A 225754-nucleotide genomic window follows, 5' to 3' on the forward strand; every position below is an offset into this window, starting at 1 on the left:
ACGTGATGGGCCGGAACCTGGCGGTGATCGCGCTCAAGAGCGAGCTGGCGGTCCAGCTGGCCCGGCGCGAACGCCCGGAGGCCGTGGACCAGATGATCGAGGTCCAGCGGATCGCCCGGGAGTCGCAGCGCGAGGTGCGGGACGTCGTACGCGGCTACCGCGAGGCGGATCTCACCGTGGAGCTGGAGGGCGCCCGCGGGGTGCTGAGCGCGGCCGGGATGGACTGCCGCGTCGAGGTGAGGGCGGACCGTTCGCTGCGCCCGGAGGTCCAGTCGGCGCTGGGCTGGGTGGTCCGGGAGGCGACGACGAACGTGCTGCGGCACGGGGACGCCCGCAGCTGTGTGATCCGACTCACGGCGCCCGACAGGGGCGCGCTGACGCTGGTGGTGGAGAACGACGGCGCCCCCGACGCGCCGGCCGGACCGCCGGGCTCCGGGCTTGCGGGGCTGCGGGAGCGGCTCGCGGTGCTGGACGGCACTTTGGAGGCCGGCCCGGTCGACGGCGGCCGGTTCCGGCTGCTGGCACGGATACCGGACGGACAACTGCAAGGACTGGAGGTGCGGACATGAGACCCGTACGCGTACTGCTGGCCGACGACGAACACCTGATCCGCGGCGCGCTCGCCGCGCTGCTGGCCCTGGAGGACGACCTGCTGGTCGTCGCGGAGGCGGCCTCGGGGCCGGAGGCCCTCGCGATGGCGCTGGCCCACCGGCCGGACGTGGCCGTGCTGGACCTGCAGATGCCGGGGGCGGACGGTGTGAGCGTCGCCACATCGCTGCGGGCCGAACTCCCCGACTGCAAAACCATGATCGTGACGAGTCACGGCCGTCCCGGGCACCTGAAGCGGGCCCTCGCGGCAGGGGTTCGGGCTTTCGCCCCGAAAACGGTGTCGGCGCAGCGGCTGGCCGAGCTGATCCGGACCGTGCACGCCGGAGGCCGTTACGTGGACCCGGAGTTGGCGGCCGACGCGATCAGCGCGGGGGATTCCCCGCTGACCGCCCGAGAGGCCGAGGTGCTCGAACTCGCGGGGGACGGCGCGCCGGTCGCCGAGATCGCGGAGCGGGCCTCCCTCTCGCAGGGGACCGTGCGGAACTACCTGTCCTCGGCGGCCTCGAAGCTCGGCGCGGAGAACCGCCACACGGCAGTGCGTCTCGCACGCGAGCGAGGTTGGGTATAGTAGGTCTCGCGTTACGGCGCATGCGGACATAGCTCAGTTGGTAGAGCACCACCTTGCCAAGGTGGATGTCGCGCGTTCGAGTCGCGTTGTCCGCTCCATCGAAGAAGCCCCCGGTCCTCGGACCGGGGGCTTCTTCGTGTCTCAGGCCCAGCTGAGGCCGGTGAGCCGCTCGTACGCCTCGATGTACTTGGCGCTGGTCCGCTCGGCGACCTCCTGCGGGAGGGCCGGCGGCGGGAGTTCGCCCTTGCGGTCCCAGCCGGACGCCGGGGAGGTCAACCAGTCGCGGACGAACTGCTTGTCGAAGGAGGGCTGCGCGCGGCCCGGCTCCCACTGGTCGGCCGGCCAGAAGCGGGAGGAGTCCGGGGTCAGCACCTCGTCGCCGGCGACCAGGGTCCCGTCCTTGTCGAAGCCGAACTCGAACTTGGTGTCGGCCAGGATGATCCCGCGCTCGCGGGCGATGTCCCGGGCCCGGCCGTACACGGCCAGGGTGGTCTGGCGCAGCAGCGCCGCCGTCTCGGCGCCGGTGGTGCGCGCGACCTCCTCGTACGAGACGTTCTCGTCGTGCTCGCCGACCGCGGCCTTGGCAGCCGGGGTGAAGATCGGGGCGGGCAGCTCGGAGCCGTCCACGAGGCCCTCGGGGAGGGCCAGTCCGCAGACCGTGCGGGTCTGGTCGTACTCGACGAGGCCGGAGCCGGTGAGGTAGCCGCGGGCCACGCACTCGACCGGGACCATGTCGAGGCTCTTGCAGATCAGGGTGCGGCCGGCCCAGTCGGCGGGGGCGCCTGCGGGCAGGTCGGTGCCGATCACGTGGTTCGGCACGAGGTCCTTCAGCTGGTCGAACCACCAGAGGGAGAGCTGGGTCAGGACGCGGCCCTTGTCCGGGATCTCGGTGGGAAGCACCCAGTCGTACGCGGAGATGCGGTCACTGGCGACCATGACGAGGTTGCCGTCGCCGTCGCGGTAGAGCTCGCGCACCTTGCCGGTGTGGAGGTGGACGAGGCCGGGCACCTGAACCGGCTCGGGCTTTTCTACGAATCCGGACACGGGGTCTCCCTGTGGTTCTGTACGAGCGCACCCCCATTGTCCCGTACCGGGGTCGGTGCGCGGCCTCCGGGGTGCGCGGCCCGGTCAGTCGCGCTTGCAGATCCGGTCGAGGAGGTTGGCCGTGGCCCGCTGGACCCGTTCGTCGACGTGACCGGGGCGGTCGAGGGCCGGGGACCAGGCGAAAGTGCCCGACGCGAAGACCAGGGCGCCGCTCGGCGCCCGGTACAGGGAGGTCTCCTGGTGGCGCTTGGCGCCCTCGCTGTCGAGGTACGGGGAGTGGGCGAGCAGGATGCGGTCCTGGTGCTCGGGGAGCTGGGTGCGCGGGAAGTACCGGTCGGCCTCGCCGGCGACCAGGCCGGGGAGTTCGTCGTTCTCGACGGCGCCGGTGGAGTCCCAGAGCCAGTGCGAGGCGTTGCGCACGATCAGGGGCGCGGGCTCGGGGACCCGCCCCGCGTATTGGATGCCGAGCAGCTGCTGCTCCGGGCGGTCGACCTCGCGCCAGAGGCTGGGGCGGCCCGGGCCCCGGCGTTTTCGGCAGGTCAGGAGCCGGTCGTCCACCCCCGACGGGGAGGGACCCAGCTCGACCTGCCAGTACATGGTGTTGGCGGAGAGGAAGACGAGCGAGGTGCCGTGGTCGCGGGCGCGCTCGACGGTGCGGCGCATGGGGGCCGACCAGTACTCGTCGTGGCCGGGGAAGACCAGGCCGCGGTAGCGGGCGGGGTCGACGCGGCCGGCGTGCAGATCGCGGGTGTCGGCGTAGGCGAGGTCGTAGCCGTAGCGCTCGGCCCAGCGGATGAAGTCGTAGGCGTGGCCCACGTGCAGGGGCAGGCCCGCACCCGCGTAGGGGCGGTCGAAGGAGACCGTGATGGCCGCGTCCTGCTCGCCGAGCAACCGGCCCTCGTCGTCCCAGGCGTGGTAGAGGCTCGCGCCGGTCCGCCCGTCCTCGGGGTAGAGGTTGTAGGCCTGCCAGGTGATGTCGGGCAGCAGCAGGAGCAGGTCGGCGGGGTGGTCGTCGCGGACGGTGAAGGGGATGTGGGACCGGTACCCGTCGGCCGTGGTGAGCACGGCGACGTACGCGCCGACGCTCCAGTAGGAGGGCACCTGGAGCCGCCAGGAGAGCCACCAGTGGTGGCAGGAGACGGTGCGGTCGGCGGTGAGGGGGGCGGGCTGCACGATGCCCGAGAGCCGGGGGCTGGTGGTGATCTTGGAGGCGCCGTCGCCGCCGTAGTGGCCGATGCGGTAGACGTCGACGGAGAACTGCTGGGGCGGGTCCACGGTGATGTGGAAGTCGATGGCCTCGCCGGGTGCGACGGCTCCCGTGGAGGCGAACCCCTTGATCTGCCGGTGCACGTCGTCGGCGGTGCGCGGGCCGCCACCGCTGCGGGCGCGGGGGTTCTGGCCCGGGGCCAGGGCGGGGTCCACGTACCAGGGCACGACCTGCCCGGTGTCGTCGAAGTACAGCTCGCTGCCCCGGAACCACGGCAGTGGCCCCTGGCCGAAGGGGTCGTTCACCGCGTGCGCGAGCGCCCCTGATTCCCACCGCCGGATCTGGTCCGCACCCATACCGTTCCCCTCCCTCGCTCCCCCGAACGGTCTCTGTCCACCGCCGACGTCGCGCGGTTCCAAGACATCGAACCGCTACGGTCCCAGCACATCACATAACGCACTCATTCCGTCACCGTTCGCCACATCCGGAGGGGGCGAGTACCGGCCGCCCGGGCCGGGGACGGCGCGGGCGCGGGCGCGGGTGGGTCACACGAGGCGGACCGGCTTCTCCGGGCGGACGCCGAGCTCCGCGAGCCAGGCCCGCAGGGGCTCCGGGTCCCCGTCCTCCACCAGGCTCATCACCCGGGGGGCCAGGTCCGCGCGCCGTTCGCCGCCGACCAGGAGGACCGGGCCGTCCAGCCAGTCCAGCCCCGGCGCAGCATCGGCCGAGTCGACGGCCGCGGCGCACACCATCGCCGTCACGTGGTCGGCGAGCAGGTCCCGCCCGCTGCGGGGCGGCTGGAGCGGGAACAGCGGCACGGTGTCCGCCCCGCGCACCACCGCGGCGCCCTCGGAACGCTCCTGCCTGGCCAGGTCACCGCTCAGCCGGCCGGCCAGCGCCTCCGCGGCCGCACCCTCGCCCGCCGCGTAGGTGAGATGGCCCAGCACCCGGTCCAGCGTCGGTCCCGGCCCGGCCGGTACGGCAAGGGCGTCCAGCGCGGCGTGCAGCCGGGCCGCCTCCGCCCGCCATTTGCGGTCCACGACCTCCTCCGGATACGCCGCCCAGTCCACCGGCGACCAGTCCGGTCCGGCCTCGGCCGGACCGCCGTGGAAGAGCCGGGCGGCCAGCAGAGAAGCCGCCTCGTCGATCACGCCGGGCCGCTCCAGCAGATCGCACGCGGGCCGCTCGCCGAGCCGCGAGGTGTACCCCTCGGCCAGCCGGTCCCGCCGGGACAGCTCGGTCAGCGCGGAGACGACCCCGGCGTCGAGGTGCGCCGGCCAGCGGCCCATCCGCCACGCGGGCAGTGCGACGCGGGTCAACAGCCGGTCCCAGCCCGCGTAGGCGAGGCCGACCTGCTCCTGGGCGACGATGCGCAGCCCGTAGTCCACACCCTGTGCACGGTCCGAGGCGGCGGCCGCCACCCCGCGCTCCATCTCGGCGGCGTCCTCCCGGCACAGCTTCAGCAGCAGCCGGGCCGGCCGGCCGATCCAGCCGAGGCCGGGCCTGCTGCCCACGTCCGCCGCGGCGTCGAGCCCGCGCACGAAGCCCCGGGCATCGGCTATGTCCGGATGCGCGGAAGGGCCCGTACCGGCGACGACCGGCGCGAGGACCGCCCGCAGTTCGGCGACCCGCATCCACCACAGGAACGGCGAGCCGATCACCAGCACGGGAGCCGCGCCGGGCTCCGACTCGCGGCCACCGGCTATGCCGCCGCGGCGGTGCGCCGCATGCGTGCGGTCCTCAAGCCAGCTGTCGCAGTCCGGCGTCAGGGCTATCGCGGAGGGCGCGGGCACGTCCATCCGGTCGGCCAGGTCCCGCACCAGCCGGTAGAGGTCGGGAGCGGCGGACTCCGCCAGCGGCACCGTCGGCGTGACGGCCGGGCCCGCCCGCAGCACCACCGCGGCGAACACCCCGCCGACGAACAGCACCAGCACGGCGACGACGCACACGACGAGCGTCACCAGGGGCCAGGGGTCCCCGGCCAGCCGGCCCGTCATCCGGGCGCTCAGCAGCACCACCGCGAGGGCGGCGGGCAGCAGCCCGAAGGCCAGGGCCCGGCTGCGCACGCGCAGCACGGCCAGGGCCCGGGAGCGCGCGGACGGCGCGCCCACTTCCACGATCGAACCGGTTTCGGACACGGCCGGACCTCACCCCCTCTGCCCTGCGGCGGTTTCGCTCACTCCCCCACTGTGACACCCGCCACTGACATCGCAATGCCGGTGGGCCAAGTGCCGGAATGCTTGCGCCGCACCCTAGTTGGGGACCGACCGGCAGTCAGCCGGACCGGGTGACGATCACCCGATGGAATGGCTTTGGGTAAAGGTGGCTGCGTTCGAACGCGGCCGGATGCACTCGCACGCGGACACGCGCGCGGGCCCGGTGCGCACCTTGGTGCGCACCGGGCCCGCGTCGCGCAAGCCCCGCTGCTCAGCGGCCTTCGGCCGCCTTGGCGGCAATGTCCGTACGGTGCTGGGAGCCGTCCAGCCGGATGCGCGCGACGGCCTTATACGCCTTCTCGCGGGCCTGCGCCAGATCGGAACCGGTCGCCGTCACCGACAGCACGCGGCCGCCGGCGCTGACGACCGTGTCGCCGTCGAGCCGGGTCCCGGCGTGCAGGACGTACGCGTCGGGACCGTCCTCGGCGGCCACCTCGGCCAGGCCCTCGATCGGGTCCCCGGTGCGCGGGGTCTCCGGGTAGTTGTGGGAGGCGATGACCACGGTGACGGCCGCGTCCTCGCGCCAGCGCAGCGGCGGCTCGGTGTCCAGGGTGCCGTTGGCGGAGTTCAGCAGCACGCTCGCGAGCGGGGTGCGCAGCCGGGCCAGGACCACCTGGGTCTCGGGGTCGCCGAAGCGGGCGTTGAACTCGATGACGCGGACGCCGCGCGAGGTGATCGCGAGCCCGGCGTACAGCAGCCCGGAGAACGGGGTGCCGCGGCGGCGCAGCTCGTCGACGGTCGGCTGGAGGACGCTCTCCATGACCTCCTCGACCAGCTTCGGGTCGGCCCAGGGCAGCGGTGAGTACGCGCCCATGCCGCCGGTGTTGGGGCCCTCGTCGCCGTCGAGCGCGCGCTTGAAGTCCTGCGCGGGCTGGAGCGGGAGGACGGTGACGCCGTCGGTGATGGCGAAGAGGGAGACCTCGGGGCCGTCGAGGTACTCCTCGATGACGACGCGGTCGCAGGCCAGCGCGTGGGCGCGGGCCGCCGCCAGGTCGTCGGTGACCACGACGCCCTTGCCGGCGGCGAGGCCGTCGTCCTTGACGACGTACGGGGCGCCGAAGGCGTCGAGGGCCTCGTCCACCTCTTCCGGGGTGGTGCAGACGTAGCTGCGGGCGGTCGGGACGCCGGCCGCGGCCATCACGTCCTTGGCGAACGCCTTGGAGCCCTCCAGCTGCGCCGCTTCCGCGGACGGCCCGAAGACGGGGATGCCGGCGGCGCGGACGGCGTCGCAGACGCCGGCGACGAGGGGTGCCTCCGGGCCGACGACGACCAGGTCGGCGCCGAGTTCGGTGGCGAGGCGGGCCACGGCCGCGCCGTCGAGGGCGTCGACCGGGCGCAGCTCCGCCACCTCGGCGATGCCGGCGTTGCCGGGAGCGCAGTACAGCGCGTTGACGTCGGGGTCGAGGGACAGAGAGCGGCACAGGGCGTGTTCGCGGGCGCCGCCGCCGATGACGAGGACCTTCACGCCATGCAGCCTAGCCCGCCGGCGCGGCTGCCCTTCGTGCGGCCACCCAAGTACGGGCTCTTACTCGTTCGTATATTCCTCTACAACGGTGGCTCCGAGCTCGCGCACGATGAGGTCGTGTCCGGTCAGGGCGCTCTCGACGAGGTCGGGATCGTCCTCCTCCGGTACGTCGTCCTCGGGCGCGACCGGCGGGGGCGCCTGCTGTACGGGAGGCTGCGGTGCGGAAGCGCCCTGCTGGGGCGACTGAGGCTGCTGCTGCGGCTGGTACGGCTGCTGCTGAGGACCGGCAGCCGGCTGCGCCGCGGCGGCGGGCGGGGGGCTGTAGGCGGGCGCGGCCGGCGCGGAGTACGAGGACGGTGCGGGCTGGCCGCCTCCGCCTCCCACCACGGCGTCGATCTTCCAGTTGACCTGGAACTGCTCGGCCAGGACGGCCTTGAGCACGTCCTCGCTGCCGCTGCTCGCGAAGTTGTCCCGGGCTCCGGCGTTGGGGAAGCCGAGCTGCAGGGTCGTCCCGTCGAAGCCGGTGACCTGGGCGTTCTGGCTGAGCAGGATCCAGGTGAAGCGGCGGCGGTTCTTGACGGCCTCCAGGACGCCGGGCCACATCGCCTGGACCTGCCCGGCGCCGGCGGCCATGCCGGGCGACGGGGCGGCGGCCGGAGCGGGCGCGGGCGCGCCGGCGGCCGGAGCCGGGGCGGGGGCCGGGGCGGAAGCCGCGGGCCGGCCCGACCCGGGGGCGGTAGCGCTGGGCCAGGCACCGGCGGCGGGGGCCGCGGCTGCCGGGGCGGTCGCCGCCGGAGCGGGGGCCGCGGCGGAAGCACCGGCTCCGGGCCAGGCGCCGGGGCCGGCTCCACTGCCGGGCTGCGCGGCTCCGGGCCAGGCGCCGGGCGCTGCGGCGGAAGCCGGCGCGGGAGCCGATTCGGGAGCAGGGACGGGGGCCGGGGCCTGGACCGGAGTCGGGGCCGGCGCCTGGACCGGCGCCTGGACCGGGGCGGGGGCCGGCGCGGCCGCGGCGGCCGGCTCGGGTGCCCGTACGGCGGCAGCGGCGGCCCGCGCGGCGGCGACGCCCCCACCGGGCCCGGCCGGGGCCATGCCGTGCGCCTCGGGCCCGGGCACGTACCCCATGGCGGGGGCACCGGCCGCGGCCGTGCCCACGCCGAACCCGCCCCGCTCCAGCCGGTCGAGCCTGGCCTGGAAGGAGCGTTCGTCGTCGAAGGCGGCGGGCAGCAGCACCCGGGCGCAGATCAGCTCCAGCTGGAGCCGCGGCGAGGTCGCCCCGCGCATCTCGGTGAGCCCGGTGTTGACCAGGTCGGCGGCGCGGCTGAGCTCGGCGCCCCCGAACACCGAGGCCTGGGCCTGCATCCGCTCGACGACATCGGCGGGGGCGTCGATGAGCCCCTTCTCCCCGGCGTCGGGCACGGCGGCCAGGATCACCAGGTCCCGCAGCCGCTCCAGCAGGTCGGCGACGAACCGGCGCGGGTCGTTGCCACCCTCGACCACGCGGTCGACGACCTCGAAGGCGGCCGCGCCGTCCCCGGCGGCGAAGGCGTCGACGACGGAGTCGAGGAGCGATCCGTCGGTGTAGCCGAGCAGGGAGGTGGCCATGGCATACGTCACACCCTCATCGGCCGCGCCGGCGAGGAGCTGGTCCATGACGGACATGGAGTCACGCACGGACCCGGCGCCGGCCCGCACGACGAGCGGCAGCACGCCGTCCTCGACCTTGGCGCCCTCGCGCCCGCAGACCTCGCCGAGGTAGTCGCGCAGCGTCCCGGGCGGCACGAGCCGGAAGGGGTAGTGGTGCGTCCTGGACCGGATGGTCCCGATGACCTTCTCGGGCTCGGTCGTCGCGAAGATGAACTTGAGGTGCTCCGGCGGCTCCTCGACCACCTTCAGCAGGGCGTTGAAGCCCGCCGAGGTGACCATGTGGGCCTCGTCGATGATGTAGATCTTGTAGCGGCTGGAGGCGGGCCCGAAGAAGGCCTTCTCCCGCAGGTCACGGGCGTCGTCCACACCACCGTGCGAGGCGGCGTCGATCTCGATGACGTCGATCGAACCCGGGCCGTTGCGCGCCAGGTCCCGGCAGGACTGGCACTCGCCGCAGGGGTCGGGAGTGGGACCCTGCTCACAGTTCAGGCAGCGCGCCAGGATGCGCGCACTGGTGGTCTTGCCGCAGCCCCGGGGACCGCTGAACAGGTACGCGTGATTGACCCGGTTGTTCCGCAGGGCCTGCATCAGGGGGACAGTGACATGCTCCTGCCCGATGACCTCGGCGAACGACTCGGGGCGATAGCGGCGGTACAGCGCAAGGGACGACACGTCTACGAGGTTATCCGGGCCCACCGACAAAGACGTCCCGCCGACCGCCCCGGAACGCAAAGCGCCCCCCACGCACCCGCCAGAGCCCACTTACCCTTGCTGCCTTCCGGCCCTGGGGGAGTTGGGTGAGATAGCGCCACGTGAGGGGCTGGGCCCCACCCTAGCGGATGAGACCCCCCGGAATCGACCCGCCCCCCGACCGGCCCCCGCCGAGATCCCCGCCCGGACTCCCCGCAGACGATCACGTTCGCGAGCACCCCTCAACGTCTTGTATTGTTTGCGGCGGAGGATTCGCCTAGTGGCCTAGGGCGCACGCTTGGAAAGCGTGTTGGGGGCAACCCCTCACGAGTTCGAATCTCGTATCCTCCGCCAGTGCCTCACCGGGCACGATGTCGAAGAGCCCCGCTGCTTGCAGCGGGGCTCTTCGCGTTCCATGGTTGCAGTTCCGCTCTACGGGCCCGCGTGCCCGAGCCTGGCGGAAGACCGGCAGGCATCACACGCCATGGCCGCGTTACGGCCGTAGCGGCGCATCAGCTGGGAACACCGGATACACGGACCGACCTCCCACGACGGGCAGCCCAGAGCCGCCGCTGCCGCAGCCCTCTCCACCGCCGCGATCCAGGTGCCGCGACGCTGCCGCTGGGCGGGCATGCGGGCGAGCGTGAACCCGCCTGTGGGCTGGCCGAGGTCCCTGACCGGCCTGGGGTCGCTCTTGAACCAGCCCCCTTCTCCGGCGCGGCAGGTCCGGTCGATCTCCTGCTCGGAGAAGGTGATCTCGTCATCGGCCTCCTGCTCCGGCTCCTTGGGCAGGGGCTCCCACTGGCCGGTCAGCTCCCGCCACGTCCGGCAGTCCGCACTGGGAACCCACATGTGGCGACCTGCCCGGCCGCCGCCGCGACTCGGCACGAAGACGGGGACGCTGTCGCCAGTGGCGCTGGTGAGGATGAGGTCCTCGATCCTGACAGGAGGCTTCGGCGGGTCACAGAGCACCGGAAGGAACCACTCGGCGTGAATGGCGCCGCAATGACCCGTGCCCCCGTTGTCGGGGCAGTGAAGCGCGCTGCTCGACAGGCAACGCCAAACCTGAAGGTGTCGGTACCCACCGCGGATGACCATCTCGCTGCCGTCAGCGATCTCCCGCCAGGACATGTCGTCGACCCTGGCCCAGGGTGCCCGATCAATCAGGGCTGCCCGATCGTCTTTGGCGACCCACAGCGGCGTGATGTCGTACTCCATCGCGATAACTGAGCGCCTGTGGACGCTGCTGGAGCTGAGCGGGGAGTACTGGATCTCCCATCCGATCCGAACGCCGGAGGGCCCGGTGACCAGCGCGTCGGTGACTCCGCGCCGGCTGGGCATCCCCACCTTGGCATCAGCAGTCAGCCCGTATCCCTCAGCTGCCTCGACGATCCGCTCCTTGGTGGCCTTGTGCTGATCGCTCTCCGCCGGCGTTGGCTTGTGCGTGATCGGCAGGTGGGCAGCAACCAAGGGGGAGCGGCCACCGACACGAGCGCGCCGGATGTACATCCACGGGGACTTCCCACCCGTCTCGGACGCACACGGCTTCCCGCCCTTGTGTGCAAGGCACTCCAGAAGCTGAGGGTTCCGCTCGGAGACGCTCGTCGTGATCTCTTCGAGCAAGCCGGGGTAGCCGCTGACCCCGAGGTCGGGCTCCGTCAGGTTGATCTCAATGCCGTATTCGGTGTGCCAGACGCCATTGGCCATCCGTCCACCATAGGAACGACCGCTGACCGGCAACAGAGCGCCTGAGCGCGGGAATTGCGTCGTAAGCGGCCCCTGCATACAAACCCACCGCTACCCGGCCAGGTTCGCAGTCATTTGAGGCTCTCCCTAGCGCTGTCCCGTCCGGTGAAAACCTCCCGGAAGGCGATGCAGCACCCGACAGAAATCGGCGAAAACCCACCCGACCCCTCGCGGACTGCGGGCGCAGCCATCGTCCGCGCCCACCTACAGGGCGAGTCCGAAAGCTGGTTCGCCGGCGACCGCAACAGCGTCGAAGGCGTCACCTACGCGACGCTCGCAGCCGACGACTGGTACTGCGGCGGGCCCTCGGCGTTCGGCACCCCGGCGGGGTGAGGTCGTGGAGACGGTCCAGACGGCGTGCACGGCGGGGTGGCCACGGCGGGAGCGAGCAAGGAGTGCTGAGCTCGGTCGGCGTCGCCGTGTACAGGGAGCATGACGCCTGGCCGGCGGCGTGCTCGCCGCCCCGTCCCGTGTGTCCACCCCCTGCGTTGGTGGAGCCGACACTGGTGCTACCAGGGCCAGCCTGCGCTGGCTCACGCGAACCCGACTCCTCGCAATCGAACATCGAGGTAACGTTCCGCGACGACTCCCCAAGATCTGTGCCAGAACCCCATTCCCGAGTACAGAGCCAATCAGGCCGAGCAAATCACCGGGCTGCCCCATGGGGGGGGCAAGCCCGGTGATCCTTGTGCACGCGAGTACCGGGCTCGCGTATCGTCGCCGGGGTGACCGACGCGACCGTGACGGGCAGGGCGCACATCCCCGCTGCTGATCTTGCCGAGCTGATCAGCGCCTTCGATCTCGGCGACGTGCTGGATCGGAGCCATCTGGCCGAGGGCCTGATGAATGTGAACTGGCGGGTGGAAACTCCTGCCGGACCGTACGCGCTGAAGCGGGTCACGGACGTGCCGCTTGACCGGCTGCGTCGCAACCTCGCCGTTCTCTCCTCCCTCGCCGCCGACGGCATTCCCGTGTGTGCCCCGGTCACCACCGCTTCGGGTGACACCGTCGCCGAGATCAGCGGCGACGGATACTGCCTGTTCCCGTGGTCGGCCGGAGAGCACATCCGCGGAACCGACCTCCCCCTGTCCCAGGTGGCCGCGCTCGGCACGCACCTTGCCCGCCTCCATGTGGCCCTCGGCCGAACCGCTGGCGGGCAGGAGCTGCCCGCCGTGCCAGACACGGTCGCCGCCGACGTGACCGCCCCTGAGCGAGCAGTGCAGAAGGCCGACCGTCTCGCGGCAGCCATGCGCGCTCGGAGCGCGGGCGACGCCTTCGACGCGGTCGCAGCGGATGCCCTGGAACAGCGCCGGGTCCTGCTCGACAAGCACGCTCGCCTGCGTCCCGAAGGCGACACGCCTGCGGGGCCGCACGGCTGGACCCACGGTGACTTCCAGTTCCGGAATCTTCTGTGGGAGGGCGGCGAGCTTGCCGCCGTACTGGACTGGGACCGGCTCGGTGTCCGCCCCTACGCCGAGGAAGTCGTGCGCACGGCGCAGGTGCAGTTCGGCGTGGGCGGTGTGTTCGACCTTGATCGGGTGTCAGCGTTCGTTGATGGCTACCGGTCGGTGATTCCGCTGGAGGCCGCGGCGCTGGCCGATGGTACGCGTCGGCTGTGGTGGAAGCGGATGACGGACTTCTGGCAGCTTGAATTCCACTACGACCGGCAGGACCACTCCTGCGACGACCTGTTCACCGCCGATGAAGCCCTTCTTCACTGGTGGACGGACCGGCTCGACCTGGTGCAAGAAGCGTTCGCCGGGGCCGCCTAGATCCCGAGGGCCTGGAGCTCGGGCAGGCACGGCCGGGTGAGCTGTGCCGCCCGCTGCCGGGCCTGCGTACCAAGTGCCTGGTGGTCGGCCTCGCGGATCGCCCGCGCCCACGTCTCAGGCCCGGCGGTGTGGGGCAGGACGATCCCGGCGCCGCCAATGGCCTCGGGGATACCGCCCCGGTCGGTGCCAATGGTCGCCACGCCGTGCAGGGCCGCTTCGATGATCACCCGGGGGAAGGCGTCTTCAACCGTGGAAGGGACCAGGAGCAGGCGGTGGCTGCGGTAGAGCGGGCCCATATCGTAGACGCGGGGTACGAAGGTCACGTTCGGGTAGGCGGCGAAGTCCGCTGCCGTGTTCCACCAGCCCTCGACCAGGGTGAAGTGCTGTTCGGGCATGAGCCGGATGAGCTGGTGGATTAGGACGGAGCCCTTGGCGGGGATCGGGTTGACCATGAGCACCGACCCGATGTGGGGGGCGTCCTGGCCCGACGCGGGCGGGGCGAACGGCGGGTAGAGCACCGCGAGGCGGGTTCCGTCCGTACGGGGCGCGCGCTTCCGGACGAATTCCGACACGGCGAGACCGTAGTGGGGGTGGCCAGCGAGGACCCCGAGGCCGGTAGTGGATACGGAGTGCAGCAGGCCCGCCACCGGGGCCGACGGCCGGGCCTGTGCGGCGAGCTGCGCCGAGCCCTCCTGCGAGGTGAACACGATGTCGGGCCGGAGGTCGACGAGCATGCTCCCCAAGACGGGCTCCACGCGGTCCTGGGAGACGGCGATGCAGTCCACTCCGTTCCACCGGTAGCGCAATGCCCCGCGTGCGTCCTCGTACGGGGCGCGGTGGGCGTCCAGGTAAGTGCGCATGTCAGCGCGCTGCGTGGTGCCGTCCCAAGGGGCTTCGTGGGAGCCGAGATAGATGACGTGCCATCCAGCGGCGGCGAGTTCTTCGGCGAGGAGTTGTTGGGTGACTTCCGCGCCGCCGATGAGGAACGGGGGTGGGGTCCGGCGCCAGGCGAACAGGGCGGTGGGCATCGCTGTCACCTCGCCCAGAAGGTGACGAGGGCTTCCACGGCCTGCGCGACGTCATCCGTGCTGGTGTCGGCCGCCAGGACGGTGACCTCCCGCGACATCGGCGGGCGGGCCGTGTGTACGAAGTAGTCGCGGGCGTGGTCGAGGAAGCCGGGTTCGTGGAGGAAGTAGTCGGACTCGGCGGCGGTGTGTCCGGCGGTCTTGCGGCGCAGGTGGAGAACTTCGGCGGGAACGTCGAGGTAGAGGGTGTGGTCGGGCCGCAGGAGCGGGAGGGTCTGCAGCCGGTCGCGGAGCCGGTGGTGGACGCCGTACCCGAACAGAGCGTCCAGAGCGTGGGCGTGGGCGAGGAGGGTGTCCACGGACCGGTCGAGAATGACGAGCGGCTGACCGCTGTCGGCGGCCGCGGTGACCCGGGCGGCCTCGATCTCCATGAACCTCTCGAACGCGGCGAGTTGGGCGGTGGCGCTGCCGGTGCGGGCTGGAGGGATGTCGTCGCGGTGGGCGATGTGCTTGACGTAGCACTCGGAGACGAACGTGCAGGCTCCGAGTGCGGTCCGGCGCAGGTGACGTATCGCGGTGGACTTGCCGGCGTAGGAGGGCCCTTCCAGGGCGATGATCAACACGTCGGCTCCGTTCGGTAGAAGCGCTCGGCGTAGGCTCCGGTCCGATCGAGGAGGTCGGCGGCGGTGGTGAAGGCGTGCCGGATCGGGCGGTACTGCTTCCGGGCCGGGTGCATCTGTGATCCGTGCATCCGCAGGACGGTGACCTTGTCCAGGACGGTGCTGGTGATGTCGACCAGCTCCGGCGTCATGGTCGGCCCGGTGCGGGCGCGGAAGAGGTGGCAGTCGCAGCCGGAGAGCGCGTACGTGGACCAGAACGCGAGGTCTTCCCAGAACCAGCGGCACCCGAGCCGGACTGCGGCAGCGTGGGTGAGCAGGTGGTCGGGGTGGCGGGTGACGGCCGCGGGGGCGAGGAGTTCGACGCCGGGGTTGGCGGCGGCGATCTCGCGCAGTTCCTCGGTGACCTGGTCGAGCATCTCGGGGCTGTAGGGCCGGTATGGCGACTCGGCGTCCTTGTGGCCGAGGAGCCGGCGGCGGGCAGCAAACGGGGCAAGTGCGGCGGCGCCTTCGCGGCCCCGTAGGTCCGACACCGCGTCCACGCTGGGGTACGTGGCCTCCAGGGCGGGGTGGACGCTCCTGGACTGGGTGAAGACGGTCACGACCGTGAGAGGGCGGGGCTGGGCGAGGAACGTGCCGGAGGCAGACAGGGCGAAGTCGTCGTGATGCGGTTCGATGACCAGGACCGGGCGGCCGGCGGGGGTGCGGGTCTCGATGTAGTACGCCTGACCGCTGTGCGGGGCCGTCACCTCCAGCACGCGGTGGTCGTGAGCGCGGTGGCGGCGGGCGAGCGCATCGCTCCACGCCTGGTGGGCGCGGTCGAGGTCGTCGGGGAACGTGTAGATGCCGGTCGCGTCCGGCAGGGGCAGGAGCGTTCTCACGGTGGTCTCCTTCGTCATCGCACGGTGGTCTCGTACCAGTGGCGCCACATGCGGGGGGAGCCAAGGCGCAGGCGGGCGGTGACGGGGTTCTGCCACCACAACATCCGCAGGCTCGACCACTGGTCGTAGCGGCGGGTGGAGGGCCGTACGCGCAGCTCGTCCAGGATCGTCACGGGGCGGCCGGTGGCCTGCCCGTGGGCGGACAGACGGGCGAAGAACTCCACGTCCTCACTCATGAACAGGTCTTCGCGGTATCCGCAGATGTGGTGGAAGGCGTCGGCCGTGCAGAACTGATTGACGCCCTGCGCGCCACCCCGGCGGGCGCGGTAGTGGTCCCAGTAGGCGCACAGCAGGCGGGCGCCGAGCCGTTCGGGGGTGTAGAGCGGAGGGATGGCTCCGCCGACGGCCCCCAAGTCCATGGCGGCCGCGGCTGCGGTGACCGCCTCCAGGGGTAGCGCCACGTCAGCATCGATGAAGAACAGCCGGCCGCTGCGGGCGGCGGCCGCTCCGGTGTTGCGGACGCGGCCGATGTTGCGGACCTCCTCGGTGACGACGCGGACGCCGTAGGAGGCGGCCATGTCGGCTGTGGCGTCGGTGCTGGCGTTGTCCACCACGATTACCTCCCCGGTCTGCCCGCTGGCTTCCTCCCACCGGTTGAGCGAGGCGAGGACGGACGGCAGGTACCGGGGCAGGTAGGTGGCCTCGTTGTAGGCCGGGATCACTACCGACAGGGTCGGGGTGGTCATCGGCGGGTCCTTTGCGGTCGGGGCGCGTGGAAGAGGTGGGGTGTGCGGCGGGCCAGTTCGTTCAAGCGGCCGGTCCACAGGGCGCGGTCGTCGCCCGGGGAGGAGTGGGCCCAGCAGCGCACGGTGTGGAAGACGGCCCACGCAGACAGCAGGCGGTCGTCGAGGGCGAGCAGATAGGCGTCGGTGAGCGCCCGGGCCCGGACGGACGCGAGGGCGTCGGTCATGACGAGGGTCTGCGCGATGTCGGATTCGCGCGTGCCGGGGGCAGCGTCGGTGAAGTCGACCAGGTGGCGGACGGCGCGGGGCCCAGAGATCACGACGTTGTCGTAGTGCACGTCACCGTGGCACCACACCGGCGCCGTCTGGGAAGCGTCGGCGATGACGGCCAGGACGGGGGCGATCCGGTCCAGGGTGCCGGAGGGGCAGCGCCGACCGAGGGAGGAAACCTCTTCGTAGAACGGGCGGCGCGGCGTCGACACGTGAACCGGCGCCCGGTGCAGGCGACCCAGCAAGCCGCCCAGGTCCCGAAGGGCGCGTTCGCTGGCGACCTGGCCGGAGTGGAGAGCACCGCCGAGGGTGAGCGGGCCGAGGTCGGCGGTGATGAGGGCGGTGGACCCGTGCCTCGGGAGGGCGCCGCAGCCAATGACGGCGGGTACGGGTACGTGGGTGGCCACGGCTCGGATCGCCGAGCCCTCCGTGATCGCGTTGCGGCGTGCTGTGGCCGCGTACAGCTTGACCACGACGCTCCGCCCGTCGGCCAGGCCAGTCCGGTACACGGCTGTCCGCGTGCCAGCGGCCAGGCGTTGCGCGGTGCGGGCCGGGACGCCGAGCAGGGTGGTGCAGGCACGCGAGACCACCGCCGGAACCCCCGCCGTCACCGCGCACCCGCCGGTTCGGTGCCGACGGCGCCCAGGCGGCGTACGTGCCGCATGGTGCGGGCGAGGTGCGCTCGGTACTCCCGGACGTCGTCCGTGCCAGGACAGGTGGCCTGCCACGGCTTCTCGGGGCCGACGAAGTGCACGAGGGCGGCAGCAGGATCGGGTCGCAGCGGACGCGTGACAGCGCGGCGCACCCAGTTCCCGCGTTCGAGGAACCGGCCGACCTCGAACCGGTTGAAGCCGCCCGCCACCGGCCGTACCCGGCCGGAGCGCAGGAGCCACAGGTTCAGGGCGTCCTGGTCGTTGTGGAGGATGTGGCGACGACCGAGGATCAGGGCCCTCTCGACACCCCGGCGGATGCGGGGCATGTGCCCGGTGTGGGTCCAGAGCATGCCCGCGTTGTAGTAGTGGCGGCCGCGCAGGTGGGGCCAGCGTTCAGCGGCGCCGGGCAGTGCAGGGCACTGGCCCACCGCAGGATTGAACTCGTCGCGGACGGCACCTGTCTCGCCCGGCCGGAGGAGGCCCAGGGGCTGGGTGATGTCGCCGCGTACGAGTACGTCAGCGTCCACATAGATCAGGTAGGGCCGGCGGACGAAGGTGGGGGTGAACTCGAACCGCAGGTAGGTGGTGACGGTGATGTAGGAAGCGTCGGCCATGCGGGAGGCGCGCAGCGGGGGGCAGTGGCGCAGGTCGAAGGATCCGAATCCGGCGCGTTTGGCGAGGTCGGCGAGAAGGAGCGCCTGCGCGGGGTGAAGGTCGAGGGTGAGCACCCGTACCGCTGCGTTGCGGCGGGCGGCCGGGGTCAGGCTGTCGGCCAGGCCGGTGATGGTGGCCAGGCCGGGAGTGAGGTAGTTCTGGTCGATGCACAGGCCGAACGCGTACACGGGGACTTCGCCTTCCGGTCGTGGTGCGCGGGCGTGACAGGCGCTCAGGAGGTGTCGTGCTCGCCGCGACGGCGGATCACTTCGAGGCCGTCGGGGTCTGTGGTCTGCCACTGGGTGGTGAAGCCTCCGCCCGCGGGCCGCAGCACCCACACGGTTCCGGCTTCTTTGACATCGGTGACGATCGCCCGCCGGCCGTGCTCGTCTTCCACCAGGTCCCCGACCCAGGGACGCCCGGCGTTCACGGGGTGTCCGGCTGCGGTGTGTCGCCCCACGGGGACCATCCCGAGGAGGCGTCGGCGATGTCTCGGCGCCGCTGGAGCTGGCCGGGGGTGCGGCGGGGCGGGCCTCCTGTGGCATGCACGAGGAAACCGCCTCGGTCACGAATGAGCACTCCGAGGCCGGCGAACTGGGCGGCGTCGGCAGCGACATGGGTCAAGGCGCCGACGATGATTCCCCGGATCATTCCGGTGGACAGGGCAGACGTTATGGCCTGCCAGCCGGGGCGCTCTGCGAGCGGCACCGCCGGGTCGGGATCGGACCATGCACCGGCAACGTGCCAGTGCCGGGCGTCGGCGTAGTGGCGGCCGTGTTTCTCACCGTCTCGGATGGCGGCGGCGGTGGAAGCGCAGGCGTAGACGGCGACGGGTACGTGCCCGAGGCCGCCAGGCGGGTTGGTCGGCATGCCCACAAGGCTGCTGCGGACCGCCACGCGGGCCCAGACACGGCCCGTGGCAGCGGCGACAGTCCGTGCCGGGTTTCAGTGCCACGAAGCGTGGCAGCACAGGTCCCGGCGGCCAGGCTTGTGCAACGCCCCGTAGCAGTCGGGCAGGTGGCGGCCGGGTCGGCTGCTACGGGGCGTGGCAGCCAGCCGCGGGTCAGCGCACCCCGAGAGGGACCCCGGCGGCGTTGGCGAGACCACGCAGGCGACCGACGGAAACTCCAGCGAGCCGGCCGATGATGACGCCGGGGAGCATCTGGTGACGCACCCACCCAGGGGCCATCGAGCAGACAGCTCCGAGAGTGTCGGCGGCGGCCTCCCACCGGCGGCATTCCACGTGGGTAAGGGCGACGTCCAGGCCGTAGCGGGCGCGGGTGGCCAGCGGCACGGTGTCGTCCAGGCGGACGGTGTCCATGAGGCGCAGCGCTCCGGAGGTGTCGCCGAGGGCCACTGCGATGCTCATCGCCTGGGTCGCTGCGTACATCGGCCCGTACGGCTGAGCGTGGGCGCCGCGGGCGTGTTCCTCCCCTATGCGGGCGGCCACGGCGTGAGCCTGGGAGAGATACTCGCGGGCGCTTTCCGCGCTCGCGCCGCCCCTGGACGCAGCGACGGCAGCGTTCGTGACCAGCTGCCCGTAGACACTCAGCCGGTCGGGGTCGTGCTCGCTCATCTTGGGTTCGATCCGGTCGGCCTGCGCAGCGGCCAGGGCGAACCCCTGCGTGGTGCGGCCGTCGCGCAGGTTGACCCACGCCGTCGTGGCGGCCAGGTGTGCGTCACGGAGGTCGTCCCCGGCCTGCACGGCGATCTGGCGTCCGTACGTCAGCGCCGCGTACGCCAGGTCGCGGGAGCCGAGCACGTTCGCGGCCATACCCGCCGTCTGGAAGGTATCGATCAGCACGCCGCCGGCGGCCTCCCGCTCTGCCGGGCCAGCGGCGTCGAACCGAGCCCGCGCCTCGGGGAGAAGCTGGCCCAGGAGTGTGCCGAGCTCGGTGTACCGACCAGCCCAGTAGGCGGCGTCCGCACGGCGGACGGCGTCGCGCAGCTCCTCGACGGTGCCCGGTTCAACGTCGGCAGGGATGCCGATGGCGGCGTCGTGAGTGGCCGCCGACACCATCCGCAGCGCCGCCCGCTCGTCGCGGTCCATCGACCGGCGCGGCGCCTGCTGGCCGAGGAGCACGGCGATGTCCGTGCCAAGGGCGTCGGCGATGGACAGCAACGACGGCAGCGACGCGGTACCGCCGCGTTCCAACTTGCGGACCACGCCGACGGACACGGCGGCGGCTTCCGCTAACTGCTCTTGCGTCATCCCTCCGCGCAGCGTCTTCAACCGCTCAGAGGTGGTGTACTCCGACCACTGCATGCTCCAGCACCTCCGTGTGATTGACCCCACACGGACGGTACTGGCAAGAACGGTGGGGCCGACAGCCCTTGATCAGCCGGAAGTTGCGGTCAAGCGGCGAGGACCGCGCTCACTCCCAGAAGGGCCTCAAGCTCCGCAACAGCCTCATCCTCACTGGTGGCGTGGACGGTGGTGATTCCCAGCTCGGCGGCTGGCGGAAGGTTCACCGCGTGATCGTCCACGAACACGCACCGCTCGGCGGGCAGGCCGATCCGGTCCAGGGTGAGCCGGTAGATCTCCGGATCAGGCTTGGCCCTGCCGACCAGCTCGGAGACAACGTGCACATCGAACAGATCCCAGATTCCGACGTGCTCGTACGGGTTGAACGGGTCCAGGCCGAAGCTGTTGGACAGGAGGGCAAGCCTGTGACCAGCCGCCCGTGCGGCACGGGCAAGGGCAGCCATCCGGCGAGCGGCCGGAACCCCTGACCAGGCCCGGCCCATCAGGTTCACCGGGTCAACGTGCGCACCCAGCAGGGCAGCCGTGCCCTCGTTCCATTCCGCCTGCCCGATCTCTCCGACTTCCAGAGCGGCGTACAGACGCCGACCCTCCGGGTGGTCGTTGAGGGTGCTGCGCCACGCCTCCGGGGCCAGTCCTTCGGCTACACACCACGCGCGGTGGACAGCGAGTGGATTGTCGGTGAGCACTCCGGCGAAGTCGAGGATCAGGCCGAGCTGTTCCTGCCCATAGGCGGTGTCAGTGCTGTGCGGCATCCAGTGACCGTCCTTCCACGATTGGTCTCACAGGGGACGCTACCGCGCACCCGGACACGCGGGCGTTCGTACAACCATTGCCCACGGTGAACGATCAACTCCTGTGCACACAGTCACTGCACAGGGGAGAGCCGTGAACCACCGCACCGCTACCGCCGTACTCTCGGTCGTCATCGCAGCCGCCGCGCTGACCGCCTGCGGGAGCGACACAGGCGCCGACAAGCCGTCGGCGAAGACACCGCCCGCCACCGCACCGAGCAGCCCCACCGCACCCGAGGGGACAAGCAGCCCGTCGGCCGCCACCGAGACTCCCAAGAGCAAGGGGATCCCACCCAAGCCGGATGCGGCGACGCAGGCGAAGTACATCGCCGCCCTGACCGCCATCGACCCGGACATCGTCAACACCAAGCCCGACAAGGCAGTCGACCGGGGCCGCAACCAGTGCGAGACGATCGCCAACTTCCCCAAGGACGACCAGAAGCAGATCGACCTCACCAACCAGAGGTTCACCTCGCCCAACCACCCGGACGGGTTCGGGCTGGCCAAGGCCGCCAAGATCCGCGACGCCGTCCACACCCACCTCTGCCCCACGTACTAAGCAGTCCTCTACAGCTCAGCGGCACGAGCCGTCGACCGTGAGGTCCATGGAGCGCGCATGAACGATTCTCGTATCCTCCGCACTCCCCACCAGGACAAACGATGGACCCGACCGCAATGCGGCCGGGTCCATCGTCGTTCCGCAAGTTGCAGTTCCCCGGATTAGCGCCAGGGCTGGGAAGATCAGCGCCCCCTCCCAGAGCCACACGGCTCTGGGCACCTGCTCCGGCTCCGCTCCGACCCCGGGCGACCGCGCCGCGCTCCCAGAAGCGACGCCAGGCACGCCGTACGACTCCGGCGCCCTAACGCGCTCCCGGCTGAATGGGTGACGTGAGCCATTGCCGAACCGGTCGTGAACCTATTTTCAGGCGTGGACCTGAAGAGGGAGGCGTTATGGCTCGCAAAATCCAGGTGGCGACCCTCGTTCGCGAACAATTCCAGGGTGTAGACCTATCCGGAATTAAACGACGCCTGGCAACCAAAAAGGAGTGTTGCCGGGCGTGCGGAAAATCGATTGGCTCAAATAGCCCCGCCAACTTGATCGCCATCATTCACCGCGAGAGTCGAATCAAATGGGCTGCACTCGTGCATCCACAGTGTGGGCGCTCGGGAATCTACACCACGGACACCGCACCCGACGAGAGCCGGGTGCATTTCGAAATCGAGTGCGCTCTGATGGTGGGCGAACGAGGACCTGTGCCCGCACTCATCGTGGATGCCTACGGGGGCTACAAAGTAACAGCCACTGGTGAAGTGCACGACGCTCTGCTCGCCGGGTTCGCCCGGTTCGGGTTCGACTACCCTGACTGGATTGACCGCGAAGGTGATGAAGCCGCTCAGGCGATCGACGAGACTGAGTACACACCGGGACTGACTGCACACTTCGAGTCCGGCGAAATACTCATCTCCTCGGAAGGTACGGAACTCTTTCGTTTGACCGGCCTCAGTTACTACCCCCGCTGGTACAGATCCCTCCACTGTGGCGCGCTCTTCGTGAGCATTGGCCGCAATCTCCAAGGAATGAGCTTCGACAGCCTGGAGCACATTCAGCGAGCCGCCAGCGCCAAGGAACTTGTCAGCGCAGTCGCAGCGACTTCTGTGACACCAGCCGAGGTCAGTTCATCCTGTGGATGCGTCAACGGAGCCACGCGAACATTTGCATTTTGCTGTGGCGACCCTGACGGACCCGAGGAATGACTCCCCCCTCGAAAGAGGAGACCGATCACCGCATGACCGACATCGACGTCGCCCTCGACGCGCTCCCTCCAGACACCCTCGTCACATGGAACGGCCAGATCACCCCGATCGGGGAACTGATCATCGCGAGGGTGGCTAAAGATCTGACCGCCATCTGCCAACAAGCCCACGACCCACAGGCCGCGATCGATGCGCTCCGAGAGATCATCCCCGAGCAAATGAGGAAGATCGTCAATGAGCGCCCCATCGACGAGCCCAGCCCGCTGCGCACAGGCCTCGCCGGCTCTCAATGCCTTGAGTGCCGCCCCGACCGCGACCCCCTGACCGGCGACAGGCTCTTCGGCCGACCCGACACCAACGACACGTTCGCCGACCGCCTGCCCTGCACCCGGCAGCACGGCCACAACGAAGACCACCGAGACGCCCTTGCGCGGACCTGGCAGCGGACGGAGCTTTCGGCATGACAGATCAGTCCCTCACGCGCCTTCGCGTCGCATCGCTCCGCCTGTGCCAGGGCGGTGCCTGGCAGGAGTTGGCCATCACGTTGCGCCGCGACGGGGACTCCTTCACGGCCACCTACGACCCGGATCGAGCTTCCCTTGAAGCGGTCGTCTCTCTCGCCCGCATCCGCCTCTCCTTCGAAGGGATCACCCTCTCCGAGGTGATCCGCGGCGGGCGGTATCGCCCACACCACTCTCACCCGAGCCACTGATGTCCTGACCGGGAAACGGGTGGTGGCAGCCGAGCTACCCCTCTCGCTGAGGCCGTCGAAGGAACGCCGCTACCGCGTGGCCGATCCCTACCTCCGGTTCTGGCTCGCGTTTCTGGATCCGCACATGGCGGAGATCGAGCGGATGCGGGGAGACCTCACGCTGAGCCGGATCCAGGAGCAGTGGACGAGTTGGCGGGGGCGTGCGATCGAACCCCTCGTCCGGGAATCCCTCGCCCGCCTCCTACCGGACGGGCTCCTGCCCGCCGCCCCCGCGATCGGCGGGTACTGGACCCGTAGCAATGACGTCGAAATCGACTTGGTCGGCGCCGACCGGCAGCCGGTGGCCAAGGAGCTGATCTTCCTCGGTTCGGTCAAGTGGCTGGAGAACTCTTCGTTCGACAGCCACGACCTGGCAGCGCTGCAGAAGCACCGGGCCGCCATCACCGACGAGCCGGTACCGCTCGTGGCGGTCTCGCGCAACGGGACCACCTGTTCCGGGCTCCAGGCGGCGTACGGACCCGAAGACCTGCTCGGCGTCTGGCGCAAGGCCTGATCAGGGTCCGGACGCCGACCGGGCGCGCGGCGTCGAGGACAGCGGCCGCGTCAGCGGATCTGGGCCGCGGCCCATTGCGCCCATTCGCGGCGCATCGCGTTGAAGCGCAGGCCGTACTCCAGGGCGATCCTGCCGTGGACCGACAGGGTGTCGTCGCCCCAGTCGATGGATGCGTCGAGCCGGCGCAGGTCCTCGTACTCCTGCTCGGACAGCTCCGCCAGCTCGGTGAGGTAGCCCCGCGCCTGCTCGGGAGTGAGCACGCCGAGGAAGAAGACCCTCAGCAGGATGTCGCTACGGGTGTTGCGCTGGGGCTTGGTCTCGGTCAGCCAGTGGCGCAGTTCCGCCAGGCCCTCGTCGGTGAGGGTGTACTCCTTGCGGCCGCGCGGGCCTTCCGCCGAGACGCTGATCATTTGGGCGTCGGCGAGCTTGGACAGCTCTGTGTACATCTGGCTCTGGGTGGCGGGCCAGACGTTGGCCAGCGAGGTTTCGAAGCGCTTGAGCAGGTCGTAACCGCTGGCCGGGCGCTCTGACAGGAGTCCGAGGAGGGCGTGTCGAAGGCTCATGCCCCTCACCTTACATTCCAGTCTTGACATGTCAGTACTGGAACATCTACTTTCGACATGTCAGAACAGGAACGTCAACAGCCAAGCCAAGGCCCGGGGGTCTCCGATGTCGTACGTACGCACCTTCCTTCCGTGGATCGTCTTCGCGGTGCTTCCGTCCGCACAGTGGCAGTGGGGCGCGCTCGCCGGTCTCGTCGCGGCGGTCGCGGTGGCCGCCCAGCAGCGCCTGGCCGGGGCCGGGTACGACGCGCTGATCATCGAGCTCGGCTCGGCGGTCTTCTTCGCGGCCCTGACGGTCGTCGCCTTCACAGACCCGCACTCGGGCGTGCACGACTACTCGGCGGCCCTCTCCTCGGCCACCCTGGCCCTCATCGCCGGGGGTTCGCTGCTCGTCGGCAAGCCGTTCACCCTGGGCATCGCCAAGCGCACCACCCCGCGCGAGGTGTGGGGCCTGCGTCCGTTCGTCCGGAGCAACGTCGTCATCACCGCCGTGTGGACGGCGGCCTTCGCGGTCACCGCCGGCGCGCTCACGGCCCTCGCCCACGCCGGCCACGGCCACTCGACGTCCGCCACGCTCGTCCAGGCCGCCGGGTTCGTCGTCCCGATGCTCTTCACCGTCCGCTACGTCGCCGCCGTCCAGGCCAAGGCCCGGGCCGCCGGGCAGCAGTAGGGTGCGGGCGTGTCGTCGTACTCGATCGGGCAGGCTGCGGGCCTGCTGGGCGTGAGCCCCGAAACCGTCCGCCGCTGGGCTGACGGGGGGCGCCTGCCCGCCCGCCGCACGACCGACGGATCCCGTTCCGTCGACGGGGCGGTACTGGCCGCCTTCGCCAAGGAGCGGGCCGGGGTGCCGCAGCCACAGCCCCCGGCGGGGGACGGCACGGCGACCTCCGTACGGAACTCGTTCATCGGGATCGTCACGGCAGTGCGGCTCGATGAGGTGGCGGCCCAGGTGGAGATCCAGTCGGGCCCTCACCGGGTGGTGTCCGTGGTGACGCGGGAGTCGGTCGAGGAGCTCGGGATCGCGGTCGGGGTGTGCGTCACCGCGCGGGTGAAGTCCACCGAGGTCTACGTCGACCGCCCCTGATGAACCGTTACCCGCAGCGCAGCGCCGCGTACAGGTCCAGCTTGTGCTCCAGCCGGGACAGGTCGCGGCCCGTCAGGGACTCCACGCGCTCGATCCGGTAGTGCACCGTGTTCACGTGCAGGTGCAGGGCCTCCGCCGTGCGCGTCCAGGAGCAGTTGTTGGCGAGGAACACCTCCAGCGTCTCGCGCAGCATCCCGTCCCCGAGCGCCCCGAGCGTCCGTACCGCGTAGACCGACCGGACCTCTTCCGGGACCCCCGCCAACAGGGCCGCCAGGGTGTCCAGTTGTTCCACCGCCCGCACCGGAGCGCTCTCGTCCGTCGCCGTCAGGGCGAAGCGTGCCTGGTGCATCGACGCGCGTAGCCCCTCAGCACCCGGAGCCCGCGCACCCGCGCCGAGCCGGAGGTCCGCGTCCGGGCCGCCGCACGCCTTAAGCAGCGGCCAGACCGAGCGGAGCCGGCCCGGGACGTCGAGCGCCGCGTCCTGGTCCTCGTACAGGACCGCGACCGAGCGGCCCACCGCGTACGGGACGTCCTCCAGGTGGGCCAGCGCCTCGGCCAGGGCGTCGCCGTCCGTCGCCGCGAGCACCCGGTACGGACCTCCCGCCGGGAGCCCGGCCCCGGCCAGCGCCTCCTCCAGCGCCACCGGATCCGCGGCCGGGCCCTCGGCTTCGAGGAGGGCGGCCAGTTCCCGGCCCGCGGCGCGGGCGGCATCGCCGTGGCGCCGCCGCCCGCCGCGGTACTGGGCGAAGACCTCGTGCTGCGCGACGGCACGTACGACATCGCGGTCGGCACCGCCGAGTTCGGCAACGGCACCACCACCGTCCACAAGCAGATCACCGCCGGCGCGCTAAACACCACCGTTGACCGGATCGCGGTCCGCCAGTCGGACACGGACGTGGTCCGCCACGACACCGGCGCGTTCGGCTCGGCCGGCACGGTGGTGGCGGGCAAGGCGGTGCTGCTGGCGGCGGGCTCCCTCGCGGAGCGCCTCCAGACCTTCGCCGCCCGGCACACGGGCGTGGCCCGGCACCTGTGCAAGCTGTCGGCCGAGGCTTTCGACTGCGCGGGCCGGATCGTCACGCTCAAGGAGCTGTACGAGGCCGCGTACGACAAGGGCAAGCTCGACGAGATCGCGGCGGACGGCCACTGGGGCGGCTCCCCGCGCTCGGTCGCCTTCAACGCGCAGTGGTTCCGGCTGGCGGTCGACCCGAACACCGGCGAGATGAAGATCCTGCGCAGTGTGCACGCGGCGGACGCGGGCAAGGTCATGAACCCGATGCAGTGCCGCGGCCAAGTGGAGGGCGGCGTGGCCCAGGCGCTGGGCGCGACGCTGTTCGAGACGGTACGGGTGGACGAGCGCGGGGAGGTGACCACGGCCGCCTTCCGCCGCTACCGGCTCCCGCAGTACGCGGACGTCCCGCGTACGGAGGTGCACTTCATGGAGACCTCGGACGCGATCGGGCCGCTGGGCGCCAAGTCCATGTCCGAGAGTCCCTTCAACCCGGTGGCCCCGGCGTTCGCGAACGCCCTGCGGGACGCGACGGGCGTGCGGTTCACGGAACTGCCGGTGACACGCGACATCGTATGGCGGAAGGTGAACCAGCGCTTGCGGAACCTGCAAGGGCAGAGCGCACGATGAAGCCACATCTGCGGGTTGCATCAACCTATTAACCTTGCAGATGAGGTTCCGGAATGACGGACCTCGGGCATCATCCGCACATGGCCAAACTCATGCTGCACGGAGATCTGGACCACCCGGCGACCCTGAGCGTCGCGGACCTGCGGGACTGGGTACAGCACCGGGCCGAGGTCACGTTCGACTGCGCGACGAACGGGCCGCAGCGCCACGTGTTCGAGGGGGCCCTGCTGCGCGACGTGGTCGCGGACGCCGGACCCTCCTTCGACGCGCGCCGGCGCAAGGACCGCAGCCGCTTCCTGCTGGCGGTCAGCGGCGGGGACGGGCACCACACCGTCGTGTCCTGGGCCGAGCTCGACGCGGACTTCGGGGACAGCCCGATGCTGCTGGCCACCCGCCTCGACGGTGAGGACCTCGACGAGGCGGGCGCACAGCTGGTGGTCCCGTCGGACCGGTGCGGGGCGCGCTACGTCAGCGCCGTCACGCACGTGTGGTTCGGCTCGCTGTCGCCGCCGAACCTCGGGCTCTAGGGGGCCTCGGCTCAGGCGGTCGCGAGCGAGATCTCGGTGGACTTGATCAGCGCGACGACGGACGACCCGGCGGCCAGGCCGAGCGCCTCGACGGCGTCCTTGGTGATGGCGGCGGTCAGCCCGCCGCCGTTCACGTCCACCTTGACGGAGGCCATGGCACCCCCGGTGGCGACGTCGGAGACGGTGCCGGCGAGCTGGTTGCGGATGCTGATGCCGTCGACGGCGCCGGTGGCCAGCGCCACCTCCGTGGCCTTGACGAGCGCCTTGACCGAGGAGCCCTCGGCGAGGCCGAGGTCCTTGACGGCGTCGGTGGTGATGGCGGCGGTGATGTCCTGACCGCCCTCCAGACGGACCTTGACCGTGGCCATGGCCTCGCCCGTGGTGACGGCGGTGACGGTACCGGCGATCTGGTTGCGGATGCTGAGGCTCATGGGGTTGCTCGACCTCTTCGGTAGTGACCTCGCACGGTCCGGGGGAACCGCACAAGATCGACCGTAGACATCCCTGTCCCGGCCCGCGTCCGACCCATCGCATCCGCGACCCGGAACCACTCGTGCGGCTCGCCTCTGCGGTTGTTGTCGTGCGTCAGGCGTGCTGGGGTACCTCCGGCTTCAGCATGCCGCGCAGTGCGTCGCGGAACTCCTGGGTGTCCTCTTCTCCGTGCACGGAGACGCCGTGCTGGACGGCCGCCCCCATGACTTCGTCTTCCTCACCCGTGATGGTCAGGGTGCACCCGATCTCGCTGGGGTACTCCCTGCAGTCCATGACCTTGCGCATGACGCGCCTCCCTTCCACCCCCCACGATCCTCCGCATTCCCCAGGGGCGAAAGCCGGGCCGCTAGGCCTCGCAGGCGTACGAGACGAAACCGGCCCAAGCCTGGGGGGTCAGGGCGAGCTGGGGCCCGTCGAGGACCTTGGAATCCCGGACGCGCACGGCCGTCGGGCTGGCCGCCACCTCGATGCAAGAGTCGCCTTCGGAACCGCCGCTGTAGCTGCTCTTGAACCACGCCACCTCGACGCAGGAGTCGCCTTCACTACCGTCGCTGTAACTGCTCTTGAACCAGGCCAAGTCGCGCATCACGTATCTCCCAGCAAGTGCTCGATAAAAGCCCGGGACTCCCGTGGCGAGAGAGCCTGGGCTCGGATCATTCCATAGCGCAGCTCAAGGATCCGAAGCCGCTTCGCGTCAGAGACCGGACGCCCATTGAAGGCACCTTCGGAGCGCCCCACTGCCGTTCCATCCCCGAACTTCAGCACATCGATCCCGCCGTCCATACCTGCGTGCACCTCGCGGTCAAGCGGCATGACCTGGAACGACACATTGCGCAACTCGCTTACTTCCAGCAGTCGTTCGAGCTGCTGACGCCACACCATTGTGCCTCCGATCGGGCGGCGCAGCGTGCTCTCCTCGTGCACGAAACTGAGGGTGGGTGCCGGAGTGCGATTGAAGATCGACCACCGGGCCTGGCGTGCGGCCACGAACCGCTCCACCTCGTCCACCGAGTAGGCGGGCTGGCGCATCTCGAACATCGCCCGCGCGCAGGCCTCGGTCTGAAGCAAGCCATGCACGTGGTGGATGCTGTAACCCGCGACTTCGACAGCCAGGGCCTCCATCCTGGCCAAGTCCCGGACCTTTTTCGGGTACCGGACCCGCGACAAGTCCTCCCGCATGGCCCGGATCAGGCCGCCGGCCCTCAACGCGTCGTCCACCTTGTCCAAGTACTCCGGCTTGGCGATCCGCTTGCCGCCCTCGACCTTGTAGACCAGGGCCTCGCCGTACTGGATCGCCGCCGCCAGGTCGGCGACCCGTAGTCCCATCGCCTCGCGCCGCGCCCGCATTTGACGGCCGAGTGCCGCGACCACCGCCGCGCCCTGTTCGTCCTCGGGGTCCACGGACCAGCTGTGTTCTTCCGTACCGTCACTGTCCACGCCCATGCGCGCCCACCTCCTCAACGCGCCTTACCCGTCACTCGCGTTGGGACAGTCCCGACAGCTTTGGACAAAGTCGTGGACATGCGTGCGGGCCGCTCGCGCAGGCGGGTCGCGCCCGGGTGCGACCCGGCGCGGCACGACCTTTGTCTTTGAAGGAACCAAGAGAAAGAACCCAGCCCTGCCCCTCCAGCCTCCCCCGAGCGACACTCACTCACACGGGTGAATTGCCCTAACTCAGCTGGGTTTCACGGCAGTTGCCTGGCATATGCTCGCCGCGACAACTCCAGACACAAGGCAGCCCCCGCCGGGACTCGCAATCCCGACGAGGGCCTGACCACGAGAAGGATCGAACTTCCCGGTGGCTTTCCAGCACTCTAACGCGCCCTCGCGCGCCACGTACGGCGTTCAACACGCCAACGTGCGGCAGACCCGCAATTTCACGGTCGTCAGCAACGACCTGATCCGGCACCCGCACCTGTCGATGGCTGCGCGGGCCCTCGGTACGTACATCCAGTCGGTGCCGCGCGGCACCCCGGTCGGCATCAAAGCCCTGGCCAAGCAGCTGCCCCTCGGGGAGAAGGCGATCGGCAAGGCGCTGGGCGAGCTGGAGGCGTACGGGTACCTGCGGCGGCTCCAGGAGAAGCTCCCCGATGGGCGGATCGTCACCCGAACGGTGTTCTGCAACGCCCCGAAGACCGTCACCCGACCGGACCCCATCCCCCGGCCCGACCCGGCGTCTGGGCCCGCCCCGGAGACCGGGCCAGGCCCAGAACCCGAGCCCAAGCCGGGCCCCGAGCCGAAGGCTGGTCCGGGACCAGACGCCGGACCGGGACCCGAGCCCGAGCCGTACCCCGGGCCGGGACCGGAGGCCGGGCCGGATCCGGGACCGGAGGCCGGGCCCGAGCCGGAGCCCGAGCCGTACCCCGGGCCGGGACCCGAGCCGGAGCCGTACCCCGGGCCGGGACCGGAGGCCGAGCCCGCCCCGGGGCCAGACGCCGGACCGGGACCGGAGCTGGGACCCGAGCCGTACCCCGGGCCGGGACCGGAGCCGGAGGCCGCATCGTGTCCGGAGGCCGGGCCCGAGCCGGAGGCTGCACCGGATCCGGGGCCGGGGGCCGGACCTGCGCAGCAAACCCGGACGCCCCCGAGCACCCCGAAACCGCCGGAGGCACTGGGCACCCCGAAACCGCCGGAGGTACCGGCGCCGCGCAACGCCGACAACCCGGCCCGCCGGCAGCTGGCCGAGGAACTGCTGGCCGAGCTGCGCCGGGCCGACCCCCGCCTGCTGCTCGGAGCCCGGGACGTCCAACGCCTCGCGGGCGGCGTCGAGGCCTGGCTGGAACGCGGCGCGACCCATCAAGCGGTGACCAGCGCCCTCACCGCGAACCTCCCGGACCACCCCCGCAACCCGGCGGGCCTGATCGCCCATCGCCTGACGGTCCAGCTCCCGCCCCTCCTGGCACCGCCGCCCCACAGAGACCCCTTCGTCCCGCCGGACCCCTTCCAGACCTGCGAGACATGCGACCGCGCCTTCCGTGCCCCGACCCCCGGCACCTGCAAAGGCTGCCGGACGCACCCCGGAGGGGCGACCTAGCATGAAAGCGATGACTCGGACCTGGGCCACAGGGCACAGACGGGGAGTGAGCTCCATGGCCATCACTCCGGACGACGTTCAGCGGGAAGTCCACTGGTATCCGGCCATGCGGGATGCCGTGCAGTCGCTGGACGACACGGTTCCCGGCAAGTTCGAGATCACCAAGGAAGGCATCGTCCACGACATGCTGGCTCCGTCCAGCCCTCACGAACTCACCTCGCTGCGCCTACGGAAGCGCCTGGAGAAGGTGATGCCGGACGAGCTGGTGGCCCACACCGGGGCCCCGGACGTGGAGGACGAGCTCCAAGGCATTCTGCGGTTGCCGGACATCATGCTGATCGCCGAAGCGGACATGGAGGGCCAGGGTTCCTTCGACCCCCGCACCCTCATCGCGGCCGTCGAGGTCGTCTCCCGCTCCAACCCGGACAACGACTGGGTCGGGAAGATGCGGGACTACCCGCTGCTCGGCATCCCGGTCTATGCCGTCTTCGACCCGCGCACCGGGACGGGCGCCGTCCTGTCGGACATCCACCGGACTCCCGCCGGGCCGCGCTACGCGACGCGCAAGGACTTCGTGTACGGCGAGGACGTCACCATCGGCGAGTGGACCGTGTCCACCGGGGGCCTGCCGCTCTACGCGTAGGAGCGGGGCCGCCGCGTGGGCCGGCCCCGCCCCGGAGGGACGGCTACGCGTCCGACATCTGCGGCATGTCGCCCGTCGTGTTCGACATGTCGATGACGGCGAACGCCGCACCCTGCTGGTCCGTCAGCGCGGCGAACCGGCCGAAGGGGCTGTCCATCGGGCCGAAGTGGAGCGCGCCGCCGTGCTTCTTGGCCTTGGCCACGGCCTCGTCACAGTCCGGGACCGAGAAGTAGACCTGGACGTACGGGGGGATCTCGGGCGGGAACTCGGCGCCCATGCTCATCCGGCCGAGGACCGGGTTCCCCGTGCCGCCGACGCTGTAGATCTTGAAGTCCATGCCGGCCATCTCGGGGTCGTCGCCGGGCTCCATCTTCTGGACGCCGTAAGGGAAGACCTTCGGGAGGAAGTCGTCCGCCTTGGCCGGGTCACGGGTGAAGACCTCCGCCCACGCGTACGCGCCCGGCTCCCCGGTCTTCTCGAAGCCCTTGTGTTCGCCCGGCTGCCAGACGCCGAACACCGCACCGCTCGGTTCCTTCGCGATCAGCATCGTGCCGAAGGTGCCGACCTGCATCGGCTCCATCATCAGCTCGCCGCCGGCCGCCTTGATCTTCTCCGCGGTGGCCGCCGCATCGGGCGAGGCGAGGTACAGGCACCACTGCGACGGGGCCTCGGCGCCCGGCATCGGCGGGACGACGGCCGCCACGGCCTTGCCGTCGGAGTACGCCTGCGTGTAGTTGCCGTACTCGCTGGACGCCTCGCCGAAGGTCCAGCCCAGCACGTCGGAGTAGAAGGCTTTGGCGCCCTCCACGTCCTTGAACATCGCGTCCGCCCAGCACGGAGCGCCTTCCGGGAACTCAGCCATGATCGATCGACTCCTGTGTCGTTTCGTCCATTTTGCGCGGTTCTCACGCTAGGTCCGCGGTGCGGCGACCGCGCGGGGAACGCGGCCACGCGGGACGCTGGAGCCATGGACATCACGATGCGGCTGGCCCAGCAGCCGGAGGCCGACGAGCTCCTCGGCCGCAGCCCGCTCGCCGCCCTCGTCGGCATGCTGCTCGACCAGCAGGTGCCGATGGAGTGGGCGTTCTCCGGGCCGTACACGATCGCCCGGCGGATGGACGCGGACGATCTGGACGCGCACGCCATCGCCGCCGCCGACCCCGAGGCCTTCGCCGCGCTGCTCTCCGAGAAGCCGGCCGTGCACCGCTACCCCGGGTCGATGGCGAAGCGGGTGCAGCAGCTGTGCGCGTACCTGGTGGAGCACTACGACGGGGACGCGGAGGCCGTCTGGCGCGGCGTGCCGACCGGCGACGAGCTGCTGAAGCGGCTCAAGGAGCTGCCCGGGTTCGGCGAGCAGAAGGCCCAGATCTTCCTGGCCCTGCTCGGCAAGCAGCTCGGCGTGCGCCCCAAGGGCTGGCGCGAGGCGGCCGGCGGCTACGGACAGGCCGACGTCTACCGCTCGGCGGCCGACATCACCGGGCCGGAGTCCCTGGCGAAGGTACGGGCGCACAAGCAGGAGATGAAGGCCGCGGCCAAGGCCGCCAAGAGCGGCAAATGAAGCGAACGGCCGGAGATTGACCGGGAATTCCAGGCTCAAATTGGCCCCTGCCACCGGTCACATGACTGCGTAGATTAGTGGTCATGACGAACGAGATCCTGACCCGCGCCGCCACCGCCGAGACCATCACCGACGGCCCCGGTAGCGTCATCACCCTGCTGACCGACACCGCCGAACTCACCTGCAACACCGCCACCTTCGACGAGGGCGCGGCCGGCGCCCCCGTCCACTTCCACACCAAGGCGACCGAGTTCTTCCACGTCACCGCCGGGCGGCTCGACGTTCTGGTCGGCGACGAGGTCAGGACCCTCACCGCCGGCGACTTCCTGTCGGTCCCGGCGGGCGTGAAGCACGCGTTCGCGCCCTCCCCGGGGCACACGGCGAGCGTCTTCGTCGGCTTCACGCCTGGCATGGGGCGCTTCGACTACTACCGGCTCCTCGGCCGGGTCCGCGCGGGCGAGGCCACCGTCCAGGACATCATCGACAGCCAGCCCACGTACGACAACCACTACGCGGAGAGCGACGCCTGGGCCGGCCGCTTGCGCAACGCCGACGCGTAGGTCTCGTCCGCGTCGAGGCGCCGGAGCTCCTCCGCGAGGAGCTCGGCCTTGCTGCGGATCTTCAGGGCCACCTTGCGGTCGGGGCTGCCCGGCAGGACCAGCGTGGCCTGCGCCCCGTCGGGGCGGTCCACCGTGATCGTGCCCGCCGGGCCCTCCAGCCGGACCCGCGTGATCACCGGCCCGTCCGTGCTGATCCGCTCCACCGGCGCTCCCAGCCGGTCCTCCAGCCAGCGGGCCAGCAGCTCGGCGCTCGGGTTGTCGGCCTCGCTCTCCACTGCCCCGCCCGTCACCGGCAGCGGCTTCTGGTCCATCGCGGCGGCCAGCAGCGCCCGCCACGGCGTCAGCCGGGTCCACGCGAGGTCTGTGTCCCCGGGGGCGTACGTGGCACCCCGCTCGTCCAGTACGGCCACCGGGTCGGCGGCGGCCTCGGCGTCCGTGATCCGGCGCTGCGCGAGCGCGCCCAGCGGATCCCGAGCCGGGTCGGCGGGGGCGTCGGCCGGCCACCACGCCACCACCGGCGCGTCGGGCACCAGCAGCGGGAGGACCACCGAACCCGCCTGCTCGGTGAGCGCACCGTGCAGGCGCAGCAGCACGATCTCCCCGCTCCCGGCGTCCGAACCGACCCGCAGCTCGGCGTCCAGGCGGGTCTGGCGGAGCTTGTGGGGCCCGCGCGAGGTGCGCTTGATCACCGCGATGATGCGGCACGGGTGTTCGCGCGAGGCCTCCGAGGCCGCGCGGACGGCGTCGTACGCGTTCTCCTCGTCGGTGGCGATGACGAGCGTCAGGACGAGGCCCATGGTGGGGCTGCCGATGGCCCGTCGGGCGGCGAGCAACGCCCGGTCGATCTTGCTGGACGTGGTGTCGGTGAGTTCGGTCCGCATGGGGCGAAGTCTGTCAGCGTCGAAGCCGCCGGCGGCACCCCGGCCGCCGATCCGGTTGACGAATGCGTCACCTGCGCCGCGCCGCGGCCACCTGGGGAACTCCCCGGCAGCCTGCGCAAGTTCCCCGTCACCGGCGGAGCCGGGATCATCTGCGCCGCTTCGCCGTGCCGAAGATCGAGCGGGAGATCTCCCGGCCCAGCTGGGTCCCGACCGAGCGGGCCAGCGAGCGGAACAGCCCGCTCCCCACCACCTGCTCGGCCAGCGAAGGCTCCGGCTTCGGTGCGCTGCGCGCCTTCGCGGCTTCCTTGGCCTGGTCCTTGGCCTGGTCCTTGGCCTGTTTCTCGGCCGCCGCGCCGGCCGCGGCCGCTTCCGCCGCCGCCTCGGCCGCAGCCTGCTCGGCACTGATCTTCTCGTAGGCCGACTCGCGGTCGACGGCCTCCGCGTACCGCGAGTGGAGGGGCGAGGACTTCACCGCCGAGTCCAGGACCGCCGGCTCGATCGGGCCCATCAACGACTGCGGGGCGCGCAGCCGGGTCGCCGCGACCGGGGTCGGGGCGCCCTTCTCGCTGAGTACGGTGACCACCGCCTCACCCGTCCCGAGCCCGGTCAGGAGCTCCTCCAGGTCGTAGGCGGAGTTGGGGAAGGTCCGCACGGTGGCCTTCAGCGCCTTGGCGTCGTCCGGGGTGAAGGCGCGCAGCGCGTGCTGCACCCGGTTGCCGAGCTGCGCGAGCACGTCCGACGGCACGTCCTTGGGGGTCTGCGTCACGAAGAAGATGCCGACGCCCTTCGAGCGGATCAGCCGCACGGTCTGCGTGATGGACTCCAGGAAGGCCTTGGAAGCGCCGCTGAACAACAGGTGGGCCTCGTCGAAGAAGAAGACGAGTTTGGGCTTCTCCAGGTCGCCGACTTCCGGCAGGTCGGTGTAGAGGTCGGCCAGCAGCCACATCAGGAAGGTGGAGAAGAGCTGCGGCTTGTCCTGGACCGCCGGGAGTTCCAGTACGGAGACCAGTCCGCGCCCGTCGGCGGCCGTCCGCAGGAATTCGCTCGTGTCGAATTCCGGCTCGCCGAAGAGCTCCGTGGCGCCCTGCTGCTCGAAGGCGGTCAGGGCGCGCAGGATCACCCCGGCCGTCACCGTGGAGAGCCCGCCGATGCCCTTGAGCTCGGCTTTCCCCTGGTCGGAGACGAGGAAGGCGACGACCGCCCGCAGGTCCTTGAGGTCGATCAGCTCCAGTCCCTTGGTGTCGGCGTAGTGGAAGATCAGGCCGAGCGACTGCTCCTGGGTCTGGTTGAGCTGGAGCACCTTCGACATCAGTACCGGGCCGAAACCCGTCACCGTCGCCCGGAGCGGAATGCCGGGGCCGATACCGCCCAGCGCATAGAACTCGCTGGGGAATCCGGTGCCTTCCCAGTGCTGGGCGACTTCCTTCACGCGTTCCGCGACCTTCTCGTTGGCCGCGCCGGGCGCGGAGATCCCCGAGACGTCCCCCTTGATGTCGGCGAGGAACACCGGGACGCCGGACGCCGACAGCTGCTCGGCGATGAGTTGGAGGGTCTTCGTCTTGCCGGTGCCCGTGGCGCCCGCGACCAGCCCGTGGCGGTTCAGCATCGACAGCGGGATGCGGATCTGCCGCTCCGGGAGGCACGCGCCGTCCCAGAGCAGGGCCCCCAGTTCGAGCGCGGGTCCGGTGAAGGCATATCCGGCGCCGATCTGGGCAGCCGGTGACGCCGGGTCGGTGCTCTCGCTCATACATCACTCCCGAAATAGCCCTGTCTGCCACTTTTGCACCGGCATAGCAAGGCTGCGCCCGCAGGCACCGGCCCGGTAGGCTTTCCGTGTGATCTTCAAGCGCATCGGAAACGGGCGGCCGTACCCCGACCACGGCAGGGAAACCACCCGGCAGTGGGCGGACGTCGCCCCGCGCCCGGTCCGTCTCGACCAGTTGGTGACGACCAAGGGCCAGCTGGACCTTGAGACGCTGCTCGCCGAGGACTCGACGTTCTACGGCGACCTCTTCGCCCACGTCGTGAAGTGGCAGGGCGACCTGTACCTGGAGGACGGGCTGCACCGCGCCGTGCGCGCGGCCCTCCAACAGCGCCAGGTGCTGCACGCGCGCGTCCTCGAAATGGACTACTGAGCCGGCACCGAACCGAAAAGGCGCCCGGCCCCGGCCCCCGCCTGGGTTTCCGGTTCGGGAGAATTGCGCCTTTCGGGTCGGTCTTGCCCTATCAACAGATCATTTGGTGGGCATCGGCAGCGGGCGGTATTACGCTGCGCCCATGAGCATGCTCACTCCCCCCGGCATGGGCGGAAAGTACCGCGTCACGGGAGCGGCTTACCCCCGCATGAGTCGACCCCGGCGACGCCGGCGGATCGTCTTCACCGTGCTCGGAGCAGTCCTCGGTCTCGCCCTGCTCGGCTACGGATCCTTGCAGCTCATGAACGTGTTCCGCGGTGAGAGCGCAAGCGGCAAGCACCAGAGCGCGGCTGCCAAGGACTGTGCGACGCCCAAGCCCAGGGCGGGCGCCGAGGCAGCCCCCGCGGCCGCCACGGCCGCCGCCAAACCGGCCGTCGCACTGCCCCAGCCCGGCGAGATCACGGTCAACGTCTACAACGCGACCCCGCGCGCCGGGCTCGCCAAGGCGGTCGGCGACGAGCTCCAGAAGCGCGGCTTCACCATCGGCAAGGTCGGCAACGCGCCCGCCGACTTCGACAAGAAGGTCCCCGGGACGGGGATACTGCTCGGCTCGCCCAAGACCGACAAGGCGGCCTTCTCCGTACTGGGCACCCAACTCGAAGGCGATACGCAGCAGGTCGACGCCCGCGAGAGCGCGGACATCGACCTGATCCTCGGCGACGCCTTCAAGGACCTCAGCCCGAAGGAAGCCGCGGACAAGGAGCTGGCCCTGCTGGCCAACCCCCAGCCCGCGCCCGCCAAGACCTGCTGACCCCGGACCACCAACCGCCAACCGCCAACGCCCACGCGAACAGCCGGCCGCCCGGAAGGCGGCCGGCTGTCCGGCTGAGGTCCTGCCGGCGGGTCCTACTCGGCGGAGCCGTACATGCGGTCGCCCGCGTCGCCCAGGCCCGGCACGATGTAGCCGTGCTCGTTGAGCCGCTCGTCCACCGCGGCCGTCACGACCGTCACCGGTGTACCCGCCAGGTCGCGCTCCATGACCTCGACGCCCTCGGGCGCGGCCAGCAGCACCACGGCGGTGACGTCGTCCGCGCCGCGCTTGATCAGTTCCTGGATCGCCGCGACGAGCGTGCCGCCCGTGGCGAGCATCGGGTCGACGACGTACACCTGCCGCCCGGAGAGGTCCTCCGGCATGCGCGTCGCGTACGTGGAAGCCTCCAGGGTCTCCTCGTTGCGGACCATGCCCATGAAGCCCACCTCGGCCGTCGGCAGCAGCCGCATCATGCCGTCCAGCATGCCGAGGCCGGCGCGCAGGATCGGCACGACCAGCGGGCGCGGGTGCGAGAGCTTCACGCCGGTGGTCGGGCCGACGGGCGTGACGATGTCGGCCTGCTCGGTGCGCACGTCGCGGGTGGCCTCGTACGCGAGGAGGGTCACCAGCTCGTCGGCGAGCCGACGGAAGGTGGGGGAGTCGGTGCGCTTGTCGCGCAGGGTGGTCAGTTTGTGCGCCACCAAGGGGTGATCGACGACCTGCAAACGCACAACATCCTCCAAGGCTCAGCTGCCGGGTTTCGACCTGCGACCTGCAAAAACGGCCGCACTTTTCGCGACCCACGGTCAAAAGGCTACGCGGTGTGCGCACCCCCGTGCGTACGAACCGGCAGCCGCGCCCCGATGTGACTGCGGATGCGCCCCGGCCGGACGCCCAGCACGCTGGACTGATGAGCAACGCACCGGTGATCGCGGCGGTCGACGGATCCGAGCACAGCCTCCTGGCGCTGGAGTGGGCGCGGACCGAGGCGCTCCGCCACGCGGCCCCGCTCGTGGTCGCGCACGTGCTGCCCGACACCTCGCAGCTGTACGCGGCGCGCCGCTCCTCGCTCGCCGACCCCTCACAGCCGGAGAAGTACGCCGACCCGATCGGCGAGCACGTACGGGACGTCCTCGCCGGCGCCGCCGAACTGCCGGACGAGGTGCGGTACGACGCGCTGGAGGGCTCGGTGCCCGAGGCCCTGCGGGTGTCCGGGGAGGGCGCCCGGATGCTGGTGATGGGCTCCCGGGGACGCGGCGGCTTCGCGGCCCTGTTGCTCGGCTCCAACAGCCGCGCCGTGGCCTCGACGGCGGCGTGCCCGGTGGTGGTGGTCCCGCACGCGGCGCGCCGCGCGGAGGCCGCCCCGCAGCCGGCCGGCGGGCCCGCGGGCCCCGTGGTGCTCGGCCTGCACGCCGCGGAAACCGCGGACGACGTACTCGCCTTCGCCTTCGTGGAAGCAGCCGCCCGGCGGACCACCGTCCAGGTGGTCTCCGCGTACGCGATCCCGCCGGCGCCGATGACGGTGGTGGACAGCCCCTTCCAGGTGATCCCGCCCGAGGGCCTGGCCGACGACGGGGACGCGGTACCGGCGGAGCGGGAGATGCTGCGCTCCCAGACGGAGCGGCTGGCCCCGTTCCGGTCCCGGTGGCCGCGCGTGCCGGTGGAGCAGGCGGCGGTCCCGGGCGACGCGGCGGAGCGCCTGGTGACGGCCTCCCGGTCGGCGGCCCTCGTGGTGGTGGGCCGCCACCACCCGCGGCGCAGCGTCGGCCCGCTGATGATCGGCTCGGTGGCCCACGCGGTGCTCCACCACGCACACGGCCCGGTGGCGGTCGTTCCAACGCTGTCGGCCCCCTGAGCTGCGAAAGGGTGGCATCAATCGGCCCGTCCGGGGGAAGGTGGGATGCGGGGGGTCTGCTTCGCGTCGGCGGAGGAGGACGACCGGACCAGCCCGGGGTGGTGGCCCATGCCCGACACGCAGTCGAACGACGCGCCGGAGACCGCTGCGCAGCGCAGAGCGCGCAGAGCACAGTTCCTGCGCGACCTGATGGAAGCGCGGGCCCTGCGCGACCGCGTCCAGCCCCGCCGCGCCCGGGCAGCCCGCATGCGCCAACAAATGCGCATGCGCACCTTCCGCTGGTAACCGGGGTCCGCCCCACTGACTCGGCCTGCGGGCCCGGTAGGGCCAGCCCCCGCCCATCCCCGGGCCGCCGCGCCCGGGCACCGGTTCCGCGCCCGCGAGCGCCGCACGCCGCCCTCGTCGCCGGCCCCCACTCCGCCCGGGCGGGGCACCGTGACGGAGCGGCCGGCGGCGGCGCGCCGGACGCGCCCCGGCGCACTGCTCGTCCACCCCGGGCACTGCACGGCCCGCGGCCTGCGTCCCGGCAGGGCGCCACGCGGGGCGGGCCGCCGATGCCGAGCCGGGTGCGCCGGATGCGCGGCCCCGGCACGGCACGTGCGCGGCGCCGCACGTCGGACCGACGCCCCGGACCCGTCCGTCGGCCCCTGCCCCCACCTCGACGGGCGCCCGGGAAGGGAGGGCAGCGGCCTTCGTACGGGTGCTTGCCCACGGCCCCGGCAACGACTTTGGCCGCTGGCGCGCGGCGCGCCGGGCCGCTGCCCTCCCGTCCGGGCGCGGGCCCGGACGGGAGGGCAGGCGCCCGCGGCGGCACGCCGGGGCGCGCCCGGGCTCACCGCACATCCGCCCCCGGCCCTGCACGGCCGCAGCCGCGGGCCCGGCGGGGCACCGGGCGGGAGCCGGCCGACGGCGCCACGCCGGGCGGGGTGGCGGGCTCGGGCACGGCCCGCGGCGGGGAGCACGGCACCCCGCGGGGTGGGCGGCGCACGGGCTCGGCGGGGTGCCGAGTCGCCCCCGGCCGACCCCCGCGGCGAGCGGCGCGGCACGACGCAAGCGCGGAAGACCTCTCGCAAAGCCGCTGTTTCTGCCACGATGCCGATTGGGCGGGGCACGAAACGGCGAGCAGGTCGGTCGTTCCAACCCTTCCCACCTCCGGCCGGGGGGACCTCCAACCGGCACGCCTATGACCAGTGGGAGAGTCACGGTGTATTTCGCCGCACTGCTCGCGCGCACCGAAGACGGGTGGGAAGCGAGCGACATGGAACTCGACGACGTCGAGTCCCTCAGTGATCTGATCGATCTCGCCCGTGCCGCCGCTGTCGACGACGACACGGTGGTCGCCCTCATCGAGCAGGAGGACGCCTGGTTCGGCGTCGTCCGCGTGGACGGCGAGGAGGACCCGCGGTACTACGTGTCGAACGCCTCCGCGGCCTCCCGCAGCTCCTACGGCTCGATGCTCACCGACGAGCTGCTGGGCAGCGACGAGGAGGACGACGAACTCGACGAACTGGACCTGGACGGCACCGAGGACGGCGAAGAGGACACCATCGCCGCGTTCACCGGGGCCGAGGACGACGAGGACGAGGAGGACTCGGCGGGCGCGGAACCCGTCCCGGCCGGCCCGCTCGGCGACCCCCGGCTGCTGGACGACCTCGGGGTCAGCCACAAACAACTGATGACCCTCGACGGGGACGCCCTCTCGGAGATCGCCGAATCCCTCGGCGCGACCGAGGTGCTGGAGGCCGTCCGCTAGTGATCACCACGCACCACCCCCTGCACGGCCCCGATCCCGTACGGGACCCGTGGCGGGACTCCATGCGCCTGGCGCTCCAGGAGGCCGCCCGGGCGGCGCCGGCCGGCGACGTGCCGGTCGGCGCCGTCGTCCTGGGCCCGGACGGAGAGCTCCTCGCCACCGGGTACAACGAGCGCGAGGCCAGCGGCGACCCCACGGCCCACGCCGAGGTGCTGGCGCTGCGCCGGGCGGCCGCCCGGCTCGGGGAATGGCGGCTTCCGGGGTGCACCCTCGTGGTGACCCTGGAGCCGTGCGTGATGTGCGCGGGCGCCCTCGTGCAGTCCCGGGTGGCCCGGGTCGTCTACGGCGCCGACGACGAGAAGGCGGGAGCCGCGGGGTCGCTCTGGGACCTCGTGCGCGACCGTCGGCTCAACCACCGTCCGGAAGTGATCCGCGGCGTGCTCGCAGAAGAGTGCGCACGGCAGCTGACGGACTTCTTCCGCGGCCTCTGAGGCGGCCGGCGGTACCGATTTCATCGGATGCCGCTCCGTAGGCTAGGATCCATCTCGGTAGTGTGTCCGAGTGGCCGAAGGAGCTCGCCTCGAAAGCGAGTATGGGGCAACCCATCGGGGGTTCAAATCCCTCCACTACCGCTCCGATCGAGAGCCCCGCCCCGCAAGGGACGGGGCTCTCGGCGTATCCGCCCGCAGTCTCCGGGCGCTCCCCGACGTCTCCGGGCGCTCCCCGACACGCCCCTACGGTTGACGGGCGCGTGACCGCCCGCCCGCTCGGCCGTTGTCACGGCATGACCAAGACCCAGCGCATGCTCGCCGCCTTCGCCCTCGCGGGGGCCGCCGCGGGCCTCGCCGCTCCGGCCGCCTCCGCCGCCCCCATGGCCCCCATCACCCTCCCCGACCTGCCGCAGGCCGCCCCGGGCATGCCGCAGGGGGCCACGCCCGGCTCCGTCCAGGAGATCGGCTCGAAGCTCAACGAGCTGGACAAGCTCGGCCAGCTGATGGAGCTGCCGAACCAGCTGTCGCCCGTGATCGCCCCCGTGGAGCCCGTACTGGGCCTCCTCGGCGGCATCCAGTAGCCGACCGTCCCGCCGCCCGACCCCGCGTACGTCGAAGGCCCCGACCGGAGTCGGGGCCTTCGACGTACGCGACGGGGGAAGTGGCGTCCGGGGGACGAGCCACTTCCCCCGACGAGGACGGGACCTGCCAGTCCGAGCCGCAGTCAGGGGGAAGCCGCCGTCTCGGACCCCGCAGTGAGGTCCAGTCCCTCACCCACCGGTTTCCTGCCAGAACCGGTGGGCTCGTCTTCAATACTGCGCCACCCCCACCCGCCTGCGCTGCGACAAAGGACCCGGACGCCCGGGCCATTGGTCCATAAAGGCCTGATGAGTGTCCGAAGACGAACGGTTAGACTCACCCGACTTTGCAGGACCGGTTGGGGAGGCCGACACCGCATCATGGACACCAAGAAGATGATCATGAGTGGGCTCGTCGTGTTCGTGCTCTTCGTGATCATCACCCAGCCGGTCAAGGCGGCCGACATCGTCAAAATAGGCTTCCAGGGCATATCGGATGCCGCCCACGGCATCGGCGCGTTCATGACCGAACTCGTGCGCTGAACCCGTACGCTGACGCACCCTCCGGACCGACCGGCCCCCCACTCCGACGGGTGGGGGGCTTTTGCGTTGCCTTTCACGTTGGCTTTTGCGTTGGCTTTCGCATTCCGCGCCGTGCAAGGGCCGCATCCAAAACACCCCATTATGCCCAACTAGCCCCCAACACGGCGATATGCGGTGCTTGCACACAGTGCACATGTGTTGTGATGCTATGACCGCTTTTGACGGATGAGTCGAGTCGACATGAAGGGGTGGCGTGACCGTGCCGGCCAGTACTGCGCCTCAGGTGCCGCCCCAGCAGGAGCCCCAGCAGGACCCGCAGCAGGAGCCCCTGCGGGGCGTCCCGCAGGACTCCCCGCAGGGATCCCCGCGGGAGGCCTCCCGGGACTCGCCCCAAGACTCCCAGGTCCCGCCCCAGCAGGACGCCCCTGAGGAGCCTCCAGCGGCCCCGAGACCCCAGAGCCGGGGCGCGGACACCCGGGCCCTCACCCAGGTCCTGTTCGGGCAGCTGAAGGGCCTTCAGCCGGGCACCGGCGAGCACCACCGGGTGCGGAGCGCCCTCATCGAGGCGAACCTCCCGCTCGTCCGGTACGCGGCCGCCCGCTTCCGCAGCCGCAACGAGCCGATGGAGGACGTGGTCCAGGTCGGCACGATCGGCCTCATCAACGCGATCGACCGGTTCGACCCGGACCGCGGGGTGCAGTTCCCGACCTTCGCCATGCCGACCGTCGTGGGCGAGATCAAGCGCTACTTCCGCGACAACGTCCGCACCGTCCACGTGCCGCGCCGGCTCCACGAACTGTGGGTCCAGGTGAACGCGGCCACCGAGGACCTGACCACCCTGCACGGACGCACGCCGACCACGCCGGAGATCGCCGAGCGGCTGCGGATCACCGAGGACGAGGTGCTGTCCTGCATCGAAGCCGGCCGCAGCTACCACGCCACCTCGCTGGAGGCCGCCCAGGAGGGCGACGGGCTGCCGGGGCTGCTGGACCGCCTGGGCTACGAGGACCCGGAGCTGGCCGGGGTCGAGCACCGCGACCTCGTCCGCCACCTCCTCGTACAGCTGCCCGAGCGTGAACAAAGGATCCTGCTGCTGCGGTACTACAACAATCTGACGCAGTCCCAGATCAGCGCGGAGCTCGGGGTGTCCCAGATGCACGTGTCGCGGCTGCTCGCCCGGAGCTTCGCTCGACTCCGATCCGCAAACAGGATCGAGGCGTAGCTGGAACGGGTGGAGATCGTTCCGCCGTTTCCCCACAGAACGGGCTCATTCCGCTCTGTCGCTGGAGATATATGTCGACTTGGCGCTACAGCGCGTTGCCGACATGTGACATTCTGCTTGAACCGCGTTTGCCGCAGCCCCGCCTCCGGTATTCAGGTGGAGGCTGCGTTCCTCCGACGGGCGCGCAGTACGCGACCGTCCGCGACCTCAAGGGGGTGGCATGTCCGTAGACCAGGGCAGCTCCAAGGTGCTCACGCTCGTCAAGAGCGCTGCGCCGACAGCACCTGCAGCGTCTGACCGCTCGGAAGCCATCGACACCCGCACCCTCTCCCGCTCCCTCTTCCAGCGACTTGCCACCCTGGACCCGGACAGCCCCGAACGGGCGTACGTACGCGACACCCTGATCGAGCTGAACCTGCCCCTGGTGCGGTACGCCGCCGCCCGCTTCCGCAGCCGGAACGAGCCGATGGAGGACATCGTCCAGGTCGGCACGATCGGCCTGATCAAGGCGATCGATCGGTTCGACTGCGAACGCGGCGTGGAGTTCCCGACGTTCGCGATGCCGACCGTCGTGGGAGAGATCAAACGATTCTTTAGGGACACCTCCTGGTCCGTGCGCGTCCCGCGCCGTCTCCAGGAGCTGCGCCTCGCCCTCACCAAGGCCAGCGACGAGCTCGCCCAGAAGCTCGACCGCTCGCCCACCGTGCCGGAACTGGCCGCGGTGCTCGGGGTGTCGGAGGAGGACGTCGTCGACGGCCTCGCCGTGGGCAACGCGTACACCGCCTCCTCGCTCGACTCGCCCTCCCCCGAGGACGAGGGCGGCGAGGGCTCGCTCGCGGACCGCCTCGGCTACGAGGACACCGCGCTCGAAGGCGTCGAGTACCGCGAGTCGCTGAAGCCGCTGCTCGCCAAACTCCCGCCCCGGGAACGGCAGATCATCATGCTGCGGTTCTTCGCGAACATGACGCAGTCGCAGATCGGCGAGGAGGTCGGCATCTCCCAGATGCACGTCTCCCGGCTGCTCACGCGCACGCTGGCGCAGCTCCGGATGGGCCTGATCGGCGAGTAATCACGGCAGCGGGGTTCCTATCTGACGTGGCGTCAGCCAGACTGCCGCGATGCGAAGGGAACGCCGCGCGATGACCCTCGTGGCCCTGTGCTGCACGGCCGCCGCATTCCTGACGGGGTGCGGCGGTCCCGCACGCGACGGCTACGCGGCCGCGGGCGCCGTGGCCCCCGGCCCGGAGCGCAGTGCGGGGGACAACGTGGCACCCCGGGGGCCGGTGGAGATGCAGCAGCTGGGCGGAACCCCTCCCTCCACCACGAGTACGTCGCCCGGTGCCCCGGATCCGCAGGGTCCTGCCGGCTCCGCCCGGGCCGAAGCCACGACCACCCCGCCCGGAACCGCACCGTCCTCCCAGACCCCGTCCGGGGCGACGCCGTCCACCCCGCCCCCGGCACCCCCCGCAACCACCACCCCGGGGACGACGCCCCCGGCCACGCCGACCACCCCGGCGAACCTGACGCTGGGCACCCCGGCCCGCACCCCGGCGGCGGACCGCTGGTGCGAGAAGGTCACGGTGGCGTTCACCAACACGGGCACCACGGCGGCCCGTTCGGGCGCGGTCACGTTCTCGACGCACGTCATCGGCACCCTCGGCATCGACTGGGCCACGATCACGACGACCCAGCCCCTCCCGACCCCGATCCCCGGCGGCGCGACGAAGACGCAGACCTACACGGTCTGCGTCGAGTCCTGGCGAGTCCCCCTGGGCATGCACGTGGAAACCCAAAAAACCACGGCCACCTGGACCTGACCCCCTCCAGCCAGGAACCCACCCCCAGCCCCGGGTGCCACACCCAACCACCGACACCTGGGGCCCGGGGCCCACACCAGCCCCGCCGGCTTGCGGCGCCGGGGCCACACCCAGCCCGCCGGCGTTCGCCACCCTCAGCCCCGCCGGCTTGCGGCGCGGAGCCACACCCAGCCCCGCCGGCGCTTGAGGCGCGGGGTCCGGGGCGGAGCCCCGTATCTCTCAACCTCGCCGACGCCTGGGCACGGTGGCCACACCCAGCCCCGCCAGCACCTGGGGCACGGGGGGCCACACCAGCCCCGCCGGCTTGCGGCGCGGAGCCACACCCAGCCCCGCCGGCGCTTGAGGCGCGGGGTCCGGGGCGGAGCCCCGCATCCCTCAGCCCCGCCGGCACCTGGGGCACGGCAGGCCCCCCGCACCGGCTCCGCACCCGAGGGCTACGACAGGGCCAGCCAGCACACGGCCCCGACCAGCAGCAGGACCCCGAGGCCCACCCCCAGCCACAGCCCGGCCTTCGACCCCGAACTGGAGGCCTGGGCCTGCCGCCGCCGAGAGCCCGGCGCAGCCGTCCCCGCTGCCGGCCCGGCCGGCGCGGCCTCTTCGACGAACGCCCGGAACATCTGAGTGCTGCCCGCGGGGTCGTAGTTGCCCTCGGGTCCCTGTGAGTTGTGGTTCGCAGCCATGCGCAGGACCCTAGCGGGTTTTCCGATTCCTTTACCGCCCCCACCCCCCGATTCATTTGCCTGTAGCAACCAATCGCTTCTATGGTTGCCCTAAGCAACAAGATGAGGAGAGGAGGGAGGGAGCCCATGCCCACGGAAACGCACCCCCACCCCACCCGCTACGAGGAGCTGGCCCGCCAGCTCACCGGCATCGGCGCCGTCAAGCGCGACCTCGCCCGCATGCTCCCCCCGGACTGCCCGGCCGGCTCCGCCGCCGTCCTCACCGTGCTCGACCGCCACGGCGAAATGCGGCTCAGCCGCCTTGCCGATCTCATGGCCATCGACATATCGGTGACCAGCCGCCACGTCGCCCACGTCGCCGACCGCGGGTGGATCACCCGCGACATCGACCCCGGCGACGGCCGCTGCCGCATCCTGCGGCTCACCCCGGCCGGCCACGCGCTCCTCGCCGAGCTCGGCGCCCGCTACACCGGCGCGCTGGAGAAGGCTCTGGCCGACTGGTCCGCCCACGACATCGACGTACTCAACACCTTGCTCACCCGGCTCCGATCGAGCTTCTAGACAAAGGACCCACATGGCGACCACCGCACCCACCGGTGTGCAGGGAGGCAGCCGGTCGGAGACCACGTCCGACCCCGCATCCGCATCCGCGCACGCGCACGCGCACGCACCCATGACCCACCCGCAGATCATGAAGGCGCTGTCCGGCCTGATGCTCGGCATGTTCGTGGCGATCCTGTCGTCCACGATCGTCTCCAACGCCCTGCCCCAGATCATCAGCGACCTCGGCGGCACCCAGTCCTCGTACACCTGGGTCGTCACCGCCGCCCTACTGTCGATGACGGCGGCGACCCCGCTCTGGGGAAAGCTGTCCGACCTGTTCAGCAAGAAGCTGCTGGTCCAGATATCCCTGGTGATCTACGTCCTCGGCTCGGTGATCGCGGGCCTGTCCCAGAACACCGGCATGCTCATCGCCTGCCGCGTGGTCCAGGGCATCGGCGTCGGCGGCCTGTCCGCCCTCGCCCAGATCGTGATGGCCGCGATGATCTCCCCGCGCGAGCGCGGCCGGTACAGCGGCTACCTGGGCGCGGTCTTCGCCGTCGCCACCGTCGGCGGTCCGCTGCTCGGCGGTGTCATCACCGACACCTCGTGGCTCGGCTGGCGCTGGTGCTTCTACGTCGGCGTGCCGTTCGCGGTCATCGCCCTGATCGTCCTCCAGCGCACCCTGCACCTCCCGGTCGTCCGCCGTGACGTCAAGGTCGACTGGCTCGGCGCCTTCCTGATCAGCGGGGCCGTGTCCCTGCTGCTGATCTGGGTCACGCAGGCCGGCGACTCGTACGACTGGATCTCCTGGACGACCGTGGCGATGACCGGCGGCGCCGTCGTGCTCGGCCTGCTCTTCCTCCTCGTCGAGTCCAAGGCGAGCGACCCGATCATCCCGCTGCGCCTGTTCCGCAACAAGACCATCAGCCTCGCCTCGGCGGCCTCGCTGTTCGTCGGCATCGCGATGTTCTCGGGCACCGTGTTTTTCAGCCAGTTCTTCCAGTTGGCACGCAACGAGTCCCCCACGATGTCCGGAATCCTGACGATTCCGATGATCGGCGGGCTCTTCGTCTCCTCCACGGTTTCCGGTCAGGTGATCACCAAGACCGGTAAGTGGAAGGCCTGGCTCGTCTCCGGCGGCGTCCTACTGACGGCCGGTCTCGGAATGCTGGGCACCCTGCGCTACGACACCCCGTACTGGCAGATCGCGATCTACATGGCGCTGACCGGCCTCGGTCTCGGCATGATGATGCAGAACCTCGTCCTCGCCACCCAGAACCAGGTGGCCCCCCAGGACCTGGGTGCGGCCAGCTCGGTCGTCACCTTCTTCCGCTCGCTCGGCGGCGCCGTGGGCGTCTCCGCGCTCGGCGCGGTCATGGCCAACCGGGTCACCCACTACGTCAAGGACGGGCTGGCCGCGCTCGGCCCGAAGGCGGCGGCGATGAGCCACGGCGGCACCGCCGGCGGCGGGATCCCCGACCTCGACAATCTGCCCGCTCCGTTGCGCACCGTCATCGAGTCGGCGTACGGGCACGGCGTCGGCGACGTCTTCCTCTACGCCGCCCCCACCGCGCTGCTCGCGCTGCTCCTGGTGCTGTTCATCAAGGAAGTCGCGCTGAAGTCGAAGCCGGCGGCCCACGCCCCGACGGCGGCGACGGCGACGGCGACGGCCGACTCGGCGCAGTAGCGACACCGAGCCGCATCGAGCCACACCCCTCGGCCCCCGTCGGGTCGCTCCCTCCCCGTTCACCGGGGAAGGAACCCCGGCGGGGGTCTTCTCACGCCCCCGAGCCCACGCCCGCGCCCGGCCGGGCGGCGGCCTGCGCCTCGATCCCCGCGATCAGGACGTCGAGCGCGAGCGCGAAGTCCCCGGCGGGCGCCCGCCGCGCGGTGCCCCCGCAGCCGTGCAGGAACTGCGACACGGCCAGGTGTGCGCCGGTCCGGCAGCCGCCCGCGAGACCGGTGGCATCGAGCACCCGCTGCAGGGCGGAGTCGAAGGCCCGGGCGTGCGGCCCGATGTTCGGGTACGCGGCGGTCAGCGGCGCCACCCAGGGGTGCGCCGCCAGCAGCCGCCGGTAGCCGCCGGCCAGCGAACGCAGACGGCCGGGCCAGCCCTCCTGGGCCGGCCCGGCCGTGGTGCTCCGGGGGAGCGGTAGCTCGCCCAGGGCCCGGTCCAGGGCGAGTTCGAGCAGATCGTGCTTGGTGTCGACGTACCAGTACAGGGACATCGCGGTGACGCCGAGCCCGGCCGCGAGCCGCCGCATCGAGAACCGGGCCAGCCCCTCGGCGTCGAGCAGTCGAACGGTGGCCCCGGTGATCCGGTCCCGGTCGAGGCCTGAGGGCGCCTCGCTGCGGCGTCTGGCGGGGGCGCCGTGCCCGGGGGCCAGCCACACGCTGGTCCGGGTCTTGCCCGAATCGGCCGCGGTCACCATGGAGGCACCCTCCTCGCAACAGCTGGATCAGCCCGGAATGCCCGGTCCGCCCACTTGATGCTAGAGGGTGCCCCTCGCGTTTCGGCAGGTTCAGGACGGGGCGGACGTGCCGTTCAGGGGGACGGTCAGGTCGTAGAAGGTGGCTCCGCCGACCGTGACGGACCGGTAGTTGGCCTTGACCCAGCTCGCGATGGCGCTGCTGGTGCCGCCGCCGGGGCCGCCGCCGGGGCCGCCGCCGGGGCCGCCGCGCGCGGCCTGTCCCTCGCCTCCGGAGCGGTCGCCCTCCCCGATGAAGTAGTGGATCTTCCCGGTGCGGACGTACTCCTGGAACCGGGCGAGGGTCGGGGAGGGGTCGCTCCCGTTGAACCCGCCGATCGGCATCACCGGCTCGCCGGAGGCCAGCTGGTAGCTCGCCGCGTTCTGCGCGCCGACGGCGGCCGCCGCCCACGTGTACTCGCCCGCGTCCTTGCGCAGGGCGGCCGTGGCCTCCGTACCGACCTTCGTGCCGCCCAGCAGGCCGCCGGGGCCGCCGCCCGCGGAGTTCTGCCCACCGCCGCGCGCAGTGCCGCCGCCGTTGCGCCCGCCCGGGAATCCCTGGCCTCCCTGGCCGCCGGGGAACTGCCGGCGCCCGCCCTGCGGACCGCCGCCCTGGGGCCCGCCCTGCTGCCCCTGCTGCGGGGCGCCCTGCTGCGGCATGCCCTGCGGGACCGCACCGGGCGGGAGTTCCCCGCCGCCGAACATCCGCATGCCCATGCCGCCGCGGCCGCCCGAGACCGCAGGCCCGGCCGTCACGATCGACCCGCTGCGCGCGGAGTCGACCGTGGTCAGGCAGTACGCGAGGGGTCCGGCCAGCGCCGCGGCCAGCCCCAGCGCCGCCGCCCCCAGCGCGGACCGGCGGCCGAGGCGGGCACCGAACAGCAGTCCGGCCGCCGCGGCCAGGCCGGCGACGAGGACCGTCCAGCGCAGCCACGGCAGGTATCCGGAGGAGCGGCCGAGCAGGACGTAGGACCACCACGCGGTCAGGGCGAGCGTGCCGGACAGGGTGAGCGCGGCGGCCTTGCCGCCCCGCTCCTCCCACAGCAGGGCCACGCCCATGCCGACGAGCGCGGCCACGTACGGCGCCAACGCCACGGTGTAGTACTCGTGGAAGATGCCCTGCATGTAGCTGAAGACGAGCGCGGTGATCAGCAGGGCGCCGCCCCACACCAGGAAGGCGGCCCGGGCCATGCCCTCCAGGGAGTCGGTGGCCCGGCGGGCCCGCCAGGTGACGACCAGTCCGGTGACGAGCATGACGAGGGCCGCCGGGAGCAGCCAGGAGATCTGCCCGCCGGTGTTGGCCGAGAAGAGCCGGTCGATGCCGGTCTCTCCCCAGCCGGGGCCGCCGCCACCGGGGCGGGAGCCGCCCCCGACGCTGCCGGTCTCGTTGCCGTTGATCCGACCGAGCCCGTTGTAACCGAGGGTCAGTTCCAGGAAGGAGTTGGTCTGCGAGCCGCCGATGTACGGGCGGGAAGACGCGGGCCACAGTTCCACGATGGCCACCCACCAGCCGCCGGCCACCACCATGGCGGCTCCGGCGAGCAACAGCTGGCCGAGCCGGCGGCGCAGCCGGGTGGGCGCGCAGACGGCGTACACGACGGCGAGCGGCGGCAGGATGACGAAGGCCTGGAGGGTCTTGGTCAGGAAGGCGAAGCCGACCGCGACACCCGCCCAGACGAGCCACTTGGTGCGGGCGCCGTCGAGGGCGCGCAGCACGCAGTAGACGGTGACGGTCAGCAGCAGCGTGAGCAGCGCGTCCGGGTTATTGAAGCGGAACATCAGCGCGGCCACCGGGGTGAGCGCGAAGACGGTGCCGCTGAGCAGTGCGGCCGCGGGCCCGAAGTGGCGGCGTACGGCGGCGTAGAGCACGGCGGTGGTGCCGACGCCCATGAGGGCCTGGGGGACGAGGATCTGCCAGCTGCCGAGCCCGAACAGCCGGACGGACAGGGCCATGGGCCACAGGGCGGCCGGCGGCTTGTCGACGGTGATGGAGTTCCCGGCGTCGGAGGAGCCGAAGAAGAAGGCCTTCCAGCTCTCGCTGCCCGCCTGGACGGCGGCGGAGTAGAAGGAGTTGGCGTAACCGGAGGCGCCCAGGTTCCACAGCAGCAGTACGGCGGTGGCCAGCAGGAGCGCCACGTACGCGGGCCGCTCCCAGCGGGGACGCCCCGCGGCGGCGGCGCTCGCCGTGGCGGGCGGTGCACCGGGCGCGGTCGGGGCGGCCGGGGCCCGTTCCGGGAACGGGGAGTCCATGGGTGGTACGGCCGTGGTCATCGGGTGTCGTCCTTCGCGGGAGTGGCGCGCCGCTCGGGGAAGACCCAGGCGCGGAAGAGCAGGAACCTCAGCACGGTTGCGGCGAGGTTGGCCGTGATCAGTACGGCCAGTTCGGTGCTGTGGGCGGGATGGGGTGTGGCGGCGCCGAGGGCGGCCAGCGATCCGCTGGTCAGGGCCAGTCCGACGCCGAACACGACGAGGCCCTGGGCCTGGTGGCGGACGGCCCTCTCGCGGCCGCGGACGCCGAAGGTGAGCCGGCGGTTGGCGGCCGTGTTGGCGACGGCTGAGACCAGCAGGGCGCCGGCGTTGGCGAGCTGGGGTCCGGCGCCGAGCCGGAGGAAGGAGTACAGGGCGAGGTAGGCGAGCGTGGACAGCACGCCGATCACGCAGAAGCCCAGGAGCTGGCGGGCCAGGCCGCGCGGCACGCCGGGCAGGGCGCTGCGGTCGCGCGGGTCGTCGCCGAAGGGTCGGGCGAGCCGGTCGAGCGGCAGTGCGCCGACGGCCAGGGCCCGGCCCACCCGCCACATCCCCTTGAGGTCCTCGGTGGCGGTGCCGACGATGTGGACGGTGGAATCCGGGTCGTCGACCCAGTCCACGGGCACCTCGTGGATGCGCAGCCCGGCCCGCTCGGCGAGCACGAGCATCTCGGTGTCGAAGAACCAGCCCGAGTCCTCCACCAGCGGCAGCAGCCGCTCAGCGACCTCCCGGCGGATGGCCTTGAACCCGCACTGGGCATCGCTGAACCGGGCGGCGAGGGAGGAGCGCAGGAGCAGGTTGTAGGCCCGGGAGACGAACTCCCGCTTGGCGCCGCGCACCACCCGCGAGGAGCGGGCGAGGCGGGTGCCGATGGCGAGGTCGGAGTGCCCGGAGATGAGCGGGGCGACCAGCGGCAGCAGCGCGTTGAGGTCCGTGGACAGGTCCACGTCCATGTAGGCGAGGACGGGTGCCTCGGAGCGGGACCAGACGGTGCGCAGGGCGCGGCCGCGGCCCTTCTCCTCCAGCCGGGTGCTGCGTACGCCGTCGACGGTGGTGGCGAGGGCGGCCGCGACCTCGGGGGTGCGGTCGGTGCTCGCGTTGTCGGCGATCGTGATGCGGAAGGGGTACGGGAACGTGCGGGTGAGGTGGTCGTGGAGCCGGCGCACGCACGGGCCGAGGTCCTTCTCCTCGTTGAAGACCGGGATCACCACGTCGAGTACGGGCTCGCCGGGCACGGGAGCGAGGTGCGCCCGTGCCGGAAGGGCGCCGGAGGAGGTGTCGGTTGGCATATACCGACCCTCTCCGGTTGGGCTGTCACCGCTGTGTGGTGAGCCTGTGCCCCGTCTGTGAGTCCCTCCGCGCGTCGGCCCGTGAGCCGGCCCGTGGTCCGGTCCGTGCGTCGGCCCGTGAGTCAGCTGCGATCCGGGTCGTCGGCTGGTCCGGGGCGAGCGGGAGCAGGACCTCGAAGCGGGTCCACCCGGGCTCGCTCCATACGTCCACCTGTCCGCCGTGCGCCGTCACGACGGCCGCGACGATGGCGAGCCCCAGGCCGGTGGAGCCCGCAGCCCGGGAGCGCGAGGCATCGCCGCGCGCGAACCGTTCGAAGACGTGCGGGAGCAGAGCGGGCGGGATGCCGGGGCCGTCGTCCTCGATCCGCAGCCGGACGGCCCGTGTTTCACGTGAAACATGGGCGGTGACGGTGGTGCCGGACGGAGTGTGCGTACGGGCGTTGGCGAGCAGGTTGACCAGGACCTGCTGGATCCGGGCCGGGTCGGCATGGATCGGCGCGGGCTCCTCGGGCAGCTCAAGGCGCCAGTGGTGCTCGGGTCCGGCGGCCCGGGCGTCGCTGACGGCGTCGACGACGAGCGGGGCGAGGTCGGTGTCCGTCGCACTCAACGGGCGGCCGGCATCGAGCCGGGCGAGCAGCAGCAGGTCCTCGACGAGGCCGGTCATCCGGGTCGCCTCGGACTCGATGCGGCCGAGGGCGTGACGGGTGTCGGGGCCGGGCTCCTCCCGGCCCCGACGGGTGAGTTCGGCGTACCCGCGGATGGAGGCGAGGGGGGTGCGCAGCTCGTGGCTGGCGTCGGCGACGAACTGCCGGACCCGCATCTCGCTCTGCTGGCGGGCGGTGAGGGCGGAGGAGACGTGTCCCAGCATCCGGTTGAGGGCGGCGCCGACCTGTCCCACCTCGGTCCGGGGATCGGCCTCGGCGTCCGGGACCCGCTCGTGGAGGGCGGGTTCGCCGCTGTGCAGGGGGAGTTCGGAGACGCGGGTGGCGGTGGCGGCCACCCGGCGCAGCGGGCGCAGGGCGACTGCGACCAGGGCCTGCCCTGCGAGGGAGGCCGCGATCAGTCCGGCGAGGGTGACGAAGACCTCGACGGCGATCAGCGTCTGCACGGTGGAGTCGACCTCGGCGAGCGGGTAGGCCAGGGCCAGGTTCCCTTCGGGGGAGGCCTGTACCCGGTAACTGCCGAGGCCCGGCAGGTCCACGTCCACGGGTGCGGGCCGGCCGCGGTCGGCGGCGGCCTTGGCGGCGACCTTCTCCAGCGGGCGGGACTGGGCCGGGGTGAGCGGCTGGCGGGTCTCCAGGCCGGGCCCGCCGATGGCGGCGAGCCGGGCGCCCTCGGTCGTGCCGCCCGGCTCGGACCGGATCCCCACGGCGCCCAACGGGGTGCCCGGGGCGCTGACGAACCAGAGGCCGTCGCGCCCGGCCTTCGCCGGCGAAGGGTTCCGGGGCGTGGCCATGTCCACGGCGATGCGTAGCTGCTGGTCGACCTTTTCGACCAGGTACTGGCGCAGCGACAGGGTGGTGACGACGCCGATCGCGGCGCCCACGACGGCGATCAGCGCCACCGCCGAGACGACGAGCCGGGCCCGCAGGGACCAGGGGCGCGGCCGCCGGGGCAGGAGGCGGCGCCGGGCGGTGCGCGGGTGTGCGGCCCGCCGCGGCAGGCGGAGTGCCACTACTCGGCCGGCTTGATCAGGTAGCCGGCGCCGCGCCGGGTGTGGATCATCGACGGCAGACCGGGGCCGCTCTCCAGCTTGCGCCGCAGGTAGGAGATGTACAGCTCGACGACGTTGGCCTGGCCGCCGAAGTCGTACGACCACACCCGGTCCAGGATCTGCGCCTTGCTCAGCACGCGCCGCGGGTTGCGCATCAGGTAGCGCAGCAGCTCGAACTCCGTGGCGGTGAGGTGGATCTCCCGGCCTCCGCGGGACACCTCGTGGCTGTCCTCGTCGAGCCGCAGATCACCGACGGCCAGGACGGAGCCCCCGCGCGCGGCCTGCGCCGCACCCGAGCGGCGGACCAGGCCGCGCAGCCGGGCCACGACCTCTTCCAGGCTGAAGGGCTTGGTGACGTAGTCGTCGCCGCCTGCCGTCAGGCCCGCGATGCGGTCTTCGACGGAGTCCCTGGCGGTCAGGAACAACACGGGGAGCTGCGGGATCTCCCGGCGCAGCTGTCCCAGGACGGCCAGTCCGTCCATGTCGGGCAGCATGACGTCGAGGACCACGACGTCGGGCCGGAATTCGCGTGCAGCCCGCACCGCGCCGGCCCCGTCGCCCGCACTGCGGACCTCGCAGCCCTCGTAGCGCAGGGCCATGGACAGCAGCTCGGAGAGCGAGGCCTCGTCGTCGACGACGAGCACCCGGCAGGGGCCTCCGTCGGGCCGGACGAGGGCCGCGGGGTTGCTGGTGGACGTGGACGCATGGGAGGTGGTCGTCGCAGTCATGCGACCACGCTGACCGCGGCCTCTGAGAGCGTTCTTGTCCCTACCTGTGAATTTCCTGAGAACTGCGTTTCCCGCGTCATCCCGGGCGAGCCACTCAGACCAGGCGGAACAGCCGGGCGCCGTTGTCGTGGCAGACCGCGCGCAGCCAGTCGTCACCGAGGCCGAGCCGCTCCAGGGCTTCCAGCTGGTGCTCGTAGGGGTAGGGGATGTTCGGGAAGTCCGTGCCGAACAAGATCCGGTCACCGAGGTCCGCGAGCCGCCCGAGCTCACCTGGCGGGAAGCCGCTCAGCCGCTCGGAGAAGTCGGTGAAGGCCATGGTCGTATCGAGGCGCACCGCGGCGTACCGGTCGGCGAGGTCCAGGAAGTCGGCGTACTCGGGCATGCCCATGTGCGCGACGATCAGGGGCAGCCGGGGATGGCGGGCCAGCAGCCGGGCGATCGGCTCCGGTCCGGTGTGCTTGGCCGGGACCGGCCCCGACCCGCAGTGGATCACGGTCGGGATGTCCGCCTCCGCGAGCAGCCCCCAGACGGCATCGAGCCGGTCGTCGTTCGGGTCGTACCCGCCGACCTGGAGGTGCGCCTTGAAGACCCGGGCGCCGGCCTCGACGGCCTGCCGGACGTAGGCCGGGGCGCCCTCCTCGGGGAAGAACGTCGCCGTGTGCAGGCAGTCGGGGGTCCGGGCCGCGAAGTCGGCGGACCAGGAGTTGAGCCAGGCGGCCATAGCCGGCTTGTGCGGGTAGAGCATGGAGGTGAACGCCCGGACCCCGAACTCCCGGAGCAGCGCGACCCGCTGCTCCTCCTCGTGCCGGTAGGTGATGGGCCACTCGACGCCGGTGAGCGGTCCGACCGCGTCGAAGTAGTCCCACACCTTCTCCAGGACCCGCTCGGGCATGAAGTGCGTGTGGACGTCGACCAGTCCGGGCAGTCCGAGCCGCTCCCGGAAAGCGCGGACCGCCTCAGCCGTTGCGGGCAAAGCCGTGGCTCCGCTCGACGGTCGCGACGTGCAGGGTGTAGCTCTCGTACCAGTCGGCGCGACCCTGCTTCATGGCCGCCTGGTGCTCCAGGTCCTGCCGCCACAGGGCGAGGGATTCGTGGTCGCGGAAGTAGGCGACGGTGATGCCGAGACCGCCGGGAGTGCGGGCGGACTCGTAACCGAGGAAGCCCGGATTCGTGTTCACGATCTCCTTCATCCGGTCGAGGGTCTCCGGGTACCCGGTGTCGTCAGGAGTGCGGACATTGCTGAAGACCGCCATCACGTACGGCGGTTCGAAGGCAGGTACGGGCTGGATGCTCATGCCCACCACCCTCCGTGGCGGCCCCCGGCGTGTCCACCGGAAAGAGGTCCGGGAGCCCAAAGGGATCCAAGTTTTGACCTTGGAGGGTCAGGGGTCAGAACAGCCCGTCCTGCTCGCGGGGGGCGGCGGGCGGCGCCAGCTCGGTGACGGGCACCGAGCTCGCGCCGTCCGCGGCGGGGGCGACGAGCTCCCAGCCGGCGAGCAGCCGGGTGTCCACCACGAGGCCGTCGGCGAAGTGCAGGTCGGGACCGGCCGCGCCGACCAGCCGACCCACGACGGCCCCGCCGGGGACCATCTCGGTGATCACCCGCGCGGGAGCCGGCAGCCCGTCCAGCCCGAACGGCGCGGCGTGATCGGCGATTTCACACACCAGCCGCTCCAGCGACTCCGGCCAGCCCGGCAGGGCCGCGGCCCGGGCGTGCAGCTCGGCGACCTCCCCGGCCCGGTCGGCCGCCGCCGGCAGCCGACCCCGTACCGCGCGCTTGCGGGCGTACGCGATCCGGTCCGGCACCCCCAGGGCGGCCCGCAGCAGCTCCTCGGTACGGCGGGTGGCCATCAGCGGCCCCCGCCCCAGCCAGGTCCAGGTCACCGCCCCCTGCTCCAGCAGCCGGGCCGGCCCGCGCTCCTCGGCCGTGATGCCGACCTTGACCATGCCGGGCCCGAACCAAGCCAGGTAGACGCGATAGGTGCGCGGATCGGCGGCGTTGGTGTCGGCGGCCACCGAGAACGACCGGTCCAGGCGGGCGCATTCGGGGCACTGGGCGTTCCCGGCCCGGCCGGGCACGGTGGCGGCCGTGGGACACGGCGTCCTCTTCCCCGCCCGCCACACCCCGAGGCAGTGCCGCTCCCCCCGGGCCGCGAAGGCCAGCTGCTGCCCGTACGCGAGGGGGCTGCTGCGCTCGCCGCGGCCTTCGGCGCACCACCCGACGGCGGGGCGGCCGCCGCTCCACCGGATGCCGGTGCACCGCCAGGTCACAGCGGGAGCGGCCGCTCGAAGAACGTGTCCAGCACGACGGTGGCGTGCGTACCGCTGACGCCGTCGATGGCGTAGAGGCGGCGCAGGACGTCCTGGAGCTGTTCGGTCGATGCCGTGCGCACCTTCACCAGGGCGGAGGCGCTGCCCGCGATGATGTGCGCTTCCTGGATCTCGGCGATCGCCTCGAAGGCCGCCTTGGAGTCCCCCATCCAGGCGTTGGAGTCGACCATCACGTACGCGAGCACCCCGCTCCCGACGGCCGCGGGATCCACCTCGACCGTCGTGCGCCGGATGACCCCGCGCTCGCGCAGCTTGCGCACCCGCTCGTGGGTGGCTCCCGCCGAGAGCCCGACGGCGGCGCCGAGAGCGGCGTACGACTGGCCCGCGTCCTGCTGCAAGCGCAGGACGAGCGCCCGGTCGATGTCGTCCACGCGATCTTCCTCCCACATCCCCTGGAATCCCTTGCGCTGACGGTACAGGATCCTGCAATCTCATCACTAGACCGAATCCCATTCGGTGAGCGACTACATGGGGGGAAGAATGTCATCCATAGCCGATCCCAATCTGTACGAGATCCTGGACGAACGATTCCGCACCGGCCGCTGCACCAACGGCGACATGCGGCTCGAACGTCTCTACGACGACTGCCGCTGGGCAGAGGGCCCGCTGTACCTGCCGGCGTGGCGGCAGCTCGTCTGGAGCGACATCCCGAACGACCGGATGCTGCGCTGGGACGAGGCGACCGGCGCCGTCTCGGTCCTCCGCTCCCCGGCCGGCCACCCGAACGGCAACACCATGGACCGCGAAGGCCGCCTGATCACCTGCGAGCAGGGCCACCGGCGCGTCACCCGCACCGAACCGGACGGCACCCTCACGGTCATCGCCGACCGCTTCGACGGCAGGCGGCTCAACAGCCCGAACGACGCGGTGGTGCACTCGGACGGCTCGATCTGGTTCTCCGACCCGGACTTCGGCATCACCAGCGACTACGAGGGCCGCCGCGCACCGGGCGAGATCGGCGCGTGCAACCTCTACCGCGCCGACCCGGCGACCGGCGAGGTCCGCCTCGCCGCGGCCGGGTTCCTCGGCCCGAACGGCGTCGTCTTCTCCCCCGACGAGAGCGAGCTGTACGCGGCGGACACGCGGGCGGGCCACATCCGCGCGTTCAAGGTCGGCGCGGACGGCACGCTGACGGACGACCGCGTCTTCACGCAGTGCCCCGGGGTGGACAACATCCGCTTCGACGACGAAGGCCGGCTATGGGCGGCGGCGATGGAGAACGGCGTGCACTGCTACGCCCCGGACGGAACCCTGATCGGCCGCATCCGCGTCCCCGAACCCGTCTCGAACATCGCCTTCGGCGGCGCGAAGAACAACCGCCTCTTCATCACCGCCACCACCTCCCTCTACTCCCTGGTCCTCTCGGTGACGGGCCTCCCGCGCGTCCGACGGGGCTAACGCGCGACGAACTGCGTGAGGATCGCCTGGACCTCGTAGATGTCCACGCCCTTGGTGAACGTCTTCTCTATCGGCGCCGCGCTGCCGGAGAGCCAGATCTTGAGCTCGGCGTCGAGGTCGAAGTGGCCGGCGGTCTCCACGGAGAAGTGCGTGATGCTCCGGTACGGGATGGAGTGGTACTCCACCTTCTTGCCGGTGAGCCCCTGCTTGTCGACCAGCACGAGGCGCCGGTCGGTGAACAGGATCGTGTCCCGGATCAACAGGTACGCGGCGTGCACCTGCTCCCCCTGCCCCAGCAGCCGCGCGTAGTCCCGCTGCGCCGACACCGGATCGACCGTGTGCGCGTTCCCGAACAGTCCCACGGGAGTCCCCCTCTCTCGCGGCCCGAACCGTTGCGGACCGTCTCCAGGACCGTAGCCCGGCCCCCGTCGCACGGTCGTCCCCCACGGGACCGATCCCCGACCCGGACGACCCCGGGGTCCCCCTCCCCACCAAGGAGGACACGGACCTCAGGGGCGGACGTCGGCGGTCAGCAGTCGCAGCACCTGACGGGCCGTCCAGCTCCCGGCCGCACCCGGGCTCGCGGCCAGGTAGTCCGCGATGTGCCGCTCCTCCCACGAGCCCGATTCCAGGAGGCCGCCCGCCAAGTGACGCAGGTACGCCGCGGACGGCACGGTCGTGTCCACGTCACGGAGCGTCCAGGGCGCCGTGAACGTCAGCACGGGGACGCCCTCGATCGCGCCGGGGCAGATCAAGGTCTCGTACCGTCCCGGCCCGACCTCGTGGCGGCCCTCCCGGAGGACCACCGTCAGGTCGAGGTCCGTCCCGGGCTCCTCGTACATCTCTTGTGCGGCGATGTCGGAGAGCTGGCCGATGGTGACCAGGTGCGCGCGGCCGCGCGTGCGGCCCGGCGCGGTCGGGTCGTAGAACGCGCGTCCGCCCGTCCACACGGGGGATTCGGTGGCGAAGTAGAGGCGGCCGGCCAACTCCACCGCGAGGGACCGCTCGGGCGCCCGCCGGTCCCTGCAGCCCGGGTACGTCCGCGTCGCCCCCGGGAGCGTTCCGCCCACGAGGTACGCGGCAAGACGGTCCATGTGCATGTTGGAGCCGTAAGAGGCGTACCAGACCCGCTCGGGCGCGACGGGTGCTCCGTCGAACGGCGTCGCGGTGTGCACGGTCATGCGCGTTTCCTCCACTGTGTCCGGGAAACACCAGAGGCCCTCAGGATTTCTCCTGAGGGCCTCTGGCTCGCTGTGCACTCGGCAGGATTCGAACCTGCAACCTTCTGATCCGTAGTCAGATGCTCTATCCGTTAAGCTACGAGTGCTTGGGCTTCTCGGGGTTTTGCGCCCCGTTGGCCTTGCGAGAACAACAATACATGGACCTCGCCGGGACGCGAAATCCATTACCCAAACCCGGCCTGACCTGCGGAAACGCCCTGGACGGAGATCATCCGGATGGGTTCGCACGGATGTCGGGGAGAGGTGGGAACGGCGGCGGCCGTGGCCGGAAGCCGGCGGAGCTGACCCCTCGACCGGAGAGCAGAGCCAGCCCCGGAACGCACGGAAGCCCCGGTCCATGAGGACCGGGGCTTCGGCAAGTGCGGAGGCGGAGGGATTTGAACCCTCGATGGGGTGTAAGCCCCAAACCGCATTAGCAGTGCGGCGCCATAGACCGGACTAGGCGACGCCTCCAGCACACCCCCGCGTACGAGGGTGCGTGCAGATGATGACACAGCCACAGGGCCGCTCACCAATCCGCTCCCACGGTACAAGGACAGCTGCCACAAGAGCAAAGCCTTAAGCCCCCGGCACGCGCCGCCCGTACGCATGCACGCACCCGGCCCCGTACGCAACGTCGGCGGGCGCACGTCGTTGGTCATCCGTACGACGTACGGACGACCTGGAGTGCCCCATGCTGCGTCTCGCCGCCTTCGCCGTCACCTCCGCCCTGGCCGCCTCGGCGGTCACGGCCGCCGGGCCGCTGCCCCCGCTGCCGCCGCTGGGCCGGCTGCTGGCGGTCCCCGACCGCCTCACCATCGCCGTGTCCGCCACCGGCAACCCGCGGGCCGACGGCGAGTACCTGCTGGAGTGCGACCCCGTCGGCGGGAACCACCCCGAGGCCGAGCGGGCCTGCGCCCGCCTCGACGGCTTCGCGAAGCAGGGCCGGAACCCCTTCGCCCCCGCGTCCGAGCGGCAGATCTGCACCCTGCAGGACGGCGGACCGGCCACCGCACACATCACCGGAACGTGGCAAGGCCACAAGGTGGACGCGACGTTCCGGCGGACCAACGGATGCGAGATCGTCCGATGGAACAACCTGGAACCTGTGCTTCCGGCTGGGCGCTCCTGACCTGGGAGGATACGAAGGATGCACGGCATCCGCCGAACATCCGCCACCTCGGGCCGGAGCCGTGCCCTTAGACTCCTCCCGTGACATGCCGGTAGTCGTGGTCAGGGAGGAAGCTCGTCGTGAGCAGCAGGCCATCCCGAGGCGCTGCTCGCCTCGCAGCAATACTCGATGCCCTTCCGGACGCGCTGTTGCTCGTCAACGGCAACGGCACGGTCGTCAACGCCAATTCGATCGCCCTTGAGGTCATGGAGAGCCCCGGCACCGGGCTCGTCGGCCGCGGCGTGCTGGACCTCCTTCCCGAGTTCGACTCCAAGCTGATCCCCGGCTCCATGCGCCGGCCCGGCGAGGACGAGGGCGGCCGGGCCAAGCCCAAGCGGATGGTCGCGCGCCGCACCGACGGCACCGAGTTCCCCGTCGAGGTCACCGCCGCCCACCTCGACGGCCGCGACGCCTACCGCGAGCCGCAGCCCTACACGGGCGACGAGCTGCTGATGCTCGTCGTGCGCGACCTGTCCGAGACCGTGGACACCGAGGCCGAGCTGGCCCGCTCGCAGCGGCAGACCGAGATGATCCTGCGGGCCGCCGCCGAGGGCGTCGTCGGCACGGACACCGACGGACGGGTCGTCCTCGTCAATCCGGCCGCCGCACAGATCCTCGGGTACCGCGCCACCGACCTCGGCAACCGCGAGCTGCACGGCCTGATCCAGCACTCGCGCGCCGACGGCTCGCCGTTCCCCTTCGAGGAGTCCCCGCTCGCCGACACCCTGCGCAGCGGCCGCAAGCACCGGGTGCGCAGCCAGGTGCTGTGGAACAAGGCCGGACAGCCCGTCTCCGTCGACCTGACCACCTCGCCCGTACGGGACGGGGAGCTGCTCGTCGGCGCCGTGATGACCTTCACCGACCGGCGGCCCTACGACGCCCTGGCCGCACGCCACGCCCAGCTGCTGGCCGTCCTCGGCGAGTCCCTGCGCGGTCCGCTGGAGGAGCTGCGCGGGGAGCTGGCCACGCTGGCCGCCGACGACGCGGGACAGCTGTGGCCCGAGGCCAACCAGCTGCTGCACCATCTGGCCGCCGGGTACTCCCGGATGACCGCACTGGTCGACAACGTGCTCGGCTTCCAGCGGCTCGACGCGGGCACCGAGAAGCTCAAGAAGAAGAAGGTCCTGATCGACGGGGTCGTCGCGGCCGGCATCGACGGCGCGGTCGAGCTGATCGGCCCGGGCCGCGTGCAGTTCGCCGTCCACGCGCCGACCATCGAGGCCGAGGTGGACGCCGACCGGATCGCCGGCGCCCTCGCCCACCTGGTCGCGGACGTCGCCGGAGTGGACGCCACCGGCAAGACCCGGCAGGGCAGCGGGTACAGCGACTCGACGATCGTCGTGGCCGCCGCGCAGCGCGGCAAGGTCGTACGGATCGAGGTGCGGGGGCCGTACGAGGGCGGCAACCCGGTGCACGAGCCGATCGTGCGCGGCGTGGTGGCCGCGCACGGTGGCGTGCTGCAGACGGTGGAGGTGCCGGGCGCGCCCGGCGGTGCGTACGTACTCGAACTGCCGCTGGGCGCCGGGGCCGGAACGGTGACGCTGCCCGAACCGGAACCGGAACCGGAACCTGCGAAGGAGTCGTCGGCCGCCGAAGGCTCGGGCAAGGGCCCCGCCGGGCGGCGGGGCCGGCGCGGGGTGGACGCCTTCCTGGAAGACGTGGCCGAAGAGGCGAAGGCGAACGGTGCCGCAGGGGGCGGGAGCGCGCTGGCGCTGCCGTCCGGGCGGCGCCGGGCGGGCGAGGCCGGCGCGGATGCCCCCGCCGCTGCACCCGAGCTCGCACAGTCCCCGGTGAACCCGGCGGGCCTGGGTACCGGACGCCGACGCGGCCGGGACGGCGACGGAAGCGGAACCGGCAGCGAGGACGCTCAGGGCGGTCCGGGCAGGCCCGTGCCCCCGCAGGGCACCGCCGTGCCCGCGCTGCCGCCGGCACCGCAGCCGGCGCCCGGCCCCGTTGTGCCGCCGGGCTCTGCGGCGCCCGTACCGCCGGCGCCGGCCATGCCGCCCGTCCCGGTGACCGAGCATCCCGCCGGGCGACGGCGCGCGCTGGGTCCGGCTGCCGCTCCGCAGCCCGCCGGCCCGGTGCCCGCGACGGGCCTCGGCCCGACTCCGGCCCCCGCGCAGGCCCCCGCACGGCCCATCGCACCGCAGGGCGGCTTCGCGCTGCCCGCCGGCCCGACCCCGGCAGCGGCTCCCGCACCGGCCCAGGGACCGGCTCCGGCCGCGGGCGCCGCGCAGGGCCCCGACGAGGCCGCGGGCGACACCCCGGCCGGGCGGCGCGGTCGCCGGGTCCTGAGTGCGCCCGGTGCCGAGCCCGCAGCTGCCGCAGCCCCCGCAACACCCGAAGCTGCCGCCGCGCAGCCGGCCGCCGGCGCGGAGGAGCCCGTACCGCCGACCGGTCGGCGGCGTGCACTGCCCGCCGCTCCGGCCTGGCCGGTCCCGGCGGCCCGGACCGCTCCCGAGGACGAAGAGGCCGCCGGCCAGGCGGCCGTGCCCGGAACCCGGCAGCCGCAGGACACCCCCGCGGCAACCGCGCCCCAGCCGTTCAGCGTGCGCGCCCTCGGCACCCTCGGCCAGGGCATCTCGGTCGACTCCACGAGCACCAATGGCGCGGGAGGCACGGGCGGATCCGGCCGCCGGCGCCGGCTCGCCGAGCCCGCGCCCCAGGGCCGGGCGTTCGCGATAGGAGCCCCCGAGGCCGGTGCCGACGAGGGCCCCGAGCCGCTGGACGGTCCCGGCGGCGCCGTCGAGGTCGTCAACCGGCCCGTACCACGGCCCGTGGACGACGAGCTGCCTCCGGAGCCGCTGGACAACCCGCGCCGCCTCCTGGTGTGGCCGGCACCCGATGTGCAGACGCAGCAGGCGCTCAGCGACCGCGGCTACCGTCCGGTGATCGTGCACTCCCGCGAGGAAGTGGACGCGCAGATCGCCGCGTTCCCCGCCGCGCTGTTCGTGGACCCGCTGACCGGGCCGATCACCCGCACCGCCTTGCAGTCCCTGCGCCAGGCCGCGATGGCCGCCGAGGTCCCCGTACTGGTCACGGCCGGGCTGGGGCACGCCACGCGCGAGGCGGCGTACGGTGCCGACCCGGCCGTCCTGCTGAAGGCGCTCGCGCCGCGCGACAGCGAGCAGCACCCCTCCCGGGTCCTGCTGATCGAGGAGAACGACGCGATCGCGACGGCGCTGACGGCCACCCTGGAACGGCGCGGCCTGCAGGTCGCCCGGGCGGGCGCGGACACCGACGCGGTGGAGCTGGCCACGCGGATGCGGCCCAACCTGGTGGTCATGGACCTGATGCAGGTACGGCGCCGGCGGTCCGGGATCGTGGACTGGTTGCGCGCCAACGGGCAGCTGAACCGGACGCCGCTGGTCGTCTACACGACCGCGGGCATCGACCCGGCCGAACTGCCGCGGCTGGCTTCGGGGGAGAGCGTGCTCTTCCTCGCCGAGCGGTCCACCACGGCGGACGTCCAGGGTCGCATCGTGGACCTGCTGGCCAAGATCGGTACGAACTAGCCATCCTGGCCCGATGGCCATCATCGACGCGAGTGAGCAGACCGTCCCCGCCGACAACGGGGAGGTGAACCTGCTCATCGCCCGGCAGGTGGAGCCGGGCCACGAGGAGGCGTTCGACGCCTGGGCCCACGGCATCCTGGAGACGGCCGCGACGTTCCCGGGGCATCTGGGGTACGGGCTGTTCCGGCCGGCGACGGACGGCGGGCCGTGGTTCCTGGTCCACCGCTTCCGGGACCAGGCGGCCTTCCAGCGCTGGCAGGACTCCGCCGAGCGCGCCCAGTGGTTCTCCAACTGCCTCGGGCACCACCACACCGAGATAGCCCGGCGCGAACTGCACGGCATGGAGACCTGGTTCGCGAAACCGGGTACGACCCGGCCCGCCCCGCCGCGCTGGAAGATGGCCGTCAGCTCGGGGCTGGCCATCTTCCCGATCTCACTCGTCGGCAACGCGGTGCTCGGGCCGTACCTGGTGAACCTGCACTTCGTCCTGCGGACGGCCGCTTTCGCCGTCGTCTTCAGCACGCTGATGACGTACCTGGCGATGCCCGCCGTCAGCAGGCTGCTGCGGCCCTGGCTGACGAAGTCCGGCCAGGGCTGAGCAGGTACCCCCCGGCACGCCGGACCGGCCGGGTCGCCCCGGCCCGGTCGGTCCGGCCGCGGGTCAGCCGAGCCTGGTGACCACCAGCTCGCCGTCCGCGTACTGCTTGCGGATCACCTTCTTGTCGAACTTGCCGACGCTGGTCTTGGGGACGGCCACGACGAACGTCCAGCGCTCGGGCAGCTGCCACTTGGCGATGGACTGGCCGAGGAAGACGTGCAGTCCCGCGTAGTCCACGGTCGCGCCGTCCTTGAGGACCACGGTCGCCAGCGGACGTTCGCCCCACTTGTCGTCCGGTACGGCGACGACCGCCGCCTCCGCGACCTCGGGGTGCGCCATCAGCGCGTTCTCCAGCTCCACACTGGAGATCCACTCGCCGCCGGACTTGATGACGTCCTTGGCGCGGTCGGTCAGCGTGAGGTAGCCGTCGGGGCTGATCACGCCGACGTCGCCGGTCTTGAGCCAGCCGTCCGCACTGAACTTGTCCTCGGGGCGCAGCGGTTCACCGGAGGCGCCGCCGTAGTAGGCGCCCGCGATCCAGTTGCCGCGGACCTCCAGCTCGCCCGCCGACTCGCCGTCCCAGGGCAGGACGTCGCCCGCGGGACCCACCAGGCGCGGCTCGACGCCCGCCGGGAAGCGGCCCTGGGTGACCCGGTACGGCCACTCCTCCTCGGCGCTCAGGCCGGCCGGCGGGTGCGCCATGGTGCCCAGCGGGGAGGTCTCGGTCATGCCCCAGGCGTGACAGAGGCGGACGCCGAGCTTGTCGTAGGCCGCCATCAGGGAAGGCGGACAGGCCGCGCCGCCGATGGTGACCTGCTTCATGGAGGTGAGGTCGCGCGGGTTGACGGTGACCTCGGCGAGCAGCCCCTGCCAGATGGTCGGGACGGCCGCGGCGTGCGTGGGCTGCTCCCGCTCGATCATCTCGGCGAGCGGGGCGGGCTGGAGGAACCGGTCCGGCATCAGCATGTTGATGCCGGTCATGAAGGTGGCGTGGGGCAGGCCCCACGCGTTCACGTGGAACTGCGGCACGACGATGAGGCTGGTGTCGCGGTCGGTCAGGCCCATCGACTCGGCCATGTTGACCTGCATGGAGTGCAGGTAGATCGAGCGGTGGGAGTAGATGACGCCCTTGGGGTCGCCCGTGGTGCCGGAGGTGTAGCACATGGCGGCGGCCCGGCGTTCGTCCAGCTCCGGCCAGTCGTAGCGGTCGGAGCGGCCCTCCAGGAGCTCCTCGTACTCGTGGACGCGTACGTCCAGTCCGTCGAGTGCGGAACGGTCGCCGATACCGGTGACCACCACGTGTTCGACGGTGGGCAGGTACGGCAGCAGCGGTGCGAGCAGCGGCAGCAGGCTCCCGTTGACCAGCACGACCCGGTCGACCGCGTGGTTGACGATGAAGACCAGCTGCTCGGGAGGCAGGCGGAGGTTGAGGGTGTGCAGGACCGCGCCCATGGAAGGGATCGCGAAGTAGGCCTCGACGTGCTCCGCGTTGTTCCACATCAGGGTGGCCACCCTGTCGTCCTGCTGGACGCCCAGCTCGTCACGCAGGGCGTTGGCGAGGCGGGTGGCTCGGGTACCGATCTCGGCGAAGCTGCGGCGGTGCGGCTCGGCCTCCCCGGTCCAGGTCGTGACCTGGGATTTCCCGTGGATCGTCATACCGTGCTGAAGTATGCGGCTGACGAGGAGCGGTACGTCCTGCATGGTGCTCAGCAAAGCGTCCTCCCGGTGGGCGCTGCGGCGCTGCGGCGGCTACGGATGCTGCCGATTCTGCGCGCATACCGGTCGGCATGTCACTACCCGGTGGTACAAACACGGCAAGTAATCGCTGTTCGGGTACGTGCGGTGGCATCGTGCACAGACTGGGGACGGGCCGGCGGTGCATGGCGCACAGGGCCGGGGCCGTAGGGATGTTTCACGTGAAACGTCGGCGCCTTCAGCGGACCGGGGTGAGCTCCGGGTCCTCGCGCAGCTTGACCAGCGCGCGCGAGACGGCGCTCTTGACCGTGCCGATCGAGACCCCGAGCAGCTCGGCGGTCTGCGCCTCGCTCAGGTCCTCGTAGTACCGCAGGACGACCATCGCGCGCTGCCGGTCGGGCAGCCGGGTCACCGCGCGCCACATCGCGTCGCGCAGCGCCTGCGCCTCGGCGGGGTCGGATGCCGGCGCGTCCTCGGTCTCCGGGAGTTCGTCGCACGCGAACTCGTCGACCTTGCGCTTGCGCCACTGGGAGGTGCGGGTGTTGACCAGGGCCCGCCGGACGTACCCGTCGAGGGCTCGGTGGTCCTCGATGCGGTCCCAGGCGGCATAGGTCTTGGCGAGCGCCGTCTGGAGCAGGTCCTCGGCATCGCACGGGTTGGCGGTGAGCGAGCGTGCGGTGCGCATCAGGACCGTGCCGCGGGTCCGTACGTACGCCGAGAACGACGGGTACGGCGTCGGGTTCGAGGCGAGCGTGCACACAGGCGTGGTCATGGCTCCACGCTAGAAGCGCGGTCCGCGCCTGGGATCGGCCGCAAGTGCCGAAGCTGGATCCATCTCAGGTTGTAGGGGTGGGGTCCACCCCACCTCCTGAAGGTGGAGGAGGCGGCGCGGTGTCCGGGGAGCCCGGGGCGGACCGCAGGACGGCCCCGGGTCGCCGGCCTCAGCCGTCGGAGCCGAGGATCAGTCCGGAGGTCGGCACCCCGGTACCGGCCGTGACCAGGGCGCGGGCCGCCCCGGCCACCTGGTTGACGGAGGTGCCCCGCAACTGGCGGACGGCCTCGGCGATGCCGTTCATTCCGTGCAGGTACGCCTCCCCGAGCTGGCCGCCGTGGGTGTTGAGGGGCAACGCATCAGCGGCGACGAAGTCGGCGGCCTCACCGGGCTTGCAGAAGCCGAACTCCTCCAGCTGCATCAGGACGAAGGGGGTGAAGTGGTCGTAGAGGATGCCGACGTCGATGTCCGAGGGTCGCAGTCCGCTGGTCCGCCACAGCTGCCGGGCGACCACGTCCATCTCCGGTAGCCCGGTGAGGTCGTCTCGGTAGAAGGAGGTCATGCCCTCCTGGCGGCGGCCGGCGCCCTGCGCGGCCGCGGTGATCACGGCGGGCGCGTGGCGCAGGTCCCGGGCCCGTTCGGTGCTGGTGACGATGACCGCCTGGCCGCCGTCCGTCTCCTGGCAGCAGTCCAGCAGCCGCAGCGGTTCGACGATCCAGCGCGAGGCGGCGTGGTCGGCGAGGGTGATGGGCTTGCCGTGGAAGTACGCGGCGGGGTTGTTCGCGGCGTGCCGGCGGTCGGTGACCGCCACGTGGCCGAACGCCTCGGGGGTCAGGTTGTAGGTGTGCAGGTAGCGCTGGGCGGTCATGGCCACCCAGGAGGCCGGGGTGAGCAGCCCCCAGGGCAGCGACCAGCCGAGCGCCGCGCCCTCCGCCGAAGGTTCGCGCTGCTGCACGCCGGAGCCGAAGCGCCGGCCGGAGCGCTCGTTGAAGGCGCGGTAGCAGACCACGACCTCCGCGACGCCGGTGGCGACGGCGAGGGCGGCCTGCTGGACGGTGGCGCAGGCCGCACCGCCGCCGTAGTGGATGCGGGAGAAGAAGGACAGGTCCCCGATGCCTGCGGCCTGGGCCACGGTGATCTCGGGGCTGGTGTCCATGGTGAAGGTGACCATGCCGTCGACGTCGGCCGGGCTCAGCCCGGCGTCGTCGAGGGCGGCGTGCACGGCTTCGACGGCGAGCCTCAGCTCGCTGCGGCCTGAGTCCTTGGAGAACTCGGTCGCGCCGATCCCGGCGATGGCGGCTCGCCCGCCGAGCGTGTCGCGGTGCAGGACGCTCATGCCGCCACCTCCGCGGTGACCGTGCCGGTGACGTGGTGGCCGATGCCGTTGGCGCCGACGACGCGGATCTCCACCCGGTCCCCGTCGACGGCGATCACGGTGCCGGTCAGGACCATCGTGTCGCCCGGGTAGTTGGGGGCGCCCAGGCGAATGGCCACCTTGCGCAGCACGGCGCCCGGCCCGAGGCGGTCGGTGATGTACCGCCCGACCAGGCCGTTGGTGGTCAGGATGTTCATGAAGATGTCCGGGGAGCCCTTCTCGCGCGCGAGCGAGGCGTCGTGGTGCACGTCCTGGTAGTCGCGGGAGGCGATCGCGCCCGCGACGATCAGCGTCCGGGTCACCGGGATCTCCAGCGGCGCCAGTGTGTCGCCGACGTTCATGCGTCGTCCCCCTCGGGTGCGGCGTGGTCGGACAGGAGCGCGCCCAGCTCGGCCAGCAGCTCGCTGCCGCAGCCCAGGTACGCGTCCAGCTGGCGCCCCCAGAGGAAGTGCCGGTGGACGGGATGGTCCAGGTCGGCGCCCATCCCGCCGTGCAGGTGCTGGCCCGTGTGCACGACGCGCTTGCCCGCCTCCGAGGCCCACCAGGCCGCGGTCAGGGCGTGCTCGCGCGCCGGAAGACCCTCGTCGATCCGCCAGGCCGCCTCGTACGCGGTGACCCGGATCGCCTCGGTGTCCATGTGGGCGTCGGCCGCGCGCAGCATGACCCCCTGGTTCGTGGAGAGCGGCCGCCCGAACTGCTCGCGGGTGGAGGTGTACTCGACCGCCCGGGCCAGGGAGCCCGCGCAGACCCCCGCCTGGAGCCCGGCGAAGGCGGTGCGGGCGGTGGCCAGGACCTCGTCGTGGGCCGTGGCGTCCCCGAGCCGTTCCGCCTGCGCCCCGGCCAGGGTGAGCCGCCCCGCCGACCAGGGGGCGGTGGTCTCCACCTCGGGCGTCCCGACGCCGGGCGCGTCCGTCCGTACGAGCCACAGGTCCCGCTCGGCGTCCGGGACCAGCACGTGCGTGGCATCGCGCAACCAGGGCACGACGGGGGCGGTTCCGGTCAGCCGCCCGTCCGGCGAGGCGGTGATGCGGCCGCGGGCCGGGAACGCGCCGGTGGCGACGGCCTCGCCCGAGCCCAGGGCGGGCAGCAGCCGGGCGCGCTGCTCGGCGCTGCCGTGCGCGGCGACGGGCAGGATGCCGTACACGCAGGTGGCGGCGTACGGGACCTGCGCGGTGGTGCGGCCCTGCTCCTCCAGCAGCAGCACCAGGCCGAGCAGGCCTATGTCCTCCACGGCGGCGGTCAGTCCGGCAGTGGTGAGTGCCTTCCACAGCTCGGCGTCGCTGCCGGTGCCGGCCGCGGCGAGGCGCTCGTGGGTGGCGAGGTCGCGGAAGATCCGGGCGGCGAGTCCGGCCGCCGCGGCCTGCTCCTCGGTGGGGTGGAAGTCCATCAGTCCTCGCTCCCTCGGAAGACCGGCAGTTCCAGCTCCTCGTCGACCCTCAGGAACTCCAGCTGCACGGGCAGCCCGATGCGCACCTCGTCGTACGGGACGCCGGTGATGTTGCTGACCATCCGGACGCCCTCGGCGAGCTCGACGAGCGCGACCGCGTACGGCGGGTCGAAGGCGGGGAACGGCGGATGGTGCATGACGACGTAGCTGAACACCGTGCCGGCGCCGGAGGCCTCGACGGTGTCCCAGTCAAGGCTCGCGCAGCTGTTGCAGCCGGGCAGCCAGGGGAAGCGGAGGGTCGCGCAGGCGGTGCAGCGCTGGATCAGCAGCTTGTGGTCCGCGACCCCGTCCCAGAAACCCTGGTTGTCGCGGTTGACCACCGGTCGGGGACGCCGGGCCGCGGGCTTGTTCTCGCGGGGGGCGGCGGGCGCGTACTTGAGGATCCGGAAGCGGTGGGTCCCGGCGAGTTCTCCGTCCGCGCGGACGTCCATGCGGGTGGTCACGAAGTGGCCGGTGCCCAGCTTGGTCGTCTTGCGCGGGGACACGGACTCGATGACGGCGTCGTAGGTGACCGTGTCAGCGGGGCGCAGCGGACGCAGGTACTCCTGCTCGCAGTCGGTCGCCACGACGGAGGTGCAGCCCGCGTCGTCGAGCAGGGCGAGGAGCTCGTCGTAGGCGGAGGAACGGTCGCCGTGGCCGGAGAGCCCGCCCATCGTCCAGGCCTGGAGCATGGTGGGCGGGGCGATGGCGTCCGGGCCTGCGTAGGTGGGGCTGGTGTCGCCCATGGCCTCGCACCAGTGGCGGATCATCGGCTGGTTGACGGGGTCCTTGCCCTGGCCGGCGGTGGCGGCGGGCCGCCCTTCGAAAGCCTTGAGCAGCGTGTGGAACCGGGCGGCCTCCTCGGCGCCCGCTGCCCGGTCCGCGGTGGCGGTCATCGCTTCCTCCCCTTCATGCCGAGCCGCATCATGGCGACGATCTCCCGCTGGACCTCGCTGACCCCGCCGCCGAAGGTGTTGATCTGCGCGGCCCGGTTCATCCGCTCCAGCTCCCCGCCGGCGAAGGCCGCGGGCCCCCGTACGAGGGCCTCCTCGCCCACCACTTCCTGGCACATCCGGTACACCTCGACGGTGGACTCGGTACCGAGGAACTTCACGCCGCTGGCGTCGCCGGGGGCCAGGGAGCCGTCGCCCACGTCCTGGACGAGGCGCCAGTTCAGCAGGCGTACGGCGGCCAGCCGCGCGTGCGCCTCGGCGAGCCGGGACTGCACCCACGGCCGGTCGGCGAGCCGTTCTCCGGTGACCGGATCGAGGGTCCTGGCATGGCGGAGCGCCGCTGCGTAGAAGTCCTCGGCCTGCATGCCGATGGCGGCGAGGGCGACGCGCTCGTGGTTGAGCTGGTTGGTGATCAGCCCCCAGCCGCCGTGCTCGGGGCCGACGAGGTTGCCGGCGGGCACCCGGATTCCGTCGTAGTACGTCGACGTGGTCGTGAGCCCGCCCACCGTGTCGATCGGGGTCCACGCGAAGCCGGGGGCGTCGGTGGGCACCAGGATGATCGAGATGCCCTTGTGCTTGGGGGCATGGGGATCGGTGCGGCAGGCGAGCCAGATCCAGTCCGCGTTCTGGGCGTTGGAGGTGAAGATCTTCTGGCCGTCGACGACCCAGTCCGCTCCGTCGCGTACGGCGCGGGTACGCAGCGAGGCGAGGTCCGTACCGGCCCCGGGCTCCGAGTAGCCGATGGCGAAGACGGTCTCGCCGCTCAAGATCCGGGGCAGGAAGTAGTCCTTCTGCTCCTGGGTCCCGTATTTCATCAGGGTGGGGCCGACGGTGTTGAGGGTGACCATGGAGACGGGGGCGCCGGCCCGGTACGCCTCGTCGAAGAACACGAACTGCTCGTCGGGCCCGCGTCCTCGGCCGCCGTACTGGGAGGGCCAGCCGAGGCCGAGCAGTCCGTCGGCGCCGATGCGGCGCAGCAGTGCGCGCTGGGCGGCGGGGTCCTCGGGGGGCCCGTCCGGCAGCAGATCGTGGAAGTACTCCCGCAGTTCGGCGCGGAGCCGCAACTGGCCTTCTGTCGGGGCGAGGTGCACGGCGCTGGCCTCCCGGCATCACATCATCGAATGAACCTGACTGTCCGTCAGATTCCCTGCCGATGTCAAGGTCGGGAAGCCGGTGGAAGGCCCGGGCGCGCCGCGTCCGGATCCGTGCGCGGACGCGCGGGGGCGCCCGCCCCACCGGACCCCAGCCGGTCCGGTGGCACAGGCGCCCTCAGCAGTCAGCGGACTCGGGGCAGCTACCACCAGGGGTGGAAGTTGACCGCGAGGTTCGAGTTGGCCTGATGGATCGCCGTGAACGCCGACCCGTTGACCTGCGCGGCGTTGCTCTGGTTGGACGCGCCGGAGCCGGTGGCCACCTGCTGGGAGGTGGACGAGTTGCCGCTGTTGCTCCCGCCGACACCACTGCCGATGATGCTGGCCGCGCTCGCATTCGATCCGTCGTTCGCGAAGGAGCCGTTGTCGGCCGAGGCCACACCGCCGAAGAGGGCGGCGGCGAGGGGGAGAGCGGCGACGGCGGCGATGACGCGGGCGGTACGGATGCTTGCCATGTCTGAATCCTCCGGAAAAGCGAAGTGGAATTTGCCCCAAGGCAGTTGGCCGACCGCCTTGGTCGTTCCGTGCGGTGACGACGTCGCGACACCAGAGTTGCCCACCGAATCCCCGGCGAACCACCCCGGACTCCACGATTCCCCCGCAAGCATGAGCAACATCGGATAAACCTCGTCCGCGCCCCAACACCCCAGGTCAGCGACTCGGAGGCCGTTGAAACCAGTGCCGGATATAAGGCGAAACGTTCCCTCAAACTCATGTGCGCCGAACATGCCGATAAGGGCCGCGCCGTCCGGGAACCCCACCGTCTCCCGGGCCTGCGGCCCTGCAATGCCAAGCTTCACGCCCCCTGCGCGCCCCCGGCGCCCACCGGGGTGTTCCCACAGTGCCCCGCTCCGGGGGCACACCGCCGGCGCGATCCGCGGTCGCAAACTGCCGACCGGGCTCAAGCGCCTGCCGCTGGTACAGCTGGTACTGATGCTCTTGCCGTTACTGCTGTTGGTACCGGAGCCGTTATCACTCCCGGCTTCCTGCCGCGATCGGGCGAGGTGCGTGACCCGCCTCGGCCGTACGGGGGCTACGCGACCAGGGCGACCACGGCCGGCTCCGGCGACGTTCCCGACCAAGGACGCGGCGGTGGTCGAGCGGCGGACGGACGGGGCCTTGCCGTGCGCCTCGGCGCGGATCCGCTGCTTGATGGTCGGCGGGAGCGATCCGCCCCGCATCATCGCCCGCCAACTCCGCCGACCCATCGGCCGGACCGGCCGGCGCACGGCGGCGGCCGCACGACGGGAGGCGGCAGGGGCGGTGGGCACGACGGAGGCGGCGGCCGGGGCGGCCTTGGCACCGAATCCGAGGGAGGCGAGGAGCGCCACGAGGGCCGCGACGACTGCGGTCCAGAGCGACGTGACGGTGATGCGGTGAGCCATGACGAGGTCCTTCGTTTCGCGATGTTCCGACGGGCCGATCTGCATACATTCGTCATGATGTGACTGCAACCGCAGAACCCCCACCACGCGCGCCGATCTTCCGACAAACACCACTCGATGGGCCCAACGCCGGCTCCAAACCGAGCCGTGCGAACAACGGCCCCTGACCGATTCCGCTGGTCAGGGGCCCTTCGGGGTGGTAGCGCTGGCATTCGACTGGCCGAGCCGCCGCGAAGCGGTCAGTCGTCGCTGCAGTCGCAGGAGCGTTCAGGGCCGATGCCGGCAGTGTGCAGCTCTTCCACGGCACTGGCGGGAATACGGGCGACCGCGACACAGACCCGCTCCGGATCGGTAGGCGTCTTGGCCGTGACCGCTACTCCGGCCTGGTACTCCAGGGACGCTGTCGCAAGCACGTCGAAGACATAGCAGCCCCCGTCGATCGAGTAGCCGTCCGCCCAGACGTGAACCAGCCCGCCGCCTGTCAGGCGCACGTGCCAGAGAGACGGAACGTCGAAGAGCTTCACGGCAACAGATTAGGCCGGCCGGCATCCGCCCAAGACCGTGCCCCTAGCGCCCGATCAAGCGGGGAAGCACGGGGAACACCAGGCACTCACAATGCACGAGATGCGACCGGCCCCCGACCAAATGGGCTGGTCAGGGGCCGATCTCCTGCGGTGGGTGTGGGATTTGAACCCACGGTGACTCGCGCCACGACGGTTTTCAAGACCGTTCCCTTAGGCCGCTCGGGCAACCCACCTGGCCGGTACAGAGTACCGGCAGGCGGGGGGCCTCCGGGTCAGGAATTCTGGGCCTTGTCGTAGGCCGCCTTCGCCTCGTTGCCGAAGTACGGGCCGAACATGCGGTTGGGCAGGAACGTGTAGCCGAAGCTGTTCACCGAGACCTGGGTGCCCAGGCCCGTGGCCTCGTTGAAGTCCTGGAACCAGGGGCCGCCGCTGGAGCCGCCGGTCATGTTGCAGCCCAAGCCGTGGTCCTTGGTCAGCAGGAAGTCCTTGCTGGTGTTCCCGCTGCAGTAGACCAGCTTGGTGCCGTCGTACGGCGCGGCCGCCGGGAAGCCGAAGGAGTACATCTTCTTGTTGTAGCCGCCGTTGAACAAGATCCCCTGTGCACCGACGGCCTGGCTGAGCTTCTGCCCGTTCAGCGGGGCGACGACGGCGAGGCCGACGTCCATGTTCATGTCCTCGCTGGCGGCCCACTGGTCGGTGGCGAAGGTCTTGGTGGCCGACCACTGGCCGTAGGGCGCGTTCCCGTTGTCGTACCCGGGGACGAAGATCCAGTTGGTGTGCCAGGTGCCCTGGTACTTCACGCAGTGACCGGCGGTGATGACCGTGCTGCCGTTGGCACTGGTGATCGAGTCGCCGGAGCAGGACGCGGTGCGGTCGCCGAAGGTGAAGAAGACCCGGCCCGAGGTTTTGACCACCGCGCCGCCGCCCGTCCACGCACCGCCCGCCTGCGGGAACGCCGTCGGGGAGACCGCCCCGGACGAGGTCGCGGACGACGCCGCCGTAGGTGCGACCGCAGTGGGGCGGGTCGCCGACGTGACCGGCGCACGCCCGGTCCCGGGCGCTGCCGTCACGTCCAACGGAGTGGCGCTGCGCATGCGCTCGGCGGTCCAGAAACCCTGGCTGTGCTGCTGCTTGAACGAGGCCGGGGAGTCGGCGGCGACCGAGGGGGTGGCCGCCGTCAGCGCGCCTGCGATCAGGGCGCCCGCCGCCAAGAGGACCGATGCTGCCGTGCGTTGACGATTCACGCAGACTCCTTCTGCCGTGCCCGGTCCCGGTGGACCGGGCAGGGTGGGGGTGAAGAGCTGTCGGTGCGGATCGGCCGCAGGGTCGCACGCGCGGCACGAGAAGTCAGGAGACGGTCAGAACGTTCGGTCGGTTCCGGCCAGGAATTGGCCAACTCGCTTCGGTGTAGAGGAAGAGGCGGGGCGGGAGCGGAGGCTGCCGGGTGATGTCGGGTGATGTCGGGCGATGTCGGCCGAGTCCGCGCCCGCGGGGTCAGACCGTCAGCAGCACGCCCGCGTACGAGACCCCCGCCACCACCAGCCAGGCGCCCAGACCCAGTACCGCGGCCCGGCCACCGGTCTTTGCCAGCCGGGGGAGGTCTACCGCGCTGCCGAGCCCGAACAGGGCAGCCGCCAGCAGCAGTTCCTGCACGGTGTGTGCCCACTCCAGTGCCGCGTCGGGCAGTACCCCGGTGGCGCGGAGCGCGGCCGCCGCCAGGAAGCCGGCCACGAACAGCGGGACCGGTGCCGGGCGGCGTCCCGAGGGCGTGCGCACGCCCTGCCGGCGCGCCCGTACGGAAAAGGCCACGGCAGCCACCAGCGGGGCCAGCAGGGCTACGCGCATCAGCTTGACCAGGACCGCCTCACCGAGGGCACCCGGGCCCGCCGTCTGAGCAGTGGCCACGACCTGGCCGACGTCGTGGACGCTCGCGCCGACCCAGCGCCCGAAGGCCGGGTCCGAGAGTCCCAGGGGACCCTGGAGAAGCGGGAGGACCGCGATGGCCAGCGTCCCGCACAGCGTCACCAGTGCCACCGAAGCGGCCACGTCCTCCTCGTCGCTGCCCGACACCTGACTCACGGCGCCGATCGCCGAGGCCCCGCAGATCGAGTACCCGGTGGCGATCAGCAGCGGCTGATCACCGGGGAGCCCGAGTCGGCGGCCCAGCCAGAGGGTGCCGAAGAAGGTGGCGGCGACCACTGCGGCCACCATCGCCACCGTGGCCCAGCCCAGCTGGAGCACCTGCTCCAGGCCCAGACCAAGGCCCAGCAGGACGATGCCGATCCGCATCAGCCGCCGCCCGGCCAGGGACAGGCCCGGGCGAGCTGCTCCGCGTACGAGCTCCCGTACACCCGGGAGGTGCGCCACGGCGATACCGAGCACCACCGACGCGGTCAGCATGGGCACCGCGGGCACGAGCCGGTGCACGCACCATGCCACTACCACTCCGGCGGCCGCCATTGCCAACCCCGGCCAGGACGAGGATGTTTCACGTGAAACAAGCCCGGCGCCGTCCTCGGAGTCCGCCCCGCGCACCGGACGGTTCAGCAGCGCCATCAGTCGGTGGGGAGCGTGTAGACGCGACGGACACTGCTGCCCAGGCGGATGACGTCGGCTCCGTAGACGTGCAGGGATATCGCAGTGGTGCGACAGGAGTTGCGGACCTTGTGGATATCGCCGGGAGGGGCGAATCCGCAGACGTCACCCGGGCCGTTCACCACCTGCTCGGTCGCCACCAGCCGGGCGCAAGTCTCTCCCGCCGCGGGGGCCAGCCGGTAGCGGAGCTCGCTCTCCTCCCCCTCGTGCACCCCGGCCACGCACCAGGAGACGTGGTCGTGGATGGCGGTCTCCTGGCCGGGCAGCCACACGAGCGCGACGACCGAGAAGCTGCCGTCCGGCTCGGCGTGCAGGACGTGCTGCCGGTACCGGTCGGGGTCGCCCTCGCGCTGCTCGGGGGTGAGCAGGTCGGGCGTGCCCAGATGCGGGGCGAGACGCTCGCCGACGAGGTAGGCGGTCAGGTCCGGGGCCAGCCCCCGGTCCACGACCGTACGGATCTCACGGACGAGGGCGGCCATCCTCGCGGTCGTGCGGGCCGGCGTAGTGGTGGTCATACGGGCAGCGTCGAGCAGCCGACCCATCACGTCCAACGACAGTTCTCACCTGAAATCCCAAGTGCTGCTTATGGGTTCGGGGGAGTGGCTGCCGGGCGGTCAGCAGCCGACGCGGTTCGCGGCCACCTGCTTCAGGGCGTTGAGGACCACGGAGGTCGCCGGGATGCGCAGGTGGTCGCGGTAGACGTACGCGGCGATGTGCCGGCGCGCGGCGGGCTGGAGCGGCCGACCGCACACCTTGTTCAGGGAAAGGGAGGGCAGCACCAGCGCGGGCATCATCGCCACGCCGAGCCCCTGCCCGACCATGCTCTGCACGACCAGGTTGTCGTCGGTGGCGAACCGGATGTCGGGCACGAATCCCAGCTCGGCACATTCGTGCAGCAGGTTCGCCCGGCAGCGCGGACAGCCGGCTATCCACCGCTCCTCGGCGAGGTCGGCCAGGTGCACGGCCCGCCGCCGGGCCAGCGGGTGCCCGGTCGGGAGCAGCACCGTCAACTGGTCCTCCATGAGCCTGACCTCGGCGACCTCCTCCGGTATCTCCTCGTGGAGCCCGGGATAGGTGAAGGCCAGGGTGATGTCGCACTCCCCGCGTTCCAGCCGGCGCAGGGACTCCGGGGGCTCCCCCTCCAACAGCTCGACCTGGATGCCCGGGTGGTCCTTGGCCAGGTCGCTCAGGGCCTCGGGGACCAGGGTGACGTTGGCGCTGGGGAAGCCGCACAGCCGGACCCGGCCGGTGCGCAGGCGCGCGTACGCCTTGAGCTGCGCCTCGGCGGCGGAGAGACTGCCGAGGATGGACTCGGCGTGCCGGGCCATGGACTCGCCGGCCTCGGTGAGCTGCATCTTGCGGCCGACCCGGGTGAAGAGCGGGGTGCCGACGGCGCGTTCGAGCGCCTTCATCTGCTGGGTGATCGCAGGCTGGGTGTACCCCAGGGCGCGGGCGGCTGCCGAGTACGACCCGGAGGCGACCACTTCGTGGAAAGTGCGTATGTGCCGCGAATCGAACACAAGGGAAGCATAAGCGGACGTTGGGAGGGGCCGTAGGCGTATTCGCGCCCACGGCCCCTCCCAACGAGCCAGCCGTTACTTGTCGCCGACCCGCGAGCCGAGCGTGATGTCCACGGTGGTGGGCTTGCCGTCGCGCAGGTAGGTCAGCTTCACCACGTCGCCGGGCTTGTGCGTCCAGATCTCGCTGATGAGCGTCGGGCCGCTGTCGATCGTCTTATCGCCGAACCGGGTGATGACGTCGCCGGGCTTGAGGCCCGCCTTGCCGGCCGGACCGTTGGGGTCGACCAGGTCGTTGGCGGCAGCGCCCTGCTCGGAGATCTTGGCGCCGTCGGTCTTGGACTGGAGGTCCACGGAGACCGAGATGATCGGGTAGACCGGCTTGCCCGTCTTGATCAGCGACTCGGCGACGTTCTTGGCCTGGTTGATCGGGATGGCGAAGCCGAGGCCGATCGACCCGGCCTGACCGCCGCCGAAGCCGCCGTTGCCTGCCGACTGGATGGCGGAGTTGATGCCGATGACCGCTCCGCGCCCGTCGAGCAGCGGGCCGCCGGAGTTGCCGGGGTTGATCGAGGCGTCCGTCTGGAGCGCGCTCATGTAGGAATTCTTTCCGCCTGAGCCGTCGCCGGAGGCCACCGGGCGGTTCTTGGCGCTGACGATGCCGGTGGTGACCGTGTTGGACAGGCCGAAGGGGGCTCCGATGGCGATGGTCGAGTCGCCGACCGCGACCTTGTCGGAGTCGCCGAGCGGCAGCGGCTTGAGGCCGGACGGCGGGTTCTTCAGCTTGAGCACCGCCACGTCGTAGCCCTGCGCCCGGCCGATGACCTCGGCCTCGTACTTCTTGCCGTCGGAGAAGGTCGCGGAGAGCTTGCCGCCGTTCGCGGCGGAGGCCACCACGTGGTTGTTGGTGAGGATGTGGCCCTGCTGGTCGTAGACGAAGCCGGTGCCGGTGCCGCCCTCGCCGTCGCCGGCCGAGGCCTCGATGGTGACGACGCTGGGAAGCGCGCCCGCGGCCAGGCCCGCGATCGAGCCGGCTTCCCGCTTGATGTCCTTGGGGGTGTTGCCGGCCGTGATCGTGGTCGAGCCGACGCCGTTGTCGCCGCGCTCGGCGGCCCAGTAGCCGATGCCTCCGCCGACGCCGCCCGCGAGGAGGGCCGCGACGAGCACGGCGGCGATCAGGCCGCCCCTGCCCTTCGGCTTTGCGGGCGGCATGCCGTCGGCAGTCGGGGGAGCGCCCCAGACCGCGCCGCCGTGGCCGCCGCCCGAGCCGTACACCGGGACCGTGGGCGGCGGGGGCGGCCAGCCCTCGGCGCCGTGTGCGGCCGGGGCCGGGGCGTGCGGTGCGGGGGCCTGGGCGTAGGCCGGTGCCGGGGCCGGGGTGGGCGGGATCTGCTGGGTCGGCTCCGTGCCGGGCGCGGGCGTCGGCGGAAGCTGCTGGGTGACCGGCTCCGCGGCGGGCCCGGCCGCCGGGGCGGGTGCGTCCGCAGGGGCCGCCGGCGTCGCCGTGACCTCCGTGGCCGGTTCGGGCGCGGACGTCTCGGGGGCAGGAGCGGCCACCGGGGGTACAGACGGGGCCGCGGGGTTCTTCGGGGCCGCGGTGCCCTCGTTCTCGGTGCTCACAGCGCTCTTCTCCTCGTCACACACGGCTTCAAAAAACTGGCGATTCGGCCCGACTGAACGTTCGACGTGCCGCACAAGTTCCTGGGAAAAGCCTTCCCCATGACCCGTCAGAGCACTGTAAGCCGGACCTGTGCGTCTCCCTCATTGTTTATATCCGGCATTTCGGGCGCATCTGCAAGGGCTGAGCCCGACACCCGAGGGCTCCTCGGTGGCACCATGACCCGGTGACCCACGCACAGCCGCCCATCCAGGTCGTCGCCCACCGCGGCGCCTCCGAGGATGCCCCCGAACACACCCTGGCCGCCTACCGCAAGGCCATCGAGTACGGCGCCGACGCCCTCGAATGCGATGTCCGGCTCACCGCCGACGGTCATCTGGTGCTGGTCCACGACCGCCGGGTCAACCGCACCTCGAACGGCCGCGGCGCCGTTTCCGCCCTTGAGCTGGCCGACCTCGCCGCCCTCGACTTCGGCTCGTGGAAGGACCGCGAGGAGTCCCCCGACTGGGACTCCGACCCCGAGCGCACCTCGGTCCTCACCCTGGAGCGGCTACTGGAACTGGTTTCCGACGCCGGCCGGCCGGTGCAGCTCGCCATCGAGACGAAGCACCCGACCCGCTGGGCCGGACAGGTGGAGGAGCGCCTCCTCTTCCTCCTCAAGCGGTTCGGGCTGGACGCCCCGCCCGCCGGGGGCCCGCACCCGGTCCGCGTCATGAGCTTCTCCGCACGCTCCCTGCACCGGGTGCGGGCGGCCGCGCCGACGATCCCGACCGTGTACTTGATGCAGTTCATCTCACCCCGGATGCGCGACGGGCGCCTCCCGGCCGGCGTGCGGATCGCCGGTCCGGGGATGCGCATCGTGCGCAACCACCCCGGGTTCATCCGCAAGCTCCAGGACGCGGGCCACTCCGTACACGTGTGGACCGTGAACGAGCCGGAAGACGTTCAGCTCTGCGCTGATCTGGGTGTGGAAGCAATCATCACGAACAGGCCGCGCCAGGTTCTGTCACAGCTCGGGCGCTGACGTCCCCTTTTGCCCACCCGTCCCGCACGCCACCTCCATAACAGGGTGTGCACCGGCGCATCCGCTCCGCAATCGCTGGTCATGAATGCGTCAGAGCGCTCAGCGCGGCCGGTTTCCGGTCCAGGCCATTGGGGCATCCAGACCATGGCGTGGGGCTAAGGAGGTTCCGGGGGTGGCGTTGGTGGTGGCACAGGAAGTGCCCACGTCTTCGTGCATGGACGTATGCCATGGTCCTGCCGGCGTGGGCGAGGCGAGGCGCCGCATGCGCGAGCAATTGCGCATGAGCGGGGTGTCCGAATCGGTCGTTGACGACGCCGTACTGATCCTTTCCGAACTCCTCAGCAATGCCTGCCGACACGGCAGACCGCTGGGTGCCGGGGAGATCGGGGACGGGGAGATACGCGCCGCATGGCGCATCGACAAGGCGGGGCGACTGACGGTCGAGGTCACGGACGGCGGCGGCCCCACCCGCCCGGTCCCGGCCACGCCCTCGGTCACCGCGCGCGGGGGCCGGGGGCTGAACATCATCAGCGCCCTCGCCCAGACTTGGGGTGTCCGGGACGGAGCGGCAGGCGAGGTCACCGTATGGGTGACGGTTGCGTGCGGGCCCCGGCACGACGATTTCGCTACGCGCGTTGCGCCCCCGGCGATCGACTTCAGCACAGCCTTCGACGATCTCCATCCGTGACCGACAGCAGCATCCGCACCACCGGCCATCCGAACGAGCGGCCGCCGGGAGCGCACGCCGACCGTGCTCCCGGCCGCATCCTCCCGGCTGCGGCGGTACGAACGGCTAGGCTCGCGCCCAGACACACGCCGTACCGCCGCAACCGGGAGACACCCACGATGGCCAAGAAGCGCCCCGCAGCGAAGACTGCAAAGCCGCAGCTCAAGAACGGGGAGATCCCGGTGGTGGGCGCACGCGAGCCCTGCCCCTGCGGATCCGGGCGCCGTTACAAGGCCTGCCACGGCGCAGCCGCCGCACACGCCGTCACCGAGCACGTGGCGCGCCCCTTCGAGGGCCTGCCCGGCGAGTGCGACTGGGTGGCACTGCGCGAGCTCGTGCCCGCGGCGACCATCCCTCTGACGCTCAAGGGCGGCCTGCCCGAAGGCGTCCCGTCCGTCACGCTGGTGACCGTACTGCCGATGGCTTGGCCGGCGCTGCGCCGCGAGGACGGATCGGTTCTGCTCGGCCTCCAGAACGACTCGACCACCGGGGACCTCGCCCGGGACATGGCCGACACCCTGGAGCGCGCGCTCGTAGCGGAGCCGGGTACTCCGATTCCGGCTCGCCGTGTTCCCGTCCAGGGTCCGCGACTTCAGGATCTCCTGGACACGGACGGCGTTTTCGAGCCGGTTGTGCACAGCGGGTTCGAATTCTGGATTCCGGATTCGGAGGGCGCCCAGAACGCCTCCCCGGAGATCGCCGCCTCCCTTGAGCGCGCGAACGCCGCCGCCATCCCCACGGTCAAGCTGGCCGGCGTGGACGCTGCCTACTGGTGCGAGACCCCGGACAAGAACCACCTGCGCTGGGTCATGCCGCACCCCGAGGAGAAGCTGCTCGACGCCCTCGCACGGCTGCACGCCGCGGGCACCTCCTCGCTCGGCGAAGGCACCCGACTGGTCGGCTCCTTCCGGGCGCACGGTCTGGTGGTTCCCGTCTGGGACCTGCCCACCGGAGTGACCGCCGACGACGTGGAGAAGCCTGCGGCCCAGTTCGCGGAGCGGCTGGCCACGGCCCTGGCCGCGGACGCCCCGCTGACCGCGGACGAGCGCCGGGCGCGCGGCGGACTCACCAACCGCCAGGTCACGCTCAGCTGACTCCCGGACCCCCGCAGGACTGGTGACCGGGGTCACAACTCCCGCTAATCGCCTGCAAATCGGTGTCCGAATATCAGAGATCGAATTTGCGAACAGGCGATCTCTTGTTACCGTTCTTGTAGCCCGGTCGCTGGTGCATCCCCCGTCGCCAGCGACCGGGCCCTTCCATTTCCGCCGTCGCTCAACCGTCGGCAGGTGCCGGTGAGTTGCTCCCGGACCTCAGCAGCAGCTTCCCTTCATCATCCGGAACTGCAAACTCCGCAACAGCCGAGTAGGAATCCGGAGCCCCCGCCGATACCTCCCGCGGCGTCTCGCACAGCCCCGGTTCGTCGCCGGCTTCGACCGCGCACCGGATCTGCACCGTGCGTCCCGCGGGCCCCATCACCGTCAGCACGGCGTCCAACGCCCGCCCGCTGGTGTTGCGGTAGTAGCTCCGCCCCCACGTCCGGCCCTCGCCCGCGAGGATGCAGGTCTGCGCCTCCAGACCTTGCGGGGAGGAGAGTTCGGGGCCGCACCGGGATTCCGTACGGGGCTGTGCGGACGGGCCCGGCCGCGACTGCCCGGCCTGCCGCTCTCCGGACTGCCGGGGGCCGTCCTGGTGCTGCCCGGCCCGCTGCGCGGGCGCGGCAGCGGGAGCCGGCGTACGGGATCCGTTCGGCGTATCGGCCAGCCCGAGCGAGGAGAGGATCCCGCCGCCCTTTCCGTCATCCTGACCGGCGAAATCCGGTCCGGCGATCGCTCCTGCCAGCGGGAGGGACAAGATGATCAGCACACCGGCGCTGATACCGATCAAGCGGAGATTCATTCGCCGAAGATAGCGATGCCGGATTGGGGCGCGGAGATCCCCGCGCCCAATTCCCTTGGAAACTCGTCACGCTGACACTCGTACGAGTGATCGGCGGGTGCCCGGAACCCCGGTACGACAACCCGCCGCACCCGCCATGTGCGCACCCTGCGTGCGCACCGCGCGTGATCAGTACGCGAGCCGACTGCCCCCGCCGGAGGCCCCGCTGCTCGCCTCGACCAGTGCGTCCACGACGGCCTCGACCTCCGGCAGCCAGAGGCCGTCGCCGGTCTCGGCCGGCTCGCGCTCCCACCGGACCTCCCCGCCACCGGACGCGGAGGAGGGCGGGAGCAACAGGTAACCGCCCTCGCCGTGGAAGCGCAGCGCGGAGGGCACGTGGTCCTTGGCGTACAGGAGTTCGCCGAGCCGTTCCAGCGAGTACGGCGCGACCAGCAACGCCCAGCGGGTGGGCGAGGCGACGATCGGGCCGAGCCGCATGCCCTGCGCGTCCAGCCGTACGACGGCGCGCGCGGCCGCGTTGGCCGGCAGGCTCACGGCGCACGGCGCGGAACCACCGGTGGCGAGCAGCACGGGAGCGGTGGGCCGGTTGTTCCACCACCAGGCCACCATCCGGGGGTCGGTGGTGGCTGCGAGCAGTCCGGGGTCGAAGGGATGCGCGCCGGGGACGACGCAGTCGGGGTCGGGGCAGGCGCACCGGTTGCTGTCGGCGCCGGAGCGGCCGACGCCGGGCAGCACCGGCCACTGCCAGGCGGTGGCGCAGGCGAGCGCCGCGTCGAGGAGGGCCTGGTCACTGCGCTGCCCGGGGACCGGGCGCAGGAACTTCAGGCGATTGCGGAGCCGCTGGAGACGCCTTCCGAGGATCTCGCGCATGAGCGCTCGTTCCTTTCCGTTGAACGTCGAGGGCCACATCACACCATGTAACCGGTGCCTCACCACACGTACACGTTTCGCGTCACTGTCCGCTGGAAGCAGGTTCACACGGTTCGTGCAGTTTTCTTACGGGTCCATGAAACGTCCGGCGGGGCGGAACGCGACCCGCGCCAGTGCCGAGACCGGCTGCCGCCGCTAAGGACGACGGCCCGTTCCGGGCGGTTCCCGGCGGACCGCCGGGCTGCGCCAACTCTCCCCGGGCACCATCGATTAGGTACCCGGAGCCACTCCGGCGCCTGACCAGTCGATCGCAAAAACCGCCTGCATCCAGCTTTTTCCAGCCAAGTTCTAGCCTTGGCTGGACAGTGAGTTGCCGTCCCACGGACACCAGGATTCCCACCTGGGCAATGCTGGACATCGATCCTCGTGTGCGTGTAGATGTGGATTCATTGATGGCGGCGCAGCACGATCTGGGGGTTTGCGATGCTATATGGCGAATCGCACCAGGTGGAAAGGCGGACGCCATGAGCGCTCCGCATCTGCCGAAAGTGGCTGGAATCGATCCAGCAGTTACCACGGTCCCGCAAACTGCGGCGCCCACGCCCGCCCGAACCGCCCCCGCGCCGACCCCGGCAGCGGTGCCCGGACCGAGCACACTGATCCAGGACCGGCTGGCGGGGATGGTCTCCGACTTGACCACCCTCCACGAGCTCACGGAGCGGCTCGCCCGCGCCCGTGACCTCGACTCCTCGCTCCAGGAGTTCCTGCGCGCCGGAGCGGCGCTCGTCGGCGCCCGACGCGGCCTGATCGTCCTGGAACCCTCCGACGGACTCGGCCCGACGACCACGATCGGACTCGGCCTCGGCCGCGCGGACCTCGGGCACATCGAGACCGTCCCGCGCACCGCGACCTCGTACGGCCGGATCCTCGACGGGCTCCCCGACGCCCGGGGCGGCTCCGACGTACTCCCCGAACCCGGCGCCGCTCCCGGAGCGGGCGGGTACGGCACCTCCGTCGACCCCCGCCACCGCGAGGTCGCCGCCCGGCTCGGCTACGCCGCGAGTTACGCACTGCCGCTGACCGCCGAGGCCACCGGCCGGCTCGGCGCGGCCGTCTGGCTCTACGACGAACAGGCCGAGCCGAGCGACCGCCAGCGCGATCTCGCCGGGCTCTACGTCCGGCACGCCGCCGAACACCTGGCCCGGATGCTGGAGGTGGAACGCTCCCGCAGCAGGCTGGCCACGGTCGCCGAAGAGTTGCTGCCCAGCCGCCTCCCCCGGATCCCCGGGGTCCAGCTCGCCGCCCGCCACCACACAGGACCGCGCGGCGGAGGCGACTGGTACGACGCGCTGCCGCTGCCCGAGGGCGCCCTGGGACTCGCCGTCGGGTCCGTCACCGGGGCCGGGCCCAGCGCCGTCGCCGCGATGGGGCGACTGCGGGCTTCGCTGCGCGCGTACGCCGTCATGGAAGGGGAGGACCCCGTCGCGGTCCTGTCCGATCTGGAGCTGCTGCTGCGCCTGACCGAGCCCGCGCGCTGCGCGACGGCGCTGTTCGCGTACTGCGAGCCCGCCCAGCGCAAGATCATCCTGGCCGGGGCGGGGCACACCCCGCCGCTGCTCATCGGCGAGCACCGCACGGAGTACGTGGAAACGACGCTCTCCGCTCCGCTCGGGATGCTGTCGTGCTGGGAGGCGCCGAGCGTGGAGATCGAACCTGCGCCTGGAGAAACGGTGCTGCTGTACACCGACGGGCTGCTGCAGCGGACCGGCGACCCCATGGACCGGGCCTACGCGCGGCTGCACGCCGCCGCCGCGGGGGTACCCCGCAGCATCCGGGACGACCCGGCGGCCGTCTGCGAGCACGTCCTGAGGGCGGTCCTGCCCGCCGACGACCCGGCGGTCGCACCCGCCACACCCACGGGCTCCGCCGGCGCCGCGACGGCATCCGCCACCGCCGCCGCCGTGGCCGGCACGGAGGGCGGCGTGGAGGACATCGTGCTACTCGCTGCCCGTTTTGACTGATTAGTCACACCCGCCGCCGGGCGTCTTCCCCTCGCACATACGATGGATGCGGTCCACACCCGGTCCTGTCGTAGCTGAGGAGAAGACGTGGCTGACGAGCTCACCCCGGAGACCCCGGAAGAAGAGCAGCCCCAGAAGAAGCACAAGCAGCGCAAGAACGGGCTGTACCCGGGCGTCAGCGACGAACTCGCGGAGAACATGCGTACGGGCTGGGCCGACACCGAGCTGCACGGGCTGGAGCCGATCGCCCAGGCCGCGCACACGGCCGCCCGCCGTGCCGCGCTGTCCGCGCGCTTCCCCGGCGATCGCCTGGTCGTGCCCGCGGGCCGCCTCAAGACCCGCTCGAACGACACCGAGTACCCCTTCCGCGCCTCGACCGAGTACGCGTACCTGACCGGCGACCAGAGCGAGAACGGCGTCCTGGTCCTGGAGCCCTCGGGCGGGACCGGCCACACCGCCACCATCTACCTGCTGCCGCGCTCCGACCGCGAGAACGGCGAGTTCTGGCTGTCCGGCCAGGGCGAGCTGTGGGTCGGCCGCCGCCACTCGCTGGCCGAGGCCGAGCAGCTGCTGGGCATCCCCGCGAGCGACGTCCGCAAGCTCGCAGACGAGCTGGCCGAAGCCGAGGGCCCGGTCCGCGGCGTCCGCGGCCACGACCCCGTCATCGAGGCCGCCCTGACCGACAAGGTCACCAAGGAGCGCGACGAGGAGCTGCGCGTCTACCTCTCCGAGGCCCGCGCCGTGAAGGACGACTTCGAGATCGGCGAGCTCCAGAAGGCCGTCGACTCCACCGTCCGCGGTTTCGAGGACGTCGTGAAGGTCCTGGACAAGGCCGAGGCCACGTCCGAGCGCTACATCGAGGGCACCTTCTTCCTGCGCGCCCGCGTCGAGGGCAACGACGTCGGTTACGGCTCCATCTGCGCCGCCGGCCCGCACGCCTGCACCCTGCACTGGGTCCGCAACGACGGCGACGTCCGCTCCGGCGACCTGCTGCTTCTCGACGCCGGCGTGGAGACCCACTCCCTCTACACCGCCGACGTCACGCGCACGCTGCCGATCAACGGCACGTACACCGACATCCAGCGCAAGATCTACGACGCGGTCTACGAGTCCCAGGAAGCCGGCATCGCCGCCGTCAAGCCGGGTGCCAAGTTCCGCGACTTCCACGACGCCTCGCAGCACGTCCTGGCCGAGAAGCTCGTCGAGTGGGGCCTGCTGGAGGGCCCGGTCGAGCGCGTCCTGGAGCTCGGCCTCCAGCGCCGCTGGACCCTGCACGGCACCGGCCACATGCTCGGCATGGACGTCCACGACTGCGCCGCCGCGCGCACCGAGGCGTACGTCGACGGCACGCTGGAGCCGGGCGTGTGCCTCACCGTCGAGCCCGGTCTGTACTTCCAGGCCGACGACCTGACCGTGCCCGAGGAGTACCGGGGCATCGGCGTCCGGATCGAGGACGACATCCTGGTCACCGAGGACGGCAACCGGAACCTGTCGGACGGGCTGCCCCGTGCCTCGGCCGATGTCGAGGCCTGGATGGCACGCCTCAAGGGCTGACGCGGCGCGGCCTTCGGCCGACCATCGGTGGGCGGGATCTCGTACGCGGGTCCCGTCCACCGGCATGTCCGGGAGGCCTTCCGCCGCTACGACACCTTCAGCAGCGCTCCCTCACGCCATTTCAGGATCTTGTCGAAACTGACCACCGCGCCGCGGCCCGGCCGGTTGCGGAGCCTGACGTGGTCCGCGAGCTCCGCGATCAGCCACAATCCCCGGCCGTGCTCGCTCTCCGACGGCTCGGAGGGGCCGGCCGGCGGGGGTCTGCGCCCCGCGACCGTCGCCGCCGGGAAGCCCGGACCCGAATCGGTCACCTCGATGCGGCAGCAGTCCCCGTCCAGGTACGCCGTGACGCGATAGGCCGCGCACGCCTCCGGAACGGATTCCGCGCCGGCACCGGCTTCGGCCGCCGGACCGCCGTGCTCCACCGCGTTCGCGCACGCCTCGCTCAGTGCCACCGACAGATCGAAGGAGATGTCCGGGTCCACCCCCGCGGTCTCCATCGTCCCCAGCAGCAACCGCCTGGCGAGCGGCACGCTCGCGGCTTCGCGCCTCAAGTGGAGAGACCACCAGATGCTCATACGGTTACGTATTGCCGCCCGCGGCAGGGCGTAAGCCCCCGGCGGCTGACACAGCCCTCATTCGGCCGATGGCGACACGTCGAAGCAGTTGTGTATGCAACGGAGCATGCGGCGGTGTAAGGGGCGGCGTACGTGTCCGCGCCGGGTTCGGGGGGCGAAGCCCCGAAGGGGGGCACACACGACCTTCCGGACCTGCCGTATGGACGTTGTGAGGGCAGTGCGATGATGGCCCGGCCATGACTGTCCCCCACCCGACGCCCGCCGGAGCCGGCCTCCGGTTGATCCGGGCCGCGGTGTTCACCGCGGTCTGCGTCGTGCTGTCCGCGGCCGGGCACGCGCTGGCGTCCTGCGCCACCGTGCCCTGGTGGGCCCTCGTCATCGCCTTCCTCGCCGTGTTCGCGGTCGCCGCGCCCCTCGCGGGCCGCCGGCGCTCGCTGCCCGGCATCGCCGCCGCACTCGCCTTCGGACAGCTCGCTCTGCACGCGGTGTTCGGCCTCGGCCAGCAGAGCACCGCCGCCGCGCAGGCACCCGCCACGGCCGACGCCTCGCTCGCGGCGCTCGCCGCCCGGCTGGTCTGCGGCGGCAACTCCGTCCCGCTCAGCCCGGCCGACGCCCGGCAGATCCTGCAGACCGCCGGACTGGACCCGGCCGCCATGGCCGCCACCCAGGCGCACATGGGCCACGCCCACCTGACGCAGGCCGCCGCGGCTCCCGCCACCGGCCTGTTCAGCACCGGCATGCTCGTCGGCCACCTGCTGGCCGCACTGGCCGCAGGCTGGCTCCTGGGGCGCGGTGACGCCGCCCTGTTCCGGCTCGTGGAGCTGTCCCGCACCTCCGCCGAAGCCGGGCCGGTGCGCCCGCTGCGCGCCGCGCTGGCCTTCGTACGCGCCTTCGGCGCCGGGCTCGCGGGCACGCACACCGGCACCCCGCAGGCTGCCCGGACCGCCACCGAACCCGCCGCGCACACCGGCCGGGAGACGCTCCAGCACACGGTGATCAGGCGCGGGCCGCCCCGCACGGCGCTCGCCCTCGCAGCCTGACGCGGCACCCCTTCCCCGGGACACCCGGCGCAAGGACCGGTGCCGCGAACTCCGCGCGCGCCCGTGCGCGGAACCACCGTCACCCGCCCCTGTGGAGTGTTACCGCCATGAAGACCTCTCGCGTCTCCTTCGCCGCCGCCCTTGCCGCCGGCACCGTCCTCGTCCTGTCCGGCACCGCGTTCGCGCACGTCGGCGTGCAGCCCGTCGGCGAAGCCACCAAGGGCGGTTACGCGACGCTGAACTTCAAGGTTCCGAACGAGCGCGACAACGCCTCGACGACGCAGCTGGAAGTCAACTTCCCGATCGACCAGCCGCTGACGTCGGTCATGCCGCAGGACATCCCCGGCTGGACGTCCAACGTCGAGAAGACCAAGCTCGACAAGCCGCTGACCGTCCACGGCAAGCAGGTCAACGAGGTCGTCACCAAGGTGACCTGGAGCGGCGGCAAGATCGAGCCCGGCAAGTTCCAGCAGTTCCCGGTATCCGTCGGCAAGCTGCCCGACAACGCCGACCAGATGGTCTTCAAGGCGATCCAGACGTACGACAACAACGAGGTCGTCCGCTGGATCGAGGAGGCCAAGGAAGGCGCGGCGGAGCCGCAGAACCCGGCTCCGGTCCTGAAGCTGACCGCCGCCAAGGCGTCCGCCGCCGACGACCACCACGACGACAAGGGCGCCGCAGCCAAGGACGACAAGGGCCACGAAGAGGCCGCGGGCAAGACCTCCGACACGACCGCGCGTGCCCTCGGCATCGCGGGCATCGTCATCGGCCTCGGTGGTGTCGCCTTCGGTGTCGCCTCGCGCCGCCGCGCCTCCTGATCCACCGCGGCCGCAGGCCGTATTCACTTCTCAGCGTGCGTCAGCCGGCCCCTCTCCGTGGCCGGGCCGCCCGCACCACATCCCCGATCCCAGGGACATCTCGCCATGCGCACCACACGTGTGACGGTCGCCGCCCTCGTGGCAGCCGCCGCCCTCACCCTCACCGCCTGCGGCGGTGAGCCCGCCAAGCCCAACTCGGTCACGCAGATCACCGGCCAGTCCAAGGCCGGTGCCGCCACGGTCCTCGACCGCCCGTTCGACAAGCCGGAGCTGGTCCTGACGGACACCACCGGCAAGCCGTGGAACCTGCGCGAGCAGACCAAGGGCAAGCCGACGCTCATCTACTTCGGCTACACCAACTGCCCCGACGTGTGCCCCCTGACGATGAGCAACATCGCCGTCGCCAAGAAGGCACTGCCCAAGGCCGACCAGGACAAGCTCCAGGTCGTGTTCGTCACCACCGACCCCGAACGGGATACTCCCGACTCCCTCGGCGCGTGGCTCAGGGCCCAGGACCCGTCCTTCACCGGACTGACCGGGGACTTCGCCACCATCCAGGCCGCCGCGCGCAAGCTCGGCATCGGCATCGACCCTCCGAAGAAGGAGGCCGACGGCAGCGTCGTGTCCATGCACGGCGCCCAGGTCATCGCGTTCTCGCCCAAGACCGACGAGGGGTACCTCCTCTACGGCGAAGGCACGACCGTCGACAACTACACCGCGGACCTGCCGAAGGTCATCAAGGGGGAGAACCCGTGAACGCCCGCACCATCCGTACCCTCGCCGCCGCGCTCTCCCTGACGGCAGCACTGGCCATATCCGGCTGCTCGTCGGACTCCGACGCCGACTCCGGCTCCAAGTCCGGCGCGGACAAGCCGAAGATGACGGTCACCGGCGCCTTCATGCCGGAGCCCGTGAACGACAAGATGGCCGGCGCGTTCATGGTCATCAAGAACGAGTCCAAGACGGCCGACAAGCTCACCGCCGTCACCAGCCCCCTCTCCGACGACCTGCAGATCCACGAGACCAAAGACCAGAAGATGCGGCAGGTCGCTGCCATGGACGTGCCGGCCAACGGCGAGCTCAAGCTGGAGCGCGGCGGCAGCCACGTCATGTTCATGGGGCTGAAGAACACGCCGAAGGTCGGCGACAAGGTCACCGTGGAGCTGCGCTTCGAGAAGGCCGACCCCGTCAAGGTCGAGCTGGACGTCAAGGAACGGACGTACAACGCCCAGAACACCAGCGCCCACTGACGGACCGAGGTACTGACACGCCATGACGGCCATCGCCCCCTCCCCGGCCCGCGTCCGGGCCCCGGCACTCCTGCCGCGGCTCGCGCTGGTCCTCGCAGCCCTGCTGGCAACCCTGTTCACCGCGGCCGGTCCGGCCGCGGCACACGCCGCACTCACCGCGAGCGACCCCAAGGACGGGGCGGTGGTCGCCACGGCCCCCGCCCAGGTCACCCTCTCCTTCTCGGAGCAGGTCGCCATGGGCGACGACTCCATCCGGGTCATGGACCCGCAGGGCAGGCGGGTGGACACCGGCGAACTGCGGGACATGTGCAGCGGAACCACCGTCCGCTACGGCACGGCGCTGCACTCCGGGCTACCCGACGGCACCTACACCGTCGCCTGGCAGGCCGTGTCCGCCGACAGCCACCCCGTTTCTGGCGCCTTCACCTTCTCCGTCGGCGCCCCCTCGGCGACCAGCGTCGCCCTGCCCACCGAGAAGGCGGGCGGCGGACCGGTGGGCATTGCTTACGGCATCGCCCGCTACGCCGCCTACGCCGGTTTCACCGTCCTCGTCGGCGGAGCCGCCTTCATCCTGCTGTGCTGGCGACGCGGCGCGGCGCAGCGCCCGCTGCAGAAGCTGGTCGTGCGCGCCTGGGTCACGCTCACGGCCGCCACCCTCGTGATGCTGGTGCTCCGCACGCCGTACACGGGATCGGGGAAGTTCACCGACGCGCTGGACCTCAACGGCCTGAGGGCCGTCCTGGAGACCAAGACCGGCGCCTCCCTCGTCTCCCGGCTGCTCCTCCTCGGCGCCGCCGCCCTGTTCATCGCCGTGCTGTTCGGGGTGTACGCGCGCCGGACCGCCGAGGCTGCGGACAAGGGAAAGCGCAAGGACAAGAGCAAGGAGGCGGACAAGGAGGGCGACGACCTGCTCTTCGGCCTCGGCATCGGCGGAGCCGTGGTGGCCAGCGGTATCGCCGCCACCTGGGCGCTGTCGGAGCACGCCTCGACCGGCATCCAGCCCGGTATCGCCATGCCTGCCGACATCCTGCACCTGCTGGCCGTCGCCGCCTGGCTCGGCGGACTCACCGCCCTGCTCGTCGCCCTCCACAAGGTCCCCGGAATCGAGCGAGAGGCCGTCCAGCGGTTCTCCCGGGTCGCGTTCGTCAGCGTCGTGGTCCTCGCTGTCACCGGCGTCTACCAGTCCTGGCGGCAGCTCGGCAGCTGGTCCGCCCTCACCGGGACCAGCTACGGACAGCTGCTGCTGCTGAAGGTCGGGCTCGTCGCCGTCCTCGTCGGCATCGCCTACGTCTCCCGCTCGTGGACCGCACGGCTTACCGAGGCACCTGCCGGGAAGGCAGCCAAGATCACGCGACAGCGCGATGTTTCACGTGAAACAAAGCCGGCAGCCGTGACCGTTCCCGAGGACCCCAAGCGTGCCGCGCAGCTCGCCCGGCAGCGCGCTGCCCGCGAGAACGCCCGCGAGAAGCAGGTACGCGATGCCGATCCGGCCCGGGCAGGACTGCGCCGCTCCGTGCTCGCCGAAGCCGGGGTCGCCATCGCCCTGCTCGCCGTGACCACCGTCCTCACCAGTACCGAGCCCGGCCGGACCGCCGAGCAGGCGAGCGGGCGCGACTCCGCGGCGGCCACCGCCGTCCCCAACCGCGCCATCAAGATCACCCTGCCGTTCGACACCGGCGGCCAGAACGGCAAGGGGTCGGTCCGCGTCGAGGTCGACCCGGGCCGGGTCGGCGCCAACTCGCTCCACGTCTGGGTCGAGGACCCCGACGGCCAACCGCTCGACGTTCCCGAGATCAAGGTCGCCTTCACCCTGCCCGCCAAGGACATCGGCCCCCTGCCGCTCGTCCCGGAGCGCGCGGCCCCCGGACACTGGAGCGCATCCGGCGTCCAGCTGCCGCTGGCAGGTGAATGGCGGATCGACGTGTCCGTCCGTACCTCCGACATCGACCAGACGACCGTGCAGAAGAACGTGAAGATCGGCTGACCAGAGTGACCGAGAGCAACCCCGACATCGAGATCTCCCGGCGCCGGCTGCTGGGCACCGTCGGCGCCGCGGGCGCCGCCGGGCTCGCGCTGGGCGCCACCGGCGGCGCCCTCGTGCACTCCGCCCTCGCCGACTCCCCGGCCGGCGCGGCCGGGGCCGCCGGGGGCCTCGCCTCCCTGGGCGCCAACCAGGTCGCCTTCCACGGCGATCACCAGGCCGGCATCACCACCCCCCTCCAGGCCAAGGGCCACGTCCTCGCCTTCGACCTGGCCCCCGGGGCCGGCCGCAAGGAGGCCGCCGCCCTGATGCGGCGCTGGTCCGACACCGCCCGGCTGCTGATGGCGGGCAAGGCCGCCTCGGCCGCCGACTCCGGTATCGCCCTCGACGCCGGACCGTCCTCCCTCACCGTCACCTTCGGGTTCGGGGCCTCCTTCTTCGAGCGCACCGGGCTCGCCGCCCGCCGCCCCACCGCCCTCGACCCGCTGCCCGACTTCTCCGCCGACCGGCTCGACGCACAGCGCAGCAACGGCGACCTGTGGGTCCAGATCGGTGCCGACGACGGGCTCGTCGCCTTCCACGCACTGCGCGCCCTCCAGAAGGACGCCGGAGAAGCCGCCCGGGTGCGCTGGCAGATGAACGGCTTCAACCGGTCCCCCGGTGCCACTGCCGCCCCCATGACCGCCCGCAACCTCATGGGTCAGGTCGACGGCACCAACAACCCGAAGCCCGCCCAGCCCGACTTCGACAAGCGGATCTTCGTCCCCGCCACCGGTCCCGGGCCCGCCGAGCACGCCTGGATGGGCGGGGGCTCGTACGCGGTCGTGCGGCGCATCCGGATGCTCCTCGACGACTGGGACAAGCAGTCCCTGGCCCAGCAGGAGCAGGTCATAGGCCGTACGAAGGCCACTGGCGCGCCCCTCACCGGCGGCACCGAGACCACGACGATGGCCCTCGACAAGATCGGCCCCGACGGCAAGCCGGTCATCCCGACCAACGCGCACGCCCGGATCTCCGCCCCCGAGCAGAACGGCGGGGCCGCCATGCTCCGGCGTCCCTTCTCCTTCCACGACGGGATCGCCGCCGACGGCACCCCGGACGCGGGTCTCCTCTTCATCTGTTGGCAGGCCGACCCGTTGCGCGGGTTCGTCCCCGTCCAGCGCAAGCTCGACCGCGGGGACGCCCTGTCGGCTTTCATCCGGCACGAGTCCAGCGGGCTGTACGCGGTGCCGCCCGGCCCCCGCGACGGGGAGTACGTGGGGCAGCGGCTGCTCGAAGGATGAACAGCGCCCCGGTGGTCGGGGACCCGGCATTAGGCTGATCACATGTCGGCCACGCGCTTCACCTATCTCGGTCCCGAGGGCACCTTCACGGAAGCCGCCCTCCGCACACTGCCGGAAGCCGCGACCCGGGAGCTCGTCCCGATGGTGTCGGTCCCGGCCGCCCTTGACGCCGTGCGCAACGGGGAGGCCGCGGCCGCCCTGGTGCCGATCGAGAACTCGGTCGAGGGCGGGGTCACCGCCACTCTGGACGAGCTGGCCTCCGGCGAACCGCTGATGATCTACCGCGAGGTGCTGCTGCCCATCGCGTTCGCACTGCTCGTGCGGCCCGGGACCACGCTGTCGGACGTCAAGACCGTCACCGGGCACCCGGTCGCCCAGCCCCAGGTGCGCAACTGGCTGCGGGCGCACCTGCCCGATGCGGCGTGGGAGTCGGCCGCCTCCAACGCCGACGGTGCCCGGCTGGTCCAGGAGGGCCGCTTCGACGCCGCCTTCGCGGGCGAGTTCGCGGCCGCCACGTACGGGCTCGTCCCGCTGGTCACCGAGATCCACGACGCGGAGAACGCAGAGACCCGGTTCGTGCTCGTCGGACGCCCCGCCCGGCCGGCCGCACCGACGGGCGCCGACAAGACCTCCGTCGTGCTGTGGCTCGGCGACGACCACCCCGGTGCGCTGCTGGAGCTCCTCCAGGAGTTCGCCGTCCGCGGGGTGAACCTGATGCTGATCCAGTCCCGGCCGACGGGCGAGGGCATCGGCAACTACTGCTTCGCCGTCGACGCCGAGGGCCACATCTCCGACCGCAGGGTCAGCGAGGCGCTCATGGGACTCAAGCGCACGTGCCCCCAGGTCCGCTTCCTCGGCTCCTATCCCCGTGCCGGCGTCGCTCAGGGTGACGTGCGTGCTCCGCGACCCGGCACCTCGGACGGCGATTTCACGGCGGCTTCCGACTGGCTGACGCGCTGCCTCGACGGCCGGGCGTAGCTCTTCTTCCCTTGTCCACAGAGTTATCCACAGGCCGAGATGGGGACCTGTGGACTAGTCGACATCATGGCGCGACAAGGTCGACAAATCGGTCGGGGGCCCAGGTTTCGCGCTGGGGAGCGGAAGGTGAACGGCGTCACCCCTACATCGCCGATCAACTCTTTGGGGCGAGCCATTCCCACCCGAATGAGTGTGTGAGGGTGGTTTGAGCTCCGATTCCCTCGGGCGGGCTGCGGGTGGGGATTGATCTAATTCCGTGTCCACAGATCCGGCGCACAGCCTGTGGACAAGTCACCGTGGTGGGCAATTCCTGTGGACAAGGGAGAGGCCCCCGCCCTGCTCAGAGGGCGCCTGGATACCCCCGCTTGTGCCCCTTTTCAGGGAATGGGCCACTTTTATTGACCGGCCAGGAAGGGCCACTTCCAGCCAGCCGGCCAAAGTTTTCCATTCTCCGCAATTGGGACATAGCGACACGCAGCGTGATATCGGTGTGAGCCCGGGAAGCCCAGCCCGGTAGCCTGGAGGGGTGATTGACCTCCGGCTGCTCCGTGAAGACCCTGACCGTGTCCGCGCCTCGCAGCGCGCCCGTGGAGAGGACGTCGAACTCGTCGACGCACTGCTCTCCGCCGACGAGCGCCGCAGGTCCTCAGGCATGCGCTTCGACGAACTGCGCAATGAGCAGAAGTCGCTCGGCAAGCTCATCCCCAAGGCCTCTCCGGAGGAGCGCGCGGAGCTGCTGAAGAAGGCCGAACAGCTCAAGTCGGACGTCAAGGCCGCCGAGGCCGAGCAGAACGAGGCCGACGAGGCCGCCAAGCGACTGCTGCTCCAGCTCGGCAACATCGTCCACGAGGACGTCCCGGTCGGCGGCGAGGAGGACTTCACCGTCCTTGAGACGCACGGCACGATCCGCGACTTCGGCGCCGAGGGCTTCGAGCCCAAGGACCACCTGGAGCTCGGCGAACTGCTGGGCGCCATCGACGTCGAGCGCGGCGCCAAAGTGTCGGGCTCGCGGTTCTACTACCTGACCGGTGTCGGCGCCCTGCTTGAGCTCGCCCTGGTCAACGCGGCGATCGCGCAGGCCACCGAGGCCGGCTTCGTCCCGATGCTGACCCCCGCGCTGGTCCGCCCGCGCGCCATGGAGGGCACCGGCTTCCTCGGCCAGGCCGCGGAGAACGTGTACCACCTGGAGAAGGACGACTATTACCTGGTCGGCACCTCCGAGGTCCCGCTCGCCGCGTACCACATGGACGAGATCATCGACGCCGAGAAGCTGCCGCTGCGGTACGCCGGCTTCTCCCCGTGCTTCCGCCGCGAGGCCGGTACGTACGGCAAGGACACCCGCGGCATCTTCCGCGTCCACCAGTTCGACAAGGTCGAGATGTTCTCGTACGTCGCGCCGGAGGAGGCCGAAGCCGAGCACCAGCGCCTCCTGGAGTGGGAGAAGCAGTGGCTGACCAGCCTGGAGCTGCCCTTCCAGGTGATCGACGTCGCCACCGGCGACCTGGGCTCCTCCGCCTCCCGCAAGTTCGACTGCGAGGCGTGGATCCCGACCCAGGGCAAGTACCGCGAGCTGACCTCGGCCTCGAACTGTGACGGCTTCCAGGCCCGCCGCCTGTCGATCCGCTACCGCGACGGCAAGAAGACCGCGCCGCTCTCGACGCTGAACGGCACGCTGTGCGCCGTACCGCGCACGATCGTCGCGATCCTGGAGAACCACCAGCAGGCCGACGGTTCCGTGCGGGTGCCCGCGGCGCTCCGCCCGTACCTGGGCGGCCGCGAGGTCCTGGAGCCGATCGCCAAGTGAGCCCGGCCCCGTTCCCGTACAAGCTCGTCGCGACCGATCTCGACGGCACGCTGCTGCGTGGCGACGACACGGTCTCGGAACGCACCCGTGAAGCGCTCGTCGCGGCCACCGCGGCGGGCGCGGCACACATCATCGTCACCGGCCGGGCCGTGCCCTGGACCCGGGGCGTGCTGGACGATCTCGGCTACCACGGGATCGCGGTGTGCGGGCAGGGCGCGCAGGTCTACGACGCGGGGGCGCACCGGCTGCTGACCTCGGTGACGCTGGACCGGCAGCTTGCCGGTCTGGCTCTGTCGAAGCTCGAAGCCGAGGTGGGTCCGCTGGCGCTCGCGGCCAGCCGGGACGGAGTGGACGGCGATGTGCTGTTCGGGCCCGGCTACCAGGTACAGGAGGGCCTGCCGGCCGTCTACCTGGAAGACACCGCGGAGGTCTGGACGGCTCCGCTGAACAAGCTGTACATCCAGCACCCGGAGCTCGGCGACGACGCTCTGGTCAAGGCGGCCCGGAAGACCGTGGGCTCACTGGTGGACATCGTCATGGCCGGCCCGGGGATAGTGGAGATCCTGCCGCTCGGGCTGACGAAGGCCACCGGCCTCTCGCTGGCCGCGCGCCGGCTGGGCGTGAAGGCGGCGGAGACGATCGCCTTCGGCGACATGCCCAACGACATTCCGATGTTCGGCTGGGCGGCGCGCGGGGTGGCGATGGCCAATGCCCATGCCGAGCTGAAGGCCGTGGCCGACGAGGTGACGGCCTCCAACGAGGAGGACGGCATCGCGGTGGTGCTGGAGCGTCTGCTGGGCGCCGCCTGACGGCCCCTCCCCGCAACGGGAACCGTCCGAGAACGAGGGAAGGTCCGGAACAGCCCGCGCCGTACGGCGCGCTCGAAGTGGCTGCTCCGGACCTTTTTGTTGCTCCCCGCACGACTCACTCTGCCCGCGGCGCAGGTCCCGTACCAGTCAATTTCCGTCCATCGGCCAGGGCAGGCGCTGTGCTCATGTTTCACGTGAAACATGCCTGGGGTGCGGGTGACGGGTGAGTGGCCAGGCAAGCAGCCCGACGGACACGGATATGGCGTGCCCGAGGTCGGTGAAGGTGCCTCCGGTGAGGAGGGGCAGCCCGTAGAAGGCGACGACACCAGCGAGGTAGAGCCAGCGCAGCGGGTTGGGGAGCCGGTAGGTGAGGACTCCGATCGAGGCCGCGAGGCCGTAGCTGACGCCCACGTCGACGACATGGACCATGCTCTGCGGGGCCCGGTGGTCCTGAATGGCCATCAGGACCACCTTTTGGCTGATCAGGGTGGCCGTGATGTGGGCGGTCGCGACGATGGCGAGCCAGCGCAGGGTGCCGAGCCAGCGTTCCACGGGTGCGTGGAAGAGCTCGAAGAGGACGGCGTACAGGGCGAGCGAGGCCGGGTTCTCGATCCAGAAGGCACTGGAGAGCAGGGCCCGCACCGGGTGACGGGTGAGTTCGTGGATATTGCTGCTGTGCCGGTGGAGCAGGACGTGCTCCAGGTGGTCGGGTGCGATCACGACGATGACGCTCGTGACGGCGATCATCAGCAGCCATATGTGCGTACCCGGCGAGGAGCGGATCCAGGACCGTACGGGCCTGGACCGCTCGGGCTCGGGGTGCTCGACCATGCACTGATTTTGCCCCGTACGGCGGTGCCCCGCCCGGCCTGTGGGCCGGGCGGGGCACCGCCGCCGATACGTACGGGAAGGTCTTACTCCTCGCCCGCCAGGGTGAGGCGGCGCAGCTTCTGCCCGGCGAAGAGGGTGGCGCCCACGGTGACCACCACGAGCAGGGTCGCCGCGGTCGGCAAGCCGACGGTCGCGTCGACGTACCCTTCGCCGGCGACCTTCTCGGCGAGGGCCAGGGCCCACTGCTGGACGCTGAGGGTCTTCGCCCCGGAAACCAGGCTGCCGAAGAGCGACTCCCAGATCAGGGCGTAGACCAGGCCGAAGACGACCGCGTGCCGGCTGACCGTGCCCAGCAGCAGGAACAGGGCGCTGTAGGCGATCGAGGCGACGAGCGCCGCGACGGTGTAGGCGACGGCGATCTGCTGGCCGTTGCCGTTGAGGATGAAGCCGGCGATCAGGGTCGGGATCGCGGAGAAGGCCATCGTGATGCCGATCGCGACGATCAGCTTGGTCATGATGATCGTCGGACGCTTCACCGGCTTCGAGAGCAGGTAGACGATCGAGCCGTCGTCGATCTCGGGGCCGATGGCTCCGGTGCCGGCGATGACACCGATCAGCGGAACCATGGTGGCGAGGGCGAAGCCGCCCAGGAAGTCGGCGGCGATCTTGTCGTCCAGGCCGCTGAAGGTGCGGACGGCGAGCGAGATGACGATCAGCAGGGCGGGCAGCGCGCAGAGGATCAGCGCGCGACGGCGGCCGAGCAACGCGCGGTACGTGAGCCGGGCGACGGTGGGGTTGTACATGGGTGCCAGCTCCTTCAGGCCGCGACGAGGTAGGAGAAGACCGACTCAAGGGACTCGTCGGAGGGAGAGACCGTCAGCAGGCGGATGCCGTGCGCACGGGCGACCTGCGGCAGCAGCTCGGTGAAGCGGCCGAAGTCGACGGCCTGGATGCGCAGGGCGCCTTCCTTGAGGTCGACCTCGATGCCCGCGGTGGAGGGGTCGGCGATCAGGGCCGCGGCGAGGGCCCGGTCGTCGGAGGAGCGGATGACGTAGCGGTGCGGGCGGTCCGTCATCAGGCGGCGGATCTTGCGGAAGTCGCCGGAGGCGGCGTGCCTGCCGGCGACGACCACCTCGATGTGGGAGGCGAGCTGCTCGACCTCCTCCAGGATGTGGGAGGAGAACAGGACGGTGCGGCCGTCGTCACCCATGCGCCGCAGCAGGTCCATGAGCTGCATGCGCTGACGCGGGTCCATGCCGTTGAACGGCTCGTCGAGGAGCAGCACGGACGGGTCGTGGACGAGGGCCGAGGCCATCTTCACGCGCTGGCGCATGCCTTTGGAGTACGTGGAGATCTTCCGGTCCTGTGCGTACTCCATCTCGACCGTGGCGAGCGCCAGTTGGGCGGCCGCGTCGTCGAGGCCGTGCAGCTCGGCGTTGGCGACGACGAACTCCCGGCCGGTCAGGAAGTCGTACATGGCCTCGCGCTCGGGCACGACGCCGATCTGCTTGTAGACCTGCTCGTTCTGCCAGATCGGCGCGCCGTCGAGGGTGACGGTGCCGGTGGAGGGGGCGAGGAAGCCGCCCATCATGTTGATGAGGGTGGACTTCCCGGCGCCGTTGGGGCCCAGGAGCCCGGTGACTCCGGGGCCGATGCGCATGGTCACGTCGTTGACGGCGACGACGTTGCCGAACCAGCGGGAAGTGTGGTCGATGTCGATCGTGGTCACAGCCCGGCCTTCCGGTAGCGGGCCATCAGGGCGGCGTAGGAGCCGGCGATGAGGGCGAGGACGACGAGCAGGTAGACGAAGCCGACACCGGCCGAGGGGCCTTGTCCGCCGGGGAAGGCGGAGGTGGCACCGAGGAAGGCCGTCTGCACGCCGTCGATCAGGGTGATCGGGGAGAACAGGCCCATCCATTCGATGGGGCCGGTGGTGCCGGCGCTGTACGCCACGCCCTGTACGGCGGTCACGGCGCCGTAGGGGATCAGCAGCAGGGCGATGATGGCGGCGACGCCGAAGCCTCGGCGCGGGGTGAGCGCGGCCATGATCAGGCCGAGGCCGGCGAACAGCACCGAGAGCAGCAGCACGGAGACCAGTCCCTGGGCGAACCCCTTGGTCTGGTCCGCGAAGTCGAATTTGGCCAGCAGCGAGCCGATCCACATGATCAGCAGCGGTGTGGCGGTGAGGATGAACAACGCCGAGGCCATCGCCGCGAACTTGGCGAGGACGTAGTCGATGCGCTCGATGGGCCGCGAGAAGTAGAGCGGCACGGTCTTGAACCGCAGGTCCCGGGAGACCGACTGGGGCGCCTGCGAGGCGACGTAGAGGCCGATGATCACCTGCGTGGTCAAGGCGTACGTCGTGTACTTGATCGGCAGGCTGGTCGAGCCGGGTACCGCGATGGCCACCGCGACGATGATCAGCGCGGGAACGCACATCACCGCGAAGAGGATCATCGGGAGGACCTTGGACTTGGCGGACCGGCCGAGTCCGTAGGCCCCGCGCAGGGACTGCGAGAACAACGACTTGCGGGCGTAGGCACGGCCGAGCCGGGCGCCCTCGTAGGACCGGTAGCCGATGTTGTGGATCTGGGTCGAGGTGTCAGGCGCCATCGGAACCGGCTCCCTTCCGGACGAGCTGCTGCTGGTCGCTGTCGCGGAAGACCTCCGCGATGTGGTGGCGGCGCTGTTCCATGCGGACCAGGCCGAGGCCGAGGTCGGCGACGGTGTCGCGCACGATGTCGTATGTCTCCTCGCCGGTGGCTTCCAGGAGCAGGATGTGCCCGGCTCCGGGCAGGCCCTGCTCCTCGCCGGCGTGCAGGGTGAGGCCCGTTTCGGCGAGCGCCTTGCGGAGGGCCGCGGTGCCGTCCGGGTGGGCGTCCGTGTCGGTGACCTCGACCGCGAGGGTCGTGGTGATCTGCGTGAAGTCGCTGGTGGAGCTGGAGCGCAGCAGCTTGCCGCCGTCGACGACCACGACGTGGTCGCAGGTCCGCTCCAGCTCGCCGAGGAGGTGGGAGGTGACCAGGACGGAAATGCCGAAGTCGGTGTAGACACGGCGGATCAGGCCGAGCATCTCGTCGCGGCCGACGGGGTCGAGGCCGTTGGTGGGCTCGTCGAGGAGGACCAGCTGGGGGTCGTGGACGAGCGCCTGCGCCAGTTTGACCCGCTGCTTCATGCCCGTGGAGTAGCCGCCGATGGGGCGGTAGCGCTCCTCGTACAGGCCCACGTGGCGCAGGGTGTCGGCGGTCCGCTCCCGTGCGGCGGTTGGGGGGAGCCCGGACATGCGCGCCATGTGCACGACGAACTCGGTGGCCGAGACGTCGGGCGGCAGGCAGTCGTGCTCGGGCATGTAGCCGACGCGTTCACGGATGGCGCTGCCGTGGGTGGCGACGTCGAGTCCGAGTACGGCGGCGCGGCCCTCGGTTGCGGGGGACAGTCCAAGCAGGATCTTGATCAGCGTGGACTTGCCGGCTCCGTTGGCACCCACGAGGCCGGTCACTCCGGGCCCGATGTCCAGGGAGAGCCGGTCGATTGCGGTCACTCGGGGGTACCGCTTGCTCAGGCTTTCGGTCGCGATGACAGTCACGGCTTCGACGTTAGTGGCGCCGGTCGCGCGGATCGTCAGACCTGGAGCGTCATCCCGTCTCCGCCTTCAGGACTACACACCCTGACGAAAGGCTGATGCGGACCGGACAAGTTTGTCCACAGGTCCGTGCACGGGCCTTGACGTGATCTCCGGTCATTGTCACATTCATCAGTGTCAAGTTACGGGCGCGTAGCGCGTACGGCTCTACGGACGGACGGCTGTCATGGCTGCGGACACCAGGCAACGCACCGCGCAACTCTCGGCTGACCTGCGCGGGTTCAGGGAAGTGCAACGCCTCTCGTACGAGTGCGCGGAGACCGTCGCCGCGCAGCTGCGGCCGGGGGTGACCGAGCGCGAGGCCGCGCGGTTGCAGCGCGAGTGGCTGCGCGAGCGCGGGGTGCGGGACTGGTTCCACCTGCCGTTCGCCTGGTTCGGGGACCGCACCGCCTTCGCGAACTTCAAGATCCCCCTGCAGTTCTTCCCGACGAACCGGAAGCTGGAGCCGGGGATGCCGTTCATCCTCGACATGGCGCCCGTGTACAAGGGGTACGCGGCCGACATCGGGTACTCGGGGAGCCTCGGGCTGAACCCCGTACAGGACCGGCTCATGTCCGATCTGCGGGTGCACCGTGAGCTGATCCTGGAGCAGGTCCGCGAGCGACGCCCGCTGCGCGAGATCTACGAGAACGTCGAGCGGCTGATGATCCGTCAGGGGTACGCCAACCGGCACCGCGCCTACCCCTTCGGCGTGATCGCCCACAAGATAGACCGGGTCAAGGAGCGGCGCTGGTCCCCGACCGCCTTCGGGTTCGGGACGCAGTCCCTCAAGGGGCTGGCCTCCGACGCCCTGCGCGGACACCGCGAGGGCTGGTCCCCGCTGTGGAGCCCGTACCGCTTCTCCGACCACCCGCCACAGCCCGGCTTGTGGGCGGTCGAGCCGCACCTGGGATTCCGGGGCACTGGCGCGAAGTTCGAGGAGATCCTGGTCGTCACCGACTCGCGGGATCCCGTGGAGAGCGCGTTCTGGCTGGACGACGATCTGCCGCACGTGCGGCGCTGGGCCGAGGAGAGGGCAGCATGAGCGGCATGAGCGGAGCGGACGGAACCAAGGGCACGGGCCTCGTCGGGGCGCGCGAGCGCCGCGTGAGCACCGGCGGCATCGAACTGTGCGTCGTCGAGCTCGGCGAGGCGGACCGGCCGACCGTGGTGCTCGTGCACGGGTACCCGGACAGCAAGGAGGTCTGGTCTGAGGTCGCTCAGCGGCTGGCGGCCCGCTTCCACGTGGTGCTCTACGACGTGCGCGGCCACGGGCGCTCCTCCGCGCCGGTGCCGCTGCGCGGCGGCTTCACCCTGGAGAAGCTGACCGACGACTTCCTGGCCGTGGCGGACGCGGTCAGTCCGGACCGGCCGGTGCACCTGGTCGGCCACGACTGGGGCTCCGTACAGGGCTGGGAGTTCGCGACGGTCGCCCGCACGGAGGGCCGGATCGCCTCCTTCACCTCGATGTCCGGTCCCTCCCTGGACCACTTCGGCCACTGGATCAAGAAGCGGATGGCCCGGCCCACCCCGCGCCGGGCCGCGCAGCTCCTCGGCCAGGGCGCCAAGTCCTGGTACGTGTACCTGCTGCACACCCCCGTACTTCCGGAGCTCGCCTGGCGCGGGCCGCTCGGCAAGCGGTGGCCGGGAATCCTGGAGCGCGTGGAGAAGGTCCCGGCCGGCTCCTACCCGACGGCCTCGCTGCCCTCGGACGCCGCGCACGGTGCCTGGCTCTACCGCGACAACGTACGGCCCCGGATGCGCCGGCCGCGCCCGGACGCGTACGCGCACGTGCCCGTCCAACTGATCACCCCGACCGGGGACGCCTTCCTCTCCGAGCATCTCTACGACGAGCTGGAGCTGTGGGCCCCCGACCTGGTGCGGCGCACCCTGCCCGCCAAGCACTGGGTGCCGCGGACCCGGCCCGACCAGCTGGCCGCATGGATCACCGAGTTCGTCACGGCCCGGGAGGAGCCCGCCACCCGGGCGCCGGAACAGAAGGCTCCGGGTCGGTACGCCGACCGGTTCGGGGGCCAGCTGGTGCTGGTCACCGGCGCCGCCAGCGGTATCGGCCGAGCCACCGCCTTCGCGTTCGCCGAGGCCGGGGCGCGGGTGGTGTGCGTGGACCGGGACGCCGAGGGCGCGGCCCGCACGGCCGACATGGCGCGGCTCGTCGGGGCTCCCGAGGCCTGGGGCGAGTGCGTCGACGTCAGCGACGAGCAGGCGATGGAGAAGCTCGCCGCGAAGACCGCCGCCGAGTACGGGGTCGTGGACGTCCTGGTCAACAACGCCGGGATCGGCCTGTCCGGGCCCTTCCTGGAAACCACCTCGGAGGACTGGAAGAAGGTCCTCAACGTGAACCTGTGGGGGGTCATCCACGGCTGCCGGATCTTCGGCCGGCAGATGGCCGAACGGGGCCAGGGCGGGCACATCGTCAACACCGCCTCCGCCGCCGCCTACCTGCCCTCCAAGACCCTGCCCGCGTACAGCACGTCGAAGGCGGCCGTGCTGATGCTGAGCGAGTGCCTGCGGGCCGAGCTCGCCTCGCGGTCGATCGGGGTCTCGGCGATATGCCCCGGCATCGTCAACACCAACATCACCGCCACCTCGCGCTTCGCCGGGGTGGATGCGGCGGAGGAGAAGCGCCGCCAGGAGCGCTCCACTCGGCTGTACGGGCTGCGCAACTTCCCTCCGGAGAAGGTCGCCGAGGCGATCCTGCGGGCCGTGGTGCACAACGAGGCCGTGGTGCCGGTGACACCGGAGTCCAAGGGGGCCCTGTGGCTCTCCCGGTTCGCACCGGGCGCGCTGCGGCGGCTCGCGAAGCTGGAACCACGGCTGTGAACGGGGCGGGGCCGCTGCCGGCGCGGAGAGAGCCCGGCACGGCCGTATCCCGCTCCTTCCGGCGGTCGTACCATCCCTCGCAGGAGGGCTCGCTGCGCAGGGCGGTCGAGTACCTTGCGGCTTCGCCTGCCGCCCGGGCCGCGGCGGCCGCGGTCGGCCGAGCCGCCATGTCGTAGGGAGCCGAGATTGTCAGAACAGGCGGTGGCCGAGTACCGGATCGAGGATCTCGCGCACCACAGCGGGGCGACCGTACGCACGATCAGGGCGTACCAGGACCGTGGGCTGCTGCCGAAGCCTGAGCGGCGCGGCCGTTCCAACGTCTACCGGGACACACATCTGGCGCGGCTGCGCCAGATCGCCGACCTGCTGGACCGCGGCTACACCCTGGCCTCCATCAAGGAGCTGCTGGAGGCCTGGGACGCCGGGCGCGGGCTCGGCGGTGTGCTGGGGCTCGTCGCCGAGGTGCACGGACCGTGGACCGACGAGGAGGCCGCCCGGATCAGCCGGACCGAGCTGAACGAGCGGTTCGGCGGCCGGCCCGACGACGACGCGGTGGGCGAGGCGTGCGAGCTGGGGGTGTTGGAGGCGATACCGGGCCGTCCCGACGAGTTCCTGGTGCCCTCCCCGCAGGAGCTGGCGGTGGCCGCCGAGCTGTACGCGGCCGGGGTGCCGCTGTCGGCGATCACCGGCCATCTGCGGGAGCTGCGCGGACAGGTGGAGCACATCGCCTCGCGGTTCCTGGAGTTCACCACCGAACACGTCTTCGCCCGCTACCTCGGGCAGGTCCCGCCGACGGACGCGGATGCGGCGGAGGCGGCCACGATGGTGCGCAGACTGCGTCCCCTGGCCCAGCAGACGGTGGATGCCGAGCTGGCGCGGGCGATGCGGCTGTTCGCGACCCGGCATCTGCAGCGCCACCTGGGGGCGGCCGGGACCGCGCAGCCCTCCGGACCGGCGTCGGTGCCACTACCGGCGGAGACGGTTCGGGCGGTGCAGGAACTGGTCGGCGCCGAGTTCGTTGGCGAGTTCGTCAGGGCGGCCACGGAGCGGGAACTCCAGGCGCGGACGATGAACGAACTGGCGCGCCGAGCCAGCGGCTGACGGCGGCCGGCGCACGGCCGGTGATGGCGGCTGACGGCTGCTGGTGGCGGTGGCTGGTGGTGGCCGCCGGCCGGCTGGTAGTCCACAGGGCGGATCACTCGTTTGCCGTCAAAACAGACCCAACCGGCTGTGGACAAGCCGGTGGTTCCTGTGGACGACGCTGTGGACGACCGGTGGACGACGACCGGTGAACAACCGGTGGACGACTCAACCGATGGTCTCGTACCCGGGGTTCGCGGGGCTGGTGGCGCCCGTGGTTCGCACGGGCACTGCCGGGCCGACGGTCGTCGACGCGTCCTGCAGAGCGCGCCCGGTGCTCCCGTAGAGGAGGGCCGCGAGGGCCAGGCCCAGGACGCCGCCGACCACTTGGGCAGCGACGAATCCGGGCAGCGACTGCGGGGCGATACCGGTGAAGGAATCGCTGAAGGCGCGCCCGATGGTGCCCGCCGGATTGGCGAAGGAACCGGACGAGGTGAACCAGATCGCGGAGGCGATGTACGCGGCCACCGCGACCGGGATCAGTTTCGGGCGCCCGATGCGCTCCAGCCCCCGGATGAGCAGGACGAGCCCTGCGGTGGCGACGATCTCGCCGATGAGCAGGTGGCCGCCGCGGATCTGCGTGGAGAAGGTGCCCGGGGTGCGGCCGAACATCACCTCCGCGAGGACGGCACCGCCGATGGCCCCGGCGGTCTGGGCGGCGGTGTAGACGAGGGCCTCTCGGCCACCGAGCCCCTCGCCGCCGGTCCGGCGGGCCCACCAGGAGGTGAGGGTGACGACGGGGTTGAGGTGGGCTCCGGACAGCGGCCCGAAGAGGGTGATGATCAGCCCGAGGCCGATGGCCGAGGCGAGCGAGTTGGCGACGAGGGCGACACCGGTGTCACGACTGAGGGCGGAAGCCTGGATGCCCGAGCCGATCACCACCACGAGAAGGCCGGCGGTGCCGATGAGCTCGGCGACCGCGCGGCGCGGCAGAGAAGCGTGGATCGTCATGGGTTCTCCCCTTGGGCAGTAGTTCAGCGGAAAATGTATTCCGTATCTTGGAAACGCGATAGAGGGTGTCTCAGTCCGGCGGAGCGCCGATAAATCGCTGCTCGATCCCCGTCCGACCCGGCAAGCTGGGGCCATGGACGACAGACGCACCGTGAAGGTGTCCAAATACGTCTCGAAACACCTGCGGCATCAGCCGGAACGCATCGGACTGGTGCTCGATCCCCAGGGCTGGGTGGAGATCGACGATCTTCTCCGTGCGGCCGCGGCCCACGGCTTCCACGTCAGCCGCGCCGAGCTCGACCACGTCGTCGCCGCCAACGACAAACAGCGGTTCGCCGTAGACGGCACCCGCATCCGGGCCAACCAGGGCCACACCGTTCCCGTGGACCTGGACCTGCCCGAAGCCGAGCCGCCCGCGTACCTCTACCACGGCACCGTCGGGGCCGCCCTCACCTCGATCCGCGCCGAGGGCCTGCGCCCCATGGCCCGCCACCACGTGCACCTGTCCCCCGACCGGGAAACCGCGACCCGTGTGGGCGCACGGCGCGGCCGTCCGGTCGTGCTGGCCGTGGACGCCGGTGCGATGCGCGCGGCGGGGCACGTCTTCCGGATCAGCGCCAACGGAGTGTGGCTCGTGGATGCCGTGCCGCCGCAGTTCCTGCGCTTCTCGTAAAGGCGGCCCGGGCGCGCTCGGGCTGCGTCCGGTGCCGCCCGGCGACGCCGGAATTCACCAAGAGATTGTCAGATCATCCCCCTAGGCTGGTCCTCATTCCGATCCGTGAGGGGGGTACCTCGCGATCGCCGAACCATCCATGCGAATTACGCGAGGTGACGCCCCGTGACGTCCACATCGGCTTCCTCTTCCGACTCCGATCCTTCGGCCAACAGCTTCCAGGTCGATCTGCGCGGCCTGGTCGACCTGCTCTCCCACCACCTCTACTCCAGCCCGCGCGTCTACGTCCGCGAGCTGCTGCAGAACGCCGTGGACGCCGTCACCGCCCGCCACGCACTCGACCCGGAGGCGGAGATCCGCATCCGTCTGTCGGCGTCCGCGGGCCGGGTGACCATCGAGGACAGCGGCATCGGCCTGACCGCCGCCGAGGCCCACTCGCTGCTCGCCACCATCGGCCGCAGCTCCAAGCGCGGCGGCGACCACGGCCTTGAGACCACCCGCCGGGAGTTCCTCGGCCAGTTCGGCATCGGCCTGCTCGCCTGCTTCGTCGTGGCCCGGCAGATCCGCGTCGTCACCCGTTCCGCCCGCGACCCCCTGGCCGCGCCCGTCGAATGGCTGGCCACGGACGACGGCTCGTACACCGTCCGCGAACTACCCGACGAAGCCCGCCGGGAACCCGGCACCACCGTCATCCTGCAGGCCCGCCCGGGAGCCGAGGAATGGACGGTCCCCGCCAAGGTCGAGCAGCTGGCCCGCGACTACGGCGCCCTGCTCCCGTACGACATCACCTTCGACGACGGCGAGGGCGGCGAAGCGCGGCCCGTCACCGACCGGCCCGCCGTGTGGGACCGCCCCTTCCCCACCCCCGCCGCGCGCCGCGTCGCGCTCGCCGGCCACTGCACGCAGCTCTTCGGGTTCACCCCGCTCGACAGCATCGACCTCGACCTGCCCGTCGCCGGAGTGCGCGGAGTGGCGTACGTCCTGCCCGAGCCGACCAGCCCCGCCCACCGGGCCGGACACCGCGTCCACCTCAAGGGGATGCTGCTCACGGACCACGCCGACAACCTGCTGCCCGACTGGGCGTTCTTCATCCGCGCGGTCATCGACACGGACACGCTGCGGCCCACCGCCTCCCGCGAGAACCTGTACGACGACGAGACACTGTCCGCGGTACGGGAGGCCCTCGGCGCCCGCGTCCGGGCCTGGCTCGCCGAGCTCGCCGCGAGCGAACCGGATCGGCTGGCCGCCTTCCTGAGCGTCCACCACCTCGGTGTGAAGTCCCTGGCCCGGCACGACGCCGAGCTGCTCGGCCTGATGCTGCCCTGGCTGCCGTTCGAGACGAGTGACGGCTCGATGAGCCTCCAGGAGTTCACGGCCGCGCACACCGAGATCCACTTCACGCGCACCGTCGAGGAGTTCCGCCAGATCGCCCCGATCGCGGCGGCCCACGGCCTCGGCGTCATCAACGCCGGGTACACGTACGACGCCGACCTGCTCGCCCTGCTGCCCGCAGTCCGCCCGGACCTCAAGGTCATGGAGCTGGACGCCGGAGCCGTCACCGAGCGGCTCGACCCCGTCCCGACCGCCGCCGAACTGGCCCTCGCCCCCTTCCTGTCCACGGCGCGCACCCGGCTGGAGCCGCAGGGCTGCGATGTCGTGCTGCGCGCCTTCCAGCCCGTCTCCGTCCCCGCGCTCTACCTCGACGACCGCCAGGCCCGCCAGGAGCGCGACCGCACGGCGGCACTGGGCAGTGCCGACTCCCTGTGGACCGGAATCCTCGGCGCACTGCGCGGCTCCGCACCGCGCGCCCGCCTGGTGCTCAACCACAACAACCCGCTGATCCGCCGGATCTCGGCACTGCCCGACGAGGCCCTGACCGGCACGGCCGTCGAATCGCTGTACGGGCAGGCGCTGCTGATGTCCCAGCGGCCGCTGCGCCCTGCCGACTCCACGCTGCTCAACCGGGCCTTCCTCGGGCTCCTGGAATGGGCGACCCACTCCACCGACTCCCCGGAGGAACAGAAGTGACCACGCTGACGCGCGAGGAGATCGAGCAGGGCCTGGCCGAGAACAGCGGCTCCCCGAACGGGGCCGCACGCAACGCGCACGCCGAGGTGCTCGCGGGTGCGGCGGAGGCGCTCGGCGACGGGGCGCTGTTCCGCCGGGCGCTGGACAACCTGATCAACGCCTATCTCTGGAGCGCCGAGTCCTCGAAGATGCTGGTGCCGTTCGCCCGGCTGCTCCAGGAGTACGACAAGGACCCCGGGGCCTTCTCCCGGTGGGACGCCCACTCGCTGTTCTGGCAGTTCAAGTGGGTGGCCACGGCCATCGGCGATTCCCCCGAGATCCCGCTGGAGTCCGCCGCCGGCTGGCTCGACGAGATGGAACGCCGCTATCGGATCGCCGGCTACAGCGAGCGGCCGGTGCGCGAGGCCGAGCTGTGGCTCGCCGACGCGATCGGCGAGGACGACCGGGCCGAGCGGGCGTTCCGCGCCTGGCTCGCCGCCGACCGCGACGACATGAGCGACTGCCACGCCTGCGAACTCAACAGCCAGGGCGCGTACGCCGTGCTGCGCGGGGACGACGCCCAGGCCCTGGACGTCTGGCAGCCCGTGCTGTCGGGCAACCGGACCTGCGCCGAGGAGCCCCACCGGGTGCTCGCCACCTCGCTGCTGCCGCTGCTGCGCGTCGGCCGCTTCGAGGAGGCCCGTTCTCACCACGTGCGCGGCTACCGCATGGCCCGCGGCAACGAGAGCCTGTTGCCGTCGGTCGGCAAGCACATCGAGTTCTGTGCCCTGAGCGGCAACGAGTCGCGCGGCCTGGAGATCCTCGCCGAGCACGCCGGTCACGTCGGCCCGCTGGTCAACGTCGACGACCAGATGGCGTTCCACGGCGGCAGCCTCGTACTGCTGCGCCGGCTGATCGAGCTGGGGCACGGACAGAGCCCGGCCGTTCCCTACCAGGGCGTCCCGCACTCGGTATCCGAGCTGTACGAGGTGCTGCGCGCGGGCTCGCTCGACATCGCCCGGCGGTTCGACGCTCGCAACGGCACCACCCGGGTCTCGGACCGCTTCCTCGCCCGGATCGGGCGGGAACCGCTGGTCGACGTACTGCCACTGGGTGTGCGCAGCACGGCACTACCGCAACCGCGGACCGCTGCTCCCGCGAGCGCCCCCGGCGCCGCCGCGCCCGTACCGCCCGCGACCGGCTTCGACGAGCTGGTGCAGCGGGCGCGGCAGGCCCGGGAACAGCGGCATCCGGCAGCGGACGCGCTCTGGGCCGAGGTGGGCGTCCATGCGGACGCGTGCCCGGAGAGCCAGGCGGACCCGCTGGTCATGGCCGATGTGGCGGACCACCGGGCCCTGGCGGCCGCCCGCGCCGGGGCGGACGACGCGGCGCAGCTGCTGGAGGCGGTCCGAGACCGCTACGAGGAGCTCGGGCAAGCGGAGCGCGCCGCGCTGGCGCGGCTGCGGCTGGCGAGCGCGGCCGCGCAGTCCGGGGCCGCGCCGCAGCGGATCCGGGAGCTGATGACGGTGGCCTTGGAGGCGGCCGAGGCACTGGATGCGGACGAACCGCTGCGCCCGCGCCGGATCGCACTGGCGGAGCTGACGTCGATCCGCGTGGAGTCGTACCTGCGCCCGCTGGAGACCGGGTCGGATCACGAGCACGAGCACGGTCCCGGGCAGGACCACGGGCACGGTGAACTGGCGGCCGAACTCGGCGCGTTCGTGGCCGCCCACGTCGAGGCTCTGCCCGACCTGGCGGCGGAGGCCGAGGAGATGCTCGGCCGCGTCGCCCTGTCGCAGGGCGACACCGATCGGGCCCTACCGCTGCTGGCCGCGTCCGCGGCGCGCTCGGTGTCGGCGGGCCTGCCGTGGCAGGCGGTGGACGCGCTGGTGCTGCGGGCCGGTGTGCTGGTGTCGCTGGGCCGGCCCGAGGAGGCGGAGGCGGATGCGCGCTCCGCCCTGGAGCACTCCACGGAGGTGGCCGAGGCCGAGACTCAGGGCGTCGTACGGCTCACCCTGGCGGACATCCTGCTGCGCCGGGCCGACGCGGCGGCGGAAGCGGCCGAGCACGCCCTCACCGCGGCGCACTGGTTCGACCAGGCGGGGCTGACCGCCGACGGAGGGGCACAGGCCCGTCTGCTACTGGCCCGGGCGTACGCGCGGGAGGGCCGGCACGCCGACGCGGCGGAGGTGTTGCAGTCGACGCTGCCCGATCTGCTGGAGTACGGCGAGGGACAGACCGTGTCCGTACGGGAGTTCCTCGGCGACCTGCTGCGACAGCTGAACGACCCGCGGGCGGCGGCGGAGCAGTACCTGCTGGCGGCTGACGTGGCCAAGGACTGGGAGGACCCGCGACCACAGGCCGCCCTCGCGCAGGCCGCCGCGGAGCAGCTCTCCGCCGCGCGCCTGGTCCCGGAGGCGGTCGCCGCCTACGAGCGGTCCCTGGAGCTGTACCGGGCGGCGGGCGGCGCCCCGGTCGCCGAGGTGCGGATCCTGCGCTCCCTGGCCTGGATGGCGCCGCGGGGGGACGCCGACGCGGCGGCATGGACGCGGGCGCGGGACCTGATGGACCAAGCCGCCGGGCTCCTGGAGGCCGCCCTGGCCGGGACCGCCGAAGGTGTCCGGTCCCCCGAGGCGTCGACCCGGGAGCTTCGGGCCGAGCTCGCCCAGACCTGGCTCCAGCTGGCGCAGGTGCTCGACTGGCGGGTCACCTCGTACGAGGAAGCCGAGGACGAGGAAGCCGAGGACGAAGACGAACACGGCGGGGACTCACGCCGCGCCGGGGCGCAGGGCGAGGTGGACACCGGGGCACTGAGGCTGGAGGAGGTCGACCTGACGGGGCGGGCCGCCGACCTCTACGCGGAGCTGGGTCCGGACCATCTGGGGGACCGGCTCCAGTGTGTGCAGTACGCCGCCTGGACCGAGCAGGAGATCGGTCGCGCCGGGGCGGGAGTCGCTCGGCTCTCGGCGCTGGTGGACGAGCTCCGGTCCGCGCCCGAGGGGGTCCCGAACGATCTACTGGAGCGTGCCCAGTCGTCCCTGGACGGCCTGAAGCGTTCTTCTTGAGGCCCTGAGGCCGCTTCGAGGCCCTGGGGCTTTGAGGCCCTGAGGCCCTGAGGCCGATGCCCCGTCGCCGTACGGCGACGGGGCATCACGGTCATCAGCCGGCCAGCTGGGCCAGGCCCTGCGTGGCGATCTTCTCGAAGACGTTCTCGTCGGCCGCGAACTCGGAGTCCGGGATCGGCGCGTGGATCACGATCTCGGTGAAGCCGAGCGCTTGGTGACGGCCGGCGAAGTCGACGAACGCGTCGACCGAGTCCAGCATCGTGTTGCGCTCCGGGGTGAAGCCGGTCAGCAGGATCTTCTCCATCGACTCCGGCGCGCGCCCGATCTCGGCGAACGCCTTGTCGAGCCGGGCCAGCTGGCCGGCGATGGCCTCCAGCGACTGCTCGGGGGTGCCCTCCTCGAAGAGCTTCGGATCGCCGGTGGTCACCCAGGCCTGGCCGTGGGCGGCAGCCAGCTTGAGACCACGCGGGCCGTTAGCAGCGACCGCGAACGGCAGTCGCGGCTGCTGCACGCAGCCGGGGATGTTGCGGGCCTCGTCGGCAGAGTAGAAGCTACCGCGTTCGCTGACCGCAGCCTCGGTGAGCAGCCGGTCCAGCAGGGGAACGAACTCCGCGAAGCGGTCCGCACGCTCCCGCGGGCTCCAGGGGTCCTGACCGAGCGCGGTGGCATCGAACCCATTGCCGCCGGCGCCGATGCCGAGGGTGAAACGGCCGCCGGAGATGTCGTCCAGCGACATGAGCTCCTTGGCCAGCGTCACCGGGTGTCGGAAGTTCGGAGAGGTGACGAGCGTGCCCAGTCGCAGCTTCTCGGTGGCTGCGGCCGCCGCGGTCAGGGTCGGGATCGCGCCAAACCACGGCAGGTCACGGAAGGACCTCCAGGTCAGGTGGTCATAGGTGTATGCCGTGTGGAACCCGAGCCGCTCGGCTCGCACCCACTGGTCGCGGCCGCCCGCATGCCACGGACGTACCGGGAGGATCACAGTGCTCAGACGCAGACTCATGCGTTCGAGCCTACGACCCTGCTCGTGTTTCACGTGAAACATCTGCCGTCCCCGTGTCATCGAGGGACACGTTTCAGCGGTGGTCGGGGAAGAAACATCGCCATCCAGCGCACGGGCTCTGCCCGCTCTGGTCCGCGGCCGCAAGGCCATGGGCGAAGATGGAGGCGTGACCTCGGCTCCCCAGCGCCCGGACGGGCCAACCTCCACTCCCCGGCTCATCGCCACCGACCTCGACGGCACCCTGCTGCGCGACGACAAATCCGTCTCGCTCCGCACGGTCGCCGCGCTCGCAGCCGCCGAGGAGGCCGGGATCGAGGTCTTCTTCGTCACCGGCCGCCCCGCCCGCTGGATGGACGTGGTCAGCGATCACGTCCACGGCCACGGCCTGGCGATCTGCGCGAACGGAGCCGCGGTGGTCGACCTGCACGCGGGCCGGGAGTTCGTACAGGTACGCGCGCTGCCGCGGGCCACGGCGCTGACGGTGGTGGATACCCTGCGCTCCGTCGCCCCGGGCACCTCCTTCGCGGTCGAGACGACCACCGGCATCAATTACGAGCCGCTGTACCCGCCCTTCTTCCAGGACCCGGGCGCCCATGTGGCGACCGCCGAGAAGCTGCTGGAGGAGGAGGCCGACGACACCTCCGCTCCCGTCCTGAAGCTGCTCGCGCACCACCCCGAGCTCGCCCCGGACGCATTCCTGGCTCTCGCCCGCTCGGCCGCCGGCGCTTACGCGTCGATCACCCGCTCCAGCCCGACGGCCCTGCTGGAAATCAGCGGGCTGGGGGTCTCCAAGGCCAGCACCCTGGAGCTGTGCTGCGCCGAGCGCGGGATCTCCCCCGCCGAGGTCGTGGCCTTCGGTGACATGCCGAACGACGTGGAGATGCTCCGCTGGGCGGGCACCTCGTACGCGATGGGCAACGCCCACCCGGACGTCCTCGCGGCCGCCTCCGGCCGTACGGTCGCCAACAACGAGGACGGCGTCGCGGTCGTCATCGAGCGCCTCGTCACGGAGCGCGCCGCCCACCAGCGGTAGCGCCGGAGCCGGCGCAAGAGCCGGCCGGAGCGTCAGAGCGGGGCCTCCCACACCAGGGTGGTTCCCGTGCTCTCCTCTCCGATCCCGGGGCCGTACGAGCTCGACCCGCCCAGCGACTCGGCCCGCCGGCGCAGATTCCGCAGCCCGCTGCGCCGGCCGCCTTCGGCGATGCCCACCCCGTCGTCGGCGACCTCCAGCCGTACCCCGGGCCTCCCCTCGGCCAGCGTCACGGTGCAGTCCACCACCACCTCGATCCGGGACGCCTCCGCGTGCCGGAAGGCATTCGACAGGGCCTCGCGCAGCGCTGCGATCAGGTTCTTGCCCACGAGCTCGCCGACCACCGTGTCGACCGGGCCGAGGAACCGGTGCGACGGCTTGAAACCCAGTGGCACCGCGGCCATGTTGATCTCTCGCAGGACCCGGGTGCGCAGCCCCGACGGGACCTCGGCGGGTCCCTGCTGCAGCGCGAAGATCGCGGTGCGGATCTCCTGAATGGTCACGTCCAGCTCGTCCACGGCCTTGCCGACCCCATCGACGACCTCCGGGACGACTGACCGCCGCTGGGCGCCCTCCAGCATCAATCCGGTGGCGAACAGCCGCTGGATGACGAGGTCGTGCAGGTCCCGGGCGATCCGGTCACGGTCCTCGAACACCGCGAGCCGCTCCCGGTCACGCTGCGCCTCGGCCATCATCAGCGCGAGCGCGGCCTGGGAGGCGAACTGGGTGGCCAGGGTCCGCTCGGCCTCACTGAACGGCCGCTTGCCCCGCCCCCGCGGGGTGACCAGTGCGCCGAGCACCCGCCCGCCGCTGTGCAGCGGCAGCATCATGCAGGGCCCGTACTGACTGGTCAGCCGGCTGACCATGCGGGGATCGGACGCGGCGTCGTCCACGAAGACCGGCTCACCCCTGAGCAGCTTCGCCACCACCGGGCTCTCGGCCGGAATCACCAGGCCGAGCGAGGTGGCCGGGTTGTCGGCGGAGACGGCGACGATCTCCATGCCTCCCTCCTCAGCGGGCAGCATCACGATCCCGGCGGCGGAGTCGGCCAGACGGCGGGCCTGCTCGGCCACCACCGCGAGGGCGTCGTCCGCGTCCCCGCCCGACAGCAGGGCGGTCGTGACGGCCACCGAGCCGTCGATCCACCGCTCCCGCTGGGTGGCGGCCTCGTACAACCGGGCGTTGCCGATGGCGATGCCCGCCTCGGTGGCCAGGACCCGGACCATGTGGACGTCATAGTCGTTGAACCGGCCGCCGCCGTTCTTCTCGGCGAGGTACAGATTGCCGAAGATCTCCCCCTGCACCCGGATCGGGACACCGAGGAAGGTCTTCATGGGTGGGTGGTGGGCAGGGAACCCGGCCGAGCGCGGATCCTTCGTCAGATCGGCGAGCTGCACCGTGTCGGGGTGCGAGATCAGCGCACCGAGCAAACCCCGCTTCCCGTCCGGCCGGTGTCCGATCTTCCGGGCCGTCTCCGCGTCGATGCCGAAGGTGACGAAGTCCGACAACCCGCGGCCCTCGGTGTCGACGACCCCGATCGCCGCGTACCGGGCGTCCGCGAGTTCGGCCGCGGTCTCGCAGATGCGGTCGAGCGTGGAGTGCAGTTCGAGGCCGGTGCCGACCGAGCGCATGGCCTCCAGCAGTTGCGGCACCCGCGCAGTGAGCTCGGTGGAGAGGCCCTGCAGACTCCGGGTGGCCTGGGTGGCCGCCTCCAGCGGGTCCGGTGTTCCGGGTGGTGACTCCGGCGGTTCCTGCGACTCCTGCGCTGACATGCCCTTGAGCCTAGTTAGTCCCTTTTACCGGGGAAAGTTGGCCAGGACCCCGTCGGCCGCCCGCTCGCGCTCCAGCAGCTTCTGCAACGGGCCCTCGGCGGCAGCCAGCTCCGCGTAGGCACCGCGCTGCACGACCGTTCCGCGATCCAGTACGACCACCTCGTCGACCGCGTCCAGGCCCGCCAGCCGGTGCGTGATCAGCACCGTGGTCCGACCCTCGGTCGCGGCGAGCAGATCCGCCGTCAGGGCGTCCGCGGTGGCCAGGTCCAGGTGCTCGGCCGGCTCGTCGAGCACGAGGACGGGGAAGTCTGCGAGCAGCGCCCTGGCCAGGGCCAGCCGCTGGCGCTGGCCACCCGAGATCCGCTCGCCGTGCTCGCCGACCAGGGTGTCCAGGCCGTCCGGGAGGCCATCGGCCCACTCCAGCAGCCGGGCAGCCGCCAAGGCCTCCCGCAGCTGCTCCTCGCTCGCCCCGGTCCGGGCCAGCCGCAGGTTCTCCCGTACCGAGCTGTCGAAGAGGTGCGCGTCCTGCGCGCACAGGCCCACGATCCGGCGGACCTCGTCGCCGTCGAGCGTGCGCGCATCGGTCGCGCCCAAGGTGTACGTGCCCTCGTGCAGGTCCAAGAACCGCAGCAGGACCTGGGCCAGCGAGGTCTTGCCCGCGCCCGAGGAGCCCACGACGGCGATCCGGCGGCCGGCCTCCAGCGTCAGGTCCAGCCCGTGCAGGGCGTCCTGTTCCTGTCCGGGATGCCGGGCTGCCAGCCCGGTCAGCCGCAGCGGGAACGGGGTGGCCGGCGCCTCGGCCGGGTACTCCGGCTCGGCGACCGGAACGGGCGCGTCGATGACCTCGTGGATCCGCTCGGCGCTGCGGCGCACCCGCTGCCGGTACTGAACGGCCTGCGGAAGCCCGTTGACCGCCTCGAAGGCGGCGAGCGGAGTCAGCACGGCCACGGCCATGGCCACGCCGGACAACCGTCCGTCGTACACGGCATCGCCGGCCAGGGCCGCGGCTACCACCACGGTCAGCCCGCACACCAGGGCGGTCAGCCCGCTCCCGAGTCCGGTGGCGGCGGCTCCCCGCGAGGCGATGGCGGTCAGCGTCCGGTCGCTGTCCTTCGCAGCCTCCTTGCGCCCCGCCAGCGCGCCGGCGACGGTCAGCTCGGCGGTCCCGGTCAGCAGATCGGCCACCCGGGTCGCGAGTTCTCCCCGGGCCGGTGCCAGCCGCCGCTCCGCGCGCCGGGCGCAAGCTCCGCTGACGAGCGGCACCCCGACCCCGGCGGCGAGCAGCCCCACGGCGAGCGCGGCTCCGGCACCGGGCAGCAGCCAGACGGTGAAGGCGACCGAGCCGGTGCCGACGAGCACAGCGGTGCCGACCGGCAGCAGCCAGCGCAGCCAGTAGTCCTGGAGGGAGTCGGCGTCGGCCACCAGACGGGCCAGCAGGTCTCCGCGCCGCTGCTCCCGCAGTCCGGCGGGTGCGATGCGCTCCAGCCGGCGGAAGACCGAGACCCGCAGTTCGGCGAGCATCCGCAGCACGGCGTCGTGGGAGACGAGCCGCTCCGCGTACCGGAAGACGGCCCGCCCGATCCCGAAGGTCCGGGTGGCCGTGACGGCCACCATCAGGTAGAGCACGGGCGGCTGTTCCGAGGCACGCGAGATGAGCCATCCGGAGACGGCCATCAACCCGACGCTGCACCCGACGGCCAGTGCCCCGAGCAGCAGACCGAGCCGGAACCGCCCCTGCCAGGGCTTGGCCACGGCACGCACCCGCCGGAGCGGATGGCCCCCTCCCGACTCGCCGCCGACGGCCTTGGCCGCCCGCTCGGGGGCGCTGCCGAGGATCCATTCCCCGGGACCGGACGGCCCGTTGCGCTCCCCGCCGAGGCCGGCGGAACTCCCGGGACCGGTTCCGAGCCGGACGGGGGAGGGATGGGGAACAGCTCCCGCCCCCGCCGCGCCCACCGGCACCACGCGGTCGGCCACGGCCAGCAGCGCCGGCCGGTGGACGACCAGCAGTACGGTCCGCCCGACCGCGAGGCGTCGTACCGCCTCGACCACGGCCGCCTCGGTCTCCCCGTCGAGAGCCGCGGTCGGCTCGTCCAGCAGCAGCACCGGCCGGTCCGCCAGGAACGCCCGGGCCAGAGCCAGCCGCTGGCGCTGTCCGGCGGACAGCCCGACCCCGCCCTCTCCCAGCTCCGTGTCGACTCCGCGGGGCAGCGCGGACACGAACTCCCACGCCCCGGCGTCCTGCAGTGCCCGGGTCACCGCGTCCGCGGACGCCTCAGGCCGGGCCAGCCGGACGTTCTGCGCGATCGTCCCGGCGAACAGGTGCGGGCGCTGAGGCACCCACGCGATCCGCTCCCGCCACTGCTCAAGCGAGAGCGACGCGAGGTCCACGCCCCCGATCCGCACCTGACCCGCGGTCGGCGCCACGAAGCCCAGTAGCACCTGGAGCAGCGTGGACTTGCCCGCGCCGCTCGGCCCGGTCAAGGCCACGCACTCCCCGGGTCCGACGGACAGCGAGACCGGTGCCGGCGAGTCCTCTCCCCGGCCCTCGTGGCGGACCGCGACCCCGTCGATCTCGATCCGCAGCCGCGCCGCCGGCACCGGGGCCCCGTCGCCGCCGGCAGCGACGGGGTTCTGGAGCACCTCGAAGATCTCCTCCGCGGCCGCCAGCCCCTCGGCGGCCGCGTGGTACTGCGCCCCTACCTGGCGCAGCGGCAGGTACGCCTCGGGCGCCAGGATCAGGATGACCAGTCCCGTGTACAGGTCGAGCTCGCCGTGGACCAGCCGCATGCCGATGGTCACGGCGACGAGCGCCACGGACAGCGTCGCCAGCAGCTCCAGCGCGAAGGACGAGAGGAAGGCGATGCGCAGGGTCCGCACCGTCGCCTGTCGGTACTCGTCGGTGATCTTGCGGATCGACTCGGCCTGGGCCTTGGCCCGGCCGAAGACCTTCAGCGTCGGCAGTCCGGCCACTACGTCCAGGAAGTGCCCCGACAGCCGGGACAGCAGCCGCCACTGGCGGTCCATGCGGGACTGCGTGGCCATGCCGATCAGCACCATGAACAGCGGAATGAGCGGCAGCGTGACCACGATGATGGCTGCCGACACCCAGTCCTCGGTGACGATCCGGGCGAGGACCGACACCGGGACGACCACCGCGAGCCCCAGCTGGGGCAGGTAGCGGGAGAAGTAGTCGTCGAGGGCGTCCACGCCCCGGGTGGCCAGGGCCACCAGCGATCCGGTCCGCTGACCGCTCAGCCAGCCGGGCCCCAGATCGGCGGCCCGGTCCAGCAGCCGCCCCCGCAGCTGCGACTTGACCGCCGCTCCGGCCCGGTGGGCGGCCAGCTCCGTGAGCCAGGCGAGCAGGCCGCGCCCCAGCGCCACGGCCGCGAGCAGCAGCAGCGGCGTCCGCAGTGCCCCTCCGTCCAGCCCCTGCTCGAAGGCGCCGACCACGATCTCGGCGATCAGCATCGCCTGACCGACGACCAGCCCCGCCCCGGCAAGTCCCAGGGCCACCACGGCCGCCAGGAAGAGGCGGGTGGAGCGGGCGTACCGAAGCAGGCGCGGGTCGATCGGTTTCACGTGAAACATCCCCCAGAGCAGGGCCGGGCAGAAGGGTCAGGGATCAGTGCGCGTCGGCGATGTGCTGCGTACCGATCCGCTTGCGGAACACCCAGTAGGTCCAGCCCTGGTAGAGCAGGACGAGCGGCGTGGCCACTCCCGCGCACCAGGTCATGATCTTAAGGGTGTACGGGCTGGACGAGGCGTTGGTGACCGTGAGGTTCCAGGCGTCGTTCAACGAGGACGGCATCACGTTCGGGAAGAGCGTCAGGAAGAGCATCGCGACCGCGGCAGCGATGGTGACCCCGGAGAGGGCGAACGACCAGCCCTCGCGGCCCGCCAGGTTGAACGCGAGGGCGCCGGCCAGTGCCACGACCGCGACGGCCATGGCGATCATGCTCTTGCCGTCACCACGCGAGACCTGGGTCCAGATCAGGAAGACGAGCGCCAGCACGGCGGTGAGCACACCCAGCCGGGTAGCCAGCGCGCGCGAGCGCTCCCGGATGTCCCCGACCGTCTTGAGGGAGGTGAACACCGTCCCGTGGAAGGTGAAGAGCGTGAGGGTGACGAGGCCGCCCAGCAGGGAGTAGACGTTGAGCAGGTCCAGGAGGCTGCCGACGTACTCCATGTGCGCGTCGATCTTCACGCCGCGCACGATGTTGGCGAACGCCACGCCCCACAGGAACGCGGGGATCAGCGAGGTCCAGAAGATGGCGTGTTCCCAGTTGGTCTGCCACTTCTCCTCGTCCCGCTTGTGCCGGTACTCGAAGGCGACACCGCGGATGATCAGACAGATCAGGATGAGCAGCAGCGGCAGGTAGAACCCCGAGAAGAGGGTGGCGTACCACTCCGGGAAGGCGGCGAAGGTCGCACCGCCGGCGGTGAGCAGCCAGACCTCGTTGCCGTCCCACACGGGCCCGATCGTGTTGATCAGGACCCGCCTCTCCGTACGGTCGCGGGCGAGCAGCTTGGTCAGGACACCGACCCCGAAGTCGAAGCCCTCCAGGAAGAAGTAGCCGGTCCACAGGACCGCGATGAGCACGAACCAGACGTCATGGAGTTGCATGGTGTGGTCCCCTCGGCCTCAGTAGGAGAAGGCCATCGGCCGGTCGGGGTTCGTGTCGTCCCCGCCGATCTTGGTGGGCGGGTTCAGGTCGGCCTCGGTGAGCTCGGGCGGACCGAGCTTCACGTACTTCACCATCAGCCTGACCTCGATCACCGCGAGCACGGCGTACAGGAGCGTGAAGCCGATCATCGAGGTGAGCACCTCGCCCTGGGAGACGTGGGGCGAGACCGCGTCACGGGTGCGCAGGACTCCGTAGACCACCCAGGGCTGGCGGCCCATCTCGGTGAAGATCCAGCCCCAGGAGTTGGCGATGAGCGGGAAGCCCATGGTCCAGAGGGCGACGATCCAGTACCACGTGGCGAACCGGGGGCTCAGCGCCTTCTTGAAGAGGACCAGGTGCGGAACCTCGTCCTCGCCGGTCCGCAGGCCCGGAGGCAGCATGAACTTCTTCCGGGTGAGCCAGAGCCCCAGCACCCCGACGCCGAGCGATGCCATGCCGAAGCCGATCATCCAGCGGAAGCCCCAGTAGGCGACCGGAATGTTGGGCCGGTAGTCGCCGGGCCCGAACTTCTCCTGTTCGGCCTTGTTGACGTCGTTGATGCCGGGGACGAACGAGGTGAAGTCGTCGTTGGCCAGGAAGGACAGCAGGCCCGGGATCTCTATCGCGACCTTGTTGTGGCCCTTTTCGACGTCTCCGTAGGCGAAGACGGAGAAGGGCGCGGGCGCCTCGCCGTCCCACAGCGCCTCGGCGGCGGCCATCTTCATCGGCTGCTGCTTGAACATCACCTTTCCGAGCAGGTCACCGCTGATGGCGGTGCCCATGCCGGCGATGATCAGGGTGACCAGGCCGAGCCGCAGCGAGGTCCTCATCACGGGGATGTGCTTCTTGCGGGCCAGGTGGAAGGCCGAGATGCCGACCATGAAGGCGCCGCCGACCAGGAAGGCCGCCGTGATGGTGTGGAAGAACTGGGTCAGCGCGGTGTTCTGGGTGAGGACCAGCCAGAAGTCGGTGAGCTCGGCCCGGCCCCGTTCCTCGTTGATCCGGTAGCCGACCGGGTGCTGCATCCAGGAATTCGCCGCGAGGATGAAGTACGCGGAGAGGATGGTGCCGATCGAGACCATCCAGATGCAGGCCAGGTGGATCTTCTTCGGCAGCTTGTCCCAGCCGAAGATCCACAGGCCGATGAAGGTCGACTCGAAGAAGAAGGCGATGAGTGCCTCGAAGGCCAGCGGGGCCCCGAAGATGTCACCGACGAACCGCGAGTAGTCGGACCAGTTCATGCCGAACTGGAACTCCTGCACGATGCCCGTGACGACACCCATCGCGATATTGATCAAGAAAAGCTTGCCCCAGAACTTGGTGGCCCTGAGGTACTTCTCCTTCCCCGAACGCACCCAGGCGGTCTGAAGGCCTGCCGTGAGGGCGGCGAGCGAGATCGTCAGCGGGACGAAGAGGAAGTGGTAGACGGTGGTGATGCCGAACTGCCAGCGCGCCAACGTCTCTGGCGCCAAAGCTACGTCCACGTCGTCGTCTCCTTCGGTGCGCCGTGGTCACTGCCGCAGTTTGTCTGCCATGCCCTACCCAATACCCGACAAAGCAGGACACGCTTGTGAACGCGTTCACATTCACAAGCATTATGTCGTACCGCTCCGGACGGCTTTCAGCCGGGGTCCCCCCTAGCCAATACATTCAACAGATTGTTGAATGCCGCTCATGAGGATTCGAATCTCCTGGCCCGCGGGCCAGCTCACGGCAACCCTTGACGAGACCCCGACCAGCAAGGCGCTGGCCGAGGCCCTCCCGATCTCCGCGTCCGCCCACACCTGGGGCGAGGAGGTCTACTTCGACACCGGCGTCTCCGTGGCACTGGAACACGACGCCCGGCAGGTCGTCGACCCGGGCACGGTCGCCTTCTGGACCGAAGGCGACGCGCTCGCGCTTCCCTACGGCCCCACGCCCATCTCGCGCGGAGGCGAGAGCCGCCTGGCGAGCCCGTGCAACGTGCTCGGCTCGTTCGACGGCGACCCCCGCCTGCTGTCCACCGTCCGCGACGGCGACCCGATCCGCGTGGAACTCGCCTGACTCCCGAGGACCCGCGCCATCCCTGAAGACCTGCGCAGCCCCTGCGGACCCGCGCAGTCCCCGAGGGCTACATCTCCTTGAAGAAGGCCTCCGCCGTGTGCAGGAAGAGGTCGTTCGCCTCGGGCTCGCCGATCGTGACCCGCAGGCCCTCACCCGCGAAGGGCCGGACCACCACACCGGCCTTCTCGCAGGCTGCCGCGAACTCGGCGGTCCGCTCCCCCAGCCGCATCCACACGAAGTTCGCCTGCGTCTCCGGCACCACGGTCCAGCCCTGCCCGAGCAGCGTCTTGTAGACCCGCGCGCGCTCACCCACCAGCGCCCCGACCCGGCCCATCAGCTCGTCCTCGGCACGCAGCGAGGCGACCGCCGCGTCCTGGGCGAGCTGGCTGACGCCGAAGGGCACGGCCGTCTTGCGCAGCGCCGCCGCCACCGGCTCGTGTGCCACCGCGAACCCCACGCGCAGGCCGGCCAGCCCGTACGCCTTGGAGAAGGTGCGCAACACGCAGACGTTCGGGCGGTTGCGGTAGAGCTCGATGCCGTCCGGCACCTCGACGTCGCGGACGAACTCCCGGTAGGCCTCGTCCAGCACCACCAGGATGTCCGAGGGCACCCGGTCCAGGAACCGCTCCAGCTCGGCACGGCGCACCGCGGTGCCGGTGGGGTTGTTGGGGTTGCAGACGAAGATCAGCCGGGTCCGCTCGGTGATCGCGTCGAACATCGCATCGAGGTCGTGCACGTCCCCCTCGGTCAGCGGGACCTGCACGGACTTCGCACCCGAGATCTGCGTGATGATCGGGTAGGCCTCGAAGGACCGCCAGGCGTAGATGACCTCGTCGCCCGGGCCGGCCGTCGACTGGATCAGTGACTGGGCCACGCCCACGGAACCCGTACCCGTGGCGACGTGCTCGACCGGCACACCGAACCGCTCGGCGAGCTCGTTCACCAGGCCCGTGCACGCCATGTCCGGGTATCGGTTGAACTGTCCGGCCGCCGCGATCGCCGTCTCCAGCACCCCGGACAGCGGCGGGTACGGGTTCTCGTTCGAGGACAGCTTGTACGCGACGGGCCCGCCCGCAGCAGCGGGCTTCCCGGGCTTGTAGGTGGGAATGCCGTCCAGCTCGGCGCGCAGCTTCGGGCTCTTCTCGCTCACCGCAGGTCCTCCTCGACCGTCCCGTACGACGTCGCCGTCGACTCAATACTGCTCACCTTATGAGGATTCCGCTCTCCCGAAAATGGCAGCGCCAGGATTGCGGGGGAGCGCACGCATATATGCGTGCGCCGGTGGCCCGCGCCGTGGCGCGCATCCCTCGTACAGGTGAGTTGAGACCGCCCCCGGACCACACCGGTTTGGCATGCCCGTACCCGGCGACAAACGGCCCGCTTACTCTCTGCTCCCAAATTCCTTCATTTCCAAGGTCATTGGGGGTGGCGAACCATGCAGAATCGTGCCTGTCAACGGGTGCATATGCACCCGGACCACCCACCCCGCCGAGCCCTACTATCGGCTCGCCATGACAGCAGCAGGGAAGCATCAGGTGAGCCGGACCGAGACCACCCGGCGGGCCGCCGGCCGACAGGGCCGGGCCGGCATCAGGGACGTGGCCGCCGCGGCGGGCGTCTCGATCACGACCGTCTCCGACGCGCTCAATGGCAAGGGGCGGCTGCCGGACGCCACCCGCCGCCACGTTCGCGAGGTCGCCGACCGGCTGGGCTACCGCCCCTCCGCCGCGGCCCGGACCCTCCGTACCGGCAAGTCGGGCCTCATCGGCCTGACCGTGACGACGTACGGGGATGAACCTTTCACCTTCACCGAATTCGCGTACTTCGCCGAGATGGCCAGGGCCGCAACCTCGGCCGCACTCGCCCGCGGCTACGCCCTCGTCATCCTCCCCGCCACCTCCCGACACGACGTGTGGTCCAACGTGGCCCTCGACGGCACCGTCGTGATCGACCCCTCCGACCACGATCCCGTCGTCAGCGAACTGGTCCGCCAAGGCCTCCCCGTCGTCTCCGACGGCCGTCCGGCGGGCTCCCTCCCGGTCACCGCCTGGGTCGACAACGACCACGAGGCCGCCGTCCTCAACCTGCTCGACCACCTCGCCGCCGCCGGCGCCCGCCGGATCGGGCTGCTGACCGGCACCACCACCGACACCTACACCCGGCTCTCAACCACCGCCTACCTCAACTGGTGCGAGCACGTCGGCCAGGACCCCGTCTACGAGTCCTACCCCGCCCACGACCCGTGCGCGGGCGCCGTCGCCGCGGACCGGCTGCTCGCCCGGCCCGACCGCCCCGACGCCGTCTACGGGCTCTTCGACCCCAACGGGACCGACCTGCTCGCCGCCGCCCGGCGCTACGGGCTGCGCGTCCCCGAGGACCTGCTGCTCGTGTGCTGCAGCGAGTCCACCGTGTACGCCAACACCGAACCGCCCATCACCACCTTGTCGCTCAAACCGCGCCGCATCGGCACCGCCGTCGTGCAGCTGCTCATCGACGCCATCGAGGGAGTCGACACCGGCCGCCCGGTCGAACAGGTGGTCCCGACCGAGCTGATCATCCGCACCTCCTCGCAGCGCAGGCAGCCCCGTACGACCGTTAGCCCGCCCCGCTCACCGGCCAAGGACTGACCGCCACACCGCAATACCGGCGGGGCCAACGGCCCCGCCGAGGATTTCAGAAACACCCATTTCTGGATAAAGCGGCAGGAACTATTGGTTCCGCCCTGGATTCACCACCCCTGGTGCGTCACAGAGCGCGAGCCGCATTCCTATGATGGGCGCACGACATCACGGACCCTCCGCCCAGGAGGCCAGGAGGGTCCGCAGGTGTACGGCAGCGCGACGGTGGTGGAGGGGTCGATGACTCAGGGGGCCGGTCAGGGACCCGCGATGCGGACGGAGACGCTGCGGGACTTCCGAGTTCCGGTCACCGAGCCCGTCCCGTACGGCGTGCCCGGCGCGCTTCCCGACGAGGCCCCGGTGTACGGCGATTACCCCGCCTACTACGGGGAGGGCGCGCCCGTGCCCCCGCCGCCACCCGTGGGCCAGGCACCCGCCGCGGGCGGACCTGCCGACGAGGACGACCTCGACGAGGGCTACACCCCCACCCACCGCGATCTGCCGATCATCGGCCGCGGCGGGCCGGGCGACACCGTCCAGGTCCAGTACGTCCCCCAGGAGACCCCCGCCGCGGGCCCCGGACCGCTGTACGTCGTCGGCGACGTCCACGGCTATCTGGACGAGCTCGTCACCGAACTCCAGGCCCAGGGCCTCATCGACGCCGACCGCCGCTGGGCGGCCGGCAACGCCCGCATCTGGTTCCTCGGCGACTTCACCGACCGCGGCCCCGACGGCATCGGCGTCATCGACCTCGTCATGCGGCTGTCCGCCGAGGCCGCCGCCGCCGGCGGCTACTGCAAGGCCCTCATGGGCAACCACGAGCTACTGCTCATCGGCGCCAAGCGGTTCGGCGACACCCCCGTCGTCTCGGGCGCCGGCACCGCCACCTTCCAGGCCGCCTGGCTGCTCAACGGCGGCCAGCGCACCGACATGGAGCGCCTGGAGGACGTCCACCTGCAGTGGATGTCGCGGCTGGACGCGGCCGTGCTGGCCGACGGACACCTCCTGCTGCACTCCGACACCACCGCTTACCTCGACTACGGCGACTCGGTCGAGGACGTCAACGACACCATCCACGAGCTGCTCAACCGCAACGACGCGGACATCACCTGGGACCTGTTCCGCAAGTTCACCAAGCGGTTCGCCTTCCGCGACGAGGAGACCGGCCCCCAGGCCGTACGCGAACTCCTCGACACCTACGGTGGCCGCCGCGTCGTGCACGGGCACAGCCCGATCCCCTACCTGCTGGGCGAAGTGGGCACCGAAGACGGCGACGAGTCGCGCGGCCCGGAGGCCGTGACCGGCCCCCACGTCTACGCGGAAGGGCTCGCCATCGCCATGGACGGCGGCGTCACCATGGCGGGCAAACTGCTGGTCGTGCAACTCCCGTTGAACGACTGAGGGTTATCAGAACGGGGGTAATTTCAGGAAAGCCCCTGTCACCGCGTGGCATGGGCGCTCTACCATCGCCCTATCCGTAGCAGGCTCTCCTCCGTTTGTGCCGGCGCCCGGGTCTACGCGGGCCAACCGGTCCCCACGGAGCATCGGGGGATGCACATGAACAGCGCTCCGCACCTGCTGACCGAAGACCGACCCGAGTTCGATCGGCTCCTCGACGAGGCGCTGCGCACCGCGCCCGAACGGCCCGAGCTCGCCGCCCTCGGCGAGCGACTGAACGCCGAACAACTGCGCACGATGGCCATCGGGGCCAGCGCGCTGCTGACGGCCGCTGCCGCGGCCGAGTACGAGCACTACGTCAAACTCCGCGGCGAACGGCGCGAAGAGGCCCTGTCCTCCCCCGGATCGGCCGGGGACCAGGCTGCCGGGCAGGACGGGGGCGACGACGGCGCGGGCGCAGGCGCCGTCGTCGCCGTGCTCGCGCCGGTCCTGGCAGGCACTGCGATGCTGATCTTCCTGCTGGTGGGCTACGTCCTGAAGGCGGTCGAGCCCGAACCGGCCTTCGCCGAGACGATGCTGACGGCGGGTTGGCTGTTCGGCGCGCTGACCGTGGTGTCCCTGGTGTTCGCGGTGATCGGGCTGCTGGTGACGGCCGTCCGGAACAGTGCGACCGAGGTGGTGGCGCAGGACGACACCGGGGCGATACCCGACGACGTCGCACGGGCCCGCGAGGCCTGGCGGCACGCCCTGCTGGAGCGGGGCATCCTGCCGTTCCTGAAGGACGCGCTGGCCGATCCGAACGCGGGGCCGGCGTATCCGGCCCCCGGCACGCCGAAGGCCGGGCGCATCCCCAACCTGGGATACACCCGGCCCGACTTCACCAGTCCGGGGTCCACCTCTCAGGGACCCCGCCCCGGCTACACGCCGCCGGACTTCAGCAGCCCGGACTTCGGCGGCACGGAGAGCGGCACGTCGTGACGGCGGCCCGTGCTGCCCGGCATGCCACCTCGGCTCGCCCACCCGTCAGCGGATCGGACCAGCACACGCAGCCACTTGGCGGTGCGCACGAGAGCCACCCGGGGCCGCATCCGGCGTGCCGCCCCCGGCCCGGACCGCGCCGTCCCTAGGGTCAGCGGCCGTGAAGCCGACCATTTGCCTCTGCATGATCGTGAAGAACGAATCCTCCGTCATCGAGCGCTGCCTCGACTCGGTACGGGACCTCATCGACACCTGGGTCATCTCCGACACCGGATCCACCGACGGCACCCAGGAGCTCATCCGAAGTGCTCTGCGCGAGATCCCAGGAGAACTCCACGAGGAACCCTGGACCGACTTCGGCCACAACCGCAGCCTCAACATCGCGCATGCCCGGGGCAAGGCCGACTACCTGCTCCTCCTCGACGCCGACCACGTCCTGCGCCGTGGCGGGCCGCTGCCCCCGCTCACGGCGCAGTCGTACATGCTGCGCCACGAGGGCGCGACGGAGTACCGCATCAAGCGCCTGGTCCGCGGCGATCTCCCCTGGCGGTACGAGGGCGTCATCCACGAGTACCTGACCTGTGACCAGCCCGGCGAGTACGACCAGCGGCCCGGTTTCCAGCAGAACCTCGACGCGCTGTCGATCGAGGACCACGCTGACGGGGGGTTCCGGCACGACAAGTTCGAACGCGATGCCCGTCTGCTCGGCGCCGCGCTCAAACAGGACCCCTCCAACACCCGGACGGTGTTCTACCTCGCCCAGACGATGCGCGACATGGGCGACACCGCGGAGGCGATCCGGCTCTACGAGCGGTGCGCGGCCATGGGCGGCTGGGCCGAGGAGGTTTACTTCGCCCTGCTCCAGGTGGGCGTCCTGAAGGCCGATGCGGGCGACTGGCCGGCCGCCATGGACGCCCTTTCGCGCGCCTGGGAGTCACGCCCCTACCGCCTGGAGGCCTGCTACGAACTGGCCTCCAGACTGAGGATGCTGGGCCGCCACCACGCAGCACACGCGATCACCACGGCCGTCCTGGACCGGCCGGCTCCGGCAGACCTGTTGTTCGTCCAGCCGTGGGTGTACGAGTGGGGGCTGCTCTTCGAGCACTCCATCACCGCGTACTGGGTGGGGGACATGGAAGCCTCGCTGCGCGCCTGCGACCGGCTGCTGGCGCTGCCCGACCTGCCCGACGCCTTCCGCCGGCAGACGCAGACCAACCGCGGCTTCGCCGTGGCCCGCAGCAGGCCGTCCGTCCCTGTTTCACGTGAAACATCGCGCCACGCGAAGATCCAGGGCTGATCCGGAAGCCAGGAACTAGCCCGCCGCGCTGTCTCCTGCGGCACGGTCCCCCGGCGCTCGTCGCCGTTGGGCGGTGTCGGTCAGAGCCGGCGGGCGCCACACTCCGTCCGGGTGGTAGAGGTTCGTCCCCGGCGGCACGATCTCGTCGATCCGGTCGAGCGCCGCGTCGTCGAGGACCAGGTCGGCTCGCTTGACCAGTGAGTTCAGCTGCTCCATGGTCCGCGGACCGATGATCACCGAGGTGACCGCGGGATGCGCGAGCGGGAAGGCGACAGCCAGCTCGGGCAGGGTGCAGCCGATCCCGTCGGCGAGGTCGACGAGTTGTTCCACGGCTTCCAGCTTGGCGATGTTTCCCGGGATCGCCGGGTCGAAGCGCGCCGGCGTCAGCGCCGCCCTCCCGGAGCTCAGGTCGACGGGCCCGCCGAGCCGGTACTTGCCGCTCAGGAAACCGGATGCGAGCGGGCTCCAGGTCAGCACGCCCATCCCGTGGCGCCGGGCGACGGGCAGCACCGAGGCCTCGATCCCGCGGGCGAGGATCGAGTACGGAGGCTGCTCGGTCCGGAACCGGGGGAGGGAGCGCCGCTCGGCGACGTGATGGGCCTCGACGATCTCCTCGGCGGGGAAGGTGGAACAGCCGAAGGCGCGGATCTTGCCGGCCCGCACCAGGTCACCGAGGACCGACAGCGTCTCCTCGACGTCCGTCGAGTGGTCGGGCCGGTGCACCTGGTAGAGGTCGATCCATTCGGTGTCCAGCCGCCGCATACTGTCCTCCACGGCCCGCACGATCCACCGCCGCGAGTTCCCGCTGCGATTGCGTCCCTCCCCCATCTGGAAGTGGACCTTCGTGGCGAGCACGACATCGTCACGCCGGCCCTTGAGCGCCTTGCCGACGATCTCCTCGGACTCCCCGGCGGAGTACATGTCCGCGGTGTCGACGAAGTTGATCCCCTGATCGAGCGCGGCGTGGATGATCCGCACGCACTCCTGGTGGTCGGGGTTCCCCACCGCTCCGAACATCATCGTGCCGAGGCAGTGCGCACTGACCTCTATGCCGGTGCCGCCCAGACTGCGATATCTCATGGTCATGAGCCCGCACTGTAGGAGCTGGAGTCCGCTCCAGCGCAAGCGTTTTCGCACCGGGCCGCTGCTCTGGGGAGCCCCCTCCTTCTCCCCAGAGCAGTGCGGCCTCGACGGACGGGTCAGTCCGCCAGGGGGAGGTACACCCGGTTGCCGCTCGCCGCGAACTCGGCGGACTTCTCCGCCATGCCCGCCTCGATCTCATCGGCCTTCAGGTCGCCGCCGTGCTCACGGCGGATGTCCTGGGAGATCTTCATCGAGCAGAACTTCGGACCGCACATGGAGCAGAAGTGCGCGGTCTTGGCCGGCTCGGCCGGGAGCGTCTCGTCGTGGAACTCGCGGGCCGTGACCGGGTCGAGGGCCAGGTTGAACTGGTCCTCCCAACGGAACTCGAACCGCGCGTCCGACAGCGCGTCGTCCCATTCCTGCGCGCCGGGGTGGCCCTTGGCGAGGTCCGCAGCATGCGCAGCGATCTTGTACGTGATGACGCCGGTCTTCACGTCGTCACGGTTGGGCAGGCCGAGGTGCTCCTTCGGCGTGACGTAGCAGAGCATCGCGGTGCCCCACCAGGCGATCATCGCGGCGCCGATGCCCGAGGTGATGTGGTCGTAGGCCGGGGCGACGTCCGTGGTCAGCGGGCCGAGCGTGTAGAACGGCGCCTCCTCGCAGATCTCCTGCTGGAGGTCGATGTTCTCCTTGATCTTGTGCATCGGGACGTGGCCCGGGCCCTCGATCATGGTCTGCACGTTGTGGCGCTTGGCGATCGTGTTCAGCTCGCCCAGGGTCTTCAGCTCGGCGAACTGCGCGGCGTCGTTGGCGTCGGCGATGGAGCCGGGGCGCAGACCGTCGCCCAGCGAGTACGTGACGTCGTACGACGCGAGGATCTCGCAGAGCTCCTCGAAGTTCGTGTAGAGGAAGTTCTCCTTGTGGTGCGCGAGGCACCAGGCGGCCATGATCGAGCCACCGCGCGAGACGATGCCGGTCTTGCGGCGGGCGGTCAGCGGGACGTAAGGCAGCAGCACGCCGGCGTGGACCGTCATGTAGTCGACGCCCTGCTCGGCCTGCTCGATGACCGTGTCCTTGTAGATCTCCCAGGTCAGGTCCTCGGCGCGGCCGTCGACCTTCTCCAGCGCCTGGTAGAGCGGCACGGTGCCGATCGGTACGGGAGAGTTGCGCAGCACCCACTCGCGGGTGGTGTGGATGTTGCGGCCCGTCGAGAGGTCCATGACCGTGTCGGCGCCCCACTTGGTCGCCCAGGTCATCTTGTCGACCTCCTCCTCGATGGAAGAGGTGACAGCGGAGTTGCCGATGTTGGCGTTGACCTTGACCAGGAACCGCTTGCCGATGATCATCGGCTCGATCTCCGGGTGGTTCACGTTGGCGGGAAGAACCGCGCGACCTGCGGCGATCTCCTCGCGGACGACCTCGGGGGAGACGTTCTCGCGGATCGCGACGTACTCCATCTCCGGGGTGATCTCACCACGGCGGGCGTACGCGAGCTGAGTGACCGCTGCGCCGCCGCGGCCGCGGCGGGGCTGGCGGGGGCGGCCCGGGAAGACCGCGTCGAGGTTCTTGAGGCCACCGCGCGGCGAGGTGTGCTTGATGCCGTCGTCCTCGGGACGCACGGGGCGGCCCGCGTACTCCTCGGTGTCGCCTCGGCCGATGATCCAGTTCTCGCGCAGCGGCGCCAGTCCGCGCCGCACATCGGTCTCGATCTGGGGGTCGGTGTACGGCCCGGACGTGTCGTAGAGCGTCACGTCCTTGCCGTTGGTGAGGTGGACCTGGCGGACCGGCACCCGGATGTCGGGGCGGGAACCCGCCACGTAGCCCTTGTGCCAGCCCGGCTGGCGCTCGGTCTGGCCGTCGGCGTCCTGGCTGACGGCAGGCGTGCGTGCGTCCTGAATGGTCATGAGACCTGATCTCCCTACGCCGGCATTACCCGGTAACAGGTTCGGCGGTCGACGCAGCCTCTTCCCGTACGCATGTGTGCTGCGCGTACGGTGATCAGCGCCCTCTCAGCCCGGTGCTCCGAGCTCCCGCGTTGTGCAAAGGTGACCCCACGCTAGCGTCACTTGTGGCGTGCTGAACAGTGGGCCCCCTCAACTCTTGCGATGATCGGCTGGTGACGTCATCGCCGCAGCCCCCCACCGCACCCACTCAGCCCACGGGTCACTCCGGCCACGCAGACGCGGGCCACGGGCATGACCAAGGGCATGACCACGGTCCCGCCCAAGCGCATTCCCACGGGCATTCCCATGGCCACGGGCCGGCGGCTCCGGTCTCGAAGCACCTGCGCAAGGTCATCGCAGCGGTACTGATCCCCTTCGCCGCCGCCGTCTTCGTCGGCCTGGTGGTGCTGTGGCCGGGCGGTGCCCCCGCCCACGAGCGCTCCGGAGTGGGCTTCGACCGGCAGACCCAACAGGGCCGGGTGGTCGCGCTCGAACAGGTCGACTGCAAATCGGTGAACGCCTCGCAGGTTCCGGCCACGAGCAACCCCACCACCCCGGAGGGCCGCGAGGCCCGGGCAGCGCAGACCGGCGAGTGCAAGAAGGCCACCGTCGAGGTCGGCACCGGACCCGACAAGGGCCGCACCTTCTTCGAGATCGTCCAACCCGGCGCGCCGCGGCAGTTGGAGGACGGCCAGGAGGTGGTCGTCGCGTACGCGCCGGACGCGCCCCGCGATCTCCAGTACTCCGTGGTCGACGTGAACCGCAAACTGCCCCTGGCGGTGCTGGCCGGCATCTTCGCGGTGGCGGTGGTCGTCGTCGGCCGGATGCGGGGCCTGTTCGCGCTGATCGCGCTGGCCGTCAGCTTCGGCGTGCTGACCCTCTTCATCCTCCCGGCGATCCTGCAGGGCTCCAACCCGCTGGTCGTCGCGGTCATCGGCGCCAGCGCCATCATGCTCATCGCGCTCTACATGTGCCACGGCCTGAGCGCCCGCACGTCCGTCGCCGTCCTGGGGACCCTCGTCTCGCTGCTGCTGATCGGACTGCTGGGAACGGTGTTCGTCGACTGGGCGTTCCTCAGCGGCAACACCGACGACAACACCGGTCTGATCCACGGGCTGTACCCGGACATCGACATGAGCGGTCTGCTGCTTGCAGGTGTGATCATCGGATCGCTGGGCGTGCTCGACGACGTGACGGTCACCCAGACCTCCGCGGTCTGGGAACTCCACCAGGCCGACTCCTCGATGGGGCCCCGTGCCCTCTACCGAGCGGCCATCCGCATCGGCCGCGACCACATCGCATCGGTGGTCAACACCCTGGTACTGGCTTACGCGGGCGCGGCGCTCCCCCTGCTGCTGCTGTTCTCGATCGCGAACAGCAGCATGGGGTCGGTGGCCAACAGCGAGCTGGTGGCTGAGGAGATCGTACGGACCCTCGTCGGGTCGATCGGACTCGTGGCCTCGGTGCCGGTGACCACGGCCCTCGCTGCGCTGGTGGTTTCGGCGGACCGGCCGGGGTCCCCGGCCGCAGCGGTGGCCTCGGGGCCGGTCCGCGGGGGCCGGGGGCGGCGGCGCAAGCGCTGAGCGACCCGGGTGGCTCGGGGGCCCGGGGCGGCTCGGCTCGGCCGGTCCGCTCAGCCCGCGTTCTGCTCGTTCTGCCGCGCCTCGGCCAGGATCCGGTCCAGCGCCTCGTCGAGGTTCTCCTCGAAGTCGCCGAGGTTGCGCTCCTGACCGAGCGGAACAAGCCGGTCTGTACGGTCGAGGAACGCGACGAGCGGCGCCGCGCCGGCGCGGAACAGAGCCCGGTCGGTGCCGACCTGGAGCCTGATGTGGACGTCGGACAGCTCGTCGGGATCGGTGGGGGCGATGTGCACATCGCCGTCACCGCAGGGCTTGTTGATGCCGTCGAGGAGGAGCTCGCGACCGAACGCCCAGGTCACGGGCGCGTCTCCGGGAAGGTGGAAGGTCAGCCGCACTGCGTAGGGGTCACGGGTGTCGTACCGGAGTTCCACCGGGATCCGGAACGAGAGCTCCTCGGAAACGAGGAAGCTCATCATGACCTCTGCCTGTACCGACTCGCGCATGGACTACCCCGCTGTAGTGGAAGTGGCCAGGAATGGTCCCCCAGGGCCCTCTTGACAAGGGTGGTGGAAGCGCATGCAGATCACAAGGAGTGAGTTTTCAGATACTGATAGAGAACGAGAGGGTGCTCAACAGCGCGCCTACTTCACTCCGTAGCCGATTGACTACATAAAGCAATCGTTCCTCCTGGTGCAAAGGGAGGGAAATCGCCATGGTTGCGGCGGTATCGCCTGCAGTAATGGGGATGGCCGCACAGACCGTGCCCAGCGCGTACTCCTGACGCTCCGTAACCGGCTCCATGCGGCCGAGAGAGCGGATGCGGGTTTCGAGGGCACGCTGGTCCCGGACGGTGTACTGGGTGACGGCCTCGACCGGGTGCCGGTCGTAGTAGTCCCTGCGCGTCTTCTCGTCGAGTTGGGCCAGCAGGCACTGCCCGATGGCGTGCGCGTGCCCGGTCGCACGAAAATCGGCCCACTCCTCGACCGCGGGACTGGCCGGGGTGTCCGAGACGCCCACGAGTTCGATCTCACCTTCACGGAACACCGCGAAGTAGACGGGGGCCCCGACCACGTCACGGAAGTGCGCGAGGGAGTCGAGGATCATGCTGCGACGTTTCTGCTGCAGTCCGCCACCCGCCAGCCGCTCGGCGGCGGCACCGAGCAGGAACACTCCGCCCGCGCGCCGCAGATAGCCCTCATGGGTGAGGGTGCGCAGCAGGTGGTACGCGGTGGGGAGCGGCAGCCCGGCTTCGCGCGCCAGTTGTTTCGCCGGGGCTCCCTCGCTGTGGGAGCCCGCTGCTTCGAGCAGCCTCAACGCGCGCTGCACCGAACCGATCAGCGTCGGCACACCGGCATTGTGAACCGAAGACAAAGCTCACCCCCAGGCGTGGCGGCGGGCCTGGGGAGGGCCCGCCCGGCGGGGGCCGCCCCCGCACGTGCCGCGGCTCCTGGGGGTCGCACTCGGTCGACACTGAAGAAAAACGCAGGTCAGGGCGGCGCTACCGGAGTCCGGCGCCCAGGGAACGACACAGATTGCCACTCTATCTGCCGATTCCCCCGGCATGAGCGGTATGCCGCCCCTCGTTCCCCCGCCCGGGTTAATCACCGGGATTGACCCGGAGCCCCCGAGCGGTGCCGGAGTCGGAGGCCGGAAGGCCAGAGCCGGTCGGGCCGGTCGGGCCGGGGGCCAAGGCCTACCAGTCGCGCGAGGAGGACTTCGTACCGCTGCCGGTGAACTTCTTCACGACGAAGACGAGGCCGCCGACGAGGGCGACGAAGAGCAGCAGCTTGAAGGCGAACGAGATCAGGGCGCCGAGGACGGTCGTGATGACCCCGCCGAAGACGAAGAGCACCAGAAGCGGGATCGCGACCCACTTAACCCACCAGGGCATGCCTGCGAATGTCTCTCGGATCCCGTCCATGTCCTCAACCTCTTCCTGAGCCGTGACTTCCTGCTCTCGATGCTAGGAGGCCGCACAACCGTCCGGGGGTCCGCAAGCCCCCGGACTCCCCTGATCCGCCCCCTAGGGGAATCGGGGGGTCCGACCCTGGGACGCGGTCCGCCGGCTAGGCCTCCGGCGGGGAGAACACGACCAGGACCCGCAGGTCCTCGGTGATGTGGTGGAACTTGTGCACCACACCGGCGGGTACGTAGACGACACTGCCGCGCGCCACCGTCGTCGTCTCCTCCCCGACCGTGATCGAGGCCCGGCCGCTCACCACGAAGTACACCTCGTCCTGGCGGTGCGGTTGTTGCGGGTCGCTCTGCCCGGCATCGAGCGCGTACAGCCCGACCGACATGTTCCGTTCGTGCAGGAACTGCAGATAGGCGCCGTCGTTCGCGAGCCGCTCCGCCTCAAGCTCGTCCAGCCGGAAGGCCTTCATCGTCGTTGTGCCCCTTGCTTTCTCGCGTTCCCCGGCATCCGCTGATCTGATGATGTCCCACAGGGATCTTCTCTGCCACGATCAGACACATGACGAATTTCGTAGTCAAGACGCTCGCGAACGCGGCAGCCCTGGCCGTCGCCATCTGGTTGCTTGCCGGCATCACGCTGGACGACCACAGCTCCCTGGGCCGCAGGACCCTGACGCTGATCCTGGTCGCATTGGTCTTCGGCCTGGTCAACATCATCGTCAAGCCGGTGGTGAAGCTCCTCTCGCTGCCGCTGTTCGTCCTCACCCTCGGACTGTTCACGCTCGTCGTGAACGCCCTGATGCTGATGCTGACCTCCTGGCTGGCCGAGCAGCTCGACCTCAGCTTCCACGTCGACGGCTTCTGGACCGCCCTGCTCGGCGGCCTGATCATCTCCGTCGTCTCCTGGGCCGTGAACATGGCCCTGCCCGACAAGGACTGAGCTGGACCCCATTCCACCGCGCCGTTGGGACCGGAGGTTCGAGGCAGTGAAGGAGCACAGCGCGTGAACGACCATGCCGACGAGGCAGCGACAACCGCAGCGCAACACACGGCGGCCGGAGCCGGGCCCCGGACCCGGTCCGCCGAGGCGGACGGCATCGGCGACGGCACCCGGGCCGTGCGCGCCGGACTGCCCGAGCCCGTCAAGAACGAACCACCCCTGCCCGGACCCGTCTTCGCCGCCCACTTCCACCTCCCCGGCGACGTGGAGGGCCCGTACACCTACGGCCGCGACACCAACCCGACCTGGACCCTGCTGGAGCGGGCCATCGGGGAACTCGAAGCGCCCGGCCAGGCCGGCGTGGAGACCGTCGTCTTCGCGTCCGGCATGGCCGCGGTCTCCGCCGTCCTCCTCTCCCAGGCCCGCACCGGCGACACCGTCGTCCTGCCCGACGACGGCTACCAGGCACTTCCGCTGGTGCGCGAACAGCTGGAGGCGTACGGGATCCACGTACGCACGGCCTCGACGGGTGACGACGCACAGCTCGCCGTCCTCGAAGGGGCCCGGCTGCTGTGGATCGAGACCCCCTCCAACCCCGGGCTCGACGTGTGCGACATCCGGCGCCTGGCCGACGCCGCCCACGCCGGCGGCACCCTGGTCGCCGTCGACAACACGCTCGCCACCCCGCTCGGTCAGCGGCCCCTGGAACTCGGCGCGGACTTCTCCGTCGCCAGCGGCACCAAGGGCCTCACCGGCCACGGCGACCTGCTGCTCGGCTACGTCGTGTGCCGCGACGCGGACCTCGCCGCCAGCGTCCGGCGCTGGCGAAAGATCATCGGTGCGATCCCGGGTCCGATGGAGGCCTGGCTCGCCCACCGCTCCCTGGCCACCATCCAGCTGCGCGCACAGCGCCAGTGGGCCAACGCGCTTGCGGTCGCCGAGGCGCTGACCGACCGCACGGACGTCACCGGGCTGCGCTACCCGGGGCTGCCGGCGGACCCCTCCCACAAAACGGCCGTCCGGCAGATGCGGGGCTTCGGATCCGTGGTCTCCTTCACGCTGGCCGACCGCAGGCACGCCGAACGCTTCATGGCGGCCCTGCACCTGGTCGAGGACGCCACCAGCTTCGGCGGCGTACGATCCACAGCGGAGCGGCGCGGACGGTGGGGCGGCGATTCCGTCCCGGAAGGCTTCATCCGCTTCTCGGCCGGGGCCGAGGACACCGATGACCTGGTCGCGGACGTACTGCGGGCCCTCGACGCCGCGGGCGGCCACGCCTGAGCAGCCGGAACGAGAGCGGTCCGAGCCTCCCCCCTAGTGGCTCGGACCGCCCCGGGTTCCACGCGCGAAGAACCACGCGCACAAGGCTAGTTGACTCAGCGTCAGAGTCCAATCACGGTAACGACAGGGGCCTATCGGCATATTTATAGTTGAAGGCCCCCACCGAGAGGGGCCCTCATGGACCTGGCCCTGCTGCGCACCTTCGTCGCCGTGCACCGGGCGGGCTCGTTCACCCGCGCCGCCGCGCTCCTCGGGCTGTCCCAGCCCGCCGTCACCTCACAGATCCGCACCCTCGAACGCCAGCTGGGGCGGCCCCTGTTCCACCGCAGGGCCCGCGGCGTCACCCCCACCGCCGTCGGCGACGAGCTCGCCCACAAGGCCGCCCCGCACCTCGACGCCCTGCTGCGGATCACCGAGGCGGAGCGGGAGGCCGCCGGCGCGTTGCGCACCCTGCACGTGGCCGGTCCCCCCGAGTTCCTGTGCCTGCGCGTCCTGCCCGCCCTCGCACCGCTCGTCGGTCAGGGCCACACCTTGCGCACCGTCCTCCAGGCCGGCGCCGAGGAAGTCCTCGACGGGCTCGCCGCCGGCCACCACGACCTCGTCGTCACCACCGCCCGGCCGCGCGGCGGACTCTTCAGCACGACCGCCCTGTGCGACGAGGAGCACGTCCTGGTCGCCGCGCCCTACTGGGCGGCCCTCGTCGATCCCGACCGGCTGCGCGAGTCCGGCCCCGCCGCCTTCGACGGCATTCCGCTCGTCGAGGTCCACGAGACGCTGCCGCTCGTCGCCCGCTACTGGGCCGCGGTCTTCGAGACCCGGCCCGGCACCCGGCCCGATGCCGCCACCGTCGTCGCCCCGGATCTCCGGGCCGTACTGGAATGCGTCCGGGCCGGCGCCGGACTCGCCGTCCTGCCTCGGTACCTGTGCCAGGACGCCCTCGACCGCGGGCAGATCGTCGCCCTGCTGGAGCCGCCCGTACCGCCGCTGCGGACCTGGTTCCTCGTCGTGCGGGCCGGCAGTCTCGCCCTCGCCCACCTCGCCCGTGCGCACGAGCGGCTGCTGCACGCCGCGGCACACTGGTGAGCCTCCGCTTCCGGTGTGCGGAGCGTTTCCCCGACACGCGTTTCAGACACCCGCGTCTGGGCCACTCTTCTCCCATGACCGAACGTCCCGTGGTCAAACGCACCGCCCGCGCGATCCTGCTCGACGGTGGCGACCTGATCCTCATCAAACGCACCAAGCCCGGCGTCGATCCGTACTGGCTCACCCCCGGCGGGGGAGTGGAGTCCTCGGACGCCACTGTCGTCGACGCCCTCCACAGAGAGCTCCACGAAGAACTCGGCGCGAAGATCACCGATGTGGTGCCCTGCTTCGTCGACACCGTCGAGCACATCGCCGACGGAGGGGTGACCGGAGTGAAGGTGCAGCACTTCTTCGTCTGCCATCTCGAATCCATGGACCCCAGCCAGCGGCACGGTCCCGAAGTCGACGAGCCCGAGGGCGAGTACGAGATCGTCCGCGTACCCTTCAGCCGCGTCGGCATCGCCGCCGTCCATCTCGTCCCGCTGTCCCTGCGGCACTACCTCGACGGCAACATCGAGGGTGTGCGCGCCATGCACGCCCCCGACCTGGGCTGATCCCGGCCCGGGCCACTCGGCCCGGGTCCCTCGAAGTCCCGGTCTCCGGACGTCCGGGTCCCTCGAAGTCCCGGTCGCCGGCCGGCCCGGGTGTCAGCCCGCCACGCCGGCCAGCTCCTCCAACGCGTCGAAGCGGATCCGTTCCCCGGGGATCCCGATCCGCTTGAGCTCGTTCACACCGCTGCGGATCATCGCGGGCGGCCCCGAGATGAAGGCGTCGTACGAGCTCCACGGCCCGTGCTCGCCGACCGCTTGGGGCAGCTGCCCCGCCAGGCCCTCGCAGACCACCGGGCGCACCGACAGCCACGGGTGCGAGCGCTGCAGGCCCAGCAGAGTGTCCTTGTCGTACAGGTCGCCGTCGCTGCGCGCCCCGAAGAACACCTCCACCGGGCGGCGCTCACCGTGCTCCGCCACGTCCTCGATCAGTGCCTTGATCGGGGCGATGCCGGTGCCGCCGCCCAGGCACAGCATCCCGTTGTCCGTGGTGTGGTCCACCACCATCGACCCGGCCGGCGGCCCGAGCCGCAGCACGTCGCCGGGCCGGGCGTGCCGCACCAGCGCGTTGGAGACCCAGCCCGCCGGAACGGCCTTGACGTGGAAGGACAACAGCCCGTCGCCGCGCGGCGCCGAAGCGAACGAGTAGTGCCGCCACACCCGGGGCCACCAGGGCGTCTCCAGGCTCGTGTACTGGCCCGCGAGAAAGGCGTACGGCTGGTCGGGGCGGACCGTCAGCACCGCGATGTCCGGGGTGCGCAGGTCGTGCGAAACCACCTCCGCGTGCCACCACGCGGGGCTCTTCACCTCGTCCTCGGCCGCCGCGTCGATCATGATCTGGGACATCACGGTGTAGGCACGCACCCACGCGGCCTGTGTCTCCGGCCCCCAGGTCCGTTCCGCGTACCGGGCCAGCGCACCGATCAGCGCCTCGCCCACCACCGGATAGTGCCCGGCCATCGTGCCGTACTTGCGGTGGCCGGTGCCCAGCCTGCGCAGGTACGGGACGAGCACGTCCGGGTTGTCGATGTTCTCGGCGGCGGTCAGCAGAGCTTTCAGCAGTCGGTCGCGTTGCACGTCCATGGCGGCCGGGAACATGCCCCGCACCTCCGGATGCCCGGTGAACACCAGGGCGTAGAAGTACGAGGTCACCCGATCGGCGACGGGTCCGACCTCTTCGAGGGTCCGGCGGATGAGCAGGGCATCGGGGGAGGGCTCGGCCGCACCGCCCCCGGACGGTATCCGGGCCGTCCGTCTGGCCGATCTGGTGGGCGGAGCGTCCATGCGGTGCCTCGCTTCGAACATCTCGGTCGGTAAGCACTCCACGGCTTTCGAATCCGTGGTTCCGGGCCTCAAAGCCTGCCAGCCGCCCCAACCGCCCGCGGGGGAAACGCGGAAAATCCGCGTTTCGAACCCACCGTCCCCTTAAGATGCCTGGACTTCCGGGCGCGGCGCCCCCACGAGCCGGTAGGCCTCTCTCAGGTCGCGGCCCTCGTAGACATGCGTCGCCCGCTCCGCCAGGTAAGGCCGCGCGTTCACCGCCACCGACACCGCAACGGCTTCGAAGAGCACCGAGTCGGTCACCGAATCCCCGTACGCGACACAGTCGGCCCGGCCCACCCCGAACTGGGCACACAGCCGGTCCGCCACCGTGACCTTGCCCTCGGGAGTCAAGATTCCGGCCGCCTCCACAGGCCGGGTGAAGGGCACCTCGGGGAAGACGGAGCCATGGGCGGCATGTGCGCCCCACTCCAGCAGCAGCTCGACGAAGAACGACGGCGACAGCGAGATCACCGCGCAGTAGTCCCCGCGCTCCCTGATCTCCCGCCACACCTCGCGAATCCCCGACAGCCACGGGGCACCCTCGAACGCTGCCCGGACGTGCGCGGGCGTCAGCCCCGCCCACAATGCATGCGCCGCCACCGAGAACTCGTGCGGCCCCATCTCCCGCGCGCCGAACGCCCGCTCCAACTCGGCGATCTCCGTGTGCAGGCCGAGCTGTCGGGAGATCTCTGCCGGCGCCGCCGAGCCGTACATCAGCGTCCCGTCGAGATCGAAGAGGTGCAGGAGGGTCATGGCAGGGAGGCTAGCCCGTGGGATGTTTCACGTGAAACATCCACCCCCCAAATCCTCTGGACGCCCACCCGACTGATGATCCAGTCTGGGCCCGTGACACCACCACACCTCACCGACCTCCCGATTCGGGCGCTGACCGTGGACGATCTCCGCTCATGCGCCGACCTGTCCGAAGACCGCGGGTGGCCGCGCGAGGACCACAAGTGGGGACTGCTTCTCGCCGCCGGCAACGGCTACGGCATCGATGCCCCCGACGGCCACGGGCTCGCCGCCGCCTGCGTCGTCACCTCGTACGGACACACCCACGCCGGCCCGGAGCTGGCCGCCATCGGCATGGTCCTCGTCGCCGAGCGCTATGCCCGCCAGGGCCTGGGCCGCCACCTGATGACGTACGTCTGCGACGACGTCCTCAAGGGAGTCCCCCTCACCCTCCACGCCACTCCCCACGGCCGCCCCCTCTACGAGGGGCTCGGCTTCGACACCACGGGTCGGGCCGAAATGCTCCGCGGTACTTTCCGGGGCGAGCCCACTGACTCGGAGGCGCCCTCCGTGGCGGTCCGGCCCGCGGCCGGCGAGGACATCCCACGGATCGTCCGACTCGACACCGAGGTCTTCGGCACCGACCGGACCCACATGATCGCCCGGCTTCCCGCTTTTGCGGACCGGCTGCTGGTCGCGGAGGACGGCCGGGGCGAGCTCGTCGGCTACGCCGCGATCTGGCCCAACATGGAGACCCATGTGATCGGGCCGCTGATCGCCCGGGACACCGCCGGCGCCCAGGCACTCGTCACCGCGCTCGCCGCCGTCACCGACCGGCCGCTGCGAACCGACATCGACGTACGCCACGAGGAGCTCCTCACCTGGCTCAAGGACCGCGGACTCGACTCCGTGGCGTTCAACGCCGTCATGACCCGCAACATCCCCGCCCTCCCCGGCGACTGGACCCGCCGCTGGGCTCCGCTCACCGTGGCCGCGGGCTGAGTAGGGCAGCGTCGCGATGACCGACCCCGACCAGCCGGAGATCCGCCCCGCCACCGAGGAGGACCTGCCCGCCATCGTCGCCATGCTCGCGGACGACCCCCTCGGCGCCACCCGCGAATCCCCCGACGACCTCACCCCCTACATCGCGGCGTTCAAACGTCTGACGGCCGACCCGCACCAACACGTGGTCGTCGCCGTCCGCGAAGGCCGCGTCGTGGGCACCCTCCAACTCACCATCGTTCCCGGGCTGTCCCGCAAGGGAGCCACCCGTTCGATCATCGAAGGCGTCCGGGTCCATGCCGACGAGCGGGGCGGCGGCCTGGGGACCCTGTTCATCCAATGGGCGATCGACCGATCCCGCCGCGAGAACTGCCAACTCGTCCAGCTCACCTCGGACGTGACCCGCGCCGACGCCCACCGCTTCTACGAGCGACTCGGGTTCACCGCTTCCCACGTCGGGTTCAAACTCTCCCTCTGATCCCCCGTACGGCAGGCCGGGCCCGCGTCGGTGGCCCGGCCTACGATCGGGAGGATGAGCCCCAGCCTCCCCCTCGTCACCACCGCCGAGCGCCGCCACCGGCTCGGACGCAGACACCGCCTGGCTCCCTCGGCCCGTGCCGCCTCGGTCTCGGAGGCTGCGGACGCCGTCGTCGCGCTACGCGCCACCGACGCCGCCGCTCTGTTCCTCTCCGCCCGCGCCCGGCTCGCGGAAGGCGGACCCGCCACCGTCGAACAGGCCCTCTACGAGGACGTCTCCGTGGTCCGGCTGCTCAGCATGCGCAACACGCTCTTCGTCGTCTCCGCCGAACTCGCCCCGTACGTGGACTCCTCCACCGCCCGGAGCATCGCCGCCAAGGAGCGCCGCACCTTCCTCAAGCACCTCCAGGAGGACGATCAGGGCCTGGACGCCGACTGGCTGGCCCGGACCGAGGCCGCCGCGCTCGTCGCCCGCGATGCCCACGGCCCGTGCACCGGCAGCCAGCTCTCCGCGGCGGTGCCCGCACTGCGCGAGAAGATCACCGTCGGCCAAGGCAAGAAGTACGAGACCGAGACCGGTGTCGCCACCCGTGTCATCCGGCTCCTCCTGGCCGCCGACGGCCGGATCCGCCGCGACCGGCCGCGCGGGTCATGGACCTCCAGCCAGTTCCGCTGGGTGCACACCGAGTCATGGACCGCCGTACCACCGGCCGAGGCCCGCGCCGAGATCGCCCGCCGCTGGCTGCACGCCTACGGCCCGGCCACGGAGGCGGACCTCAAGTGGTGGACGGGCTGGACCCTCACCGCCGTCCGCAAGGCCCTCACCGCCGTCGGCCCCGCCCAGGTCCGCCTCGACGACGGCGGCACCGCCCTCGTCGGCCCCGGCGACACTGCTCCCGAACCCGCCCCCGAACCCTGGGCCGCGCTGCTGCCCGGCCTGGACCCCAGCGGCATCGGCTGGGCCGATCGGGGCTTCCACCTCGACCCCGCGCACCGGCTCGCCCTCTTCGACTACGCCGGCAACATCGGACCCACGGTCTGGTGGAACGGCGAGATCGTCTGGCGGCTGCTGGGCGACCCCGGCCGCGCCGCCGAGACGGCCATCGCCGCCGAGGTCGCCCGCCTCGCCCCATGGGTGGGCGGCACCCGGATCACCCCGCGCTTCCGCACCCCGCTCGAACGCGAACTGGTCGCCTGAACCGGTCGCTCGATTCGGAAGACGGCCTCAGCCGATGCCGCGCCAGCCCTGCGGGTCCACCCCGCCGGGCACGGGAGCCTGCGCGTCGTACGGCTCCCTCGTGAACACGAACGAGCCCAGGTCGAGATGGCTCACCGAACCGTCCTCACGGCGGACCGCCCGCAGTGTCTCTCCCGCGTAGTAGCCGCAGACCCCGGTCCAACTGCCGTCGGGCTGTGCCCGGAACCGGGCCGACCGACCCATCGCGCCCATGGGCGCGAGCTCCAGCAGCCCGTCCGCCTTCAACCGCACCGCCTGCGCCGACGTGCCCCAGTACCAGGGGCCGCACAGCTCCAGGGCGACCGGGTCGGCCTCCCGGAACGGCCGCCACGGCTGCGGGAACGGCGGCTCCGCTTCCGCGACGATCGCCACCAGGTCCGCGGCCACCGCCGAGGCGGGCAGCCCCGACGTGCAGTTCGCCAGCACCACGGCCGCCACGTCGTCCGCCTCGCTCAGCCACAGGCCCGCGACGAACCCCGGCAGCGAGCCGCTGTGACCCGTGAGCCTGCGCCCCCGGTCGTCCATCAGCTGCATGCCGAGCCCGTAGCCGAGCTCGGCGAGACCGGGCTCCGGCGGTGCGGCCGGCGTCCGCATCTCCCGTACCGACTCCGCGCTCAGCACCCGCTCGTCACCCCGGGCGAGGAACATCGCGAACCGGGCCAAGTCACTGGTCGTGGACCAGAGTTGTCCGGCTGCAGCCATCAGCCCCAGGTCCTCCAGCGGCTCGGGCATCATCACGTCGGCCCACGGGTGCACCGCCCAACCGCCGGCGTGCGGAGCCTGCGGCTGCGCCGTCGTACGGTCGAGCGCGAGCGGCTCCAGCACCTCGGCCCGGAGCACCTCTTCCCACGGCTTGCCCCGTACGGCCTCCACGAGCGAACCCAGCAGCGTGTAGCCCGGGTTGGAGTAGTGGTGCCGCCTGCCGGGCCGGAACCGGTACGGCTCCTCGCCCAGCACGTCCGCGAGCTCGGGCCGCAGCGCCCCGGGCGTGCGCTCCCACCATTCGCCCGGCGTCTCCGCCGCCAACCCACCGGTATGGGCCAGCAGCTGGGCGATGGTCACTTCGCCGACGCCCGTCCCCGGCAGGTGCTGCTCCAGAGGGTCCTCAAGGCGCAGCAGGCCCTCGTCCCGCAGGCGCATCACCACGACGGCGGTGAAGGTCTTGCTGATCGACCCGATCCGGTACTGCACGTTCCCGTCGGGCCCGTGCCCCTCGACGGACGTCCGGGAGCCCTCCCAGACCAGCTCGCCGCCGCGGGCCACGGCCGCCACCACCGACGGCGCCCTTCCTTCGCTCTGCGCGACGGCGATCCGGTGCCTCAGCGCACGCCGGGTGGCAGGGAACAGTTCCCGATCTTCAGATACGGCATCCATGATCGGATGCTACGTGTTGGCCATGTCCACGAACCGCGAATAGTGGCCCTGGAAGGCGACCGTGATCGTCGCCGTGGGGCCGTTACGGTGCTTCGCCACGATCAGGTCCGCCTCGCCCGCGCGGGGCGACTCCTTCTCGTACGCGTCCTCGCGGTGCAGCAGGATCACCATGTCGGCGTCCTGCTCGATCGAGCCCGACTCACGCAGGTCGGAGACCATCGGCTTCTTGTCGGTGCGCTGCTCGGGACCACGGTTCAGCTGGGACAGCGCGATCACCGGCACCTCAAGCTCCTTGGCCAGCAGCTTGAGGTTTCGGGACATGTCCGAGACCTCCTGCTGGCGGCTCTCGGGACGGCGCGAGCCGCCCGACTGCATCAGCTGGAGGTAGTCGATGACCACGAGCGAGAGGTCGTTGCGCTGCTTGAGGCGCCGACACTTCGCCCGGATCTCCATCATCGACAGGTTCGGCGAGTCGTCGATGTAGAGCGGGGCGGCGGAGACGTCCGGCATCCGGCGGGCGAGCCGCGTCCAGTCGTCGTCCGTCATGGTGCCGGAGCGCATGTGGTGCAGGGCCACCCGGGCTTCCGCCGACAGGAGGCGCATCGCGATCTCGTTGCGGCCCATTTCGAGGGAGAAGATCACGCTCGGCAAGTTGCTCTTGATGGAACAGGCCCGGGCGAAGTCGAGCGCGAGGGTGGACTTACCCATGGCGGGGCGGGCCGCGATGACGATCATCTGGCCGGGGTGCAGGCCGTTGGTCAGCGAATCGAGGTCCGTGAAGCCGGTCGGTACGCCCGACATCTGACCGCTGCGCGAGCCGATGGCCTCGATCTCGTCGAGTGCGCCCTCCATGATGTCGCCCAGCGGCAGGTAGTCCTCGGAGGTCCGCTGTTCGGTGACGGCGTAGATCTCGGCCTGGGCGCTGTTGACGATCTCGTCGACGTCGCCGTCGGCCGCGTATCCCATCTGCGTGATCTTCGTACCGGCTGCGACGAGACGGCGCAGCACGGCCCGCTCGTGGACGATCTCCGCGTAGTACTCGGCGTTCGCCGCGGTGGGCACCGACTGGACGAGCGTGTGCAGGTACGAGGCCCCGCCGACCTTGCTGATCTCGCCGCGGCGGGTCAGCTCGGCGCCGACCGTGATCGGGTCGGCCGGCTCGCCCTTCGCGTACAGATCGAGGATCGCCTGGTAGATCGTCTCGTGCGAGGGCCGGTAGAAGTCATGACCCTTGATGACCTCGACGACGTCCGCGATGGCGTCCTTGGACAGCAGCATGCCGCCGAGCACCGACTGCTCGGCATCGAGGTCCTGGGGCGGGACGCGCTCGAAGCCGCCGCCCCCGCCGTCCCAGGAGCCGCCCTCGCGGCCCCGGTCGTGCTGTTCGTCCCCGCGGCCGCGGTTGTCGCTGTTACGGCGCGAACGGGCGGGCAGACGGTCACCCGGACCGCTGTCGGCCCAGGGGTCGTCCATGGGCTCGGGCATACTCACCGGGCCGCCTCCTCCCGTCCGCAACGCGGACCTCGCCGTGCCACTCTTTCTACGACACGGCTCTGACATTTGGGACACCCGAATCCGCAGTCGGCAAGTCGGGCAACGCACAACGGTAGGGCCGAGAGCGACGTCAGCCAATCTTGTTATCCACAGGCTGTGTGGATGAGATGTGGATGACCGACCCAATGCTGTGGGTAACTCGCCGGAAGCTGTGCACGGACCGGGGGACGGTGCTGTGGACAAAATCACCTGCCCTACCCACACACCCCACCTGACCTGCAAATTCTTCCTCCACGGGCTGTGGGGGAGAAAATTCTTGGCCCTGGTCCCGAGATCGCCTCAAACGGGGTGCCGAGAACGCGCAAGTCAACTCATCGGTAAGCCTCCAAAGACTGTTGCGTCTATTACCTGTGGAAGATTAGATTGAGCGCCATGACACAGGCCCTCGCCCCGCTGAAGGGTGCCCCGAAACGGCACGACCGCGAGATCCTCGCACTCGCCGTGCCGGCGTTCGGCGCGCTCGTCGCCGAGCCCCTATTCGTGATGGCCGACAGCGCCATCGTGGGACACCTCGGCACCCCCCAGCTGGCAGGACTCGGCATCGCCGCCGCCCTCCTCACCACCGCCGTCAGCGTCTTCGTCTTCCTCGCCTACGCCACCACCGCGGCCGTCTCCCGCCGGGTCGGCGCGGGCGACCTCCCGGCCGCGATCCGTCAGGGCATGGACGGCATCTGGCTCGCCCTCCTGATCGGCGCCGCGGTCGTCGCCTTCGTTCTGCCGACCGCGCCCTGGCTGATCTCCCTCTTCGGGGCGTCCGACACCGTCGCCCCCCACGCGGTCACCTATCTGCGGATCTCGGCCCTGGGCATCCCGGCCATGTTGATGGTCCTCGCCGCCACCGGCGTCCTCCGCGGGCTCCAGGACACCCGTACCCCGCTCTACGTCGCCGTCGGAGGCTTCGCCCTCAACGCGGGCCTGAACGGCGTCCTCGTGTACGGCGTCGGCTTCGGCATCGCCGGCTCCGCCTGGGGCACGGTGATCGCCCAGTGCGCCATGGCCGGTGTCTACCTCGTCGTGGTCGTCCGTGGTGCACGTAAGCACGGGGCCTCCTTGCGCCCCGACGCCACCGGCATCCGGGCCTGCGCCCAGGCCGGCGTACCGCTGCTCGTGCGCACCCTGTCCTTGCGCGCCGTCCTGATCATCGCGACCGCCGTGGCGGCGCGACTCGGCGACGCGGAAATCGCCGCCCACCAGATCCTGCTCTCCCTGTGGAGCCTGCTCGCCTTCGCCCTCGACGCGATCGCCATCGCCGGGCAGGCCATCATCGGCCGCTACCTCGGCGCCGACGACACCGAGGGCGCCAAAGCCGTCTGCCGCCGCATCGTCCAGTGGGGCATCGTCTCGGGAATCGTCCTGGGCGCCCTCGTGATCGCGGCCCGCCCCCTGTTCATCCCCTTGTTCACCAGCGACCCTGCGGTCGAGGACGCCCTGCTGCCCGCCCTGCTGGTCGTAGCCCTTTCCCAGCCGGTGTCCGGCATCGTCTTCGTGCTCGACGGGGTCCTGATGGGCGCCGGAGACGGCCGGTACCTGGCCTGGGCGATGCTCCTGACGCTCGCCGTGTTCACTCCGGCCGCCCTGCTCATCCCGACCGTAGGCGGCGGCCTGACCATGCTCTGGTGGGCCATGGCACTGATGATGCTGGTCCGGATGGCCACGCTCCAGCTACGTGCCCGCTCCGGCCGGTGGCTGGTCGCGGGAGCGACCCGCTGATCCGCTGATCCGCGAGGCCATGTTTCACGTGAAACAGAGAACGCCCCTCAGGACGTTTCACGTGAAACATCGCCCGGCGATCCCCGACAACGACGAAGGGCCGCACCCCCAGAGGGGTGCGGCCCTTCGCGTGCAGCACTTAGGCGGCGACAACCTCGACGCCCACGTTCGCGGCGACCTCAGCGTGCAGACGCACGGAGACCTGGTACGAACCGAGGGTCTTGATCGGGGCAGCCAGCTCGACGCGGCGCTTGTCGACCTTCGGACCACCGGAAGCCTCGATCGCCGTGGCGATGTCGGCCGGGGTCACGGAGCCGAAGAGACGGCCGGCGTCACCCGAGCGGGTGGCCAGACGGACCTTCGTGCCTTCGAGCTTGGCCTTGATCTCGTTGGCCTGCTCGATGGTCGCGATCTCGTGGATCTTGCGGGCGCGGCGGATCTGCGCCACGTCCTTCTCGCCACCCTTGGTCCAGCGGATCGCGAAACCACGCGGGACCAGGTAGTTGCGAGCGTAACCGTCCTTGACGTCGACGACATCGCCGGCGGCACCGAGGCCAGAAACCTCGTGGGTCAGGATGATCTTCATTAGTCGGTCACCCTTTCCTTATCGCGCGGTGGACGTGTAGGGCAGCAGTGCCATCTCACGGCTGTTCTTCACGGCCGTGGCGACGTCACGCTGGTGCTGCGTGCAGTTGCCGGTGACGCGGCGGGCACGGATCTTGCCGCGGTCGGAAATGAACTTCCGCAGCATGTTCGTGTCCTTGTAGTCCACGTACGCGGTCTTGTCCTTGCAGAACGCGCAGACCTTCTTCTTAGGCTTGCGCACAGGCGGCTTCGCCATTGTGTCTCTCCTGTGTGATCAAGAAGTGGGGATGCGAGCTTCCCTAGAAGGGGGGCTCGTCCGAGTAGCCACCGTTGGAACCGCCGGAGCTTCCGCCCCAGCCGCCCCCGCCGCCCTGCTGCTGCTGGCCGCCGGCCGGCGCGCTGGACGCCCACGGGTCGTCGGAGGGAGCTCCGCCGCCCTGCGGGGCGCCGCCGCTGGGGGCTCCGCCCCAGCCACCGCCGCCACCCTGCTGCTGGCCGCCGCCGTATCCACCCTGGCCACCGCGACCGGTGGTCTTGGCGACCTTGGCCGTGGCGTTCTTCAGGCTGGGGCCGACTTCCTCGACGTCCAGCTCGTAGACCGTGCGCTTGACACCCTCACGGTCCTCGTACGACCGCTGCCTCAGCCGGCCCTGCACGATCACGCGCATGCCTCGCTGAAGGGACTCGGCGACGTTCTCCGCCGCCTGCCGCCACACCGAGCAGGTCAGGAACAGGCTCTCGCCGTCCTTCCACTCGTTGGTCTGACGGTCGAAGGTGCGGGGGGTGGACGCGACACGGAACTTCGCGACCGCCGCACCCGAGGGGGTGAAGCGCAGCTCGGGGTCGTCGACGAGATTGCCGACGACCGTGATGACGGTCTCGCCTGCCATGGATGAACCTCTCGGCGGGAATTGCTGCTGGGCTGCTGTGCTACTCGGTCCCGATTACCGCTGAACCGAAGTTCAGTGGGTCTCGGGGCGAAGGACCTTGGTCCGGAGAACCGACTCGTTCAGGTTCATCTGTCGGTCAAGCTCCTTGACGACCGCAGGCTCGGCCTGAAGGTCGATGACCGAGTAGATGCCCTCGGGCTTCTTCTTGATCTCGTAAGCGAGACGACGACGGCCCCAGGTGTCGACCTTCTCGACCTTTCCGTTGCCCTCACGGACGACGGAAAGGAAGTTCTCGATCAACGGGGAGACAGCGCGCTCCTCAAGATCGGGGTCGAGGATGACCATCACTTCGTAGTGACGCATGTGGAACCCACCTCCTTTGGACTCAGCGGCCACGGTCGTTCCGTGGCAGGAGGGTCGTGATGCGTACGCACGGCGTCCGAGAGCAGACACCGCGCAGACCGTACAGACTACCTGCTCGACTCCTTCCGGTTGAAATCCGGCAGGAAGAGGCCACACTCTGTATTCATCGGGTGTGCTCGGTGCTATGCCCCGGCTCCTGCCGGCGGCGACCCCGCAGCACCGCTCTGCGTCAGCCAGGAGGTGCCTTCCGATGGCACAGGCAATGCGACCCCAGTCCTCCATCTCGCTCTTCGCGACCGACGGCAAGCCCCACCCGCTGCAGGACGCCCTGATGGTGGCCACGGTGGTCCTCGGCCTCGTGGCGTTCGTCACGGGATTCTTCGACAATCTGCACCTGATCAGCTCGTGGACCGGGCTCGTCGGCATCCTGACCGGCGCGTACGGACAGTTCATCTCGGAGACGACACGCGAGCGCTTCGCACTGATCATCGGGCTTGGCGCCTCGGCCGTGGGCTTCTACCTCGGCATGGCGCACGGCGGTCTCTTCGGCGGCTGGGCGGGCTGACCGGGGCACCTCGGCGACAGGGCGCCGGCCTCTCACCGGCCCGGGCACGGCCCGTCCCCCAGATGGGTGGCGCCCTTGTCGCAGTAGGCTTCGCGCCATAGCCAGCGAAGCCGCCGAGGAGACGCCCCGCATGAGCCTGTCCCTGAGGACCATCAGCCGAGAGCAGCATCTGGGATATCTCCAGAGCCTGCCCTCGGCTAGCCACTGCCAGGTCCCGGCGTGGGCCGACGTGAAGAACGAGTGGCGCTCCGAGAACCTCGGTTGGTTCGACCAGAACGACGAACTGGTCGGCGCCGCCCTCGTGTTGTACCGCCAGCTGCCGAAGGTGAAGCGGTACCTCGCCTACCTTCCCGAGGGCCCTGTCATCAACTGGTACGCGCCGAACCTGGAGGAGTGGCTCCAGCCGATGCTGGCCCACCTCAAGCGTCAGGGCGCGTTCACCGTGAAGATGGGTCCGCCCGTCGTCATCCGCCGCTGGAACGCCGCCGCCATCAAGGCCGGAATCCAGGACCCTGAGGTCAAGCGCCTGCGCGACGTGGAGGCCTCGCACATCGAGCCCCGCGCCTTCGAGGTGTCCGACAAGCTGCGCCGCATGGGCTGGCAGCAGGGCGAGGACGGCGGCGCCGGCTTCGGCGACGTGCAGCCCCGCTACGTCTTCCAGGTGCCGCTCGCCAACCGCTCGCTGGACGACGTCCTCAAGGGCTTCAACCAGCTGTGGCGCCGCAACATCAAGAAGGCCGAGAAGGCCGGCGTCGAGGTCGTCCAGGGCACCTACGAGGACCTGCCGGTCTGGCAGGAGCTGTACGAGATCACGGCCGAGCGCGACAAGTTCCGCCCGCGCCCGCTCAGCTACTTCCAGCGCCAGTGGACGGCCCTCAACTCCGAGGACCCGAACCGGATGCGGCTGTACATCGCGAAGCACGAGGGGGAGCCGCTGGCCGCCGCCACGATGCTCACCGTCGGCCAGCACGTCTGGTACTCGTACGGCGCCTCCGCGAACCACAAGCGCGAGGTCCGGCCGTCGAACGCGATGCAGTGGCGCATGCTGCGCGACTCGTACGCGCTCGGCGCCAGCGTCTACGACCTGCGCGGCATCAGTGACACGCTGGACGAGAACGACCACCTGTTCGGCCTCATCCAGTTCAAGGTCGGTACGGGCGGCGAGGCCGTCGAGTACGTCGGCGAATGGGACTTCCCGCTCAACAAGATGCTGCACAAGGCGCTCGACATCTACATGTCGCGTCGCTGACCTGCTGCTGCACCCCCCACACAACGCATCGCTGCACAGGCAGCTTTTTCGAGAGAGGCTCCGGACGGGCATGGCGCTCACGCTCTACGTCGACACCGCGCGCTGGCGTGCGCACCAGAAGCAGATCCAGGACCAGTTCCCGGGGATGATTCCGGTCTGCAAGGGCAACGGCTACGGCTTCGGCCACGAGCGGTTGTGCGAGGAGGCGACCCGGCTGGGCGCCGACGTGCTGGCCGTCGGGACCACGTACGAGGCCGCCAGCATCAAGGACCTCTTCGGCGGCGACCTGCTCGTCCTCACCCCGTTCCGGCGGGGTGAGGAGCCGGTGCCGCTGCCGGACCGGGTGATCCGCTCGGTGTCCTCCCTGGACGGGGTCCGCGGTCTGGTCGGCGCCCGCGTGGTCATCGAGTGCATGAGTTCGATGCGCCGACACGGCATCTCCGAGCAGGACCTGGGCCAGCTGCACGCGGCGATCGAGGACGTGCGGCTGGAGGGCTTCGCCCTGCACCTGCCGCTGGACCGCCCGGACGGCTCGGACGCCGTCGAGGAGGTCATCGGCTGGATGGACCGGCTGCGCGCGGCCCGGCTGCCGCTGCACACCATGTTCGTCAGCCACCTGCGGGCCCAGGAACTGGCCCGGCTCCAGCAGCAGTTCCCGCAGACCCGTTTCCGGGCGCGGATCGGCACCCGGCTGTGGCTGGGCGACCACGAGGCGACCGAGTACCGGGGCGCCGTCCTGGACGTCACGCGCGTCGCGAAGGGTGACAGGTTCGGCTACCGCCAGCAGAAGGCCGCCTCCGACGGGTGGCTGGTCGTGGTCGCGGGCGGCACCTCGCACGGGGTGGGTCTGGAGGCTCCCAAGGCCCTGCACGGCGTGATGCCGCGTGCCAAGGGCGTGGCCCGGGCCGGTCTGGCCACCGTGAACCGGAACCTTTCGCCCTTCGTGTGGGCGGGCAAGCAGCGCTGGTTCGCGGAGCCCCCGCACATGCAGGTCTCGATCCTGTTCGTGCCGTCGGACTCCCCCGAGCCGAAGGTCGGCGACGAGCTGGTGGCGCACCTGCGCCACACCACCACGCAGTTCGACCGGGTGCTCGACGCCTGAAACCCACCCGGTCGTTGAGGGGGACCGGTCAGCCCCTGGGGGCCGTGCCCCACTCGACCCGCTGTCCCTGCGAGGGCGCCGCATCCTGCGGCGCCCTCGCGGCGTCCGACAGCACGAACACGTCCTCGGCCCCGTCCAGGACACCACCGGACGGGTCGTCGGATCCGTCGCGGCGCACGACGTCCCGCTCGGGCAGCAGGATGTCGCGGACGACGACCGCGCACAGGTAGAGGGTCGCCAACAGGTGGGCGGTGATCGCCAGCTGGTATCCCTCCACGGGCAGGCCCTGGTGCTTGTCCCCGCTGGTCGTGTAGGCGAGGTACAGCCAGATCCCGAGGAAGTACACGACCTCGCCGGCCTGCCAGATCAGGAAGTCCCGCCAGCGCGGCCGGGCCAGCGCCGCCAGCGGGATGAGCCACAGCACGTACTGCGGCGAGTAGACCTTGTTGGCCAGGATGAAGGCGGCCACGACCAGGAACGCCAGCTGGGCGAAGCGGGGGCGGCGCGGGGCGGTCAGCGTGAGCACCCCGATGCCCGCGCACAGCAGCAGCGTCAGGCCCGTCGCGTAGGTGTTCGCGTCGTGCAGGGGGTTCCCGGAACGCTGGGAGATGAGCAGCCACACGGAGCCGAAGTCGATCGGGCGTTCTTGGCTGAACGTGTAGAACTTCTTCCAGCCGTCCCAGGCGAGGAGCATGACGGGCAGGTTCACCACGAGCCAGGAGACGGCCGCGCCGAGGGCGGCTGAGCCGAACGCCCGCCACTTCCCGGTCCGCCAGCACAACACGAACAGCACGCCGAGCAGCAGGACGGGGTAGAGCTTGGCGGCGGTGGCCAGGCCGATGAAGACGCCGAAGAGCAGGGTCCGGCCGCGGGACCACATGAGCATCCCCGCGGCGGTCAGGGCGATGGCCAGCAGGTCCCAGTTGATCGTCGCGGTGAGCGCGAAGGCGGGCGCGAGGGCGAAGAGCAGCGCGTCCCAGGGCCGGCGGTGGTGGGTGCGCACGACGCACACGGCGATGACCGCGGTACAGGCCATCAGCATCCCCGCATTGACCATCCAGTACATCTGCTCGCGGTGCTGGATGGAACCGCCGCCGGGGGTGAGCCAGGAGGCCACCTCCATGAAGAGCCCGGTGAGCACCGGGTACTCCAGGTACTCCATGTCACCGGGGAGGCGGTCGAAGTAGGGCGTGAGCCCGTCGGCGAAGCCGCGTACGGAGAACAGGTGCGGGATGTCGGAGTAGCAGGCGTGGGTGTACTGGGAGCCGGCTCCCCGGAACCACGCCCAGTCGTAGCAGGGCAGTTTCTGCACCATGCCGAGCGCGAACATCCCCAGGGCGACCAGGACCACGACGCGGACCGGGGTCAGCCAGTGGCCGCCCAGCCGGGCGTAGCGGCCCATCGGGCCGCCGAGGAACTCGCTGCCGGCCGCGGCGACCTCGTCCTGCTGGGTGGGCAGTACGGGCCGGTCCTCGTGCACCTTCGTCATGCGCTCATCCTGCCGTACGGGGCCTGGCGTGCGGGAGGGCCGCCGCACCGTGTGCGACGGCCCTCGTGGGAGCAGGGGGGAGGCGGGTCAGCCCGCGGTCCCCATGCTGGCTCCCCAGCTGGTGCCGCCCGGGCGGCCCGGTCTGCCCGACGGCGAGGGCGACGGTGATCCGCTGGAGCCGCCGCCGGGGCCACCGTTGGTGTTGCCGCTGTTGGTGCCGCCGCCGCTGTCCGGGATGCAGTAGAGCTCCCACGGCTTGCAGGTCGGCTTGCCGCCCTTCGACGGGCTCGGGGAGACCGGCGGAGAGGAGCTAGCCGAGGGCGAGGGCATCGACGGGGAGGGCGACGGGGAGAAGGAGGGAGACGGAGAAGGGGCGCCGGAGGCGTCCGCGGTGACGCCGATCTTGTCGGCCTCCGGGAACTCCTTGACCGGGGTGCCCTTGAGGGCTTCCTTCATGTACTCGGTCCAGATCGCGGCCGGGATGTCGCCACCGTGGATGGAGTCGACGCCGCCCACGCCGTTCATGGAGATCAGCTTCTTGTCCGCCGAATTCGGGTCGCTACGGAACAGGGCCACCGAGGTGGACAGCTCCGGGGTGTAGCCGACGAACCAGGCCGACTTGTTCTGGTCGGTGGTTCCGGTCTTGCCGGCGGCGGGCCGGGTGAAGCCGAGCTTCCTGACCTTGGTGCCGGTGCCGTTGTCGACGACGTTCTCCAGCACCTTGGTGACGTTGTCGGCGATGGAGTCGTCCATCGCCCGCTGCTCCTTGGGGGCCCCGAAGCCGGGCAGCTCCTTGCCGTCCTTCTCCACGCTGGTCACCGAGAAGGGATCGCGGTGGGTGCCGGAGGCGGCGAAGGTGGCGTAGGAGTCGGCCATGCGGATGGCGCTCGGGGTCGAGGTGCCGAGGGCGAACGAGGCGTCGTCGTTCGGGTTCATCGAGTCCTTGAGGATGCCCGTGGACTGGGCCATCTCCCGGACCTTGCTGTGGCCGACGTCGAAGACGAGCTGCGCGAACGGCACGTTGATGGACTTCTCCATCGCCTCGTTGAGGGTCACGTATCCGTAGGGGTAGGTGCTCTCGTTCTTCTGCTTGAACGGCTTGCCCGAGGCGTCCCGCAGCGGCTTGCCGTCGCGGTTGTTGATCACGGTCAGGTCGTTCGCGTTGTACTTGCTGTCGGCCGAAATGCCCTCGCCGTGCGAGTTCTGGGTGCCGTACCGCATCGCGGCCGCCAGGACGTACGGCTTCCAGGTCGAGCCGACCGGGACGCCGAGCGTGTCGGCGTTGTTGCTGAAGTACTTCTTGTCCATGCCCGGGCCGCCGTACAGGGCCACGATCGCCCCGGTCTTCACGTCCACGGAGGCGGCGCCGAACTGGACGAAGGTGTCGTACTCGGGCCGGGCCTTCTCGTCGAGGAAGTCGTTGCGGGTGTCCTCCACGGCCTTGACCAGGGCGTCCACCTTGGGCTTCTGGAAGGTGGTCTTGATCTGGTAGCCGCCGCGGGCCATCTCTTCCGCCGTGAGGCCCGTGACCTTCATCACGTACTTCTTGGCCGTGTCGACCAGGTAGCCGGTCTGTCCGGACAGGCTGCGGGCCTGCTCGGAATCGACGATCTTCGGGAACTCCGTGAACTGGTCCCGCTCGGCCTTCTGCATCCGGCCGACCGCGACCTCGCGGTCCAGGACCCAGGCCCAGCGCTCCTTGGCCCGCTCGGTGTTCTTCTCGGGGGTGGCGGCGGAACCGACGCCGCCGTCCGGGTTGTAGAGGTTGGGGCCCTTGAGCACGGAGGCCAGGAAGGCGCTCTCGGACGGCGAGAGGTCCTTGCAGTCCTTGCCGAAGTAGGCCCGCGCGGCCGCCTGGATGCCGTAGGCGTCACGGCCGTAGTAGGCGGTGTTGAGGTACCCCGCGAGGATCGTGTCCTTCTCCTCGGACACGCCCAGCTTTATCGAGATGAAGAGCTCGGTGACCTTGCGCTTCAGCGTCTGGTCGGAGTCCAGGTACGTGTTCTTCACGTACTGCTGGGTGATGGTCGAGCCGCCCTGGGTGGAACCGCCCTTGGCCATGTTCCACACGGCGCGGGCGATGCCCATCGGGTCGACGCCCTTGTCCGTCTCGAACGACTCGTTCTCCGCGGAGATCACGGCGTTCTGCATCGACTTGGGGATCTTGTCGATGGGCACGATCTGCCGGTTCATCGAACCGCCGGTGGCCACCATCTGGGAGTGGTCCGCCCAGTAGAAGACGTTGTTCTGCGCCTGGGCCGCCTTGTTCGGGTCGGGTTTGTTCACCGAGGCGATGCCGATGCCGGCGCCCGCCGTGATGATGGCGAAGAAACCGAGGGCCGTGCCGCAGACCAGCTTCCAGGAGGGCAGGAACCGCTTCCAGCCCTGCTTGTCCGAGCGCGGGTAGTTGATCAGTCGCTTGTCCGGGCGACCCGAGCCGCGGCCGGCGCCGCCGGCACCGCGTCCACGCCCTCCGGATCCGCTGGGAGTGCCCCGGCGGGCACCGGTCCGACCACTATGGCCGGGCGGCTCTGCGTACGGTCCGCTGTGTGACGCCGTGGGTACGTCACGTGCGGGCCCGGCACCCCGGCCAGGGCGCTGCTGGGCGGCCCGGCGGGCCGCGGCTCGTCCACCGCCCTCGGGCTGCGACGGTTTGCGGCGGTGCTCGCTCATCGAACGACTACTCCTCGGGCAGGCGAGTGGCCTGGAAGCGGCAGGCTAATTCCGGTTCCCCCCGTTGTCATGGCCCACAGACTACGCACGCTCAAAACCCGAACAGTGCCGAAGTTCACCCCAAATCAGGCAACTCGCCTGGTACGAATTAGTGATGTGACGCCGGTCACTACCTCACCCCTTGTCGCCGAAGACGGCCCGTTCTATCGTCTGGATGTATCGAGTCGATACATCAGCTCGGTATAAAACTCAGGGGCGAAGGAGAGGCAGGCGGATGAGCAGGCGCTCAGGCATCCTCGAATTCGCCGTCCTCGGCCTGCTTCGCGAATCCCCCATGCACGGGTACGAGCTCCGCAAGCGGCTCAACACCTCACTGGGGGTGTTCCGGGCGTTCAGCTACGGCACGCTCTATCCCTGCCTCAAGACGTTGGTCGCCAACGGCTGGTTGATCGAAGAACCGGGCAACGCCCCGGAAGACGCTCTCGCCACTTCACTCGCAGGGCGCCGCGCCAAGATCGTCTACCGGTTGACGGCAGCGGGGAAGGAGCACTTCGAAGAGCTCCTGTCCCACACGGGCCCGGACGCCTGGGAGGACGAGTCCTTCGCCGCGCGCTTCGCCTTCTTCGGCCAGACCGAGCGGGAAGTGCGCATGCGGGTCCTTGAGGGCCGCCGCAGCAGGCTGGAGGAGCGTCTGGAGAAGATGCGCGCCTCCCTCGCCCGCACACGGGAACGCCTCGACGACTACACGCTTGAGCTGCAGCGGCACGGAATGGAGTCCGTCGAGCGCGAAGTGCGCTGGCTGAACGAGCTCATCGAGAGTGAGCGGGCGGGACGGGATCAGAGACGACCCGGTCCGCCCGACGAAACAGCAAAATGAGGTCTGCACCTCGCAGACCTCGTCCGAGAACAAACAGGGAGCAACCGGAATGGGTTCGGTTCGCGTAGCCATCGTCGGCGTGGGCAACTGCGCCGCCTCGCTGGTGCAGGGCGTCGAGTACTACAAGGACGCCGACCCGGCGGCCAAGGTCCCCGGTCTGATGCACGTCCAGTTCGGCGACTACCACGTGCGTGACATCGAGTTCGTCGCCGCGTTCGACGTCGACGCGAAGAAGGTCGGCCTCGACCTTTCGGACGCCATCGGCGCCAGCGAGAACAACACGATCAAGATCTGTGACGTCCCCAACAAGGGCGTGACCGTGCAGCGCGGCCACACCCTGGACGGCCTGGGCAAGTACTACCGCCTGACGATCGAGGAGTCCCCCGAGGCCCCGGTCGACGTGGTCCAGGTCCTCAAGGACCGCGAGGTCGACGTTCTGATCTGCTACCTGCCCGTCGGTTCCGAGGCTGCGGCGAAGTTCTACGCCCAGTGCGCCATCGACGCCAAGGTCGCCTTCGTCAACGCCCTCCCGGTCTTCATCGCCGGCACCAAGGAATGGGCCGACAAGTTCACCGAGGCCGGTGTCCCGATCGTCGGCGACGACATCAAGTCGCAGGTCGGCGCCACCATCACGCACCGCGTGATGGCGAAGCTGTTCGAGGACCGCGGTGTCCGTCTTGAGCGCACCATGCAGCTCAACGTCGGCGGCAACATGGACTTCAAGAACATGCTGGAGCGCGACCGCCTGGAGTCGAAGAAGATCTCCAAGACGCAGGCCGTCACCTCGCAGATCCCCGACCGCGAGCTCGGCGAGAAGAACGTCCACATCGGCCCGTCCGACTACGTCGCGTGGCTCGACGACCGCAAGTGGGCCTACGTCCGCCTCGAAGGCCGCGCCTTCGGCGACGTCCCGCTGAACCTTGAGTACAAGCTTGAGGTCTGGGACTCCCCGAACTCCGCCGGCGTCATCATCGACGCCCTGCGCGCCGCGAAGATCGCCAAGGACCGCGGCATCGGCGGCCCGATCCTCTCGGCCTCCAGCTACTTCATGAAGTCCCCGCCGGTGCAGTACTTCGACGACGAGGCCCTGGTCAACGTCGAGAAGTTCATCAAGGGCGAGGTCGAGCGCTAGGTCGGACCCCACGGGTCTTCGGACACCTGGTCTTCGACTGTTCTTCCGCGGAGGGTCCCCGGGCAATGTGCCCGGGGACCCTCCGCGTATGTGACCCTTGCCCTCATGCCTGTCGTACGTGATCTGCGCGTACTCCTGCGCCTGAGGGATTTCCGCAACCTGCTCGCCGTACGGCTGCTCTCCCAGGCCGCCGACGGCGTGTACCAGGTGGCACTCGCCACCTACGTGGTGTTCTCCCCCGAGAAGCAGACCTCGCCCGCGGCCATCGCCTCGGCCATGGCGGTGCTGCTGCTGCCCTACTCGTTGATCGGCCCCTTCGCCGGGGTGCTGCTCGACCGCTGGCGGCGGCGCCAGGTCTTCCTCTACGGCAACCTGCTGCGCGCCTTCCTGGCCTGCGTCACCGGCGTACTGATCGTCGCGCACGTCCCCGACTGGCTCTTCTACGCCTCGGCCCTGTCGGTGACCGCGGTCAACCGCTTCGTGCTGGCCGGGCTCGCCGCCTCCCTGCCCCACGTCGTCGGCCCCGGCCAGCTGGTCACCGCCAATTCGCTCTCGCCCACGGCCGGGACGCTCGCGGCGGTCGCCGGCGGGGGACTCGCCTTCCTCATGCAGCTGCTGGCCTCGGACTCCAACGCCCTGGTGGTGCTGCTGGGTGCCGGGCTCTACCTGTGTGCGGGCCTGGTCTCGCTACGTCTGGCCGTGGGCCTGCTCGGTCCGGACCACCCGGCCGGACGGATGCACCCTTCGGTCGCCGAGGGGGTCGTGCTGACCTTCCGGGGCATGGTGGAAGGGCTGCGGCACCTGGCCTCCCGGCGCGAGGCGGCCCAGACGCTCACTGCCATGACCGTGATGCGCTTCTGCTACGGCGCCCTGTTCGTGACGCTCCTCATGCTCTGCCGCTACTCCTGGTCGGACGGCGAATCCGCCGGTCTCGCCCTGCTGGGCATCGCGGTCGGCGTCTCCGGGGCCGGATTCTTCGCCGCTGCCGTCGTCACCCCATGGCTGGTGGGCCGTCTGGGCACCCGTGGCTGGATCACGGCCTGCTCCGCCGGGGCCGCGATCCTGGTGCCCCCGCTCGGCCTGTTCTTCGAACCCGGACCGATGCTGGTCGCGGCCTTCGTGCTCGGCCTCGCCACCCAAGCCGCCAAGATCTCCACCGACACGGCCATCCAGTCCCATGTGGACGACGACTTCCGCGGCCGTGTGTTCTCCGTCTACGACGTGCTGTTCAACATCGCGTTCGTGAGCGCGGCCGCGGTGGCCGCCCTCATGCTCCCGCCGGACGGCCAGTCCGTCCTACTGATCGTGAGCGTGGCCGCCCTCTACGCGGTGAACGCGGCCTGCCTGAAGCGGCAGGGCGCGCCCGTGTGAAGCGTCGGCCGGAGCGATGTTTCACGTGAAACATCGCTCCGGTCCGCCATGCCTCAGGCCTGCGCGGCCCACCACTCCTTGAGCGCAGCGACGGCGGCGGCGCGTTCCATCGGGCCGTTCTCCAGCCGCAGCTCCAGCAGGAAGGCATAGGCCTTGCCGATCACCGGGCCGGGGCCGGTGCCCAGGACCTGCATGATCTCGTTGCCGTCCAGGTCGGGACGGATGGAGTCGAGCTCCTCCTGCTCCTGAAGCTGCGCGATGCGCTCCTCCAGACCGTCATAGGTGCGGGAGAGGGCATTGGCCTTGCGCTTGTTGCGCGTGGTGCAGTCGGACCGGGTCAGCTTGTGCAGGCGGTCCAGGAGCGGGCCGGCGTCGCGGACGTAGCGCCGTACCGCGGAGTCGGTCCACTCGCCGTCCCCGTAGCCGTGGAAGCGCAGGTGCAGCTCCACCAGCCGGGACACGTCCTTGACCATGTCGTTGGAGTACTTCAACGCGGTCATGCGCTTCTTGGTCATCTTCGCGCCCACCACCTCGTGGTGGTGGAAGGAGACCCGGCCGTCGCTCTCGAAGCGACGGGTGCGCGGCTTGCCGATGTCGTGGAGCAGAGCCGCCAGCCGCAGCGCCAGGTCCGGACCGTCCTGCTCCAGCGCGATGGCCTGCTCCAGCACGATCAACGAGTGGTCGTAGACGTCCTTGTGCCGGTGGTGCTCGTCGCTCTCCAACCGCAGGGCGGGCAGCTCGGGCAGGACGTGGTCGGCGAGCCCGGTGTCCACGAGGAGGCCCAGGCCCTTGCGGGGGTGCGTGGACAGCAGCAGCTTGTTCAGCTCGCCCTGCACCCGCTCCGCCGAGACGATCTCGATCCGCTCCGACATCGCCTTCATCGCCGCCACGACCTCGGGTGCGACCTCGAAGTCGAGCTGGGCGGCGAAGCGCGCCGCACGCAGCATCCGCAGCGGGTCGTCGGAGAAGGAGTCCTCCGGGGTGCCGGGAGTGCGCAGCACGCCCGCCTGGAGGTCCTCCAGGCCGCCGTGGGGATCCACGAACTCCTTCTCCGGAAGCGCGACCGCCATCGCGTTCACGGTGAAGTCGCGGCGGACCAGGTCCTCGTCGATCGAGTCGCCGTAGGAGACCTCCGGCTTGCGCGAGGTGCGGTCGTACGACTCCGAGCGGTAGGTGGTGACCTCGATCTGGAAGTTTCGATCAGCGCCTCCGACGCGGGCGCCCTTCTGGGCTCCGACGGTGCCGAAGGCGATGCCGACGTCCCACACCGAGTCCGCCCACGGCCGGACGATCTTCAGAACGTCCTCGGGGCGGGCATCGGTGGTGAAGTCGAGGTCGTTGCCGAGACGCCCGAGCAGCGCATCGCGTACGGACCCGCCGACCAGGGCAAGGCGGAAGCCGGCCTCCTGGAACCGGCGGCCGAGCTCGTCGGCGACAGGGGCGACCCGCAGCAGTTCGCTGACCGCGTGGTGCTGCACCTGACTCAGGGCACTGGGATTGTCTTCGTTGGCGTTCGGCACAACAGAAAAGGGTACGTGCCCGGCCCGGCTGGGGCTTCCTCGTTTACGGCACCCCGGCGCCCGGCGGCCCGGAAGCGGAGCCGATCATGTGGAGCAAGGCGCGGCACTCGCGCACGGCGGGTCTCGTTACCATCTGTGGACGCACGAACGACGACCACTGACACTTCGAGGGACGGGCTAGCGCGTGGCCGAGGCGGCAGACATCCAGGGGGCACCGCCCGCTCCTGCCCGGCGCCGCTGGCTGCGGCGCGCCATCGTCCTGCTGGCAGGGACCCCCGTGCTCGCCGCTCTGGTCTACTCGCCTGCTCCCCAGGCCGCCCAGGCCGCCGACGGGGGAACCGTCGACGTACAGCTGGACGAGATGGCGCCCACGGCCCCGGTCAAGGGCGACACCCTCACGATCTCCGGCAGCGTGGTCAACAACGGCCGCGAGACGATCACCGGCGCGCACGTGGGTCTGCGGGTGGGGCCCGCCCTCAGCGACCGGGCCTCGATCGACGAGGCGGCGGAACGCGCCGGCTTCCGGGCGGGCACGGATCCCGGTGAGATCGACCAGGCCTTCGCCGTGAAGATCCCCTCGCTGCCGTCGAAGGTGAAGCAGGACTTCACCCTCACGGTCCCGGTGAACAAGCTGGAGCTGGACAAGGACGGCGTCTACCAGCTCGGCGTCTCGCTGTCCGGCGAGACCGAGAGCCGCCAGTACGAGCAGGTCCTCGGCATCAAGCGGACCTTCCTGCCCTGGCAGCCGGAGGCCGCCGCCAAGCGCTCCCAGATCACCTACCTGTGGCCCCTGATCTCCACCACGCGCCTGACCGCCGAGACCGGCTCGGACGAGCTGCAGACCCCCGTCTTCCTCGACGACTCCCTCGCCGAGGAGCTCAAGTCCGGCGGGCGCCTCCAGCAGATGGTCGCCCTCGGCAAGGACCTGCCCGTCACCTGGGTCATCGACCCCGACCTGCTGTACACGGTCGACGCGATGACCAAGGGCTACCGGTACCGCACCCCGGACGGCCGGATCGTCCAGGGCAAGAACAAGGCCGTCGCCGAACAGTGGCTGAGCTCCCTGGAGACCGCGGTCCAAGGCAAGAAGATCGTCGCGCTGCCGTTCGCCGACCCCGACATCGCCTCCCTCGCCCACCAGGGCAAGGACGTCTCGGGGACCCTGGGCCAGCTGCGGCCGGCCACCGACAAGGCGAAGCAGGCCGTGGAGACCGTCCTGCACGTCACCCCGTCCACCGACTTCTCCTGGCCTGTGGACGGCGCCATCGACCCGTCGATCGTCAATGTGGCGACCTCGGCGGGCGCCCACAACGTCCTCACGCGCAGCGACAGCCTCCAGGAGACCGGCGCCCTCGGCTACACGCCCTCGGCGGCCCGTCCCATCGGTGCGGGCACCACCGCCGTCGTCGCCGACGCCGACCTCTCCACCGCCTTCGAGGGCGACATGCTGAACGCCGGGAACGCCACCCTGGCCGTGCAGCGCTTCCTCGCCCAGAGCCTCGCCCTGAACCTGCAGAAGACCGACAACCAGCGCAGCTTCGTCGTCACCCCGCAGCGGATGCCCTCCACCAGCCAGGTGCAGTCGATGGCGGCCGCCATACGCGGGCTCCAGGCGGGCCGCTGGACCCAGCCGGCCGACCTCGACACCGCGGCCACCGCCAAGCCCGACCCGGGCGTCAACACCCAGGTCCCCGGCGCGGGCCAGTACCCCGAGGCGCTGCGCAAGACGGAGCTCCCGGTCTCCGCCTTCGAGAAGATCCGCACCACCCAGAACACCCTCGACCACTTCAAGGTGATCCTCAGCGCCCCCGACCGCGTGGAGATCCCCTTTGGGAACACCACCAACCGCGAGATGTCCACCTCCTGGCGCGGCCGCCCCGAAGAGGGCAGGCTCTACCGGGACCAGGTGCAGGAGTACCTCATCGGCCTGACCGAGAAGGTCAAGGTCGTCCCCAAGTCCGACGCCACCTTGTCCGGACACAGCGCGACCATCCCGGTCAGCGTCCAGAACAGCCTCGTCCAGGACGTCCACAACCTCGTCCTGCGGGTGAAGTCCGCCAACCCGACCCGCCTGATGTTCGGCGACAGCGGCCAGGCCGAGCAAGAAGTGACCGTCGCCGGCGGACACAGCCAGACGGTCAAGTTCACCGCCAACGCCACCGCGAGCGGGCCCGTCGAGGTCACGGCACAGCTCTTCACCACCGACGGCGTTCCCTACGGCAAGGCCCGCAAGTTCACCGTCGAGGCCACCGAGATCACTCCGACCGTCATGCTCGTCATCGCCGGCGGCGTCCTGCTCCTCGTCCTGGCAGGCATCAAGATGTACGCCAGCCGCAAGCGCGTCGCAGCCCGGGCGGCCGGCGAGGAGAGCACGCAGCCGAGTGACGAGACCCCGGACACCGGACCGCAAAGCACCGGCCCGTCCGGCACGGGTGAGACAGTGGACCGTTGAGCGATGCCGTGGCCGGTCGGCCTGGGGACGATGAGGTGGGGTTTCGATGAACGCGCCGTACGACGGTGACCGCGCGCAGGGCACTGGTGGGCCCGCGCCCTCCCAGGGCACTGCCCCGGGCACTCCGGTGCCCGGGCAGGTCTCCGTGCCTGCGCCCGCGCCGGACCGCGACCCGTATGTCCAGGACGCCTACGACTACGACCCCTACCGGTCGCAGGACCTGTCGGCCCAGGACCCCGTCGCCGAGGTCCTCTACGACCGAGCTTCGCACCCGCCGCCGCCGCCCGGCACCTACCAGGAGCCCGGCCCGCTCTACGCGGCCCCGCAGGCCCCTGTGCACGCCCCCGACCCGCACGTCTGGGCCCAGACCCCGCCGCCCGAGCCGGACGGTCCCTCCCGGCACCTGCCGTACGGCGACCACGCGACGACCACCCAGTTCGTCGGAGTGGACTCCCTGGTCACCAAGGCCGCGGACGCACAGCCCGAGCCGGACGCCTTCGCGCACCTCTACCGGGACCAGCAGGGAGCTCCCCGCACCCCCGCGGAGGACGCCCCCGTCGCCGCCCCGGCGCCGAGCAAGCCCGCCGGCCGCGCCTCCAGCCTGCTGAAGTCCAGCGCCCTCATGGCCGCCGGCACGATCGTCTCCCGCATCACCGGCTTCATGCGGACCCTCGTCATCGCCGGCGCCATCGGCGTCGGCACGTTCAACGACACGTACCAGATCGCCAACACCCTGCCGACGATGATCTACGTGCTGGTCGGCGGCGGTGCGCTCAACGCCGTCTTCATCCCGCAGCTCGTGCGGGCCATGAAGCAGGACGACGACGGAGGCGAGGCCTACGCCAACCGCCTCCTGACGCTCGTCGTCGTGCTGTTGGCCGCCATCACCACGATCTGTGTCCTCGCCGCGCCCGTGTTCATCACGATGATGTCGCCGAAGCTCGCGTCCGACCCGCAGCAGATGGAGGTGGCGGTCGCCTTTGCCCGCTACTGCCTCCCGACCATGTTCTTCATGGGCGTGCACGTGGTCCTCGGTCAGATCCTCAACGCACGCGGCCGGTTCGGCGCGATGATGTGGACCCCCGTCCTCAACAACATCGTCGTCATCACCACCTTCGGTGCCTTCATCTGGGCCTTCGGCGGCTTCACCACCTCCGGTGTCAGCGCGACCACCGTGACCGCCGACGGTGTCCGCCTGCTGGGCCTCGGCACCCTCCTGGGCCTCACCGTCCAGGCCCTCGCGATGCTGCCCTACCTGCGCGACGCCGGCTTCAAGCCGCGCCTGCGCTTCGACTGGAAGGGGCACGGCCTCGGCAAGGCGGCCGGCCTGGCCAAGTGGACGTTCTTCTTCGTCCTCGCCAACCAGATCGGTCTCGTCGTCGTCACCCAGCTCGCCACCTGGGCCGGATCCGTCGCCGAGAAGCAGGGCCACTCCGGCACCGGCATCACCGCCTACAACTACGCGCTGCTGCTGTGGCAGATGCCGCAGGCCATCATCACCGTCTCCGTCATGACGGCCGTACTGCCCCGCATCTCCCGCTCCGCCCACGACGGGGACGCGGCCGCCGTCCGCGACGACATCTCCTACGGGCTGCGCACCTCGGCCGTCGCGATCGTGCCGTGCGCCTTCGCGTTCCTCGCCCTCGGCGTCCCCATGGCCACGCTGCTGTACGCCGGTTCCGGATCCGGCGCCCAGAACATCGGCTACGTCCTGATGGCGTTCGGCCTCGGGCTGATCCCGTACTCCGTCCAGTACGTCGTCCTGCGCGGGTTCTACGCCTACGAGGACACCCGGACGCCCTTCTACAACACCGTCATCGTCGCCACCGTCAACGCGGCCGTCTCCACCGCCGCGTTCTTCGTGCTCCCCGCGCGCTGGGCGGTCGTCGGCATGGCCGCCGCCTACGGCCTCGGCTACGCCGTCGGCGTCGGGGTCGCCTGGCGGCGCCTGCGCAACCGGCTGGGCGGCGACCTCGACGGCGCCCACGTGATGCGCACCTACGCCCGCCTCACCGGCGCCTGCGTCCCCGCCGCCGCCGTGGGCGGCGCAGCCGCTTACGCTGTCACCCAGTGGCTCGGCAGCGGAGTCACCGGCTCGCTCGCCGCGTTGGCCGCCGGCGCTGCTGCGCTGGCCGCCGTCTTCCTCGTGGCAGCCAAGCGGATGCGCATCGAAGAGCTCAACGCCATGGTCGGAATGGTCCGCGGACGCATGGGGCGCTGATGCGCACAACCGTCGGACCCCTTCGCGTGTCGTGCATAGCGCCGGACTGTGGGCACAATTGGCATGGCTTCGCAGACTGGCCGACAGCGCGTAACGGATGGGGAGGCAGGAACGACGGTGGCGGAACGTAGCACGGCTGCCGTCGACGTGGCCGACAACGGCGGCAACAAGCCGCCGGCCGCAGATGCGGCGAAGGCCACGGCCGACGGGGTGGACACCCAGAACGGACGAGCCGCGGACGGATCCATGCCCGAAAAGGACGGCGAACGCAGAAAAGCGGCTTCTGCGGCCGCGCCCGAACTCCACAGCGGCCACAAGCTGGCCCGGCGCTACCGGCTCGAAGAGTGCGTCACCCGTCTGGACGGATTCAGCAGCTGGCGCGCCATGGACGAGAAGTTGCGCCGTGCCGTGGGCGTCCATCTGCTGCCCGCCGACCACCCTCGGGCCCGCGCCGTGCTGGCCGCCGCCCGCTCCTCCGCGCTGCTCGGCGACCCCCGGTTCGTCCACGTCCTCGACGCGGTGGAGGAGAACGACCTCGTCTACGTCGTCCACGAATGGCTGCCCGACGCCACCGAGCTGACCGCACTCCTCGCCTCGGGCCCCCTGGAGCCCCACGAGGCCTACCAGCTCGTCACCCAGGTCTCCCAGGCCATGGCCGCCGCCCACCGGGAGGGCCTGGCGCACCTGCGCCTGACGCCCAGCGCCATACTGCGCACGTCGACGGGCCAGTACCGCATCCGCGGGCTCGCCGTGAACGCCGCCCTGCGCGGCATCACCAGCGACACCCCGCAGCGCGCGGACACCGAGGCCATCGGCGCACTGCTGTACGCCGCCCTGACCCAGCGCTGGCCCTACGAGAGCGACGCGTACGGCCTCACCGGCCTGCCCAAGGGCGTCGGCCTGCTCGCTCCCGACCAGGTACGGGCCGGGGTGCACCGGGGGCTGGGGGAGCTCGCCATGCGCGCCCTCGCCAACGACGGAGCCACCGCGTCCCGTCAGGAGCCCGCCTGCACCACTCCCGAGGAACTGGCGAAGGCCGTCGCCGCGATGCCCCGCATCCGGCCGCCGGAGCCCGCTTTCACCGCGCCGCCGGAGTACCAGCACACCACCTACCAGCAGGGCAGCTACGGCCGGCCCATGACGCCGGGCACCCCCACGGCGCCGGTGCGTTCCGTCCCGCCCCCGCCGCCCCCGCTGCAGAGCCGTACCGGCCGGGTCCTGAAGTGGGGTGTCGCCGCCCTGCTGATCGCCGCCCTCGGCCTGGGCAGCTGGCAGCTCGCCGACACCCTCCTGGGACGCAACAACGCGGGCTCGGGCAACTCGCAGCCCAAGGCGCCCGCCGAGGACGCACCGAAGAACAAGGAGCCGGGCAAGCCGCTCGACATCAAGCACGCCTCCGTCATCGCCTACGGCGGCGAGGAGGGCGTGAACGCCAAGGACAGCGGAAAGGCCGTCGACGGCAATCCCGACACGGCGTGGATCACCCCGCGGTACGACGGCTTCCCCAACTTCGGCAACCTGACGGGGCGCTTGGACGGCAGCGGCATCATCGTCGACCTCGGCAGCGTGCAGAACGTGTCGGGAGTCGACATCGACCTGTACGCGCCGGGGCAGAAGATCCAGGTGCGCGCGGCGGGCCCGGAAGGCTCCCCGGCGAACGCCTTCTCCGACTTCAACCAGACGATCACCAAGCTGGAGACGGCCCAGAAGAAGCTCCAGGCCACGCTCGAAACCCCGATCCGTACCCGCTACGTGCTGGTGCACATCACCTCGCTGCCGTCCGAGGGCTCGGGTGACAGCTACCGCGGCGGCATCAACGAGATCAAGGTGCTGGGCCAGGCTGGCTGAGCCACCAGCACCGCGCAGGAGCCATGGTGGGCCGGGGAACCATCCCCGACCCACCATGGCTCCTGACGTATGAACCGGCCCCTCGTGCGGGGCCCGCACAGGCTCTACTCTCCATCCCGGGAAGAAGCGAGGTGTGATGCACTCAGCAACGGGAGACGACCGCAGCGACCAGGAACTGCTGGCGCTGCACGTCGCCGGGGATCCCGACGCTTTCGGGGAACTCGTGCGGCGCCACCGCGACCGACTGTGGGCCGTGGCCCTGCGGACCCTCGGCGACCGCGAGGAAGCCGCCGACGCGGTGCAGGACGCCCTCGTCTCCGCCTACCGGGCCGCCCACACCTTCCGCGGGGAATCGGCCGTCACCACCTGGCTCCACCGCATCACCGTCAACGCATGCCTAGACCGGGCCCGTAAGGCCGCCTCCCGCAGGACCTCGCCCCTCGACGACACGGAGCGCCTGGAGCGGCTCCTGGAGCCGCACGAGTCCGCAGAGGCCCCTGCCGAGCGCCAAGACCTCCACCGGCAACTCCTGGCCGCCCTCGGCACGCTCCCGGCCGACCAGCGGGCCGCCCTCGTCCTCGTCGACATGCAGGCCTACCCCGTCGCCGAGGCCGCCCGTATCCTCGACGTCCCCACCGGCACGGTGAAGAGCCGGTGTGCGCGCGGCCGGGCGAAACTCCTCCCGATGCTCACTCATCTGCGCACGAATGCCGGGGATAACACCGCCGCTGAGCGGGGAAGGAACCGGACGCCGGGGACAGCCGTCCCACCAGCGGCAGACCCCAGTCAGCCAGCCCCAGACGCAGACACGGTGAAGGGCGGAGGTGGACGAACGTGACTCCCACAACCGGCACGATCCGGCACCCTGACGTCTCGGAGATCTCCGACCTGACCGAAGGGCTCCTCTCCCCGGTCCGGGCCGCCGAGGTACGCCGCCATCTGGCCGACTGCCCGCTGTGTGCCGACGTCCACGCCTCCCTGGAGGAGATCCGGTCGCTCCTGGGCACCCTGCCAGGACCGCCCAGGATGCCTGCCGACATCGCCGGGCGCATCGACGCGGCCCTCGCCGCAGAGGCCCTCCTCGACTCCACCGCGCCCCGGGCCGAAGCCGTCCCGACCTCCGGGCCCGCCGCCCAGCGCGATGTTTCACGTGAAACATCGCCTGCCGCACCGGCGGGCCAGGGTCCCCGGCGACCCGCCGGTCACCCGGCCGGCGCATCCGGCCCCGGGCGCCGGCGTGCCCGTCGTCGGATCACCGTCATCGCGGGCCTGGCGGGAGCGGCAGCCTGCGCCCTCGCCGTCTTCCTCGCGGGCAACCTGCTCGGGACGGGCTCGCCGGACACTGCCGCGCGTAAATCCGGGACGAGCGCGGCATCCGTGGCCCCCTCCGAGGGCGCGTACACCGCACAGGGCCTCCAGGACAACGTCCGCCGGCTCCTCGGCCCCGGACAGGGGGCCAAGACCGCACCCCAGGAGGAACAGCAGAACAACACGTACGGGCTGGAGAACACGCCTTCCCCCCTGCGGGTGCCAGGGGACGGGAACACGCAAACCCCTCCGGTCCCGTCGTGCGTCCAGGAGGCCACCGGCCGTCCCGACACCCCGCTCGCTGCCGAACGCGGCAACTATCAGGGCACGGAGGTCTACCTGCTCGTCCTGCCGCATCCGGGCGACTCCGCTCGGGTGGACGCCTACCTGGTCGGGGCGGGCTGCGCGGACACTCCTGCGTCGACGGGCTCCGGGCAACCACTGCTGACCCGGACCTACCCGCGGAGCTGACACCTTCGGGTCGGCACGGAACCGGGACGGGAATGCATGCGCCGTAGGATCCGTTGGGTGGGGTGAGAGTCCGCACCGGCCCCCGACAAGCAGCGCGCAGTCCACAGAGACGAGGAACATACCCGTGAGCGACGTACGAAACGTGATCATCATCGGTTCCGGGCCGGCCGGCTACACCGCCGCCCTGTACACCGCACGCGCTTCGCTCAAGCCGCTGGTCTTCGAAGGCGCCGTGACCGCAGGTGGCGCGCTGATGAACACCACCGAAGTCGAGAACTTCCCCGGCTTCCAGGACGGCATCATGGGTCCGGACCTCATGGACAACATGCGCGGCCAGGCCGAGCGCTTCGGCGCCGAGCTCGTTCCCGACGACATCGTGACCGTGGACCTCACCGGTGACATCAAGACCGTCACCGACACCGCCGGCACCGTGCACCGCGCCAAGGCCGTGATCGTCACCACCGGCTCGCAGCACCGCAAGCTCGGACTGCCCAACGAGGACGCCCTCTCGGGTCGCGGCGTCTCCTGGTGCGCCACGTGCGACGGGTTCTTCTTCAAGGACCAGGACATCGCCGTCGTCGGCGGCGGCGACACCGCGATCGAGGAGGCCACCTTCCTCTCGCGGTTCGCCAAGTCCGTCACCATCGTGCACCGCCGCGACGCCCTGCGCGCCTCCAAGGCCATGCAGGACCGCGCCTTCGCCGACCCGAAGATCAAGTTCTCCTGGGACAGCGAGGTCGCCGAGATCCACGGCGAGCAGAAGCTCTCCGGCCTCACTCTGCGCAACACCAAGACCGGTGAGACCTCCGCGCTCCCCGTGACGGGCCTGTTCATCGCCGTCGGCCACGACCCGCGCACCGAGCTGTTCAAGGACCAGCTGGAGCTCGACGATGAGGGCTACCTCAAGGTCGACGCCCCCTCGACGCGCACCAACCTCACCGGCGTGTTCGGCGCCGGCGACGTCGTGGACCACACGTACCGTCAGGCCATCACCGCCGCGGGCACCGGCTGCTCCGCGGCCCTGGACGCCGAGCGCTTCCTCTCCGCCCTCGCGGACGCCGAGAAGGCCCACGCGACGGTCTGACCCCCACGCATACCCCCCACACCCCACACCCCGCAGGAAGAATTAGGAGGCCGCTGTGGCCGGCACCCTCAAGAACGTGACCGATGCCGACTTCGACGACGAGGTCCTGAAGAGCGACAAGCCCGTCCTGGTGGACTTCTGGGCCGAATGGTGCGGCCCGTGCCGCCAGATCGCTCCGTCCCTGGAGGCCATCGCGGCCGAGTACGGCGACGAGATCGAGATCGTCAAGCTCAACATCGACCAGAACCCGGGCACGGCCGCCAAGTACGGCGTCATGTCCATCCCGACCCTGAACGTCTACCAGGGCGGCGAGGTCGTCAAGACCATCGTGGGTGCCAAGCCGAAGGCCGCCATCCTGCGTGACCTCGACGCCTTCGTGACCATCAAGCCGGCTGTCTGACGGCTAGAAGCTCCACCCGGCTGCCGCCGGGAGCGTTTCACGTGAAACGGGGTCGCCCCCTGAAGGGGGTGGCCCCGTTTCGCACATCACAGCGGGCGTAGCGCCGGCTCCTTCCGCGCCGCACCGAGTAGCCGGTCCAGCGCGAGCTCCACGTCTTCCTTCCATGAGAGCGTCGAGCGCAGCTCCAGCCTCAGCCGCGGATGCACCGGATGCGGCCGTACCGTCTTGAAGCCCACGGCCAGCAGGTGCTCGGCCGGCAGCAGACACGCCGGCCCCTCCCATCGCGCATCCCCGAACGCCTCGATCGCGCGGAAGCCACGCCGCAGTAGATCCTTGGCCACCGTCTGGACCATCACCCGTCCCAGGCCCTGCCCCTGATAGCCCGGCATGATCCACGCCGTGATCAGCTGCACTGCGTCCGGAGACACCGGACTCGTCGGGAAAGCCGTGGCCCGCGGAACGTACGCCGCGGGCGCGTAGAGCACGAATCCCACCGGGACTTCATCCACGTAGACCACACGGCCGCACGAGCCCCACTCCAGCAGGACGGCGGAGATCCACGCCTCCTTCTCCTGCGCCGGAGTCCCCGCCTTCACGGCGGCCTCACCGCTGACCGGATCCAACTCCCAGAACACACAGGACCGGCAACGCCGAGGCAGGTCCTGGAGGTTGTCCAACGTGAGTGGTACCAACCGACGCCCCATGAGCGCATCGTATCCACAGCCCGAAACGGGCGAAACCGCAACAAGGCAAAGGGGCGGACCGCACCGGTTCGCACCGGCACGACCCGCCCCTCGGCGGCCGGAGACTCACTCCCCGGGCAATCCCTGCTCCAGCACCCGGCCCTCGCCCGGAGCCAGCGTCCCCAGGATCCGCTCCAGATCCTCCATCGAGGCGAACTCGACGGTGATCTTGCCCTTCTTCTGGCCCAGATCCACCTTCACGCGCGTCTCGAACCGGTCCGACAGCCGCGTCGCCAGCTCGCTGAGCGCCGGAGCCACCCGGGCGCCGGCCCGCGGACCCTTCGGCTTCACGGCTCCCGAAGGCTCCGAGCCCATCAGCGACACGATCTCCTCGATCGCGCGCACCGACAGGCCCTCGGCCACGATCCGGTGCGCCAGCCGGTCCTGGACTTCGGACTCTTCCACCGACAGCAGTGCCCGCGCATGCCCGGCCGAGAGCACTCCCGCGGCCACCCGGCGCTGTACCGGCGGTGACAGCTTCAGCAAACGCAGCGTGTTCGACACCTGCGGACGGGAACGCCCGATCCGGTCCGCCAGCTGGTCGTGCGTGCAGTTGAAGTCCTGGAGCAGCTGGTCGTACGCGGCCGCCTCCTCCAGGGGGTTCAGCTGCGCCCGGTGCAGGTTCTCCAGCAGCGCGTCCAGCAGCAGCTTCTCGTCATCCGTCGCCCGGATGATCGCCGGAATGAGCTCCAGCCCGGCCTCCCGGCACGCCCGCCACCGGCGCTCACCCATGATGAGCTCGTAGCGGCCCGGAGCAGACTGTCGGACCACCACCGGCTGAAGCAGACCCACCTCCTGGATGGAGGTCACCAGCTCCGCCAGCGCGTCCTCGTCGAACACATCACGGGGCTGCCGCGGGTTCGGCGTGATCGCGTCCATCGGGAGCTCCGCGAACGTCGCCCCGGCGACCACATTGGCCTCGGGCTCCCCGACCTCGGGCTGTTCCACGACCACGACCGCAGCCGATGTTTCACGTGAAACAGCGTCTGCCTGCGCAAGCGAAGCCAGCTTCGCCGCCGCAACACCGCGCTCCGAAGGCAGCAGCGGCACGGCCGACGGAGACGTCGAACCGGCGCCGATCACCGGCGGCGTCTTCTCCTGAGGAGCGGCGGGGATCAGCGCGCCGAGCCCCCGCCCCAGACCCCTACGTCGCTCACTCACTGGATCCCCTCCACCACACTCTGGGTGCTGTTCATGCCTGCGCCCAAGTGGGCGTTCTGGGCGTCGTACGAAATTCCGGCCCCCCGCAGCGCGATCTCACGCGCCGCTTCCAGGTAGGAAAGGGAGCCGCTGGAACCCGGATCGTACGTGAGCACCGTCTGGCCGTAGCTCGGCGCCTCGGAAATGCGCACGGACCGCGGGATGCTCGTGCGCAGCACCTCCTTGCCGAAGTGGGTGCGCACCTCCTCCGCCACCTGTGAAGCCAGCCGGGTCCTGCCGTCGTACATGGTCAGCAGGATCGTCGACACGTGGAGCGTCGGATTCAGGTGGGCCCGCACCAGGTCGACGTTGCGCAGCAGCTGGCCCAGGCCCTCCAGCGCGTAGTACTCGCACTGGATCGGGATCAGCACTTCGGCGCCGGCCACCAGTGCGTTCACCGTGAGCAACCCCAGCGAGGGCGGGCAGTCGATCAGGATGTAGTCCAGCGGCTGCTCGTACGCCTGGATGGCCCGCTGGAGCCGGCTCTCCCGGGCCACCAGCGAGACCAGCTCGATCTCCGCACCCGCGAGGTCGATCGTGGCCGGAGCACAGAAGAGCCCCTCGACGTCCACCACCGGCTGGACGACCTCCAGCAGCGGCCGGCTGTCCACGAGCACGTCGTAGATCGAGGGCACATCTGCGTGGTGATCGATGCCGAGCGCCGTGGACGCGTTGCCCTGAGGGTCGAGGTCGACCACCAGCACCCGCGCACCGTGCAGGGCCAGAGAGGCCGCCAGGTTTACGGTCGTCGTGGTCTTGCCCACGCCGCCCTTCTGGTTGGCGACCACGATGACCCGCGTCTGCTCCGGGCGGGGTAGCCGCTCGCCGCTGCGCCCCAGAGCCTCTACGGCCAGCTGGGCGGCACGGCCGATGGGCGTGTCGTTGTCTACGAGGGGCGACGATGTTTCACGTGAAACATCGTCGCCCGCCGTTTCAGAGCGGGGACCGGGGACCGGGTCGGCCATCGGCCCCGCGAGGTTGGCGTCGGACCGCACGGTGTCACTCTCCTCGACATCAGGCTCGCGATGAACAGAGCCTGCCATGTCACCCGGGTCGCGAACCAGCGGGGCCCGTACTCCTGTGGATGAATCCACCGTTGTGGACAACTCCGTCCCCCCTTCGTCCTTGCGGTGACGGGGGGCCGCAGCCGCACGGCCGCGGCTGATGATTCCGTGCAGCAGAGAGCGACGTTTCACGTGAAACACGATGCCCGCGCGGAGTCTTCAGGCCGCTACGACACTCCGAAATCCATACCTATAGGGCGCAACGGACCTTGAATCAGCGACGACGACGGGTCCGGCTGGTGCGAGCGGCCTTAGCCCGCTTGGCCGCGAACCTCACTCCACCGGGGCTTTCTCCGACCTCCACTCGGACGACCGTGGACATGGGATCGACCACACCTTCGCCCACGTGCAGTACCGAGGTCTTCACCACACCCAGCTTCGCCAGCGCGACCTTCGCCGCCACCAGCTCCTCTTCCGCGGTGTCGCCCTTCAGGGCGAGCATCTCCCCGTACGGACGCAGCAGGGGTACGCCCCAGCCCGCCAGCCGGTCCAGCGGAGCCACGGCCCTCGCCGTCACCACGTGCACCGGCTGCACCTTGCCGAGAACCTCCTCGGCCCGGCCCCGCACCACCGTGACGTGGTCCAGGCCCAGCAGCTCCACGACCTCCTGCAAGAAGGTCGTCCGCCGCAACAGCGGCTCCAGCAGCGTGATCTTCAGATCGCGCCGCACCAGAGCCAGCGGAATGCCGGGCAGGCCGGCACCAGAGCCGACGTCGCACACGGTGACGCCCTCGGGCACCACTTCCGACAGCACCGCACAGTTCAGCAGGTGCCGCTCCCACAGCCGAGGCACCTCACGCGGGCCGATCAGGCCGCGCTTGACCCCGGCGTCCGCCAGCAGCTCCGCATACCGCACAGCTTCCGGGAAAAACTCGCCGAACACCGCGCGCGCCTCTTCAGGCGCCGGGGGAAGCTCCGCTGCCTCCGTCACGGGGACCGTCCTTCCGTACCGCATGGATCGTTGAAAACGCACTGCACGAACTGGCACCGCCCAGACAGGCACTGCCAGGCTGACAAACATCGGCCCCGTCTGCGACACAGACGGGGCCGAACACACTCAGGCTTGCGGTCAGGCCGGGAGCACGACGACGAAGCGCTGCGGCTCCTCGCCCTCCGACTCGCTCTTCAGACCCGCAGCCGCCACGGCGTCGTGGACGACCTTCCGCTCGAACGGCGTCATCGGCGCCAGCTTCAGCGGCTCCCCGGACGCCTTCACGTCCGCGGCCGCCTTGGCGCCCAGCGCCGCCAGCTCCTCGCGCTTCTTCGCACGGAAGCCTGCGATGTCGAGCATCAGCCGGCTGCGGTCGCCGGTCTCGCGGTGCACGGCGAGGCGGGTCAGCTCCTGGAGAGCCTCCAGAACCTCACCGTCCCGGCCCACGAGCTTCTGGAGATCGCGGCCGGCCGAGTCGCTCACGATGGACACCGCGGCCCGGTCGGCCTCGACGTCCATATCGATGTCCCCGTCCAGGTCGGCGATGTCCAGCAGACCCTCAAGGTAGTCGGCCGCGATCTCGCCCTCCTGCTCAAGGCGGGTGAGGGTGTCGCCACTCTCAGCGGCGGCCGTGGTGGTGCCTTCCGTCACGGGAGGGACTCCTTCTTACTTCTTGGAAGAGGGCTTGGGGGGCGTCTGGCGCTGCGATTTCGTCTGCCGCTTGGGCTGCTGCCGCTTGGCGGCACCACCGCTCGCCGCGTCCGCGTCGGCCGTGGCCTCGGCACTCTTGATCACGGAGCCGTCCGCCTGTGCAGCCATGCCCTGCTTCGTGAGAGCCGTGATGAACTTGCGCTCGTTGTCGTTGCGGTCCGGGCCCTTGGCCACGATCGCCGCGACGATCTTCTTCTTGCCCCGACTCTTGACCTCGCCGTGCGTGGTCACGTGCTTCACCAGACGGGTCAGGTACTGGTCCTGCGCCTTGCTGCCCGGCGTCGGGTTCTGGTTGATGACGTACATCTGCTGGCCCATGGTCCACACGTTCGTGGTCAGCCAGTAGACGAGAACACCCACGGGGAAGTTGATGCCCATGACCGCGAAGATCAGCGGGAAGATGTACATCAGCATCTTCTGCTGCTGCATGAACGGCGTCTTGACCGAGAGGTCGACGTTCTTCTGCATCAGCTGGCGCTGGGTGTAGAACTGCGACAGCGACATCATGACGATCATGACCGCGGTCACGATGCGGACATCCGTGATCGAGGCGCCCAGGGAGGCGGCCTTCTCGGCGCTGTCCGTGAACTTCGCCGCCAGCGGGGCGCCGAAGATGTGCGCCTGACGCGCGCTCTCCAGCAGCGACTGGTTGATGACGCCGATCGTCTGACCGTTGGCGATGGCCGAGAGCACGTGGTACAGCGCGAAGAAGAACGGGGACTGCGCCAGGATCGGAAGGCACGAGGAGAGCGGGTTGGTACCCGTCTCCTTGTACAGCTTCATCATCTCTTCGGACTGGCGCTGCTTGTCGTTCTTGTAGCGCTCCTGGATCGCCTTCATCTTCGGCTGGAGCGCCTGCATGCCACGCGTCGCCTTGATCTGCTTCACGAAGAGCGGGATCAGGCAGATGCGGATCAAGACCACCAGGGACACGATGGACAGGCCCCAGGCCCAGCCGCTGTCCGGGCCGAAGATCGCACCGTACAAGCTGTGGAACTGGACGATGACCCACGACACGGGCGTGGTGATAAAGCTGAACAGACTGGCAATCGTGTCCACTAATCAGGCTCCTTGAGCATTGCGAGATCTACGCAACGCACTGCGCAGCTGCTCGTGCCAACGCGGGCGTTTACGGGGTGGGACATGATCGACACCACCGGCGGACCACGGATTGCACCGCAGGATCCGCCAGCCGGTCAGAACCGTCCCCTTCACCGCACCATGCCGGTCGATGGCCGTGAACCCGTAGTGCGAGCACGAGGGGTAGTAACGGCACACCGGCCCGAGCAGCGGACTGATCGTCCACTGGTACAGCTTGATCAATGCGAGCAGCGGGTACTTCATCGAGCCACGCCTCCCAGGAGCCGCGTCAGAGCGGCATCCAGGTCCCGGGCCAGTTCGTCGGCACCGGCATCACCCGCGCCGGGCAATGCCCGCACCACCACCAGGCTACCGGCGGGCAGCTGTGAGAGGCGCTCGCGGACAAGATGGCGCAAACGGCGCTTCACCCGGTTACGGACGACGGCGACACCCACGGCCTTGCTGACGACGAAACCCGCACGCGTCGAGGGATCGATCTCCCCCGGCTCGTGCGGGTCCGTTGCACCGCTTGTACGTAGGTGGACGACAAGGAGCGGGCGACCAGCCCGACGACCTCGGCGTACCGCGCTCGCGAAGTCCTCGCGCCGCCTCAGCCGATTTTCGGGAGACAGCACGACGTCACGACCTGCGCGTTGTTACGCGGAAAGGGCTGCGCGGCCCTTGCCACGACGGTTCGCGAGGATCGCGCGACCGGCACGGGTACGCATCCGGAGACGGAAGCCGTGGGTCTTGGCACGACGGCGGTTGTTCGGCTGGAAGGTGCGCTTGCTCACTCGGGGGCTCCAGAGAATGAATCGTTGTGGCGGGACATCGCCTGGCTGTCACCGTGCGCCCACGAGGAAACTCGCGTGTTCGCCCGAGTGGCACCGCTAAACGATCACAAAAGGTGATCTTCGCCCATCGGTAGGCAGGCGGCAGCAGCCATCGACAACTCGACCTCGTTACGGTACGCGCGGCTACGCCATCCGGTCAAACCGAGGCTACCTGCCCTCACACTGTGCACAGGCTGTGGACAACGACTTGAACCGTACCCGTCGGGCTGACTACCGTTGTCTGATCCCGGTTTTTTTGTCCCGACCGTCCCAAAGAACCACACATTCGTGGGACCCCTGTGAGAGAGCGTGCTCTGTGGCTGACGTACCTGCCGATCTTGCCGCAGTGTGGCCAAGGGTGCTCGAAAAGCTCCTCGGGGAGGGACAGCAGTCGATCGAGCCCAAGGACAAGCAGTGGGTGGAGCGCTGCCAGCCCCTGGCCCTCGTCGCCGACACCGCGCTGCTCGCCGTACCCAACGAGTACGGGAAGCGCGTCCTGGAGGGTCGGCTCGCCCCGCTGATCAGCGATGCGCTCAGCCGTGAGTGCGGCCGACCCATCCGTATCGCGATCACCGTGGACGACTCCGCCGGCGAGCCCGCGCCCCTGCCCGCATCCCCCCAGCAGCGCCCCGAGTCGTACGAGCCGTACGGCGGCCAGCGCGGCGGCGGCCACACCGGCCCCGGCGGCCCGTCCGACGACCAGCTCCCGAGCGCCCGCCCCGCCTACCCGGACTACCAGCAGTCGCGCCCCGAGCCCGGCGCCTGGCCCCGCGGCGGCCAGCAAGAGGACTACGGATGGCAGCAGCCGCGCCTCGGCGGCTTCCCCGAGCGCGATCCGTACGCCTCCCCGCAGCCGGGCTACCTCCAGCAGTCCGAGCCCAACGGCTACGAGCAGGGTTCCTACGAACAGCAGCAGTACGAGCCCCGCCCGCCGCAGCAGTCCCATCCGTACGAGCAGCAGCAGTACGAGCAGCCGGCCCCGCGCCCGGCGCCCGGCCGGCCCGCACCGCCGCCCGCCCCGTCGGGCGGCTCGACCTCAGGCCCGCTGGAGCCGACCGCCCGACTGAACCCCAAGTACTTGTTCGACACCTTCGTCATCGGCGCCTCCAACCGCTTCGCGCACGCCGCCGCGGTGGCCGTCGCCGAGGCGCCCGCCAAGGCGTACAACCCCCTCTTCATCTATGGGGAGTCGGGCCTCGGCAAAACGCATCTGCTGCACGCCATCGGGCACTACGCGCGCAGCCTCTACCCCGGCACCCGCGTGCGCTACGTGAGCTCCGAGGAGTTCACCAACGAGTTCATCAACTCGATCCGCGACGGCAAGGGCGACGCGTTCCGCAAGCGCTACCGCGAGATGGACATCCTGCTGGTCGACGACATCCAGTTCCTCGCGAGCAAGGAGTCGACGCAGGAGGAGTTCTTCCACACCTTCAACACGCTCCACAACGCCAACAAGCAGATCGTGCTGTCCTCCGACCGGCCGCCCAAGCAGCTCGTCACCCTGGAGGACCGGCTCCGCAACCGCTTCGAGTGGGGCCTGATCACCGACGTCCAGCCGCCCGAGCTGGAGACCCGTATCGCGATCCTGCGCAAGAAGGCCGTACAGGAGCAGCTCAACGCCCCGCCGGAGGTACTGGAGTTCATCGCCTCCCGCATCTCGCGCAACATCCGCGAGCTGGAAGGGGCGCTGATCCGGGTCACGGCCTTCGCGAGCCTGAACCGGCAGCCGGTGGACCTGGGCCTGACCGAGGACGTCCTCAAGAACCTGATCCCCGGCGGCGAGGACTCCGCACCCGAGATCACGGCGTCGGACATCATGGCGGCCACCGCCGACTACTTCGGGCTCACCGTGGACGACCTCTGCGGCTCCTCGCGCAGCCGCGTCCTGGTCACGGCACGGCAGATCGCCATGTACCTGTGCCGGGAGCTCACGGACCTCTCCCTGCCGAAGATCGGGGCGCAGTTCGGCGGCCGCGACCACACCACCGTCATGCACGCGGACCGCAAGATCCGCGCCCTGATGGCGGAGCGGCGCTCGATCTACAACCAGGTCACCGAGCTCACCAACCGCATCAAGAACGGCTGAGCCGGCGGCTGCGGCCGCGCTGACGCGGTCTGCTGAGCTTCTTCAAACGCATCCAGAGGGCGCTCCCGGGGTACTTCGGGGGCGCCCTTCGTCGTTCGCGCGCCCCTGACCTGTTCGAATACGCCCCCTGTGGAGCAACTCATCCACAGATTCCCCGACTTTCTTCCGTCCACAGGGTGGGGACGGCTTCCGTCACCCACAATCTGTCCACAGGGATCCAGCATGAGGCACCATCAGAGCTGGTCAGCTGCCTGTGGATTTGTGCGCAAGCTTCATCCACAGCCTGTGGACAGAACTTTCATCCACAGGCTCATCCACTCCTTTGTCCACCGCTGACCCACAGGTTCCCGCATCCTGTGCACAGGATGCGGCGGGTTACCCACACCGCTGTCCACTGTTCGGCAACATTGCACCCCCCATCACCGCCCGGAGTGAAAGCCGTCACACGGAAGTCGACGTTTGGGCTGTGGAGTACTGGGGGAAAGCTGGGGACACACCTGTGGAGTAGTCGGGGTCACCTGGGGATGGCCTGTGCAGAAGTTTTCGTTCTCCACAGACACACCGTGTTGTCCACCGGTGTCACCCACAGGCCCGGTGGATAAAAAACGCCGGTTGACCTGCGAGAACGGGCTTATCCACCGTTTCCACAGGCCCTACTACTACCCCCATAGAGAGTTAGGCCGGTTTCGGTTTTCAAGCGGGTCCTGTGCACAACTCGGTGGGGAGGCCTCCCCGACACCTCGCTCCCGACTTGACCTCCGGCAGCACCGACTGTCGGCGCCGTACGTCAGACTGGTCCCCGGCAACGAGGCTCCGAGCCATCGAGGGCATCGAGGCACCGGGGGAATCGAGCCGACGACGAAGGCCGGCAGACGAGCGAGCAACAGCAGGAGGCGGTTCCGGTGAAGATCCGGGTGGAGCGCGACGTACTCGCGGAGGCGGTGGCCTGGGCTGCCCGCAGCCTCCCGGCCCGGCCGCCAGTGCCCGTTCTCGCGGGCCTGCTGCTGAAGGCCGAGGAGGGCACCCTGTCCCTCTCCGGCTTCGACTACGAGGTCTCGGCCCGCGTCTCCGTCGAGGCGGACGTCGAGGAGGACGGCACCGTCCTCGTCTCCGGCCGGCTCCTCGCCGACATCTGCCGCGCCCTCCCCAACCGCCCGGTGGAGATTTCCACAGACGGTGTACGGGCGACCGTGGTCTGCGGCTCCTCCCGGTTCACACTCCACACCCTGCCTGTGGAGGAGTACCCGGCGCTGCCGCAGATGCCGACCGCGACCGGCACCGTGCCCGGTGAGGTCTTCGCCTCCGCCGCCGCCCAGGTCGCCATCGCCGCCGGCCGCGACGACACGCTGCCCGTGCTCACCGGCGTCCGCATCGAGATCGAGGGCGACCGCGTCACCCTGGCCTCCACCGACCGCTACCGCTTCGCGGTCCGCGAGTTCCTGTGGAAGCCGGAGAACCCGGACGCCTCCGCCGTGGCCCTGGTGCCCGCGAAGACGCTCCTGGACACGGCCAAGTCCCTGACCAGCGGTGACACCGTCACCCTGGCGCTGTCGGGCTCCGGCGCCGGCGAGGGCCTCATCGGCTTCGAGGGCGCCGGCCGCCGCACCACCACCCGCCTCCTCGAAGGTGACCTGCCGAAGTACCGCACGCTCTTCCCGACGGAGTTCAACTCCATCGCCGTCATCGAGACCGCCCCGTTCGTCGAGGCCGTCAAGCGCGTGGCCCTGGTCGCCGAGCGCAACACCCCGGTCCGCCTCAGCTTCGAGCAGGGCGTGCTGATCCTGGAGGCGGGCTCCTCCGACGATGCACAGGCTGTGGAACGTGTGGACGCCAAGCTTGAGGGCGACGACATCTCGATCGCCTTCAACCCGACCTTCCTGCTGGACGGCCTGAGCGCGATCGACTCGCCGGCCGCGCAGCTGAGCTTCACCACGTCCACCAAGCCGGCGCTGCTCAGCGGCCGTCCGGCGGTCGACGCCGAGGCCGACGAGGCGTACAAGTACCTGATCATGCCGGTGCGCCTGTCCGGCTGATGCACGCGGACGTCGGGCCCGGTCTCGCAGGCTGCGGGGCCGGGCCCGACGGCGTTCGCGCCCCCTCCCACGGCCTCCACGAGCCGCCCTCGGACGACCCTCCCTGGAGCGCCCGTGGCGCCCGGCGGCACCGCCCGGCGTAGGCTCGGAGCCGGGGTGTCCCCGGGGAATCCGGGGCACCGGCACAGACGGCCACAACGCTTAAGGAACCACCTGATGGAGCTTGGTCTCGTCGGTCTCGGCAAGATGGGCGGCAACATGCGCGAGCGCATCCGCCGCGCAGGACACACCGTCGTCGGGTACGACCGCAACCCGGACCTCGCCGATGTCCACAGCCTGCGGGAACTTGTGGACAGCCTGCCGGCCCCCCGCGTCGTGTGGGTGATGGTCCCGGCCGGCGCTGCGACGCAGTCCACCATCGACGAGCTCGGGGAGCTCCTCTCGATCGGCGACATCGTGGTCGACGGCGGCAACTCCCGCTGGACCGACGACGAGAAGCACGCCGCGGAGCTCGCGACCAAGGGCATCGGCTTCGTCGACTGCGGTGTCTCCGGCGGCGTCTGGGGCCTGGAGAACGGCTACGCGCTGATGTACGGCGGCGCGAAGGACCACGTCGCACGCGTCCAGCCCGTCTTCGACGCACTCAAGCCCGAGGGCGATTTCGGCGCCGTGCACGCGGGCAAGGTGGGCGCGGGCCACTTCGCGAAGATGGTCCACAACGGCATCGAGTACGCCATGATGCAGGCCTACGCCGAGGGCTGGGAGCTGCTGGAGAAGGTGGACTCGGTCACCGACGTCCGCGAGGTGTTCCGGTCCTGGCAGGAGGGCACGGTCATCCGCTCGTGGCTCCTGGACCTCGCGGTGAACGCGCTGGACCAGGACGAGCACCTGGAGCAGCTGCGCGGCTTCGCGGCGGACTCGGGCGAGGGCCGGTGGACGGTGGAGGCGGCGATCGACAACGCCGTGCCGCTGCCCGCGATCACGGCCTCGCTCTTCGCGCGGTTCGCTTCCCGCCAGGACGACTCCCCGCAGATGAAGATGATCGCCGCGCTGCGCAACCAGTTCGGCGGCCACGCGGTCGAGAAGAAGTAATCCACAACCGGTCCACAGCAGTAGACAGAAGTACAGAGCAGCAGCAGGAAGCCGGGGGAGGTCGGCGCCGTATGCACGTTTCGCATCTCTCACTGGCCGACTTCCGCTCGTACGCCCGGGCCGAGGTTCCCCTCGACCCGGGCGTCACGGCTTTCGTGGGCCCCAACGGCCAGGGCAAGACGAACCTGGTCGAGGCCATCGGCTATCTGGCGACGTTGGGCAGCCACCGCGTCTCCTCGGACGCGCCGCTGGTGCGGATGGGCGCGGACCGGGCGGTGATCCGCGCGGCCGTCACCCACGGGGAGCGCCAGCAGCTGGTGGAGCTGGAACTGAACCCTGGGCGGGCCAACCGTGCCAGGATCAACCGGTCCTCGCAGGTCAGGCCGCGGGACGTGCTGGGGATCATACGGACGGTGCTGTTCGCGCCCGAGGACCTGGCCCTGGTGAAGGGGGACCCCGGGGAGCGCCGGCGGTTCCTCGACGAGCTGGTCACGGCCCGCTCGCCGCGGATGGCGGGAGTCCGGTCGGACTACGAGCGGGTGCTCAAGCAGCGCAACACCCTCTTGAAGTCGGCGGCGATGGCCCGCCGGCACGGCGGCCGGTCCATGGACCTGTCCACCCTCGACGTCTGGGACCAGCACCTCGCGCGCGCGGGCGCGGAGCTGTTGGCGCAGCGCCTCGACCTGATCGCGACGCTGCTGCCGCTGGCGGACAAGGCGTACGAGCAGCTCGCGCCCGGCGGCGGCCCGCTGGGGCTCGCGTACAAGTCCTCGGCCGCAGGCGAGGCCGGCCAGAGCGTGGACAGCGGTGCGGCGCGCACCCGCGAGGCGCTGTACGAGGTGCTGCTGGCGGCCCTGGCCGAGGTGCGCAAGCAGGAGATCGAGCGCGGCGTGACCCTGGTGGGCCCGCATCGGGACGACGTGCTGCTGGGGCTGGGCGACCTCCCGGCCAAGGGGTACGCGAGCCACGGCGAGTCCTGGTCGTACGCGCTGGCGCTGCGGCTGGCCTCGTACGAGCTGCTGCGCTCGGAGGGCGCCGAACCGGTGCTGATCCTGGACGACGTGTTCGCGGAGTTGGACGCGCGGCGCCGGGAGCGGCTGGCGGAGCTGGTGGCTCCGGGCGAGCAGGTACTGGTGACGGCGGCGGTGGACGACGACGTTCCGGGCGTGCTGACGGGGACGCGGTTCGGGGTGTCCGGCGGTGAGGTGACCCGACTGTGAGCGACGACACTCAAGGACCCCGCAAGGTTCCGGAGCCCTCGGGCGTGGACCTCGCGCGGCAGGCGCTGGCGGCGGCCCGGGAGCAGGCGCGGGCCCGGGGCAACGCGGCCGGCGCGAAGAAGGGTGGCCGGCAGCCGGGGCTGCGCTCGGGTGCGCGCGCGGACGGCCGGGATCCGATGCCGTTGATGGCGGCGCTGGACCGGCTGCGCACGGAGCGCGGCTGGGAGATGCCGATGGCGGTCGCGGGCGTGATGGAGCGCTGGCCGGAGATCGTCGGGCCGGAGATCGCGGCGCATTGTGAACCGGACCGGTACGAGGACCGTGAACTGGTCGTGCGGTGTGATTCCTCGGCATGGGCGGCGCAGCTGAAGCTGCTGGCTCCGCAGCTGGTGGCGCGGCTGAACGCGGACCTGGGGCAGGGCACGGTCCGGATGATCAAGGTCCAGGGTCCGGGCGGGCGCCCGAAGCGGTACGGGCCGCTGCGTGCGCCGGGCAGTACGGGGCCGGGGGACACGTACGGATAGCGGTTCGGTAGCGCTCGTCGCGGGTCCGTCCCCAGTCCCCGGGCGGGCTGTGGACGGGCCGCGCCGCCGCCCCGCATACCGGTCGGTGCACCGCTTTCGCGGGCCGCCGTGCCCGTCGTCCCGGGTGGCGTCCCTCACGGTAGCCGGAGGTTGACAGGCCGAAGCGCTGAATGCCCGTGTGAGCCTCTTTGAGCCCCTTCCCGGATATGGGGAGTCGGAGAGAGGAGGTTCAGGGCGGCACATGCGGACTCAGGTACCGGCAAACCCCCATTCATGTCCGTGGTACCGGTAGACTGAAGCGAATCCCGCCCTGTTGCGGGATCCCGCTGACAAACGCTGACAACGCAGATCGACGCAGCCGCTCCTGCTTGCATGCCTGCTGGCCCGGAGTACGGCCTGTGCTGTGCCAGAAAGGGCGCTTCGTGGCCGATTCCGGCAACCCCAACGACAACCAGTCCACAGCCGGCGAGAACGTCGAGGTCACCGCCTCGTACGACGCGAGTGCGATCCAGGTCCTGGAAGGCCTGGACGCGGTGCGCAAGCGCCCCGGCATGTACATCGGCTCGACCGGTGAGCGCGGGCTGCACCACCTCGTGTACGAGGTGGTGGACAACTCGGTCGACGAGGCCCTGGCCGGGCACGCGGACACCATCGACGTGACGATCCTCGCCGACGGCGGTGTGCGGGTCATCGACAACGGCCGCGGCATCCCGGTCGGCATCGTGCCGTCCGAGGGGAAGCCGGCCGTCGAGGTCGTCCTGACGGTCCTGCACGCGGGCGGCAAGTTCGGCGGCGGCGGCTACGCCGTCTCCGGCGGTCTGCACGGCGTCGGCGTGTCCGTCGTGAACGCCCTGTCGACCAAGGTCGCGGTCGAGGTCAAGACCGACGGCTACCGCTGGACCCAGGACTACAAGCTCGGTGTCCCGACGGCGGCCCTCGCGAAGAACGAGGAGACCGACGAGCACGGCACGTCGGTGACGTTCTGGGCCGACGGCGACATCTTCGAGACGACCGAGTACTCCTTCGAGACGCTGTCGCGGCGCTTCCAGGAGATGGCCTTCCTCAACAAGGGCCTGACCTTGTCGCTGACCGACGAGCGCGAGTCCGCGAAGGCCACCGTCGGCGCGGACGACCCCGACGCGGACGCGAGCGAGCCCCCCGCGCGCACGGTCAAGTACTACTACGAGGGCGGCATCGTCGACTTCGTGAAGTACCTGAACTCCCGCAAGGGCGAGCTCATCCACCCGACCGTCATCGACGTCGAGGCCGAGGACAAGGAGCGCACGCTCTCGGTCGAGATCGCGATGCAGTGGAACTCGCAGTACACGGAGGGCGTGTACTCCTTCGCGAACACGATCCACACGCACGAGGGCGGTACGCACGAGGAGGGCTTCCGTGCGGCGCTGACGGGTCTGGTGAACCGTTACGCGCGCGACAAGAAGCTGCTGCGCGAGAAGGACGACAACCTCGCCGGCGAGGACATCCGCGAGGGTCTGACGGCGATCATCTCGGTGAAGCTGGGCGAGCCGCAGTTCGAGGGCCAGACGAAGACCAAGCTGGGCAACACGGAGGCCAAGACCTTCGTGCAGAAGGTCGTCCACGAGCACCTCAACGACTGGTTCGACCGCAACCCGGTCGAGGCCGCGGACATCATCCGCAAGTCGATCCAGGCGGCCACGGCACGCGTCGCGGCCCGCAAGGCCCGCGACCTGACGCGCCGCAAGGGCCTGCTGGAGAGCGCCTCGCTGCCGGGCAAGCTGTCCGACTGCCAGTCGAACGACCCGACCAAGTGCGAGATCTTCATCGTCGAGGGCGACTCGGCCGGTGGCTCCGCCAAGTCCGGCCGCAACCCGATGTACCAGGCCATCCTGCCGATCCGAGGCAAGATCCTGAACGTCGAGAAGGCCCGCATCGACAAGATCCTCCAGAACACCGAGGTCCAGGCGCTGATCAGCGCGTTCGGTACGGGTGTGCACGAGGACTTCGACATCGAGAAGCTCCGCTATCACAAGATCATCCTGATGGCGGACGCCGACGTCGACGGCCAGCACATCAACACCCTGCTGCTGACCTTCCTGTTCCGCTTCATGCGCCCGCTGGTCGAGGCCGGTCACGTGTACCTGTCGCGCCCGCCGCTCTACAAGATCAAGTGGGGCCGGGACGACTTCGAGTACGCGTACTCGGACCGTGAGCGCGACGCGCTGGTGGAGCTCGGCAAGCAGAACGGCAAGCGGATCAAGGAAGACTCGATCCAGCGCTTCAAGGGTCTGGGCGAGATGAACGCCGAGGAACTGCGCGTCACCACCATGGACGTGGACCACCGCGTGCTCGGCCAGGTCACCCTGGACGACGCGGCCCAGGCCGACGACCTGTTCTCGGTGCTGATGGGCGAGGACGTCGAGGCGCGGCGCTCCTTCATCCAGCGCAACGCCAAGGACGTTCGGTTCCTCGACATCTGAGTCGGTCTCCGCTGACCGCCTGAAAGGACTTCTGACCAGCAATGGCCGACGAAACCACCCCCACCGCAGAGAACCCCGCGGAGGAGCAGCCCGTGCTGCGCATCGAGCCCGTCGGGCTCGAAACGGAGATGCAGCGCTCCTACCTCGACTACGCGATGTCCGTCATCGTCTCGCGCGCCCTGCCGGACGTGCGCGACGGCCTCAAGCCGGTGCACCGCCGCGTGCTCTACGCGATGTACGACGGCGGCTACCGGCCCGAGAAGGGCTTCTACAAGTGCGCCCGCGTCGTCGGTGACGTCATGGGCACGTACCACCCGCACGGTGACAGCTCCATCTACGACGCCCTGGTCCGCCTGGCCCAGCCGTGGTCGATGCGCATGCCCCTGGTGGACTCCAACGGCAACTTCGGCTCCCCGGGCAACGACCCGGCGGCCGCGATGCGCTACACCGAGTGCAAGCTGATGCCGCTGGCCATGGAGATGCTCCGGGACATCGACGAGGAGACCGTCGACTTCACGGACAACTACGACGGCCGCAACCAGGAGCCGACCGTCCTGCCGGCGCGGTTCCCGAACCTGCTGGTCAACGGCAGCGCCGGTATCGCCGTCGGCATGGCCACCAACATCCCGCCGCACAACCTGCGCGAGGTCGCGGCCGGCGCCCAGTGGGCTCTGGAGCACCCGGACGCCTCGCACGAGGAGCTGCTCGACGCGCTCCTGGAGCGGATCAAGGGCCCCGACTTCCCGTCGGGCGCGCTGGTCGTGGGCCGCAAGGGCATCGAGGAGGCGTACCGGACCGGGCGCGGCTCCATCACGATGCGCGCGGTGGTGGCGGTCGAGGAGATCCAGAACCGCCAGTGCCTGGTGGTCACGGAGCTTCCGTACCAGACCAACCCGGACAACCTGGCGCAGAAGATCGCCGACCTGGTGAAGGACGGCAAGATCGGCGGCATCGCCGACGTCCGCGACGAGACCTCGTCGCGCACCGGCCAGCGCCTGGTGATCGTGCTCAAGCGCGACGCCGTCGCCAAGGTCGTGCTGAACAACCTGTACAAGCACACCGACCTGCAGACGAACTTCGGCGCGAACATGCTGGCGCTGGTGGACGGCGTGCCGCGCACGCTGTCGATCGACGCGTTCATCCGTCACTGGGTGCAGCACCAGATCGAGGTCATCGTCCGGCGGACGAAGTTCCGCCTGCGCAAGGCCGAGGAGCGGGCACACATCCTGCGCGGCCTGCTCAAGGCGCTGGACGCGATCGACGAGGTCATCGCGCTGATCCGGCGCAGCAACACCGTCGAGATCGCGCGCGAGGGCCTGATGGGCCTGCTGGAGATCGACGAGATCCAGGCCAACGCGATCCTGGAGATGCAGCTGCGGCGCCTGGCGGCCCTGGAGCGGCAGAAGATCGTCGCTGAGCACGACGAACTCCAGGCGAAGATCAACGAGTACAACGCGATCCTGGCCTCGCCGGAGAAGCAGCGTTCGATCGTCAGCGACGAGCTGGCGGCGATCGTCGAGAAGTACGGCGACGACCGGCGCTCCAAGCTGGTGCCCTTCGACGGGGACATGTCCATCGAGGACCTGATCGCCGAAGAGGACATCGTCGTCACGATCACGCACGGCGGGTACGTCAAGCGCACCAAGACCGAGGACTACCGCTCGCAGAAGCGCGGCGGCAAGGGCGTGCGCGGCACGAAGCTGAAGCAGGACGACCTGGTCGACCACTTCTTCGTGTCCACCACGCACCACTGGCTGCTGTTCTTCACGAACAAGGGTCGGGTCTACCGCTCCAAGGCGTACGAGCTGCCGGACGCCGGCCGCGACGCCCGCGGGCAGCACGTGGCGAACCTGCTGGCCTTCCAGCCGGACGAGAAGATCGCCCAGATCCTCGCGGTCCGCGACTACGAGGCCGCCCCGTACCTGATCCTGGCCACCAAGGGCGGCCTGGTGAAGAAGACGGCGCTCAAGGACTACGACTCGCCCCGTTCGGGTGGTGTCATCGCGATCAACCTCCGGGAGACGGGCGCTGACGGCGCCGACGGCACCGCCGACGAGCTGATCGGCGCCGAGCTGGTCTCCGCCGAGGACGACCTGCTGCTCATCAGCAAGAAGGCGCAGTCGATCCGCTTCACCGCGACCGACGACGCGCTGCGCCCGATGGGCCGTGCGACCTCGGGTGTGAAGGGCATGAGTTTCCGTGAGGGTGACGAACTGCTCTCCATGAGCGTGGTCCGGCCCGGTACGTTCGTCTTCACCGCGACCGACGGCGGTTACGCCAAGCGGACGCCGGTCGACGAGTACCGCGTCCAGGGCCGTGGTGGTCTGGGCATCAAGGCCGCGAAGATCGTGGAGGACCGCGGGTCGCTCGTCGGGGCGCTCGTGGTGGACGAATCGGACGAGATTCTCGCCATCACGCTCGGCGGTGGTGTGATTCGTACGCGAGTCAACGAAGTCAGGGAGACCGGCCGTGACACCATGGGCGTTCAGCTGATCAACCTGGGCAAGCGCGATGCCGTGGTAGGTATCGCCAGGAACGCCGAGGCCGGTCAGGAAGCTGACGAGGTCGAGGAGACCGAGGCGGCCGAAGGACAGGCCGCCGAGGCCGCCGAGGGCACGCAGCCCTCGGCCGGGGAGCACGAGGAGTAAGTCGTGAGTGGAGCCACGGGCGCCGGACCGGCCAAGACTGGGGAGGACGGTGCCCGTGGCCCCGCCCCGGAATCCCAGGACGGGGACGCCGCCGCCGGGGACAGGGGGAGGACCGTGACGGACACCCGCAAGCCGAAGAAGGAGAAGGGCGCGCCGGCCGCGTCGGCGGCTGCTGCGCCTGCAGCGGCTGCGGCCACCGCCCCGGCCGCCGGTCGGCAGTCGGAGCAGCCGTACCACCCTCCGCAGGCCTACACGGCGCCCTCGGGCGCCCCGGGTGCGCAGCGGGCCTCAGGGGACGCAGGTGCGCAGCGCAAGCCGCGTACGGGCGCCCGTACGACGCCCAGGACGCGCAAGGCGCGGCTGCGGGTGGCCAAGGCCGACCCGTGGTCGGTGATGAAGGTCAGCTTCCTGCTGTCGATCGCGCTGGGCGTGTGCACCATCGTGGCGGCGGCGGTGCTGTGGATGGTCATGGACGCCATGGGCGTCTTCTCGACCGTCGGCGGCACCATCAGCGAGGCGACCGGTTCGAACGAGAGCAACGGCTTCGACCTCCAGTCGTTCCTGTCGCTGCCGCGCGTTCTGATCTTCACGTCGGTGATCGCGGTGATCGACGTGGTGCTGGCGACGGCACTGGCGACGCTGGGCGCGTTCATCTACAACCTGTCGGCGGGCTTCGTCGGCGGTGTGGAGCTCACGCTCGCCGAGGACGAATGACCGCTGATTGACCTGCGGGGACTGCCCGCGGGAACGGATTTTGGCGGGACCGTGTCTGTGCGCTAATCTTCAGGAGTCAGCGCGCAGCGCGGATGGGGCTATAGCTCAGTTGGTTAGAGCGCATCCCTGATAAGGATGAGGCCACAGGTTCAAATCCTGTTAGCCCCACAGTGAAGAAGACCCCCAGGCCACCGGCCTGGGGGTCTTCTTCGTAGGGCCAGTTGAGGGCTTCCCAGGTCACCGAACGGTATCGGTGCGTGTGTATTGTTGGCCGTCAGAAGTCCCCAACGTCAATGAAAGACGAGGTCGCGCGGTGAAGAAGCTGCTCCTGGTCGCACTGGCCGCCATCGGCGGGCTCCTCGTGTACCGCCAGATCCAGGCGGACCGCGCCGAGCAGGACCTGTGGACGGAGGCAACTGACTCCGTGCCCTCTGGTTCCGGTGTGTGAGACCCAAAGCTGATCTCATGAAGCCCCGGCTGCCGCTGCGGCCGGGGCTTTGTGCTGTTCTGTGACAAAAAGTTACGTTATGCAAAGATTTGGCTTGCGCTAGCAAAATCGGGGTGGCGTGATGGGGCGGGTACGGACGACGGTGCTGGTGGGGGCGGCGGCCCTGGGGCTGGCGATGTGCCTGCCGGGGGCGGTGCAGGCCGCCACGGCGCCCCCGCAGCCCGCGCCGGGTTACCGCGGCGCCGAGGGCGCCAAGAAGATCGAGGGCAGGCTCACCAGCGCGGACGCCCCGCTCGTGGCGGCCGGCCAGGCCTACGCGGACACGATGGGCCCCGGCGAGCGCGTCTACCGGCTGAACCTCGACGACGCCTCCAGCGCGTACTTCTCCGCCGTGCTCCAGCCTCCGCGCGGCGCCAAGGTCGGCTACTCCGACGGCCTTGAGGTCGAGATCATGACCAAGGAAGGCGCGCGCTGCCCGAACAACCCGGGCCGGGCCGGATTCGGCTACGACCCGGTCCCCCTCGCCGCGGTCGCCGTCCGTCGGCTCGAAGAGGACGCCGAATGCCAGGGCGCCGGCGTCTACTTCGCGAAGGTCACCCGCACCGCCGCCAAGGACTCCGACCAGAGCGCGTGGCCGCTGGAACTGTTGCTCCAGCGCGAGCCCGCACCCGCCGGCGGCAGCGCCCCCACCGCCGCGCCCAGCGTCTGGCCCTCCGCCTCGCCGACACTGCCCGGCACCGAGCCGGTGGCCCGCACCGGCGGCACCGGCTTCAACGACGCCCGCGCCCTGGGCACCGGGGTCTGGCGGGACGACCTGCGGCCGGGACAGACCCGCTTCTACCGCGTCCCGCTGGACTGGGGGCAGCAGTTGGGGCTGAGCGCCGAGCTCTCCGACGCCAGGATGACCAAGTCGTACGGGTCGGCCTCCAACGGGCTCACGGTCGCGCTGTACAGCCCGTACCGCGGCCCGATCGAGGACAAGGGCATCTCGTACGGTGGCAAGCAGGCGGGCCTCACCCTGCCGAAGACCGCGCCGGTGGCCTACGAGAACCGCTTCTCGGACACCGGCGAGGTACGGGGCGTCCGGCTGGCCGGCTGGTACTACGTCGCCGTGACCCTGGGCGGCAAGGTCGCCGAGTTCACCGAGGACGCGACCCCGGTGCCGCTGACCCTGCGCATGGAGGTCATCGGCGGCCCGGCTAAGGGGCCCGCGTACCAGGAGAGCCTGACCGCCGCCGGATTCGGGGTCGGGGCCGACGACCGGGCCGCCGCCCGGGACGGGCTCACCGCCCCCGAGGCCGCGGACGCGGCCGGCGGCCGCTCGGTGATGCGCGTGGTGGCCGGTGCGGGCTTCTCCGCCGGGACCGTACTGCTGCTCGTACTCGGCGGATGGATGCTGCTGGCGCGCCGCGGGCGCACGGCGTAGGGCCGCCGGGCCGGGGGCGGCCGGGGCGGGCCGGGTCAGATCCGGGTCAGCGCCCAGACGCCCACCGCGAAGCACAGCAGCGCGGCGGTGAGGATCCCGGCCGTGACCTTCGGCGGAGGCGGGGCGATCCCCCCGGACCGTGCGGGGGCCGCGGTCGCCGGGGCGACGGCGGTGGTGGCGGCCGCGGCGGTCGGGCCCGGGGCATCGGAGCGCTCCGGCGGCCGGAGGTGGAAGCTCCCGGTCTCCGAAGGACCGAACACCCCCGCCGGCGGCGGCCCGAACCCTCCCGGACCCGTCGGCGCGGTGGCGGCGGTGGCCGGGGTGGTGCCGGTGGCCGGGGTGGTGGCGGACGCGGTGGCCGGGGCGGTGGTGGCGGACCCCTCGACCGGGGCTGCGGGCTCCTGGATCGGGGCCCCCGCCGCAGTGGGCGACTCGGGGGTCACCGCGGCCGTGGTCTGCGGTCCACGGGGGCCGAAACCGGCGGGCAGCGGGCCGAGTTGGTCGAACACCTCCACCGGGTCCTCGTCCGGGGCGTTCGGCGGGAGCAGCTGCACGGCCTCGGCAAGGGCCTTGCGGGCCCCTGTGGCGGTCCGGAACCGGCTGTGGGGGTCCGGCTGGAGGAGGTTCGCGATGACGTCCCACAGCGGCGCCGGGACGCCTTCGGGGGCGTCGGGGGTGCCGTGGGCGAGGAAGTGCTCCACCAGGGCGCGGGAATCGGGCTTGCTGCCCTTGAGGAGGTAGAGGGCGACCAGCCCGACGGCGAACAGGTCCGCGGGGAAGTCGGGTTCGGAGCCGAGCAGTTGCTCCGGGGCGAAGTAGCCGGGGGTGCCCACCACGTAGTCGGTCTCGGTGAGGCGCGGCTCGCCCTTGCGCATCGAGATGCCGAAGTCGGACAGCCGCAGGTGCGGCCGTCCGCTTCCGGTGGCCTCCATCAGGATGTTGGCCGGTTTGATGTCGCGGTGGACGACGCCCTCCGCGTGCACCGCCGCCAGCCCCGACAGGAGCTGGTCGAGCAGCGTGCACACGAACCGGGGCGGCAGCGGCCCGTAGTCCCCGATCACGTGGGCGAGGGAACCGCCGGCGACGAGGTCCATCGTGAACAGGACCTTGTCGTCGTCCGCCGCCCAGCTGGCCGGGGCCAGTACGTGCGGGTGGTCGATGCGCAGGGCCTGCTCCCGGACGAACCGGAGCAGGGTGTGGGCATCGCTCTGCCGGAGGACCTTGGCGGCGACGTACCGGCGGCGCCGGTGGTCCCAGGCCCGCCATACGGCACCCGCGCCCCCGCGCCCGATCGGATCGATCAGCTCGTACCGGCCGGCGAAGATCTCACCCATCGCTGCGTCCGTCCCCCGTCCCCCGCCGTGTGCGTGCGTCCGCCGTGTCAGTTCTGGTGGGACTCGTAGTGGGCGACCGCGTCGGCGGTGCGGCCCGCGCCGTAGACCCTGAGGAACTCGGCCAGTTCGGGATGGCTGGGGGCGAGGGAGTCGGCCGCGTCGATGATGTCGCCGGCCGCCGAGACGGAGCGCAGCAGCGACTGGATCTCGCGGACCACGCGCTTGACGGTGGGCGCGCCCGAACCGGTCGTGGTCTGGCCGCTGTTGCTGAGGACGGAGCCCCCCTGGGTCTTCTTGATCTCGTCCATCCGGTCGGTGGCCTCGGCCGCGCTGACGCTTCCGTCCGCCACCTGGCCCGCGAGGTCCTGGAGCGCCTGGACGCGCTGGACCACGGCCGGGTTCCCGATCTTGGCGCGCTGGCCGCTCATCAGCTGGGACAGCATGGGCGCCGAGAGTCCGAGGACCGCAGCGAGGCGGGCCTGGTTCAAGCCGAGGTCATCTATGAGCCGGCGGAAGAGAGCGCCGAGCGGCTCCCCGTACCAACTGCGCTGAAGCTCTCTGGCTCTGGCCGTGGCCTCTTGCTGAACAGCGTCCACTCTTAGTACTCCCCTACTTCGCTGGTGCGAACCTCGCGAGCATCTTACGGAGAGTGGTCGCGCCGCGGGAGTCCCCATCATTTTGCGAGATGCGGGGGTACACCCGGTACTCTGTTCTGCGGAACGGCCACACCTTCGCGGGCGGCGGTCGCGTCCGTCTTTTCGGGGCTTTAGCTCAGTTGGTAGAGCGCTGCCTTTGCAAGGCAGATGTCAGGAGTTCGAATCTCCTAAGCTCCACAGCATCAGAGGTCCTCTGACCAGCGGAAACGCAGGTCGGGGGGCCTCTTTTCTATGCCGCCGGAGGGTGCTGTCAGAGGTCGATCCAGTAGCGGCGCTTGGGTCCTATGAGGGTGTCGCGGACGTCTTCCAGGACGCCGCCGCCGCGCTCGATCGTGCGTACCGACGCCGTGTTGCCGGGGTCGCACGTCAGGAGGACCCGGTCCATCCCCAGCAGCCGGGCCTCGTGCAGGACCTCTCCGAGGGCCCAGCCGGCCAGTCCGCGCCGACGGGCCGAGGGTCGGACGCCGTAGCCGATGTGGCCGCCGGCGTCGAGGAGGAACCCGTTGAGGTAGTGGCGCAAGTCGATCGCGCCCAGATAGGTGTCGCCCTCGGCGATCCACCAGTACGTGGCGTGGACGCGGCCATGCTCGACCGCGCGCGTGCGGTCCCCGTACGCGCGGAGCCGCTCCGTCCAGGCGGCGAACCCGGCGGGACTGTCCACGTCGTCGTCCGAGCCGAGTCCGGCTCCGTCCATGTGGGCGTCGGGGCCCCACTCCCCGCGGGCGTCGAGCCAGGAGGCGTGCAGGCGGGGGGAGGGGAGAACGAGCTCGGGCATCCGTGGACAGTAACAGCCGGGTGTCCCCCGGTTGGCCCCGTCACAGGGCCGGGCGGCCCGGGCTGTCCGACAGTGGGTGGAGGCACCGAGCCAGGGGGCGACACCACGCCGGAGGCGTACAGACATGGGACTCTTCGACTTCCTCAAGTCCGACAAGAAGAAGCAGGAGGCCGCCGAGAAGGCCTCGACGGCCTCGTCCGCCGACTACGCGGCGAAGTACACCGACGCCGTCGCGGCCACCAAGGCCGCGGCCGAGCGGATGGCCGCCGCGGCTCCGCCCAAGCCCGCCCCGGCTCCCCCGAAGGCGGCCCCGGCGCCGCCGAGGCCCGCCCCGACCGCCCATCCGCAGCACACGCCGACGCCGACGTCCGCCGCGCACAAGGCGGTGCCCGCGGCCCCGGCGGCCAAGCCGATGTCGGCCTCCAAGCGCATCTACACCGTGCGGTCGGGGGACTCGCTCTCCGCGATCGCCCGCCGGGAGCTGGGCAACGAGGCCCGCTGGCGCGAGCTGTACGCCATGAACAGGGGGGTCATCGGCTCCAATCCCGAGCTCATCCACCCCGGCCAGGTGCTCACCCTCCCCCAGTAGCCCCGGTGGCCGGACGGACGGAGGGCCCGGATCCAGTGGATCCGGGCCCTCCGTCCGTGTCGTGCCCCGCGCGGGTCAGGGCTGGTCCTCGTCGGTGGGACCGGAAGGGGACTCGCGCTCCTTGGCCGCCAGTTCGTCGTCGAAGCTGGCCGCTTCGCCGTCCCGCGACAGCTCCGTGGCGGCCGGCGGCTCGACGAGCCAGTCCGGGTTCGACTGCTGGTCCCACCACCGCCACGCCATGTACGCGCCGACGGCCAGTACGCCGACCACCGCGACGACCTTGAACGCCCGCCCGCAGTGCGCCCGCCGCTCTTGGCGCCTGACCAGCCGCTGCACCTCCTTGGCCGACACCTGGCCGCGCAGCGCCGCCAGCGCCGCCGTCGACCGGGACGCGGCCTCCTCGGCCACCGGCTGGGCCGCCGCCAGAGCGCTCTCCAGCCTCGGCTGCGTGTAGTCGGCCGCCTGTCGCGCCGCCCGTCGGGTGTGCTCCACCGCCATCGTCGCCGCCCGGTCCACGTTCGGGGGCACGTGGGCGCGCGCCGCCTTCATCCGCGGGTGCAGGTGGCAGTCGTACGCCGCACGGGCCTGCCGTGCCGCCTCCGCGGTCGCGTACGACACCTTCGGCGCCAGTCGCTCGTTCGCCTCGGTCGCGTAGTGCACGGCGGCTTCCCTGGCGGTCGCTGCGTACGGCGCCACCGCTTCCGCTGCGTGCTTCACCGTGTCCCTGGCGCTCTCGGCGGCCAGGTGCACGCTGTCCTTGCGGGTCACAGGATCCTCCTCTTCGGTGGCGGACACAGTTCACCTTTCCACCCTTTGTCGGATCATGCCTGCCATACCGTCGAGCGGCATGCGTGACAGGGCATACGGGTGGAGGATTTCCGTGCCGTGCAGCCCTCCGTGGGAGGATCTGGAACCGACAGTGATGACTATGGAAGGCAGATCCGTGGCCGAGAAGCTCTACGCCACCCTGAAGACCAATCACGGCGACATCGAGATCGAGCTGCTGGAGAACTTCGCGCCGAAGACGGTCCGAAACTTCGTGGAGCTGGCCACGGGTGCCCGCGAGTGGACCCGGCCGACGGACGGCCAGAAGACCACCGATCCGCTGTACGACGGCACCGTCTTCCACCGCGTCATCAGCGGCTTCATGATCCAGGGCGGCGACCCGCTCGGCAACGGCACCGGCGGCCCCGGCTACCAGTTCGCGGACGAGTTCCACCCCGACCTGGCCTTCACCAAGCCGTACCTGCTCGCCATGGCCAACGCCGGGCCGGGCACCAACGGATCGCAGTTCTTCATCACCGTGGCCCCCACCGCCTGGCTGACCCGCAAGCACACCATCTTCGGCGAGGTCACCGACAAGGCCAGCCAGAAGATCGTGGACGACATCGCCGGCATCCGCACGAACCCGCGCACCGAGCGGCCCCTCGACGACGTGATCATCCAGTCCGTCGTCGTCGAGAAGCGCTGACCCGGGCGCCCGGCGCCGACCCGGCGCGGACCCGGGAACCTTTCCTCCCCGCCCGTCCGTCCTGCATGCGTACGAACCGACGGGGGCATACCGGACCGGCGGGGTGCACGTCCCGCCCCGCCGCTGATCGAGGGGACCGATGGACACCGACCGTCTGCCGGGCTGCTACCGCCACCCGGACCGCGACACGGGCATCCGCTGTACGCGCTGCGAGCGCCCCATCTGCCCCGAGTGCATGATCAGCGCCTCCGTCGGCTTCCAGTGCCCCGACTGCGTCCGCGACGGCTCGGGTACGGCCCACCGCCCCGCGGCGAACGTGCCGCGCACCGTCGCGGGCGGGGCGGTCGCCGCGGATCCCCACCTCGTCACCAAGATCCTCATCGGGATCAACGCGGCGGTCTTCCTCGTGGGCCTGCTCGCCCCGCCGGTCGTGGTGCAGCTGGAGCTGCTGGGGCGGTACGTCGAATACTTCGGCGGCCCGGTCGAAGGGGTTTCCACAGGCCAGTACCACCGGCTGCTGACCTCGGTGTTCCTGCACGTGGAGTGGTGGCACATCGGGGGCAACATGCTGGCCCTGTGGGTGATCGGTGGCCCGCTGGAGGCGGCCCTGGGCCGGGTCCGCTATCTCGCCGTGTTCGTGCTGTCGGGTCTGGGTGGCAGCGCCCTCGTCTACCTGCTGACCGCGCCGAACACGCCGACGCTCGGGGCCTCCGGCGCGATCTTCGGCCTGCTCGGCGCGACCGTCGTCCTGGTGCGCCGCCTGCGCTACGAGATGCGGCCGGTGATCACCATGGTCGTGCTCATGCTGGTGCTGACCTTCGTGCCCTTCGGCGGCAGCCTGTCCGTGTCCTGGCAGGCCCACATCGGCGGCCTGGTGACCGGCCTGCTGGTGGGTCTGGGCATGGTGGGACCGGCCGCCGGCAGGAAGCGCGCGCTCGTCCAGTGGGGGACCTGCGCGGCGGTGTTCCTGCTGGCAGCGGTGGTGGTCCTGGTCCGCACGGCCGAACTCACCTGATCACACCGGCGTCAACCCTCCACAGAGTTATCCACAGATCTTCTGTCTTTTCCTCAGGTGTGGATGACGCTGTGGATAACTCATGGGGAGAGCTTGTCGGACCGGGTGCGACTGTGCTTTCCGGGGCTCGATCCGGGCCCGGCTACTTCCACTGAGTGGACACGCCGAAGCCCGCCGCGATGAAGCCGAATCCGACCACGATGTTCCAGTTGCCCAGGGCCTCGATCGGCAGCTGGGTCTCGGTCACGTAGAAGACGACGATCCACGCGAGACCGATCAGGAAGAACGCCAGCATGACCGGGGCGACCCAGCCGCGGCTCCCCAGCCTGATCTGCTGCGCCTGCTTCGCCGGCGGCGGCGTGTAGTCGTCCTTCTTGCGGATACGTGACTTCGGCACGAGGGGCTCTCCTGTCGATGCGCTGGGGACCTTGCCTGCCCCGGGCGTCCGTTAGCGTAGTGGACCTGTGGCGTTGAAGGAGAAGGGTACGTTGAGCAATTCCGACGACTCCTCCGCGGGTCCCCGTCGCCGGGCCAAAGCGGTCCGGCTGCTGACGGCCGCCGTTTTCGCCCTGGCGGGCCTCATCTTCGTCACCAGCTTCAACACCTCCAAGGGTACGAACATCCGGACGGACGCCTCGCTCCTCAAGCTCTCCGACCTGATCCACGAGCGCAGCCAGAACAACGCGCTGCTCGAACAGAGCACCGCGGCCGTCCGCGGCCGGGTGGACAGCCTCGCCGAGCGGGACGACGGCAGCACCAAGGCCGAGGACGCCAAGCTGGCCGCCCTGCGGGTCGCCTCCGGCACCGAACCGCTGTCCGGCAAGGGCCTCACCGTCACCCTGAACGACGCCCCGCCGAACGCCACCGCCCGCATCCCCAACGTGCCCGAGCCGCAGCCGAACGACCTGGTGATCCACCAGCAGGACCTCCAGGCCGTGGTGAACGCCCTGTGGCGGGGCGGCGCCCAGGGCATCCAGGTCATGGACCAGCGGCTGATCTCCACCAGCGCCGTGCGCTGCGTCGGCAACACGTTGATCCTCCAGGGCCGCGTCTACTCGCCCCCTTACAAGGTGTCGGCGGTCGGCGACCCCGCCGCGCTGCGCAAGGCGCTCGCCTCCTCCCCGGCCCTGCAGAACTACCAGCTGTACGTGACGGCGTACGGGCTGGGCTGGAAGGTGGACGAGCACAAGGAGCTGACACTCCCCGGCTACTCCGGCACAGTGGACCTCCACTATGCGAAGCCGCTGGATGCCACCTCCGCGACCAGTACGCCGTGACGTCGTACTGCGCCTGGTGGTGCGGACGTTCAGCGAGGTGTGCCTGACGGCGGGCACGCTGATCGTGCTCTTCGTCGCGTACGTCCTGCTGTGGACCGGGGTCAAGGCCGACCGGGCCATGGACGGGGAAATGGCCCGGATGCGCGACCGCTGGGCCGCGGCACCGGCGCCCCCCGCCGCGCCCTCGGGCGGCCCGTCCGCCGCGCCGCAGCCGGCGACCGCCCCGCCAGCGCGGGAGGAAGCCGCGTACCCGCCGGGGCAGGCCTTCGCCGAGATGTACATCCCGCGCTTCGGCCCGGACTGGAACAAGCCGGTCCTGGAGGGCACCGGCACGGACCTCCTCAAGAAGGGCCTCGGCCACTACGCCGGCACGGCACGCCTCGGCGCCACCGGGAACTTCTCGGTGGCCGGCCACCGGCGGACGTACGGCGACCCCTTCAAGGACGTCCCCGAGCTGCGCCCCGGCGACGCCGTGATCCTCAAGGACGCGACGACCTGGTACACGTACACGGTGCGCAGCGAGCCGCTGCGCACCGCGCCCACCGACGTCGCGGTGGTCGACCCGGTGCCGCACGGGTCGCCGTTCACCGCGCCCGGCCGGTACCTGACGCTGACGACCTGCGATCCCGAGTGGGGCCACAGCCACCGGCTGGTCGTCTGGGCGGAGCTGACCCGGACCCGGACGCTCGCCCAGGGCCGGCCCGAGGGTTTGCCGAGCTGACCCGCCCGCCAGGCCTCTGCCTTTAGTCTGTTCGCGTACCGCCCCCGCGGTGCGTGGGTCGATCGTGGACGGAAAAAGGAAGCAGACGGCATGTACGGCTGGATCTGGCGGCATCTGCCGGGCAACGCGTGGGTACGCGCGCTGATCTCTCTCGTACTGGTCCTCGGAGTGGTCTTCGTGCTGTTCCAGTACGTCTTCCCGTGGGCCGAGCCGCTCCTGCCGTTCAACGACGTGACGGTGGACGAGGGATCGGGAGCCACTCCGTGAGCGCGCGCATTCTGGTTGTCGACAACTACGACAGCTTTGTCTTCAACCTGGTCCAGTACCTGTACCAGCTCGGCGCCGAGTGCGAGGTGCTGCGCAACGACGAGGTCGAACTCGCCCACGCACAGGACGGGTTCGACGGCGTGCTGCTGTCGCCCGGACCGGGTACGCCGGAGCAGGCCGGCGTCTGCGTCGACATGGTCCGCCACTGCGCCGACACCGGGGTCCCGGTCTTCGGCGTGTGCCTGGGCATGCAGTCCATGGCCGTGGCGTACGGCGGTGTCGTCGACCGGGCGCCCGAGCTGCTGCACGGGAAGACCTCGCCGGTGGTGCACGAGGGCCTCGGCGTCTTCACCGGGCTGCCGTCGCCGTTCACCGCGACCCGCTACCACTCGCTCGCGGCCGAGCCGCAGACCCTGCCGGACGTGCTGGAGGTCACCGCGCGCACCGAGGACGGGATCATCATGGGGCTGCGGCACCGGGAGCACGACGTCGAGGGTGTGCAGTTCCACCCCGAGTCGGTGCTGACCGAGTGGGGCCACCGGATGCTCGCGAACTGGCTGGTGCGCTGCGGGGACGCCGGGGCCGTCGAGCGCTCGGTGGGGCTGGCCCCGGTGGTGGGCAAGGCCGTCGCGTGACCGCGGTCGCGCCGTCCGCCCCCACGGAGGGCCGGGCCGCGCGGCGCAGGGCAGCTCAGCAGGCCGCGAAGCGCACGCGGCGGCGGGGCGGCGGCCGTCGGCGCCGGCGGCCCGTGTCGGGCGGCCCGGTGGTCGTCCTGAGCCGGCTCGCCGGGGAGCTGTTCATCACGCTGGGCGTGGTGATGCTGCTGTTCGTCGCCTACCAGCTCTGGTACACGAACGTACTGGCGGAGCGGACGGCGAACGGAGCCGCCGGATCGTTGCGCCAGGACTGGGAGCGCAGCGCGGGCGGCGGCGCCGCCCCGCCCGTCTCGGCCTTCGAGCCGGGGCAGGGCTTCGCGATCCTCTACATCCCGAAGCTGGACGTGAAGGTGCCGGTGGCGGAGGGGATCAGCAAGCCGAAGGTGCTCGACAAGGGGATGGTCGGGCACTACGGGGACGGCGCGCTGAAGACGGCGATGCCGGCCGACAAGCAGGGCAACTTCGCGCTGGCGGGCCACCGCAACACCCATGGCGAACCGTTCCGCTACATCAACCGGCTGGTGTCCGGTGACCCGGTCGTGGTCGAGACGCAGGACGCGTACTACACGTACGAGATCACCTCGACGCTGGCGCAGACGCCTCCGACGAACGTATCGGTGATCAAACCCGTGCCGGAGGGGTCGGGCTTCACCGCCCCGGGCCGGTACATCACGCTGACGACCTGCACCCCGGAGTTCACGAGCACCTTCCGGATGATCGTATGGGGCAGGATGGTCGACGAACGCCCCCGCAGCCAGGGTGCTCCGCCCGCGCTGACCAGCCCGTAAGGACGAACAAGCAGTGTCACGTGCCGCGCCGTCGCCCCAGAGCCGCAGTCTGCTCGCCGGGTTCCTGAGCCTGCTGGGCGAGTTCCTGATCACCGTGGGCCTGGTCCTGGGCCTGTTCGTCGCGTACTCGCTGTGGTGGACGAACGTGCTCGCGGACCGACAGGCGTCGGCGCGCGGCGACGAGATCCGCCGGCAGTGGCAGACCGCCCCGGGGGCGAACGCGCCCGAGGCGCCGGGGGCCCTGGACACCCAGGGCGGCATCGGCTTCCTGCACGTGCCCGCGATGAAGAACGGCGAGGTCCTGGTCAAGAAGGGCACGGCACCGGACGTCCTCAACGACGGCGTGGCCGGGTACTACACGGACCCGGTGAAGGCGGCCCTGCCGTGGGAGGCGTCGGGGAACTTCTCGCTGGCGGCGCACCGGGACGGGCACGGTGCGAAGTTCCACAACATCGACAAGGTGCAGAACGGCGACGCGGTCGTCTTCGAGACGCGCGACACCTGGTACGTCTACAAGGTGTTCGCCGAGCTGCGCCAGACGTCGAAGTACAACGTGGACGTGATCTCCGCGGTCCCGAAGGAGTCGGGCCGGACGGCGCCCGGCCGCTTCATCACGCTGACGACCTGCACGCCGGTGTACACGTCGAAGTTCCGGTACGTCGTGTGGGGCGAGCTGGTGCGCACGGAGAAGGTGGACGCGAAGCGCACCCTCCCGGCCGAGCTGCGCTGAGGCGGGCGCCGGACCGACGCCTGAACGGGACTGACGCCGGACCGGTGCGCAAAAGCCCCTGTGGGCGGCCCTGAAGCCGCCCACAGGGGCTTTTGCGCGCCTCCGGGACCCCGGAGGCCGTCGGCTAGCGCCGGCCGCCCGTCAGGCCGCCGAAGAAGCCGTTTCCGCCGTTGTTGCCGCCGTCCTGCTGGCCGGCGACGGTCTGGACGTTGATGACCCGGCCCGCTTCCACGGGGGTGCCCGCCGGCGGGTCGGTGACCATGACGATCGCCTTGTCGTCGGTCGGACCCGCGATGACCTGGAGGCTCAGGCCCCGGCTCGCGAGGTCCGCCTTGGCCTGGGCGACGGTCTTGGTGATCAGCTGCGGGACCTGGGTCTGCTGCCCGGCCTTGGCGATCTGGATGTTGACCGTCGTACCCACGGCGAGCTGCTCGCCCGCCTGGTACTGCTGCTGGACGACCGTCTTCGGCGGGGCACCGGGGGAGTCGACCTCCGTGGTGCTGCCGAGCTTGAGCTTGGCGTCGTTGAGTGCCTTGACCGCCTGCTCCCGGGTCTTCCCGAGGAGGTCGGGCATGTCCGACTTCGCCTGCTCCTTGGCGACGGTCAGCGTGACGGTCGAGCCCTTCTGGGCCGTGCCGCTCTTCGGGTCCTGGTCCAGGACGGTGCCGGCGGCGCGCTCGGACTCCTGGGTCTTCTTCTCGACGGCGAAGCCCTTGTCCTTGAGGGCCTTCTCCGCGTCCTCGAACTTCAGGTTGAGGACGTTGGGCACCGGCAGGTTCGGCGCGCCCGAGGAGACCTTGACCTTGACCGTGGAGCCCTTGTCGACCTTGGTGTCCGGTGCCGGGTTCTGCGAGCAGACGTTGCCCTTGGGCTGGTTGTCGCAGGCCTCGTCGGCTTCCTTCTCGACCTTGAGGCCGACGTTGTCGCCGGTCTTCTGGGCCTGCTCGAAGGTCTCGCCGATGAGCTTGGGCACGCTGGGCCGGTTGTCGGCGCCGCCGCTGAAGAGGGAGCGGCCGATGAGGATGGCGCCGACCAGGACGAGGACGCCCGCGGTCACCAGCAGGATCGTCGAGGCCCTGCTCTTCTTCTGCTGGCGGCGGCCGTGGCCCTGGTCGTAGCCGCCCTGGCCCTGGTCCCCGTACCCGTACCCGCCGTCGCCCGGGGGCATCGGCGGGAGCATGGAGGTCTGGCCGGCGTCGGAGGTGCGCAGCGCGGTGGTGGGCTGGTCGTAGCCCTGGTGACCGTAGCCGCCCGCCTGGTCGGGGTAGCCGTAGCCGGGCGCACCCATGGCCGCCGCCGCGGCGACGGGCTGGCCTTCGAGGCAGGCCTCGATGTCGGCGCGCATCTCGTCGGCGGACTGGTAGCGGTAGTCGGGGTCCTTGACCAGCGCCTTCAGGACGATGGCGTCCATCTCGGGCGTGATCTCGGGGTCGAAGTTCGACGGCGGCTGCGGCTCTTCCCGTACGTGCTGGTACGCGACGGCGACCGGGGAGTCGCCGATGAACGGCGGCCGGACGCTGAGCAGCTCGTACAGCAGGCAGCCCGCGGAGTAGAGGTCGGAGCGCGCGTCGACCTGCTCGCCCTTGGCCTGCTCCGGGGAGAGGTACTGGGCGGTGCCGATGACGGCCGCGGTCTGCGTCATGGTCATGCCGGAGTCGCCCATGGCGCGGGCGATGCCGAAGTCCATGACCTTGACCTGGCCGGTACGGGTGAGCATGACGTTGGCGGGCTTGATGTCGCGGTGCACGATGCCGGCGCGGTGCGAGTATTCGAGCGCCTGGAGGATGCCGATGGTCATTTCCAGGGTGCGCTCGGGCAGCAGCTTGCGGCCGGAGTGCAGGAGCTCGCGCAGGGTGGAGCCGTCGACGTACTCCATCACGATGTACGGGATGGAGATGTTGTCGACGTAGTCCTCGCCGGTGTCGTAGACCGCGACGATCGCCGGATGGTTCAGCGACGCGGCCGACTGGGCCTCGCGCCGGAACCGGGCCTGGAAGGACGGGTCGCGGGCGAGATCGGCACGCAGGGTCTTGACGGCGACGGTACGGCCGAGCCGGGTGTCGTGGGCGAGGTAGACCTCGGCCATGCCACCGCGGCCGAGCACGTGGCTCAGCTCGTACCGGCCGCCGAGGCGACGCGGCTCTTCCATAACGTTGCAGCCCTCTCCGTCAGTCCCGACCGCACCCGTGTGTGGTCCGGCGGTGTGCTGTTCGCGCAAAGGCTACCGGCCGATCGTCGGTGATCGGTTCGTGGCCACAGCCTGATACAGGACCGGTACCGTACGCTCGGATCCGGGCGGTAACAGTGATGTGGATCACTCCAATTCGGCTCTTGCGCCCCTGTGGGCCCTTGCGTCGTCCCGTCAGCCCTGGTTCTTCAGGACGGCTTCCATGACGGCCTTCGCGACGGGCGCCGCGAGGCCGCCACCGCTGATGTCCTCGCGGTCGGCGTCGCTGTCCTCGATGACGACGGCGACGGCGACCGGGGAGCCCTTGTCGGTCTTGGCGTAGGAGATGAACCAGGCGTAGGGGCGCTTGGCGTTCTTCTCGCCGTGCTGGGCGGTACCGGTCTTGCCGCCGACGGTGACGCCCTTGATCTTGGCCTTGCCGCCGGTGCCGTTCTCGTTCTCGACGACGTTCACCATCATCTGCTGGAGCTTCTGCGCGTTGGCCGGGGAGAGCGGGCGGCTCATCTCCTGCGGTTCGTGCTTCTCGATGACGTCGAGGTTGGGGGCGGTGAGCTGGTCGACCATGTACGGCTTCATCAGCTTGCCGTCGTTGGCGACGGCCGCGGCGACCATCGCCATCTGGAGCGGGGTGGCCGCGGTGTTGTACTGGCCGATCGCGGAGAGCGAGTTGCTCGGCCGGTTCATGTTCTTGTCGTAGATGCTCGCGAACGCCCGGACCGGGGTGTCGATCTTGTCGTTGTTGAAGCCGAACTTCTGCGCCGTCTCCAGCATCTTGTCCTTCGTCACCTTGTCGGCGACGTTGGCGAAGACGGAGTTGCAGGACACCTGCAGCGCGAAGTTGAGGCTCGCCTTCTCGCAGCCCTTGGCGTGGTTGACCATCGGGGTCTGCGTCGTCGGTAGCAGGAACGGCTCGGGGGTGTCCGTCGGCGCGTTGATGTCGGTGACGACGCCGTGCTCCAGCGCGGCCGCGGCGGTGACGACCTTGAACGTCGAGCCGGGCGGGTAGGTCTCGCGCAGGGCGCGGTTGACGAGCTTCTTCTCCGGGCTGTCCTTCAGCTCGACCCAGGCCTTCTCGTCCGTCTTGGCGTTGCCGGCGAAGCTGGAGGGGTCGTACGAGGGGGTGCTGACCAGGGCGAGGATGGCGCCGGTGCGCGGGTCGATCGCGGCGACGGCACCGGTCTTGTCGCCGAGCTTCTCGAACGCGGCCTTCTGGGCGTCGGGCATCAGCGTGGTGACGACGTTGCCGCCGGCCTTCTTCTCGCCGGTGAACATGCCGATGGTGCGGTCGAAGAACAGCCGGTCGTCGTTGCCGGTGAGGATCTTGTCTTCGAGGGATTCGAGCTGGGTCGAGCCGAAGGCCTGGGAGGCGTACCCCGTCACCGGCGACCAGAGCTGGCCGTCGGTGTAGGTCCGCTTGTACTTGTAGTCGCTGCCGTCCGTGGTGGCGGAGCCCGTGATGGCCTGGCCGCCCGCAACGATGATGTTGCCGCGCTGGGTGGCGTACTGGGCGATCTGGACCCGGCGGTTCTCCTTGCGGGTGCTGAGCTCGTCGGCCTGGACGTACTGGAGCCAGTTGGTGCGGATCAGCAGTGCGAGGACGAGCAGCCCGCAGAAGATCGAGATGCGACGCAGGGGCTTGTTCATGACGGGCGGACCACCTGGGTCATTTCGGAGTCGGGGGACGGTGCCGGGGCCGGGGCGGGGCGGCGTGCGGTGTCGCTGATCCGGATGAGGATCCCGATGAGGGCCCAGTTGGCGAGGACGGACGAGCCGCCGGACGCGAGGAACGGCATGGTCATACCGGTCAGGGGGATGAGTCCCATGACTCCGCCGGCGACCACGAAGATCTGGAGCGCGAAGGCGCCGGACAGGCCGATGGCGAAGAGCTTGCCGAAGGGGTCGCGGGCCGCGAGGGCGGTGCGCACGCCGCGCTCGATGATCAGGCCGTAGAGCAGGAGGAAGGCCATGACGCCCGCCAGGCCGAGCTCCTCGCCGACGGTGGCGAAGATGAAGTCGGAGTTGGCGGCGAATCCGATCAGGTCGGAGTTGCCCTGGCCCCAGCCGGTGCCGAGGACCCCGCCCGAGCCGAAGCTCATGATCGACTGGCCGACCTGCTCACAGGCGCCCGACTTGGAGTAGCAGGCGAAGGGGTCGAGCCAGGCGGTGACACGGGCCTTGACGTGGCTGGCGGTCGCGCCGACGACGGCGGCACCGGCCACGCTCATGACCAGGCCGATGACGATCCAGCTGGTGCGCTCGGTGGCCACGTACAGCATGATCACGAACATGCCGAAGAAGAGCAGCGAGGTGCCGAGGTCGTTCTCGAAGACGAGCACGAGCAGGCTCATCGCCCAGATCATCAGGATCGGGCCGAGGTCGCGGCCGCGCGGCAGGTAGAGACCCATGAAGCGGCGGCTGGCCAGCGCGAGGGCGTCGCGCTTCACCATCAGGTAGCCGGCGAAGAAGATCGCGATGACGATCTTCGCGAACTCACCGGGCTGGATGGAGAAACCGGCGACGCTGATCCAGATCTTCGCGCCGAAGACGTCGGCGCCGAGGCCCGGGACGACGGGCAGGATCAGCAGCACCAGCGAGGCGGCCATGGAGATGTACGTGAAGCGCTGCAGGGTGCGGTGGTCCTTGAGCAGCAGCAGCACACCGGCGAACATGGCGATGGCCACCGCGGTGTACATCATCTGGCGGGGGGCCGACTCGGAGAACTGCCCGAAGCTGCGCTTGGCCAGGTTCTGCAGCCGCTCGGACTGGTCGAGGCGCCAGATCAGCACGCAGCCGAGTCCGTTGAGCAGCGTGGCGATCGGCAGGAGCAGCGGGTCGGCGTACTTCGCGTAGCGGCGCACCACGAGGTGGGCGAGGCCGGCGAGCACGGCCAGGCCGCCTCCGTACGCGAACATGCCGGGCGGCAGCTCGCCGTGGATCGACAGGCCCACGTTGGCGTAGGCGAAGATCGGGATGACCACGGCGAAAACGAGCAGCACGAGCTCGGTGTTCCGCCGGCTCGGCAGCTCGATGGCGCCGATGGTGGTCGTGTTGGTGACAACGCTCATGGTGTGGCAGGCCCCCTGTGCCCGCAGGTGTCTACTACTGCTTGCCGCAGAGGCCGACCAGCGACTGCTCCGAGGGAGTCAGGCTGGGGCCGGGTGCTGGTGGGTTCTGCGCTTCCGCGGCGCGGCGTTCCTCGTCCTTCTTGCAGGCGGTGACCTGGACGCCGAGTTCGTCGATCTTCTGGCGGGCGCCGTCGAGGCTGGTCTCGGTGATGGTGGCCTCGACGAGCTTGCGCTTGAAGGGCGGCAGGTACTTCAGTTCGATGTCGGTCCGGTCGGTCTCCACCTTGGAGAGCTCCAGCGGTCCGAGGTTCTGGCTGATGCCGCGGAACAGCGCGACGTGCTCGCCCTTGACGCCGATGTAGAACTGCGTCTGGGTCCAGCGGTGCGCGGCGTACAGGCCGCCGCCGACGACACCGGCCACGATCAGCAGGATCAGGGTGCGGGTGGTCCACTTGCGCCCTTTGCCGCGGCGCCGGCGGGGGTTGTCGTACGTGTCCTCGAAGCGGGCGTCGTCGTCGTACGGGTCGGGTTCGCCGAAGGTGCCGTACGCGCCGCCGCTGCCCTGGCTCTGGTCGGGGTATCCGTAGCCGGGGGCGTCACCGCTGCCGGGGGGTCCGAACGAGCCCGCCGGCGGGGGGGCCTGGCGGCCCAGCCCGGAGGCGCGGCCCGCCGGGGTCTGCATGGCGTTGCCGCCGTCGAAGAGCTGGTGCTGGTTCTCGGCGACCGCGCCGACGACGACCGGGGTGTCGTTCAGCTGGGCGGCCAGGGTGTCGCCGCTGTCGGTGTCGAGGACGTCCGCGACGATGCAGGTGATGTTGTCCGGTCCGCCGCCGCGCAGGGCGAGCTGGATCAGGGCCTGCACGGTCTCGTGGGGGCCGTGGTAGCCGGCGAGGGTCTCTTCCAGGGTCTGGTGGGAGACGACGCCGGACAGCCCGTCGGAGCAGATGAGGTAGCGGTCGCCGGTGCGGACCTCGCGGATCGAGAGGTCGGGCTCGACGGTGTCACCGCTGCCGAGCGCCCGCATGAGGAGGGAGCGCTGCGGGTGGGTGGTGGCTTCTTCTTCGGTGATGCGGCCCTCGTCGACGAGGCGCTGCACCCAGGTGTGGTCCTGGGTGATCTGCGTGAGGACGCCGTCGCGGAGCAGGTAGGCGCGGGAGTCTCCGACGTGGACGAGTCCCAGGCGCTGGCCGGTCCACAGGAGCGCGGTCAGGGTGGTGCCCATGCCTTCGAGCTGGGCGTCCTCCTCGACCATGACGCGCAGCTGGTCGTTCGCCCGCTGCACCGCAGTGGCCAGCGAGGTGAGGATGTCGGAGCCCGGGACGTCGTCGTCGAGCTGCACGAGGGAGGAGATCACCTCGGAGCTGGCGACCTCGCCGGCGGCCTGGCCGCCCATGCCGTCGGCCACGGCGAGGAGACGGGGACCGGCATAGCCGGAGTCCTCGTTGCCCTCGCGGATCATGCCCTTGTGGGATCCGGCGGCGAACCGCAGGGACAGACTCATGCGCACCTGCCCAGTCGATTCCTCCGGGTACAACCGGTCTCGAGCCACACTGCCCACCCTCCGGTCGGGAGCGCGCTCGGGTCCGTGTCCCGGGTGGGCCGGACTACCGCGGCTCGCTCGCTCCGCTCGCTCATTCTCGTACTACTTCCGCAGCTCGATGACGGTCTTGCCGATGCGGATCGGGGCGCCCGGCGGAATGGGCGTCGGGGTGGTCAGCCGGGTCCGGTCGAGATACGTGCCGTTGGTGGACCCGAGATCCTCGACGATCCACTGGCCGTCACGGTCGGGGTAGATCCTGGCATGGCGGCTGGAGGCGTAGTCGTCGTCCAGCACGATCGTTGAGTCATGGGCGCGGCCCAGCGTGATCGTCTGCCCGGCGAGGGCGACCGTGGTGCCCGTGAGGGTGCCCTCGGAGACGACGAGCTTGGTCGGCGCTCCGCGGCGCTGGCGCTGCTGCGGCGGCGCGGCGGCCTGGCGGCCCGGCTGCGCCGGCGCCCCGGCAGCGGCGCTGCCGCGGCGCGAGCCGCGCTGCGTGACGCGCGTACCGAACAGGTCGCTGCGGATGACCTGGACGGCCACGATGACGAACAGCCACAGAACGGCCAGGAAACCCAACCGCATGACCGTCAGGGTCAGCTCTGACATTGCCCCCGCTTCACCCTTCGGCTTGCCGGTAAATGATGGTGGTGCTGCCCACGACGATCCGCGAGCCGTCGCGGAGCGTAGCGCGGGTGGTGTGCTGCCCGTCCACCACGATGCCGTTGGTGGACCCGAGATCCTGGATCGTCGAGGGCGTTCCGGTCCGGATCTCACAGTGCCGGCGCGAAACGCCGGGGTCGTCGATCCGCACGTCGGCTTCGGTGCTTCGGCCGAGTACGAGCGTGGGGCGCGAGATCTGGTGGCGGGTGCCGTTGATCTCGATCCAGTGGCGCCGGGTGGCGCCTCCGGTGGGTACGGGAGCCGGTCCGCCGCCGCCCGGCCGGCGCGCGGCTCCGCCCGGGGGCGGTCCGGCGGGCATCGGGGGTGCGGAGACCGGGGGGTAGCCGTAGCCGCCCTGCTGGTTCTGGGGAGCCTGCGGCTGCGCCTGGGAGGTGCTGGAGGCGAGCGTGCGGCTGCGGACCCGGTAGAGCCCGGTGTCGAGGTCGTCGGCCTTCTCCAGGTTGACCTTGATCGGGCCCATGAAGCTGTAGCGCTGCTGCTTGGCGTAGTCGCGGACGAGGCCCGCGAGCTCGTCGCCGAGCTGCCCGGAGTAGGGGCTCAGGCGTTCGTAGTCGCCGGCGCTGAGCTCGACGATGAAGTCGTTGGGGACGACGGTCCGCTCGCGGTTCCAGATCGTCGCGTTGTTGTCGCACTCGCGCTGGAGGGCGCCGGCGATTTCGACGGGCTGGACCTCGGACTTGAACACCTTGGCGAAGGTGCCGTTCACCAGACCTTCGAGTCGCTGCTCGAACCGCTTCAGGACTCCCATGGGGCACCTCCTCCGTCGTTGTCGCCCTGTACTGCTTACTGATCGTATCCACGCGTGGCGGATTCGGCTGGTTCCCCCTGGGTCCCATGCGCATGAGTGTTGGTGCTCACAAGGGATCGTAGGGGCGCTCAGGGGACAGTGTCCCGCACCGGGAGTGCACTGCGGGAGGGGCGTTCGGAGCCGGGACGGGTGGTGCGGGGAAAGCGATGTGATTGCACCCCGTCCGACGTGCTAATGTTTCGACGTCGCCAGGGGAACGGCCCGAAAGGGAAGATCCACTGGGGCGCTACTCGGGCGAGTGGCGGAACGGCAGACGCGCTGGCTTCAGGTGCCAGTGTCCTTCGGGACGTGGGGGTTCAAATCCCCCCTCGCCCACATCGACGAAACGGTCGTCATCGCGAAAGCGGTGGCGGCCGTTTCGTGTTACCCGGGTCATGTTTCCTGAGTGGAGCAAGGAGCGTGCAATGGCGGCAATTGTCTATTTTTGCCGGGTTTCCGAAAGTGTGGAATTCGTCGAGTACGAATTCGGTGAAGATCCCGGAGAGTTCGTGCGACGGATGATGATGGACAAGGCCTCCTGCACCTCGGCGGTCCGCGACGGCCGGGTCGACTACACGTTCCTCAAGGCGTCGCGGAAGATCAACGCAGTGCGCGCGCAGCGGGGCGAGTGGCCGGAGCGGGGCATGAGCGCGAGCTGATTCCGGCCGGGCCGTCTCTGGACGGCGGGTTCGACTTTCGTCGGCGGGGGCGCGACGAAAGAGGGCGGCCGGGCGGTGGCGGCGCTGTCTAGGGTCGGTCGCGTGGATGCGACGGCGAGGATGCGGGCGGGCTGGGGCTGGCTGAAGGGCCCGGAGCCGTGGACCGGGCGGGCGCTCGCGGGGGACCTGGTGCTCGCCGCGGTGCTCGCGCTGCTCGGGCTGGGTGTCGAGGAGCTCGACAACGGCAGCGTGCCGCGGATGGCGGGCAGCGTCGCGGTTGTGGTGCTGCTCACGTTGTTGCGGCGCCGGCTGCCGGCGACGACCCTGATCGCGGCGGCGGCGGTGGCCTCGTTCCTGCCCGGCACGGTCCTGATCATGATTTTGCTGGGCTGGTCGGCGGGGCGCCGGATCATCGGGGTGGGCCGGGCGCTGACCGCGTTCGTCCTGGCCTTCTTCGCCTCGGTCGGCTTCGAAGTGGTGCAGGCCTGGCCCGACCAGCGGCCCGTGCTGGTGATCGTGTTCTCCACGCTGATGTTCCTCGCGACGACGGTGATGCCGGGACTGGCCAGCCGCTACTGGTCGCAGCGCCGGACCCTGCTCCAAGCGCTCCAGGAACGCAACGGGCAGCTGATGCGGGAGAGCGCGATGGTCGCCGGGCAGGCCCGGCTGCGGGAACGCCAGCGGATCGCCCAGGACATGCACGACAGCCTGGGGCACCAGCTGGCGCTGATCGCCGTGCACACCGGCGCCCTGGAGGTGGACCCGCAGCTCACCGACCGCCAGCGTGACGCGGTGGGCGTGCTGCGCCAAGCGTCGGTCGCGGCGATGCACGAGCTGCGCGAGGTCGTCGGCATCCTGCGGGACGGCGTCGAGGCGCCCGTGGTCGTCGAGGAGGCCGGCCCGGCGGCGCGCGGGGTGGTCGGGATCGCGGGGATCGTCGAGGCGGCGCGGAGCGCGGGGACCGACGTACGGATGACCGTGTCGGGGCGGCAGCGGCCGCTGGTCGCGGCCTGCGACCACGCGGCGTACCGGATCGTGCAAGAGGCGCTCACCAACGCGTACAAGCACGCTTCGGGAGCGCCGATTTCGGTGGAACTGCGGTACGAGGACGACTCGCTGGTGGTCGAGATCGCCAACGGGCCGGCGGCCGGGCCGGGTGTCGGCGCCGCAGTGTCGGGCGGGCAGGGGCTCACCGGGCTGCGGGAACGGGCGCGGCTGGTCGGCGGGATGGTGCACGCCGGCGTGACCGACGGCGGCGGGTTCCGGGTGGCCGGGGTCCTCCCGTACGGGGCGGAGCCGGCGGGGGTGGAGGACATCGCCGACGACTTCGGGCAGCAGGCGCAGGCGGCGTTCGCGACCGCGCCGCCGATGGACTGGGCGGCGGTGGACCGGGAGCTGGCGGTACGGGGCCGCGGGCCGGCCGGGGGCATAGCGGTGGGCTGCGGCATCGCCGTCGCGGCGGTCGTGCTGCTGGTGATCGTGATCGGGGCCGGGATGGTGCTGCTGGTGGGCTCGGCGGGCAACGCGATGATCAGCCAGGGGGACTACGACAAGGTGCGGGTGGGCGACTCGGAGCAGGCGGTCCGGGGCCGGCTGCCCGACGGCGAGAACTTCATGACCGCGGGTCTGGACCGCAAGGGCCCGGAGCGGCCCGAGGGCACGAGGTGCCTGGCCCTGCTGTCGTCGGACGACTCGGGGCTGACCACCAATACTGTTTTCCGGTTCTGCTTCAAGGACGGCAAGCTCGTCGAGAAGCAGGCGTACGAGGCCGAGCAGTAGGAGCACGGGTGACAGCCAAGGTGATCCGAGTGGTGATCGCTGACGACGAGCCGCTGATCCGGGCCGGGATCAGGATGATCCTGACCTCGGCTCCGGACATCGACGTCGTCGCGGAGGCGGCGAACGGCCGGGAGGCCGTGGACCTCGCCCGCGCACACGCCCCGGACGTGATGCTGCTGGACATCCAGATGCCGGTGTTGGACGGCCTGACCGCGCTCGGCGAGCTGGGGCGGGCGGCGCCGCAGGTGCGGGCGCTGATCCTGACCACGTTCGGAGAGAGGGAGAACGTGCTGCGGGCGCTGGGCTCGGGCGGCGCGGGGTTCCTGCTGAAGGACTCGGCGCCGGGCGAGCTGATCGGCGCGGTACGGGCGGCCGCGGCAGGGGACGCTTACCTGTCGCCGGGGGCGACCCGGCACGTGGTCGACCAGCTGGCCTCGGGACGGGGCGCGGCGCGCGCCGAGGAAGCCCGGCGACGGGTGGCGGAGCTCAGCGAGCGGGAGCGCGGGGTGCTGGCGCTGCTCGGCGAGGGGCTGTCGAACGCGGACGCCGGTCGGCGGCTGCACATGAGCGAGGCGACGGTGAAGACGTACGTGAGCCGGATCCTCTCGAAGCTGGGATGCGAGAACCGGGTTCAGGCCGCCCTGCTGGCCAGGGACGCCGGGCTGTAGGTACGGTCAGGCCGAATTGATGTTGCCGGACGGGACGTTCCGGCTGGTACGGGCGGGGGCGGCGCGCATGGTGGCGGTACCGGGGCAGAGAGTGGCGGAGCCGGCAGCGGAGTCGGACGGGACCACGGGCGCGGCGGGCGGCGGGCGCATCCCGGCCGTCGAGGGGTTCGCGCCGCGGGTCGTGGCGGGCTCGCCCAAGGAGGCGGGCAAGGCGCTGCGCCTGCGGGTGCCGCGCTCGGCGCACGCGCACTTCGAGGCCCCGGCCGGGCGGCCGGACGCGGTGCGGGCGGTGGAGGAGTCCAACGTCGGGCGGGTCGCGGAGCTCGCGCCGATACGGGTCGGCCGGATGGCCGCGAACCCCTTCGCCTTCCTGCGCGGATCGGCCGGGCTGATGGCGCACGACCTGTCCGCCGGACCGGTGACCGGAGTCGGCGCACAGATCTGCGGCGATGCCCACGCGGCGAATTTCGGGCTGTACGGCGATGCGCGCGGCCGGCTCGTCATCGACCTGAACGACTTCGACGAGACCGTGTTCGGGCCGTGGGAGTGGGACGTGAAGCGGCTGGCGACCTCGCTGGTCCTGGCCGGGCGGGTGGCCGGCGCCGACGAGGACACCTGCCGGGCCGCCGCGCACGACGCGGTGGGCGCGTACCGCCGGACCATGCGGTTGCTGGCCAAGCTGCCGGCGCTGGACTCCTGGAATGCCATCGCGGACGAGGAGCTCGTCTCGCACACCGACGCCCGCGACCTGCTGGGCACGCTGGAGCGGGTCTCGGAGAAGGCCCGCAACAACACCTCGGCGCGGTTCGCCGCCAAGTCCACCGAGGCCGGCCCCGACGGGGTGCGCCGCTTCGTGGACGCGCTGCCGGTGCTGCGCCGGGTCGGCGACGGGGAGGCGGCGGCCGTGGCGGCCTCGCTCGGCCCGTACCTGAAGACCCTCCAGGGGGACCGGCTGCCGCTGCTGGCCCGGTACGCCATCCACGACGTGGCCTTCCGGGTGGTGGGCACCGGGAGCGTCGGCACCCGCTCGTACGTGGTGCTGCTGCTGGACCACCGGGGCGAGCCGCTCGTGCTCCAGGTGAAGGAGGCGCGGCCGTCCGTGCTGCTGCCCCACCTGGCCGCGCTGGGCTTCCCGACCGTGGCCGAGGAGCACGAGGGCCGCCGGGTAGTGGCGGGCCAGAAGCGGATGCAGGTGGTCTCGGACATCCTGCTGGGCTGGACCACGGTGGAGGGGCGGCCGTACCAGGTACGGCAGTTCCGCAACCGCAAGGGCAGCGTGGACCCGGCGGCGCTGGCCGCCGACCAGATCGACGACTACGGGCGGATGACCGGTGCCCTGCTGGCCCGGGCGCACGCGCACAGCGCGGATCCGCGGCTGCTGGCCGGGTACTGCGGCAAGAACGACGAGCTGGACGAGGCGATGGCGACCTTCGCGGTGGCGTACGCCGACCGGAGCGAGGCCGACCACGCGCACCTGGTGTCGGCGGTGCGGTCCGGGCGCATCGCGGCGGAGGCCGGGGTCTGAGCGGGTTCGCGGTCGCGGGTGACGGTCCTGGGCCACGGCCGGGGGTGACGGTCCCGGGTCACGGTCCCGGGTCGATGTTTCACGTGGAACATCGACCCGGCTCGACCGGCCTTAGGCTGGCCGGGTGAGCGAGCAGCAGACTGAAGAGACGGGCGACGAGCGACCCGAGGCGCGCCTGGAGCGGGCCGTGCGGGCCGCCGAGCAGGCGCTGATCGAGTTCGAGATCGCGGTGGAGACCTTCCGGGTGGAGGTGGAGAACTTCTCCCGGTTGCACCACCAGAAGCTCGGCCCGATGTACTCGCGGCTCGACGAACTGGACGCGCTGATCGCCGAGGCGAAGGCGGCGCGCACCGGCGACGCCGAGGACCTGCGCCGGGCCCGGGACGCCCGCGCGCTGGTGATGCCGATGCCCGGGGTGGACGAGCTGTTCCACGACTGGATGGGCGCGGACGGCATCTCCGACGACGCGTCCGCGATGCTCACCGACCGGCCGGTGCAGCCCCCGCAGCGGGTGCGGCCGACGGAGGAGGTCCGCCGCCTCTACCGCGAGCTGGTCCGCCAGGCGCACCCCGACCTCGCCCGGGACGATGCCGAGCGGGAGCGCCGAGATGCGTTCATCGCGCGGGTGAACGCGGCGTACGGGCGGGGCGACGAGCAGCTGCTGCGCGAGCTGGCCGAGGAATGGGCCGCGGGTCCCGTACCGGAGGCCGTGCGGCAGCTGAACGAGAGCGAGGAGCTCTACGCCCGGCTGGAGTGGCTGGCGCGGCGCAAGGAGCTGCTGTCGTTGCTGGCGCGGGAGCTGGAGGACAGCGCGATCGGCTCGATGCTGAGGATGGCGCCGGAGGATCCGGACCGGCTCCTGGAGGAGATCGCGGAGCAGCTGCTCGCGGATGTCGCGAAGCGTGAGGCGGAGCTCGCCTCGCTCGTTGGATAGGTTGGGAAACAGATCTGCGATGAGAGAAGGCGACGTATGAACTTCGGACCGCTTCCCTCGGTGGACGCCGCCGCGGTGCCCTCCGAAGGCTTTGTCCTCGACGTCCGTGAGGACGACGAATGGGCTGCCGGACATGTGGAAGGTGCCCTGCACATCCCGATGAGCGAGTTCGTGGCCCGCTTCGGCGAGCTGACGGAGACCGTCGAGGACGGCCGCCGCGTGCACGTGATGTGCCGGGTGGGCGGGCGCTCCGCGCAGGTCACCCAGTACCTGGTGCGCCAGGGCATCGACGCCGTGAACATCGACGGCGGCATGCAGGCCTGGGACGGCGCCGGGCGCCCGATGACCACCGACAACGGGAACCCGGCCTTCGTGCTCTAGTACCTCAGGGCCTCAGGGCCTCAGGGCCTCAGGGCCTCAGGGCCTCAGGCCTCAGGCCTCAGGCCTCAGGCGTTAGGCGTTAGGCGTCTGGCGTCTGGCGCCTGCCGTCAGGCGAGGGCGTGGGCGGCCAGTAGGTCGCCCAGCGCCTCCTCGTGCGCCGCGGCCGGGCCCAGCTGGAGCTCCAGCTGCTTGGCCCACGCGTGGTAGCGGTGCAGCGGGTAGTCGGTGTCGGCGCCGAAGCCGCCGTGCAGGTGCTGTGCCGTCTGCACGACCCGGCGGACCCCTTCCGAGGCCCAGATCTTGGCGACGGCGACGTCCCCGGCGCTCGGCAGTGGGCCGCCCGCCCCGCCGGTCGCCGCGTCGAGGCGCCAGGCGGCCTGCCAGAGGGTGACCTCCATGGCGCGCAGGTCGATGTAGCGGTCGGCGGCCTGGACGGCGACGGCCTGGAACGTGGCCACCGGGAAGCCGAACTGCTCACGCTTGCCGGTGTATTGGCTGGTCATGGTGAGCACCCCCGTGCCGAGGCCGAGGGCCTGGGCGCAGGTCCCGGTGGCGAGGAGCTGGCGGAGCCGCTCCCAGGCCCCCGGGGTGTCGATGAGGTGCGCGGCGGGTACCCGCACGCCGGCCAGGGTGAGTTCGGCGAGTCGTTCCCCGCTGGTGGAGACCTGCCCGGCCAGGGTGAGGCCCTCGGCGGTGCGCGGGACGAGCGCCAGGACGGCCTCCCCCTCGCCGGTGTGGGCCGGTACGGCGATCCAGTCGGCGCCGTGCGCCCACGGGACCGCCGTCTGGACGCCGTCGAGGGCCCAGAGCGTGCCCTCGCGGCGGGCGGTGACGGAGAGTTCGGCGGGATCGTGGCCGCTGCGGCCGTGGGCGGCGGCGGTCAGGACGAGCGTTCCGCGCCCGGCGGCGGGCAGCAGGGCCGCGGCCAGTTCGGGGCTGCCGTGGGCCTGGACCGCCATGGCGGTGGCGCAGTGCTCCAGCAAGGGCACCCGGGCCAGCACCTTCGCCGCCTCGCGCAGCACCAGGCACAGGGCGATCGCGTCGAGGCCCGCGCCGCCGTGCTCCTCGGCGAGGACCAGGCTCAGCAGGTCGGACGAGGCGAGCTTGGCCCACAGCGGCCGGTCGAAATCCTCGGCGACGGCCCCCGGGGTCAGCGCGGGGCTGGGCACGCCGTCCGGGGCGACGTCCGCGAAGACGGCCTTCGCCGCCTCGACGGCGGCCTGCTGCTCCTCGGTGAAGGTGAAGTCCACTGCCTGTCCTCCCGCGCGCACCGGATCCCGTCAGGCCCGGTCCGGGCCTGACGGTGCGTCAAGATAGAACAGGTTCTCAAAGAAGCACAGCCCCGGGAGAGCGCGCCCCGAAGGCGGCCCGACCTCACCGGTCGAAGTCGATCTCCACTTCCCCGGTCACCGCGTGCGACTGGCAGGCCAGCACGAACCCGGCCTCCGTCTCCTCCGCCTCCAGCGCGAAGTTCCGGTCCATCCGGACCTCGCCCGTGACCAGGAACGCCCGGCAGGTGCCACAGACCCCGCCCTTGCAGGCGTACGGGGCGTCCGCGCGGTTGCGCAGCACGGCATCGAGCAGGGATTCGCCGTCGCGGACCGGCCAGGTCCCGGAGCGGCCGTCGAGGCGGGCCGTGACCCGTACGTGCGACGGGGCCGTCGCCGGGGCCGGCGGCGCCGTGTCCTCGACGTGGAAGATCTCCTCGTGGATCCGGGTCCGGGGCACACCGAGGCTGCCGAGCGCCCGCTCCGCGCCCATGACCAGCCCGTACGGGCCGCACAGGAACCAGCCCGACACCTCCGCGACGGGCAGCAGCGCGGGCAGCAGGGCCTTCAGCCGCTCCTCGTCGAGCCGACCGGACGGCAGCCCGGACTCCTGCTCCTCCCGGGACAGGACCGTCACGAGCTGGAACCGGTCCGGGAAGCGGTCCTTGAGGTCGGCGACCTCGTCCAGGAACATCGTCGACGCGGCCGTACGGTCGCTGCGGACCAGGCAGAACCGGGCGTCGGGCCGCGCCGCCAGCAGCGTGCCGGCGATCGACAGCACCGGGGTGATCCCGCTGCCGCCGACGATCGCCGCGTAGTGCCCGGCGGCCGGGGCTGCGGCCGGATCCAGGACGAACCGCCCGGCCGGGACCATCACCTCCAGCACGTCCCCGGCGGCGACCTCCTTGTGGGCGAACGTGGAGAACTCGCCGCCCTCCACCAGTCGCACGCCGACCTGAAGCGCCGCCGGGCCCGGGCCCGCGGGGTCCGGGGCGGGCGAGCAGATCGAGTACGTACGGCGGACCTCTTCGCCCTCGGGGGTGCGCCGGCGCAGCGTGAGGTGCTGGCCGGGGGCGTGCAGGTACTCGCCGCGCAGCTCCTCGGGGACGCGCAGGGTCAGCGCCACGGAGTCGTCGGTGAGCCGGTCGACGGCCGCCACCGTCAGCTGGTGGAAGGCGCCGTGGCGCGCGGGGCGCCCGGAGCCCGACGTGGGCGACGGCGTGGACGCGGCCATCTACAGCTCCTTGAAGTGGTCGAACGGTTCACGGCAGGCGGTGCAGCGGCGCAGCGCCTTGCATGCGGTGGAGGAGAACCGGCTGAGCAGTTCGGTGTCGGTCGATCCGCAGTTCGGGCAGCGGACCGAGAGGGCGACCGGGACGGGCCCGCCGGCCGCGTGCGGGCGCGGCGGGGCGATGCCGAACTCGGCGAGCTTGCGCCGCCCCTCGGCACTGATGTCGTCGGTCGACCAGGCCGGGGCCAGGACGGTGCGCACCCGCACGTCCGGGATGCCGTGGCCGGTCAGGGCCCGCTCGATGTCGGCGGACATGGCCTCGATGGCGGGGCAGCCGGTGTAGGTCGGGGTCAGGGTGACCTCGACGTGACCGTCCTCGTGCATCCGCACCCCGCGCATCACGCCGAGCTCGGCGAGCGTCAGCACGGGCAGCTCGGGGTCGGGCACGGAGCCGGCGAGCTCGGCCAGCTCCGCCTCCAGGCGGGTCATGGCCTCGGGGGCCCCGGGGTCGACCGCCGGGGCCGTGGCGCGGGGCACGTCCGTCACCATGACGCCCCCGGATGGCTGCGGTGCAGGTGCTGCATCTCGGCGAGCATCCTGCCGAACGGCTCGGTGTGCAGGCCCTGGCGGCCCGCCCCGGCGGCCCAGGCGCCGGTGCGCGGCCCTTCGGGCAGCGCGAGCCCGGCCCGCTCCAGCACGCCGCCCACGGCGGCCAGCCAGCGGTCCTCCAGGGCGGCCCAGTCCACGCCCGCGATCCCGTCAACCGGCTGGAACATCTCGCCGGTGTACTTCCACAGGGCGTCCAGAGCGGCCCGCATGCGGGCGCGGCTCTCCTGCGTGCCGTCGCCGAGCCGCAGGGTCCACTGCTCGGCGTGGTCGCGGTGGTACGCGGTCTCCTTGACGGCCTTGGCCGCCAGCGGGGCGAACGGGCCGTCACCGGCGGCCAGTTCTGCGTAGAGCTCGTGCTGGTGGAAGGAGAAGTAGAGCTGGCGGGCGATGGTGTGCGCGAAGTCCCCGTTCGGCTGCTCGACCAGCTGGAGGTTGCGGAAGGACCGCTCCTCGCGCAGGAACGCCATCTCGTCCTCGTCGCCGGCCATGGACAGCAGGACACGGGCCTGGCCGAGCAGGTCGAGCGCGATGTTCGCGAGGGCGACATCCTCCTCCAGGACGGGGGCGTGGCCCGCCCACTCGCCGAGGCGGTGGGAGAGGATCAGGGCGTCGTCCCCCAGCGCGAGGGCTGCCGAGGCGGTGATGTCGAGCGCCGTGACATCGGGCGCGGTGACATCGAGCGAAGTGGCATCGGTGCTGGTCACAGGTGGTGCACCCCCTCGGGGATCTCGTAGAAGGTCGGGTGCCGGTACGGCTTGTCGGCCGAGGGGGCGAAGAACGGGTCCCGCTCGTCCGGCGAGGACGCGGTGATCTCGGTGGAGGGCACCACCCAGATCGAGATGCCCTCGCCGCGCCGGGTGTAGAGGTCGCGGGCATTGCGCAGCGCCATCTCCGCGTCGGGTGCGTGCAGGCTGCCCGCGTGCGTGTGCGAGAGGCCGCGGCGCGAGCGCACGAACACCTCCCACAGTGGCCAGTTCTGCGTCATACCCCTGCCTCCTCGTTCATCGTCGTGCCCTGTGCGCCGTGCTTCTGCGCGTACGCCGCGGCCGCCTCGCGGACCCAGGCGCCTTCCTCGTGGGCCCGGCGCCGCTGGCCGATCCGCTGTTCGTTACAGGGGCCGTTGCCCTTGAGCACGTCCCAGAATTCGGCCCAGTCGATCGCGCCGAAATCGTGGTGCCCGCGCTCCTCGTTCCACTTCAGGTCCGGGTCGGGCAGGGTCAGGCCCAGTGCCTCCGCCTGCGGAACGGCGATGTCGACGAAGCGCTGGCGCAGTTCGTCGTTGGAGTGCCGCTTGATCCGCCACGCCATGGACTGCGCGGAGTGCGCCGACTCGTCGTCCGGCGGGCCGAACATCATCAGCGAGGGCCACCACCACCGGTCCACGGCGTCCTGCGCCATGGCGTGCTGCGCCTCGGTGCCCTTGGACAGGGCCATGAGGAGCTCGAAGCCCTGGCGCTGGTGGAAGGACTCCTCCTTGCAGATCCGGACCATCGCGCGGGCGTACGGACCGTACGAGCAGCGGCAGATCGGCACCTGGTTGGTGATCGCCGCGCCGTCCACGAGCCAGCCGATCGCGCCGACGTCGGCCCAGGTCAGCGTGGGGTAGTTGAAGATCGAGGAGTACTTCTGCTTGCCGGAGTGCAGCTTGTCGAGCAGCTCGTCGCGGCTGGTACCGAGGGTCTCGGCGGCGCTGTACAGGTAGAGGCCGTGCCCGGCCTCGTCCTGCACCTTGGCCATCAGGATCGCCTTGCGGCGCAGCGAGGGCGCGCGCGTGATCCAGTTGGCTTCGGGCTGCATGCCGATGATCTCGGAGTGGGCGTGTTGGGCCATCTGGCGGACGAGCGAGGCGCGGTACGCCTCGGGCATCCAGTCACGCGGCTCGACGCGCTCGTCGGCCGCCACGGCGGCGTCGAAGGCCGCCGCGAGCTGTGCCCCGAGGTCAGCCCCGAGGCCTGAGTCCTGCCCCGTTTCCGGGGTCACTGCCACCATCCCGGCTCCCTGCCAGACATTGTTGACCG

General features: G+C 70.9%; 213 protein-coding genes, 9 tRNA genes, 1 other RNA gene, 6 pseudogenes and 1 riboswitch (1 of these 230 running past the window's edge). Of the genes and pseudogenes, 114 read left to right on the forward strand and 115 right to left on the reverse strand.

Annotated features, from left to right (window positions below):
- The 3 genes from OHA65_RS18340 to OHA65_RS18350 all read left to right on the forward strand — a co-directional run.
- Positions 1-569: the end of a histidine kinase gene (locus tag OHA65_RS18340; RefSeq protein WP_327284180.1), read on the forward strand. The gene continues 658 nt to the left of window position 1, outside the view; 569 of the gene's 1227 nt are visible here — the last part of the coding sequence; its start codon lies beyond the left edge, outside the window; it ends in the stop codon at positions 567-569.
- Positions 566-1177, forward strand: coding sequence for a response regulator transcription factor (locus OHA65_RS18345; RefSeq protein ID WP_327284181.1), 612 nt, complete (start codon positions 566-568; stop codon positions 1175-1177). The genes OHA65_RS18340 and OHA65_RS18345 overlap by 4 nt, the downstream gene beginning before the upstream one ends.
- 22 nt (positions 1178-1199) lie before the next feature.
- Positions 1200-1275 (forward strand) — tRNA-Gly (locus OHA65_RS18350).
- 43 nt (positions 1276-1318) lie between these two features.
- Here the strand turns inward: OHA65_RS18350 and OHA65_RS18355 are convergent.
- The 6 genes from OHA65_RS18355 to ffs all read right to left on the reverse strand — a co-directional run bounded on the left by OHA65_RS18355 (position 1319) and on the right by ffs (position 9578).
- Positions 1319-2221, reverse strand: a complete 903-nt coding sequence (locus tag OHA65_RS18355; RefSeq protein WP_327284182.1) for a phosphoribosylaminoimidazolesuccinocarboxamide synthase — start codon at positions 2219-2221, stop codon at positions 1319-1321.
- 84 nt (positions 2222-2305) lie between these two features.
- On the reverse strand, positions 2306-3784 hold the full coding sequence (locus OHA65_RS18360) for a N,N-dimethylformamidase beta subunit family domain-containing protein (protein WP_327284183.1): 1479 nt from the start codon (positions 3782-3784) through the stop codon (positions 2306-2308).
- 189 nt (positions 3785-3973) lie between these two features.
- On the reverse strand, positions 3974-5566 hold the full coding sequence (locus OHA65_RS18365; protein ID WP_328763160.1) for a hypothetical protein: 1593 nt from the start codon (positions 5564-5566) through the stop codon (positions 3974-3976).
- Between the two features lie 289 nt (positions 5567-5855).
- Positions 5856-7109: a phosphoribosylamine--glycine ligase gene (gene purD / locus OHA65_RS18370; protein ID WP_327284185.1), complete on the reverse strand. Its 1254-nt coding sequence runs from the start codon at positions 7107-7109 to the stop codon at positions 5856-5858.
- Between the two features lie 60 nt (positions 7110-7169).
- The gene (locus OHA65_RS18375; protein WP_405756356.1) at positions 7170-9425 is read right to left on the reverse strand and encodes a DNA polymerase III subunit gamma and tau; all 2256 of its coding nucleotides are present in this window, start codon (positions 9423-9425) and stop codon (positions 7170-7172) included.
- A 54-nt stretch (positions 9426-9479) separates the two neighbouring features.
- Positions 9480-9578: signal recognition particle sRNA small type (gene ffs, locus OHA65_RS18380), an RNA gene on the reverse strand.
- A 131-nt stretch (positions 9579-9709) separates the two neighbouring features.
- Here ffs and OHA65_RS18385 point away from each other — a divergent pair.
- A tRNA-Ser gene (locus OHA65_RS18385) sits at positions 9710-9797 on the forward strand.
- 78 nt (positions 9798-9875) lie between these two features.
- On the opposite strand, the gene OHA65_RS18390 is transcribed toward OHA65_RS18385, so the two are convergent.
- Complete coding sequence (locus tag OHA65_RS18390) at positions 9876-11150, reverse strand: hypothetical protein (protein WP_328763162.1); 1275 nt, start codon at positions 11148-11150, stop codon at positions 9876-9878.
- Between the two features lie 165 nt (positions 11151-11315).
- On the opposite strand from OHA65_RS18390, the gene OHA65_RS18395 reads away from it, so the two are divergent.
- Complete coding sequence (locus tag OHA65_RS18395; RefSeq protein WP_328763163.1) at positions 11316-11522, forward strand: hypothetical protein; 207 nt, start codon at positions 11316-11318, stop codon at positions 11520-11522.
- 392 nt (positions 11523-11914) lie between these two features.
- Positions 11915-12961, forward strand: coding sequence for a phosphotransferase (locus OHA65_RS18400; RefSeq protein ID WP_328763164.1), 1047 nt, complete (start codon positions 11915-11917; stop codon positions 12959-12961).
- Here OHA65_RS18400 and OHA65_RS18405 read toward each other — a convergent pair.
- From OHA65_RS18405 to OHA65_RS18450, 10 genes are all read right to left on the reverse strand, one after another.
- Complete coding sequence (locus OHA65_RS18405) at positions 12958-13989, reverse strand: glycosyltransferase (protein ID WP_328763165.1); 1032 nt, start codon at positions 13987-13989, stop codon at positions 12958-12960. The two genes, OHA65_RS18400 and OHA65_RS18405, sit on opposite strands and share 4 nt — an antisense overlap.
- Before the next feature lie 5 nt (positions 13990-13994).
- Positions 13995-14609, reverse strand: a complete 615-nt coding sequence (locus tag OHA65_RS18410) for a hypothetical protein (protein ID WP_328763166.1) — start codon at positions 14607-14609, stop codon at positions 13995-13997.
- Positions 14603-15502, reverse strand: a complete 900-nt coding sequence (locus OHA65_RS18415) for a PIG-L family deacetylase (RefSeq protein ID WP_328763167.1) — start codon at positions 15500-15502, stop codon at positions 14603-14605. Before OHA65_RS18415 ends, OHA65_RS18410 begins: the two co-directional genes overlap by 7 nt.
- Positions 15499-16230 (reverse strand): glycosyltransferase, encoded by a 732-nt coding sequence (locus OHA65_RS18420; RefSeq protein ID WP_328763168.1) that lies wholly within the window; start codon positions 16228-16230, stop codon positions 15499-15501. The genes OHA65_RS18415 and OHA65_RS18420 overlap by 4 nt, the downstream gene beginning before the upstream one ends.
- Positions 16227-17087, reverse strand: coding sequence for an aminoglycoside phosphotransferase family protein (locus tag OHA65_RS18425; protein ID WP_328763169.1), 861 nt, complete (start codon positions 17085-17087; stop codon positions 16227-16229). The genes OHA65_RS18420 and OHA65_RS18425 overlap by 4 nt, the downstream gene beginning before the upstream one ends.
- A gap of 17 nt (positions 17088-17104) precedes the next feature.
- Positions 17105-17992, reverse strand: coding sequence for a glycosyltransferase (locus OHA65_RS18430; RefSeq protein WP_328763170.1), 888 nt, complete (start codon positions 17990-17992; stop codon positions 17105-17107).
- A 44-nt stretch (positions 17993-18036) separates the two neighbouring features.
- Complete coding sequence (locus OHA65_RS18435) at positions 18037-18234, reverse strand: hypothetical protein (RefSeq protein WP_328763171.1); 198 nt, start codon at positions 18232-18234, stop codon at positions 18037-18039.
- The gene (locus OHA65_RS18440) at positions 18231-18674 is read right to left on the reverse strand and encodes a hypothetical protein (RefSeq protein WP_328763172.1); all 444 of its coding nucleotides are present in this window, start codon (positions 18672-18674) and stop codon (positions 18231-18233) included. The genes OHA65_RS18435 and OHA65_RS18440 overlap by 4 nt, the downstream gene beginning before the upstream one ends.
- Positions 18675-18867: 193 nt before the next feature.
- A complete protein-coding gene (locus tag OHA65_RS18445) occupies positions 18868-20070 on the reverse strand; it encodes a helix-turn-helix domain-containing protein (RefSeq protein ID WP_328763173.1) in 1203 nt (400 codons plus the stop codon).
- An 89-nt stretch (positions 20071-20159) separates the two neighbouring features.
- Positions 20160-20822 (reverse strand): HAD-IA family hydrolase, encoded by a 663-nt coding sequence (locus tag OHA65_RS18450; protein WP_328763174.1) that lies wholly within the window; start codon positions 20820-20822, stop codon positions 20160-20162.
- Positions 20823-20955: 133 nt separating this feature from the next.
- Between OHA65_RS18450 and OHA65_RS18455 the strand changes: the two genes are divergently transcribed.
- From OHA65_RS18455 to OHA65_RS18475, 5 genes and pseudogenes are all read left to right on the forward strand, one after another.
- Complete coding sequence (locus OHA65_RS18455) at positions 20956-21420, forward strand: hypothetical protein (protein ID WP_328763175.1); 465 nt, start codon at positions 20956-20958, stop codon at positions 21418-21420.
- 392 nt (positions 21421-21812) lie between these two features.
- A complete protein-coding gene (locus OHA65_RS18460; RefSeq protein ID WP_328763176.1) occupies positions 21813-22616 on the forward strand; it encodes a hypothetical protein in 804 nt (267 codons plus the stop codon).
- 32 nt (positions 22617-22648) lie between these two features.
- Positions 22649-23080, forward strand: a complete 432-nt coding sequence (locus tag OHA65_RS18465; RefSeq protein WP_328763177.1) for a hypothetical protein — start codon at positions 22649-22651, stop codon at positions 23078-23080.
- A complete protein-coding gene (locus OHA65_RS18470; RefSeq protein WP_328763178.1) occupies positions 23077-23328 on the forward strand; it encodes a hypothetical protein in 252 nt (83 codons plus the stop codon). Before OHA65_RS18465 ends, OHA65_RS18470 begins: the two co-directional genes overlap by 4 nt.
- A pseudogene (locus OHA65_RS18475) lies at positions 23285-23881 on the forward strand (DUF234 domain-containing protein); the annotation flags it as partial. The gene OHA65_RS18470 and the pseudogene OHA65_RS18475, both read left to right, overlap by 44 nt.
- A 50-nt stretch (positions 23882-23931) precedes the next feature.
- Here OHA65_RS18475 and OHA65_RS18480 read toward each other — a convergent pair.
- The gene (locus OHA65_RS18480; protein ID WP_327284192.1) at positions 23932-24444 is read right to left on the reverse strand and encodes a PadR family transcriptional regulator; all 513 of its coding nucleotides are present in this window, start codon (positions 24442-24444) and stop codon (positions 23932-23934) included.
- Between the two features lie 106 nt (positions 24445-24550).
- Between OHA65_RS18480 and OHA65_RS18485 the strand changes: the two genes are divergently transcribed.
- Positions 24551-25114: a hypothetical protein gene (locus OHA65_RS18485; RefSeq protein WP_327284193.1), complete on the forward strand. Its 564-nt coding sequence runs from the start codon at positions 24551-24553 to the stop codon at positions 25112-25114.
- Positions 25115-25123: 9 nt separating this feature from the next.
- Positions 25124-25528 (forward strand): helix-turn-helix transcriptional regulator, encoded by a 405-nt coding sequence (locus tag OHA65_RS18490; RefSeq protein WP_327284194.1) that lies wholly within the window; start codon positions 25124-25126, stop codon positions 25526-25528.
- A gap of 7 nt (positions 25529-25535) precedes the next feature.
- Here OHA65_RS18490 and OHA65_RS18495 read toward each other — a convergent pair whose 3' ends face one another.
- Entirely contained in the window at positions 25536-26354 is an 819-nt protein-coding gene (locus tag OHA65_RS18495) for a helix-turn-helix domain-containing protein (protein ID WP_328763179.1), read from the reverse strand.
- Here OHA65_RS18495 and OHA65_RS18500 point away from each other — a divergent pair.
- Together OHA65_RS18500 and OHA65_RS18505 are read left to right on the forward strand one after the other, a co-directional pair.
- Positions 26286-27167, forward strand: a pseudogene (locus OHA65_RS18500) (xanthine dehydrogenase family protein molybdopterin-binding subunit); the annotation flags it as partial. The gene OHA65_RS18495 and the pseudogene OHA65_RS18500 sit on opposite strands and share 69 nt — an antisense overlap.
- An 80-nt stretch (positions 27168-27247) precedes the next feature.
- A complete protein-coding gene (locus tag OHA65_RS18505; protein ID WP_328763180.1) occupies positions 27248-27694 on the forward strand; it encodes a molybdopterin-dependent oxidoreductase in 447 nt (148 codons plus the stop codon).
- An 11-nt stretch (positions 27695-27705) separates the two neighbouring features.
- Here OHA65_RS18505 and OHA65_RS18510 read toward each other — a convergent pair whose 3' ends face one another.
- From OHA65_RS18510 to OHA65_RS18525, 4 genes are all read right to left on the reverse strand, one after another.
- Complete coding sequence (locus OHA65_RS18510; RefSeq protein WP_327284199.1) at positions 27706-28125, reverse strand: TOBE domain-containing protein; 420 nt, start codon at positions 28123-28125, stop codon at positions 27706-27708.
- 154 nt (positions 28126-28279) lie between these two features.
- Positions 28280-28471, reverse strand: a complete 192-nt coding sequence (locus OHA65_RS18515) for a DUF1059 domain-containing protein (RefSeq protein ID WP_328763181.1) — start codon at positions 28469-28471, stop codon at positions 28280-28282.
- A 61-nt stretch (positions 28472-28532) separates the two neighbouring features.
- On the reverse strand, positions 28533-28772 hold the full coding sequence (locus tag OHA65_RS18520; protein WP_328763182.1) for a DUF397 domain-containing protein: 240 nt from the start codon (positions 28770-28772) through the stop codon (positions 28533-28535).
- Positions 28772-29629 (reverse strand): Scr1 family TA system antitoxin-like transcriptional regulator, encoded by an 858-nt coding sequence (locus OHA65_RS18525; RefSeq protein WP_328763183.1) that lies wholly within the window; start codon positions 29627-29629, stop codon positions 28772-28774. The genes OHA65_RS18520 and OHA65_RS18525 overlap by 1 nt, the downstream gene beginning before the upstream one ends.
- 355 nt (positions 29630-29984) lie before the next feature.
- On the opposite strand from OHA65_RS18525, the gene OHA65_RS18530 reads away from it, so the two are divergent.
- Together OHA65_RS18530 and OHA65_RS18535 are read left to right on the forward strand one after the other, a co-directional pair.
- Positions 29985-31220, forward strand: coding sequence for a hypothetical protein (locus OHA65_RS18530; RefSeq protein ID WP_328763184.1), 1236 nt, complete (start codon positions 29985-29987; stop codon positions 31218-31220).
- Between the two features lie 55 nt (positions 31221-31275).
- Positions 31276-31863, forward strand: coding sequence for a Uma2 family endonuclease (locus tag OHA65_RS18535; RefSeq protein ID WP_327284204.1), 588 nt, complete (start codon positions 31276-31278; stop codon positions 31861-31863).
- Between the two features lie 43 nt (positions 31864-31906).
- Here the strand turns inward: OHA65_RS18535 and OHA65_RS18540 are convergent, their stop codons facing one another.
- Positions 31907-32725: a VOC family protein gene (locus OHA65_RS18540; protein WP_327284205.1), complete on the reverse strand. Its 819-nt coding sequence runs from the start codon at positions 32723-32725 to the stop codon at positions 31907-31909.
- Between the two features lie 105 nt (positions 32726-32830).
- Between OHA65_RS18540 and OHA65_RS18545 the strand changes: the two genes are divergently transcribed.
- Both OHA65_RS18545 and OHA65_RS18550 read left to right on the forward strand, forming a co-directional pair.
- A complete protein-coding gene (locus OHA65_RS18545; RefSeq protein ID WP_327284206.1) occupies positions 32831-33421 on the forward strand; it encodes an HhH-GPD-type base excision DNA repair protein in 591 nt (196 codons plus the stop codon).
- A gap of 83 nt (positions 33422-33504) precedes the next feature.
- On the forward strand, positions 33505-33981 hold the full coding sequence (locus OHA65_RS18550) for a cupin domain-containing protein (RefSeq protein ID WP_327284207.1): 477 nt from the start codon (positions 33505-33507) through the stop codon (positions 33979-33981).
- On the opposite strand, the gene opcA is transcribed toward OHA65_RS18550, so the two are convergent.
- Positions 33930-34862, reverse strand: coding sequence for a glucose-6-phosphate dehydrogenase assembly protein OpcA (gene opcA / locus OHA65_RS18555; RefSeq protein WP_327284208.1), 933 nt, complete (start codon positions 34860-34862; stop codon positions 33930-33932). The two genes, OHA65_RS18550 and opcA, sit on opposite strands and share 52 nt — an antisense overlap.
- A gap of 145 nt (positions 34863-35007) precedes the next feature.
- Entirely contained in the window at positions 35008-36609 is a 1602-nt protein-coding gene (locus OHA65_RS18560) for a helicase HerA-like domain-containing protein (protein ID WP_327284209.1), read from the reverse strand.
- A gap of 88 nt (positions 36610-36697) precedes the next feature.
- Here OHA65_RS18560 and OHA65_RS18565 point away from each other — a divergent pair, with 88 nt between their 5' ends.
- Together OHA65_RS18565 and OHA65_RS18570 are read left to right on the forward strand one after the other, a co-directional pair.
- Positions 36698-36997, forward strand: a complete 300-nt coding sequence (locus tag OHA65_RS18565) for a type II toxin-antitoxin system VapB family antitoxin (RefSeq protein ID WP_030160221.1) — start codon at positions 36698-36700, stop codon at positions 36995-36997.
- Between the two features lie 142 nt (positions 36998-37139).
- The gene (locus tag OHA65_RS18570) at positions 37140-37808 is read left to right on the forward strand and encodes a LytR C-terminal domain-containing protein (RefSeq protein ID WP_327284210.1); all 669 of its coding nucleotides are present in this window, start codon (positions 37140-37142) and stop codon (positions 37806-37808) included.
- 95 nt (positions 37809-37903) lie between these two features.
- Here the strand turns inward: OHA65_RS18570 and upp are convergent, their stop codons facing one another.
- Positions 37904-38539, reverse strand: coding sequence for a uracil phosphoribosyltransferase (gene upp, locus OHA65_RS18575; RefSeq protein ID WP_030160225.1), 636 nt, complete (start codon positions 38537-38539; stop codon positions 37904-37906).
- Between the two features lie 179 nt (positions 38540-38718).
- Between upp and OHA65_RS18580 the strand changes: the two genes are divergently transcribed.
- From OHA65_RS18580 to OHA65_RS18625, 10 genes are all read left to right on the forward strand, one after another.
- Positions 38719-39663: a universal stress protein gene (locus OHA65_RS18580; protein WP_327284211.1), complete on the forward strand. Its 945-nt coding sequence runs from the start codon at positions 38719-38721 to the stop codon at positions 39661-39663.
- A 108-nt stretch (positions 39664-39771) separates the two neighbouring features.
- Positions 39772-39948, forward strand: coding sequence for a hypothetical protein (locus OHA65_RS18585; protein ID WP_327284212.1), 177 nt, complete (start codon positions 39772-39774; stop codon positions 39946-39948).
- A gap of 919 nt (positions 39949-40867) precedes the next feature.
- Entirely contained in the window at positions 40868-41416 is a 549-nt protein-coding gene (locus OHA65_RS18590; RefSeq protein WP_327285709.1) for a hypothetical protein, read from the forward strand.
- A 62-nt stretch (positions 41417-41478) separates the two neighbouring features.
- Positions 41479-41907, forward strand: coding sequence for a tRNA adenosine(34) deaminase TadA (gene tadA, locus OHA65_RS18595; RefSeq protein ID WP_328765210.1), 429 nt, complete (start codon positions 41479-41481; stop codon positions 41905-41907).
- A gap of 56 nt (positions 41908-41963) precedes the next feature.
- Positions 41964-42048: transfer RNA gene (locus tag OHA65_RS18600), tRNA-Ser, on the forward strand.
- 152 nt (positions 42049-42200) lie between these two features.
- Positions 42201-42488, forward strand: coding sequence for a hypothetical protein (locus OHA65_RS18605; protein WP_327284213.1), 288 nt, complete (start codon positions 42201-42203; stop codon positions 42486-42488).
- Between the two features lie 378 nt (positions 42489-42866).
- Positions 42867-43028 carry a hypothetical protein gene (locus OHA65_RS18610; RefSeq protein ID WP_165937499.1) on the forward strand — a complete coding sequence of 54 codons (162 nt, stop codon included), beginning with the start codon at positions 42867-42869 and terminating at the stop codon, positions 43026-43028.
- A 259-nt stretch (positions 43029-43287) separates the two neighbouring features.
- Positions 43288-44250 (forward strand): RNA polymerase sigma factor SigF, encoded by a 963-nt coding sequence (locus tag OHA65_RS18615; RefSeq protein WP_371644082.1) that lies wholly within the window; start codon positions 43288-43290, stop codon positions 44248-44250.
- Between the two features lie 220 nt (positions 44251-44470).
- The gene (locus OHA65_RS18620) at positions 44471-45319 is read left to right on the forward strand and encodes an RNA polymerase sigma factor SigF (protein ID WP_327284215.1); all 849 of its coding nucleotides are present in this window, start codon (positions 44471-44473) and stop codon (positions 45317-45319) included.
- A 49-nt stretch (positions 45320-45368) separates the two neighbouring features.
- Positions 45369-46067, forward strand: a complete 699-nt coding sequence (locus tag OHA65_RS18625) for a hypothetical protein (protein ID WP_371644083.1) — start codon at positions 45369-45371, stop codon at positions 46065-46067.
- 434 nt (positions 46068-46501) lie between these two features.
- Here the strand turns inward: OHA65_RS18625 and OHA65_RS18630 are convergent, their stop codons facing one another.
- Positions 46502-46747 (reverse strand): hypothetical protein, encoded by a 246-nt coding sequence (locus OHA65_RS18630; RefSeq protein ID WP_327284217.1) that lies wholly within the window; start codon positions 46745-46747, stop codon positions 46502-46504.
- Between the two features lie 126 nt (positions 46748-46873).
- Between OHA65_RS18630 and OHA65_RS18635 the strand changes: the two genes are divergently transcribed.
- Together OHA65_RS18635 and OHA65_RS18640 are read left to right on the forward strand one after the other, a co-directional pair.
- The gene (locus tag OHA65_RS18635; protein WP_327284218.1) at positions 46874-47308 is read left to right on the forward strand and encodes a MarR family transcriptional regulator; all 435 of its coding nucleotides are present in this window, start codon (positions 46874-46876) and stop codon (positions 47306-47308) included.
- A 13-nt stretch (positions 47309-47321) separates the two neighbouring features.
- Positions 47322-48977, forward strand: coding sequence for an MDR family MFS transporter (locus OHA65_RS18640; RefSeq protein ID WP_405762161.1), 1656 nt, complete (start codon positions 47322-47324; stop codon positions 48975-48977).
- Between the two features lie 91 nt (positions 48978-49068).
- Here the strand turns inward: OHA65_RS18640 and OHA65_RS18645 are convergent, their stop codons facing one another.
- The 9 genes from OHA65_RS18645 to OHA65_RS18685 all read right to left on the reverse strand — a co-directional run bounded on the left by OHA65_RS18645 (position 49069) and on the right by OHA65_RS18685 (position 58438).
- Positions 49069-49722, reverse strand: a complete 654-nt coding sequence (locus OHA65_RS18645; RefSeq protein ID WP_327284220.1) for a TetR family transcriptional regulator — start codon at positions 49720-49722, stop codon at positions 49069-49071.
- Positions 49723-49812: 90 nt separating this feature from the next.
- Complete coding sequence (locus OHA65_RS18650; RefSeq protein ID WP_405756366.1) at positions 49813-52029, reverse strand: ArnT family glycosyltransferase; 2217 nt, start codon at positions 52027-52029, stop codon at positions 49813-49815.
- Complete coding sequence (locus OHA65_RS18655) at positions 52026-53294, reverse strand: bifunctional glycosyltransferase family 2/GtrA family protein (protein ID WP_327284222.1); 1269 nt, start codon at positions 53292-53294, stop codon at positions 52026-52028. Before OHA65_RS18655 ends, OHA65_RS18650 begins: the two co-directional genes overlap by 4 nt.
- Before the next feature lie 25 nt (positions 53295-53319).
- Positions 53320-54912: a HAMP domain-containing sensor histidine kinase gene (locus OHA65_RS18660; RefSeq protein ID WP_328765212.1), complete on the reverse strand. Its 1593-nt coding sequence runs from the start codon at positions 54910-54912 to the stop codon at positions 53320-53322.
- A 56-nt stretch (positions 54913-54968) separates the two neighbouring features.
- Complete coding sequence (locus tag OHA65_RS18665; RefSeq protein WP_327284223.1) at positions 54969-55736, reverse strand: response regulator transcription factor; 768 nt, start codon at positions 55734-55736, stop codon at positions 54969-54971.
- Between the two features lie 94 nt (positions 55737-55830).
- Complete coding sequence (locus OHA65_RS18670) at positions 55831-56709, reverse strand: amidohydrolase family protein (protein WP_327284224.1); 879 nt, start codon at positions 56707-56709, stop codon at positions 55831-55833.
- Entirely contained in the window at positions 56693-57031 is a 339-nt protein-coding gene (locus OHA65_RS18675; protein WP_327284225.1) for an antibiotic biosynthesis monooxygenase, read from the reverse strand. The genes OHA65_RS18670 and OHA65_RS18675 overlap by 17 nt, the downstream gene beginning before the upstream one ends.
- A gap of 94 nt (positions 57032-57125) precedes the next feature.
- On the reverse strand, positions 57126-58007 hold the full coding sequence (locus OHA65_RS18680; protein WP_328763188.1) for a DUF2797 domain-containing protein: 882 nt from the start codon (positions 58005-58007) through the stop codon (positions 57126-57128).
- On the reverse strand, positions 58004-58438 hold the full coding sequence (locus OHA65_RS18685) for an Lrp/AsnC family transcriptional regulator (RefSeq protein ID WP_327284227.1): 435 nt from the start codon (positions 58436-58438) through the stop codon (positions 58004-58006). The genes OHA65_RS18680 and OHA65_RS18685 overlap by 4 nt, the downstream gene beginning before the upstream one ends.
- Before the next feature lie 109 nt (positions 58439-58547).
- On the opposite strand from OHA65_RS18685, the gene OHA65_RS18690 reads away from it, so the two are divergent.
- Positions 58548-59465: an SMP-30/gluconolactonase/LRE family protein gene (locus OHA65_RS18690; protein WP_329313958.1), complete on the forward strand. Its 918-nt coding sequence runs from the start codon at positions 58548-58550 to the stop codon at positions 59463-59465.
- On the opposite strand, the gene OHA65_RS18695 is transcribed toward OHA65_RS18690, so the two are convergent.
- The 4 genes from OHA65_RS18695 to OHA65_RS18710 form a co-directional block, all read right to left on the reverse strand.
- Positions 59462-59827 carry a PH domain-containing protein gene (locus OHA65_RS18695; RefSeq protein ID WP_030160265.1) on the reverse strand — a complete coding sequence of 122 codons (366 nt, stop codon included), beginning with the start codon at positions 59825-59827 and terminating at the stop codon, positions 59462-59464. The genes OHA65_RS18690 and OHA65_RS18695 overlap by 4 nt on opposite strands.
- 147 nt (positions 59828-59974) lie before the next feature.
- Complete coding sequence (locus tag OHA65_RS18700; protein ID WP_327284229.1) at positions 59975-60646, reverse strand: histone deacetylase; 672 nt, start codon at positions 60644-60646, stop codon at positions 59975-59977.
- A gap of 73 nt (positions 60647-60719) precedes the next feature.
- Positions 60720-60792 (reverse strand) — tRNA-Arg (locus OHA65_RS18705).
- 276 nt (positions 60793-61068) lie between these two features.
- Positions 61069-61159, reverse strand: a tRNA-Ser gene (locus OHA65_RS18710).
- Between the two features lie 220 nt (positions 61160-61379).
- On the opposite strand from OHA65_RS18710, the gene OHA65_RS18715 reads away from it, so the two are divergent.
- The 3 genes from OHA65_RS18715 (at position 61380) to OHA65_RS18725 (ending at position 65969) form a co-directional block, all read left to right on the forward strand.
- The gene (locus OHA65_RS18715) at positions 61380-61817 is read left to right on the forward strand and encodes an SSI family serine proteinase inhibitor (protein WP_327284230.1); all 438 of its coding nucleotides are present in this window, start codon (positions 61380-61382) and stop codon (positions 61815-61817) included.
- Between the two features lie 119 nt (positions 61818-61936).
- Positions 61937-65371: a PAS domain-containing protein gene (locus OHA65_RS18720; protein ID WP_405762164.1), complete on the forward strand. Its 3435-nt coding sequence runs from the start codon at positions 61937-61939 to the stop codon at positions 65369-65371.
- 13 nt (positions 65372-65384) lie between these two features.
- Positions 65385-65969 carry an antibiotic biosynthesis monooxygenase gene (locus tag OHA65_RS18725; RefSeq protein WP_328763191.1) on the forward strand — a complete coding sequence of 195 codons (585 nt, stop codon included), beginning with the start codon at positions 65385-65387 and terminating at the stop codon, positions 65967-65969.
- A gap of 63 nt (positions 65970-66032) precedes the next feature.
- Here OHA65_RS18725 and OHA65_RS18730 read toward each other — a convergent pair whose 3' ends face one another.
- From OHA65_RS18730 to OHA65_RS18805, 16 genes and pseudogenes are all read right to left on the reverse strand, one after another.
- Positions 66033-67682 (reverse strand): long-chain fatty acid--CoA ligase, encoded by a 1650-nt coding sequence (locus OHA65_RS18730; protein WP_405762166.1) that lies wholly within the window; start codon positions 67680-67682, stop codon positions 66033-66035.
- Positions 67683-67902: 220 nt separating this feature from the next.
- Complete coding sequence (locus tag OHA65_RS18735) at positions 67903-68436, reverse strand: SigE family RNA polymerase sigma factor (protein ID WP_327284234.1); 534 nt, start codon at positions 68434-68436, stop codon at positions 67903-67905.
- A gap of 169 nt (positions 68437-68605) precedes the next feature.
- The gene (locus OHA65_RS18740; RefSeq protein WP_371644099.1) at positions 68606-69772 is read right to left on the reverse strand and encodes a lipid-transfer protein; all 1167 of its coding nucleotides are present in this window, start codon (positions 69770-69772) and stop codon (positions 68606-68608) included.
- Positions 69769-70152, reverse strand: a complete 384-nt coding sequence (locus OHA65_RS18745; protein ID WP_327284236.1) for a MaoC family dehydratase — start codon at positions 70150-70152, stop codon at positions 69769-69771. The genes OHA65_RS18740 and OHA65_RS18745 overlap by 4 nt, the downstream gene beginning before the upstream one ends.
- Positions 70149-71198, reverse strand: a complete 1050-nt coding sequence (locus OHA65_RS18750) for an acyl-CoA dehydrogenase family protein (RefSeq protein WP_327284237.1) — start codon at positions 71196-71198, stop codon at positions 70149-70151. Before OHA65_RS18750 ends, OHA65_RS18745 begins: the two co-directional genes overlap by 4 nt.
- A complete protein-coding gene (locus OHA65_RS18755) occupies positions 71198-72133 on the reverse strand; it encodes a bifunctional MaoC family dehydratase N-terminal/OB-fold nucleic acid binding domain-containing protein (protein ID WP_371644102.1) in 936 nt (311 codons plus the stop codon). Before OHA65_RS18755 ends, OHA65_RS18750 begins: the two co-directional genes overlap by 1 nt.
- Positions 72130-73281 carry an acyl-CoA dehydrogenase family protein gene (locus OHA65_RS18760; protein WP_371644104.1) on the reverse strand — a complete coding sequence of 384 codons (1152 nt, stop codon included), beginning with the start codon at positions 73279-73281 and terminating at the stop codon, positions 72130-72132. Before OHA65_RS18760 ends, OHA65_RS18755 begins: the two co-directional genes overlap by 4 nt.
- Positions 73282-73484: 203 nt before the next feature.
- Positions 73485-73796 carry a hypothetical protein gene (locus tag OHA65_RS18765; protein ID WP_327284240.1) on the reverse strand — a complete coding sequence of 104 codons (312 nt, stop codon included), beginning with the start codon at positions 73794-73796 and terminating at the stop codon, positions 73485-73487.
- Positions 73797-74465: 669 nt separating this feature from the next.
- Positions 74466-74771: pseudogene (locus tag OHA65_RS18770) on the reverse strand (hypothetical protein); the annotation flags it as partial.
- 194 nt (positions 74772-74965) lie between these two features.
- Entirely contained in the window at positions 74966-75250 is a 285-nt protein-coding gene (locus OHA65_RS18775; RefSeq protein WP_327284242.1) for a hypothetical protein, read from the reverse strand.
- Positions 75251-75398: 148 nt separating this feature from the next.
- Positions 75399-75483 (reverse strand) — tRNA-Ser (locus OHA65_RS18780).
- A 39-nt stretch (positions 75484-75522) separates the two neighbouring features.
- Positions 75523-76494, reverse strand: coding sequence for a peptidase (locus OHA65_RS18785; protein WP_327284243.1), 972 nt, complete (start codon positions 76492-76494; stop codon positions 75523-75525).
- Between the two features lie 250 nt (positions 76495-76744).
- Positions 76745-77806, reverse strand: coding sequence for a YeiH family protein (locus tag OHA65_RS18790; protein ID WP_371644106.1), 1062 nt, complete (start codon positions 77804-77806; stop codon positions 76745-76747).
- Positions 77806-78360, reverse strand: a complete 555-nt coding sequence (locus OHA65_RS18795) for a cysteine dioxygenase family protein (RefSeq protein ID WP_327284245.1) — start codon at positions 78358-78360, stop codon at positions 77806-77808. Before OHA65_RS18795 ends, OHA65_RS18790 begins: the two co-directional genes overlap by 1 nt.
- 99 nt (positions 78361-78459) lie before the next feature.
- Complete coding sequence (locus tag OHA65_RS18800) at positions 78460-79365, reverse strand: LysR family transcriptional regulator (RefSeq protein WP_327284246.1); 906 nt, start codon at positions 79363-79365, stop codon at positions 78460-78462.
- Between the two features lie 75 nt (positions 79366-79440).
- The gene (locus OHA65_RS18805; RefSeq protein WP_327284247.1) at positions 79441-80982 is read right to left on the reverse strand and encodes a trypsin-like peptidase domain-containing protein; all 1542 of its coding nucleotides are present in this window, start codon (positions 80980-80982) and stop codon (positions 79441-79443) included.
- A 224-nt stretch (positions 80983-81206) separates the two neighbouring features.
- On the opposite strand from OHA65_RS18805, the gene OHA65_RS18810 reads away from it, so the two are divergent.
- The 3 genes from OHA65_RS18810 to OHA65_RS18820 all read left to right on the forward strand — a co-directional run bounded on the left by OHA65_RS18810 (position 81207) and on the right by OHA65_RS18820 (position 83825).
- On the forward strand, positions 81207-82004 hold the full coding sequence (locus tag OHA65_RS18810) for a glycerophosphodiester phosphodiesterase (protein ID WP_327284248.1): 798 nt from the start codon (positions 81207-81209) through the stop codon (positions 82002-82004).
- A gap of 85 nt (positions 82005-82089) precedes the next feature.
- Positions 82090-82692 carry an ATP-binding protein gene (locus OHA65_RS18815; RefSeq protein ID WP_327284249.1) on the forward strand — a complete coding sequence of 201 codons (603 nt, stop codon included), beginning with the start codon at positions 82090-82092 and terminating at the stop codon, positions 82690-82692.
- 158 nt (positions 82693-82850) lie between these two features.
- Positions 82851-83825, forward strand: a complete 975-nt coding sequence (locus OHA65_RS18820; RefSeq protein ID WP_327285712.1) for a DUF5926 family protein — start codon at positions 82851-82853, stop codon at positions 83823-83825.
- Positions 83826-84006: 181 nt separating this feature from the next.
- Here the strand turns inward: OHA65_RS18820 and OHA65_RS18825 are convergent, their stop codons facing one another.
- Both OHA65_RS18825 and OHA65_RS18830 read right to left on the reverse strand, forming a co-directional pair.
- Positions 84007-84630 carry a hypothetical protein gene (locus tag OHA65_RS18825; RefSeq protein ID WP_405762168.1) on the reverse strand — a complete coding sequence of 208 codons (624 nt, stop codon included), beginning with the start codon at positions 84628-84630 and terminating at the stop codon, positions 84007-84009.
- 168 nt (positions 84631-84798) lie between these two features.
- Positions 84799-85500, reverse strand: coding sequence for a bifunctional DNA primase/polymerase (locus OHA65_RS18830; protein ID WP_327284251.1), 702 nt, complete (start codon positions 85498-85500; stop codon positions 84799-84801).
- A gap of 407 nt (positions 85501-85907) precedes the next feature.
- On the opposite strand from OHA65_RS18830, the gene OHA65_RS18835 reads away from it, so the two are divergent.
- Both OHA65_RS18835 and OHA65_RS18840 read left to right on the forward strand, forming a co-directional pair.
- On the forward strand, positions 85908-87521 hold the full coding sequence (locus OHA65_RS18835; RefSeq protein ID WP_405762170.1) for a PP2C family protein-serine/threonine phosphatase: 1614 nt from the start codon (positions 85908-85910) through the stop codon (positions 87519-87521).
- Positions 87522-87608: 87 nt separating this feature from the next.
- Positions 87609-89075, forward strand: coding sequence for an aminopeptidase P family protein (locus OHA65_RS18840; RefSeq protein WP_405762172.1), 1467 nt, complete (start codon positions 87609-87611; stop codon positions 89073-89075).
- 86 nt (positions 89076-89161) lie between these two features.
- Here OHA65_RS18840 and OHA65_RS18845 read toward each other — a convergent pair whose 3' ends face one another.
- Positions 89162-89653, reverse strand: coding sequence for an ATP-binding protein (locus OHA65_RS18845; RefSeq protein WP_327284254.1), 492 nt, complete (start codon positions 89651-89653; stop codon positions 89162-89164).
- Between the two features lie 236 nt (positions 89654-89889).
- Between OHA65_RS18845 and OHA65_RS18850 the strand changes: the two genes are divergently transcribed.
- The 9 genes from OHA65_RS18850 to OHA65_RS18890 all read left to right on the forward strand — a co-directional run bounded on the left by OHA65_RS18850 (position 89890) and on the right by OHA65_RS18890 (position 99616).
- Positions 89890-90693 (forward strand): hypothetical protein, encoded by an 804-nt coding sequence (locus OHA65_RS18850; protein ID WP_405762174.1) that lies wholly within the window; start codon positions 89890-89892, stop codon positions 90691-90693.
- Positions 90694-90800: 107 nt separating this feature from the next.
- Entirely contained in the window at positions 90801-91511 is a 711-nt protein-coding gene (locus OHA65_RS18855; protein WP_327284256.1) for a YcnI family protein, read from the forward strand.
- Positions 91512-91616: 105 nt separating this feature from the next.
- Positions 91617-92267, forward strand: a complete 651-nt coding sequence (locus tag OHA65_RS18860; protein WP_327284257.1) for an SCO family protein — start codon at positions 91617-91619, stop codon at positions 92265-92267.
- A complete protein-coding gene (locus OHA65_RS18865; RefSeq protein WP_327284258.1) occupies positions 92264-92761 on the forward strand; it encodes a copper chaperone PCu(A)C in 498 nt (165 codons plus the stop codon). The genes OHA65_RS18860 and OHA65_RS18865 overlap by 4 nt, the downstream gene beginning before the upstream one ends.
- A 22-nt stretch (positions 92762-92783) precedes the next feature.
- Positions 92784-94745: a copper resistance protein CopC gene (locus OHA65_RS18870; RefSeq protein ID WP_405762176.1), complete on the forward strand. Its 1962-nt coding sequence runs from the start codon at positions 92784-92786 to the stop codon at positions 94743-94745.
- Positions 94742-96025: an iron uptake transporter deferrochelatase/peroxidase subunit gene (efeB, locus tag OHA65_RS18875; protein WP_371646876.1), complete on the forward strand. Its 1284-nt coding sequence runs from the start codon at positions 94742-94744 to the stop codon at positions 96023-96025. Before OHA65_RS18870 ends, efeB begins: the two co-directional genes overlap by 4 nt.
- Before the next feature lie 42 nt (positions 96026-96067).
- A complete protein-coding gene (gene pheA / locus OHA65_RS18880) occupies positions 96068-97003 on the forward strand; it encodes a prephenate dehydratase (protein WP_327284261.1) in 936 nt (311 codons plus the stop codon).
- 526 nt (positions 97004-97529) lie between these two features.
- A complete protein-coding gene (gene serS, locus OHA65_RS18885) occupies positions 97530-98807 on the forward strand; it encodes a serine--tRNA ligase (RefSeq protein WP_327284262.1) in 1278 nt (425 codons plus the stop codon).
- On the forward strand, positions 98804-99616 hold the full coding sequence (locus OHA65_RS18890; RefSeq protein ID WP_327284263.1) for an HAD family hydrolase: 813 nt from the start codon (positions 98804-98806) through the stop codon (positions 99614-99616). The genes serS and OHA65_RS18890 overlap by 4 nt, the downstream gene beginning before the upstream one ends.
- Positions 99617-99799: 183 nt before the next feature.
- Here the strand turns inward: OHA65_RS18890 and OHA65_RS18895 are convergent, their stop codons facing one another.
- The 5 genes from OHA65_RS18895 to OHA65_RS18915 form a co-directional block, all read right to left on the reverse strand.
- The gene (locus tag OHA65_RS18895) at positions 99800-100447 is read right to left on the reverse strand and encodes a rhomboid-like protein (RefSeq protein WP_327284264.1); all 648 of its coding nucleotides are present in this window, start codon (positions 100445-100447) and stop codon (positions 99800-99802) included.
- Positions 100448-100530: 83 nt separating this feature from the next.
- Positions 100531-101250, reverse strand: a complete 720-nt coding sequence (locus OHA65_RS18900) for an ABC transporter permease subunit (RefSeq protein WP_327284265.1) — start codon at positions 101248-101250, stop codon at positions 100531-100533.
- Positions 101251-101264: 14 nt separating this feature from the next.
- Entirely contained in the window at positions 101265-102176 is a 912-nt protein-coding gene (locus OHA65_RS18905) for an ABC transporter ATP-binding protein (RefSeq protein WP_327284266.1), read from the reverse strand.
- Positions 102173-103060, reverse strand: coding sequence for an ABC transporter permease subunit (locus OHA65_RS18910; RefSeq protein WP_327284267.1), 888 nt, complete (start codon positions 103058-103060; stop codon positions 102173-102175). Before OHA65_RS18910 ends, OHA65_RS18905 begins: the two co-directional genes overlap by 4 nt.
- Positions 103050-104033 carry an ABC transporter ATP-binding protein gene (locus tag OHA65_RS18915; protein ID WP_327284268.1) on the reverse strand — a complete coding sequence of 328 codons (984 nt, stop codon included), beginning with the start codon at positions 104031-104033 and terminating at the stop codon, positions 103050-103052. The genes OHA65_RS18910 and OHA65_RS18915 overlap by 11 nt, the downstream gene beginning before the upstream one ends.
- Before the next feature lie 223 nt (positions 104034-104256).
- Between OHA65_RS18915 and OHA65_RS18920 the strand changes: the two genes are divergently transcribed.
- The 3 genes from OHA65_RS18920 (at position 104257) to OHA65_RS18930 (ending at position 108011) form a co-directional block, all read left to right on the forward strand.
- Positions 104257-105114, forward strand: a complete 858-nt coding sequence (locus tag OHA65_RS18920) for a M24 family metallopeptidase (RefSeq protein ID WP_329314004.1) — start codon at positions 104257-104259, stop codon at positions 105112-105114.
- Entirely contained in the window at positions 105111-106910 is a 1800-nt protein-coding gene (locus tag OHA65_RS18925; RefSeq protein WP_328763201.1) for an SDR family oxidoreductase, read from the forward strand. Before OHA65_RS18920 ends, OHA65_RS18925 begins: the two co-directional genes overlap by 4 nt.
- Before the next feature lie 186 nt (positions 106911-107096).
- A complete protein-coding gene (locus OHA65_RS18930; RefSeq protein WP_327284271.1) occupies positions 107097-108011 on the forward strand; it encodes a MerR family transcriptional regulator in 915 nt (304 codons plus the stop codon).
- Positions 108012-108218: 207 nt separating this feature from the next.
- Here OHA65_RS18930 and OHA65_RS18935 read toward each other — a convergent pair whose 3' ends face one another.
- Entirely contained in the window at positions 108219-109001 is a 783-nt protein-coding gene (locus OHA65_RS18935) for an aquaporin (protein WP_327284272.1), read from the reverse strand.
- A gap of 133 nt (positions 109002-109134) precedes the next feature.
- Here OHA65_RS18935 and OHA65_RS18940 point away from each other — a divergent pair, with 133 nt between their 5' ends.
- The 3 genes from OHA65_RS18940 (at position 109135) to OHA65_RS18950 (ending at position 114746) form a co-directional block, all read left to right on the forward strand.
- Entirely contained in the window at positions 109135-109674 is a 540-nt protein-coding gene (locus OHA65_RS18940; RefSeq protein ID WP_328763202.1) for an RNA 2'-phosphotransferase, read from the forward strand.
- Positions 109675-109839: 165 nt separating this feature from the next.
- Positions 109840-111702: an HSP90 family protein gene (locus OHA65_RS18945; protein ID WP_371644122.1), complete on the forward strand. Its 1863-nt coding sequence runs from the start codon at positions 109840-109842 to the stop codon at positions 111700-111702.
- Positions 111699-114746, forward strand: a complete 3048-nt coding sequence (locus OHA65_RS18950) for a tetratricopeptide repeat protein (protein WP_327284275.1) — start codon at positions 111699-111701, stop codon at positions 114744-114746. Before OHA65_RS18945 ends, OHA65_RS18950 begins: the two co-directional genes overlap by 4 nt.
- A 94-nt stretch (positions 114747-114840) precedes the next feature.
- Here OHA65_RS18950 and OHA65_RS18955 read toward each other — a convergent pair whose 3' ends face one another.
- Complete coding sequence (locus OHA65_RS18955; RefSeq protein ID WP_327284276.1) at positions 114841-115746, reverse strand: LLM class flavin-dependent oxidoreductase; 906 nt, start codon at positions 115744-115746, stop codon at positions 114841-114843.
- Between the two features lie 148 nt (positions 115747-115894).
- Here OHA65_RS18955 and OHA65_RS18960 point away from each other — a divergent pair, with 148 nt between their 5' ends.
- On the forward strand, positions 115895-116779 hold the full coding sequence (locus tag OHA65_RS18960) for a Cof-type HAD-IIB family hydrolase (protein WP_371644125.1): 885 nt from the start codon (positions 115895-115897) through the stop codon (positions 116777-116779).
- Between the two features lie 32 nt (positions 116780-116811).
- On the opposite strand, the gene OHA65_RS18965 is transcribed toward OHA65_RS18960, so the two are convergent.
- From OHA65_RS18965 to OHA65_RS18980, 4 genes are read right to left on the reverse strand one after another with little or no spacing between them, the layout of a single operon-like run.
- Entirely contained in the window at positions 116812-118548 is a 1737-nt protein-coding gene (locus OHA65_RS18965) for a GAF domain-containing protein (RefSeq protein ID WP_329314013.1), read from the reverse strand.
- 24 nt (positions 118549-118572) lie between these two features.
- Positions 118573-122130: a thiol reductant ABC exporter subunit CydD gene (gene cydD, locus OHA65_RS18970; RefSeq protein ID WP_371644128.1), complete on the reverse strand. Its 3558-nt coding sequence runs from the start codon at positions 122128-122130 to the stop codon at positions 118573-118575.
- A gap of 43 nt (positions 122131-122173) precedes the next feature.
- Entirely contained in the window at positions 122174-123175 is a 1002-nt protein-coding gene (gene cydB / locus OHA65_RS18975) for a cytochrome d ubiquinol oxidase subunit II (RefSeq protein WP_328763206.1), read from the reverse strand.
- 18 nt (positions 123176-123193) lie between these two features.
- Positions 123194-124699: a cytochrome ubiquinol oxidase subunit I gene (locus OHA65_RS18980; protein ID WP_327284281.1), complete on the reverse strand. Its 1506-nt coding sequence runs from the start codon at positions 124697-124699 to the stop codon at positions 123194-123196.
- A gap of 190 nt (positions 124700-124889) precedes the next feature.
- Between OHA65_RS18980 and OHA65_RS18985 the strand changes: the two genes are divergently transcribed.
- Positions 124890-125258: a cyclophilin-like fold protein gene (locus OHA65_RS18985; RefSeq protein WP_266627638.1), complete on the forward strand. Its 369-nt coding sequence runs from the start codon at positions 124890-124892 to the stop codon at positions 125256-125258.
- A 67-nt stretch (positions 125259-125325) separates the two neighbouring features.
- Here OHA65_RS18985 and hisC read toward each other — a convergent pair whose 3' ends face one another.
- Positions 125326-126408 (reverse strand): histidinol-phosphate transaminase, encoded by a 1083-nt coding sequence (gene hisC, locus OHA65_RS18990; protein WP_327284282.1) that lies wholly within the window; start codon positions 126406-126408, stop codon positions 125326-125328.
- A 361-nt stretch (positions 126409-126769) separates the two neighbouring features.
- On the opposite strand from hisC, the gene OHA65_RS18995 reads away from it, so the two are divergent.
- The 4 genes from OHA65_RS18995 to OHA65_RS19010 all read left to right on the forward strand — a co-directional run bounded on the left by OHA65_RS18995 (position 126770) and on the right by OHA65_RS19010 (position 131549).
- A complete protein-coding gene (locus tag OHA65_RS18995) occupies positions 126770-127885 on the forward strand; it encodes a LacI family DNA-binding transcriptional regulator (protein WP_327284283.1) in 1116 nt (371 codons plus the stop codon).
- Between the two features lie 216 nt (positions 127886-128101).
- Positions 128102-129277 carry a metallophosphoesterase gene (locus OHA65_RS19000; protein ID WP_328765213.1) on the forward strand — a complete coding sequence of 392 codons (1176 nt, stop codon included), beginning with the start codon at positions 128102-128104 and terminating at the stop codon, positions 129275-129277.
- 150 nt (positions 129278-129427) lie between these two features.
- Positions 129428-130252: a hypothetical protein gene (locus OHA65_RS19005; RefSeq protein WP_327284284.1), complete on the forward strand. Its 825-nt coding sequence runs from the start codon at positions 129428-129430 to the stop codon at positions 130250-130252.
- A gap of 160 nt (positions 130253-130412) precedes the next feature.
- Positions 130413-131549, forward strand: a complete 1137-nt coding sequence (locus OHA65_RS19010) for a glycosyltransferase (RefSeq protein WP_405762180.1) — start codon at positions 130413-130415, stop codon at positions 131547-131549.
- A gap of 15 nt (positions 131550-131564) precedes the next feature.
- Here the strand turns inward: OHA65_RS19010 and OHA65_RS19015 are convergent, their stop codons facing one another.
- Together OHA65_RS19015 and thiC are read right to left on the reverse strand one after the other, a co-directional pair.
- Complete coding sequence (locus OHA65_RS19015) at positions 131565-132629, reverse strand: aldo/keto reductase (protein ID WP_327285714.1); 1065 nt, start codon at positions 132627-132629, stop codon at positions 131565-131567.
- 119 nt (positions 132630-132748) lie between these two features.
- Positions 132749-134536, reverse strand: coding sequence for a phosphomethylpyrimidine synthase ThiC (thiC, locus tag OHA65_RS19020; protein ID WP_327284286.1), 1788 nt, complete (start codon positions 134534-134536; stop codon positions 132749-132751).
- Positions 134531-134676, reverse strand: a riboswitch (TPP riboswitch). It overlaps the preceding gene by 6 nt.
- Before the next feature lie 72 nt (positions 134677-134748).
- Between thiC and OHA65_RS19025 the strand changes: the two genes are divergently transcribed.
- Positions 134749-136158, forward strand: a complete 1410-nt coding sequence (locus OHA65_RS19025; protein WP_327284287.1) for a YibE/F family protein — start codon at positions 134749-134751, stop codon at positions 136156-136158.
- A 50-nt stretch (positions 136159-136208) separates the two neighbouring features.
- On the opposite strand, the gene OHA65_RS19030 is transcribed toward OHA65_RS19025, so the two are convergent.
- The 4 genes from OHA65_RS19030 to OHA65_RS19045 form a co-directional block, all read right to left on the reverse strand.
- Positions 136209-136658, reverse strand: a complete 450-nt coding sequence (locus OHA65_RS19030) for an SsgA family sporulation/cell division regulator (protein ID WP_327284288.1) — start codon at positions 136656-136658, stop codon at positions 136209-136211.
- Positions 136659-136755: 97 nt separating this feature from the next.
- A complete protein-coding gene (locus tag OHA65_RS19035; RefSeq protein ID WP_371644135.1) occupies positions 136756-137502 on the reverse strand; it encodes an IclR family transcriptional regulator in 747 nt (248 codons plus the stop codon).
- A 346-nt stretch (positions 137503-137848) separates the two neighbouring features.
- The gene (locus OHA65_RS19040; protein WP_327285715.1) at positions 137849-138067 is read right to left on the reverse strand and encodes a DUF5326 family protein; all 219 of its coding nucleotides are present in this window, start codon (positions 138065-138067) and stop codon (positions 137849-137851) included.
- Positions 138068-138221: 154 nt separating this feature from the next.
- On the reverse strand, positions 138222-138539 hold the full coding sequence (locus tag OHA65_RS19045) for a cupin domain-containing protein (protein WP_371644138.1): 318 nt from the start codon (positions 138537-138539) through the stop codon (positions 138222-138224).
- An 89-nt stretch (positions 138540-138628) separates the two neighbouring features.
- Here OHA65_RS19045 and OHA65_RS19050 point away from each other — a divergent pair, with 89 nt between their 5' ends.
- The 4 genes from OHA65_RS19050 (at position 138629) to OHA65_RS19065 (ending at position 141927) form a co-directional block, all read left to right on the forward strand.
- Positions 138629-139009, forward strand: coding sequence for a phage holin family protein (locus OHA65_RS19050; protein WP_327284290.1), 381 nt, complete (start codon positions 138629-138631; stop codon positions 139007-139009).
- Positions 139010-139165: 156 nt separating this feature from the next.
- Positions 139166-140290: a cystathionine gamma-lyase gene (locus OHA65_RS19055; protein WP_371646879.1), complete on the forward strand. Its 1125-nt coding sequence runs from the start codon at positions 139166-139168 to the stop codon at positions 140288-140290.
- Between the two features lie 177 nt (positions 140291-140467).
- On the forward strand, positions 140468-141373 hold the full coding sequence (locus tag OHA65_RS19060) for a LysR family transcriptional regulator (RefSeq protein WP_327284292.1): 906 nt from the start codon (positions 140468-140470) through the stop codon (positions 141371-141373).
- 74 nt (positions 141374-141447) lie between these two features.
- Positions 141448-141927, forward strand: a complete 480-nt coding sequence (locus OHA65_RS19065) for an NUDIX hydrolase (protein WP_327284293.1) — start codon at positions 141448-141450, stop codon at positions 141925-141927.
- A 93-nt stretch (positions 141928-142020) separates the two neighbouring features.
- On the opposite strand, the gene OHA65_RS19070 is transcribed toward OHA65_RS19065, so the two are convergent.
- Both OHA65_RS19070 and OHA65_RS19075 read right to left on the reverse strand, forming a co-directional pair.
- Positions 142021-143205: a globin domain-containing protein gene (locus OHA65_RS19070; RefSeq protein WP_327284294.1), complete on the reverse strand. Its 1185-nt coding sequence runs from the start codon at positions 143203-143205 to the stop codon at positions 142021-142023.
- A gap of 141 nt (positions 143206-143346) precedes the next feature.
- Positions 143347-143997: an HAD-IB family phosphatase gene (locus OHA65_RS19075; RefSeq protein ID WP_327284295.1), complete on the reverse strand. Its 651-nt coding sequence runs from the start codon at positions 143995-143997 to the stop codon at positions 143347-143349.
- 75 nt (positions 143998-144072) lie between these two features.
- On the opposite strand from OHA65_RS19075, the gene OHA65_RS19080 reads away from it, so the two are divergent.
- Genes OHA65_RS19080 through OHA65_RS19090 form a run of 3 tightly spaced genes read left to right on the forward strand, consistent with a single transcriptional unit; the run spans position 144073 to position 146653 of the window.
- Positions 144073-144978 carry a GNAT family N-acetyltransferase gene (locus tag OHA65_RS19080; RefSeq protein ID WP_371644141.1) on the forward strand — a complete coding sequence of 302 codons (906 nt, stop codon included), beginning with the start codon at positions 144073-144075 and terminating at the stop codon, positions 144976-144978.
- A 16-nt stretch (positions 144979-144994) separates the two neighbouring features.
- The gene (locus OHA65_RS19085) at positions 144995-145456 is read left to right on the forward strand and encodes a GNAT family N-acetyltransferase (protein ID WP_327284297.1); all 462 of its coding nucleotides are present in this window, start codon (positions 144995-144997) and stop codon (positions 145454-145456) included.
- Between the two features lie 54 nt (positions 145457-145510).
- Positions 145511-146653: a winged helix DNA-binding domain-containing protein gene (locus OHA65_RS19090; protein WP_371644143.1), complete on the forward strand. Its 1143-nt coding sequence runs from the start codon at positions 145511-145513 to the stop codon at positions 146651-146653.
- Between the two features lie 27 nt (positions 146654-146680).
- On the opposite strand, the gene OHA65_RS19095 is transcribed toward OHA65_RS19090, so the two are convergent.
- Together OHA65_RS19095 and dnaB are read right to left on the reverse strand one after the other, a co-directional pair.
- On the reverse strand, positions 146681-148066 hold the full coding sequence (locus OHA65_RS19095; RefSeq protein ID WP_327284298.1) for a serine hydrolase domain-containing protein: 1386 nt from the start codon (positions 148064-148066) through the stop codon (positions 146681-146683).
- Positions 148067-148075: 9 nt separating this feature from the next.
- Positions 148076-149539, reverse strand: coding sequence for a replicative DNA helicase (gene dnaB, locus OHA65_RS19100; protein ID WP_054227308.1), 1464 nt, complete (start codon positions 149537-149539; stop codon positions 148076-148078).
- A gap of 453 nt (positions 149540-149992) precedes the next feature.
- On the opposite strand from dnaB, the gene OHA65_RS19105 reads away from it, so the two are divergent.
- Positions 149993-151330, forward strand: a complete 1338-nt coding sequence (locus tag OHA65_RS19105; RefSeq protein ID WP_405762182.1) for an MATE family efflux transporter — start codon at positions 149993-149995, stop codon at positions 151328-151330.
- Between the two features lie 139 nt (positions 151331-151469).
- On the opposite strand, the gene rplI is transcribed toward OHA65_RS19105, so the two are convergent.
- From rplI to rpsF, 4 genes are all read right to left on the reverse strand, one after another.
- Positions 151470-151916 (reverse strand): 50S ribosomal protein L9, encoded by a 447-nt coding sequence (rplI, locus tag OHA65_RS19110; RefSeq protein WP_327284300.1) that lies wholly within the window; start codon positions 151914-151916, stop codon positions 151470-151472.
- An 18-nt stretch (positions 151917-151934) separates the two neighbouring features.
- A complete protein-coding gene (gene rpsR / locus OHA65_RS19115; RefSeq protein WP_005315025.1) occupies positions 151935-152171 on the reverse strand; it encodes a 30S ribosomal protein S18 in 237 nt (78 codons plus the stop codon).
- Between the two features lie 43 nt (positions 152172-152214).
- Entirely contained in the window at positions 152215-152805 is a 591-nt protein-coding gene (locus OHA65_RS19120) for a single-stranded DNA-binding protein (RefSeq protein ID WP_327284301.1), read from the reverse strand.
- Between the two features lie 72 nt (positions 152806-152877).
- Positions 152878-153168, reverse strand: coding sequence for a 30S ribosomal protein S6 (rpsF, locus tag OHA65_RS19125; protein ID WP_004950685.1), 291 nt, complete (start codon positions 153166-153168; stop codon positions 152878-152880).
- A 250-nt stretch (positions 153169-153418) separates the two neighbouring features.
- Between rpsF and OHA65_RS19130 the strand changes: the two genes are divergently transcribed.
- The 3 genes from OHA65_RS19130 (at position 153419) to OHA65_RS19140 (ending at position 156084) form a co-directional block, all read left to right on the forward strand.
- Positions 153419-153733, forward strand: a complete 315-nt coding sequence (locus OHA65_RS19130) for a hypothetical protein (protein WP_327284302.1) — start codon at positions 153419-153421, stop codon at positions 153731-153733.
- A gap of 130 nt (positions 153734-153863) precedes the next feature.
- Complete coding sequence (locus tag OHA65_RS19135; RefSeq protein WP_327284303.1) at positions 153864-154982, forward strand: peptidoglycan bridge formation glycyltransferase FemA/FemB family protein; 1119 nt, start codon at positions 153864-153866, stop codon at positions 154980-154982.
- Between the two features lie 70 nt (positions 154983-155052).
- Positions 155053-156084, forward strand: a complete 1032-nt coding sequence (locus tag OHA65_RS19140; protein WP_327284304.1) for an alanine racemase — start codon at positions 155053-155055, stop codon at positions 156082-156084.
- Positions 156085-156112: 28 nt separating this feature from the next.
- Here OHA65_RS19140 and OHA65_RS19145 read toward each other — a convergent pair whose 3' ends face one another.
- Together OHA65_RS19145 and OHA65_RS19150 are read right to left on the reverse strand one after the other, a co-directional pair.
- The gene (locus tag OHA65_RS19145) at positions 156113-157573 is read right to left on the reverse strand and encodes a glycosyltransferase family 87 protein (protein ID WP_405762184.1); all 1461 of its coding nucleotides are present in this window, start codon (positions 157571-157573) and stop codon (positions 156113-156115) included.
- A gap of 87 nt (positions 157574-157660) precedes the next feature.
- A complete protein-coding gene (locus tag OHA65_RS19150; RefSeq protein WP_327284306.1) occupies positions 157661-160246 on the reverse strand; it encodes a transglycosylase domain-containing protein in 2586 nt (861 codons plus the stop codon).
- Positions 160247-160520: 274 nt separating this feature from the next.
- Here OHA65_RS19150 and OHA65_RS19155 point away from each other — a divergent pair, with 274 nt between their 5' ends.
- From OHA65_RS19155 to OHA65_RS19165, 3 genes are all read left to right on the forward strand, one after another.
- Positions 160521-161123 carry a PadR family transcriptional regulator gene (locus OHA65_RS19155; RefSeq protein WP_030292615.1) on the forward strand — a complete coding sequence of 201 codons (603 nt, stop codon included), beginning with the start codon at positions 160521-160523 and terminating at the stop codon, positions 161121-161123.
- Between the two features lie 49 nt (positions 161124-161172).
- A complete protein-coding gene (locus OHA65_RS19160; protein ID WP_327284307.1) occupies positions 161173-162255 on the forward strand; it encodes an inositol-3-phosphate synthase in 1083 nt (360 codons plus the stop codon).
- Between the two features lie 105 nt (positions 162256-162360).
- Positions 162361-163626: an MFS transporter gene (locus OHA65_RS19165; RefSeq protein ID WP_327284308.1), complete on the forward strand. Its 1266-nt coding sequence runs from the start codon at positions 162361-162363 to the stop codon at positions 163624-163626.
- Between the two features lie 53 nt (positions 163627-163679).
- Here the strand turns inward: OHA65_RS19165 and OHA65_RS19170 are convergent, their stop codons facing one another.
- Entirely contained in the window at positions 163680-165146 is a 1467-nt protein-coding gene (locus OHA65_RS19170) for a CCA tRNA nucleotidyltransferase (RefSeq protein WP_327284309.1), read from the reverse strand.
- Positions 165147-165330: 184 nt separating this feature from the next.
- Here OHA65_RS19170 and OHA65_RS19175 point away from each other — a divergent pair, with 184 nt between their 5' ends.
- The 7 genes from OHA65_RS19175 (at position 165331) to trxA (ending at position 174930) form a co-directional block, all read left to right on the forward strand.
- Complete coding sequence (locus OHA65_RS19175; protein WP_328763215.1) at positions 165331-167598, forward strand: DUF6049 family protein; 2268 nt, start codon at positions 165331-165333, stop codon at positions 167596-167598.
- Positions 167599-167644: 46 nt separating this feature from the next.
- Positions 167645-169819 (forward strand): murein biosynthesis integral membrane protein MurJ, encoded by a 2175-nt coding sequence (gene murJ / locus OHA65_RS19180; protein WP_371644150.1) that lies wholly within the window; start codon positions 167645-167647, stop codon positions 169817-169819.
- A gap of 117 nt (positions 169820-169936) precedes the next feature.
- A complete protein-coding gene (locus OHA65_RS19185; protein WP_327284312.1) occupies positions 169937-171667 on the forward strand; it encodes a protein kinase family protein in 1731 nt (576 codons plus the stop codon).
- A 136-nt stretch (positions 171668-171803) separates the two neighbouring features.
- Positions 171804-172505 (forward strand): RNA polymerase sigma factor SigM, encoded by a 702-nt coding sequence (sigM, locus tag OHA65_RS19190; protein WP_327284313.1) that lies wholly within the window; start codon positions 171804-171806, stop codon positions 172503-172505.
- The gene (locus tag OHA65_RS19195; RefSeq protein WP_327284314.1) at positions 172502-173446 is read left to right on the forward strand and encodes a zf-HC2 domain-containing protein; all 945 of its coding nucleotides are present in this window, start codon (positions 172502-172504) and stop codon (positions 173444-173446) included. The genes sigM and OHA65_RS19195 overlap by 4 nt, the downstream gene beginning before the upstream one ends.
- A gap of 124 nt (positions 173447-173570) precedes the next feature.
- Positions 173571-174530 carry a thioredoxin-disulfide reductase gene (gene trxB, locus OHA65_RS19200; protein ID WP_327284315.1) on the forward strand — a complete coding sequence of 320 codons (960 nt, stop codon included), beginning with the start codon at positions 173571-173573 and terminating at the stop codon, positions 174528-174530.
- A 55-nt stretch (positions 174531-174585) separates the two neighbouring features.
- Positions 174586-174930: a thioredoxin gene (gene trxA / locus OHA65_RS19205; protein WP_327284316.1), complete on the forward strand. Its 345-nt coding sequence runs from the start codon at positions 174586-174588 to the stop codon at positions 174928-174930.
- A gap of 86 nt (positions 174931-175016) precedes the next feature.
- Here trxA and OHA65_RS19210 read toward each other — a convergent pair whose 3' ends face one another.
- The 9 genes from OHA65_RS19210 to rpmH form a co-directional block, all read right to left on the reverse strand.
- On the reverse strand, positions 175017-175634 hold the full coding sequence (locus OHA65_RS19210) for a GNAT family N-acetyltransferase (protein WP_327284317.1): 618 nt from the start codon (positions 175632-175634) through the stop codon (positions 175017-175019).
- 105 nt (positions 175635-175739) lie between these two features.
- Complete coding sequence (locus tag OHA65_RS19215; RefSeq protein WP_327284318.1) at positions 175740-176834, reverse strand: ParB/RepB/Spo0J family partition protein; 1095 nt, start codon at positions 176832-176834, stop codon at positions 175740-175742.
- Entirely contained in the window at positions 176831-177916 is a 1086-nt protein-coding gene (locus tag OHA65_RS19220) for a ParA family protein (RefSeq protein WP_327284319.1), read from the reverse strand. Before OHA65_RS19220 ends, OHA65_RS19215 begins: the two co-directional genes overlap by 4 nt.
- 235 nt (positions 177917-178151) lie before the next feature.
- Complete coding sequence (rsmG, locus tag OHA65_RS19225) at positions 178152-178868, reverse strand: 16S rRNA (guanine(527)-N(7))-methyltransferase RsmG (protein ID WP_327284320.1); 717 nt, start codon at positions 178866-178868, stop codon at positions 178152-178154.
- 138 nt (positions 178869-179006) lie between these two features.
- Positions 179007-179519, reverse strand: a complete 513-nt coding sequence (locus OHA65_RS19230; RefSeq protein ID WP_327284321.1) for a R3H domain-containing nucleic acid-binding protein — start codon at positions 179517-179519, stop codon at positions 179007-179009.
- Positions 179520-179534: 15 nt separating this feature from the next.
- The gene (gene yidC, locus OHA65_RS19235; protein WP_327284323.1) at positions 179535-180638 is read right to left on the reverse strand and encodes a membrane protein insertase YidC; all 1104 of its coding nucleotides are present in this window, start codon (positions 180636-180638) and stop codon (positions 179535-179537) included.
- 3 nt (positions 180639-180641) lie between these two features.
- Entirely contained in the window at positions 180642-180923 is a 282-nt protein-coding gene (yidD, locus tag OHA65_RS19240) for a membrane protein insertion efficiency factor YidD (RefSeq protein WP_078613072.1), read from the reverse strand.
- Positions 180920-181294 (reverse strand): ribonuclease P protein component, encoded by a 375-nt coding sequence (rnpA, locus tag OHA65_RS19245; RefSeq protein WP_229337897.1) that lies wholly within the window; start codon positions 181292-181294, stop codon positions 180920-180922. Before rnpA ends, yidD begins: the two co-directional genes overlap by 4 nt.
- Before the next feature lie 21 nt (positions 181295-181315).
- Complete coding sequence (gene rpmH, locus OHA65_RS19250; RefSeq protein ID WP_008741645.1) at positions 181316-181453, reverse strand: 50S ribosomal protein L34; 138 nt, start codon at positions 181451-181453, stop codon at positions 181316-181318.
- 355 nt (positions 181454-181808) lie between these two features.
- Between rpmH and dnaA (OHA65_RS19255) the strand changes: the two are divergent.
- From dnaA (OHA65_RS19255) to OHA65_RS19310, 12 genes and pseudogenes are all read left to right on the forward strand, one after another.
- Positions 181809-182348: pseudogene (dnaA, locus tag OHA65_RS19255) on the forward strand (chromosomal replication initiator protein DnaA); the annotation flags it as partial.
- Positions 182349-182456: 108 nt separating this feature from the next.
- Positions 182457-183578 (forward strand): annotated as a pseudogene (dnaA, locus tag OHA65_RS19260) (chromosomal replication initiator protein DnaA); the annotation flags it as partial.
- 902 nt (positions 183579-184480) lie between these two features.
- On the forward strand, positions 184481-185611 hold the full coding sequence (dnaN, locus tag OHA65_RS19265) for a DNA polymerase III subunit beta (RefSeq protein WP_030153167.1): 1131 nt from the start codon (positions 184481-184483) through the stop codon (positions 185609-185611).
- A 216-nt stretch (positions 185612-185827) separates the two neighbouring features.
- Positions 185828-186703 (forward strand): phosphogluconate dehydrogenase (NAD(+)-dependent, decarboxylating), encoded by an 876-nt coding sequence (gene gnd, locus OHA65_RS19270; RefSeq protein ID WP_327284325.1) that lies wholly within the window; start codon positions 185828-185830, stop codon positions 186701-186703.
- Positions 186704-186774: 71 nt separating this feature from the next.
- Entirely contained in the window at positions 186775-187923 is a 1149-nt protein-coding gene (recF, locus tag OHA65_RS19275) for a DNA replication/repair protein RecF (protein ID WP_327284326.1), read from the forward strand.
- A complete protein-coding gene (locus tag OHA65_RS19280; RefSeq protein ID WP_327284327.1) occupies positions 187920-188447 on the forward strand; it encodes a DUF721 domain-containing protein in 528 nt (175 codons plus the stop codon). The genes recF and OHA65_RS19280 overlap by 4 nt, the downstream gene beginning before the upstream one ends.
- 398 nt (positions 188448-188845) lie before the next feature.
- Positions 188846-190906, forward strand: coding sequence for a DNA topoisomerase (ATP-hydrolyzing) subunit B (gene gyrB / locus OHA65_RS19285; RefSeq protein WP_327284328.1), 2061 nt, complete (start codon positions 188846-188848; stop codon positions 190904-190906).
- 41 nt (positions 190907-190947) lie between these two features.
- A complete protein-coding gene (gene gyrA, locus OHA65_RS19290) occupies positions 190948-193554 on the forward strand; it encodes a DNA gyrase subunit A (RefSeq protein ID WP_327284329.1) in 2607 nt (868 codons plus the stop codon).
- 3 nt (positions 193555-193557) lie between these two features.
- Positions 193558-194268, forward strand: a complete 711-nt coding sequence (locus OHA65_RS19295) for a DUF3566 domain-containing protein (protein ID WP_327284330.1) — start codon at positions 193558-193560, stop codon at positions 194266-194268.
- 94 nt (positions 194269-194362) lie between these two features.
- Positions 194363-194436, forward strand: a tRNA-Ile gene (locus tag OHA65_RS19300).
- 145 nt (positions 194437-194581) lie between these two features.
- A complete protein-coding gene (locus OHA65_RS19305) occupies positions 194582-194716 on the forward strand; it encodes a DLW-39 family protein (protein ID WP_208809277.1) in 135 nt (44 codons plus the stop codon).
- A 121-nt stretch (positions 194717-194837) separates the two neighbouring features.
- Positions 194838-196142 carry a hypothetical protein gene (locus OHA65_RS19310; protein ID WP_327284331.1) on the forward strand — a complete coding sequence of 435 codons (1305 nt, stop codon included), beginning with the start codon at positions 194838-194840 and terminating at the stop codon, positions 196140-196142.
- A gap of 35 nt (positions 196143-196177) precedes the next feature.
- Here OHA65_RS19310 and OHA65_RS19315 read toward each other — a convergent pair whose 3' ends face one another.
- Together OHA65_RS19315 and OHA65_RS19320 are read right to left on the reverse strand one after the other, a co-directional pair.
- Positions 196178-197476, reverse strand: a complete 1299-nt coding sequence (locus tag OHA65_RS19315) for a serine/threonine-protein kinase (protein WP_405762187.1) — start codon at positions 197474-197476, stop codon at positions 196178-196180.
- A gap of 47 nt (positions 197477-197523) precedes the next feature.
- Positions 197524-198072 (reverse strand): transcriptional regulator, encoded by a 549-nt coding sequence (locus OHA65_RS19320; RefSeq protein ID WP_030857694.1) that lies wholly within the window; start codon positions 198070-198072, stop codon positions 197524-197526.
- Between the two features lie 164 nt (positions 198073-198236).
- Between OHA65_RS19320 and OHA65_RS19325 the strand changes: the two genes are divergently transcribed.
- Positions 198237-198309 (forward strand) — tRNA-Ala (locus tag OHA65_RS19325).
- A 73-nt stretch (positions 198310-198382) separates the two neighbouring features.
- Here OHA65_RS19325 and OHA65_RS19330 read toward each other — a convergent pair.
- Positions 198383-198907 carry a GNAT family N-acetyltransferase gene (locus tag OHA65_RS19330; RefSeq protein WP_327284333.1) on the reverse strand — a complete coding sequence of 175 codons (525 nt, stop codon included), beginning with the start codon at positions 198905-198907 and terminating at the stop codon, positions 198383-198385.
- 124 nt (positions 198908-199031) lie between these two features.
- Here OHA65_RS19330 and OHA65_RS19335 point away from each other — a divergent pair, with 124 nt between their 5' ends.
- On the forward strand, positions 199032-199496 hold the full coding sequence (locus OHA65_RS19335; RefSeq protein WP_327284334.1) for a LysM peptidoglycan-binding domain-containing protein: 465 nt from the start codon (positions 199032-199034) through the stop codon (positions 199494-199496).
- A gap of 75 nt (positions 199497-199571) precedes the next feature.
- Here the strand turns inward: OHA65_RS19335 and OHA65_RS19340 are convergent, their stop codons facing one another.
- Positions 199572-200264: a DUF5324 family protein gene (locus tag OHA65_RS19340; RefSeq protein WP_327284335.1), complete on the reverse strand. Its 693-nt coding sequence runs from the start codon at positions 200262-200264 to the stop codon at positions 199572-199574.
- Positions 200265-200439: 175 nt separating this feature from the next.
- Here OHA65_RS19340 and OHA65_RS19345 point away from each other — a divergent pair, with 175 nt between their 5' ends.
- Positions 200440-200967 carry a peptidylprolyl isomerase gene (locus OHA65_RS19345; RefSeq protein WP_327285717.1) on the forward strand — a complete coding sequence of 176 codons (528 nt, stop codon included), beginning with the start codon at positions 200440-200442 and terminating at the stop codon, positions 200965-200967.
- A gap of 139 nt (positions 200968-201106) precedes the next feature.
- The gene (locus OHA65_RS19350; protein WP_327284336.1) at positions 201107-201982 is read left to right on the forward strand and encodes a rhomboid family intramembrane serine protease; all 876 of its coding nucleotides are present in this window, start codon (positions 201107-201109) and stop codon (positions 201980-201982) included.
- Positions 201983-202124: 142 nt separating this feature from the next.
- Here the strand turns inward: OHA65_RS19350 and crgA are convergent, their stop codons facing one another.
- Entirely contained in the window at positions 202125-202379 is a 255-nt protein-coding gene (crgA, locus tag OHA65_RS19355; protein WP_030857683.1) for a cell division protein CrgA, read from the reverse strand.
- Between the two features lie 91 nt (positions 202380-202470).
- Between crgA and OHA65_RS19360 the strand changes: the two genes are divergently transcribed.
- The 6 genes and pseudogenes from OHA65_RS19360 to OHA65_RS19385 all read left to right on the forward strand — a co-directional run bounded on the left by OHA65_RS19360 (position 202471) and on the right by OHA65_RS19385 (position 206421).
- A complete protein-coding gene (locus OHA65_RS19360; RefSeq protein ID WP_327284337.1) occupies positions 202471-203259 on the forward strand; it encodes a DUF881 domain-containing protein in 789 nt (262 codons plus the stop codon).
- On the forward strand, positions 203231-203980 hold the full coding sequence (locus OHA65_RS19365) for a class E sortase (RefSeq protein ID WP_327284338.1): 750 nt from the start codon (positions 203231-203233) through the stop codon (positions 203978-203980). Before OHA65_RS19360 ends, OHA65_RS19365 begins: the two co-directional genes overlap by 29 nt.
- Before the next feature lie 90 nt (positions 203981-204070).
- Positions 204071-204247 carry a hypothetical protein gene (locus tag OHA65_RS19370; protein WP_030153138.1) on the forward strand — a complete coding sequence of 59 codons (177 nt, stop codon included), beginning with the start codon at positions 204071-204073 and terminating at the stop codon, positions 204245-204247.
- Positions 204244-204882 (forward strand): aminodeoxychorismate/anthranilate synthase component II, encoded by a 639-nt coding sequence (locus tag OHA65_RS19375; RefSeq protein ID WP_099890575.1) that lies wholly within the window; start codon positions 204244-204246, stop codon positions 204880-204882. The genes OHA65_RS19370 and OHA65_RS19375 overlap by 4 nt, the downstream gene beginning before the upstream one ends.
- 131 nt (positions 204883-205013) lie before the next feature.
- Positions 205014-205691 (forward strand): annotated as a pseudogene (locus OHA65_RS19380) (class E sortase); the annotation flags it as partial.
- Positions 205692-205704: 13 nt separating this feature from the next.
- Entirely contained in the window at positions 205705-206421 is a 717-nt protein-coding gene (locus OHA65_RS19385; RefSeq protein WP_328763221.1) for a class E sortase, read from the forward strand.
- A gap of 124 nt (positions 206422-206545) precedes the next feature.
- On the opposite strand, the gene pknB is transcribed toward OHA65_RS19385, so the two are convergent.
- From pknB to OHA65_RS19415, 6 genes are all read right to left on the reverse strand, one after another.
- Positions 206546-208570 carry a Stk1 family PASTA domain-containing Ser/Thr kinase gene (gene pknB, locus OHA65_RS19390; protein WP_327284340.1) on the reverse strand — a complete coding sequence of 675 codons (2025 nt, stop codon included), beginning with the start codon at positions 208568-208570 and terminating at the stop codon, positions 206546-206548.
- A 213-nt stretch (positions 208571-208783) separates the two neighbouring features.
- Positions 208784-210253 (reverse strand): penicillin-binding protein 2, encoded by a 1470-nt coding sequence (locus OHA65_RS19395; RefSeq protein WP_327284341.1) that lies wholly within the window; start codon positions 210251-210253, stop codon positions 208784-208786.
- On the reverse strand, positions 210250-211674 hold the full coding sequence (locus tag OHA65_RS19400) for an FtsW/RodA/SpoVE family cell cycle protein (RefSeq protein WP_327284342.1): 1425 nt from the start codon (positions 211672-211674) through the stop codon (positions 210250-210252). The genes OHA65_RS19395 and OHA65_RS19400 overlap by 4 nt, the downstream gene beginning before the upstream one ends.
- A gap of 34 nt (positions 211675-211708) precedes the next feature.
- A complete protein-coding gene (locus OHA65_RS19405; RefSeq protein WP_327284343.1) occupies positions 211709-213175 on the reverse strand; it encodes a PP2C family serine/threonine-protein phosphatase in 1467 nt (488 codons plus the stop codon).
- 141 nt (positions 213176-213316) lie between these two features.
- Positions 213317-213820 carry an FHA domain-containing protein gene (locus tag OHA65_RS19410; protein ID WP_327284344.1) on the reverse strand — a complete coding sequence of 168 codons (504 nt, stop codon included), beginning with the start codon at positions 213818-213820 and terminating at the stop codon, positions 213317-213319.
- Positions 213821-213830: 10 nt separating this feature from the next.
- Positions 213831-214643 carry a DUF3662 and FHA domain-containing protein gene (locus OHA65_RS19415; RefSeq protein WP_327284345.1) on the reverse strand — a complete coding sequence of 271 codons (813 nt, stop codon included), beginning with the start codon at positions 214641-214643 and terminating at the stop codon, positions 213831-213833.
- 292 nt (positions 214644-214935) lie between these two features.
- On the opposite strand from OHA65_RS19415, the gene OHA65_RS19420 reads away from it, so the two are divergent.
- From OHA65_RS19420 to OHA65_RS19450, 7 genes are all read left to right on the forward strand, one after another.
- Positions 214936-215018, forward strand: a tRNA-Leu gene (locus OHA65_RS19420).
- Positions 215019-215107: 89 nt separating this feature from the next.
- Positions 215108-215341, forward strand: a complete 234-nt coding sequence (locus tag OHA65_RS19425) for a hypothetical protein (protein WP_328763222.1) — start codon at positions 215108-215110, stop codon at positions 215339-215341.
- A gap of 120 nt (positions 215342-215461) precedes the next feature.
- The gene (locus OHA65_RS19430; RefSeq protein ID WP_371646882.1) at positions 215462-217120 is read left to right on the forward strand and encodes a sensor histidine kinase; all 1659 of its coding nucleotides are present in this window, start codon (positions 215462-215464) and stop codon (positions 217118-217120) included.
- An 8-nt stretch (positions 217121-217128) separates the two neighbouring features.
- Positions 217129-217788, forward strand: coding sequence for a response regulator transcription factor (locus OHA65_RS19435; protein WP_327284348.1), 660 nt, complete (start codon positions 217129-217131; stop codon positions 217786-217788).
- Positions 217789-217855: 67 nt separating this feature from the next.
- A complete protein-coding gene (locus OHA65_RS19440) occupies positions 217856-219313 on the forward strand; it encodes a DUF2252 domain-containing protein (protein WP_327285718.1) in 1458 nt (485 codons plus the stop codon).
- 124 nt (positions 219314-219437) lie between these two features.
- Positions 219438-220247, forward strand: coding sequence for a J domain-containing protein (locus OHA65_RS19445; RefSeq protein WP_327284349.1), 810 nt, complete (start codon positions 219438-219440; stop codon positions 220245-220247).
- Between the two features lie 36 nt (positions 220248-220283).
- Positions 220284-220628, forward strand: coding sequence for a rhodanese-like domain-containing protein (locus tag OHA65_RS19450; protein WP_327284350.1), 345 nt, complete (start codon positions 220284-220286; stop codon positions 220626-220628).
- A 107-nt stretch (positions 220629-220735) separates the two neighbouring features.
- Here OHA65_RS19450 and OHA65_RS19455 read toward each other — a convergent pair whose 3' ends face one another.
- The 6 genes from OHA65_RS19455 to paaA form a co-directional block, all read right to left on the reverse strand.
- On the reverse strand, positions 220736-221878 hold the full coding sequence (locus tag OHA65_RS19455; RefSeq protein ID WP_327284351.1) for an acyl-CoA dehydrogenase family protein: 1143 nt from the start codon (positions 221876-221878) through the stop codon (positions 220736-220738).
- Positions 221879-222002: 124 nt separating this feature from the next.
- Positions 222003-223130, reverse strand: a complete 1128-nt coding sequence (locus tag OHA65_RS19460) for a 2Fe-2S iron-sulfur cluster-binding protein (RefSeq protein WP_327284352.1) — start codon at positions 223128-223130, stop codon at positions 222003-222005.
- The gene (gene paaD, locus OHA65_RS19465) at positions 223131-223616 is read right to left on the reverse strand and encodes a 1,2-phenylacetyl-CoA epoxidase subunit PaaD (RefSeq protein WP_327285719.1); all 486 of its coding nucleotides are present in this window, start codon (positions 223614-223616) and stop codon (positions 223131-223133) included.
- Between the two features lie 53 nt (positions 223617-223669).
- Positions 223670-224440: a 1,2-phenylacetyl-CoA epoxidase subunit PaaC gene (gene paaC / locus OHA65_RS19470; protein ID WP_371644171.1), complete on the reverse strand. Its 771-nt coding sequence runs from the start codon at positions 224438-224440 to the stop codon at positions 223670-223672.
- Positions 224437-224721, reverse strand: coding sequence for a 1,2-phenylacetyl-CoA epoxidase subunit PaaB (gene paaB, locus OHA65_RS19475; protein WP_030292728.1), 285 nt, complete (start codon positions 224719-224721; stop codon positions 224437-224439). Before paaB ends, paaC begins: the two co-directional genes overlap by 4 nt.
- The gene (paaA, locus tag OHA65_RS19480) at positions 224718-225725 is read right to left on the reverse strand and encodes a 1,2-phenylacetyl-CoA epoxidase subunit PaaA (RefSeq protein ID WP_327284353.1); all 1008 of its coding nucleotides are present in this window, start codon (positions 225723-225725) and stop codon (positions 224718-224720) included. Before paaA ends, paaB begins: the two co-directional genes overlap by 4 nt.
- Positions 225726-225754 lie beyond the last annotated feature (29 nt).

The organism is Streptomyces sp. NBC_00045, from assembly GCF_045041095.1.
In the GTDB taxonomy this organism is placed as follows: Bacteria; Actinomycetota; Actinomycetes; order Streptomycetales; family Streptomycetaceae; genus Streptomyces.

Excerpts from the sequence above, each read along its gene's own strand:
- OHA65_RS19335 (WP_327284334.1), top strand. The coding sequence starts at position 199,032 with ATGGGACTCTTCGACTTCCTCAAGTCCGACAAGAAGAAGCAGGAGGCC.
- OHA65_RS19315 (WP_405762187.1), bottom strand. The coding sequence starts at position 197,476 with ATGGGTGAGATCTTCGCCGGCCGGTACGAGCTGATCGATCCGATCGGG.
- OHA65_RS18750 (WP_327284237.1), bottom strand. The coding sequence starts at position 71,198 with ATGGACTTCCACCCCACCGAGGAGCAGGCCGCGGCGGCCGGACTCGCC.
- cydB (WP_328763206.1), bottom strand. The coding sequence starts at position 123,175 with ATGCAACTCCATGACGTCTGGTTCGTGCTCATCGCGGTCCTGTGGACC.
- OHA65_RS18460 (WP_328763176.1), top strand. The coding sequence starts at position 21,813 with ATGGCTCGCAAAATCCAGGTGGCGACCCTCGTTCGCGAACAATTCCAG.
- pknB (WP_327284340.1), bottom strand. The coding sequence starts at position 208,570 with ATGGAAGAGCCGCGTCGCCTCGGCGGCCGGTACGAGCTGAGCCACGTG.
- OHA65_RS18625 (WP_371644083.1), top strand. The coding sequence starts at position 45,369 with ATGCGAAGGGAACGCCGCGCGATGACCCTCGTGGCCCTGTGCTGCACG.
- OHA65_RS19120 (WP_327284301.1), bottom strand. The coding sequence starts at position 152,805 with ATGGCAGGCGAGACCGTCATCACGGTCGTCGGCAATCTCGTCGACGAC.
- OHA65_RS18925 (WP_328763201.1), top strand. The coding sequence starts at position 105,111 with ATGAGCGGCATGAGCGGAGCGGACGGAACCAAGGGCACGGGCCTCGTC.
- OHA65_RS18535 (WP_327284204.1), top strand. The coding sequence starts at position 31,276 with ATGGCCATCACTCCGGACGACGTTCAGCGGGAAGTCCACTGGTATCCG.
- OHA65_RS18505 (WP_328763180.1), top strand. The coding sequence starts at position 27,248 with ATGGCCAAACTCATGCTGCACGGAGATCTGGACCACCCGGCGACCCTG.
- OHA65_RS19050 (WP_327284290.1), top strand. The coding sequence starts at position 138,629 with ATGACGAATTTCGTAGTCAAGACGCTCGCGAACGCGGCAGCCCTGGCC.
- recF (WP_327284326.1), top strand. The coding sequence starts at position 186,775 with ATGCACGTTTCGCATCTCTCACTGGCCGACTTCCGCTCGTACGCCCGG.
- OHA65_RS18870 (WP_405762176.1), top strand. The coding sequence starts at position 92,784 with ATGACGGCCATCGCCCCCTCCCCGGCCCGCGTCCGGGCCCCGGCACTC.
- gnd (WP_327284325.1), top strand. The coding sequence starts at position 185,828 with ATGGAGCTTGGTCTCGTCGGTCTCGGCAAGATGGGCGGCAACATGCGC.
- OHA65_RS18860 (WP_327284257.1), top strand. The coding sequence starts at position 91,617 with ATGCGCACCACACGTGTGACGGTCGCCGCCCTCGTGGCAGCCGCCGCC.
- OHA65_RS18825 (WP_405762168.1), bottom strand. The coding sequence starts at position 84,630 with ATGAATCTCCGCTTGATCGGTATCAGCGCCGGTGTGCTGATCATCTTG.
- OHA65_RS19080 (WP_371644141.1), top strand. The coding sequence starts at position 144,073 with ATGATCCAGTCTGGGCCCGTGACACCACCACACCTCACCGACCTCCCG.
- rpsF (WP_004950685.1), bottom strand. The coding sequence starts at position 153,168 with ATGCGTCACTACGAAGTGATGGTCATCCTCGACCCCGATCTTGAGGAG.
- OHA65_RS18420 (WP_328763168.1), bottom strand. The coding sequence starts at position 16,230 with ATGACCACCCCGACCCTGTCGGTAGTGATCCCGGCCTACAACGAGGCC.
- OHA65_RS18675 (WP_327284225.1), bottom strand. The coding sequence starts at position 57,031 with ATGAGCATCCAGCCCGTACCTGCCTTCGAACCGCCGTACGTGATGGCG.
- tadA (WP_328765210.1), top strand. The coding sequence starts at position 41,479 with ATGCGCCTGGCGCTCCAGGAGGCCGCCCGGGCGGCGCCGGCCGGCGAC.
- OHA65_RS18755 (WP_371644102.1), bottom strand. The coding sequence starts at position 72,133 with ATGACCGCCACCGCGGACCGGGCAGCGGGCGCCGAGGAGGCCGCCCGG.
- OHA65_RS19460 (WP_327284352.1), bottom strand. The coding sequence starts at position 223,130 with ATGGCCGCGTCCACGCCGTCGCCCACGTCGGGCTCCGGGCGCCCCGCG.
- OHA65_RS19150 (WP_327284306.1), bottom strand. The coding sequence starts at position 160,246 with ATGAGCGAGCACCGCCGCAAACCGTCGCAGCCCGAGGGCGGTGGACGA.
- OHA65_RS18515 (WP_328763181.1), bottom strand. The coding sequence starts at position 28,471 with ATGCGCAAGGTCATGGACTGCAGGGAGTACCCCAGCGAGATCGGGTGC.
- OHA65_RS18630 (WP_327284217.1), bottom strand. The coding sequence starts at position 46,747 with ATGGCTGCGAACCACAACTCACAGGGACCCGAGGGCAACTACGACCCC.
- OHA65_RS18560 (WP_327284209.1), bottom strand. The coding sequence starts at position 36,609 with ATGAGCGAGAGCACCGACCCGGCGTCACCGGCTGCCCAGATCGGCGCC.
- OHA65_RS18790 (WP_371644106.1), bottom strand. The coding sequence starts at position 77,806 with ATGGCGCTGCTGAACCGTCCGGTGCGCGGGGCGGACTCCGAGGACGGC.
- OHA65_RS19210 (WP_327284317.1), bottom strand. The coding sequence starts at position 175,634 with ATGGGGCGTCGGTTGGTACCACTCACGTTGGACAACCTCCAGGACCTG.
- OHA65_RS18715 (WP_327284230.1), top strand. The coding sequence starts at position 61,380 with ATGCTGCGTCTCGCCGCCTTCGCCGTCACCTCCGCCCTGGCCGCCTCG.
- OHA65_RS19350 (WP_327284336.1), top strand. The coding sequence starts at position 201,107 with ATGGACACCGACCGTCTGCCGGGCTGCTACCGCCACCCGGACCGCGAC.
- OHA65_RS19130 (WP_327284302.1), top strand. The coding sequence starts at position 153,419 with ATGGCACAGGCAATGCGACCCCAGTCCTCCATCTCGCTCTTCGCGACC.
- OHA65_RS18540 (WP_327284205.1), bottom strand. The coding sequence starts at position 32,725 with ATGGCTGAGTTCCCGGAAGGCGCTCCGTGCTGGGCGGACGCGATGTTC.
- OHA65_RS18655 (WP_327284222.1), bottom strand. The coding sequence starts at position 53,294 with ATGCCAACCGACACCTCCTCCGGCGCCCTTCCGGCACGGGCGCACCTC.
- OHA65_RS18835 (WP_405762170.1), top strand. The coding sequence starts at position 85,908 with ATGCTGGACATCGATCCTCGTGTGCGTGTAGATGTGGATTCATTGATG.
- paaA (WP_327284353.1), bottom strand. The coding sequence starts at position 225,725 with ATGGTGGCAGTGACCCCGGAAACGGGGCAGGACTCAGGCCTCGGGGCT.
- OHA65_RS19430 (WP_371646882.1), top strand. The coding sequence starts at position 215,462 with ATGCGGGCGGGCTGGGGCTGGCTGAAGGGCCCGGAGCCGTGGACCGGG.
- OHA65_RS18645 (WP_327284220.1), bottom strand. The coding sequence starts at position 49,722 with ATGGTGACCGCGGCCGATTCGGGCAAGACCCGGACCAGCGTGTGGCTG.
- OHA65_RS18485 (WP_327284193.1), top strand. The coding sequence starts at position 24,551 with ATGTCGTACGTACGCACCTTCCTTCCGTGGATCGTCTTCGCGGTGCTT.
- OHA65_RS18480 (WP_327284192.1), bottom strand. The coding sequence starts at position 24,444 with ATGAGCCTTCGACACGCCCTCCTCGGACTCCTGTCAGAGCGCCCGGCC.
- OHA65_RS18855 (WP_327284256.1), top strand. The coding sequence starts at position 90,801 with ATGAAGACCTCTCGCGTCTCCTTCGCCGCCGCCCTTGCCGCCGGCACC.
- OHA65_RS18690 (WP_329313958.1), top strand. The coding sequence starts at position 58,548 with ATGTCATCCATAGCCGATCCCAATCTGTACGAGATCCTGGACGAACGA.
- rplI (WP_327284300.1), bottom strand. The coding sequence starts at position 151,916 with ATGAAGATCATCCTGACCCACGAGGTTTCTGGCCTCGGTGCCGCCGGC.
- OHA65_RS18405 (WP_328763165.1), bottom strand. The coding sequence starts at position 13,989 with ATGCCCACCGCCCTGTTCGCCTGGCGCCGGACCCCACCCCCGTTCCTC.
- OHA65_RS18920 (WP_329314004.1), top strand. The coding sequence starts at position 104,257 with ATGGCTGCGGACACCAGGCAACGCACCGCGCAACTCTCGGCTGACCTG.
- OHA65_RS19070 (WP_327284294.1), bottom strand. The coding sequence starts at position 143,205 with ATGGACGCTCCGCCCACCAGATCGGCCAGACGGACGGCCCGGATACCG.
- OHA65_RS18450 (WP_328763174.1), bottom strand. The coding sequence starts at position 20,822 with ATGCCGCACAGCACTGACACCGCCTATGGGCAGGAACAGCTCGGCCTG.
- OHA65_RS18830 (WP_327284251.1), bottom strand. The coding sequence starts at position 85,500 with ATGCGCGAGATCCTCGGAAGGCGTCTCCAGCGGCTCCGCAATCGCCTG.
- OHA65_RS18415 (WP_328763167.1), bottom strand. The coding sequence starts at position 15,502 with ATGACGAAGGAGACCACCGTGAGAACGCTCCTGCCCCTGCCGGACGCG.
- OHA65_RS19330 (WP_327284333.1), bottom strand. The coding sequence starts at position 198,907 with ATGCCCGAGCTCGTTCTCCCCTCCCCCCGCCTGCACGCCTCCTGGCTC.
- sigM (WP_327284313.1), top strand. The coding sequence starts at position 171,804 with ATGCACTCAGCAACGGGAGACGACCGCAGCGACCAGGAACTGCTGGCG.
- OHA65_RS19140 (WP_327284304.1), top strand. The coding sequence starts at position 155,053 with ATGGCGCTCACGCTCTACGTCGACACCGCGCGCTGGCGTGCGCACCAG.
- OHA65_RS19145 (WP_405762184.1), bottom strand. The coding sequence starts at position 157,573 with ATGACGAAGGTGCACGAGGACCGGCCCGTACTGCCCACCCAGCAGGAC.
- OHA65_RS18605 (WP_327284213.1), top strand. The coding sequence starts at position 42,201 with ATGACCAAGACCCAGCGCATGCTCGCCGCCTTCGCCCTCGCGGGGGCC.
- OHA65_RS19415 (WP_327284345.1), bottom strand. The coding sequence starts at position 214,643 with ATGGGAGTCCTGAAGCGGTTCGAGCAGCGACTCGAAGGTCTGGTGAAC.
- OHA65_RS18620 (WP_327284215.1), top strand. The coding sequence starts at position 44,471 with ATGTCCGTAGACCAGGGCAGCTCCAAGGTGCTCACGCTCGTCAAGAGC.
- OHA65_RS18510 (WP_327284199.1), bottom strand. The coding sequence starts at position 28,125 with ATGAGCCTCAGCATCCGCAACCAGATCGCCGGTACCGTCACCGCCGTC.
- OHA65_RS18965 (WP_329314013.1), bottom strand. The coding sequence starts at position 118,548 with ATGTCAGCGCAGGAGTCGCAGGAACCGCCGGAGTCACCACCCGGAACA.
- OHA65_RS18520 (WP_328763182.1), bottom strand. The coding sequence starts at position 28,772 with ATGCGCGACTTGGCCTGGTTCAAGAGCAGTTACAGCGACGGTAGTGAA.
- OHA65_RS19155 (WP_030292615.1), top strand. The coding sequence starts at position 160,521 with ATGAGCAGGCGCTCAGGCATCCTCGAATTCGCCGTCCTCGGCCTGCTT.
- OHA65_RS18545 (WP_327284206.1), top strand. The coding sequence starts at position 32,831 with ATGGACATCACGATGCGGCTGGCCCAGCAGCCGGAGGCCGACGAGCTC.
- OHA65_RS18395 (WP_328763163.1), top strand. The coding sequence starts at position 11,316 with ATGCAGCACCCGACAGAAATCGGCGAAAACCCACCCGACCCCTCGCGG.
- OHA65_RS19395 (WP_327284341.1), bottom strand. The coding sequence starts at position 210,253 with ATGAACAAGCCCCTGCGTCGCATCTCGATCTTCTGCGGGCTGCTCGTC.
- paaD (WP_327285719.1), bottom strand. The coding sequence starts at position 223,616 with ATGACCCGCCTGGAGGCGGAGCTGGCCGAGCTCGCCGGCTCCGTGCCC.
- OHA65_RS18795 (WP_327284245.1), bottom strand. The coding sequence starts at position 78,360 with ATGACCACCACTACGCCGGCCCGCACGACCGCGAGGATGGCCGCCCTC.
- OHA65_RS19105 (WP_405762182.1), top strand. The coding sequence starts at position 149,993 with ATGACACAGGCCCTCGCCCCGCTGAAGGGTGCCCCGAAACGGCACGAC.
- OHA65_RS19440 (WP_327285718.1), top strand. The coding sequence starts at position 217,856 with ATGGTGGCGGTACCGGGGCAGAGAGTGGCGGAGCCGGCAGCGGAGTCG.
- OHA65_RS19410 (WP_327284344.1), bottom strand. The coding sequence starts at position 213,820 with ATGTCAGAGCTGACCCTGACGGTCATGCGGTTGGGTTTCCTGGCCGTT.
- OHA65_RS18585 (WP_327284212.1), top strand. The coding sequence starts at position 39,772 with ATGCCCGACACGCAGTCGAACGACGCGCCGGAGACCGCTGCGCAGCGC.
- OHA65_RS19365 (WP_327284338.1), top strand. The coding sequence starts at position 203,231 with ATGCCACCTCCGCGACCAGTACGCCGTGACGTCGTACTGCGCCTGGTG.
- OHA65_RS18995 (WP_327284283.1), top strand. The coding sequence starts at position 126,770 with ATGACAGCAGCAGGGAAGCATCAGGTGAGCCGGACCGAGACCACCCGG.
- OHA65_RS19095 (WP_327284298.1), bottom strand. The coding sequence starts at position 148,066 with ATGGATGCCGTATCTGAAGATCGGGAACTGTTCCCTGCCACCCGGCGT.
- OHA65_RS18580 (WP_327284211.1), top strand. The coding sequence starts at position 38,719 with ATGAGCAACGCACCGGTGATCGCGGCGGTCGACGGATCCGAGCACAGC.
- OHA65_RS18550 (WP_327284207.1), top strand. The coding sequence starts at position 33,505 with ATGACGAACGAGATCCTGACCCGCGCCGCCACCGCCGAGACCATCACC.
- OHA65_RS19400 (WP_327284342.1), bottom strand. The coding sequence starts at position 211,674 with ATGAGCGTTGTCACCAACACGACCACCATCGGCGCCATCGAGCTGCCG.
- OHA65_RS18665 (WP_327284223.1), bottom strand. The coding sequence starts at position 55,736 with ATGACTGCGACGACCACCTCCCATGCGTCCACGTCCACCAGCAACCCC.
- yidD (WP_078613072.1), bottom strand. The coding sequence starts at position 180,923 with ATGAAGTACCCGCTGCTCGCATTGATCAAGCTGTACCAGTGGACGATC.
- OHA65_RS19075 (WP_327284295.1), bottom strand. The coding sequence starts at position 143,997 with ATGACCCTCCTGCACCTCTTCGATCTCGACGGGACGCTGATGTACGGC.
- OHA65_RS18745 (WP_327284236.1), bottom strand. The coding sequence starts at position 70,152 with ATGAACGTCGGCGACACACTGGCGCCGCTGGAGATCCCGGTGACCCGG.
- OHA65_RS18985 (WP_266627638.1), top strand. The coding sequence starts at position 124,890 with ATGAGGATTCGAATCTCCTGGCCCGCGGGCCAGCTCACGGCAACCCTT.
- OHA65_RS18895 (WP_327284264.1), bottom strand. The coding sequence starts at position 100,447 with ATGGTCGAGCACCCCGAGCCCGAGCGGTCCAGGCCCGTACGGTCCTGG.
- OHA65_RS19165 (WP_327284308.1), top strand. The coding sequence starts at position 162,361 with ATGCCTGTCGTACGTGATCTGCGCGTACTCCTGCGCCTGAGGGATTTC.
- OHA65_RS18465 (WP_328763177.1), top strand. The coding sequence starts at position 22,649 with ATGACCGACATCGACGTCGCCCTCGACGCGCTCCCTCCAGACACCCTC.
- OHA65_RS19090 (WP_371644143.1), top strand. The coding sequence starts at position 145,511 with ATGAGCCCCAGCCTCCCCCTCGTCACCACCGCCGAGCGCCGCCACCGG.
- OHA65_RS19405 (WP_327284343.1), bottom strand. The coding sequence starts at position 213,175 with ATGAGTCTGTCCCTGCGGTTCGCCGCCGGATCCCACAAGGGCATGATC.
- OHA65_RS19370 (WP_030153138.1), top strand. The coding sequence starts at position 204,071 with ATGTACGGCTGGATCTGGCGGCATCTGCCGGGCAACGCGTGGGTACGC.
- OHA65_RS18640 (WP_405762161.1), top strand. The coding sequence starts at position 47,322 with ATGGCGACCACCGCACCCACCGGTGTGCAGGGAGGCAGCCGGTCGGAG.
- rpsR (WP_005315025.1), bottom strand. The coding sequence starts at position 152,171 with ATGGCGAAGCCGCCTGTGCGCAAGCCTAAGAAGAAGGTCTGCGCGTTC.
- OHA65_RS18820 (WP_327285712.1), top strand. The coding sequence starts at position 82,851 with ATGGCCAAGAAGCGCCCCGCAGCGAAGACTGCAAAGCCGCAGCTCAAG.
- pheA (WP_327284261.1), top strand. The coding sequence starts at position 96,068 with ATGTCGGCCACGCGCTTCACCTATCTCGGTCCCGAGGGCACCTTCACG.
- OHA65_RS19425 (WP_328763222.1), top strand. The coding sequence starts at position 215,108 with ATGGCGGCAATTGTCTATTTTTGCCGGGTTTCCGAAAGTGTGGAATTC.
- OHA65_RS18940 (WP_328763202.1), top strand. The coding sequence starts at position 109,135 with ATGGACGACAGACGCACCGTGAAGGTGTCCAAATACGTCTCGAAACAC.
- OHA65_RS18470 (WP_328763178.1), top strand. The coding sequence starts at position 23,077 with ATGACAGATCAGTCCCTCACGCGCCTTCGCGTCGCATCGCTCCGCCTG.
- OHA65_RS19060 (WP_327284292.1), top strand. The coding sequence starts at position 140,468 with ATGGACCTGGCCCTGCTGCGCACCTTCGTCGCCGTGCACCGGGCGGGC.
- dnaB (WP_054227308.1), bottom strand. The coding sequence starts at position 149,539 with ATGGACGACCCCTGGGCCGACAGCGGTCCGGGTGACCGTCTGCCCGCC.
- OHA65_RS18525 (WP_328763183.1), bottom strand. The coding sequence starts at position 29,629 with ATGGGCGTGGACAGTGACGGTACGGAAGAACACAGCTGGTCCGTGGAC.
- murJ (WP_371644150.1), top strand. The coding sequence starts at position 167,645 with ATGAACGCGCCGTACGACGGTGACCGCGCGCAGGGCACTGGTGGGCCC.
- opcA (WP_327284208.1), bottom strand. The coding sequence starts at position 34,862 with ATGCGGACCGAACTCACCGACACCACGTCCAGCAAGATCGACCGGGCG.
- OHA65_RS19030 (WP_327284288.1), bottom strand. The coding sequence starts at position 136,658 with ATGCGCGAGTCGGTACAGGCAGAGGTCATGATGAGCTTCCTCGTTTCC.
- OHA65_RS19015 (WP_327285714.1), bottom strand. The coding sequence starts at position 132,629 with ATGAGATATCGCAGTCTGGGCGGCACCGGCATAGAGGTCAGTGCGCAC.
- OHA65_RS18345 (WP_327284181.1), top strand. The coding sequence starts at position 566 with ATGAGACCCGTACGCGTACTGCTGGCCGACGACGAACACCTGATCCGC.
- OHA65_RS18725 (WP_328763191.1), top strand. The coding sequence starts at position 65,385 with ATGGCCATCATCGACGCGAGTGAGCAGACCGTCCCCGCCGACAACGGG.
- OHA65_RS18765 (WP_327284240.1), bottom strand. The coding sequence starts at position 73,796 with ATGGCAAGCATCCGTACCGCCCGCGTCATCGCCGCCGTCGCCGCTCTC.
- OHA65_RS18390 (WP_328763162.1), bottom strand. The coding sequence starts at position 11,150 with ATGGCCAATGGCGTCTGGCACACCGAATACGGCATTGAGATCAACCTG.
- OHA65_RS18360 (WP_327284183.1), bottom strand. The coding sequence starts at position 3,784 with ATGGGTGCGGACCAGATCCGGCGGTGGGAATCAGGGGCGCTCGCGCAC.
- OHA65_RS18935 (WP_327284272.1), bottom strand. The coding sequence starts at position 109,001 with ATGACGATCCACGCTTCTCTGCCGCGCCGCGCGGTCGCCGAGCTCATC.
- OHA65_RS19005 (WP_327284284.1), top strand. The coding sequence starts at position 129,428 with ATGCACATGAACAGCGCTCCGCACCTGCTGACCGAAGACCGACCCGAG.
- OHA65_RS19310 (WP_327284331.1), top strand. The coding sequence starts at position 194,838 with ATGGGGCGGGTACGGACGACGGTGCTGGTGGGGGCGGCGGCCCTGGGG.
- OHA65_RS18845 (WP_327284254.1), bottom strand. The coding sequence starts at position 89,653 with ATGAGCATCTGGTGGTCTCTCCACTTGAGGCGCGAAGCCGCGAGCGTG.
- OHA65_RS18445 (WP_328763173.1), bottom strand. The coding sequence starts at position 20,070 with ATGCAGTGGTCGGAGTACACCACCTCTGAGCGGTTGAAGACGCTGCGC.
- OHA65_RS19085 (WP_327284297.1), top strand. The coding sequence starts at position 144,995 with ATGACCGACCCCGACCAGCCGGAGATCCGCCCCGCCACCGAGGAGGAC.
- OHA65_RS18955 (WP_327284276.1), bottom strand. The coding sequence starts at position 115,746 with ATGAGTCTGCGTCTGAGCACTGTGATCCTCCCGGTACGTCCGTGGCAT.
- OHA65_RS19160 (WP_327284307.1), top strand. The coding sequence starts at position 161,173 with ATGGGTTCGGTTCGCGTAGCCATCGTCGGCGTGGGCAACTGCGCCGCC.
- OHA65_RS18815 (WP_327284249.1), top strand. The coding sequence starts at position 82,090 with ATGCGTCAGAGCGCTCAGCGCGGCCGGTTTCCGGTCCAGGCCATTGGG.
- OHA65_RS19065 (WP_327284293.1), top strand. The coding sequence starts at position 141,448 with ATGACCGAACGTCCCGTGGTCAAACGCACCGCCCGCGCGATCCTGCTC.
- OHA65_RS18960 (WP_371644125.1), top strand. The coding sequence starts at position 115,895 with ATGGGCGAAGATGGAGGCGTGACCTCGGCTCCCCAGCGCCCGGACGGG.
- OHA65_RS18650 (WP_405756366.1), bottom strand. The coding sequence starts at position 52,029 with ATGACCACGGCCGTACCACCCATGGACTCCCCGTTCCCGGAACGGGCC.
- OHA65_RS18700 (WP_327284229.1), bottom strand. The coding sequence starts at position 60,646 with ATGACCGTGCACACCGCGACGCCGTTCGACGGAGCACCCGTCGCGCCC.
- OHA65_RS18850 (WP_405762174.1), top strand. The coding sequence starts at position 89,890 with ATGACTGTCCCCCACCCGACGCCCGCCGGAGCCGGCCTCCGGTTGATC.
- paaB (WP_030292728.1), bottom strand. The coding sequence starts at position 224,721 with ATGACGCAGAACTGGCCACTGTGGGAGGTGTTCGTGCGCTCGCGCCGC.
- OHA65_RS18570 (WP_327284210.1), top strand. The coding sequence starts at position 37,140 with ATGAGCATGCTCACTCCCCCCGGCATGGGCGGAAAGTACCGCGTCACG.
- OHA65_RS18900 (WP_327284265.1), bottom strand. The coding sequence starts at position 101,250 with ATGTACAACCCCACCGTCGCCCGGCTCACGTACCGCGCGTTGCTCGGC.
- OHA65_RS18440 (WP_328763172.1), bottom strand. The coding sequence starts at position 18,674 with ATGCCGACCAACCCGCCTGGCGGCCTCGGGCACGTACCCGTCGCCGTC.
- OHA65_RS18735 (WP_327284234.1), bottom strand. The coding sequence starts at position 68,436 with ATGACCACGCCTGTGTGCACGCTCGCCTCGAACCCGACGCCGTACCCG.
- OHA65_RS18910 (WP_327284267.1), bottom strand. The coding sequence starts at position 103,060 with ATGGCGCCTGACACCTCGACCCAGATCCACAACATCGGCTACCGGTCC.
- OHA65_RS19135 (WP_327284303.1), top strand. The coding sequence starts at position 153,864 with ATGAGCCTGTCCCTGAGGACCATCAGCCGAGAGCAGCATCTGGGATAT.
- thiC (WP_327284286.1), bottom strand. The coding sequence starts at position 134,536 with ATGACCATTCAGGACGCACGCACGCCTGCCGTCAGCCAGGACGCCGAC.
- OHA65_RS19220 (WP_327284319.1), bottom strand. The coding sequence starts at position 177,916 with ATGGCAGGCTCTGTTCATCGCGAGCCTGATGTCGAGGAGAGTGACACC.
- OHA65_RS19045 (WP_371644138.1), bottom strand. The coding sequence starts at position 138,539 with ATGAAGGCCTTCCGGCTGGACGAGCTTGAGGCGGAGCGGCTCGCGAAC.
- OHA65_RS19450 (WP_327284350.1), top strand. The coding sequence starts at position 220,284 with ATGAACTTCGGACCGCTTCCCTCGGTGGACGCCGCCGCGGTGCCCTCC.
- OHA65_RS18610 (WP_165937499.1), top strand. The coding sequence starts at position 42,867 with ATGGACACCAAGAAGATGATCATGAGTGGGCTCGTCGTGTTCGTGCTC.
- OHA65_RS18740 (WP_371644099.1), bottom strand. The coding sequence starts at position 69,772 with ATGAGCGTCCTGCACCGCGACACGCTCGGCGGGCGAGCCGCCATCGCC.
- OHA65_RS18635 (WP_327284218.1), top strand. The coding sequence starts at position 46,874 with ATGCCCACGGAAACGCACCCCCACCCCACCCGCTACGAGGAGCTGGCC.
- gyrA (WP_327284329.1), top strand. The coding sequence starts at position 190,948 with ATGGCCGACGAAACCACCCCCACCGCAGAGAACCCCGCGGAGGAGCAG.